Consider the following 222313-nt stretch of genomic DNA (forward strand, 5'->3'; position numbering starts at 1 on the left):
CCGCGCCTCAAACGCCGGCGAGGCTGAATTTTGCGCGGGTCAACGTCGGCGAGGCTGGGATTTGTGCGGGTCGACCCGGCCCGGGTAGTGGTGCGGGTTGGTGGTGGCCTCCGGGCTCACCTCCTCGGGGTCGGCGGACCGAAGGCCTACGGTCAACGCACGCCGGACTTACCGCCGATCCCCTGCGGGGGCGACCCTGCACCCCCCACCCACGAAGCCAGCCAAGGCGACCGGTACCCCGAGCCGGGGGAAAAGAAGGGTGCGGGACCCCGTACCGACACGGGCCGGGCAGGGTCGGGCCCCGGACGAGCGCCACGTACACGTACCGACGCGGGTCGGGCAGCGCGAGGCCGCACACGTCCGCGTGCGGGTCGGCGGTACCCCGGGTGGGGGAAAGCGGCGCCGAGGGGACCGTTTCGGGAGCAGGGTCCCCCACCTTGTGCGGTGGGCGTGATCCACTGTGGTCGTCTTATCCGACCGGGGGGCTCTCCGAGTGAAGGAGGCGCGCGGTGCGGACTCTGCGCGGACTGCGGGCCCTGGCGCTCTCCCTGTTGCCGGCCGCCGCCCTGCTCACCGGCCCCCCGGCCGCCGCCGCGGACGGGACCGGGACCCCGGGCCCGGCGGTGCGCCGGCTGCCCCTGGCGGACGGGGCCTTCGGGCTGACCGTCACGGACCACCGGGCCGCCGCCGACGAGCTGATCCGGACCCGGCTGACCCGGCGGGCGGGCCTCGCCGAGGTCGTCGGTACCGAGCTGGCGGCCGACTCCCGGGGCCGCCCCGACCCCTGGCTGGGGCTGCGCCGCATGCGGGCGTGCGCCGGACGGGAGAATCTGGCGCTGCCGCCGGTGGGGCGCCGGGCCGCGTGGTGCTGGGATGCGGCCCACGGGGACGACACCACCATGGAGTGGCTGCCGCAGGGCATGAGCACCACCGGGATGGCCGACGCCGGTGACGGCGCCATCCAGAATCGTTTCGCCATCGCCGTGGCCTGGCACTACGAGAACCCCGGCCGTTCCGCCGCCGGCTGCCGGACCCACAATCTGCTCCGGCTCACCCTCATCGACCACACCACCCGCCGCTACCGGCACGTCCTCCTCGTCGAACCCACCGCGAAGGGCGAGGCCGGCCAGGGGCCCGGCTTCCGGTTCGTCACCGGGCACGGCGGCGGGGTGGTCTGGTACGGGAACCACCTCTATGTCACCGACACCGTCAACGGGCTGCGGGTGTTCGACCTCGGCCGGATGGCGAAGGTCGACACGTACGGCTCCGGGGTGACGACGTACGGCGTCGGCGCGGACGGCCGGTCCAGCGCCTGCGGCTACCCCTATGTCGTGCCGCAGACGCACACGTACCGCCAGAGCGTCCCCGTCCCGGCGGGCGGCTGCGGGGCCCGGGGCGTCGGCGGCCGGCCCGCCGCCCGGGCGCTGTGCTTCTCGTGGCTGTCGCTGGACCGCACCGGCGCCCGGACGGCGGCGGGCGGCACAGGCGGCCCCGGGCCCTACCGGCTCGTCGTCGGCGAGTGGTACGGCGCGGCGCGCGGCGCCCGGGTGGTCCGCTACCGGCTCAACCCGATCGGTGCACCGGCCGCACCCGGCGGCCCCGGGCTGCTCGCCCTCTCCGGCGGGCGGACCGTGGTCGAGGACGCCTACAGCGCCGACCGGTACACCGGCCTCCAGGGCGGCATGACCTGGACCGATGCCGGAGGTGTCCTCAACTTCGCCTTCCACAAGGGCTGCGAGACCCTACCGAACATCTTCTCCCGCACCTGGCTGGGGGACACCCGCCCCACCCTCACCACCACCTGCCAGACCCGGGACCGCAGCCCGGACGGCATCCTTCCGCGCGGCAACTGGGCGGCGGGCACCGTCCAGGCCCTCAGCCACTGGCCCCGGCGCGGCGCGCTCCCCGTGGACGAGCTGTGGGGGCTGACGGAGAAGGTGTGCCCGCCGTGGTCCGGCACCCGGCCGGACGCGGTCCGTACGCCGCTGGATCCCCGGGACGCCTGCGCCGGTCACTTCCGCAGCGGGCCGCTGTCGCTGCGTACCGTTTTCGCCGTCGGCTTCTCGGACCCCCGGGTGCAGGGCCTGCACTGAAACCGGCCTGTCTGAAATTGGCCGGTCACAGGGGGCGGCCCCGCGCGTCGTACAGCCCGGTCAGCCGCCCCCGCCCGGTGGACAGGCCCGCGAGGACCGCCACCGTGGAACGGGTGACGAACATCTGGGTGCGGAACGCCAGCAGCGCCGTGTCCCCGGTCCTGGCCGTGCCCGGCGGCGCGGGCACGGCCAGCGGCCGGTGGTAGTCGATGTGCCCGGCCGCCGCCCCCGCCACCGGCAGCCGGACCCCGCTGCGGGGCAGCAGCGCGGAGGCCACCCGTGAGCGTGCGTAGAAACCGCCCCCGAAGAGCGCCGGACGCCCATCCGGGAGGGTGTGCGCCACCTCCGTGACGTACACGTACGCGGGGGTCTCCGGCTGCCCGGGATCGGTCGCGTGCAGCGGGGTGGTGCCCGTGAGCGCGTGCCCCGGCTCGCCGTGGGTGGCCCCGGCGGCGGCCAGCAGCGGCAGGGTCGCGGCGCAGGTGACGCCGGGGGCGCTCAGCAGCAGCCCCCGGTGGCCGCGCGCGGCGAGCAGGTCCACGGCGGCGCGGGCGTGCGCCAGGCCCGGGGTCGCGGCCGGCTGTCCCGTGGCCGGATCCGCGCGCAGACAGGGGAAGGCGGTGACGCCCGCGATCCGTACCCCGGGGAGCCGTTCCGCGTCCGCCGCGAACTCCGCGAGCCCGGTGAGCGGTACGCCGCCCTCCTGCCCCGGATGGCCGGTCCCCGGCGGGCTCTCCAGGCGTACGAGGACATCCTGCGTGTACCCGGCGCGGCGGGCGGCCCGGCCGACCGCACGCGCGTTGGCCAGGTCGTACACCGTGACCGCCGTCGGGCGCAGGGCGAGGAGTTCCGGCAGGGCACGAACAGGGACGGGCACGAGATGGCCGAGATTGCCCGGCCGGGATCCAACGGCGGCCGCGTGGACCGCGCGGGCGTCGGCGGCGTCGATCGCGGCGTACCGGGGGATGTGCCGGGCGATCGCCCGGATCGCCTCCGGGTTGCGGCCGAGCTGCTTGACGACGAACCACAGGCTGAGTCCGTGCCGGTGGGCCGCCGCCGCGAGCAGGGCCGCGTTGGCGTCGACGGCGTCCAGGTCCAGGACGTAGGTGTCCGGCGGGATCCGGCCACGGCGGTGCAGGACGGCGGCGGCCCGCAGCAGCGCCGGGTTGCGGGCGAGGACCGTGTCGAGGAACACCGGTGCCCCTCAGCGCCCGGGGTCGAGCGCGGCGACGGCCCGCCGGATCATGTCGACCACCAGATCCGCGCCGGCCCGCATCGGGTTCACCCGGACCGCCCAGTCGGCGAGGCCCGGCTCGTCCTCCAGGGAGGACCCGGAGAGCCGGTAGACCAGCGGGGCGATCTCGTACCGGGAGTTGGCCCCCACCGGGTGCGGCGCCGCGCCCAGCCGCGCGGCGGCGGCGGGCAGCTCCCGGGCGATCGGCCGCTCCAGCCGCAGCAGCAGACAGCGGTCCTGCGCGTTGGCGACGGCGACCTCCGCGACCCCCGGCGCCTCGCCCGCCGCCAGCCGGTCCGCGACCTCCTGCGTCACCTGTGACTGGATGGACCACATGACGGGTACGTGGGTGAGCGCCCGCAGCGCGTCCAGCGCCTGGTGGCCCTGGACCTGGCCGCCGCCGGAGTAGTTGTCGGACCGGATCCGCGCGACGAGGTCACGGGCGCCGACGACCACCCCCACCCCCTCCGGCCCGTGCAGCTTGAACAGCGAGAAGCAGGACGCGTCGGCACCCAGCTCGACCCCGCAGGCGGGGACCCGCAGCGCCGCGTAGTTGTCGTCGACGACTGTGCGGACCCCGGCGGCCCGGCAGGCGGCGACGACCGCGCCGGTGTCGTACGCGTCACCGAGCCGCTGCCGGGTGTGCTGGATGTACGCCCAGCGCACCGAGGGCAGGGCGGCGGCGAGCGCCCCCGGGTCGTTGAAGTCGGCCTCGACGGTCCGGACCGCCATGCCGACGAGGGTGGTCCGGGTGGTGGGGTAGAGCGGGGCGCGGTGCACCAGCAGCGGCGCGGTGCTCCAGGCCGCCGGGCGGATCCCGGCGGCCTGGAGCGCGGCCCGGATGGCCCCGGTGCCGGCGCCCTGGACGAGGGCCGCGTCCTCGGCCCCGAAGAAGTCGGCGAGCACCGCCTCCACCTTCGCGGTCGTCCGGGGGCGCCCGGGGCCCGGCACGACGCCGGCGTCCGCCGTGAACAGCTCCTGCCCCTCGAAGTGCGTGGCGGTGCACTCCAGCAGCCGGAACTGGCGGTCGACGGCGTCCTGGAGCGGGACGGTGGGGAGCGGATGGGTCCGGGGGAGGGACGGGGGAGCGGCGGTTTCGGTCATCGGCTGTCCTCCGGGCGGGGATGAGGGCGGGGGTGCGGGCGGGGGCGGGGCCGCCGGGGCCCCGGGTCGGCGCCCGTGAGCAGGCGCAGCGGGTTGCGGCGGGTCAGCAGGTCGATCAGGTCGGCCCCGGCCCCGGCGGCGCGCAGCCGGGGCAGGAAGGAGCGGAAGAGATGTCCGTAACCGGGTCCGCCCTCGGACCAGAGATAGCGGTGGCGGGAGATGTCGCAGCTGAGGAGCGCCCGTTCGGCGTGTCCCGCGTCCAGGAGGGCGAGCAGCAGCCGCAGCCGTACGGTGTCGCTCTGATAGTGCTCCTTGCCGACGGTGTCGAAGGCGATGTACGCGCCCTCGGCGGCCAGCTCCCGGTGGGTGGCGGGGGAGTCCAGCAGGTCCTGGTGGCCGATGCTGATCCGGTCGGGGGCCAGGCCCTCGCGGGTGAGCAGCGCGAGCTGGGCGGGCCCGCCCCGGCCGAGGTGGGCGTGGGTGGCGACGGGCAGCCCGGTGGCGAGGGCGGCGCGGGCGGCGGCGCGCAGCACCCGGGCCTCGGGTCCGGTGGGGGTGTCGCCGTGGCTGCCGACCTCGCCGATGATCCCCGGGACGACGCCGTCCACGCCGTCGGTGATCTCGGTGAGCAGGACGTCCGTCAGCCGCTCCACCGTGCTGCCGTTCACCTCGGGCGGGTGGAAGGGCTCGTAGTACCAGCCGGTGGCGGCGACCACGGCGACCCCGGACGCCCGGGAGATCCGTACCAGGGCGGCCGGGTCCCGGCCCATGCCCCGGCAGGTCAGTTCGGTCACCAGGCTCAGCCCGGTCTCCTCGCGCAGCGCCGCCAGCTCGGCCGCGACGGCCGGGGCGTGCCGCGCGGCCAGGACCGCCGCGCCCTCCCCCGTACGGTCCAGGTCCAGGGCCAGATGCTCGTGGGGCAGGACCGGGCCGGTCAGGTCGGTGACGGGGACGGGGCCCGTGACGGTGGTGACGCGGGCCGCTGGGGCGCTGCTGTCCATGGCGGTCTCCGGATCGGAAACGACGGGGAGTACGCGGGTACGGGTACGGGTACGGGTCAGGCGGCCGGCGGCGTGAACAGGCCGAGCCAGTGCAGCAGGTTGAGGAGTATCCCGCCGGCGATGACGGCGGCCGGCGCCGCGGCCATCCGGACCAGCGGCCGGCCCATGGCCTCGTTCAGGAGGTAGAGGCCGCCGACGATCAGGATCCCCAGCCCGCCGCCCATGGCGTTCGCGGCCATCAGGGAGCCGAAGAGGATCGCGAGCAGCAGCGTCTCGGTGATCGCGGCGCGCAGGTGCTCCGAGGAGTCCCGTACGGTCGGCAGCCGCCCCAGGAGCCGGCCGATCGCCGACAGGGCCAGCACCTCGGCGGTGAGGACGGCGGCCCCGGCGGCGGCCGCGAGCAGCGGGCCCGGCATCAGATAGCCCAGCGGGTAGACGAAGGTGAAGCCCGCGATCGCGTACGCGCCGGAGGCGAGCGCGGTGGTGGCGATCAGCGGCAGGAAGCCGAAGGCGCGGTAGAAGTCGACCTGGGCGGCCTCGGTGTGCTCGCCCTTGGCGATCAGGAAGCTGGTGGCCTCGCCGCCGCCGAAGGCATGGCTCTGGGCGAGGACGGCGACGCCCGCGCCGAGCAGGGCGAAGAGCGGGAGGAAGCGCCGCAGCCGGGCCGCGCTGGCGCCGAAGAGCGAGGCCACCGGGGAGGCGGCGGTTTCCCCGGCTGCTGTGTCGCGGCTCTGGCGCAGATCGCGGGCGAGGGCGAGGCCGATGAGCAGCAGCACACCCGCCGCCATGGCGAGCGCCCCGGCGAACATTTTCGGCCATAGCTCCATGGTGGCGACGACCAGCGCGAGTTCCAGCACCCCCGCCGCCGCGCCCCAGGCCCGGCCGAACTGCCGGACGATCGCGAGCACCGGGAAGAGGGTGAAGAGGAAGAGGATCGGCGTCGACATCTGCTGCATCGCGGTGAGGAAGTCGACGGGCAGATCGTGGGCCAGGGCGTTCGCCCCGGACAGGCCGAAGACGACCACCGCCCCCCAGCCGGCGCCGAGGAGCAGGGCGAGCGCGCGGGTCGGGGCGAGGAGGCCGAGGACGTCGGTGGGGAGGAAGAGCAGCCACGGGTTGAGCACGCCGGTGGAGAGGGCCATCGGGGCGCCGAGGCCGAAGACGAAGCCCGCCGAGAGGCCGAAGGCGACGGCGGCGGTCGCGTTGCGGGTGGTCCTGCCGTGGATGAAGTCGAGGAGGAAGGGGCGGACGCCGTCGTTGAAGACGGCGAAGGCGAGATGGGCGACGAGGGCGGTCAGGGCGCAGAGGCCGATCACCGTCCACTGCTGGTACGCGGAGAACTCCAGGCCGGCGGCGAGGGGGAGGGGGAGGCGCACGGGTCACTCCTGTCACTCCTGAGGACCGGGGGTACGGGGGTACGGGTACGCGTATACGGGTACGGGTACGGGTCGCCGCTGCGGCGACGGCTCGGGCCAGGGCTCCGGCCAGGGCGCGGGCGCGGGACCCCGGCGCGGGCTCCGGCGCCGGCTCAGGCGTGGGCGGCCGCGATGGCGCGGGCGATGGTCGGCGCCACGGCCCCGATCCGGTCCACGGAGAAGCCGAAGACCTTCGTCCCGCCGGCCACCAGCGCGCCGACCTCGTCCGCCGTGGGCACCGAGCGGCCGAACGTGTGGCAACTCTCCCGCCCCAGCAGCCCCACGAGCACCCCGAGGGAGGCCCCGGCGCCCGTGTGGCAGCTCCCCAGGTAGTAGGCGGCCCGGCCGGGGCCGAGCAGGGCGGCGGCCTCCAGATCGCTGGAGACGGTGATCTCGACGCCGTCGAGGGCGAGGGCGCGCAGGGTGTCGGCGGTCTCCACCTTGCCGATGCCGCCGGTGAGGATCCTCATGGGGCTCCGTCCTGGAGAGTCGGGTCGTGGTCGTCTTTCGAGGCTCAGGCAGTGGGGCGGTGGGCCAGCACGGCGAGGTGCAGCCCGAGGAAACGGATCTCGGCGTCGGGCAGCGCGGCACCCAGCGCCGCCTCCGCGCGGGCGGCCAGCGCGCGGGCCTGCTCCAGCGCCCGTGGCCGGCCGGTCAGTTCCGCCGCGATCTCCTCGTCGGCGGCGGAAGCGGTGATCGGTTCACCGTCCAGCAGCCGGGTGAGCGCCAGCATCAGATGGCTCGTCAGCACTCCGGCGGTGGTCTCGGTGACGGTCCGGCCCTCGTCCGCGAGGGCGGTCAGCTCGGCGGTGACAAAATCGGCCACTTCGGGCCGTACCCGTCCGCCCGCCCGGAACAGCCGGATGCGCTCCGCGAGTCGGTCATCCATGGGGAACCTCCCGGTCCGGACAGTAAACCGGATTCCCGCCGCCGGACGGGGTCGGCCGCCGTCCCGGTGTGGCGGAATCGCCCCGGTGCGCCGCCGGTGCACGCCCCGGGGGCCTGTCGGGCGCGTGCGGACCGGTCCCGGGACCGGCCGGAGGAGTGGGGACTGCATCCTTCGGCCCACCCGGGGTTCCCCCCTGGGCAGGAGGCGGAGCGCGGCCCCGCGCGGGATGGTGGGGACATGAAGGACGAGATCATTCTGACCATCGGCTGGGTCACCGCGATCCAGGGCGGCCTGGGCGCGGCGGGCCGGCACTTCGGCGACGGGCCCTGGGGGCTGCTGCACCGCTGGTGGGACGTGCCCACCACCGGCTATCTCGCGATCCTGCTGGTGGGCGCGGTCCTGGCGGTGGCCGGGGAGAGCGCCAAGAGGCGCGCGCGGGCCTGACGAGGGGCCTGGCGGGGGCCTGCTGGGCGCCCCGCCATCACCCTCCGGCACTGCCTGTCCCGCCCGTACTGCCCGTACCGCTTGTCCCGCCCGTACCGGCGCCGTCAGGCGATGTGCTCGTCCATCAGCTCGGCCTGAAAACGCTCCTTGAAGGAGGGCATCGCCTGGCGCAGCAGCGCCGCGCTCCCGGCGTGGGTGACGCCGTGGACGTCGGAGAGGTGGATGTCGAGCTGCTCGACCTTGGGGTAGTCGCCGAGTTCCTGCGCGAGCTGGACGAAGACCGGGTAGGCGGCCTCGACGAACTCCTCCTCCTGCTCCTTGCGCTCCCGGCGCAGCACCCGCTTGGACGGCCGGGCGACCGGCTCGGGCGCGGGCTCCGGGGCGACAGGGGCCTCGGGCACGGCGACGGGCTCGACGACCTCCGGCAGCTGCTCCTGGACACCTGCGGCCGCGGCTTCGGCCGCCTCGAAGGCGGGGTCGTACCCGCCCTCGTACGTCTTCTGCTGGGGCTCCGCGAACCAGGGGTTGCCGGGGGCCTGCCCCGGCCGGCCCGGGCCCGCGTGGGGGCCGCGCCGGTCGCCCTGCGGGTCGCCGGGCTCGTCGGGGAAGTCCGGGTGCTCCTCGTACGGGTGCTCCTCGTACGGGGGCTCCGGCCACTCCTCCTCCGGCCAGCGCTCCTCCGCCCAGCTCTCCTCCGGCCAGTGCTCCTCGGGCCACAGCTCCTCGTACGCGGGCTCCTGCCTCTGCCGCGGTGCCTGCTCCTGCTCCTGCTCCGGCCTCTGCCGCGGTGCCTGCTTCTGGAGCTGTACGGGCCCCCGCGCATCCGGTACGGCGGGCTCGGCCCGCTCCGGCGCGGGCGGCAGCTCCGGCTGCTGGCCGGGGCCCTGCGCCCCCTGCGGCAACTCGGCCGGAAGCTCCCGTACCGCCGGCTGGACCGCCGGGACGGGCGGGACGGGCGGGGCGGGCGGCTCCGGCGCGGGCGGCAGCAGCACCGGATCGACGCCCGCCGCCGCGAGACCCGCGGGCGCCGTCTGCGCGAGCGGCACCCCGAACTTGGCCAGCCGCAGCGGCATCATCGCCTCCACCGGCGCCTTGCGCCGCCAGCCGCGCCCGTACCGCCCCTGGAGCCGGGCCCGGTAGACCAGCCGCTCCTGCTCCAGCTTGATGACCTGTTCGTAGCTGCGCAGCTCCCACAGCTTCATCCGGCGCCAGAGCTTGAAGGTGGGTATGGGCGAGAGCAGCCAGCGGGTGATCCGCACCCCGTCCATGTGCTTGTCGGCGGTGATGTCCGCGATCCGGCCCACCGCGTGCCGGGCGGCCTCGACGGTGACGACGAACAGCACCGGGATCACCGCGTGCATGCCCACGCCCAGCGGGTCCGGCCAGGAGGCCGCGCCGTTGAACGCGATCGTCGCCACCGTCAGCAGCCAGGCCGTCTGACGGAGCATCGGGAAGGGTATGCGCATCCAGGTGAGCAGCAGATCGAGCGCGAGCAGCACACAGATGCCCGCGTCGATGCCGATCGGGAAGACGACGGCGAAGTCGCCGAAGCCCTTCTTCTCGGCCAGCTCCCGCACCGCCGCGTACGACCCGGCGAAGCCGATCCCGGCGATGATCACCGCGCCGGTCACGACCACGCCGATGAGTATCCGGTGGGTGCGTGTCAGCTGCATGGCGGCCATACGCGACCCCCTCCCCTGTCGTAACGCGTGCACCAGGGCTGAACGCGTGTTCCTTTGTCGCCAGGGGCAGGCTACTTGTTGGCGCCCGGGAGCGAAGCGACAGCCTCCTTGGCGGCGCCTACGGCGTCCTGGGTGAGGTCCGCGACGGTCGGGGGCTTGGCGCCCGCGTAACCGGTGCCGTTGTAGGTCAGGCTGACGACGACGTTCTCCACCCGGCTGACGACGGTGACGTAGGCGAAGTCCTCGCCGGTCTTGCGCAGCTGGTAGGTGATGGTGGACGCTTCGTCGCCGACGCCCTTGAGGGGGGCGGTCGCCAGCTTCTTCGCGCCTTCGGTGGCCTTGGCCTTGGCCAGTTCGCGCTGGTACGTCTCGCCGGCGCGCGCGGCTCCGCTCTCGCCGAGCGCGGTCTCGGAGTCGTAGCGCTGGTAGGAGAGGTCGAGCCAGCGGTACTGCGAGCCCTTCACCCCGTTGTCGTCCAGGCCGTTCCAGGAGCAGCCCGCGCGGCTCATGGTGTCGGAGGTGCGGCTGGGGGTGCCGTTCTTCTTCTTGGCCGAGGGGACCAGCTTCTTGACGGTCTTCTCCGGCATCGACTTGCAGGCGGCGGGGAGCTTCGCGAACTTCGCGGGCTCGACCTCGGGGGACTTGCTCGCCTCCGGGGTCTCCAGGGCGGTGCCCGAACCGTCGCCCTGGGTCGAATCGCCCGTCTTCGCCGGGGATTCGGACTTCTTCCCGGAGTCGGAGTCGGATGAGCAACCGGAGACGACGAGCATCACCGGGACGACTGCGCAGGCGAGTACGCGGGCGAGCCGCGGGGCTGTACGGTGCATGGTTCCTTCGGTTTCGTCGGTCGTGCGCGCTCCGGCCGGCCGGGGCGGTGGTCGATGGCGGGCACGGTGGCCCGCCGGGGGCCACGCCCGGGGCCCGGCCACCGACACCGTACGCGCCGGGGACGGCCGGGCGAAGGCGGTCCCGGAACCGGACGGCCCCGGACCGGTGGCGGCGGGGCCGGTCAGTCGCCGACCTCGCCGACCAGTACCTCGGCCAGGTTCCTGGCTCTGTCCTGGAGTTCCTTGCTGTCGGGGACGTCGGTGACCCGGGCCGCCTGCTCGCGGTAGACCACGGTCGCGACGACGTTCGATGTGCGGAACACCACGCTCACGGTACGGCTCGGGGCGGTCGACCCGCCGCCGCCCGTGCTCCGTACGTCGTTGAGGAAGGCGGCGTCCCCGAGGTCGTCGAGAACGCGCGGCTCCAGTGCGGCGCCGTCCTCCCCGTCCGAGCCGGTGCCGTCCGGGTCCGGGGTGCCGCCGGTGCCCTCGTCGCCCGTGGAGCCCGTGGCGCCCGTGGAAGCGGAGGACGAACCGGACGGCGAGCCGACGGTTGTCATCGAGGACTGCCCGGTGGACGGGGCGGTCCCGGTGGCGGCCCCGGTCGCGGAGCCCGGGAGCGCGGCGGACTGCTTGCGCGCGTACACCTCCTGGGCCCGGTCGTTGTCGCTGACCTCGGGGTCGTACGACACCACCCGCTCGAAGTCGAGCGTGAGGGTGTGGACGGCGCCGCCGGTGGACTCGGCCCGCCAGGAGCAGCCGACCCGGCGCTCGGTGTCGAAGGTGCCGGTGGCCTCGCCGCGCAGCCGCTGCCGCTGCTGGTCCTCGGGCAGCTCCGCGAGGCCGGGCAGCATCTTCCGCAGGGTGGAGTTGTCGACGGCGCCGCAGGGTTCGAGGAGGGTGCGGAACTTGCCCGGCTGGGCGACCGCCGTGCCGGTGCCCGGCTTGGCGTCGGCGGCGGACCCCTCGTCGGGCGAGCCGGCCGTGCAGCCGGTCGCCACCGCCCCGGCGACCACCGCGATCAGCGCGGCCGCCAGCGCGGGCGCCAGGGCCCGCTGGTTCCCTCGGGACCCCCGGCCTTCGCGGCGGGTCGCGTACCCCAGTCGCTGCACGGTTCCAGGCTCCCTTCGGGCGGAAAAAGCGTTTGCCGGGCGACGGCGCCCGATGGACACAATGTCTACCGCACGCACCGCTGTGCCTGCCGGTCCGCTGAGTCTTTCGCTGGCCTTGGCACCTGTTTTTACGATCTGCGGATTTTATGAGTTCGGTCAGGGTATCGGGGGAATCGGGGAAGTATGTCGTACGTAGAGGTGCCGGGGGCGCAGGTACCGATCCGGATGTGGACGGATCCGGCCTCGGTCGAGCAGCAGGCGATGCAGCAGCTGCACAACGTGTCCACGCTGCCGTGGGTCCGGGGCCTCGCCGTGATGCCGGACGTCCACTTCGGCAAGGGCGCCACCGTCGGCTCGGTGATCGCCATGGAGGGCGCGGTCTGCCCGGCGGCGGTCGGCGTCGACATCGGCTGCGGCATGTCCGCCGTGAAGACCTCGCTCACCGCGAACGACCTGCCCGGTGACCTCTCCCGGCTGCGCATCCGCATCGAGGAGGCGATCCCCGTCGGCCGGGGCATGCACCCGGAGGCCGTGGACCCCGCGCGGATCTTCGGCTTCTCCGCCGTCGCGGGCAGTGGCCGCTGGGACGACTTCTGGGCCCGCTTCGACACGGTCGCCGACGCGGTGAAGTTCCGCCGCGAGCGGGCCGCCCAGCAGATGGGCACCCTCGGCGGCGGCAACCACTTCGTGGAGCTGTGCCTGGACGAGACCGGCGCCGTCTGGCTGATGCTGCACTCCGGCTCCCGCAACATCGGCAACGCGCTGGCCGAGCACCACATGGGCATCGCCCAGGGCCTCCCGCACAACCAGGGCATCATCGACCGTGACCTCGCCGTCTTCGTCGCGGAGACCCCGCAGATGGAGGCGTACCGGAACGATCTCTACTGGGCCCAGGAGTACGCCCAGCACAACCGGGCGATCATGATGGGGCTCTTCCAGGAGGTCATCCGGCGGGACTTCCGCAGGGCGAAGGTCACCTTCGACCGGGTCATCTCGTGCCACCACAACTACGTCTCCGAGGAGCGGTACGAGGGGATGGACCTCCTGGTCACCCGGAAGGGCGCGATCCGGGCCGGCAGCGGCGACTACGGGATCATCCCGGGCTCCATGGGCACCGGCTCGTACATCGTGCGCGGCCTGGGCAACGAGAAGTCCTTCAACTCGGCCTCCCACGGCGCGGGCCGCCGGATGAGCCGGATGCAGGCGAAGAAGCGGTTCTCGATCCGCGATCTGGAGGAGCAGACCAGGGGCGTCGAGTGCCGCAAGGACTTCGGGGTCGTGGACGAGATCCCGGCCGCGTACAAGCCGATCGAGCAGGTCATCGATCAGCAGCGGGATCTGGTCCGGGTGGTCGCCAAGCTCAAGCAGGTCATCTGCGTGAAGGGCTGACGCGGCCCCGGGGACGGGGGAGATACGGGGGAGTACGGGGGAGGGCGCCCCGGACCGGTGTGGTGCCGGTCCGGGGCGCTCCCGCGTACCCGCTGGGGATCAGAGCTCCCGGTGCACCTTGGTGTTGGACGCCTGGGCGCGCGGGCGCAGCACCAGCAGGTCGACATTGACATGGGCGGGGCGGGTCACCGCCCAGGCGACGGTCTCCGCGACGTCCCGCGCGGTCAGCGGCTCGGCCACGCCCGCGTAGACCTTCGCCGCCTTCTCGGTGTCGCCCCGGAACCGGGTGGTGGCGAACTCCTCCGTCCGCACCATCCCGGGCGCGATCTCGATCACCCGGACCGGGGTGCCGACGATCTCCAGCCGCAGGGTCTTGGCGAGGACGTGGGCGCCGTGCTTGGCGGCGGCGTAACCGGCCCCGCCCTCGTAGGTGTCGAGGCCCGCCGTGGAGCTGATCACGACGACCGTCCCGGCGCCGCTCGCGGTGAGGGCGGGCAGCAGGGCCTGGGTGACATGCAGGGTGCCGATGACGTTGACCTCGTACATCCGCTGCCAGTCGGCGGGGTCGCCGGTGGCGACGGTCTCGGCGCCGAGCGCGCCCCCGGCGTTGTTGACGAGGACGTCGCAGCGGTCGAGGGAGGCGGCGAGGGCGTCGACCGCCGCACGGTCGGTGACATCGAGGACGTGGGCCCTGGCCCGGTGGCCCGCCGAGGTCAGCTCGTCGGCGAGGGCCCGGATCCGGTCCTCCCGGCGGGCGGTGAGCACCACCTCGTACCCGGCGGCGGCCAGCTCCCGCGCGGTGGCGGCCCCGATGCCGCTGCTGGCTCCGGTGACGACGGCGACGGGGGTACCGGCGGCGGTGGTCATGTCATCGCTCCTCAGGAATCCTGGCGGTGCCCGGGGCCGGTCCCGGCGGGCGCCCAGAGCCGTGCGGGGCCCGGATGACCAGGCCCGGCGGCCAGCATAGGCGGGCCGGGGGAAGCGCCGTCGGGGGCGGGGCCGGGGGCCGCGCGGGTGCGCTGCCGGGTACGGGGTCGGCGGCCCGGGGGAGCGCTGCCGGGTACGGGACTGCCGGGTACGTCGTACTGCCGGGTAAGGGCTTCAGCGGCCCCGGGGCGCGTACATGATCAGGGCCATGCCCAGCAGGCAGACCAGTGCGCCGATCACGTCCCAGCGGTCGGGGCGGTACCCGTCGGCGACCATGCCCCAGGCGATCGAGCCGGCGACGAAGACCCCGCCGTACGCGGCGAGGATCCGGCCGAACTCGCCGTCGGGCTGGAGGGTGGCGACGAAGCCGTATGCGCCGAGCGCGATGACGCCCGCGCCGATCCAGATCCACCCCCGGTGTTCGCGGAACCCCTGCCAGACGAGCCAGGCGCCACCGATCTCGAAGAGGGCGGCGACGAGGAAGAGGGCGGCGGAGCGGAGCACGAGCATGGCCCCCACCCTGCCATGGGCGCGGTGGGACGCGCCGGTTTGTTGGATTGTCAGGTTACGAAGCGGGCAAAAGGTATCTTCTGCACCATGGCTGTGATGCACAGGACCCTGCTCGCCACCTGCGCGGGTGTGGTGATGGTGGCCGGCACCGGGGCCGTGAACGCGGGCGCCGGCATGGTCGCGCCCAAGGCCGACCTCGCCCACCACGGGCGGGCCTCGCTCTCCCAGGGGCGCCTGGCCGTCTCCGTCGAGACCGAGAGCCGCGGCCCGGCGAAGCTGGAGAACGCCACCGTACGGCTCGACTTCTCGGTGCCCCTGGCGGGTGCCGGGGAACTGTCCCCCTCCTGCCTGTGGAGCGGCGACACGACCGTCCTGTGCGCCACCGGACCCCTGCGGGCGGGGGCCGCCGGCCGCAGGACCGTGATCGACCTGCGCGCCGACGGCACCCCCGACGAGCTGGTGATGACCGTACGGACACACTGGAACGGCGGCGCCGTGGACCCGGAACCCGGGAACAACGAGCACGAGGTGCTGGTCACGGCCACCGGGGCGGCCTACGTCTTCTGACCCCCTGTTCACTCGCGGTTCGCGGCCCAGGCGATATAGCCGTCCGGCCGGATCAGCAGCGAACGGCGCTGCTCCCCGGCCCAGTGCGCCCGCAGCGCGTCCGCCGGGGCGGGTGCGTCCGGCGGGGTGTGGCCGGGGGGCGCCACCAGCACGAAACGGCCCTGCCGCAGCAACTCGTACAGCCGCCCCTCCGTCAGCCGCAGATCCGGGGCGCGCTTCCCCGTCAGCGGATGGGAGCCCCGGGGACGCCGGTAGGAGATCCCGACCCCGGATACCTGGCCCACCGCCTGGCCCATCGCCGGAGGCAGCACGGTCAGCGCCCTGGCCGCGAGCCTCCGCACCGCCCGCCGGGCCCGGGAGTCGGCCATCACCACCCGGATCAGCAGACCACTGGAGCGGATCACCATCCGGCCCACCGGATACCGCTCCGCGTGATAACTGTCGAGCAGCCCCTCGGGGTCGGGCGCCCGGCCCCGCACCACGGCCGCCAGCTTCCAGGACAGGTTCGCCGCGTCCTGGAGCCCGGTGTTCATGCCCTGCCCACCGGCCGGCGAGTGCACATGGGCCGCGTCCCCCGCCAGCAGCACCCGCCCCCTGCGGTACGCGGGAACCTGCCGCTCGTCGCTCCGCAGCCGGGACAGCCACCGGGCCTCGCCCACCCCGGGATCGAAGCCGAGCGCCCGCCGGGTCACGTCCCGCACCTCCGCGAGATCCAGCGGATCGTCCGGCTCCGCCGTGCTGTGGGCGTCCCAGGCGATGATCCGGTGCCAGCCGTCCCCGAACGGGACGACCAGCGCGACCGCGTCATCGCCCTCGTTGCCCGAGATCGGGCTGTCCGGCGGATCCGTCAGCCGGACATCCGCGAGCACCATGGAACGGATCACCGCGTGCCCCGGGAAGGGCATCCCCAGCGCCTCCCGGACCGTACTGCGCACCCCGTCCGCGCCGACCGCGTAACGGGCACGCAGCTCGACGGGCGCACCATCGGCGCCCTCGGCCCGGGCGGTGACCCCGCCGGCGGACTGTTCGAGCCCCACCAGCCGCGTCCCGTACCGGAACTCCACCCCGGCGTCCCGGGCCCGGCGCTCCAGCAGCCGTTCCACCTCGTACTGCGGCGTGATCAGCACAAACGGGAAACGGGTCCGTGTACGCAGCGCGGACATCCGCAGGGTGAACTCCCGGAAGAACCGCAACCGGTCCACCGGGGTCCCCGTGGCGACCAGCTCATCGGCGAGCCCCCGCGCGTCCATCACCTCCAGACTGCGCGCGTGCACGGCGAACGCCCGCGTCAGATTGCTGACCCCGGCCGCCCGCCGCTCGACCAGCACGGTCCGCACCCCGGCGGCGGCGAGATCCCCGGCGAGCAGCAGCCCGGTGGGTCCGGCGCCGACGACGAGCACGTCGGTGGTGGTATCGGGCTCGCTGTCGCTCATGACTGCCTCCTGGCTTCAGCCTGGGCGGCCGACGGCGCCCTGGCAATCCCGTACGCCGATGATGGCCCGTGCGCACCCGTTCTCCACCGCGCGGTGATATCGCTCGTTCGGGTGGGTCGGGCGGCGGACGGCCGTTCGGGACGTGGGGTCGGGAGTAGTTGTACGACCATGGCACTCGGAGACCGTCATCAGAAGAAGGACGTGGAGGCCGCCCTCAGGCGCGCGGAGGCGGCAGGGCTGAAGGTGAAGCACGACAAGGCCAAGCACCGCTGGGGGCTTGTGATCTGCTGCCCATGCCAAGCGCAAGTGGGTGTTTCGTGCACCCCGAAGAGCCCCAGCGAAGAGGCGAGGAAGGTTGATGAGTTCGTCAAGAAGCACCGAAGCTGTGTCTGAGCCGGCTGCACGCACTCACCCCGCATGGCACTTCCATCTCGTCCTGGACGAGCCGCTGACCCCGGAGCAGTCGGACACCCTGGACGGGCTCGACCGCTTCCACGAGGGGGGGATCGGGCTCGTCCAGACGCCAGAGAGGCACTACTTTCTGTGCGTGGTCCGGGCTGCCACTCTCACCGAAGCGATTGCCGACACCCTGGCTCGCTTCGAGGACTTCCCGGGAGTCCTTGTGCGAAGCGTGGAGCTGGACGAGATCGCACTCGACTCCAATGGCATGGCGACGGCGGCGGTGCTCCCGGTGCCGTAGCTCCCATCCGCGTGACGGTGCGGGTGGTTTGTCGGGGACCAGTCCCCGAACCCCTGCGCCTCAATCTCCCCCAGACTTCGTCCGGGGGGACCCCCAAGGGGCTGGTTTTGTGCGGGTGGTCCCGGCCTCGGGGTGGTGGTGCGGGTTGGCGGGGCCTCCGGGCTCACCTCCTCGGGGTCGGCGAGTGCACTCACCAGGTTGAGTGCGGGCCTGCCTCCGCCGATCCCCTGCGGGGGCGACCCTGCACCCCCACCCACGCAGCAAGCGAAGCCGGACCGTACCCCCGCCGGGGAAAATGAAGGGTGCGGGCACCTGTTTCGACGCGGGCCGCCCGGACTCGCCGGGATTTCCCTTTCAGGAGCGCTCCACCTCGGCCATGAGCATGCGCAGGGTGAGGGAGTGCTTTTCCGGCGGCAGGGCGGCGAGGGCCGACTTTGCGTGGGCGACTCCGCCGGTCACGTCGCCGGAGCGGGCCAGCATGAGCCCTCGATGCATCTCCAGGTGAGTGGAGAATCGCGGCAGTTCGGTGGGCAGTTCATTTCTTGCCGCTTCCTGTGCGGTAACTGCTGTGCTCTCATCGCCCAGCCTTGCCGCGAGCAACGAGATGAACACGTTGAGCCGCCACCAGGGCACCGCGTAGTCGCTGGTCTGCTCCTGGGAACCGGACCTGTCGAATACATGGCGACCGCGTTCCAGGAGACTTCTCGCTGTGGCCGCATCGCCTCGGATCGCCGCTGAATGCGCTTTCCCGAAAATTGCGTTCAGGAGGCCGAGCGATGGCCGATCGCTGATGGCCATGGCCTGATCGGCCAGTGCATCGGCAATGCTCAGGGATGCCCCTTCGTAGCCTAGGGCAATAGCCGCTCGTCCTCGAACCCAAACCCGTGTTCCGTCGTCACCGGAACGGTCCGCCGCCTCTGCCGCCATGCGGTACCAGTGGACCGCCTGCGAACCATCGGAACCGGGAAATGTCTTGGCGTAGAGCGTCATCAGCCGGGCGGCCACCGACCAGAGGCGTGGCTCGTCCAACTGCTGCTGAACGATGACGAGTTCATGGGAAGCCCGTCGCTGAATGTCCTCGGCGCCAAGGCTCATGTACTCCGATCCGTACCTGAGCAGCTTGGCTTCCCACGCGTCGGCGGATGGTCCGCCTGAAAGGCGGGCGGCGAATCCGGTGTTGAGGAGATCGGAGGTGACGACCGGGGCTATGGCTACACCGGCAATATCCGTGAGAAGGGTGCGTCGCTTCACTTCATTCTCCAGAACAGCTAGGGGTACGTCCAGAACGGCGGACAGGCACCGGAGGTAGTACGCCTCCGGAGCGACTTTGGAACGCTCCCAGCGGCTCACGTACTCCCGATCAAGGTTCGTTCCAAAGGCGTCGTTGACAGCAGACGCCAGCCGTCCCTGGCTCCAGCCTCGGTCGGTACGCAGATCCCTGATCAGTGCCCCGATCGTCATAACCTCATCATGCCCCTCCATCTGGACCATCGGTTGACCGATGCAATGGGGTGACATCAAGGAAAAGCAGGGCAGCAGGCGGCCGAACACCTGCATCAGGCCGAGGGGGCGACATGAACAGCCTCCGTGCGCGAGCGGCCCTCGGCCCCGGTCGCCACTCCGTTCCCCCGCACAGGCGACCGGGGTCACCCCTTCTTCCCTCCCGGCGGGGGTACCGACCACCCCGCACCGGCTTCGTGGGCGGGGGTGCAGGGTCGCCCCCGCAGGGGATCGGCGGAGGCCGACCCGCACAGAACCTCGTGAGTACGCTCGCCGACCCCGAGGAGGTGAGCCCGGAGGCCCCGCCAACCCGCACCACCACCCGGTCCCGGGCCGACCCGCACAAAAATCAGCCTCGTGGGGGTCCCCCCGGACGGAGTCTGGGGGAGATTGAGGCGCAGGGGTTCGGGGACTGGTCCCCGACAACGGACCCGCACCCCACACCCGTCACACGGTCGTACGACCGAACTCCGCCACCGCCGCCGCCACAATCGCCTCCAGCCGCGCATGGTGCGCCCCCCGCCAGTACACCCTCTCGCACACGACGCACTGCGCGAACACGTCGTACGTCCGCTCGGTCCCCGCCTCCAGCAGCCCCTGGACCGCGTCCTTGTCGGCGTCCCGCAGCTCCCCGTTGCACGCGGTGCACCGGGTCCAGGGATCCAATGCCGGGGCGAAGCGCTCCAGGACATCGCGGAGCTGGGCGTCGGGCTTGTCGCTGTAGACGTACGCGCCCGCCCACAGTTCGCGGCGGCGCAGGAGTCCCCGGTCGCGGGAGAGCAGGACCCGCCGGTCGCGGGCGGAGTACGCGGCGAGGGCGGGGTCGCCGATGTCCTCGCTCTCGTACGCGGCGTCGACGCCGAGGAGGCGCAGGCGGCGGGCGAGGGTGCCGAGGTGGACGTCGAGGAGGAAGCGCAGGGGGGCGCCGGGGACGCGCTGGGGGCGTTCCACGGCGGACACCTCGACGCGTTCCCCGGCGTGCGGGATGTGGGAGACGGTCACCGGGCGGCCGTCGGCGAGGAGGCGGCCCGCCTCGGTGAGGGGGACGCCCAGGGATTCGACGGCGTGGCCGAGGGTGGAGACGCCATCGGTGACCAGGGTGGCCCCGGTGTCCGCCCGGTATGCGGAGGGGACGAAAAGGCGCAGCTCAGGGGCGACGCTGAGGTGGATCTCGGGTCTGTTCACGCGGTCAGCATCGCACCGGGCGGCGCCGAAATCACCCGGGTTCCCCGAGGGAGGCGGCCGGGCCGCCGGCCGGGTCCCCGGGGCCGGGGTGGAGGTCGAACCGCCAGTCGTTGGAGAGGTGGAAGGAGCCCTTCGGGAAGTCCACCTCGACCTGGCCGAGGAGGGTGAAGCCGGCCTTGCGGCAGACGGCGTTCGACGCGGCGTTGCCGACGCGGGGGAAGGCGTGGAGGTGGCGGTGGCGCCCCTGGGCGCGGGCCCGTTCGATCACGGCCCGGGCGGCGGCGCCGGCGATGCCCCGGCCCTGGAAGGCGGGGAGCACGCTCCACCCCGTCTCGTACGCTGGGGCCTCGTCGCCCCGGTCCCAGTAGCCGATCAGGCCGGCGGAGTCGCCCTCGGGGGTGACCACGCGGTACATCCGGCCGTCGGCTTCGGCGTCGGGGACGGCGCTCAGGCCGACGTAGCGCTGATGGCGCCGGAGGACCTTCTCCTCGGTCTCCGGGCCGCCGAGGTGGGCCATCATCCCGGGGGCGTTGGCCGCGTGCAGCAGGGCGAGATCGTCCGGGCCCCAGGGCACGAGACGGACGGCGGGCGGGGTGCTCGTGTTCTCCATGGCGGCACCCTAGGAGGCGGCTCTGACAACCGCCCGGGACCTGTGCGTATCCCGGGCCCGGGGGAAACTCCGGGCCCGGGACTCCCTGGGGTCAGGGCCAGACCAGGCAGTACGGCTGGTGGCCCGCGTCGTGCAGCCGGTGGCTGAAGTCCTGCCACTCGTGCAGCAGCTGGTAGACGTCGAAGGCGTTGCGCGGCCCGCCCCGGTCCGGCACGGTCGACCAGATGAAGGCGGCCGCGCCGACGGACTCCTCGCCGACGTCCCGCAGCGGGTCGACCACCGTCATCGGCAGCTTCACCACCGCGTAGTCGGGGTGGAGCACCACCAGCTCCAGCGGCGGCACCTTGTGCAGGGGCATGCCCTGGATGCCGGTGAGCACCATCGCGGCGATCGTCTCCGGCTTGATCTTGGTGAAGAGCCCGCCCATGCCCAGCTCGTCACCGCCCAGCTCCTCCGGGCGCATCGAGATCGGCACCCGGGCCGCCGTGGCCCCGTTGGGAGCGCCGAAGTACTTGTAGGTCACCCCCATGCGGGCGTTCCTGCCTCCCGTGGCACGGGCGTCCGCTTCGCCGCGCCGGTGCCTGCCCCGTCGGGCCGGCTCAGGACCCAGGTCGTCGGTCCCCTCGCCCAGTCCGCCACCGCGATACATATCTCCACCCGACCACTCGCAGCCCCCGCCGCGCAACCCGATCATCGTGTCAGTGACCTCCCCCGCCGGCGCCTGGTGAAACACCTGTCGGCGAGGAACACGGCGGCCTCTGACACCATGGATTCCGTGAGCCTTCCCTGTGTCGACCCAGTTTCGCAGATGCGAGGAGGCTGAAGCCGTTCCGTAATACGACGGGCCCGCTCTCTTCGCTCACCCGTGGCCGAGATCATCCGCCCCGGCCACCCGACACCCTCATCGCAGATCAGGACCAAAGTGGCGTATTCATACGAAGCCCCAGTCTCGCAAGCGCTCTTCGACCGTGCGTCCGTGGTGACGCCCGGCGGAGTCAACTCTCCCGTGCGGGCCTTCCGGGCCGTGGGCGGTACGCCCCGGTTCATGGTGTCCGGTACCGGTCCGTACCTCACTGACGCGGACGGACGTGAGTACGTCGACCTCGTCTGCTCGTGGGGGCCGATGATCCTCGGCCATGCGCACCCCGCCGTCCAGGAGGCCGTCCTGGCCGCCGTAGCCCGGGGTACCTCCTTCGGTACGCCCGGCGAGGGCGAGGTCGCGCTCGCCGAGGAGATCGTCGCCCGGGTCGCCCCGGTGGAGCAGGTGCGCCTGGTCTCCAGCGGCACCGAGGCGACCATGTCCGCGATCCGCCTCGCCCGGGGTTTCACCGGCCGGGCGAAGGTGATCAAGTTCGCGGGTTGCTACCACGGACATGTGGACGCGCTGCTCGCCGCCGCCGGTTCCGGTGTGGCGACCTTCGGGCTGCCCGACACCCCCGGGGTCACCGGCGCCCAGGCGGGCGAGACGGTCGTGCTCCCCTACAACGACCTGGACGCCGTGCGTGCCGCCTTCGCCGCGCACCCCGGTGAGATCGCCTGTGTGATCACCGAGGCCGCCCCCGGCAATATGGGTGTCGTCACCCCGCTGCCCGGCTTCAACCAGGGCCTGAAGGACCTGTGCGCGCGAAACGGCGCGCTCTTCATCTCCGACGAGGTGATGACCGGCTTCCGTACCAGCCGGTCCGGTTGGTACGGCGTGGAGGGCGTCGAGCCCGACCTGCTGACCTTCGGCAAGGTCATGGGCGGCGGCTTCCCGGCCGCCGCGTTCGGCGGGCGCGCGGACGTGATGGCGCACCTCGCCCCGGCGGGCCCCGTCTACCAGGCGGGCACCCTCTCCGGGAACCCGGTCGCCACCGCCGCGGGCCTCGCCCAGCTGCGGCTGCTCGACCAGGCCGCGTACGACACGGTCGACGCGGTCTCGCGGGAGATCCAGGGCCTGGTCACCGGCGCCCTGGCCAAGGAGGGCGTGGCCCACCGGATCCAGACGGCGAGCAACATGTTCTCCGTGTTCTTCACCCCCGACGAGGTGCGCGACTACGAGGACGCCAAGCAGCAGGAAGCGTTCCGCTTCAATGCGTTCTTCCACGCGATGCTCGCGGGCGGGGTCTATCTGCCGCCGTCGGCCTTCGAGTCCTGGTTCGTGTCGAGCGCCCACGACGCGCGGGCGATCGAGCGGATCGCCGCCGTGCTGCCCGCCGCCGCCCGTGCCGCCGCCGAGGCCGTGGCATGAGCACGGAGCAGACCCCGGGGCAGAACCGGGAGGAGACCGGGGCCGCCGTGGAGCGGGCCGGGGCCGAGGAGCGGACCGGGACCGTGGAGCGGGCCGCCGCGCCCGCCCCGGCCCGGCGCGACGAGCCGGCCGCCGCGCCCGTACGGACCGTCGTCCATCTGGTGCGCCACGGCGAGGTCGACAACCCCGAGGGCGTCCTCTACGGCCGACGCCCCGGCTACCACCTCTCCGAGCTGGGCCGCCGGATGGCCGACCGCGTCTCCGAGCACCTCGCCGGCCGGGACATCACGCATGTGGTGGCCTCCTCGCTGGAGCGCGCCCAGGAGACCGCCGCCCCCATCGCCGACACGCACGGCCTCTCCCTCGCGACCGACGACCGGCTGATCGAGGCGGGCAACGTCTTCGAGGGCAAGACCTTCGGCGTCGGCGACGGAGCCCTGCGCAGGCCCGGGAACTGGCGGCACCTGACCAACCCGTTCCGCCCGTCCTGGGGCGAGCCGTACCTCGACCAGGTGGCCCGGATGATGGCCGCGCTCGATACGGCCCGGTCCGCCGCCAGCGGCCACGAGGCCGTCTGCGTCAGCCACCAGCTGCCCATCTGGATCGTGCGCAGCTTCGTGGAGCGCCGCCGGCTCTGGCACGACCCGCGCCGCCGGCAGTGCACGCTCGCCTCGCTGACCACGTTCACCTTCGAGGACGACCGCATCGTGTCGGTCGGCTACGCGGAGCCCGCCCGCGATCTGGTGCCCCCGCATCTGCTCGCCGGGGCCAAGCCGGTGAAGGGCCAGTCCAAGGCGTTCGGCGCGTAGGTCCGGTCGCATCGCCCGCCGCCGTCGGCCATCACTTCGAGGGGTGGCCCGGCGCGCGGCGGGTGGACCGGGCCCGCCGGTTTTGGCACAGGGTCCCGCCGAATGCTTAGGGATGCCTGACAACGGCCTCTATGGGGCCTTACGGGCACTCAGGGGGGCGCCCAAGATCGCCGCAACCGCCATGCGAAACTTTTCACATGAGCCTTAGCCGTGCGCCTCGCGCCGCCCTGCTGACCGCTGTGATCGTGGCCGGCGGGCTCCTTCTGTCCGCCTGCGGAGGCACCTCCGGCGGCGGGGGGGACTCCAACTTCGTCACCGACACCGGAGGCATCTCCACCGTCGAGCGGGGCGAGCGCAGAGCGACGGGCAAGCTCGCGGGCGAGACCCTGGAGGGCGAGCGGCTGGACATCGCCGACCTCAAGGGCAAGGTCGTCGTACTGAACGTATGGGGCTCCTGGTGCGGCCCCTGCCGGGCCGAGGCCCCGCACTTCGTCAAGGTCGCCAAGGAGCTGAAGCCGAAGGGCGTCGAGTTCGTCGGCATCAACACCCGGGACCCCAACAAGAGCCCGGCGATCGCCTTCGAGAAGGACTACGGCGTCACCTATCCGAGCCTCTACGACCCGGCGGGCAAGCTGATCGTCGGCGGTTTCCCCCGGGGCACCCTGCCACCGCAGTCCATCCCCTCCACCCTCGTCCTGGACCGGGAGGGGAAGATCGCCGCCCGCTCGCTCCAGGCCCTGGACGAGGAGCGGCTGCGGAAGATGATCGACCCCGTCGTCGCGGAGAAGTGACGTGGCAGCCGCAACCTCCGTCGCCGCTCTGGCCACGTCGTACGCTCCCGCCGACGGCGCCCTGACCCTGGCCGCCCTCACCGGCACCAACGGGACCGTCCTCAACGGGACGCTCGCGATCGCCCTGCCGATCGCCCTCCTCGCCGGTCTGGTCTCCTTCTTCTCCCCCTGCATCCTGCCGCTCGTCCCCGGCTACCTCTCGTACGTCACCGGCGTCGGCGGCACCGACCTGGCGGAGGCCAAGCGCGGCCGGATGGTCGCCGGGGCCTCCCTCTTCGTCCTCGGCTTCACCGTCGTCTTCGTCTCGGGCGGGGCGCTCTTCGGCTACTTCGGCGCCACCCTCCAGGAGGAGCAGGAACTCCTCAGCAGGATCCTCGGCGTACTGATGGTCGCGCTCGGCGTCTTCTTCATGGGCGGCATGGCCTGGCTCAACCGGCGCGAGTTCCGCTTCCACCACCGGCCCGCCGCCGGGCTCGCCGGCGCCCCGCTGCTGGGCGCCCTCTTCGGCGTGGGCTGGACCCCCTGCATGGGCCCGACGCTGGCCGCCGTGCTCACCCTCTCCGCCAATCAGGAGAGCGCGGGCCGGGGCGCGGTGCTGACCATCGCCTACTGCCTGGGCCTCGGGCTCCCCTTCGTCTTCGCCGCCGTCGCCTACCGCAAGGCGCTCGGCACCTTCGGCTGGGTCAAGCGCCACTATGTCTGGGTCATGCGCGTCGGCGGCATCATGATGATCGTGACCGGGCTGCTGCTGCTCACCGGGGTGTGGGACCTGATGATGCAGCGCATGCAGACCTGGTCCGGCTCCTTCACGGTTGGAATCTGAAGAACCATGAGCAAGACAGAGACGACGGCGACCGGCCCGGAGCGGCCCGAAGCCGAGGCCGACGCCCGGGGGATGTCCACCGCTCCCCGGGAGGAGCCGGCCGAGAGCCGCGCGGAACTGGCCGCCGGGCCCTCGCTCGGCCTCGTCGGCTGGGTCCGCTGGTTCTGGCGCCAGCTCACCTCCATGCGGGTGGCGCTGCTGCTGCTCCTGCTGCTCTCGCTCGCCGCGATCCCCGGGTCCCTGATCCCGCAGAACGCGGTCGACGACCTCAAGGTGCAGGGCTGGAAGGAGGCGAACGAGCGCTGGGCGGGCCCCTTCGAGACGCTTCAGCTCTTCGACGTCTACAGCTCGGTGTGGTTCTCCGCGATCTACATCCTGCTCTTCGTCTCCCTCATCGGCTGCATCGTCCCGCGCACCTGGCAGTTCGTCGGCCAGCTCCGCAGCCGCCCGCCGGGGGCGCCGGGCCGGCTGACCCGGATGCCCGCGTACACGACCTGGCGCACCGACGCCGATCCGCAGGAGGTGCACGCGGCGGCCCTGGCGCTGCTGAAGCGGAAGCGTTTCCGCGCCCACACGACGGGCACCCCGGGCGGCTCCGGCGCCTCGGTCGCCGCCGAGAAGGGCTATCTCCGCGAGGCCGGGAACCTGGTCTTCCATGTCGCGCTGATCGTGATGCTGCTGGCCTTCGCCTCCGGCCAGCTCTTCCGGTCCGAGGGCGGCAAGCTGATCGTCGAGGGTGACGGCTTCTCCAACACGCTCACCCACTACGACGACTTCCGATCCGGCCCGATGCACGACGTGGACGACCTGACGCCGTTCAGCTTCATGCTGGACAGCTTCACCGGGACGTACGAGAAGAACGGCCCGCAGAAGGGCACCCCGCGCACCTTCGAGGCGGCGGTCACCTTCTCCGTCCCCGGCGGCCCGGACCAGAAGAAGAAGATCGAGGTCAACCGGCCGCTGAAGATCGGCAACACCAAGGTCTACCTGCTCGGCCACGGCTACGCGCCCCAGGTCACCGTCCGGGACCGGCAGAACAAGGTGGTCTACGAGGGCGCGGTGCCCCTGCTGCCGCTGGACTCCAACATCACCTCGCAGGGCGCGATCAAGGTGATGGACGGCTACCGCGACAAGAACGGCAAGAAGGCGCAGCTGGGCTTCAAGGCGTTCTTCGTGCCGACCTTCGCCGGGCACGGCGAGGGCACGATGTTCTCGACCTTCCCCGGTCTCGCATACCCGGTGCTGGCGCTCAACGCCTACATCGGCGACCTGGGTGTCGACGCGGGCCTGCCGCAGAACGTGTACCAGCTGGAGACCCGCAAGCTGAAGCAGTTCAAGGACAAGGACGGCAACAAGCTCGCGAAGCTGCTGCTGCCGGGTGAGACCATGACGCTGCCCGACGGCGCCGGTTCCATCACGTTCGAGAAGGAGGTCAAGGAGTGGGCCAGCTTCCAGATCTCCGAGTCGCCCGGCAACGGCTGGGCGCTGACCGGCGCCGTCGCGGCGATCACCGGCCTGGTGGGCTCGCTCTTCGTCCAGCGCCGCCGGGTGTGGGTGCGGGCCGTGCGCGGCGCCGACGGGGTGACGGTCGTGGAGATGGCGGGCCTCGGCCGCAGCGAGTCCCCGAGGCTGGCGGAGGAGCTGACCGAGCTGGCCGGCACGCTGCACGAGCGGGTGCCCACCGCGCCCGCGCCACCCGCCCCCGACGACTCCTCCGCCTCCTCCGACTCCTCCGCCTCCACCGACACTGACGATCCCGACACATCCGTGGTTTCTGCCGAAGGGGCTGAGAAGTGACTCTCGCCGCCGCTACCAACGAGAATCTCGCCCAGATCAGCAACAACCTGATCTATTCGGCGATGGCCGTCTACATCCTGGCGTTCCTCGCCCACATCGGGGAGTGGGTCTTCGGCAGCCGCAGCAAGGTGGGCCGCACCTCGGCCGCGCTGACCGGCGCCGTCAAGGCGGCCGCCGGGGCCCCGGTGGTCACCACGGCCAGGGCCGAGGGCGGTACGGCCGTCCTGGACAAGCCGAAGGTCGTCACCCGCGCGGCCACCGGCGCCCGGGACGTCCCCGACGGCCCCGGCGCGGCCGGCGGCACGGTCAAGGGCGACCTCTACGGCCGGATCGCCATCGCCCTGACCGTCCTGGCGTGGGCGATCCACGCCGGCGGTGTGGTGGCCCGCGCGCTCTCCGTGCAGCGTGCCCCCTGGGGCAACATGTACGAGTTCTCCATCACCTTCTCCATGGTGCTGGTCGGCGCGTACCTCGGCTTCCTGGCCGCCGGGAAGAACGTCCGCTGGCTGGGCCTGCCGCTCGCCGGGACGGTCCTGCTCGACCTCGGCATCGCGACCAAGTACCTCTACACCGCCAGCGACCAGCTGGTGCCCGCGCTGGACTCGTACTGGCTGTACATCCACGTCTCCACGGCCATCTTCTGCGGCGCCGTCTTCTACCTGGGCGCCGTCACCACCGTGCTCTACCTCTTCCGGGACAGCTACGAGAGCAAGATCGCGGGTGGCGGCAAGCCCGGCGCCTTCGCCACCTCGGTCCTGGAGCGGCTGCCCGCCGCCGCCTCGCTGGACAAGTTCGCCTACCGGGTGAACGCGGCGATCTTCCCGCTCTGGACGTTCACGATCATCGCCGGCGCCATCTGGGCGGGCGACGCGTGGGGCCGCTACTGGGGCTGGGACCCCAAGGAGGTCTGGTCCTTCATCACCTGGGTCGCCTACGCCTGCTACCTCCACGCCCGCGTCACCGCCGGGTGGAAGGGCCGCAAGGCCGCCGTGCTCGGCCTGATCGCCTTCGCGTGCTGGCTCTTCAACTACTACGGCGTCAACATCTTCGTGGACGGTCTGCACTCGTACGCGTAAGGGACGACCCGCGACGACGAGGGCCCCGCCGGTCTCCGCCGGCGGGGCCCTTCTCGCGCGTCTCACACGCCGTCGTCGTCCTTCTTCTTGTCCTTGTCCTTCTCCGGGTCGCCCTCCGGCTCCGGTTCCGGCTTCCGCTCGTCCTTCAGGGAACGCAGGAAGTCCGGGTTGTCGTCGGGGGCGACCCAGCCGCCGCGTCCGCCCGCGTACCCCACGGTCCGGCGGGGACGCCCCGCGATCAGCCAGGCGATCGGCCCGAGCAGCACCTGCCCGAAGAGCAGCACGATGAAGACCCACGCGATCTTCGGCAGATTCCTGACCTCCTTCTCGGGAGTGTTCAGGCAGTCGATGAAGGCGTAGATCCACAGCGCCAGGACCAGGAGGAAGGGCAGATACCTGAGCATGGTGGACGGTCCCCCAGTACGAGGCGGATGGGCGCGGAAACGTGCCCCGGTGACGCGGCCAGGGTAACCGGTACCGGATACTGGAGCGCATGGCTTACGACGATCTTCGTTCCCTGCTCAGGGCCCTGGAACGCGAGGGAGACCTCAAGCGGATCAAGGCGGAGGTGGATCCCCATCTGGAAGTCGGGGAGATCGTCGACCGGGTGAACAAGGCCGGCGGGCCCGCGCTGCTCTTCGAGAATGTGCGCGGCTCGTCGATGCCCCTGGCGATGAACGTCTTCGGCACCGACCGCCGGCTCCTCAAGGCGCTGGGGCTGACGTCCTACTCCGAGATCAGCGAGAAGATCGGCGGCCTGCTCAAGCCGGAGCTGCCGCACGGTTTCGTCGGGGTCCGCGAGGCGTTCGGCAAGCTGGGCTCGATGGTCCACGTCCCGCCGAAGAAGGTGAAGGACGCCCCCGTACACGAGGTCGTCCTGCACGGCGACGACGTCGACCTCGACGCGCTGCCCGCCCTCTTCACCTGGCCGAAGGACGGCGGCTCCTTCTTCAACCTGGGGCTCACCCACACCAAGGACCCCGAGAGCGGCGTCCGCAACCTCGGCCTCTACCGGCTCCAGCGGCACGACCGCCGCACCATCGGCATGCACTGGCAGATCCACAAGGACAGCCGCAACCACTACCAGGTGGCCGCCCGGCGCGGGGAGCGGCTGCCCGTCGCGATCGCGTTCGGCGCCCCGCCGGCCGTGACGTACGCCTCGACCGCGCCGCTCCCCGGCGACATCGACGAGTACCTGTTCGCGGGCTTCCTCCAGGGCAAGCGGATCGAGATGGTGGACTGCAAGACGGTCCCGCTCCAGGTCCCCGCGCAGGCGGAGGTCGTCCTGGAGGGCTGGCTGGAGCCGGGGCAGATGCTCCCGGAGGGCCCCTACGGCGACCACACCGGCTTCTACACGCCGCAGGAGCCGTTCCCCGCGCTCACCATCGACTGCGTGACCATGCGGCGCCGCCCGCTGCTCCAGTCGATCGTGGTCGGCCGGCCGCCGACCGAGGACGGTCCGCTGGGCCGCGCCACCGAGCGCTTCTTCCTCCCCCTGCTCAAGATCATCGTGCCGGACATCGTGGACTACCACCTGCCGGAGGCGGGCGGCTTCCACAACTGCGCGATCGTCTCGATCGACAAGAAGTACCCCAAGCACGCCCAGAAGGTGATGTCCGCGATCTGGGGCGCGCACATGATGTCCCTGACCAAGCTGATCATCGTGGTGGACGCGGACTGCGACGTCCACGATCTGCACGAGGTGGCCTGGCGGGCGCTCGGGAACACCGACTACGCCCGCGACCTGACCGTCACCGAGGGACCCGTAGACCATCTGGACCACGCCTCCTACCAGCAGTTCTGGGGCGGCAAGGCGGGCATCGACGCGACGGCGAAGTGGCCCGAGGAGGGGTACACGCGCGACGGCGGCTGGCCCGACATGGTCGAGTCCGACCCGGCGACGGCCGAGCTGGTCGAGCGCCGCTGGAAGGAGTACGGGCTGTGAGCGGTCATCCCGCGACGGCGGCCCGGCACGGGCGGGGGAGCGGGCGGGGGCGGGAGCGGTGAGCGCCGAGGCGATGGCCGTGCCCCGGCCGCCCGGCCGCACCCGGGCCTTCCTGCGGCTCGTGATGATCGAGCACTCCGTCTTCGCGCTGCCCTTCGCGTACATCGCCACGCTGACCGCGATGTACCAGGACGGCGGCAGCGTCGACTGGATCACCCTGCTGCTGGTCACCGTGGCCATGGTGGGCATGCGGACGTTCGCGATGGCCTGCAACCGGATCATCGACCGGGAGATCGACGCCCGCAACCCCCGCACGGCGGGCCGCGAGCTGGTCACCGGCGCGGTCAGCGTCCGCTCCGCCTGGACCGGCGCGCTCATCGCCCTCGCCGTCTTCCTGGGCGCGGCGGCGCTGCTCAACCCGCTCTGCCTGGCGCTGGCGCCCCTCGCGGTGGTCCCGATGGTGGTCTACCCGTACGGCAAGAGGTTCACCGACTACCCGCACGCCATCCTGGGCCTCGCCCAGGCCATAGGGCCCGTCGGCGCCTGGCTCGCGGTGACCGGGGAGTGGTCCTGGGAGGCCGTGATCCTCGGCTTCGCGGTGGGCATCTGGATCGGCGGCTTCGACCTGATCTTCGCCACCCAGGACGTCCAGGCGGACCGGGCCGAGGGCGTGCGCTCGGTCCCCGCCCGCTTCGGCGTCCCCGCCGCCCTCCACGGGGCCCGCGCCTGCCACGCCGTCACCACCGGCCTGCTGATCTGGTACGGGCTGGCCACCGGCGCCGGCGCGTTCTACTGGGTGGGCATCGTGATCGTCGCCGCCGCCTTCGGCTACGAGCACACGATCGTGCGCCCGCACGACCTCTCCCGTCTGAACAGGGCCTTCTTCACGGTCAACGGCTTCATCGGGATCGCCCTCTTCTGCTGCGCGCTCCTCGACCTGATCGTGCGCGGCCTGACGGTGTAGCCGTCCCGTCACGGACGGTCCCGGGCCGGGGCCGGCGGGCCTGCCGCCCGCCCCGGCGCCTGGGACACGACCCCTCCCGGCGTCCGGATAGGCTCCCTTGTGTGGAGCCAGCAGAAGTGAAACCCCGCCGCCCCTGGATCGTCGGAGTCTCCGGCGCGTCCGGGACGCCCTACGCGGCCGCCGTGCTGCGGGGGCTGATCGACGCGGGGGAGAGCGTCGACCTCGTGGTGTCGCGGGCGTCCCGGCTGACCCTGCTCGACGAGACGGGGATCTCCTTCCGGGACGCGCACTGGCAGGACGATCTGCGCGCATGGCTGGGCCGGGGCGCCGACGGCGAGCCCGGCACCTTCGAGGTGGATCTCGCGGACGTGCGGTACTGGTCCGCCGGGGACCTGGCCGCCGGGCCGTCCTCCGGCTCGTACCCGGCGCGGGGCATGCTGATCGTGCCCGCGTCGACCGCCGCCGTCGCCGGGGTCGCCCTCGGGCTCTCCAAGGATCTCCTCCAGCGCACGGCGAGCGTGACCCTCAAGGAGCGGCGGCCGCTGGTCGTCGCCGTCCGCGAGACCCCGCTGAACGGACAGACCCTCGCACACCTCGTCACCCTCGACGCGGCCGGCGCGGTGGTCCTGCCCGCGTCGCCGGCGTTCTACGCGGGAGCCACCCACATCCAGGACCTGGTGGACTTCGTCGCCGGGCGGGTGCTGGACGCGGTGGGGGTCGAGCACCGGCTCTACCGGCGCTGGAAGGGCGAGCTGGGGGGCTCGCGCACCGACTGATCCGCGAGCGCCCCGGGCACGGCGCCCCGGGGAGCCGGTCCCGGGGGACCTCGGCGGTCCCCCTGGCTCCACGCAGTAAGCGCAGGGCCCGTCCCCGCGCGCCTCAGGTTCAGCAACTGCCTTTGGTTCGGCAACTATGGAAGGCTCCAGGCACATGGACGCGGTGGACAGACAGCTCATCCAGGCCCTCCGGGAGAACGGCAGGGCCTCCTACGCCGAGCTGGGACGGCTCGTCGGCCTCTCCGGTCCCAGCGTCACCGACCGGATCAACCGCCTGGAGACGGCGGGCGTCATCACCGGCTACCGCGCCACCGTCGACGCCGCGTCGCTGGGGCTCGGGGTCACCGCGCTGATCGGGATCTCCCTGTCGGACGCGGCCGACCACGAGGACGTGGCCCGGCGGCTGCGCGATCTCGCCGAGATCGAGGACTGCTGGTTCATCGCGGGCGACGACTCGTACATGCTCAAGGTGCGGGCCAGCGACGTCGACGGACTGGAGAAGACGATCCGCCGGCTCAGCGGCACCCGGGGCGTCTCCCGGACCCGTACCACCATCGTCCTCTCCACCAAGTGGGAGAACCGCGTCGGCGACCTCCCGGGCGAAGCCTGACGCGCGAGCCGCGACGCCCCCCCGCGGTACCGAGCCGTCCCGAGTGGCCGGGTACCGTGGGGGAAGCCCGATTTTGGCTGCTGACACATGGGAGGCGGGCGCATGGACGCTGGGCTCAAGCGCGAGCTGGAGGCGAAGGTCGAGGCCGGAGAGCGGCTGAGCCGGGAGGACGGCATCGCTCTGTACGCGTCGGACGACCTGGCCTGGCTCGGCGGCCTCGCGCACAAGGTGCGGACCCGCAAGAACGGCGACGTCGTCCACTTCAACGTCAATCGCCACCTCAACATGACCAACGTGTGCACCGCGTCGTGCGCGTACTGCTCGTTCCAGCGCAAGCCGGGCGAGAAGGACGCGTACACCATGCGCATCGAGGAGGCCGTCCGCCTCGCCAAGGCGATGGAGAGCGACAACCTCACCGAGCTGCACATCGTCAACGGGCTCCACCCCAACCTCCCCTGGCGCTACTACCCGCGCTCCCTCAGCGAGCTGAAGAAGGCGCTGCCCGACGTCTCGCTGAAGGCGTTCACCGCCACCGAGATCCACCACTTCGAGACCATCTCGGGCCTGTCGGCCTCCGACATCCTGGACGAGCTGATCGAGGCCGGTCTCGAATCGCTCACCGGCGGCGGCGCGGAGATCTTTGACTGGGAGGTGCGGCAGCACATCGTGGACCACCGCACCCACTGGGAGGACTGGTCGCGCATCCACCGCCTCGCGCACAGCAAGGGCCTCAAGACCCCCAGCACCATGCTGTACGGGCACATCGAGGAGCCCCGCCACCGCGTCGACCACGTGCTGCGGCTGCGTGAGCTCCAGGACGAGACCGGCGGCTTCCAGGTCTTCATCCCGCTGCGCTACCAGCACGACTTCGTGGACATGAAGGACGGCAAGATCCGCAACCGGCTCCAGGCGCGGACCACGATGGCGACCGGGGCCGAGGCGCTGAAGACCTTCGCGGTCTCCCGGCTGCTCTTCGACAACGTGCCGCACGTCAAGGTCTTCTGGGTGATGCACGGGCTCCAGACCGCCCAGCTCGCCCTCCAGCACGGCGCGGACGACATGGACGGCTCGGTGGTCGAGTACAAGATCACCCACGATGCCGACAACTACGGCACGCCGAACAAGCTCACCCGCGACGACCTGCTGGAACTGATCCGGGACGCCGGCTTCCGCCCGGTGGAGCGCAACACCCGTTACGAGATCATCCGTGAGTACCCGGGGCCGGACGCCGAGCGCCGTGAGTCGCCGCAGCCCATGCGGGTCTGAAGGCCGCGGCCGCCGTCCGGTGGGGCGGCAGGGGGGCCGTGATGATCCGTTCCGGGCCGTGCTTGACTGGTCCGGCACGGTCGGCGGCCGAAGCGCCCCCTGCCGCACCGAAGCGCAGTACAGCGCAGTACAGCAGTACAGAGCAGTGAAATGCAGGGCAGAGCAGTGAAGAGCAGTGAAGAAAGCAGGCACCCCGCGATGAACGCCAAGTCCAGCGCCGCGCTCAAGTACACCGGCATGCGCCTCGGCCTGTTCGTGGCCTGCTTCGCCGTCGTGGCCGTCCTCGTCCACTTCGGCATCCTGCCCGCCGGACTCGGTGAGTCGAACTTCGTCTGGGTCGCCCTGCTGGCCGTGGTGATCTCCGCGCCGCTCAGCTTCGTCCTCCTGCGCAAGCAGCGGGACGCCATGTCGGAGCAGATCGTGTCGAAGATCGACCGCACGAAGCGGCGGCTGGACTCCAGCCGTACCCAGGAGGACTGACCAGGTCCCCCTCCCCGGTCGATCCGGTCGATCCGGCCGGTCCGGCGATCCGGCCGGTCCGCACCAGCCCCCGAGCCCCCGGCCGGGGGCTTTCGCATGCCCGGCGGTTTCTTCCCCACTCCCACGTGGCGAAGATCCCAAAGGGGGCCTTTGAGGTACTCAAAGTTCAAGTGTTAATGTACTGGACATGAAGTCAGCAGCGCGCACCCTCGATGCCCCGGGCACCCCGCTCGTGGCGCGCCTGCATGTCGACCTCTGCCGCTGTATGTCCGCGGTCTGTCGCCGTCCGCTCTGACCGGCCCGACAGCAGCGGCTCCGCCCACTCGCGCACGGGCGCCGCACCCCCCACTCGTCCCCGTCTCCCCATACGCCGCACTGGAGTGTGTCCGTGTCCGCGAACGCCGCGTCGACCACGACCGGAAGCCCATCGGGCTCCGGTTTCCGTATACCCAAGGTCCCCTTCTGGGCACAGATCATCCTCGGTCTGGTGCTCGGCGCACTGCTCGGCTGGCTCGCCCGCGGCCAGGACATCGGCTGGCTCAAGGAGACGCTGAGCCAGATCGGCGGCATCTTCGTCCGGCTGCTGAAGCTGGCCGTGGCCCCCCTGGTCTTCTTCGCGATCCTGGTGTCGATCACCAACCTCCGCAAGGTCAACAACGCCGCCCGGCTGGCCGGCCGCACCCTGCTCTGGTTCCTGATCACCTCGCTGATCGCGGTCGGCATCGGTCTCACCATCGGTCTGCTCACCAACCCCGGCGCGGGCACCGGCCTCACCCCGAAGGACGGCGAGCTTCCGGCGAAGGAGGGCTCCTGGATCGACTTCCTCACCGGGATCGTCCCCACCGATGTGATCACGCCGTTCACCGAGCTGAACGTGCTCCAGATCGTCTTCCTCGCCGCCGTCGCCGGTATCGCCGCGCTCGCTCTCGGTGAGAAGGCCAAGCCGATCCTCACCCTCAGCGAGGCCGTCCTCGAACTGCTCCAGAAGGCCCTGTGGTGGGTCATCCGGCTGGCACCGCTGGGCACCGTCGGCCTGATCGGCTACGCGGTCTCCAGCTACGGCTGGAACCTGATCAGCAAGTACGCCACCTTCACCGCCGATGTCTACATCGGCTGCGCCCTGGTGCTCTTCGGCGTCTACCCGCTGCTGCTCGCGACCGTCGCCAAGGTCAACCCCGTGCACTTCTTCCGGGGCGCCTGGCCCGCCATCCAGCTGGCGTTCGTCTCCCGCTCCTCCGTCGGCACCATGCCGGTCACCCAGCGGGTCACCGAGCGCCTGGGCGTGCCGAAGGAGTACGCCTCCTTCGCGGTGCCGTTCGGTGCCACGACCAAGATGGACGGCTGCGCCGCGATCTACCCGGCGCTGGCGGCGATCTTCATCGCCGAGATCTTCGATGTGCAGCTCGGCATCCAGGACTATCTGCTGATCGCCTTCGTCTCGGTCGTCGGCTCGGCGGCCACCGCCGGTCTGACCGGTGCGACGGTCATGCTGACCCTGACCCTCTCCACGCTGGGCCTTCCGCTGGAGGGCGTGGGTCTGCTGATGGCGATCGACCCGATCATCGACATGGCGCGGACGGCCACCAACGTGGCGGGTCAGGCGCTGGTCCCGGTGATCGTGGCCGCCCGGGAGAAGATCCTGGACCACGACGCGTACACGTCGGCGAAGTCCTCCCCGCTGGACGTGGAGCCGGAGGCCCCCGTGGCCGACCGGGTGCCCGCCACCGCCTGACCGAGCCATTCCGGCCCCTGGCCCCTTGCCCCCCCCGCAGTCGTGCGGAGGGGCAGGGGGCCTTCGCCGTGCCGGAGACAGGGAAGGCGCCGGAAAAGGCAGGAGCCCCGTTCCTCGAAAGGGCGGGGCTCCTTGGTACTGCTGGTAAGTCGTGCGCGATCGCCGACCCTGGCCGATTAGGCCGGGGTGACGTTCTCCGCCTGCGGGCCCTTCGGGCCCTGGGTGACGTCGAAGTTCACGACCTGGTTCTCCTCAAGGGAGCGGAAGCCGGTCGCGTTGATCGCGGAGTAGTGAACGAAGACATCCGGGCCGCCGCCGTCCTGGGCGATGAAGCCGAAGCCCTTTTCAGCGTTGAACCACTTGACGGTTCCGGTAGCCATAAGCCCTCCTTGGGCCAAAGGGTTGCCCTGCTCCAGAACCTGCAAACAAGTCTGAAAACTACAAAAGCCTGCGGGTCACATGCTCCGCAGGCTCTGTACTGCAAGGGAAACCAAACTGCAACTTGCGTCGAGCGTAGCACGCAGGGTGTTCGCAGCGGTAGAGGCAAAGATCACTTCACCCGGATGCATGAAACACGCGTCCGGGGTGACGGGGCCGGGTCGGGACCGGTCGTCCCGCGCCGCCCGGACCAGGGGCGGGGCGACACGCGGGGTCCGCGCACGGCCCCGGCGTCGGGGAGCGGGGCCGGCGGGTCTAGCCTCGCGTTGTGGACAGTCTCGGAGAAATCGCAGCAACCGGTCACCGCCCCAGCAGGCCCCGGGTCGGTCATATCCAGTTCCTCAACTGTCTCCCCCTCTACTGGGGACTCGCCCGTACCGGAACCCTTCTCGATCTGGAGCTGACGAAGGACACCCCGGAGAAGTTGAGCGAGCAGCTGGTCCGCGGTGATCTCGATATCGGACCGATCACTCTGGTGGAATTCCTGCGCAATGCCGATCAGCTCGTGGCCTTTCCCGATCTCGCGGTCGGCTGCGACGGTCCGGTGATGTCCTGCGTGATCGTCTCCCAGGTGCCCCTGGAGAAACTCGACGGCGCCCGGGTCGCGCTGGGCTCCACCTCCCGCACTTCCGTACGGCTGGCACAACTGCTGCTCGCCGAGCGCCACCGGGTGACGCCCGACTACTTCAGCTGTCCGCCCGACCTGCGCGTGATGATGCAGGAAGCGGAAGCCGCTGTGCTGATCGGTGACGCGGCCCTGCGGGCCGCGCTCCACGAGGCCCCGCAGCTCGGCCTGGAGGTCCACGACCTTGGCCGGATGTGGAAGGAGTGGACCGGACTGCCGTTCGTCTTCGCGGTGTGGGCGGCCCGCAGGGAGTACGTGGCACGGGAGGAGGCACTCGTGCACGAGGTGCACCGGGCCTTCCTGGCCTCCCGCGACCTCTCCCTGCGGGAGGTCGCCAAGGTCGCCGAGCAGGCGTCGCGCTGGGAGAGCTTCGACGCGGAGCTGCTGGAGCGGTACTTCCGTACGCTCGACTTCCGCTTCGGCCCGGAGCAGCTGGGGGGCGTACGGGAGTTCGCCCGCCGTATCGCCGCCGACACCGGCTTCCCGGCGGACGCGGCGGTGGAGCTGCTGCCCGCCCTCCGGTAGCCACCGCCCGAAGGGGCCCGAAGTCCCTGGCGTAGGCTGGTCGGGCCCACGGCGGACGCGGACGAGGACGACATGTCGAGCGCCCCCGTCAACAGCCCGCCAGCCCGCCAGCCCGCCAAGAACCGCCGAAAGGTGACATCCGGTGACCGAGAAGGCCGACCTTCAGTCCGTGCTGGACCGCGCCGCCGCAGGGGGCCGGATCACCCCGGAGGAGGCGCTCGACCTCTACCGGTCCGCCCCGCTCCACGCCTTGGGCAGTGCCGCCGACGCCGTACGCCGCCGCCGCTACGCGGGGACCGAGCACATCGCGACGTACATCATCGAGCGCAACATCAACTACACCAATGTGTGCGTCACGGCCTGCAAGTTCTGCGCCTTCTACGCCCCGCCCAAGGACACCCGCAAGGGCTGGACCCGCGATCTCGACGACATCCTGCGCCGCTGCGCGGAGACCGTGGAGCTGGGCGGCACCCAGATCATGTTCCAGGGCGGCCACCACCCGGACTACGGCGTGGAGTACTACGAGGAGCACTTCTCGGCGATCAAGAAGGCGTTCCCCCAGCTGGTGATCCACTCGCTGGGCGCCTCCGAGATCGACCACATGGCCCGCATCTCCGGCGTCTCGGCGAAGGAGGCGATCGAGCGCATCCACGCCGCCGGTCTCGACTCCTTCGCCGGCGCGGGCGCCGAGCTGCTGCCCGCCCGGCCGCGCACGGCGATCGCCCCGCTCAAGGAGTCCGGCGAGCGCTGGCTGGAGATCATGGAGATCGCCCACGGGCTGGGCGTGGAGTCCACCTCCACCATGCTCATGGGCACCGGTGAGACCAATGCCGAGCGGATCGAGCATCTGCGGATGATCCGGGACGTACAGGACCGGACGGGCGGCTTCCGGGCCTTCATCCCGTACACGTACCAGCCCGAGAACAACCACCTCAAGGGCCGCACCCAGGCGACGCTCTTCGAGTATCTGCGGATGATCGCCATCGCCCGGCTCTTCTTCGACAACGTCGCCCACATCCAGGGCTCCTGGCTGACCACCGGCAAGGAGGTCGGACAGCTCTCCCTGCACTACGGCGCCGACGACCTCGGCTCGATCATGCTGGAGGAGAACGTCGTCTCCTCCGCCGGCGCGAAGCACCGCTCCAACCGCCAGGAGATCATCGACCTGATCCGCGCGTCGGGCCGGGTGCCCGCGCAGCGGACCACGACGTACGAGCACATCGTCGTCCACGACGACCCGGCGGACGACCCCGTGGACGAGCGGGTGGTCTCCCACATCTCCTCGACCGCGATCGAGGGCGGCACCGCCCACCCCGAGCTGAAGCTCCTCGACGCCCGCTGACGGTCCCTAGGGCCTCTCGTTTGGATCAGGCTGGGCTCGCGGGCCCTGGCACCGCACCTCGCTGCGTTGTCGTCAATCACCAATGGCCCCCTGGGCCTGGCGGCCCGGGAGGTACCCCCACCGCAGTGGCTCAATCCTCCGCCTTGCGATGCACGGCACCAGACCCCGCTCCCTGATCCAGCCTGATCCAAACGAAAGACCCCAGGTGCTCACGCTCCACATCGCCGACGCCCTCCTCACCGGGGACGGACCGCTCCGCCCCGGCCCGCACGCCGTGCTGGTCGACGGGGGGACGGTCCGTGCCCTCGGACCGTACGGGGAGCTGGCCGCCGCCCACCCGGGGGCCCGCGAGCGCCGCTGGCCCGGGCTGCTGGCCCCGGGCCTGTGGCACACCAGCGCGGGCAGCCTCCTGGAGGCCGCCTACCACCCCGACCCGCGCGAGGCCGACGCGCTCGGCACCGAACCGCTGACCGGTGCCGCGCTGGCCGCGCTGGAACTCGGCGACACCGGCTGGGGCGGCAGCGCCCGGCGCGGCATCCAGCGGCTCCTGGCCCACGGCTGCACGGTCGTCAGCGGGCCCTTCACCCGGGCCCCGGTGCGCACGGCCCTCGCCCGCTCCGGGCTCCGGGTCCGCACCGTGCCCCCGGACGCGCCCGGGATCCTGTTCGCCGGGGCGCTCGGCGCCGGCTCCCCCGCCGACTTCGCCGTCTTCACCGGTCCCGCCGTCCCCCTGACCGCCGAGGACCTTGCCGAGGGCCCTGCCGTGGACCCCGCCCGGCTGGCCCGGGACGCCGAGTGCGCCGCCACCGTCCTCGCCGGCCGGCTGGTCCACCGCAGGCGGTAGGCCCCGGGAACCGGCCCGGGGCGCCCTGCTTGAATGGGCGGCGTGAACCGAGCCTCCCTGGACAAGCAGCCGCACGACGTCGCCGCGATGTTCGACGACGTCGCGAAGAACTACGACCTCACCAACGACGTGCTCTCGCTCGGCCAGGACCGCAGATGGCGCCGGGAGGTCACCCGGGCCGTCGACCCGCGCCCCGGACAGCGGGTGCTCGACATCGCGGCGGGCACGGGCACCTCGTCGCTCCCCTTCACCGAGGCCGGCGCCTACGTGGTGCCCTGCGACTTCTCCCTCGGCATGCTCAGCGTCGGCAAGGCACGCCACCCCTGGCTGCCGCTGACGGCGGGCGACGCCACCCGGCTCCCGTTCCGCGACGACGTCTTCGACGCGGTCACCATCTCCTTCGGGCTGCGCAACGTCCAGGACACCGAGGGCGCGCTGCGCGAGATGCTGCGGGTGACGAAGCCGGGCGGCCGGATCGTGGTCTGCGAGTTCTCCCACCCGACCTGGGCGCCGTTCCGGACGGTGTACGAGGAGTACCTGATGCGGGCGCTGCCGCCGGTGGCCCGCGCGGTCTCCTCCAACCCGGACGCGTACGTCTATCTCGCCGAGTCCATCCAGGCGTGGCCGGACCAGCCCGCGTTCGCGGGGCTGCTCCAGAAGGCCGGCTGGTCGAAGGTGGCCTGGCGCGACCTCTCCGGCGGGATCGTGGCCCTGCACCGCGCCACCAAGGTCTGAACCGGCCGCCCCCGGTGGCCTTGGTGGCCCGTCCGCCGGCTCCCGGCGGGCGGGCCGCACCCCGTTTACCGCTTTTACCTTTACCGGGCTGACCGCTCTTGCAGCGTCAGCCGGAAGCAGTTCGCCGTCCGGCCGTCCGGCAGCTCGTAGCTCTCCGCCTGCTCCATCCCCAGCCGCCGGGTCACCGCGACCGAGCGCTCGTTGCCGTCCACGACCATCGCGACGACCCGCTCAAGCCCCGCCGCGCGCAGCCGCTCCAGGGTGGCCTGTGCCGCCGCCGTGGCGTACCCCCGGCCCCAGGCGGAACGCGCCAGCCGCCAGCCGATCTCTATCTCGCCGGCCGGGCCGGTTCTCCCCTCCGGCCAGGGCTGGGCGCCGGTGAAGCCGATGACCTCCCCCGACTCGTCGAGGAGCGTCCAGAGGCAGAAACCCAGCTCGGCGTCGTGCCGCCGCTGGCGTGCCGTCAACTCCTCGTACGCCGACAACTCGGCGGACCCACCGCCGAAGAACTCCATGACCTCGGGGTCCGCGAAGATCCGGTGCCAGGCGTGGGCGTCCTCGTCGGTGGGCACGCGGAGCCGTACAGCGGGGAGGAGCCTGCTCATGGGAGGGAGCCCTTCGGTCGGTGATCGGTACGCCCCCATAGACTGCACATGTCGGGTGCCTTCAAGCACGTTTTATCGAGTCTTCGGGAGAATCACCGTGGCCGAGCCCCACTCCGAACACAGCGCCGATGTGATCGTCGTCGGCGCGGGCCCGGCCGGTTCGACCGCCGCGTACTACCTCGCCAAGGCCGGTCTGGATGTCCTCCTGCTGGAGAAGACGGCCTTCCCGCGCGAGAAGGTGTGCGGCGACGGACTGACCCCGCGCGCCACCAAGCAGCTGGTGGCGATGGGCATCGACATCTCCGAAGAGGCCGGCTGGCTGCGGAACAAGGGCCTGCGGATCATCGGCGGCGGGATGCGGCTCCAGCTGGACTGGCCGGAGCTGGCCTCGTACCCGGACTACGGACTGGTCCGCAAGCGCGACGACTTCGACGAGCAGCTCGCCCGGCAGGCCCAGAAGGCCGGCGCGCGGCTGTACGAGCGCTGCAATGTCGGCAGCCCCGTCATCGACGACCGCACCGGCCGGATCACCGGCGTCGAGGCGAAGCTCGGCGAGGAGAAGACGCCCGTCACCTTCCATGCCCCGCTGGTCGTCGCCGCCGACGGCAACTCCTCCCGGATCTCCCTGGCGATGGGGCTGCACCGGCGCGAGGACCGCCCCATGGGCGTGGCGGTACGGACCTACTTCACCTCGCCGCGCCACGACGACGACTACCTGGAGTCCTGGCTGGAGCTGTGGGACCGGCGCGGCCCCGGCCCGGACCGGCTGCTGCCCGGCTACGGCTGGATCTTCGGCATGGGCGACGGCACCTCCAATGTCGGCCTCGGCGTGCTCAACACCACCAGCGCCTTCAAGGAGCTGGACTGGCGCGAGGTGCTGAAGGCGTGGTGCGCCTCGATGCCCGAGGAGTGGGGCTACACCGAGGAGAACATGACCGGCCCGATCCGGGGCGCCGCGCTGCCGATGGCCTTCAACCGGCAGCCGCACTACACCCGGGGCCTGCTCCTCATCGGTGACGCGGGCGGGCTGGTCAACCCGTTCAACGGCGAGGGCATCGCGTACGCCATGGAGTCCGCGCAGATCGCCGCCGATGTGATCGTCCAGGCCCATGCCCGTGCCACCCCGGCCCACCGGGAACTGGCCCTCCAGCGCTACCCGAAGGTCCTCAAGGACACCTACGGCGGCTACTACACGCTGGGCCGTGCCTTCGTGAAGCTGATCGGCAACCCGAAGGTGATGAAGCTGGCGGCGGAACGCGGGCTCTCCCACCCGCTGCTGATGCGCTTCACCCTGAAGATGCTGGCGAATCTGACGGACCCGACGGGCGGCGACGCCATGGACCGCATCATCAACGGCCTCTCGCGGGTGGCCCCGAAGGCGTGATGCCGGGCCGGTGCTCCGGCCCTGCCGTCCAGTGCGCGGGCGGGGCCGGCCCGGCCGCCCCCGCCCATTGTCCTGAACCTCAGCCGAACCTCAACCGCGCCTGCGCCAAACCTCTGCCGAATCCGTACTGCACCTGTCCTGACGTGCGCTTTCGCTGTCCGGGACAGGGTGAGGGCTGTCCCGGACAGGGATGTTGTTGCCGCCGGCGGACACGACCCCGCAGGCTGGATCTCGTCCACCGCACCAGGCGGCGGACGGAACCACTCAACGGGGGATCAGTCATGGAGCGCATCACACAGCCGAACAGCGGTATCGACGTCAGCAGCCGCAACAGCGGTGACGACGACGGGTCCTGGGACCCGTCGGTCCTGTCCGCCCCGGCCGGGGCCTGATCGGGGGTGCCGCACGGCTTGCCGGGCATCCCCAGCGCCCGGGGGGTGGGGATCGTGCGGCACCTTCACCGGGGTCCGTCGGTCGGACCCCGGGGGGCGGACCGGCCCGGCGGTCTTCCGTGCTGCTGCCGCGGGGACTGCCGTGGCGGCAGAGGACGCGCACCGCGCCCGTCGCCCGGTGGGCGGACCGGCCCTCTGCCCGGGGCCGGTCCGCCCGCCACCGATGAGCGCGGCGCCCGGAGGTAAGGGGGACCTTGCCTCCGGGTGTCGCGCCACCCTCTATTCTGTAATACATGGACTCGTTGAAGGACCCTTACGAACTGCGGGTCGGCGTCCCCTCCGTCGAGGACTACCGCCGCCTGCGTACCACCGCGGGACTCTCCGACAAGGCGCCGGAGGCGGTTCGGATCGCCCTGCCGGGCACCTGGTTCGGCGTCGTCCTGCACCACGGGGGACGGCCCGTCGGCATGGGGCGGATCATCGGTGACGGCGGCACCGCGTTCCAGGTCGTGGACATCTGCGTCGAGCCCGCGCACCAGGGGAAGGGCCTGGGCCGGCGCATCATGGCCGCGCTCACCGGGGAACTGGAGCGCCGGGCGCCCGCCACCGCGTACGTCTCGCTCATCGCCGACGGCCCCGCGCGCTTCCTGTACGAGAAGTTCGGCTTCGCCGACACCGCCACGCACGGCTCGATCGGCATGTACCGGTCGATGGGTACGCGATAGAGCGCCGAGAGGCGCAGGGGAACGCCGCAGGGCCGGTCCGGACGGGGAGTCCGGACCGGCCCTGCGGTCTTCCGTGCTGCTGCGGCGGGTACTGCCGTGGCGTCAGAGGACGCGCACCGCGCCCGTCGCCGGGTAGCCGGAGAGGTCCTGGATGACGACGCCCTTGGCGGGGTTCGCCGCGTCGAGGTACTTGCCGTCGCCGATGTAGACACCGGTGTGGTACGCGCTGCCCGCCGCGCCCCAGTAGAGGATGTCGCCCACCTGGAGGTTGGACGTGCCGACCTGGGTGCCGGCCGTCGACTGGTCCTGGGAGACCCGGGGGAGGTCGATGTTGACCTGGCGGAACGCGGCCTGGACCAGGCTGGAGCAGTCCCACGAGTTGGGCCCGGTGGCACCCATCACATAGGCGTCGCCGACCTGCGCCTTGAGGAAGGCGATGACGGTGGCCACGGAGCCGGAGGCGGGCGTGGAGGTGCTCGGGGCCGGGGTGGACGCCGAGTTGCCGCCGGAGGGCGCCGTGGAGCCCGAAGAGCCCGTGGACGTCTGCGTGGTGAGCGTGGTGCGCTCGGCGGTACGGGAGGCCCGCTCCCGCTCGCGCTCCCGCTCGGCGGCCGCGGCGGCCTCGCGCTCGCGCTGCTCCTCGGCCTTCTTCTCGGCCTCGGCCAGGCGCACGGCCTCCGCCTTGGCCTTCACGGCGGTCTTCTCGGCGGTCTGCGCGGCCGCGTCCTCCTGCGCCCGCACCTCCTGCTCGAAGGCGACCTGCTGCTGGGCCTGGACGGACTCCTCGACGGCCAGCGAGAGACCGGCGGTGGGGGAGAGGACCGGCATCTCGACGGTCTCGGTCACCGGCTCGGCGCTGGCCGATCCGGATCCGGCCACGGCGATGGTGCTGAGCACGCCACCGGCCACTCCGGCACGGAGCGCCATGGCGGAAGCGCTCCGGCGGCGGGGCTTCCGGTGGCTGGGTATGTGAGCGGTGTGGGACATGAGGACAACCGCTATCAGCCATCCATGGTTCCCGACAAGAAACGTGTGTTGCGCCACAGTTGCGGGCGGAACTAATCAATCCGCTTTCCATGGGCCCTTATTGACGCCGCAACGGGCATATCGGACACAAGTGATCATGGCTGTGATCATGGACTTTCAGAAAAAAGTCCGAATTGCCATCGGCCTACCACCGGCACGGGTCGATGGCCAAGCCCTTGGCTCCGGGCCTCCGGGGCGCGTGGCGCAGGTCACAGAACGGCAACGAGGGTGCTCGCGGACCGTGTCCGGGTCGTAACGATAAGCGGCGGCACGGTCGGTGACGCCCCGACTCGTCCGGGTGACGCCGGTCGTACCCCTTCCGGGGGTGCCGGCGGGGCATCGGGACGGGTGTCGGGGCGGGTGCCGGGATGGGTGCCGGGATGGGTGCCGTCGCGGGTTCCGCGCAGGTCCCGGCGGCGGCCGCACCCGGCCCCGCCGCCACCGTCCGCGCCCGCTCCGGCAGGTGAGGCAAGGCTTACTATCACTCGCCCGCGTCCACCGCCAATTTGCGTCCGCAGGCATACGCTTGATAGTGCGAAACGCTCTCGACCAGCGGAAACGCTGGAAGATGTCACTTCTGGTGATCAACTGCGTGCTTCACGTATGAAGATCACCCCTCATCCGCCTTCATGATCGTTCGACGGGTGGTGGAGATCACAAGAACGGTTCCCGACCCCGTGTCGCAGATCACAGACCGGCGGGCATAGGATGCGGGGCAATCGGGCTTGTGAACTGCCTCACATGAACACGATCTTCGTGGCGGAGCGGTCGGAACCCGGTGCGGTCCACTCGGTCAAGGACGACTGGAAGGAGCGAGGAGGGTGAACGCCTACGCGCCCATCCTTGTGCTCGGCGCCCTCGGGGCAGGGTTTGCGATCTTCTCCGTGGTCATGGCCACGCTGATCGGCCCCAAGCGGTACAACCGGGCGAAGCTCGAAGCGTACGAGTGCGGCATCGAGCCCACTCCCACGCCGGCCGGCGGCGGCCGCTTCCCCATCAAGTACTACCTGACGGCGATGCTCTTCATCGTCTTCGACATCGAAATCGTCTTCCTCTATCCCTGGGCGGTCAGCTTCGACGCACTGGGCCTCTTCGGCCTGGTCGAAATGCTGCTCTTCGTGCTGACCGTCTTCGTCGCCTACGCATACGTATGGCGGCGCGGCGGCCTGGAATGGGACTGAGGAAAAGGGGCAAAGGGGCTGAGAGGCACCAATGGGACTCGAAGAGAAGCTGCCGAGCGGTTTTCTGCTGACCACCGTCGAACAGGCCGCGGGCTGGGTGCGCAAGGCGTCGGTCTTCCCCGCCACCTTCGGCCTGGCGTGCTGCGCCATCGAGATGATGACGACCGGCGCCGGGCGGTACGACCTCGCCCGCTTCGGCATGGAGGTCTTCCGGGGCTCCCCGCGCCAGGCCGATCTGATGATCGTCGCCGGCCGGGTCAGCCAGAAGATGGCCCCCGTACTGCGCCAGGTCTACGACCAGATGCCCAATCCCAAGTGGGTCATCTCCATGGGCGTGTGCGCGTCGTCCGGCGGGATGTTCAACAACTACGCGATCGTGCAGGGCGTCGACCACATCGTCCCCGTGGACATCTATCTGCCCGGCTGCCCGCCCCGCCCCGAGATGCTGATGGACGCGATCCTCAAGCTCCACCAGAAGATCCAGTCCTCCAAGCTCGGCGTCAACGCGGAGGAAGCGGCCCGGGAGGCCGAGGAAGCGGCGCTCAAGGCGCTGCCGGTGATCGAGATGAAGGGGCTGCTCCGGTGAGGCGGGCACACCCGGCCGCCGGACGGCCGACGAAGGACCGGGCCGCACCCCCCAGCAGCGGCGGGAACGCGGCCCCCGAGGAGGGGCGATGACGGACCAGCCGAACCCCGAGAAGGAACTCAGCGAGCAGAACCTTCCGGGCCAGCGCGGCGACCACGGCGAGGAGATCCGCGTCCAGCGCGGCATGTTCGGCGCCAACAACGGCGGCGACACCTCCGGCTACGGCGGACTCGTCCGATCCGTACGGCTGCCGGGCCCGGCCTCCCGCCCCTACGGCGGCTGGTTCGACGAGGTCGCCGACGAACTGGAGGGCGCCCTGGAGGAACAGGGACTCGTCCCCGAACACGCCATCGACAAGACCGTGGTGGACCGGGGCGAGCTGACCTTCCACATCGCGCGGGAGCACCTGCTCCGGACCGCCCGCACCCTGCGCGACGACCCGGCGCTCCGGTTCGAGCTGTGCACCGGCGTCAGCGGGGTCCACTACCCCGACGACAAGGGCCGCGAGCTGCACGCCGTCTACCATCTGCGCTCGCTCACCCACGGCCGGCTGATCCGGATCGAGGTCTCGGCCCCCGACAGCGATCCGCACATCCCCTCGCTGGTCTCCGTCTACCCGACCAACGACTGGCACGAGCGCGAGACCTACGACTTCTTCGGCCTGGTCTTCGACGGGCACCCCGCCCTCACCCGGATCATGATGCCGGACGACTGGCAGGGCTTCCCGCAGCGCAAGGACTATCCGCTCGGCGGCATCGCCGTCGAGTACAAGGGCGCCCAGATCCCGGCTCCGGACCAGCGGAGGTCGTACAGCTGATGGCCACTCCCCACGCAGATTCCCCCACCCGGGCCTCGCGGGCCGCGGCCCGGGAGACCACCGAGGGCACCGTCTACACGGTCACCGGCGGCGACTGGGAGGAGGTCGCCCGCAGCGCGGCCCGCGCCGACGACGAACGCATCGTCGTCAACATGGGCCCCCAGCACCCCTCCACCCACGGTGTCCTCCGGCTGATCCTGGAGATCGACGGCGAGACCGTCACCGAGGCCCGCTGCGGCATCGGCTACCTCCACACCGGCATCGAGAAGAACCTCGAATTCCGGACCTGGACCCAGGGCACCACCTTCGTGACGCGGATGGACTACCTCACGCCCTTCTTCAACGAGGCCGCCTACTGCCTCGCCGTGGAGAAGCTGCTCGGCATCGAGGACCAGATCCCCGACCGCGCCTCCGTGATCCGGGTCCTCCTCATGGAGCTGAACCGGCTCTCCTCCCATCTGGTGTGCATCGCCACCGGCGGGATGGAGCTGGGCGCCACCACCATCATGATCTACGGCTTCCGCGACCGCGAGCTGGTCCTCGACCTCTTCGAGCTGATCACCGGACTGCGGATGAACCACGCCTTCATCCGGCCCGGCGGCCTCGCCCAGGACCTGCCCGCCGGCACCGTCGACCGGCTGCGCGAGTTCGTGAAGACCATGAAGAAGAACCTGCCGGAGTACGACAAGCTCGCCACCGGCAACCCCATCTTCAAGGCCCGGATGCAGGGCATCGGCCATCTCGACCTCACCGGCTGCATGGCCCTGGGCGCCACCGGACCCATCCTGCGCGCCGCCGGACTCGCCCACGACCTGCGCAAGACCGACCCGTACTGCGGATACGAGACCTACGACTTCGAGGTCCCCACCGCCGACACCTGCGACTCCTACGGCCGCTTCCTCATCCGCCTGGAGGAGATGCGCCAGTCGCTGCGGATCGTCGAGCAGTGCATCGAACGGCTCGCCCCCGGCCCGGTCATGGTCGCCGACAAGAAGATCGCCTGGCCCGCGCAGCTCGCGCTCGGCCCCGACGGCCTCGGCAACTCCCTCGACCACATCAAGAAGATCATGGGCACCTCGATGGAGGCCCTGATCCACCACTTCAAGCTGGTCACCGAGGGCTTCCGGGTCCCCGCCGGACAGGTGTACGCGGCCGTCGAGTCGCCCAAGGGCGAACTGGGCGCCCATGTCGTCTCCGACGGCGGCACCCGCCCCTTCCGGGTCCACTTCCGCGACCCGTCCTTCACCAACCTCCAGACCATGGCGGCGATGTGCGAGGGCGGCCAGGTCGCCGACGTCATCGTCGCCGTCGCGTCCATCGACCCCGTGATGGGAGGCGTCGACCGATGACGGCCCAGTCTTCCAACCAGGAAGTCGCGCTCGGGATGCCCCAGCTCCCCGCCCCCGACTACCCGGCCGAGGTACGCGCCCGGCTGGAGACGGACGCCAAGGACGTCATCTCCCGCTACCCCGACTCCCGTTCGGCGCTGCTGCCGCTGCTCCACCTCGTCCAGTCCGAGGAGGGCTTCGTCTCCCGCACCGGGATCCGGTTCTGCGCCGAGGTGCTGGAGCTGACCACCGCCGAGGTCACCGCCGTCGCCACCTTCTACAGCATGTACCGCCGCCGGCCCTCCGGCGACTACCAGGTCGGCGTCTGCACCAACACCCTCTGCGCGGTCATGGGCGGCGACGCCATCTTCGCCGACCTGAAGGAACACCTCGGCGTCGGCGACAGCGGCACCACCGACGACGGACTGGTCACGCTGGAGCACATCGAGTGCAACGCGGCCTGCGACTTCGCCCCCGTTGTCATGGTGAACTGGGAGTTCTTCGACAACCAGACCCCCGAGTCCGCCCGCGGGCTCGTCGACGACCTGCGCGCGGGCCGCCCCGTCGCCCCCACCCGGGGAGCGCCGCTGTGCACCTTCAAGGAGACCGCGCGGATCCTCGCCGGCTTCCCCGACGAGCGCCCCGGAGCCGTCGCCGCCACCGGAGGAGCCGGGCCCGCCTCCCTCGCCGGGCTCCGCCTCGCGAAGGGCGAGGGCCCCGCCCGCGTCGTCGCCCCGCGCGGCGAGAGCACCGAGAGCGGCCAGAGCGCCGAGAACGCCGAGGACACCACCCCCGCGGCGCCCGGCTCCACCGGGGACGCCGAGGACGCCGAGGAGGGGAAGTGATGACCTTGTCCACCGAACACGACGACACCGCCCGTCGCGAGGGCGAGGCCGCCCCCGAGAAACTGCTCTCCCCCGTCCTCTCCGCCTTCTGGGACGAGGACGAGTCCTGGACGCTGGAGACCTACCGGCGCCACGACGGCTACCAGGGCCTGCGCAAGGCCCTCGCCATGGCCCCCGACGACCTCATCGCCTACGTCAAGGACTCCGGACTGCGCGGCCGCGGCGGCGCCGGCTTCCCCACCGGGATGAAGTGGCAGTTCATCCCGCAGGGCGACGGCAAACCCCACTACCTCGTCGTCAACGCCGACGAGTCGGAACCCGGCACCTGCAAGGACATCCCCCTCCTCTTCGCCAACCCGCACTCCCTGATCGAAGGCATGATCATCGCCTGTTGGGCGATCCGCTCGAACCACGCCTTCATCTATCTCCGCGGCGAGGTCGTCCCCGTCCTGCGGCGGCTCCACGAAGCCGTCCGCGAGGCCTACGAGGCGGGCTACCTCGGCCGGAACATCCTCGGCAGCGGACTCGACCTCGACATCACGGTGCACGCGGGCGCCGGCGCGTACATCTGCGGTGAGGAGACCGCACTGCTCGACTCGCTCGAAGGACGCCGCGGCCAGCCCCGGCTGCGCCCGCCCTTCCCCGCGGTCGCCGGCCTGTACGCGTGCCCCACTGTGGTGAACAACGTCGAGTCCATCGCGTCGGTTCCCGCGATCCTCAACCGGGGCAAGGACTGGTTCCGTTCGATGGGCAGCGAGAAGTCCGCGGGCTTCACGCTCTACTCCCTCAGCGGCCATGTCGCGGGCCCCGGACAGTACGAGGCCCCCCTCGGCATCACCCTGCGCCAGCTCCTCGACATGAGCGGCGGCATGCGCCCCGGCCACCGCCTCAAGTTCTGGACCCCCGGCGGCTCCTCGACCCCGCTGCTCACCGCCGAACACCTCGACGTCCCCCTCGACTACGAGGGCGTCGGCGCGGCCGGCTCCATGCTCGGGACCAAGGCCCTCCAGTGCTTCGACGAGACCACCTGCGTGGTCCGGGCCGTCACCCGCTGGACCGAGTTCTACGCCCACGAGTCCTGCGGCAAGTGCACCCCCTGCCGGGAGGGCACCTACTGGCTGGTCCAGCTGCTGCGCGACATCGAGGACGGCAAGGGCGTCCACTCCGACCTCGACAAGCTCGCCGACATCGCCGACAACATCAACGGCAAGTCGTTCTGCGCCCTCGGCGACGGCGCCGCCGCCCCCATCTTCTCCTCGCTCCAGCACTTCCGCGCGGAGTACGAGGAGCACATCGACGGCGCCGGCTGCCCCTTCGACCACGCCAGGTCCACCGCTTGGGCCGATCACCGTACGGAGGTGACCGCATGACCGTGACCACCAGCGCTCCTCCCGGGGGCGGCCAGGGCGGCGAGCCGCCACAGGATCTGGTCACGCTGACCATCGACGGCGCCGAGATCAGCGTGCCCAAGGGGACGCTCGTCATCCGCGCCGCCGAACTCCTCGGCATCGAGATCCCCCGCTTCTGCGACCACCCCCTCCTCGACCCCGCGGGCGCCTGCCGCCAGTGCATCGTCGAGGTCGAGGGCCAGCGCAAGCCGATGGCCTCGTGCACCATCACCTGCACCGACGGCATGGTCGTCCGCTCCCAGCTCACCTCGCCCACCGCCGAGAAGGCGCAGAAGGGCGTGATGGAGCTGCTGCTGATCAACCATCCGCTGGACTGTCCCGTCTGCGACAAGGGCGGCGAGTGCCCCCTCCAGAACCAGGCGATGTCCCACGGCGACACCGACTCCCGCTTCGAGGGCAGGAAGCGGACGTACGAGAAGCCGGTGCCGATCTCCACCCAGGTGCTGCTGGACCGCGAACGCTGTGTGCTCTGCGCCCGCTGCACCCGCTTCTCCAACCAGGTCGCCGGCGACCCGATGATCGAACTGATCGAGCGGGGCGCGCTCCAGCAGGTCGGCACCGGCGAGGGCGACCCCTTCGCGTCGTACTTCTCCGGCAACACCATCCAGATCTGCCCGGTGGGCGCGCTGACCTCGGCCGCGTACCGCTTCCGCTCCCGCCCCTTCGACCTGGTCTCCTCGCCGAGCGTCTGCGAGCACTGCGCCGGGGGCTGCGCCACCCGCACCGACCACCGCAGGGGCAAGGTCATGCGGCGGCTCGCCGCCGACGACCCCGAGGTCAACGAGGAGTGGATCTGCGACAAGGGGCGGTTCGGCTTCCGGTACGCGCAGGCGCGGGACCGGCTCACGACCCCGCTGGTGCGCGACGCCGATGGCGTGCTCCGGCCCGCGAGCTGGCCCGAGGCGCTCGACGCGGCGGCCGCCGGACTCGCCGCCGCGCGTGGCCGGGCCGGGGTGCTGACCGGTGGCCGGCTCACCGTGGAGGACGCCTACGCGTACGCCAAGTTCGCCCGCGTCGCCCTCGGCACCAACGACATCGACTTCCGGGCCCGGGTCCACTCCGGCGAGGAGGCCGACTTCCTGGCCTCGCGCGTCGCCGGCCGGGGCCGGGACCTGGACGGCACCGGCGTCACGTACACCCTGCTGGAGCAGGCACCCGCCGTGCTCCTGGCCGGCTTCGAGGCCGAGGAGGAGGCCCCCGGGGTCTTCCTGCGGCTGCGCAAGGCCCACCGCAAGCACGGCCAGCGCACCTACGCGCTCGCCTCCCACGCCACCCGCGGCCTCACCAAGGCCGGCGGCACCCTGCTGCCCGCCGCCCCCGGCACCGAGACCGAATGGCTCGACGCCCTCGCCGGACAGGTCGGACTGGACGCCGGCGGCGCCGAGGCCGCGGAGTCGCTGCGGGCCGAGGGCGCGCTCATCGTCGTCGGCGAACGCCTCGCCGGGGTCCCCGGCGGGCTCACCGCCGCCGTCCGGGCCGCCACCGCGACCGGTGCCCGCCTGGTGTGGATCCCGCGCCGGGCCGGTGAGCGGGGCGCCGTCGAGGCCGGTGCGCTGCCCTCGCTGCTGCCCGGCGGGCGCCCCGCGACCGACCCCCGGGCCCGCGAGGAGACCGCCGAGGTCTGGCGGGTGCGCGACCTGCCCTCGCGCTACGGCCGCGACACCGCCGGAATCCTGGACGCGGCGGCCACCGGGGCGCTGGGAGCGCTGCTGGTCGCCGGGGTCGAGGTCGCCGACCTGCCCGATCCGGCCCGCGCCCGCGAGGCCCTGTCCGCCGTCGGCTTCCTGGTCTCCCTGGAGCTGGCGCCGAGCGAGGTCACCGAACGGGCGGACGTGGTCCTGCCGGTGGCGGCCGTCGCCGAGAAGTCCGGCACCTTCCTTGACTGGGAGGGCCGCGCCCGGTCGTTCGAGGCGGCGCTCAAGCCGGAGCAGATGACCCGCACCCTCGCCCCCGGCGACGCCCGGGTCCTCCATATGCTCGCCGACGCCATGGACGTCCCCCTGGGGCTGCCCGATGTCGCCGCCGTGCGCCGGGAGCTGGACCGGCTCTCCGGCTGGCGCGGCGCCGGGGCCGGGGAGCCCATGGAGTCCGCCCGTCCGCTGCCCCGCGCCGGTGAGGGCGAGGCCGTGCTCGCCGGTCACCGGCTCCTTCTCGATCAGGGGCTGCTCCAGCGCGGCGACACCGCGCTCGCGGGCACCCGGCACGCGGCCGTCGCCCGGCTGTCGGCGGCCACGGCCGCCGAGTCCGGTGTCGAGGCCGGCGGTGAACTCGCCGTCACCGGCCCCGCCGGCACGGTCCTGCTGCCGCTGGAGATCACCGAGATGCCCGACCGGGTGGTGTGGCTGCCGCTGAACTCCACCGGCGGCGGCGTCCTCTCCGACACCGGGGCCCGCCCCGGCGAGCTGGTCCGTATCGCACCGGCCGCCCCCGCGTCCGCGACCGAGGCACCGGAGGTGCGCGCATGATCTCCCAGGTGCAGGTCCTCGCGGCCGAGGACCTCTCGATGTTCGGCCACGACCCCTGGTGGCTGGTGCTGATCAAGGCGGTGTTCTGCTTCGCCTTCCTGATGGTGACGGTGCTCTTCTCCATCGTCTGGGAGCGCAAGGTCGTCGCCTGGATGCAGTTGCGCATCGGCCCCAACCGGCACGGCCCCTGGGGCCTGCTCCAGTCCCTCGCCGACGGCGTCAAGCTGATGCTGAAGGAAGACGTCATCGTCAAGCGGGCGGACAAGGTCGTCTACATCCTGGCGCCGATCATCGCCGCGATCCCGGCCTTCATGGCGATCGCGGTCATCCCCTTCGGCCCGGCGGACAACCAGGTCTCCATCTTCGGCCACCGCACCGCGATGCAGCTGACCGATCTGCCGATCGCGATGCTCTACGTCCTCGCGGTCGCCTCGGTCGGCATCTACGGCATCGTGCTGGCGGGCTGGTCCTCCGGCTCCACCTACCCCCTGCTCGGCGGGCTCCGCTCGTGCGCGCAGATGATCTCGTACGAGATCGCCATGGGTGCGGCCTTCGCCTCCGTCTTCCTCTACTCGGGGTCGATGTCGACGTCGGCGATCGTGGAGGCGCAGGCGGACCGCTGGTACATCCTGCTGCTGCCGGTCTCGTTCATCATCTACGTCGTCACCATGGTCGGCGAGACCAACCGCGCCCCCTTCGACATGCCGGAGTCCGAGGGCGACCTCGTCGGCGGCTTCAACACCGAGTACAGCTCCATCAAGTTCGCGCTGTTCATGCTGGCGGAGTACGTCAACATGGTCACCGTCTCCGCCGTCTCGGTCACCCTCTTCCTCGGCGGCTGGCGCGCCCCGTACCCCATCTCCGCGTTCTGGGAGGGCGCCAACCAGGGCTGGTGGCCGCTGCTCTGGTTCGTCCTCAAGGTCCAGCTGCTGCTGTTCTTCTTCATCTGGCTGCGCGGCACGCTGCCCCGGGTCCGCTACGACCAGCTGATGAAGCTGGGGTGGAAGGTGCTCATCCCGGTGTCGGTGGTCTGGCTGATGCTGGTCGCGACCGTACGGGCGCTGCGGAACGAGAACTACGACTTCCAGCAGATCGTGCTCTACGTCGCCGGGGCGGTGCTGTCGCTGCTGGTCCTCTCCTACGTCGTGGACCTCTTCCGCGGCGACAAGGAGAAGAAGGAACGGGCCGTACGGGAGGCGGAGGAGGCCGCCGCGCCCTTCGACCCGATGGCGGGCGGCTACCCCGTACCGCCGCTGCCCGGCCAGAGTCTGCCGCCGGTGCCGCGCCGGCGTCCCCGCCGGGAGCGCGAGCTGATTGTCAGTGGCGGACCCGACACGGTGAGTGAGGGATCTCGCGAGGGAAAGGAGGGTGACGGTGTCTGAGGAACGGGAACGGGAATCCGAGCAGGGGTTCCAGAATCCGGTCGCCGGCTTCGGCGTGACCTTCAAGGCCATGTTCAAGAAGCGGCTGACCGAGCAGTATCCGGAGCAGCCGAAGGTCACAGCGCCGCGCTTCCACGGGCGGCACCAGCTCAACCGGCATCCGGACGGGCTGGAGAAGTGCGTCGGCTGCGAGCTGTGCGCCTGGGCCTGCCCGGCCGACGCGATCTATGTGGAGGGCGCGGACAACACGGAGGAGGAGCGCTACTCCCCGGGCGAGCGGTACGGCCGCGTCTACCAGATCAACTACGCCCGCTGCATTCTGTGCGGGCTGTGCATCGAGGCGTGTCCCACCCGGGCGCTGACGATGACGAACGAGTTCGAACTGGCCGACAGCTCCCGCGAGAACCTCATCTACACCAAGGAGCAGCTGCTCGCGGGGTTGACGGAGGAGATGGTCGACACCCCGCACGCCATTTTCCCCGGGATGGACGAGGGCGACTACTACCGGGGCCTGGTCACGGAGGCCGCCCCCGGCACGGTCCGCCAGATCGCCGTCTCCCAGGGGGAGAAGGGCGAGGAGGTGGACGCATGAGTGGCCCGATCCCGCTGGAGGCCCTGGCCGCGACGGCGACGTCGACCGGCGAGGCCGTGCAGTTCTGGGTGCTCGGGACCGTCGCCGTGGCGGGAGCGCTCTGCACGATCCTGATGAGGCGGGCCGTGCACAGCGCGCTCTGCCTCGCCGGGACCATGATCATTCTGGCGGTCTTCTACCTCGCCAACGGCGCCTACTTCCTGGGCGTGGTCCAGATCGTCGTCTACACCGGCGCGATCATGATGCTCTTCCTCTTCGTGGTGATGCTGGTCGGCGTCACCGCGGCCGACTCCCTCAAGGAGACGCTGAAGGGCCAGCGCTGGCTGGCGGCGCTCTGCGGGACCGGCTTCGGGGTCCTGCTGACCGCCGGCATCGGCAACGCCTCGCTCAAGGAGTTCAACGGCCTGGGCGCGGCCAACAGCGAGCACGGCGGCAATGTGGAGGGCCTCGCGGCCCTGATCTTCACCAAGTACGTCTTCGCCTTCGAGATCACCGGCGCGCTGCTGATCACGGCGGCGGTGGGCGCGATGGTGCTCACCCACCGGGAGCGCACCGAGCGGGCGCGGACCCAGCGCGAGCTGGCCGCCGAGCGGGTGCGCGCGGGCACACAGCTGCCGCCGCTGCCCGCGCCCGGTGTCTACGCCCGGCACAACGCGGTGGACATCGCCGGCCTGCTGCCCGACGGCACCCCGTCCGAGCTGACGGTGAGCCGGACGCTGCGGGAGCGCGGCCAGATCCGCGATGTCTCCCAGCGGGCGCTGGGCGATCTGAAGGCACTGGAGCAGCGTTCCGAGGAACGGCTCGGACGCCATGGACACGGACCGGACGACCGCACCGGTGACACCGATACCGGTACCACCGATGACGCGGCGGCAGCCGAGGACAGGGGCCGGGACGACGAGGAGGCCCATCGGTGAGTCCGGTCAACTACCTCTATCTGGCCGTGCTGTTGTTCACGATCGGCGCGGTCGGTGTACTGATCCGGCGGAACGCGATCGTGGTCTTCATGTGCGTCGAGCTGATGCTCAACGCCTGCAATCTCGCGCTCGTCGCCTTCTCCCGGATGCACGGCAACCTCGACGGCCAGATCATCGCCTTCTTCACGATGGTCGTCGCCGCCGCCGAGGTCGTGGTGGGCCTCGCGATCATCGTGTCCCTGTTCCGGTCCCGCCACTCGGCCTCGGTCGACGACGCCAGCCTGATGAAGCTGTGAGGGGCTGAACGTGGATAACCTGATTGCGCTGCTGGTCGCCGCGCCGCTGCTGGTCGCCGCGCCGCTGCTGGGAGCCGTGGTGCTGCTGTGCGGAGGCCGGCGGCTCGACCGCGCCGGCCACTGGCTCGGCACCGCGCTCGCGGCCGCGTCCTTCGCCGTCGGCGCGGTGCTCTTCGTGGACATGCTGGGCAGGGACGTGGACGACCGGGCCCTGCACCAGCATCTGTTCAGCTGGATCCCGGTGGAGGGCTTCCAGGCGGACATCGCCTTCCAGCTCGACCAGCTGTCGATGACCTTCGTCCTGCTGATCACCGGTGTGGGCACGCTGATCCACGTCTACTCCATCGGCTACATGGAGCACGACGAGCGCCGCCGCCGCTTCTTCGGCTATCTCAATCTCTTCCTGGCGGCGATGCTGCTGCTGGTCCTCGCCGACAACTACCTCCTGCTGTACTTCGGCTGGGAGGGCGTCGGTCTCGCCTCCTACCTGCTCATCGGCTTCTGGCAGCACAAGCCGAGCGCGGCGACGGCGGCGAAGAAGGCGTTCCTGGTCAACCGGGTCGGCGACATCGGCCTGTCGATCGCGATCATGCTGATGTTCACCACCTTCGGGACCTTCGCGTTCGGGCCGGTGCTCGGCTCCGTGGGGGAGACGGGGGAGGGCACGCTGACGGCGATCGGCCTGATGCTGCTCCTGGCGGCCTGCGGCAAGTCGGCGCAGGTGCCGCTCCAGTCCTGGCTGGGGGACGCGATGGAGGGCCCGACCCCGGTCTCGGCCCTGATCCACGCGGCCACCATGGTGACGGCGGGCGTGTATCTGATCGTCCGCTCCGGCGCCATCTTCAACGCGGCCCCGGACGCCCAGCTGGCGGTCGTGGTCGTCGGCGCGGTCACTCTGATCTTCGGTGCGGTCGTCGGTTGCGCCAAGGACGACATCAAGAAGGCCCTCGCCGGGTCCACGATGTCGCAGATCGGCTACATGATCCTGGCCGCGGGGCTCGGGCCCATCGGCTATGTCTTCGCGATCATGCACCTGGTGACGCACGGCTTCTTCAAGGCCGGGCTCTTCCTCGGCGCCGGTTCGGTCATGCACGGCATGAACGACGAGGTGGACATGCGCAAGTACGGCGGCCTGCGGAAGTACATGCCGGTCACCTTCGTCACCTTCGGCCTCGGCTATCTCGCCATCATCGGCTTCCCCGGGCTCTCCGGCTTCTTCTCCAAGGACAAGATCATCGAGGCGGCCTTCGCCAAGGGCGGCACCGAGGGCTGGATCCTCGGCTCGGTCGCCCTGCTGGGCGCCGCCATCACCGCGTTCTACATGACCCGCGTGATGGTGCTGACCTTCTTCGGCGAGAAGCGCTGGCAGCCCGACGCCGAGGGCCATGAGCCGCATCCGCACGAGTCGCCGAAGTCGATGACCATCCCGATGATCGTGCTGGCCTTCGGCTCGGTCTTCGCGGGCGGCTTCTTCTCCATCGGCGACCGCTTCCTGAACTGGCTGGAGCCGGTCACCGGCGCGGAGCACGGCCACCCGCCGATGAGCGCCGCGACCGTCACCGGGCTCACCGTCGTCGCCCTCGCCGTCGGTGTCACCATCGCCTGGGTGATGTACGGGCGGCGGCCGGTGCCGGTCACCGCGCCGCGCGGCTCGCTGCTCACCCGGGCGGCCCGCCGCGACCTGCTCCAGGACGACTTCAACCATGTGGTCCTGGTCCGGGGCGGTGAGCATCTGACCCGTTCGCTGGTCTACGTCGACCACACCCTGGTCGACGGGGTGGTCAACGGCACCGCGGCCTCCGTCGGCGGCCTCTCCGGCCGGCTGCGCAAACTCCAGAACGGCTACGTCCGCTCGTACGCCGTGTCCATGTTCGGCGGTACGGCGGTACTGATCGCCGCGACCCTGCTGATGAGGGGTGTGTAACCGCGATGTCCTTTCCCCTCCTCACCGCGACGGCCGCGGTCCCGGCGATCGGTGCGATCGTCACCGCCGCCGTGCCCGCCGCCCGGCGCACGGCCGCCAAGTGGGTGGCGCTGTTCTTCTCGCTCGTCACCCTGGCGCTGGCCGCGGTCGTCTTCGTCCGCTTCGACCCGGGCGGCGACCGCTACCAGCTCACCGAGAACCGCTCCTGGATCGCCGACTTCGGCGTCCGCTACGAACTGGGCGTCGACGGCATCGGGGTGGCGCTGATCGCGCTCACCGCGCTGCTGATCCCGTTCGTGATCCTCGCCGGGTGGAACGACGCCGAGCCGCAGGAGACCGGCAGCAGCCGCTGGCGGCCCACCCAGGGCTTCTTCGCCCTGATCCTGATGGTCGAGGCGATGGTGATCCTCTCCTTCGAGGCCACCGACGTCTTCCTCTTCTACATCCTCTTCGAAGCCATGCTCATCCCGATGTACTTCCTCATCGGCGGCTTCGGCGACCGGGCCCACGCGGGCACCGACCAGAACGCGGCCGCCCAGCGCTCGTACGCGGCGGTCAAGTTCCTGCTGTACAACCTGGTCGGCGGGCTGATCATGCTGGCGGCCGTGATCGGTCTCTACGCGGTCGCGGGCAGCTTCTCGCTCACCGAGATCGCCGCCGCCCGCGCCAGTGGCGAGCTGGAGATGGCCACCAACACCGAGCGGTGGCTCTTCCTCGGCTTCTTCTTCGCCTTCGCCATCAAGGCGCCGCTGTGGCCGCTGCACACCTGGCTGCCCAACGCGATGGGCGAGGCGACCGCGCCGGTCGCGGTCCTCATCACGGCCGTGGTCGACAAGGTCGGCACCTTCGCGATGCTCCGCTTCTGCCTCCAGCTCTTCCCCGGGGCCTCCGAGTGGGCCACCCCGGTGATCCTGGTGCTCGCGCTGATCAGCATCGTCTACGGGGCGCTCCTCGCGGTCGGCCAGCGGGACATCAAGCGGCTGATCGCGTACGCGTCGATCTCCCACTTCGGCTTCATCGTCCTCGGGATCTTCGCGATGACCTCCCAGGGCCAGTCGGGCGCCACGCTCTACATGGTCAACCACGGCATCTCGACCGCCGCGCTGATGCTGGTGGCCGGCTTCCTGATCACCCGGCGCGGCTCGCGGCTCATCGCGGACTACGGCGGGGTGCAGAAGGTCGCGCCGGTGCTCGCGGGCACCTTCCTCATCGGCGGCCTGGCCACGCTCTCGCTGCCCGGCCTCGCCCCGTTCGTCAGCGAGTTCCTGGTGCTGGTCGGCACCTTCTCCCGCTATCCGGCGGCCGGGATCATCGCCACCTCCGGCATCGTGCTGGCCGCGCTCTACACCCTCGTCCTCTATCAGCGGACCATGACCGGACCGGTGAAGGAGGAGGTGGCGGGGATGCCCGACCTCAAGGCGCGGGAGCTGGCGGTGATCACCCCGCTGATCGCGCTCCTCATCCTCCTCGGCGTCTTCCCCAAGCCGCTGACGGAGGTCGTCAACCCGGCGGTGGAACACACCCTGTCGGATGTCCAGAAGACTGACCCCCGGCCCGATGTGGAGGCGGCGAAGTGAGCCCTGAAGCTGTCCACACCCTGTGGACGACGGCGGCCGGGCCGGTCGATCGGATCCCCGCCCCGGAGATCGAGTACGCCCAGCTGGCGCCGATGCTCATCGTCGTCGGCGCGGCGATCGTCGGCCTGCTCGCCGAGGCGTTCCTGCCGCGCCGGCTGCGCTACCCCACCCAGGTGGGGCTGACGCTGACCGCGCTCGCCGCCGCCTTCGCCGCCGTCGTCGGCCTCGCCGAGGCCGGCTACGGCACCTCGAAGGTGAACATCGCCGCCATGGGCGCGATCGCCATCGACGGGCCGACGCTCTTCCTCCAGGGCACGATCCTGCTGGCGTCGGTGGTGGCCGTGCTCACCTTCGCCGAGCGCAGGCTCGACCCGCTGGACCACGGCCACGCGGTGGACTCCTTCACCGCCCAGGCCGCGGCCGTCCCCGGCAGCGACAACGAGCGGGCCGCGGTCCGCGCCGGTTTCACCACCACCGAGGTCTATCCGCTGGCGCTGTTCGCGATCGCCGGGCTGCTGGTCTTCCCCGCCGCCAACGATCTGCTGACGCTCTTCATCGCGCTGGAGGTCTTCTCGCTGCCGCTGTACCTGCTCTGCGCCCTCGCCCGCCGCCGGCGGCTGATGTCGCAGGAGGCCGCGGTGAAGTACTTCCTGCTCGGCGCGTTCTCCTCGGCGTTCCTCCTCTTCGGTGTCGCGCTGCTCTACGGGTACGCGGGCTCCGTGTCGTACGCCCGGATCGCGGACGTGGTCGACGGCAGCGTCCGCACCATCGATCCGGCGCTCGCCGACACCATGGGCAACGATGCTTTGCTGCTGACCGGTTCGGCGCTGATCCTCATGGGGCTGCTCTTCAAGGTCGGCGCGGTCCCGTTCCACATGTGGACCCCGGACGTCTACCAGGGCGCCCCGACACCGATCACCGGCTTCATGGCGGCGGCGACCAAGGTGGCGGCCTTCGGCGCGCTGCTGCGGCTGCTCTACGTCGTCCTGCCGGGGCTCAACTGGGACTGGCGGCCGGTGCTGTGGGGCGTCGCCATCGTCACCATGCTGGGTGGCGCGATCGTGGCCATCACGCAGACCGACATCAAGCGGCTGCTGGCGTACTCGTCCATCGCCCACGCCGGGTTCATCCTGGTCGGCGTCGTCGCGGTGACCGAGGAGGGGGTCTCATCCGTCCTCTTCTACCTGGGCGCGTACTCGTTCGTGACGATCGGCGCGTTCGCCGTGGTCACGCTGGTGCGGGACGCGGGCGGCGAGGCGACCCACCTCTCCCAGTGGGCGGGGCTCGGGCGCAGGTCTCCGCTGGTCGCGGCGGTCTTCGCGGTCTTTCTGCTGGCCTTCGCGGGGATTCCGCTGACGGCGGGCTTCTCCGGCAAGTTCGCCGTCTTCAAGGCGGCGGCCGAGGGCGGCGCGGGCGCGCTGGTGGTCGTGGGTGTGATCGCGTCGGCGATCGCCGCGTTCTTCTACATCCGGGTCATCGTGCTGATGTTCTTCAGCGAGCCCAAGGCCGACGGCCCCACGGTCGCCGTGCCCTCGCCGATGACCATGGCGGCGATCGGGACGGGTGTCGTCGTGACCCTGGTGCTCGGGGTCGCACCGCAGTACTTCCTCGATCTGGCGGGCCAGGCCGGGGTGTTTGCCCGCTGAGCCATCAACACCCTTCAGCGTCACCGATCGCGGGGCCCGGTCTTCCCGGGCCCCGCTGTCGTAGGGGCGTCGGCGCCGGAGCCGAACCCGCCGGGCTGGGGCCCTGCCCCGTACGCCCGGCCGCGCCGGCCTCCTGAGCCCCCGGGATTCAGTACTGCTGTCAGGCGGAGGGCACCACGCGGCCGGTGACCTCGCCCAGGCCGACCCGTACCCCACCGGGGCCCGGGGCCCACGCGGTCATCGTCACCTCGTCGCCGTCCTCCAGGAAGGCGCGCTCGCCCTCCGGCAGTGCCAGCGGGTCCCGCCCGTTCCAGGTCAGTTCGAGGAGCGAGCCGCGCTGGTGCCGCTCGGGGCCGCTGACCGTGCCGGAGCCGAACAGGTCGCCCGTGCGCAGCGAGGCCCCGTTGACCGTCATATGGGCGAGTTGCTGGGCCGCGGTCCAGTACATCGTCGCGAACGGCGGCTCGGCGATCACATGGCCGTTGACGGCGACGCTGATCCGCAGGTCGAAGCCGCCGGGCTCGTCCTCGCCGGCGTCGTCCAGGTAGGGCAGGAGGGCGACGTCGCGGGCGGGCGGCGCGCAGCGGGCGTCGTCCAGGGCCTCCAGCGGGGTGACCCAGGCGGAGACGGAGGTGGCGAAGGACTTGCCGAGGAAGGGCCCGAGCGGGACGTACTCCCAGGCCTGGAGGTCGCGTGCCGACCAGTCGTTGAGGAGCGAGAGCCCGAAGACGTGGTCGCGGAAGTCGGCGAGCGGCACCGGTGTGCCCCGCTCGGAGGGGACGCCGACGACGAAGCCGACCTCGGCCTCGATGTCGAGCTTGACGCTCGGGCCGAAGACGGGCACGGGGTCGGCGGGCGCCTTGCGCTGGCCGCGGGGGCGTACGACGTCCGTGCCGGAGACGACGACGGTGCCGGAGCGGCCGTGGTAACCGATGGGCAGGTGCTTCCAGTTGGGGGTCAGCGGCTCGCCGTCCGGGCGGAAGATCCGGCCCACGTTGGTGGCGTGGTGCTCGCTCGCGTAGAAGTCGACGTAGTCGCCGACCTGGTACGGCAGCCGCATGGTGACGGCGGGGAGCGGGATCAGCAGGGGCTCTATGACGGCGCGGTGGGCGGGGACGCTCACCCAGCCGGTGAGCGCCCGGCGCACATCGCGCCAGGCGGTCCGTCCGGCGGCGAGCAGCGGGTCGAGGCCCGGTCCGCCGAGCAGGGCGGTGTAGGGGGAGCCGAGGGCGGCGGCGGCCGCTCCCGCGTCGAGGACGTGGTTGCCGATCCGGACGCCGAGCCGCCGGCGCTCGGGCTCGTCCGCCGTGGTGAAGACGCCGTAGGGGAGGTTGTGCGGGCCGAAGGGGTCGTCCCCGGCCAGTTCGAGCGGGCTCTGCTCGGACATCGGTGCGTGCCTCGCTTTCCTTGGGGTGAGGACACCGTACGTCGCGGGGGTGCCGGCCCGGCAGAGGTGATCATCCGGCCAGTCGCGGAATCCGTTTCTCCCAGGTCCGGTGGAAGACGATCTCCGTTCCGTGGCGGCAGACGACTTCGTCCCTGAGGGTGAAGTCGTCGGCGTCGGCACAGACATGGGAGCGGGTCTCGACGCTGGTGTCCCAGCCGAGCGCGGGCCGGTGCAGCCGGGTGTGCCGGACGGCGGTGATCCCGGCCGAGTGGGGGTCGCGCTCCTGGACGGTACGGGTGTGCAGGGCCTCGTCGGTGACCTCCAGGCCGTCGGGCAGGACCTGGGTGCCGCCGGGTACGGGGACGGTCTCCAGCCGCCACCACCCCGCTTCCGGGTCCCGGGTCAGCAGCCGGGCCGGGCGGGAGGGTCCGTCCAGGGTGCCCGCCGTGCCGATGAGGGGCCCGGCGGCGGCTTCCGGTTCGGCCTCGGGCGGCCGCACCCGGCCGGGCCTGTCGGGTCCGTCGGGTCCGTCGGGGCTTTCCCGTACGGGGAGTTCGAGCAGGGAGCCCCCGGGGGCGAGGAGGAACCCGGCCGCGCCGGGCGGGGGCCAGAACCAGGGCCAGTAGGCGGAGGAGACGGCGAGCCGGATCCGGTGGCCGGGCCGGAAGGTGTGGCCGGTGGCGGTGAGGGCGAAGGAGACGTCCTCGGTGGTGCCGGGGGGCCAGGCGTGGGCGCGTTCGGTGCCGTGGCGGGCGGAGAGGTCGAGGACGCCCAGGGTGACGGGGGTGGAGGTGCCGTCGGGGGCGATGTCGCAGAGCCGGGCGACGGCCAGCCCGTGGGGTACGGCCAGGCGCAGCCGCAGGGTCACCCGGGGGCTGCCCAGGATCTCCAGCGGCTCCTCACCGGTCACGGGGAACTCGAAGCAGGCCGAGCGGGCGTCGTCGGCGCGCTGGTCGCCGGTGGTGGCACTTCCGTCGGGGAGGTACGGGCCGGCTTCCAGGCCGGTGCACTGGGGGGAGGCGACGACGAGGCCGGGGCCGTCGGGGCCGCCGTGCAGCTCGTACCCCACGGGGGTGACGGCCGGGGCGGGCCGGGCGGGCAGGCCGGTCCACCGCCCGGCGGGATCCGGCCCGGGGCTCTCGCTCCACAGGCGGAGCGCGGGTCCGGCCATGACGTCGTTGTCGATGCCCTTCAGATGGTGGTCCCACCAGCTGCGGGTCTCCTGGAGGAAGCCGATCGCGGGGCCGGGCCGCCCGTGGTCGGGGTACTGGTGGGACCACGGCCCGATCAGTCCGCGCACCCGGTCCGCGGGGAGCGTGGCCAGCAGCCGCAGCACGGTCTCGCGGTGGGGGTCGTACCAGCCGCCGGCGGCGAGGACGGCGGCCCGGGCGGCGGCCAGGGCCTGTGGACCGGCGCCCGCGGCGGCCCAGAAGTCGTCCCGGAGCTGGTGGGCGAGCCAGTGGTGGGCGGCGGGCTCGACGGCCGCCAGCCGCTCCAGCCAGCGTTCGCGCCAGTCGTCGCCGGTGTGGACGGGGTCGGGCGGGCGGCAGCCGGCGGAGAGCTGGTCGGCGGCGGTGAGGGCGGTGGCGTCGGCGGTCGCGGCGCCGCCGGGGTAGAGGTCTGCGTAGGGGTCGGCGCCGCAGCAGACCGCGACGACGGCGGCCAGGGGCTCGGGGTCGAGCCCGGCGGTGCCCAGGGCGCAGGCGCCGCCCCAGCCGATGCCGAACATGCCGATCCGGCCGGTGCTCCAGGGCCGGGTGGCCAGCCAGTCGACGACATCGACGGCGTCGGCGAGGACGGCGGGGGAGGTGGGGAGCCCGGCCGGGTCGGGGGTGCCGCCGCTGTTGCCGTGGCCGCGCGCGTCGACGCGTACGGAGGCGTAGCCGTGTCCCGCGTACCAGGGGTGGCGCTGGGCGTCGCGTGCGACGGTCGTGTCCGTCAGCCTTTCCGGCGAATACTCCAGCAGTACGGGGACAGGCTCATCGGTGAGCGGGCGCCAGACCCGGGCGAAGAGGGTGGTGGCTCCCCGGCTGCCGTGCACGGGGATCCGGACATCCTGATGGCTGGTTTCATAGGGGAACCGAAGGCGGTGGCGCATGGCGGGGCCTTGTCGCGCGGTGGGTGGCCGTTCGCCGGAGTCGCTGGTGGGCACTTTCCCCGGTTGAACGCTGACTTTGGCGAAATAGACCGTTTCTGGCAGATTCTTGTCTTATGTGCTGATCACGAACATACCGGGGGAGGCGGGCGGGCGCTCACGGTGATCGAAAGGCGACCGGATACGCTGACTTGAGTGAATCCACCGACACATCGACAATCCGTGTGATGATCAGCAGACAGGAGACCACCTCGTGACCGTCGTCGGGCCGTTCGGGCTGAGCGTGCGGGACCAGGCTCTTGAGGCCGATGTCCACAGCGGACTGTCGGCCGTGGAAGCGGGTCTGCTCGATGCGACCAAGAGCGAGGTGCCCTTCATCACGGAGGCGGCACAGCACCTCGTACGGGCCGGGGGGAAGCGGTTCCGGCCCCTGCTGACGATGCTGGCGGCCCAGTTCGGCGACCCGTACGCCCCGGGTGTGGTCCCGGCCGCCGTGGTCGTGGAGCTGACCCATCTGGCGACCCTCTACCACGACGACGTGATGGACGAGGCCGACGTGCGGCGCGGGGTGCCCAGCGCCAACGCCCGCTGGGGCAACTCCGTCGCGGTCCTGACCGGCGACTTCCTCTTCGCGCGCGCCTCCCACATCCTCGCCGACCTCGGCCCCGAGGCCGTCCGGATCCAGGCCGAGGCCTTCGAGCGGCTGGTCACCGGCCAGATCCTGGAGACGGCCGGACCCCGGGACGGGGGCGACCCGGTCGAGCACTACCTCGACGTCATCGCGGGCAAGACCGGCTCGCTGATCGCGGTCTCCGGCCGGATCGGCGCGCTGATGGCCGGCGCCGACGAGCGGTTCGTGGACATCCTCACCCAGTACGGGGAGCGGCTGGGGGTCGCCTTCCAGCTCGCGGACGACGTCCTCGACATCGCCAGCGACTCGCACGAGTCGGGCAAGACCCCCGGCACCGACCTGCGCGAGGGCATTCCGACGCTGCCGGTGCTCCATCTGCGGGAACGGGCCAAGGCGCTGGGGCTCCCGGAGGACCTGGAGCTGGTCGCGCTGCTGGACGGGGACCTCGCGGACGACGACCGCCTCGCGGAGGTGCTGCGCCGGCTGCGGGGGCATCCGTCGCTGGAGCGGGCCCGCCGGGACACCGTGCGGTACGCGGAGGAGGCGCGGTCGACGCTGGCGCCGCTGCCGGAGTGCTTCGCGAAGGCCGCGCTGGAGGAGCTGTGCGACGCGGTGGTGCACCGGGCGGGCTGAGGCACGTTCCCGCAGGTACGTTTTTGTCGGCGCCCCGGGGTCGGTGACCTCGGGGCGTTTTGCCGTTCTGAGGGCTGAAGTGCCTGGTCAGGGCGGTGGAGTAGACCCGTGACGCAGGTCACAGGTCTGGACTGAGTCCGGATGGGGACGCCCTTCGTACCCATGCCCGGAAGCCGACGCACAGGGCGTAGGCACCGGTACGGGGAGTTTCCTCATGAAGCGCACCAAGGCCATACTGATCGGCACCACCGCTGTCGCTGCCGCAGCCGGTGTGGGGCTCGCCGTACTTCCCGCCGTCGCCGCCGACGGCAAGGGCTCAGCCGCCGGGAGCGGCCACGCCGGACACGGCGCCGCCGAGGTCGTCACCGCCCGGGGCGCCGACGCGAAGGCGAAGGCGTGGTACTTCGCGGCCGGCCTCAACGGCGCCAACGAGGTCCCCGTGCCGGGCGGCCCCGCTGTCGGCGACCGCGACGGCCAGGCGCTCCAGTTCGTCCGCGTCCAGGGCGACCGGGTCTCGGTCGCGGTGAAGTTCCGGGGCACCGACAAGCCGACCGCGCTCCACATCCACCAGGGCAAGCGCGGCACCAACGGCGGCGTCAAGATCGACTTCACCCCGCTGCTCAGCAGGATCACGTACCTGGACGGCTGGAAGGGTGCGGTGACCGGCACGGTCAAGGTCAAGGACAAGGCCGTGCTGGAGGAGTTCGTCAAGAACCCGAACGGCTTCTACGCCAACCTGCACACCGCCCGGTTCCCCGGCGGCGCCGTCCGCGCCCAGTTCCACCGGGTGACCCAGGGCTTCCCGTTCGCCAAGGCCCTGGACAACTTCCAGGCGTCCGTCGTCAAGGGCCGGCAGGTCTACGAGTGCAAGAAGGCCCCGGCCGGCGGCTGGTCCTTCCAGCAGCGCGATGTGACGGCGACCCTCGGCGGGAAGATCGCCCACTCCTTCGTCGCCCCCAACTCGGGCACGCCGCAGTGGATCGCGCCCGACCGCAGCGCCGTGACCGGCACCCTCATCAGCAAGGTCGACAACGGCGCCAGGAACATCCCCGAGCTGGTCCTCAAGGCCACCCGGTCCGGCCGGGCGAGCGGTCTGCTCGCCAGGAACCACGAGATCCTGCGGCTCAACACCGTCGGCGGCGTCGCCCCCCGGGGCAGCTGCGCCAAGGGCGCCATCGCGAAGGTCGCCTACGGGGCCGACTACGTCTTCATCCTGAAGTAGGCCCCGGCGTACGGCAGTCCACCGCCCGGCGCGGGACCAGCGGCGACGGCGGCGGGCCGCTGCCCGCGGGGTAAGGATCCCCGGCTTCGGACAGGGCGCCTCCCCTACGGGAAGGGGGAGGCGCCTCGCCGTTCCGTCATCCCTGAGCAGTACGCCAAGTTGCTCCCGGGGGCGGACGCCCGCGCGGCGCGGATTTGGTGTCATGGATACATCGCCCCGGAGCGAGGCCGCCACCGAACGGCCCCTTCCGGGGAGAGGACGGTACGACCCGGCGGCTGGACCGTCCGGCACCGACGCTTCTGACCGACCACGGAGGTAGGGCCCACCATGGCAGCCAATGACAGCGCACAGAGCACCGAGCAGAACCAGGACGCGGGCGGCCGCCGCAAGCTGGCGGCACGCTACGCCGTCCCGGTCGCCGTGGCCGGTGTGGCGGCGGCGACCATCGGACTGGTGCCGGCGCTGGCTGCCTCCGGGGACCCCGACCTGCCCAAGGTCACCGCCCAGCAGCTGATCGAGAGGATCGCCGCCTCCGACACCGAGCGCCTCTCCGGCACGGTGAAGATCACCACGGACCTGGGCCTCCCGGGCCTCGACGCCCTGGAGTCCTTCGCCCCCGGCGCCACGAAGGGCGGCGGCAGCCCCTCGGCCTCCCCCGAGGAGAAGCTGACGGAGCTGGCGACCGGCACGCACACGCTGCGCGTCGCCGTCGACGGCCCCGACCGCCAGAAGGTCTCGCTCCTGGACGACACCTCCGAGTACAGCCTGATCCACAACGGTGGCGAGCTGTGGGCGTACAACAGCGAGAGCAACGAGGTCTACCACGAGAAGGGCCTCCCCTCCGGGAAGTCCGCGAAGGACGCGGGGAAGGGCGCGAAGGGCGGCGCCGACGCGCTGCCGACGACGCCCCGGGAGGCCGCCGAGGCCGTGCTGAAGGCGGCGGACGGCTCCAGCACCTCGATCACGGTCGACGGCACCGCGCAGATAGCGGGCCGGGACGCGTACCAGCTCGCGATCAAGCCCAAGCAGAGCGGTTCGACCATCCGCTCCATCAAGATCTCCGTGGACTCCGAGACCGGCACCCCGCTCAGGCTGACGCTCAACGCGAGCGACGGCGGCAAGCCCGTGGTCGACATCGGCTTCACCAAGGTGAACTTCGCCAAGCCAGCGCCCGCCCTCTTCGACTTCACCCCGCCGAAGGGCGCGAAGATCACCGAGGGTGACGAGAAGGACGGCGGGAAGGGCGAGGGGAAGGCCGGCCACGGCCTCTCCGACCGGGAGCTGAAGGAGCTGGAGAAGGAGCTCGGGGGCGACCTCGACAAGGGCCTCGCCGAGCTGGAGGACCTGGAGAACGGGGCCGGTGACTGGGCGGGCGGCCTGCCCGGCAGCGGCCTGGACATCCTCGGCAAGGACTGGACGTCGATCGCCACCTTCAAGGCCCCGGGCGGCGGCCTGCTCGCCTCGGCCGACGCGGAGGACCTGCCGAAGGAGGCGAGCGGCGTGCTCGACATGTTCGGCGACACGGCCACGGGCGACTTCGGCTCGGGCCGGGTCTTCAGCACCCGCGTGGTCAACGCCCTGGTGACGGACGACGGCACGGTGTACGTGGGCGCGGTGACGAAGGACGCCCTGGTGAAGGCGGCGAACGCGAAGAGCTGAGCGGGATGTGCGACAGCCCTGCCCCTTCCGGTCCGAGGGGGTGGGGCTGTCGTGCGTACTGGTGTCACGAGCCGAGGGCGTCGAGCAGATGCCGGAAACGGCTGTTGCTCGCGGCTGCGGCTGCTTCTCCCACGCTCGCGGTGAACTCGCTGCACGTCGCGGTCACGAACGCCTCAACCGCTGGGGGGTTGGCCTGTTGCCAACTGGGGATGCCGGACAGCCACGTCATCGCCTCCCCGGGGTCCTGGCCAAAGGTCATGAGCCACGTGGCGGTGTACGCGGCGTCGACCCATGCGGGTCCGAGGGCAGGCATGGCCCAATCGATGACATGGGCGTGTCCGCCCTCGTCGATGAGGACGTTGTGGGGGTTGGTGTCGGTGTGCAGGAGGTGCGTGCCGCGCAGCGCGTCCGCTTCTCCGGGCCGCAGATGTCCGGCGAACCGGTCCGGAAGCTGCGGGACGGGAACCCGGGGAGTCCGTAGGCGGTGCATCCGGCGCAGGGTGCGCGCGACGGCTTCGAGGTCGCGCGTTCCGGGCCCGTAATCGACGTGCCGCCCGTCGATGTGCGCGAACGCCAGACAGACCCATCCAGTCGTCTCGAAGCGGTAGCGGATGGTGGGGCCGATGCCGCCGACCGCCGCATTGATCCGCTCTTCGCAGCGCAGGCCCGCCACCCCGGCATCGTCGGACGTCCGCACACCTTTGAGGAACAGGCGTCCGGCGCGGTGGGTGTGCAGCACCAGCGCCACGGAGCAGTTGAACCCGCTCGTCACGCTGCCCGACGCGAGCACCGGTCCGGTACGCGCCTCAACTGCCTTGCGCAGATCATCCGGGAGGTCTTCCCATCCGACTCGCTCCGTCATCGGCTCTCCCACTCGACGCGGGGAGGGGCACCGGTTGTCCGGCACCCCTCCCCCTTGGCTGGATCAGCGCCGGGTGGCGCCACACTTGCGGCACCGGTCAGCGCCACTCCACTTGACCCAATCGTGGTCGCAGTCGCTCAGAATCCACGGCTTCATCGCCTTCATCGCTGGACCTTCCTGTTGGGTGTGATGCCTTACCGGCCCGTCGGGCTGCCGACCGTCCCCGCTGTGGGCAGGGGCAGCCGAACGGGGTGGTGCCCGCCCTCGCCGTGATCTTTGCCGTGGGGGACACGATGCGGATCAGGTGGCGGGGGCGGAGTCCTGGTGGTGCGGCTGCTACGCGACCGGCTCCCCGAGCAGCAGCAGCGGCAGCGATGTCCCGCCCGCCCGGATTTCGAGCGCGGCCCGGATACGGCGTTCCTGGTACGGGCGGACGTACTCGCCCAACTGCGCCGGCGGCACCCACCGCAGGTCTTCCAATTCGGCGCGGGCCGTGTCGGGGATCGCTGCGGCCTCGGTTTCGGCGGGGGTCAGTGTGCCGCCGTCGCAGACGACGTTGAACCCTTCGGCGGACCCGGTGTCCGGGTTGGCGGGGACCTGGTCGAGGACGAGGAAGCGGCTGACCCGCAGCCGCAGCCCGGTCTCCTCCGCCAGCTCCCGCGCGGCGGCGTCGGTGACGGCCTCGCCCGCACGGGCGCCGCCTCCGGGGAGCTGCCACCCGGGCTTGTACGTGGGCTTCACGAGCAGGATCCGGCCGGCCGGATCCTGGACGAGGACGACGGCGCCGATGCGGCGGCGGGGCTTGGTTTGTTCGGGTGGTCCGTGCCGGGCGGTGCGGGTTGTTCGTCTGTGCACCCGGGGCGGGGTACGGGTCCGTCCTCAAGCGCCGGACGGGCTGGTTTTGTGCGGGTTGTCGTCGGGGGCCAGCCCCCGAGGCCCCCGCGCCTCAATCGCCGGCGAGGCTGGAATTTGTGCGGGTCGACCCAGCCTCGGGTGGTGGTGCGGGTTGGCGGGGCCTTCGGGCTCACCTCCTCGGGGTCGGCGAGCGTACTCACCAGGTTCAGTGCGGGTCGGCCTCCGCCGATCCCCTGCGGGGGCGACCCTGCACCCCCACCCACGGACCACGCAAAGGGCAGCCGGTACCCCCGCCGGAGGAAATGAGGGGTGGCCCCGGTCGCCTGTGCGGGGGAATGAAGGGGCGACCGGGGCCGGGGGCCGCTTCCGCGCGGTGGTGCGCAGTGGCAAGGGACCACTGCCGCGCGGAAGCGGGGTCTGGGGGTTTCTTAGAGCTGGTCGCGCGCTGCGGATATCAGCAGCCCGACGATGGAGAGGTAGGCGGATATGAGGACCGCCGTCGCGGCGCCTTCCTTGAGCTTCTTCACAGGACACCTCCGGTACTGCTGCGCACGTTCGCCTTGGCCAGCGCGGGCCTGAGCCGATCCGCGACGGTCGCGGCCCGGATGTCGGTCCGGGGCGCGTCCCACTCACACCCACCGTGCGGCGGACGCAGGTAGTACCGCGTGCCGTACTCCGCCATCACCACCCCGATCGCCCCCGTCACCGTGTCGAGCGCCAGTACGCCGATCCGGAGATCGTCGGTCATGTCTCCCCCTCGGCTCAGTGCGGGTGCTCTGCGATCACGGCGGTGCAGTGGCGGACCTGTGCAGATGCGGCACCTGCGGGCCGGCCTGGGGACGCCGTTCCCACGAGGCGGGGCCGCGAGAACAGACCCGTGAGGGTGGTGTGGAGCACCCGCACGCTCGCGGGAGCCCAGCCCTGGGGAGGCGCGTCCCAGGGACGAAGGCCGTCACGGTGGTGGGGTACGGGGGTGTTCCCGCGACGAGAGGTGTCCCTGCTCCATCCCATGGCCTGCCTTTCGCGCCCTGTCGTTGTGTTCACGATCCAGAGAACCGGGCAACGGGCAGCGCGGGTACCGTGGAAGACGCAGCAGGCTGTAAATACAGTAAACATCGCTTCCACAATGGGAGTTGAACATCTGTGGCGACCCGGGAACCGAACACACGTCTGGCACTCCTGCATCGCGAGGCAGGGTGGACCAACAGCCAGTTCGTCATGGCGGTCAATCGCATCGGCACTGAGCGCGGAACTCCGACCAGATACCAGCACCCGTCCGTCAGCCAGTGGATCGGCGGACTCCTGCCCAAAAAGGAGACACGGCCTCTCATTCTTGAGGCGCTGACGCGGAGGCTGAAACGCCCCATCACGGCTGACAACGCCGGTTTCCCACCCACTGTCGACGCGGATTCACCCGGCATCACGGCAGGGATCATCGACCTCGGGAGCAAGGACATGCTCCCCTCCCGGCGCGGAATCACGAATGCGACCCTTTTCTCCGTCGCTCTCACCATCCCGAACTGGCAGGAAATTGTCGGGCGTATGGAAAAGACTCAGCAGGGGTCGACAGTCCGCATAGGACAATCTGACGTGGACTCGGTGATCGCCATGACTGAGCGGTTTTCTGAACTGGACGATCAATTCGGCGGACGGTACGCCAGGCCATCGGCAGCGGCCTTCCTGGTCAATATCGTCGCACCGTATCTGAGGGCGGACGCGCCGGACGCGGTGCGCAGATCCATGATGGCGGCGGCATCCGACCTCTGCTATCTCACCGGGTACATGGCGGTCGACGAGGGCCTGGAAGGGCTGGCGCAGCAGTACTACCTCAGGGCTCTGGAACTGGCGGGAGCCTCGGGGGATCACCTTACGTACTGCACAACCCTGCGGGGTATGAGTGTTCAAGCGGTCGGCCTGGGGCACGGGGGCACCGCGCTGAGGCTCGCTGATGCCGCTGCCGCAGCTTCCCCCCAAGCCGGTCCGCGAATGCGCGCCTTCCTTGCGGGGCAGCAAGCGCATGCAGCGGCCCAGTGCGGGGATTCGGTAACCGCATTGCAGTACCTCAAAGAGGCCGAAGTGGCCATGGACAAGGCGGAGTCCCGCGAAAAGACATTCGGGTCCTACGACCCCTCGGCGCTCTACTATCACATCGGTCATGTTCGGCATCAACTAGGTGATCTGCCGGGGGCGATCGAAGCGATGGGCGAGTCGGGCAGGCTCTGCTATGAAATGCGCCGGCGCTCTCGAATCAGACATCGCGCGACTCTCGCCCAGTTCCAGATTCAAAACGGGCACTTGGAGCAGGCGTGTGCAACGTGGGGTCTGGTGCTGGATGAGTATCCACTTGTGCAGAGCGGAAGGGTCGACCGGCAAGTCAAGCAGATGATTTCCGCGATCGGGCAACACGGCAGGAATCCCTACGCGAGATCTCTTTACGAGCGGGCGCGATCCTTGATTCCCGCGAGCCTGAATTCCTGAGGCAGGGGAGTTCCATGGAACCGGACAGCCCCGCCTCCCGGGTATGCCAGGGGCGGGGCTGTCCTTTGGTGTCATGCCGCCGGCGGGGCTGCCTCCAGCGGGGGCGGCGCGGGGACCACGGCGGGCGTCGCCATGCCATTCGCCGCGAGGTCGACGTGGTCCAGCACCACGCTTCGCACCAGTACACCGGGGAAGTCCTCGAAGCGGTCCAGAGCGTCCGCGATGGCGTCCGTGAGGGTTTCGGCCGGGATTACGCAGAGGAAGCCGCTGTAGCCCGGCCCCTCTTCCAGCCCGATGCCTCCCTCGTGGAAGCGGTCGAGATGGTCCAGGGTGTCTTTCTGCTCCTCGGTGAGCGGGGCGTCCAATACGAGGTTGAAGTACCAGCTACGCACAGTTCCGGTGCCTCCAGGCAAATCGGTCGATCATTTTCGCTTCTTCCCCCTGGCTCTGGGGGGTGCAGGACACCACCACGTTCTTGTTGCACGGGCAGCAGACGACCACACCCCAGCTGTGTCCCGTCCCTGTGCGCGTCACTTTGAGCCCGGCCGCCTCCGCTCGCTTCAGCGCTGCTTCGACGTCCTTCTTCTGGTGTCGGTCTCCGAGTGCCATGCCACCACGTCCTACGCGCCGGCGACGACCGAGGCTGCCGAGTCGGAGGCGAACCGCTCGAACGGGTTACGAGCCAGGCCGGTGGGCCTGATCGAGCCCACGGCGGGCACCGCCACCGTTGGTCAAGAACCGCCATCGGCTGTCAGCAGGCCCGCTCTCGCAGGCAGAGTCCGTAGCCTTGAACGAACAGCTACGAAAGGGCACTTCGTGACCACCAACTCCTCCTCTCTGCGGTGGCTCAAGTCGATTTACAGCAACGGGAACGGCAACTGCGTCGAGTGGGCCCCAGCGCACGTAGCCACTACCGGAACCGTTCCCGTCCGGGACAGCAAGTGGGCCGATGGCCCGGTCCTGATGGTTTCCGCCGACGCCTTCGCTGGACTGGTGACCATGGCCCGGTCCGCCGACCTGTAGCAGCAGAACGCATAACAGCCCCGCTCCCGCAGACCTGGGGAACGGGGCTGTCCGCTGCTGTCACACCGCCGGAGGTGCTGTTCCTAGCCGGGTACCGGACCACAGCCGGCGTCGACATCCCGTTGTGGTCGAGCGCGACCGCGTTCAGCTCAACGCTCTGAACCAGGACGCCGGGGAAGTCCTCGAAGAGCCCCGGAGCCTCCCCAATGGCCCCGGTCAGGGTCCCACCCTCGAAGAGACAACTGAGCTGTGTGTGCTCCGGGCTCTCCACACGGCCGATCCGCCCGTCGTTGAATCGGTCCAGGATCTACAGATCCCGCAGCCAGGAGGCGAGCGCTGTTCCGATGTCGTCTGGTGCGTCTTCCTGGACCATATGGCTGCCTGTGATCGTCAGATGTGTCTGGTTCGGCCATGACCGTGCGACGGCGCGGTGCGCCTCGAACATGACACCGGGGACCGACTCGATGAACAACTTGGGAATCGAAGAGGTGGCAAGCCATTCCGCATAGCGGGTGATGGTGTCGTGGACATCCTTGGGCTCGCCCGCGATGGGGACCTGACGCGGCCAGGTCAGGGTGGGCCTGCGGGATTCGCCCGGTTCGGTGTAGGGGCGCCGGTAGACGGCCATCTCCTCCTCGGAGAGCCCTCGCAGGACCTGATGGGGCAGAACGTCCTCGATGAAGAGGTTCCGGTCGAGGACCATTTCCTCCCCTGCGGTGGAGCGGATTGCCTGGAGGAACGCGGCTCCCTGGTCGGGCAGGTCGTCCCAGGAGGGAATCGTGGCCACGAAGGCTTCCATGTAGGCGATGCCCCGGACTGCGGCAGGGTTCCGGTAGGCCCAGTCGAAGCCCAGGGCCGACCCCCAGTCCTGCACCACCAGGGTCACCCGCTCGCGCACGCCCAGGGTCTGGAGGAGTTCATCCAGGTACCGGCGGTGTTCGGCGAAGCGGTAGGAGTTCGGGCCGCTGTCGGGAAGCTTGTCCGAATCGCCCATCCCGATCAGGTCCGGGGCGATACAGCGTCCCTGGTCCACCACGTACGGGATCACCTTGCGCCAGATGTAGGACGACGTCGGGTTCCCGTGCAGGAAGACGATCGGGTCGCCTTCTCCTTCATCGACGTATGCCATATCCAGGCCACCGACCTGGATCCGATGCCTCTGGTAGGGGTCCTCTGGCGAAGTCACTCCTGCTCCTTGTCCTCGGGTCCGACACGCCGTCGGCTGGTGGCGCTGGTGTAGTACACACGAAAACAGCCCCGCTCTCTTCATCAACAAGGGCGCGGAGCTGTTCCGTTGGTGTCATGCCACCGGCGGGACTGCCTCCAGCGGGGGTGGCACGGGGACCACGGCGGGGGTCGCCATGCCGTTGTCCTCAAGCGCCATTTCGTCCAACTCGACGCTGCGGACGAGCACTCCGGGGAACTCCTCGAAGCGGCTCAGCGCGTCCGCGATGGCGTCCGTGAGCGTCTCCGCCTCGATGGTGCACCAGAATTCGGCCGTATCCGGCCCCCTGACCAGGTTGGTCCGCCCATCGCAAAAACGGTCCAGGACGAACAGAGTGTCCAACTGCTCCGAGGTCAGTACATCCTGTAGATGCAGGGTGAAACGCCAGTCACGCACAGTTCTCGTGCCTCCGTGTGAATCGATCGATGTCCCGGGCCAGGTCGCCGGCGCTCCGGGGGGTGCAGTACACCGCGACATCCGCCTGACAGGGGCAGCAGAGGACGAAACCCCAGTTGTGGCCGTTCGTCTTGCGCGTCACCTTGAGTCCTGCCGCCTCCGCCCGCCTGAGCGCTGCTTCCACGTCTTTCTTCTGATGACGGTCTCCGAGTGCCATGCCACCACGTCCTACGCGCCGGCGACGGGCGAGGCCGCCGAATTGGCGGCGGACCGCTCGAACGGGTTACGAGCTGGACCGGCCGCTGTGACAAGGAACGGAACCCCGACCGGACTCCAGAGCACCCCCGTACGCTCGTCACAGCGGGGTGGACGGGTACGGGACGCGCACACGGGTACGGGGGACGACGCATGGCAGCCGCTATCGAGACGCACGGCCTCACCAAGCGCTACCGGAGCGGGCGGCTCGCCGTCGAGCGGCTGGATCTCGTCGTGCCCGAAGGGAGCGTCTTCGGCTATCTCGGGCCCAACGGATCCGGCAAGACGACCACCATCCGCATGCTCATGGGCCTGATCGAGCCCACGGCCGGCACCGCCACCGTCCTCGGCGAGCCCATGCCCCGCGCGGCCCGGACCGTCCTGCCGCAGGTGGGGGCGTTGATCGAGGGGCCGGCGCTGTACGGGTTCCTCAGTGGGCGGGACAATCTGCTCCGGTACGACGCCGCCGACCCCACCGCCGACCCCGCCACCCGCACCGCCCGGGTCGCCGCCGCGCTCGACCGGGTGGGGCTCGCGCCGGCGGCGGGACGGAAGGCCAAGGCGTACTCCCTCGGCATGAAGCAGCGGCTCGGGCTCGCCGCCGCGCTGCTCCAGCCGCGTCGGCTGCTCGTCCTGGACGAGCCGACGAACGGGCTCGACCCCCAGGGCATGCGGGAGATCCGCACCCTGGTCCGGGAACTCGCGGCGGACGGCACCACCGTCTTCCTCTCCTCCCATCTCCTCGACGAGATCGAGCAGGTCTGCACCCATGTCGCCGTGATGGCGCAGGGACGGCTGCTCACCCAGGGGCCCGTGGCCGAACTGGCCGCGCGGGCCCGGGGGCGGCTCACCGTGACCACCCCCGACACCGGGCAGGCGGCCCGCGTGCTCAAGGAGCTGGGGGTCGCGGGGGTGACCGTCCAGGACGACGCCACCGTGACCGGGGAGCCACCGGGGGAGGGGACGGAGCTGTCCGACCTCACCGCCGCGCTGGTCCGCGACGGGGTACGCCTACGGGGCTTCGGGATCGAACGGGCCTCACTGGAGGACGCGTTCGTCGCACTCACCGGGGAGGGTTTCGATGTCGCCTGAGGCGAGGACCGCACAGCAGGCCCCGGCACCCGGCGCGCTGTGGACGCTCGGGCTCTTCCGCTCCGAGCTGCTGATCACCCTGCGCCGCGTGCGCACCCTCGCGCTCCTCGGGGTGCTGGCCGCCGTCCCCGTACTCATCGGCGTCGCCATCCGGATCGAGACCGGCGACGGCGGCTCCGTCGGCGGCGGCGACGGAGCCGACGGCGGCGGGCCCGCCTTCGTCGCCCAGGTCACCAACAACGGTCTCTTCCTGGTGTTCGCCGCGCTCGCCGCCACCCTGCCCGTGTTCCTCCCCATGGCGGTCGGAGTCGTCGCCGGTGACGCCATCGCCGGTGAGGCGAGCGCCGGCACCCTGCGCTATCTGCTCGTGGCCCCGGCCGGCCGGAGTCGGCTGCTGCTCGCCAAGTACGTCAGCACGCTCGTGTTCTGCCTGGTGGCGACCCTGGTGGTGGCCCTCTCGGCGCTGGCGGCCGGCGCGCTGCTCTTCCCGCTCGGGGACGTCACCACCATCTCCGGCACCACGATCCCGTTCAGCGAGGGACTGCTGAGGGCCGGGCTGATCGTGGCCGTCGTCACGGCCTCGCTCGCCGGGCTCGCCGCGCTCGGGCTCTTCGTCTCGACGCTCACCGGCAGCGGGGTCACAGCGATGGCGACGACGGTGGGAGTCCTGATCACCGCGCAGATCCTGGGCACGGTGCCGCAGCTGGACGCGATCCACCCGTATCTCTTCCCGCACTACTGGATGTCGTTCGCCGATCTGCTGCGGGACCCCGTCCACCTGGACGACATCCAGCGGAACCTCGGGCTCCAGCTGCTCTGGACGGTCGTCTTCGGGTCGGCGGCCTGGGCCCGCTTCACCTCCCGGGACATCACCTCCTGAAGGCCTGGGAGCGGACGCGACTGCATGCGTGTGCAGTAGGTGCACACGCATGCAGTCTGTGGGGGGCGGCGGTGCGGTTGGTCGATCAGCGCCCGGTGCCGAGGCCGGAGCGGGCGGTCGCGCCGCCCACGGTCCAGATGGCGTGGGCGATGGCGTCGCTGTTGCGGTTGAGCGCGGTGTCGTTGATGTTCGCGGTGTTGTCGCACGCGCGGTGGTAGCAGCGGTCGAACGCCACACCGGCGCTCCCGCCCCACTTCGCCGCCTGTGCCGCCGACTTGAGCCGTCCCGCGCCGGCGAAGAGGCCGCCGACCGTGATCCCGACGTTCTTGAACGAGGCGTGGTCGGAGCGGCCGTCACCCTCGGTCTCGATCTCGGTGGGGACGCCGAGAGTGGCGAAGTAGGTCTTGAAGACGTTCTCCAGGGCGACGTTGTCGTCGTAGACGAAATAGCCCGGGTTGGGCGACCCGATCATGTCGAAGTTGAGGTACGCGGAGACCTTGGCCCGCTCGGCCGACGGCAGGCTGTTCACGTAGTACCGGGAGCCGACGAGACCCAGTTCCTCCGCGCCCCACCACGCGAACCGCAGATGCTTGGTGGTCTGGAGCTGGGCACGGGAGACGGCGAGCGCGGTCTCCAGGACGGCGGCGGAGCCCGAGGCGTTGTCGCTGATCCCGGCGCCCGCGCTGACGGAGTCGAGGTGCGCCCCGGCCATCAGGACCTGGCCCGGGTCGCCGCCGGGCCAGTCCGCGATGAGGTTGTACCCGGTGGCCCCGCCGGTGGTGAACTGCTGCACCGTGGTGACGAATCCGGCGGCGTCCAGCTTGCCCTTCACATAGTTGACCGAGGCCAGATAGCCGGGCCGGCCGTGGGCCCGGCTGCCGCCGTTGGCGGTGGCGATCGACTGGAACTGCGTCAGATGCGCCTTCACATTGGCGAGGGGGATGTCGGGCGCGGCGAGCGCGGAGACGGGGATGCCGGCCGGGACACTGCCTGGGGCGCCTGGTGCGGCCGTGGCCGCCGGCGTCGCGGAGGCGAGCAGCCCGGCCAGGGCTATGACGGCCGCTGCGGCGGCACGCCGGGGCGTGGTGAGCTTCATGGGGTGGCTCCGTGTTCCGTGTGGGGACAGGACGGAAGGGCGCGACGCCTCGGATCGGCGGATTCCAGGCGCTGGAGCGGCGGTGCGGGTGTGCGGCATGGCACCAGGTGCCATGAGGGGCCGGCGGATCGGTGCGGCGGGTGCACTGAGTGCGTGGTGCGTCCCCAGAGTTCAGCGAGACTTCGGCCGACCGTCAAGGGCGGAAACCGGTCAGTTACGTTCGTATAGAGGACAGTTATGACCCCTTGCGGGTACGGGGTACCGGCGCGGGGCGGCGCCCGCACCGACGCCGGGGCCCTCCGTGGCGCCGCGTCTTCCGTCCCGTCGCAGCCCGTTCCCCCGGGGCCCGGCGGCCCGTACCGGTCACTCCACGCAGAACTCGTTCCCCTCGGGGTCGGCCATGGTGGTCCAGCTCCCCATCGGCTGGTCCTGCCGGTACAGGACGGTCGCCCCGAGCGCCGTCAGCCGGGCGACCTCCTCCTCTCGGCGCTCCGGCCCGACATGGACATCGAGGTGGAGCCGGTTCTTCGTGGTCTTGCTCTCCGGCACGCGCTGGAAGAGCAGCCGGCGGCCCAGCCCGACGCCTTTCTCGTCCACCGGGTCGTCCGGATGGCGGACGGCGGCGAAATCGCGCCAGACCTCCCGGTCGTACGCCTCGGTGGTCGACCCCTCGGGGAGGTGCCCCTGCTCCCTGAGCCGCTGGATGAGCGAGCTGTGGTCCTCGATCCCGTAACCGAGGGCACGGCCCCAGAAGTCGGCCTGCGCGATGGGGTCCTGGGCGTCGATCGTGAGCTTCCAGTGCAGCGTCATGAAACCAGTTATAGTGGTTACATGATGGCAGCGGCAAGAGGATTCGTCCTGCGTACGCGAGACGGACACAGCTTTCGTTTCGACGCCGGGGCGCTCTGTCTTGAGCTGCTGCTCACCGGCGGGCCGGGCCCGCTGGCCCCCTTCGACACCCTGCACACCCCCGCCGATCTGGTGCGCTGGGCCGGTGACAGCCGCCTTCCGGCAGGGCTCGACCCGGTGGTGACGGAGGCCGAGCTGACGGCCGCGCGGGCGCTCCGCGACGCTGTCTACGGGATCACCATGGCCCGGATCGCCGGCCGGAAAGCGTCAGTCGCCGATCTCTCCGTGGTCAACGAAGCCGCCGCACTGCCCCCGCCCGTGCCCTGCCTCACCCCGGCGGGGGAGCGCGGCTGGGTGCCCGGGGCCGGCGGGTCCCAGCTGCTCTCGGCGGTCGCGCGGGACGCGGTGGAGCTGTTCAGCGGGCCGTACGCGGAACGGGTGCGGGAGTGCGGCGCGGGGGACTGCCGGCTGCTGTTCGTGGACACCTCGCGGCCCGGCCGCCGCCGCTGGTGCTCGATGGAGCGGTGCGGCAACCGTCACAAGGTGCGCGCGCACCGGGCCCGGCCGACGGCCGCCGACCCCAACCCGAACCCCGGCAGCGCGGAGGGCTGAACGGTCAGCAGTCCTGCTCCGCCGTACGCGTGTCGTAGTCGGCCCGCGCCGCCGCGATCTCGTGCTGGTGCTCCTCGGTCCAGGTGACGAGCGAGCGGATCGTCGTGTGCAGCGTGCAGCCGAGCGGGGTCAGCGCGTACTCCACCCGGGGCGGCACCACCGGGTGTACCGTCCGCGTCACCAGCCCGTCCCGCTCCAGCTGACGCAGGGTCACGGTCAGCATCCGCTGGCTGATGCCGTCGATCTCCCGGCGCAGCTCCGTGAAGCGCAGTACCCGGCTGTCGAGCAGCGCGATCACCAGCAGTGACCACTTGTCCGCCACCCGGTCGAGGATCTGACGGACCTCGCAGCCCTCCCGGGTGTCCCACTGGAACGGGTCCGGGTCGCCGCTGTCGGTGAAGTCGGTCACCGCCGCGTGCCTCGGTGACTTCGAAGTGCCTACTTCCATGACCGGTCATGCTGCCGCAGGATCGAGACGGTTACAAGAGGGAACCGGCCCCACGGGAAGTAACCGGGCACGGCCGCGCACACCCCCTCTCTCTGCTCTCCCCGACTCTCCCTCCCTCTTTCTCGCGGAGCCCTGCCATGCCCTCGAAACCCCTCCCGCCCCCCGCGTCCCCAGCCCTCCCCGGGCGGCCCTGGGCCCTGCTGCTCGTCCTCTGCGGCGCGATCTTCCTGGAGGGCATCGATGTCGCCATGCTCGCCATAGCCGTCCCCGAGATCCGGGCCGACCTCGGCCTGTCGACCGCCACGGCCGCCTGGGTGATCAGCGCGTACGTCATCGGGTACGCGGGCTTCACCCTCCTCGGCGGGCGCGCCGCCGACCTGCTGGGCCGCCGCCGGATGTTCCTCGGCTGGCTCGTCGTCTTCCTGGTCTTCTCCGCCCTCGGCGGGGTGGCCACCGAAGGCTGGATGCTGATCGTCTCCCGCTTCGTGACCGGCGTGGCCTCCGCGTTCATGACCCCCGCGTCGCTGTCGGTGATCACCACCTCGTACCCGGAGGGCCCCCGGCGGAACAAGGCGCTGCTGATCTTCGCCGGCACCTCCGCCGGCGGCTTCTCCCTCGGCCTCGTCATCGGCGGACTGCTCACCCAGTTCGGCTGGCGCTGGGTCTTCTTCGCGCCGGTGCTGCTCGCCGCCGCCATCCTGCTGGCCGCCGTCCGGCTGATCCCCCGGGACCGGCCGGCCGTCCGGCAGGGCGGCTTCGACCTGGCGGGCGCGGCCTCGGGGGCGGGCGCGATGGTGGTCCTGACCTACGGGATCGTCCGCCTGGAGCACGGACTCGACGGCTGGGTCCTCACCCTCGCCGCGATCGGCGCCGGCCTGCTGCTGCTCTCCGTCTTCGTCGTGGTCGAACGCCGGTCCCCCGCCCCGCTGGTGCGCCTCGGGATCCTTCGCCGGGGTCAGCTGGTCCGGGCGGACCTGGGCGCGATGATGCTCTTCGGCGGCTTCTTCGGCTTCCAGTTCATGCTCACCCTCTACCTCCAGGAACTCCGGGGCTGGTCCTCCCTGGAGACCTCGTTCGCGCTGCTGCTGATGGGCGTGGACGTACTGCTCGCGCCGACCGTCACCCCCCTGCTGGTGAACCGGTACGGCCACGGCCGGGTGATCTTCTCCGGCTTTGTGCTGGCCGCCGTCGCGTACGTCCTCTTCCTGCCGGTCGGCAGCGACTGGACCTACCCGATGATGGTGCCGACCCTGCTGCTCCTGGGGCTCTCCTTCGGCCTGGCGTACGGGCCGCTGACCATCGCCGCGACGGACGGGGTCGACCCCTCGGAACAGGGGCTGGCCGGTGGGCTGATCACCACCGCGAACCAGTTCGGCGCGGCGGTCGGGGTCGCCCTCGTCACGGCGGTGCACGGTCTTTCGGGCACCGGGCTCGACGCCTTCCGGGCCTCGCTCGTGGTCCCGGTGGCGATGGCGGTGACGGGTCTGGCGCTCTCGGCGCCGGGGCTGCGTACGGGCGCTCGTGTGACCGGCCCCGGACCTGTCCCTGTTCCCAGGGCCTAGGTGTGTGCGACCAAGCTCACGCCGGCCGGTGGCCCGGCGGACCGTACGGTGGGGCAATGGACAATTCCCCCACCGGTGGCCAGGTCGGACCGCCGTCCGACTGCCCGCTGGTGGGGGTGGTCGCGACCTATCTGCCCCGGCTCTCGGAGTTCGCCTTCGAGCCGGGGCTCGTCGCCGAGGTCGACCAGCACGCGGCCGCCGTCCGGGACGCCCTGCTGCCCGGCCCCCGGCGGTCCGCCGCCGGCCCCGTGCGGGCCGGGGCCGCGGTGAGCACCCCCGTACGCCGGGAGGATCTGAGCGACTACGTCCTCGGCTTCACCGACTGGCTCACCGAGACCGGCTGGACCGAGCCGGTGGGACACGACTTCGCCACGCTGCGGCTGACGGCGGTCTGCTGGCTGGTACGGGAGTACGACCTGCTCTCGCCGTGAGCCGTGAGCCGTGAGGCGCGGATCGCGAACGGGGAGGCTCACATCGGGTCGATGTTCTCCCGGCCCCCCGGCTCCTGGCCGGGTCCGCGCCGGCCCGTCGTGCGGGTGTCCGGCGCCGGCCGGCCCGTCTGGGCGTCGGCCCGGCCCCGCTGGTACGCGCTGATGTTGTCCCGCGCCGTCGCCGACTCCTGCTCGGCCCGGGCGAGCCAGCGGTCCCACCGCGCGCGCATCGGGTTGATCAGACCGCCGCCCACGCCCACGATGAGGATGCCGGCGACGGTGGCGAGCACGGCCGTGAGCACCGGGCCGGTGACGGAGGTCGCGATCCCCGCCTGCCCCAGGGCCGCGATGATGCCGAGCCCGACGATGAACGCCCAGGCCACGGTGGCCAGGACCCGGCCGTACGACTGCCCGCCCAGCGCTCCCGTGATGATGTCGCGGACCGCGCGGGCGATGGCCATGGCCACCACGACGATCACCAGCGCGACGATGGCCCTGGGGATCCAGGCCACCACGGCGTTGATCATGTCGCTGATGGGGTTGGGGCCGAAGGCCCCGAAGGCCAGTTGCAGCACGATCAGCAGCAGACCGTAGTAGATGATCTTGGTGAGGATGCCGGTCGCGTCGTACTTCGAACCGCGCAGCGCGTTGGCCGTCCCGCTGCGTTCGGCCAGGCGCTCGAAGCCCACCCGCCGCAGCACCTTGTCCACCACCCTGGCTATCAGCTTCGCGATGAACCAGCCGATGAGGAGGATGGCGAGGAAGGCGATGAACTTCGGGATGAACCGGGCCACGGCGGACCACGCCTCGGTGAAGCCCTGACTGAAGTCCACCGAGAGGGCGAGGGGGGACTGGGACATGACGCACTCACTCCGTCCGCTGAGCGGGTCCCGCTCTCCGGGGCCTGGACTTCGGTCGTAACACCGGGGCACGGGGTGGGGCCCGCGCCCGGGGCCGGGGATAGGCCGGTGGAGTGGAAATTGATGAGCCGGAGGGCGGGAGTGTCAGGGGGTGGGAGCGTCAGGAGGTGGCGCGGTCGCCGTCCCGGGCCGCCTCGACGGCCGCAGCGCCGGTGACGGCCTCCACGGCCTCCACGACCACCCCGTCCGCGCTCTGAATCGGAACCGGTACCGGGACCGGAAGCTGAGCAACGGGCTCCGGGAGCGGTCCTGCGGCAGCGGCCAGACGTACCGCCTCCGCCTTGTTCTTTCGGGCCGTGTGGAGCGCGTCCCAGGTCAGAGCGATCAGCGCCAGCCAGACCAGACCGAAGCCCGCCCAGCGCTCCGGCGGCATGGCCTCCTTGAAGTACAGGATCCCCAGCAGGAACTGGAACGTCGGCGCCAGATACTGGAGCAGCCCCAGTGTGGACAGCGGCACCCGTATCGCCGCCGCGCCGAAGAAGACCAGCGGTACGGCGGTCACCAGCCCCGTGACGGCGAGCAGCACCGCGTGCCCGGCGCCCTCGGTGCCGAAGGTGGTGTCGCCCCGGGAGCCGAGCCAGAGCAGGAAGCCCAGCGCGGGCAGGAACAGGACGGCGGTCTCCGCCGCCAGCGACTCCAGGCCCCCGAGGTTGACCTTCTTCTTCACCAGTCCGTAGGTCGCGAAGGAGCAGGCCAGGATCAGCGAGATCCACGGCGGCCGGCCGGCGGCGATCGCGAGCACCAGCACGGCGGCCAGGCCGGTGCCCACCGCCGCCCACTGCACGGGCCGCAGCCGCTCCTTCAGCAGGAGCACCCCCATGGCTATCGTCACCAGGGGGTTGATGAAGTAGCCGAGGGACGCCTCGACGACCCGGCCGGTGTTGACGGACCAGATGTAGACGCCCCAGTTGACGCTGATCACGGTGGCGGCGGCCGTGATCAGGCCCAGCTTGCGGGGGTCGGCCAGCAACTCCCGTACCCAGCGGCCGCGCCGCACCACGAGCAGCGCGAGCGCCACCACGGCGAGCGACCAGACCATCCGCTGGGCGAGGATCTCCAGCGCGCCCGCCGGCTTGAGCAGGGGCCAGAAGAGGGGGACGAGCCCCCACATGCCGTAGGCGCCGATTCCGTAGAGCAGTCCCGCGCGGTGTTCGCCGTCCGGCTTCACTGGACTCACTGGATCTCCCGTCCCCTGCGCTCGCACCCCCCTTGACGGTACGCGCGCGGGAGGCGGGCTGTCATACCCGTATCGCATGACGGTACTGGCACCTCGGTCCGCCGGAGAACGGGCCGCCCGACCGTCGGGAACCAGCCGCTCGTACCAGGCGTCACTGCTGGCGCTCAGCCAGTGGCCGGGACGCGCACCGGAGGGGAGGCCGGGTCCGGTTGCGGGACGGGCCCTGTGATCGTCACGACTCTGGGGGAACGTGTGGTGGGGCGACCATGAGGTACGGGAGAGCGACGCGCGCCGTCGGCGGCGCACTGGCGGGAGCGCTGCTCTGGACGGGCTGCGCGGGACCCGCGGGGGACGGTGCCGGGAAGCCGGGCGGTGAGGCACTGCGGCCGGCCGCCGCGAGCACGGGCACGGGCACGGAGGCGGGTACGGGCACGGAGGCGGGTACGGGCGCGAGTCCGACGCCGTCGGGGCTGGGCTTCGACCCCGACCCGGAGCGGCTGCCCCGGACGGCGGCGCAGGCCCGCGAACTGGCGGAGGCGGTGGTCGCCGGGCCCGATCTGTGGGGTCCCGGCTATGTCCGGCGGAGCCCGCATCTGAGCCCGCCGGGGTCCTGGCCGGTGCTGGACGAGCGGTGCGTGTGGCAGGGCGGCACGCTCCCGGACACGGTGCTTGCGAGCGTCACGGCCTACAGCGAGCTGCCGGCGGCGGCCGGCAGGGGCCCGCTCCGGGTCGCCGCGACCGTCACCGTGCACCGCGATGTCCGGGCGGCCGACTGGGAGATGGCCGGGACGCTGGAGGAGGCGCTGCGGTGCCCCGACCAGAAGCTGCGGGACGGCGAGCGGGTCAGCGGGCTGTCGTCGATCGGCACGGCGTTCGGCAGCGGGACGAATCTGACGGCGGAGGACTCGCTCGGTGAGATCGGGAAGTACACGACCGGCGAGTTCCCGGGGACGCACACGTACGGCTGGTTCCAGTCACGGATGGGGCAGGTGACGATGGCCGCCGTCACGAAGGGGGCCGAGGGGCACCGGGATCCGGACGTCCACAAGGCGCGGGCGCAGGCCCTGACGGGGATGCTCAGCCGTGTCGAGAAGCGTCTGGAGGCACGGTGACCAGCTCGGAGGAAGGCCTGCCGGAGGAAGGCCTGCCGGAGGGTGGCCGGCCGGAGGGTGGCCGGCCGGGGGGCAATCGGCCCGGGGACGGCCCCGCGCGGGACGGCCGTTCGCAGGAGGCAGGGGCGCAGGGCTCGGACTCGCAGGACGCGGGGCCGGGGGATCCTCGCGAACCAGGTCCACCGCCTGCCGCGCCCGAGCACTTCGCGCCGGGTCCGGCTGTGCCCGGGGGCTCCCCGTCCCGTGCCGTCGTGGGTGATCCCCGTACGCCCGGGGCTGCTCCGGCCGGTCCTGGCCGGCCGGAGGACGGCAGGGGGGCCACCGGCTCGCCGGGCCGGTCCCCGATGCCGGAGCCGGAGCTGGAGCTGGAGACGCCTCGGGCTGCCCCCGGGACGGCTGCCTCCGCGCGTGCCGAGGACACCGGCGACGCCCGTGACCGCAGGCGCGGTGCCGAGCCGCCTGGTTCTGGTCCGGCAGGCGCGGACATGGCTGTCCAGGGCCCCGGCACCGGCAGCATCCGTGACCAGCGGCCCGCCACCCATCCGCACGGGGTGGTATCGGCCGCTGCGGCTGATGCCGGTGAGCCTGCTTCGGCGTCGGGTGGCTCTCCCACCGGCATCGGCCGCACCGGCGCCGCCGCCGTGGCCGATGCCCCACGGCCCGGAGCCGTGCCATCCGATGCCAGGGACCCCGGCGGTCCGCCGCCCGCCGACCCCCGTCAGTACGCCCCACCCGCCGCAGCCGGCGGCCCCGGCCCCCGGACCCGTACGCCCGCCCCGCCCCCCGACGCACCCGCCGGGCCCGGCACGCAGGGGCAGCCCGCCGGCTTCGGCCCGCCGCCCGCTCCCCTTCCGGCCCCTGCCCCCCTTCCCGTCCCCGCTCCCGCCCCCGAGCCCGCCGACGCGCTGGACCGGCTGCTCCCCGGGGACCCCTCCGCCATCGCCGGATACCGGCTCCTCGGCCGGCTCGGCGCCGGTGGCATGGGCGTCGTCTATCTCGGCCGTACCGACGCCGGTGAACTCGCCGCCGTCAAGGTCACCCGCTCCGACCAGCGCGACGACCCCGACTTCCGGGCCCGCTTCCGCCGCGAGGTCGAAGCGGCCCGCCGGGTCGTCAGCCCCTGGGCCGTACCGGTCACCGGCGCCGATCCGGACGCGCCCGAGCCCTGGCTCGCCACCGCCTTCGTCCCGGGCCCCTCCCTCGCGGAGGCCGTCGCCGCCCACGGCCCGCTGCCCGTCCGCAGCGCCCGCGTCCTCGGTGTCGGCCTCGCCCGCGCGCTCGCCGCCGTGCACCGGGCCGGCCTGGTCCACCGGGACGTCAAACCCGCCAATGTGCTGCTCGCCGTCGACGGGCCCCGGCTGATCGACTTCGGGATCGCCCGCACCGCCGACGAGACCGCGCTGACCGCCACCGACATCGTCGTCGGCACCCCCGGCTTCCTCGCCCCCGAACAGGCCGAGGCCCGGGGCTCCGAGATCGGCCCGCCCAGTGATGTCTTCGCGCTGGCCTGCCTGCTCGCGTACGCGGTCACCGGCCGGCTCCCCTTCGGCCGGGGCGCCGTCGACGCCCTCCTCTACCGCACCGTCCACGACGACCCCGACCTCAGCGGCATCGAGGACGGCCTCGCGGCCCTCCTCGCCGACTGCCTCGCCAAGGACCCGGCGCACCGGCCCACCGCCGACGAGGTCGCCGAACGGCTCGCCGAGGACGCCCCCGGCGGCGCCGCCGACTGGCTGCCCCCGGCCGTCGTCCGCACCATCGCCGAACGCTCCGCCCGCATGCTGGCCCTCCCCGACATCGAGGTCACCCGGGCGCCCGCCGCGCCGGAACCCGGCCGGACCGCCGTGCCGGGCCGGCGCCGGTTCGTGCTCGCCGCCGGGGGCGCGGTCATCGCCGCCGGCGGTGGTCTCGGCCTCTGGGCCGGGCTGCGCGACAGGGACGGCAGGGACGGCAGCGGCCAGGCGCCCCCGAAGAAGCACACCTGGACCATCGGGGTGCAGGCCGACCGGACCGGCCGTCAGGCGGCCATCGGCGAGGAGCAGGTGCGCGGGGCCGGCCTCGCGGTGGCCGCGTACAACGCCCGCCGCGACCGGCCCTTCCCGCTCGGACTCAGGGTCGAGGACGACGCCGGGGACCACGCGAAGGCGCGGGCCGCCGCCCGCCGGCTGGCCGGCGACCGCTCCGTCGCCGCCGTCCTCGGCTCCACCGGCGACTACACCACCGAGGCGGTGCTGTCCACGTACGAGGAGGCGCTGCTGCCGCTGATGTCGGTCTCCGCCGGACTCAACACGCTGACCGCGAAGCCGGGCGAATCCTTCATCCGCGTGATCCCCGACCATGTGATCACGGGCATTCAGCTGGCCTACCACCTCCAGGGCCTCTACCGGGAGAAGGGGGTCGCCACGGCCCGCCCCGGGCTGCTGCTGGACCGCACCGACGACCAGTACGCCTGGCAGCAGGTGGCGATCGTGAACCACGCGCTGCGGACCCGGTTCGGCCACCGCACCCTGCCCCGGGTGGTGCCCGCGTCCGTCGGGCCCGACAGGTCCGTCATCGACAGCATGCTGGAGGAGGGAATCGACTCCTATGTCCACGCCGGTCCCGCGCATTCGGCGGCCCAGGCCGCCCGGTTGCTCCAAGCCCGGGGGTTCGACGGTCCCCGGCTCTCGGGGCCCCACGCGCTGAACAGGAACTTCATCCGGCTCGCGGGCGACGCCGCCGAGGGCTGGGTGATCGCCGCACCCGTCGGCGACCCCACCCGGCGCACCGGAGCGGCCGCCAGGTCGTTCGTCGCCGCGTACCGCGCCGTCCACAAGAGGGCCCCCGGCCACTACGCGGCGGAGTCCTTCGACGCCGTCACGATGATGATCGAGGAGTTGGTGAACGAGGTACGTGACGACCCCGAGCCGGTACGGCGGAACCTCTGCGCCGCGCTACGGGCCCGGAACCACCGGGGGATCATGGGCGACTACCGGTTCGACGCCGAGCAGGGCCACCGGAAGAACTTCGGCACCGTGCTCCACCGGGTGAAGGACGGACGCTTCGAGTACGTCGCCGAGGCACCGACCCGGAGCCCCGGCGGGACACGGGGGGCCTGAGCGATGCGACGACCGGCACGGCCCGGGGCCGGCAGGAACGAACCCGTACGACCCGGGGCCCGGCAGGAACCGGCACGGCCCGGGGCCGGCAGGAACGAACCCGCACGGCCCGGGGCCCGGCAGGAACGAACCCGCACCCGCACGGCCGCTGGGACGACCCGGGGTCCGGCAGGGAACTCCCGGGCCCCGGCACGGAACCTCCGGGAGCCCCGCATGGCACCGCTGAAGCGCCCCGGAGGCCCCGCATGGAGCCGCTGAAGCCGGGTGACCCCTCCACCGTCGCCGGGTTCCGGCTCCTCGGCCGGCTCGGCGCGGGCGGCATGGGCGTCGTCCATCTCGCCCGCTCCCCCGGGGGCGCCCTGGTCGCGCTCAAGCTGATCCGCGCGGAGCACGCCGCGGACCCCGGCTTCCGGGCCCGGTTCCGCCGCGAGACCGAGGCCGCCCGGTCGATCACCGGCCCCTGGGTCGTCCGGGTGACCGCCGCCGACCCCGAGGCCCGCGAACCCTGGCTGGCCACCGAGTACGTTCCCGGCCCCTCCCTGGTCGCGGCGGTGGCGGCACACGGCCCCCTGCCCGAGCACACCGTACGGACCCTCGGGGCCCGGCTCGCCGACGCCCTCGCCGCCGTCCACCGGGCCGGACTCGTCCACCGGGACGTCAAACCCGCCAATGTGCTGCTCGCGCTCGACGGGCCCGGCTGATCGACTTCGGGATCGCCCGCTCCGCCGGTGCCACCGCCCTCACCGCGACCGACGCCATGATCGGCTCCCCGGGCTATCTCTCGCCCGAACAGGCCCGAACAGGCACCGGCGGCGGGATCGGACCGGCGAGCGACGTCTTCTCGCTGGGCTGTGTCCTGGCGTACGCGGCGACCGGCCGACGGCCCTTCGGTACGGGCACGGTGGCCGCGATCGTCTTCCGCACCGTCCACGAGGAACCCGACCTCGACGGGATCCCGCCCGGACTGCTGGCCCTGATCCGCTCCTGCCTCGCCAAGGACCCGGCGGCCCGGCCCACGGCGGCCGGCCTGGGCGCCGCGCTCACCGACCCACGGACCGGAGCCCCGCCCGCACCCGCCGACGGCTGGCTGCCGACCGGACTCCCCGCACTGATCGCGGAACGCTCGGCCCGCGCCCTCGACCTGCCCGTACCGGAACCGACGCTCGCGGTCGCCCCGGAGCCGCCCGCCGGGCCCCGGCCGCCCCGGCGCCGGCTGCTCGTCCTCGGGTCGGCCGCCGCCGTGACCGGGGCCGGCGGGCTCGCCGCCTGGATCAGCCGGGGCGCGGCGGACGGGAACGACGGGGGTGACGGATCCAGGACCGGGCGGGGGCCGCTGCCCCGGCATGTCATCGGCGTACAGACCGATCTGAGCGGACCGCACGCCGCCGGCGGACGGGCCCAGCAACGCGGGGCAACGCTCGCGGCCGAGGTCTTCAACGCCCGCCGGGACCGCCCCTTCGACCTGGAACTGAAGGTCGTGGACGACGCCGGGGACCGGGCGAAGGCACTCGCCGCCGCTGCCGCCTTCGCCGCCGACCGGCGGGTGCTCGCCGTGGCCGGACTCACCACCCGGGCGATCGCCGACGCCGTACGGCCGCGCTATCTGGAACACTCGCTGCCGCTGCTCGCCGTCTCCATCTCGGCCGCCGGCCGGCTCCCTCCCCCCGAACGCCGTGGCTACTTCGAGCTGCGGATCCAGGACATGCTGCTGATCCCCGCCATTACCCAGTACCTGCACACCGCCGGGGTGAAGCGGCTGAGCGTCGTCGAGGATCTGGCCGGCGGCGAGGACACCTGGGAGATCGTCCGCCAGATGCGGGTGAACCCCGGGGTGTCCGCCGTGGTCACGGTGCACACGGTCGCGGCGGACAGCGACGACTTCGGCCCCGCCGCCGCCCGGATCACGGCCGGCCGGGCCGACGGGATGCTCTACGCGGGGAACTCGCCCGCCCGCGCGGCCCGGCTCGCCCGCGCGCTCGCGGACCGGGGGTACGAGGGGCTGTGCGCGGCCCTCGGCCCCGTACTGGAACCGGAGTTCCTGGCCCGGGCGGGTCGCGCGGCCGAGGGCTGGATCTTCGGCACCGCCCACGCCGACCCGGCCCGGCTGACCTCCGTCGCCGCGAAGGCCTTCACCGCCGCGTACCGGGCCCGGTGGGGGGCGGCCGAGCCCGATCCGTACGCGGCGGAGATGTACGACGCGGTGAACTTCGCCGCCCAGGGGATCCGCGAGCTGGCGACCGCGACCCCCGGACGGCCCTCACTGCTCGTCCGGCTGCGCGAGGTGCGGCACGACGGCGTCGTCAGGACGCTGGGTTTCCGGAAGGAGACCGGCCTGCTGGACGAGCGGCTGGGCGGCGTCCACACCCGCCGGGTGGAGAACGGCCGGGCCCGCTTCCTGGGCCCGTACCGCGACGTCGAACCGCCGTCGCCCCGCTGAACCGGCAACCGGAACGCCCCGGCCACCGGTTCAGCTCCCGGAGCTGACGCCCACTCGGTGAGCCGGCGACTGGTCAGCCGACGACCGTCCAGGTGTCGTTGCCCGCGAGCAGCGCCCCCAGGTCACCCTTCCCCGACTGCTCGATCGCACCGTCGACCTGCTCGGCCATTTGGGTGTCGTATACGGGGCGTTGGATGTCGCGGAAGATGCCGATGGGGGTGTGGTGGAGGGTGTCGGGGTCGGCGAGGCGGGAGAGGGCGAAGGCGGGGGTGGGGGAGGGGTGGTGGGCGTTGTGGGTGATGAGGTGGTGTTGGTTGTCGGGGGTGAGGGTGGTGGCGGTGAGGTCGCCGGTTGCGGGGTCGCGGATGACGCCCTGGGTGTGGTCGGGGCCGAAGGTGACGGGTTGGCCGTGTTCGAGGCGGATGACGGCGTGTTGGGCTTGTTCTTTGTCCTTGAGGGCTTCGAAGGCGCCGTCGTTGAAGATGTTGCAGTTCTGGTAGATCTCGACGAGGGCGGTGCCGGGGTGGGCGGCGGCGGCTCGGAGGACGTCGGTGAGGTGTTTGCGGTCGGAGTCGATGGTGCGGGCGACGAAGGTGGCTTCGGCTCCGATGGCGAGGGAGACGGGGTTGAAGGGGGCGTCGAGGGAGCCCATGGGGGTGGATTTGGTGATCTTCCCCGTCTCGGAGGTCGGGCTGTACTGGCCTTTGGTGAGGCCGTAGATGCGGTTGTTGAAGAGGAGGATTTTGAGGTTGACGTTGCGGCGCAGCGCGTGGATGAGGTGGTTGCCGCCGATGGAGAGGGCGTCGCCGTCGCCGGTGACGACCCAGACGGACAGGTCGCGGCGTGAGGTGGACAGGCCGGTGGCGATGGCGGGGGCGCGGCCGTGGATGGAGTGCATCCCGTAGGTGTTCATGTAGTAGGGGAAGCGGGAGGAGCAGCCGATGCCGGAGACGAAGACGATGTTCTCTTTGGCGAGGCCGAGTTCGGGCATGAAGCCCTGGACGGCGGCGAGGATGGCGTAGTCGCCGCAGCCGGGGCACCAGCGGACTTCCTGGTCGGACTTGAAGTCCTTCATGGTCTGCTGCGCCGCTGCTTTGGGGATGAGGGTGAGGGGTTCAGCAGTCATCGGTGTGCTCCTTGAGGGCGGCGGCGAGCTGGGCTGCTTTGAAGGGCATGCCGTTGACCTGGGTGTGGGAGTGGGCGGGGGTGAGGTATCTGGCGCGGATGAGGGTGGCGAGCTGGCCGAGGTTCATTTCGGGGATGACGACCCGCTCGTAGCGTTCCAGGACGGTGGCGAGGTTGGGGGGGAAGGGGTTGAGGTGGCGCAGGTGGGCCTGGGCGATCGATGTACCGTCGCGGCGCAGGCGGCGGACGGCGGCGGTGATGGGGCCGTAGGTGGAGCCCCAGCCCAGGACGAGGACCTTCGCGGTGCCGTCGGGGTCGTCCACGGTGAGGTCGGGGACGGTGAGCTGGTCGATCTTGGCCTGGCGGGTGCGGACCATGTGTTCGTGGTTGGCGGGGTCGTAGGAGATGTTGCCGGTGCCGTCCTGTTTCTCGATCCCGCCGATGCGGTGTTCGAGGCCGGGTGTGCCGGGGACGGCCCAGGGGCGGGCGAGGGTGTGGGGGTCGCGTTTGTAGGGCCAGAACACCTCCACACCGTCGGGCATTGTGTGGTTGGGTCCGGTGGCGAACTCGGTCCGAAGGTCGGGCAGCTCCTGCGTTTCGGGGATCCGCCACGGCTCCGACCCGTTCGCCAGATACCCGTCCGACAACAGGAACACCGGGGTGCGGTAGGTGAGGGCGATGCGGGCGGCTTCCAGGGCGGCGTCGAAGCAGTCGCCGGGGGTCTGGGGGGCGATCACCGGCACCGGGGCCTCGCCGTTGCGCCCGTACATCGCCTGGAGGAGGTCGGCCTGCTCCGTCTTCGTCGGCAGACCCGTCGACGGGCCACCGCGCTGGATGTCCACGATGATCAGCGGCAGCTCCAGGGACACCGCCAGCCCGATCGTCTCCGACTTGAGCGCCACGCCGGGCCCTGACGTCGTCGTGACCGCGAGGGCGCCGCCGAACGCGGCGCCGAGGGCGGCGCCGATGCCGGCGATCTCGTCCTCGGCCTGGAAGGTCCGCACGCCGAAGTTCTTGTGCTTGGACAGCTCGTGCAGGATGTCGGAGGCCGGCGTGATCGGATACGAGCCCAGATACAGCGGCAGGCCGGCGCGCACCGAGGCGGCGACCAGGCCGAGGGAGAGGGCGAGGTTCCCGGACATGTTGCGGTAGGTGCCGGTGGGGAACGCGGCCGCGGCGGGGGCGACTTCGTAGGAGACGGCGAAGTCCTCGGTCGTCTCGCCGAAGTTCCAGCCCGCGCGGAACGCGGTGATGTTCGCCTCGGCGATCTGCGGCCGTTTGGCGAACTTGCGGCGCAGAAAGCTCTCGGTGCCCTCGGTGGGCCGGTGGTACATCCACGACAGCAGTCCGAGCGCGAACATGTTCTTGGAGCGTTCGGCCTCCTTGCGGGAGAGGCCGAAGTCCTTCAGGGCTTCGATGGTCAGCGTGGTCAACGGTACGGGGTGGACGCGGTAGCCCTCCAGGGTCCCGTCCTCCAGCGGTGAGGCCGTCCAGCCGACCTTCGCCATCGCCCGTTTCGCGAACTCGTCGGTGTTCACGATGATCTCCCCGCCGCGGGGCACGTCGGCGAGGTTGGCCTTCAGGGCGGCCGGGTTCATCGCGACCAGCACATCGGGGGCGTCACCGGGGGTGAGGATGTCATGATCGGCGAAATGCAGCTGGAACGACGACACCCCCGGCAGGGTCCCGGCAGGCGCCCGGATCTCCGCCGGGAAGTTCGGCAGCGTCGACAGATCGTTCCCGAACGACGCCGTCTCCGAAGTGAACCGGTCACCCGTGAGCTGCATACCATCACCCGAGTCCCCCGCGAACCGGATGATCACCCGATCCAACCGGCGAACCTCCTTGGCTCCGGCTTCATCGGGGGCGTCGGGCTTGCGCTGGCCACCGACGAGTGCCTCATCGGCATGCTCGGCGGGGCTACTGACCTGGCTGGTCACTGAACTGGACCTCCCTTGAGGCGGCTGCTCGGGCCGACCGTCCCACTGGTCGCCCAGAGAGCCACCCTACGTGGGTAAGGGTGCCCTTCCCTGGGTTGCTCATATGGTGGACCAGCCCGTGAGACGCCTCGATGACCTGGTTTGTCGTCATTTAACCCTCTCCCCGGGGGGTTCCAGGAAGAGGCTTCCCGCTCGTCCTTTGGTACTAGGACCGGCCGGCGGTCCGGGTTGATGGCGGAGTGCCGGTCCCGCTAGGAATTGATATAGGTCAGCACGGCCAGTACGCGTCGGTGATCCCCGTCACTCGGGGAGAGCCCGAGTTTGAGGAAGATGTTGCTGACGTGCTTCTCCACCGCTCCGTCGCTCACCACGAGCCGGCGGGCGATCGCGGAGTTCGTCCGGCCTTCGGCCATCAGACCGAGGACTTCCCGCTCGCGGGGGGTGAGATGGGCCAGTACGTCCTGCTTGCGGCTGCGGCCCAGCAGCTGGGCGACCACCTCGGGGTCCAGCGCGGTGCCACCGCGGGCCACCCGCACCACGGCGTCGACGAACTCGCGCACCTCGGCCACCCGGTCCTTGAGGAGATAGCCCACGCCCCGGCTGCTGCCTGCCAGCAGCTCGGTGGCGTACTGCTCCTCCACGTACTGGGAGAGCACCAGCACACCCAGCTCCGGATGGTCCTTGCGCAGCCGTACCGCCGCCCGGACGCCTTCGTCCGTATGGGTGGGCGGCATCCGGACGTCGGCGACCACCACATCCGGCAGCGCGCCCTGGGACGCCAGCTCGCCGACGATCCTGACCAGCGCGTCTCCGTCGCCCACGCCGGCCACGACCTCGTGTCCGCGATCGTTCAGGAGCCTGGTCAGCCCCTCCCGGAGCAGCACCGAATCCTCGGCGATCACGATCCGTACTCTGTCCTCCACCGCATCCACCACTGCCTGACGCCCCCATGTCCTTGCTGTCCCGCTGTCGGTACCGAAGACCCAGTATCCGGGGCCGGACCGGGTACGGGGAGCCGCACCGGGGGAACTGCGTCAGGTCAGCGGGCCGGCGACACCGGCGAAACGGCCTCGCGGGGGCCGTCGCGGGGCCCGTTGCGGAGGCCGTTGCGGGGGTCGGCGTGGGGCCGGACCGAGGGGGCCGTGGGTCAGTTGCGCCAGGGCAGCTCGGCGATGACCGTGGTCGGGCCGCCGGGGGGCGAGTCGATGGCGAGGACCCCGTCGACGGCGTCGAGGCGTTCGGTGAGCCCGGCGAGCCCGGTGCCGCCGTCCGGCGTCGCACCGCCCTGCCCGTCGTCGTCCACCTGGAGGAGGAGCCGGTCGCCCGCCCGCCAGACCTCCACGGTCGCGCGGGTGGCACGCGAGTGCTTGCTGATGTTCTGGAGCAGTTCGGAAACGGTGAAGTAGGCGATGCCCTCGATGGCCGCGGCCGGCCGGGACTCCAGGTCGACCCGGACGGTGACCGGGACCGTGCAGCGGGCGGCGACTGAGGAGAGCGCGGCGCTCAGTCCCCGGTCGGTGAGGACGGCGGGGTGGATGCCGCGGGCGAGGTCGCGGAGTTCCTGGAGGGCGAGCTTCACTTCGCCGTGGGCCTCGTTGACCATGGTGGCCGCCGCGTCCGGGTCCTCCAGCAGCTTCTCCTTGGCGAGTCCGAGGCCCATGGCGAGGGCGACGAGACGGGCCTGTGCCCCGTCGTGGAGGTCGCGTTCGATGCGGCGGAGGTCGGCGGCGGCGGTGTCCACGACCACGCCCCGGTCCGACTCCAGCTCGACCACCCGGGTCGCCAGCGACGAAGGACCGAGCAGCCCGCCGACCATCAGCCGGTCCACCTGGGCGAAGCCCCGGATCAGCCAGGAGGCCGCCAGCAGGACCAGCAGCCCCACGAGCGTCGCGCCCGCGATCTCGAACGGGGTGTCGAGGTAGAAGGCGTCGCCCTCGCTGTTCCCGTACAGCTGGATGCCGGGCTGGTCGGTGTAGGTCGGCAGGACCCACTGCCACAGCGGGTACAGCGCCAGGAGCCAGCCCGTCGTCCAGAACACCAGGCTCGCGGTGAAGGCCATCACGGCCCAGGGGAAGTGGATCAGCGTGTAGAGCAGCTGCCGCCAGGACGACCCGCTCTTGAGCACGGCGCCGACCCAGGGCATCAGCCCGCCGCCGCGGGGGCGCAGCGGCTCGGGGTCGTCGATCTCCATCCCGAGCAGCGCCCGGGCCCGCGCGCGCTCCAGCGCGCCGAAGCCCCGGCAGAGGGTGAGGCCGGCGGCCAGGATCGGCACCCCCAGGAAGGTGACCAGCAGGCCGGCGCTGAGCGTGACCGTCAGCAGACCGAAGACGAAGAGGAACACGCTGATCGGCAGGCTGAGCATCAGATGGCCGAACTCGCGCCAGGTCCGTGCCTCGAACGGGGCCCGCAGGGGCGCGGGCACCCGGCGGGCGGGGTACCCGGACCTGTCGGGCCTCTCCAGCTGGTGGTCCATGGCCATGGGGATCGTCCGTTCTTCGGTACGGGCTGTCATGGGGTCAAGGGTGCGCCGGACGGGGAGGGGCACACCATGTGGAGCGTCGGCGTCTTGGGACGGGGGTTTTCCCTACCCCGGGCCGACGGGCCGACGGGTCGTAAGCGTGCGGGCGTGCGGGCGTCCGGGCAGGCTGTCGTGGCTTCGTGGCTTCGTGGCCGGTCTCAGCCCCGGGGCCGGTCGCGCCAAGGCACCTCGACCGTGACCGTGGTCGGGCCGCCCACGGGGGACTCCACCACCAGGAGCCCGTCGACGGCGCCGAGGCGCTCGGCGAGCCCGGCGAGCCCGGTCCCCCGGTCGAGGCTCGCCCCGCCCACCCCGTCGTCGTCCACCTGGAGGAGGAGCCGGTCCCCCGCCCGCCAGACCTCCACGTTCGCGCTGCCGGCGCGGGCGTGCTTGCTGATGTTCTGGAGCAGTTCGGAAACGGTGAAGTAGGCGATGCCCTCGATCGCTGCCGCCGGCCGCTCGGCGAGGTCCACCGCCACCCGTACGGGAGCGGTGCAGCGGGCGGCGACGGAGGAGAGCGCCGCGTTGAGCCCCCGGTCGGTGAGGACGGCGGGGTGGATGCCCCGGGCGAGGTCGCGGAGTTCCTGGAGGGCGAGCTTCACCTCGCCATGGGCCTCGTCGACCATGGCGGCCGCCGCGTCCGGGTCCTCCAGCAGCTTTTCCTTCGCGAGTCCGAGGCCCATGGCGAGGGCGACGAGACGGGCCTGTGCCCCGTCGTGGAGGTCGCGTTCGATGCGGCGGAGGTCGGCGGCGGCGGTGTCCACGACCACCCCCCGGTCCGACTCCAGTTCGGCGACCCGCCGCTCCAGCTCGTCCGAGGGGGAGAGCAGCCCCCGCACCATCGCCCGGTCCGCGTTGGCCAGCCCGCGCACGATGAACGGCAGGACCGGCCAGAGCACGAAGAGACCCACCGTCACCACGGTGAAGGTGAGGAGCCCCCAGGGCAGCCGGATCAGGCAGAACAGCATCGTCCGCCAGCCGACCGGGTCCTTGAGCGCCTCCCACAGCCGGGCCGTGACGCCGATGTCGCGCCGGCCCCCGTGCGGCGGGCTCGGCTCGTCGATCCGTACCCCGAGGAGCTTCCGCGCCCGGGCCCGCTCGCCCTTCCCGAGCAGCCGGGCCCCGGCGAGAGCGAGCACCAGCAGGGGCAGCCCGACCACGGTGACCGACAGCGTCGCGCCCACCATGATTGTGAACGTCGCGTAAACAAATCCGACGATCGCCAGGGGCAGGTCGGCCACCAGATGGGCGATTTCCTTCCAGGTGTGACCGTCGTACGCGAGCCGGGGCGGCGGCGGGCGGTCGTCGCCGGCCTTTCCGAGCCCGCCCGAGCCGCCAGAGCCGGCCGATCCGGGCAGTGCGGCCGACCCGGCCGACCCGGGCAGCCCGGCGAGCCCGGCCTCGTCGGCCGGGGCGCGGTCGGGCGCCCGGTCGGCGGTGCGGTCGGGGGCGCGGTGCGGGGAGGGGACGCGCCGACGGTCGTCTCCGGCGGCCCGGAAGGCGGCGTCGGAGGGGGTGCTGCTCACGGTCATGCAGGCCAGCCTGCCTGGTATCGGGTCTTTCGCGCCATGGGGTGGCTCGGTGGGGTCGGCAGGGGGATATCCCCACCTCCCGACCCGGCGGCTGTGCCGACACTCCTGCTTACCGTCTCTTTAGCAGGGCCTAGACTCGCGTCCGTACGGAACACAGATCGTCGAACAGATCGCCCGGGAGGCCAGGCAGGGAGCCTGGTGGGCCGGGGGATCTGCACAGGTCAGGGAGCGAGGGGCGGACGTGCCGGAACCGACCGTGGCCGTGCTCGCGGCCGACCACACCGAGTACTACAACAGCTACTCGGCGGTCGGGCTGCTCGCGGTGATCGGCGTGCTCTTCGTCGCGGTGGCGTTCGGCGCGGGCCGGCTGCTGCGGCCCGTGGTGCCCACGCCCGAGAAACTGCTCACCTACGAGTGCGGAGTGGACCCCGTCGGCGAGGGCTGGGCGCACACCCAGGTCCGCTACTACGTCTATGCCTTCCTCTATGTGATCTTCGCGGTGGACTCGATCTTCCTCTTCCCCTGGGCCACGGTCTTCGCCGCTCCGGGCTACGGCGCGACCACCCTGGTGGAGATGTTCATCTTCCTCGGCTTCCTGGCCGTGGGACTGCTCTACGCATGGAAGAAGGGCGTCCTGGCATGGACGTGACCCCCTCGCCGGACTCCTCCTCGCCGGGCGCCCCGGTGCCGGCGGCCGCTCCCGCCGCGCCGGCGGGCTCCGGCCCGGTGCCGCTGCCGGAGCCCCAGCGGCTCGGGGTGCTCTCCCGGCTCGCCCCCGAGCCGATGAAGGTGGTCCTGAACTGGGGCCGCCGCTACAGCCTCTGGGTCTTCAACTTCGGCCTCGCCTGCTGCGCCATCGAGTTCATCGCCGCCTCGATGGCACGCCACGACTTCATCCGGCTCGGGGTGATCCCCTTCGCGCCGGGGCCGCGCCAGGCCGATCTCATGATCGTCTCCGGGACCGTCACCGACAAGATGGCCCCGGCCGTCAAGCGGCTCTACGAGCAGATGCCCGAGCCCAAGTACGTCATCTCCTTCGGCGCCTGCTCCAACTGCGGCGGGCCCTACTGGGACTCGTACGCGGTCACCAAGGGCGTCGACCAGATCATCCCCGTCGACGTCTACGTGCCGGGGTGCCCGCCCCGCCCCGAGGCGCTGCTCCAGGGCATTCTGAAGCTCCAGGAGAAGATCGCCCGGGAATCGCTCGGCGAGCGGTACGGCGCCACCGGCCGGGCCTCCGCCGGACAGCTCCGCAGCGGCCTGGTCACCCCGCCCCCGGCTCCGGCGCCTGTGTCTGTGCCGTCCCCGGAGCCTGTGCCGTCCCCGGACCCGCCTGCCGCGCCCGGTGCGGAGAAGGAGGCCGGGCAGTGAGCGTGTACGACAGCCTCCCGGACGGCGTCACCGACGTCTTCGGCCCGGACGCCACCGCCGAGTACGCCTACGACCTCCTCACCGTCGATGTGCCGGCCGGCTCCTGGATCACGGCCCTGGAAACCGCCCGTGACGCCCTCGGCTGCTCCTACTTCGACTGGCTGAGCGCGGTGGACGAGCCGGGTACGGGCTTTCGGGTCTGCGCCCACGTCGTCTCCCCGGCGGTGGGCCGGGTGCGCCGGCTGCTGCTCCGTACGACGGTTCCGCACGAGGCCCCCGCGCTCCCGACCGCCATCGGCGTCTACGCGGGCGCCGGCTGGCACGAGCGGGAGACCCACGAGATGTTCGGCGTCGACTTCACCGGCCACCCGCACCTCGTGCCGCTGCTGCTGCCGGAGAGCTTCGAGGGACATCCGCTGCGCAAGGACTTCGTCCTCGCCGCCCGGGTCGCCAAGGCGTGGCCCGGCGCGAAGGAGCCGGGCGAGTCCGAGCACGGCGGGCCCAAGCGGCGTCAGATGCTGCCGCCGGGCGTGCCCGACCCCAACGAGTGGGGCCCGCTCAAGGGCCAGCTGCCCCCGGCCCCGGCCCGCCCGGCCCGCGCCCCCCGCGCCGCGGCCGCCGCCGGGGACCGTCCCGTGCGCCGCGCCCGGAGCGTGAGCGAGGGTTCCGCGAGCCAGGCCGCCCCGGAGACGCCGGCCGCCGGGGAGCGTCCCGTACGCCGGGTCCGCAGCGCGAGCGACGGCTCGGCGAGCCGGCCGGCCCCGCCGCGCCGCACCCGCAGCGCCGCCGAGGGCTCCGCGAGCCAGGCCGCGCCGCCCCAGGACACCCCGGCACACGCACCGGAACCGGGCTCGGGCGCGGGCCCGGGTTCGCCCGGCCTGAGCCGGGCCGACGGCACCACTGAGGCCACCGGAACCACTGAGGCCACCGGAACCACTGAGGCCACCGGGACGACCGAGACCAACGGGACGGCCGAGGCCCCCAAGGACACAGGGGCGACCGGGAGCGCGGGGCCCCAGGGACCCGCCGCCGAGCCCCGGCCCGGTGCGTCGGACGCCCCGTGGCACCACGCCCGCCCGGCGTTCGACACCCCCGTGCCGGGGACGGCGCAGGAGCGGAACGGCCCGTCCGCCCCCGAGCCCGCCGGCCCCGCCGAGCCCACCGATGCCGGACCTTCCCACACACGGGACGGAAGCGGCACGAAGCCGGACCCCGAAGGCCGCCCCGAACCATCGGACCGGGACAAACCGGAGAACCAGGACGGCCCCGAAGCCGAGGCCGAAGCGGTCAAGGCGGCCGAAGCGGTCACAGCGGCCGAACCCGCGGACCAGGGCGTGACCGCCGGGCCCGATGACACCGACGAGCACCCCAGACCCCACGACCCCGCCGGAGGCGACCCCGCGTGAACGACGCTCTCGACGTCGCCCTACGGCTGCTCGTCGTCTTCGCCGTCTTCCTCGTCCTCCCGCTCGTCATCGGGCAGACCGAGCACAAGGTGATGGCCCATATGCAGGGCCGCCTCGGCCCCATGTACGCGGGCGGCTTCCACGGCTGGGCGCAGCTGGTCGCCGACGGTGTGAAGTTCGCGCAGAAGGAGGACGTGGTCCCGGCCAACGCCGACCGCCGTGTCTTCCAGCTCGCGCCCGCCGTCGCCCTGCTCCCCTACCTCCTCGTGCTGGTCGCCATCCCGATCGGCCCCGGTGAGGGCATGGTCGGCCAGGTCATCGACGCGGGCATCTTCTTCGTCATGGCCGTCATGGGCGCGGGCGTCCTCGGCTCGCTGATGGCGGGCTGGGCATCGGCCAACAAGTTCTCCCTCCTCGGCGGCCTGCGCACCGCGGCGCAGCTGCTCGCGTACGAGCTGCCGATGCTGCTCGCCGCCGCGTCGGTCGCCATGGCGGCGGGCACGGTCTCGCTCCCCGGCATCCTGGACGCCTTCGAGTGGTGGTGGATCCCCTGGCAGATCACGGGGGCCCTGGTCTTCTTCGTGGCGGGCCTGGCCGAACTCCAGCGTCCGCCCTTCGACATGCCGGTCGCAGACTCCGAGATCATCTTCGGTGCCTACACCGAGTACACGGGTCTGCGGTTCGCGCTCTTCCTGCTCGCCGAGTACGCGGGCATCGTCGTCCTCTGCGGTCTGACCACCGTCCTCTTCCTGGGCGGCTGGCACGGCCCCTGGGGCGCCGACGGCCTCGGCTGGGTGTGGACCCTGCTCAAGACGGCCGTGCTCGCCTTCGTCGTCATCTGGCTGCGGGTGAGCTATCCACGGATGCGCGAGGACCAGTTGCAGAAACTCGCCTGGACCACCCTGGTCCCGCTCGCTCTCGCCCAGATCGCCCTGACCGGCGTCGTGAAGGTGGTGACTTCCTGATCATGTCTCCCATCCCCGGCTCCGGACTGGCCAAGGGTCTGGCCGTCACCCTCCGCACGATGACGCGGAAGACCGTCACCGCGCAGTACCCGGACGTCCAGCCCGACCTTCCGCCCCGCACCCGCGGCGTGATCGGCCTGTTCGAGGAGAACTGCACGGTCTGCATGCTCTGCGCCCGTGAGTGCCCCGACTGGTGCATCTACATCGACTCCCACAAGGAGACGGTCCCCGCCGCCGCCCCCGGCGGCCGCGAGCGCAGCCGTAACGTTCTCGACCGTTTCGCCATCGACTTCTCCCTCTGCATGTACTGCGGTATCTGCATCGAGGTCTGCCCCTTCGACGCGCTCTTCTGGTCGCCGGAGTTCGAGTACGCGGAGACGGACATCCGCGAACTCACCCACGAGCGGGACAAGCTCCGCGAGTGGATGTGGACGGTGCCCGCGCCGCCCGCGCTCGACCCCGCCGCCGAGGAGCCGAAGGAGATCGCCGCCGCGCGGAAGGCCGCCGACAAACTGGCCGCCCAGGCCGCCACCGAGGCCGAAGCCGCCGCTGACGCCGCTGCCCAGGCCACCGCCGAGCAGCCCGCCGCCGGGCAGCCCGCCGCCGGGCAGTCGGCCCAGGACACCCGGCCCGCCCAGGACACCCCGGCGGGCCAGGACGCGCCCACGGACCGGCCCGGCCCGGACGTGCCCACCGCCGAGGAGGGCCCCGCATGACCGGCGCAGCAGCCATGGCCGGTGCGACCGGCGTGACCGGCGCGACCAGCACCGCCGGGACGGCCGTGACGACGCTGGCCGCCGAAGCCCCGGGCTTCCTCTCGCCCACCGGTGTCGAGATCACCTTCCTCCTCGTCGGCCTCGTCACCTTCGGCGCGGCCCTGATGACGGTCACCACCCGCCAGCTGGTGCACGCCGCCCTCTGGCTGGTGGTCGCCCTCGGCGGCCTCGCCGTCGAGTACCTCCTCCTCACGGCCGAGTTCATCGCCTGGGTCCAGGTCCTGATCTACGTCGGCTCCGTGGTGGTCCTCCTCCTCTTCGGACTGATGCTCACCAGGGCACCCATCGGCCCCTCCCCGGACGCCGACTCCGGCAACCGCTGGATCGCCGCAGGCGTCGCCGGAGCCGCCGCCACCGCCCTGGTCTGGGTGGTCGTGGACGCCTTCCGGACCACCTGGATCGACCTCGAAGGCCCGGTCCAGGGCTCCACCGAGGTCACCGGCGCCATGCTCTTCCAGCACTGGGTGCTGCCCTTCGAGGCGCTGTCCGTGCTGCTGCTGGCCGCGCTCGTCGGAGCGATCGTCCTCTCCCGCAAGCGCGCCGAGGACCGCCTCCCCGCACCCACCCGGAGCACCGCCGCACCCACCCGGGGCACCGGCACCCCCGCTCGGGGCACCGCCGCCACCGAGGACCCGGCCGCCCCCGCCCGGGACGGCGGCTCCGGCCCGGCCGCCGACTCCGAGGGAGAGCGCTGATGCACCTCGCCTACCCCGCCGTGCTCAGCGTCCTCCTCTTCTGCACCGGCATCTACGGCGTCCTCGCCCGCCGCAACGCGATCCTCGTCCTGATGTCCGTCGAGCTGATGCTCAACGCGGTCAACCTCAACCTCGTCGCCTTCGACGTCTGGCTCCGCGACGCCCTCCACTCCGGCCAGGCGCTCACCCTCTTCACCATCGCCATCGCCGCCGCCGAGATCGGCATCGGCCTCTCGATCGTCCTGATGGTCTACCGCAACCGCGGCACCTCCGACATCGACCGGCTCCGGGACACCGCCGAACCCCCCGGTGGCCCCGACGGCACCCCCGACGACCCCGGCGCGGCCGCCCCGGCGCAGCGGACGCAGAAGGCTGAGGCCACCGCGTGACCACCACGACCCTCGCCGTCCTCGTCCCCCTCCTTCCCTTCCTGGGCGCACTCGCCGGCCTCGCCGCCGGCCGCACGGCCCCCGGTTTCGTCCGGCCGCTCGCCATCGTGCCCACGCTGGCCTCGGCCGTCCTCGCGGTCGTCGTCGCCGTGCGCCAGGGCGGCGGGGAGACCGTCGACGCGGCCACCCGCCTCACCCCCACCGGCTCGGTCCCCATCGACCTCGCCCTGCACATCGACGGCTTCGCCGCCCTGGTCGCCGTCCTCGTCGCCGTGGTCGCGACCTGTGTGCAGATCTACTCCACGGCCTATCTCCGCGACGACCCCCGCTACCCCTCCTACGCCGCTCTCGTCTCCCTCTTCACCGCCGCGATGCTCCTCGTCGTCTACTCCGGCGATCTGATGGTGCTGCTGGTCGGCTGGGAGATCATGGGCATCTGCTCCTACTTCCTCGTCGGCCACTACTGGGAGACCCCCGAGGCGCGCGCCGCGTCCCTGAAGGCGTTCCTGGTCACCAAGTTGGGCGACGTCCCCTTCCTGATCGGTCTCTTCGCTCTCGCCACCGACGCCGGGACCTTCCGGATCAGCGGCGTCCTGGACGCCGTCGCCGAGGGGCGGATCGAGCACCCCACCCTGGTGGCGCTGCTCCTGCTCGCCGGTGTGGCGGGCAAGTCGGCCCAGTTCCCGCTGCACACCTGGCTCCCCGACGCGATGGCCGGCCCCACCCCCGTCTCCGCGCTCATCCACGCCGCGACCATGGTCGCGGCCGGTATCTACTTCGTGGCCCGGCTGCTGCCCGTCTTCGCCGCCTCCCCGGCCGCGCTGACGGTCCTTGCCGTCATGGCCGCCGTGACCATGGTCGGCTCGGGTCTCGCCGCCCTCGCCCAGGACGACATCAAACGCGTCCTCGCCTACTCGACCATCGGCCAGCTCGGCTACATGGCGGGCGCGCTCGCCGTCGCCGACCGGGGCGCGGCCGTCTTCCACCTCCTCACCCACGGGGCCTTCAAGGCCCTGCTGTTCCTCGCCGCCGGTGTGGTCATCCACGCCGCCGGCACCAATTCACTGGCCGCCATGGCCCGGATGAGCGGCCTGGCCCGGCGCATCCCCGACGCCTACTGGACGATGACCGTCGCCCTCCTCGCCCTCGCCGCGATCCCTCCCTTCGCCGGCTTCTTTTCCAAGGAGGCCGTCCTGGTCGCCGCCGAGCACACCGCGCTCGGCGACTCCACCGCGGCCCCCACGGCCGCCGGCTGGACCGTCCTCGTCGCCGGCCTGCTCGCCGCCCTCCTCACCGCTGCCTACGCCACCCGGCTCTGGCTGCTCGCCTTCCGGGGCCACGGACCCGAGGCCCCCGACCACGGCCGCGAACCCCTCGCGATGACCGGTGTGCTCTGGCTGCTCGCCGTCCCCTCCCTCGGACTCGGCCTCACCTTCGGCTACCTCGACGACTGGTTCGACAGCCACCCCCTCGAACCCACCCTGGTCACCGCCGTCCTCGGCACCGGGGCCGGCCTGATCGGCGGGGTCCTCACCTACGGCGCCTGGCGCGGCCTGCGCGCCCGGGACGGCGACCGCTTCCCCCTGGGCGCGACCGTCGCCCACCCGGACGCCCCGCCGTCCGTCGTGGAGGCGGAGGCCGTCGAGTCCCACACCCCGGTGTACGGCTCGATCGCCTCGGCCCCCGACCCCACCGACCCCGGGCGGCTCCTCCTCGGCCCCCTGCACCGCCACGCCGCGTCCGGCTTCCACCTGGACGCCGTCTACCACGCGGCCTTCGTCCGCCCCGTGCTCGCCGGCGCCGAACTGGTCCGCTTCCTCGACCGCGAGGTCGTCGACACCTATGTACGCGGCGCCGGCGCCGGCACCCAGTGGCTCGGCCGGCTGGTGCGCCGCGCCCAGACCGGCAATGTGCAGACCTATCTGAGCGTGCTGCTCGCGGGCTCCGTCGTCCTGGCGGTCGCCGTCGTCGTCCTGTCCAATGTCAACGCCGGATCGTGAGCCGTGATCGATATCAGCGAGTCCGTGATGCAGTTCCTTCTCGCGTTCATCGTCGCCGGCCCGCTCATCGGGGCCGTGGCCGCGCTGCTGCCCGCCCCGCCGGGGCTGCGCGGGAAGAACCCCGACCAGGCGGTCCTGCGCCACGGCGTGACCGTCACCGGCGCGGTGCTCGCCGCGGTCATCGCCCTGGTCATCGGGTTCGACCATGACCAGCCGTCGAAGATGCAGGCCACGACGGACATCAGCTGGATCCCGGCGCTCGACGTCCGGATCCACCTCGGTGTCGACGGCATTTCCCTCCCCCTCCTGGTCCTGACGGCGCTGCTGACCTTCCTCTGCGCGCTCTACAGCTACTACCGGATGCCAAAGGGCCCGTCCCCCAAGGCGTTCGTCGCCCTGCTGCTGGTGCTGGAGTCGGGGACGCTGGCCACCTTCGCCGTCCTCGACCTGCTGCTCTTCTTCCTCGCCTTCGAGATGGTGCTCATCCCGATGTACTTCCTCATCGGGCGCTGGGGCGGCGCGGAACGCGGGCCGGCCGCCATGAAGTTCATCCTCTACACCCTGCTCGGCTCCGTCGTCATGCTGCTCGGTCTCCTTCTCATCGGGCTGAAGAGCGGCACTTTCGACATGGTGGCACTCGCCACTGACAACGGCCGGGGCCTCACCGCGTCCACGCAGGTCATCGCCGTTCTGGCGATCGGCATCGGCCTCGCCGTGAAGACCCCGATGTGGCCGCTGCACAGCTGGCTGCCCGACGCCCACACCGCCGCCCCGACCGTCGGCTCCGTCCTCCTCGCGGGCGTCATGCTCAAGATGGGTACGTACGGATTCGTCCGGATCGTCCTGCCCATCGCCCCCGACGGCATGCGGACCTTCGCCCCCTACCTGGCCGCCTTCGCCGTCGTCGGCATCATCTACGGCTCCCTCGCCTGCCTCGCCCTCGCCCGGGAGGGCGCCAGTGGCGACCTCAAGCGGCTGATCGCCTACTCCTCCGTCGGCCACATGGGCTTCGTCCTGCTCGGCATCGCGACCATGACCCCCACCGGCGTCAACGGCGCGCTCTTCGCCAACATCGCCCACGGACTGATCACCGCCCTCCTCTTCTTCCTGGTCGGAGCGGTCAAGGAGCGCTACGGCACCGCCGACCTGGACACCCTCGCCGGAGCCACCGGCGCCGCCCTCTACGGCCGGGCGCCCCGCCTCGGCGGGCTGCTCGCCTTCGCCGCCGTCGCCTCGCTCGGACTGCCCGGCCTCGCCGGGTTCTGGGGCGAGATGCTGGCCCTGTTCGGCGCCTTCGACCCGGCGGACGGCCTGAGCCGCCCCGCCTTCCTCACCTTCATGGTCATCGGCGGCTTCGGCACCCTGCTCACCGCCGCGTATCTGCTGATCGTGGTCCGCCGCGTCTGCATGGGCGCCCACCGGGCCCCCGCCCCGGCGGCCCCCGCGACCGGCACCTCCGGGCCCGCGACCGGCGCCCCCGCGCCCGCCGCACGAACCGGAACCGGAAGCTCTCCCGCCACGGCGGCCGCCACCGAAGCGACCGGGGCCGGCGAGGCCGCCGAACCCCCGGATGTCCGCGCGTACGAGCTGGCCGCCTGGTCCCCCCTCGTCGCCCTCACCGTCCTCGCCGGACTCTGGCCCGCGGTCCTCCTCGGCCTCACCGACCCGGCCGTGCAGCAGCTGCTCGCAGGAGGCAAGTCGTGATCATCACCGACGGCGGTGCCCCCCTGGTCACCGCGGACGGGACCGTGAGCGTCGTCCAGTCCGTCGACTGGCTCGCGATCGCGCCCCCCACCATCACGGCGGTCGTCGCGCTCGCCCTCCTCGTCGCCGACCTCTTCGTCCCCGAGCGCCACAAGCGCTGGCTGGGCGCCGGAGCCGTCGTCGGACTCGTCGCCGCGATCGCCTCCCTCGTCCCGCTGCGGGACGGCGAGAGCCGTACCTTCTGCCTCACCGGTGACACCGACACCTGTAGCTACACCGCCGACCACTTCGCGCTCGCCGTCCAGCTCCTCGTCCTCGGCGGCGCGCTGATCACCGCACTGCTGTCGCTCCACCGCGTCCACCGCGAGTACCCGGTGGGGGAGTACTGGTTCCTGCTGCTCGCCTCCGCCGCCGGCGCGGCCCTGCTGCCGGCCTCCCGCGACCTCGCCACCCTGGTCGTCGCCCTGGAGGTCGCCTCGCTGCCCGCGTTCGCCCTCGTCGGCCTGCGCCGGGGCGACCGGCTCTCCAGCGAGGCGGCGCTGAAGTTCTTCCTCTCCTCCGTCACCGCGACCGCCGTCACCCTGCTCGGCGTGAGCTTCGTGTACGCCGCCACCGGCAGCATGCACCTCACCCGCATCGCCGCCGAGCTGGGCAGCGTCCCCGGCCAGCTGGACACCCTCGCCAAGACGGGCGTGGCGCTGACCCTCGTCGGCTTCGCCTTCAAGACGGCCGCCGTCCCCTTCCACTTCTGGGTCCCCGACACCTATGTCGGCGCCCCGCTGCCCATCGCGGCCTTCCTCTCCGTCGTCGGCAAGGCGGTCGGCTTCTCCGGGCTGATCCTGGTGACCGTCGTCGCGTTCCCGGGGTACGCGGACGTGTGGGGCCCCGCCGTCGCCGTGCTCGCCGCGATCACCATGACCGCCGGCAACGCGGCCGCCCTGCGCCAGGACCCCGACCGTCCGCGCAGCGCCGTACGCCTCCTCGCCTGGTCCTCCGTCGGCCAGGCGGGGTACCTCCTGGTACCCATCGCCGCCGCCGCGTACTCCAGCGACGACCAGGTCGGCGCCACCGTCGCGTACGCCCTCATGTACGCGGTCGTGAACCTCGGGGCCTTCGCGGTGGTGGCCCTGGTCGCCCGGACGAAGCCGCTGAACCGGATCTCCGACTACCGGGGGCTCGTCTCCTCCAGCCCGCTCGCCGCGCTCGCCCTCGCCTTCTTCCTGCTCTGCCTCGCCGGGCTGCCCCCGGGGATCATCGGGCTCTTCGCCAAGGTCACGGTCTTCTCCACCGCGGTCGACGCGGAGCTGGGCTGGCTGGCGGTCGTCATGGCGGTCAACGTGGTCGTCGCCCTCTTCTACTACCTGAAGTGGACGGCGGTGCTCTTCCGCGCCCCGGCGCCGGACACCGGGGACGCCGCACCCCTGCCGAAGACGGCCGACGGCACCGCTCCGGCGGCGGACACGACCGTCGCGGCCCCCGCCCTGACCCTGGCCATCGCCCTGACCGCAGTCGCCTCGGTGGCGCTCTCCGGCTACCCGGAACTCGTCCTCCGCTTCGCTGCGACCAGCCTTTTCTGAGGTTCCCCTGCCCTCCCGGCGGCAGCCCTCCGCCCCCGGGAGGCCCCTGGGAGGCCCTCGGGAGGCCCCGGGTGGCCGCCGGCGCGTGGCCCGGATCACCCGAACGGCCGCCCCCGTCCCCGCGGCCGCCGGGGAACTGAGGCCCTTCGCCTGGCGTTGACCAGTACAGAAGGGTCCACTGGAGAGTGGAGCACCACAGCGAAGGGTTCCTCTGCCGCACCATCTGGAGGGCGTACCGTGCACCGCCGGCACAATGGGCTGAAGACCGCCGTACTCCTCGGCGGACTCTCCGCCCTCATCCTCGTCATCGGCAGCTTCTTCGGCCGTACGGGGTTGATCATCGCGTTCGTCATCGCCCTCGGCACCAACGCGTACGCGTACTGGAACAGCGACAAGCTGGCGCTGCGCGCGATGCGCGCCCGCCCGGTGAGCGAGTTCGAGGCCCCGGGGCTCTACCGCATCGTCCGGGAGCTCTCCACCTCCGTCCGCCAGCCCATGCCCCGGCTCTACATCTCGCCCACCCAGGCGCCCAACGCGTTCGCCACCGGCCGCAACCCGAGGAACGCGGCGGTGTGCTGCACCGAGGGCATCCTGCGGATCCTGGACGAGCGGGAGCTGCGCGGAGTCCTCGGCCATGAGCTGAGCCACGTCTACAACCGGGACATCCTGATCGCCTCGGTCGCCGGAGCCCTCGCCTCCGTGGTGATGTTCCTGGTGAATTTCGCCTGGCTGATTCCCATCGGCCGGTCCGACGACGACGGCCCCGGCATCCTCGGGATGCTCCTGATCCTCATCCTCGGCCCGGTGGCCGCCTCGATCATCCAGCTCGCCGTGAGCCGCTCGCGGGAGTACGAGGCGGACGCCTCGGGCGCCAGGATCACCGGCGACCCGCTCGCCCTCGCCAGCGCCCTGCGCAAGCTGGACGCCGGCACGAAGCAGCTGCCGCTCCCACCGGAGCCCCGCCTGGAGACGGCCAGCCACATGATGATCGCCAACCCCTTCCGGCCGGGGAAGGGCTTGTCCAAGATGTTCTCCACCCACCCGCCGATGGCGGAACGCATCGCCCGGCTCGAACAGATGGCAGGTCCTCGCACATGAAGACCGTTCTGAACGTCATATGGCTCGTCCTGTGCGGCTTCTGGATGTTCCTGGGGTACATGCTCGCGGGCGTGCTGCTCTGCATCACGATCATCGGCATACCCTTCGGCCTCGCCGCCTTCCGGATTGGCGTCTACGCCCTGTGGCCCTTCGGCTACACCGTGGTCGACCGCCGGGACGCCGGCGCCCCCTCCTGCGTGGGCAACGTGCTCTGGCTCGTCCTCGCCGGCTGGTGGCTGGCGCTGGGGCACGTCGTCACCGGCATCGTCCTCTGCCTGACGATCATCGGCATCCCGCTGGGCATCGCCAACTTCAAGCTGATACCCGTCTCGCTGCTGCCCCTGGGCAAGGAGATCGTGCCCACGGACAACGCCTCCAGCCCCTTCGCCTCCCGCTGACCCCGCGTGCCGCCGGGCGCGCTCAGCCCGGCAGCCCGGTCTCCCGCAGCGTGATGTTCAGCCGCCCGCCCCGCATCCCCGTCCCCGGGACGGCCGTCCCCGGATACACCTTCGGCACCCCGTGGTACGCCAGCCGGGCCGCCCCGCCGAAGACGAAGAGATCCCCGGAGGCCAGCTCCACATCGGTGTACGGGCGCCCCCGCGTCCGGGTGTTGCCGAACCGGAAGACACAGCGGTCGCCGACGCTCAGCGAGACCACAGGAGCGCTGGAGCGCTCCTCCCGGTCCTGGTGCAGGCCCATCCGCGCGGCGCCGTCATAGAAGTTGATCAGAGCCGTGTCCGGGGCGTACGCGCTGTCCCCGGCCTCCCCGTACACCGCCGCCAACGCCTCACGGCCCCACGCCGCCAGCCACGGGGGGAACGGCGCCACCCGGGCCCCGTTCACGTCGTCCGCCGTACGCGAGTAGCGGTACGGCTGCCAGTGCCACCCCAGGCACACCGTCCGCACCGACATCACCCCGCCACCCGGCAGCACCGTATGCCGTAGAGGCACCGGCCCCCGCGCCCACTCCCGGCACGCGTCGACCAGCCTCCGCTGCCGCTCGACCGAGAGCCACCCGGGCAGATGCACGGCACCGGGAGCGACCTCGACCGGCACCCCGGGCACGGGCCCTTGCTGCGGCAGCGGGAAGAGCCCGTCCGCCGCGATGTCCTCCCGGGACTCCCGGGACTCCTGACGCTCCTGGGGGCCGGTCATGACCCCAGCGCACCCTCCAGCGCCAGCAGCCGCTCCTTGCGCTCCAGACCACCCGCGTAGCCCCGCAGCGCCCCGTCCGCCCCGATGACCCGGTGACACGGGCGCACCACCAGCAGCGGATTCCGGCCGATGGCCGTCCCCACGGCTCGCACCCCCGCCGCCGATGTGCCGACCCGCCGGGCGATCTCCCCGTACGACACGGTCGTCCCGTACGGAATCTCCTCCAGCACCCGCCACACCCGCCGCTGGAACGCCGTCCCGCCCCCGTCGGCGTACGCGATCCCGAAACGGGACCGCTGCCCCGCGAAGTACTCCGCCAGCTGCCCGGAGATCTCCGCGAAGGCACCGGGGGCCTGCCGCGCACCGTCCCCGACGACGGCCCCGCCCTTCTGCCCCGGCAACGACAGCGACGCCAGGGCCACCCCACCGGGCGCGTCCGGAGCCTCCTCGCCCACCAGCAGCAACGCGCCCAACGGGCTGTCGACGGTCGTGTACACCGCCCCGGCGGTGATCCCGGCGGTGATCCCGGTGGTGATCCCGGCGGTCATGGCTCGTCCCTCTCTCGCGCTCCGGGGCGCCGTACGCCCCACGCTTCGAGTCTGCGCCGCGCCGGCCGCCGGCGCTGGCGGGTTTCGGACATCACTCCCGCCCTCGCTCCCGGACGGCCCACGGCCCCGGCGGCACCGGTCCCTGGGCCGTCCGCCCCGCTCAGCGGTAGTTGACGAACTGGAGCGCGAAGTCGAAGTCCTGCGACTTCAGCAGCGCCTGCACGGCCTGGAGATCGTCCCGGCTCTTGGAGGTGACCCGCAGCTCCTCGCCCTGCACCTGCGCCTTGACACCCTTCGGACCCTCGTCCCGGATGATCTTCGCGACCTTCTTCGCGTTCTCCTGCGAGATGCCCTCGGCGATCGTCGCGAAGATCTTGTACTCCTTGCCGGACAGCTGCGGCTCACCCGCGTCCAGCGCCTTCAGCGAGATCCCGCGCTTGACCAGCTTGGTCTGGAACACATCGAGGATGGCCAGAACCCGGTCCTCGGTGTTCGCCTGCATCAGGATCTTCTCGCCGGACCAGGAGATCGACGCTCCGACGTTCTTGAAGTCGTACCGCTGGGTGATCTCCTTCGCGGCCTGGTTGAGGGCGTTGTCGACCTCCTGCCGCTCGACCTTCGAGACGATGTCGAAACTGGAGTCGGCCATGTCCTGTGGCTCCTTGTATCGGGTGCGTGGAGAACGGCCGGAGTCCCCGAACCGCTCAGGCCGCAAGCCTAGCCACCCGCGCCACCTCCAACGGCTGATCAATCCGGTGGCGGAGCATCCCCGGTCATCAGGTATCGTTTACGTCGTCGCCAGGGAGCGCCACCGACAGGTGGAGCGCCACCCCGGTGGCACCATCCCATGGCGGTGTGCCCGAGTGGCCAATGGGAGCGGACTGTAAATCCGTCGGCTTAGCCTACCCAGGTTCGAATCCTGGCGCCGCCACGCGATAAGAACGGCCCCGGTCAGCGTTTCAGCTGACCGGGGCCGTTCTGCATCCCCCGGTGGTGTCAGCTCTGGCCCCTGCCGCAGACCGCAGACCTGGCACCGGTCCCCGTGTAAACGCTTCACTCCGGCCGCGAGCCCGGCGTCGCCGTCGATCCGCGAGACCTCCGTCCTGCGCCGCGAGGCGGGTCCCGTCGTCCCGGCCCGCTCCTCCCCGGTCTCCTCCCCGGCCCCTTGCGCGAAGGCGTCCGGGGCGCCGGAAGCGCTGTCGTAACCGGTCAGTCCCAGCCGTTCCATCAGCGCGGCGTGGTCGACATCGGCGAGGTACACCTCCCGCAGGGCCGCGACCGCGCCCGCGCGGACAGCCGGGTCGTCCAGCAGCCGAGCAGCCTGCTCGGTCATGCCTCCCTCGGGGTCGAGCCTGTCGAACGTCGACGCGAGGGATCGGGGCTCCTGCTCCGGCGGGATCCCGTACACGTCCCACAGCCGGCTCGTCCGCAGATGCCAGAACGGGTACTCGGGCGTCACCGAGGAATCGGGATGCCCGAACGGATGCCCGAACTCGGCCAGCAACTCCGCCGCCTCCTCACGGAACTGATGCCACGGGGCCAGTCGGGGCTGACCTCCGGCGATTTTGGAGATACCCCACAACAGCGTCAGCGGCTTGTGCCGACTGTGCCAAGACCGAGGAGCACGTTCGAGAGCGTCGGCCGCCGAGAGGTCCCGATTGCCGCGGGCCTCGGTCCAGGACCAGTCGACCCGGTGGTCCTCGGCGCTCAGATCCAGGACGGCCAACTCGTAGGGTCCCTGTCCCGGGACGAGCGCAGCACCATCCCGACACGCAGTTGCCTGCCCACCGGGCCTCCCCCGAAGAACTCGTCCGCGCGTCGATCCTGCCAGGTCGCCCAGGCGACCCTCGCTCAGTCCGCCAGGCGGAACGACAGCTCGGTCTCCCACTTGTTCGGGTCGGGTTCCACCCGGGGGTCCGTGAGGTAGGACTCCAGCCGGCAGCCCCAGTGCTCCACCCCGTCCGGCGTCTCCGTCAGGTCCCAGGCGAGGCCCTGCCGGGCGGCCCAGGTGCGGAGTTCGTCCGCCACGTCGAAGAGTTGGTCCGGGTGGCCGGTGAAGCGCAGGGTCGCGTAGCGGCCCCCGGGGAGGGTGCCCGTGCGGATGTCTCCCTCCGGGGGCGGGAGGGTCGTCACCGGGACGCCCGCCTCCACGTCCGATTCGCCCGTCAGGTCGACCGTGTGGAAGCGGAAGAAGGGCGCCCCGGCGAGGGCGGAGCCCTGGGTCGTCACCCAGGTGACCAGTTCGCCGAAGCGGTGGGCGATCGTGTCGAAGGCGTCCATCCGGACGGAGTCGCGGATGGACGCGTAGGGGCGTTCGCCGTGTTCTTCGATCACGGGTTCGATGGTGTGCATGGGTGTCCTCATATCAAGGGGGACCGGTGGGGCGGGCCGGGCTCATCGGTGCCCCGCCGGGACCCGGGTGGTCAGTTGCCCGCGATGTCCCTGACGGCCACCGCGACCGGGACCGAGCCGCTGATCAGTTCCAGCGTCAGACCGGCGGTCGCCGGGGTCTCCAGCAGCTCCGACAGGACCGCCGCCACGTCGTCCCGGGGCACCGGTCCCCGGCCCGTGGACGCCTCCAGACGGACCAGGCCGGTGCCGGCGTCGTCCGTCAGCATTCCCGGGCGCAGGATCGTCCATTCCAGGGCGGCACGGGCCCGTACGGCGTCGTCGGCGGCTCCCTTGGCGCGCTGGTAGGCGTCGAAGACCTCGTCGCCCTCCCGGTCCGCGTCCGCGCCCATCGACGACACCACCACGAAGCGGCGCACCCCCGCCAGCTCCGCCGCGTCGGCGAAGAGCACGGCGGCGGCCCGGTCCACCGTCTCCTTGCGGGCGGCGCCGCTGCCCGGGCCCGCGCCCGCGGCGAAGACGGCCGCGTCCGCGCCGCGCAGGGCGGCGGCGACGTGGTCCACCGAGGCGGACTCCAGGTCCAGCACGACCGGTTCGGCGCCGGCCTCCCGCAGATCCGCCGCGTGGTCCGGGTTGCGGATGATTCCCACCGGCTCGTGCCCGCCCGCCGAGAGCAGCCGCTCCAGACGAAGGGCGATCCGGCCATGTCCTCCAGCGATGACAATGCGCATGCCTTCGACCGTACGTCCGATGGCGCCGGCCCGCCCCGGCTTTGGCCGCGACACGGGCCGCTCCGGCTCCGGACAGGTCAGGGCCGGCCCTGCCGGGGCAGCTCCAGGGCCACCGCCACCGCCGAGTCGCAGTACTCCCGTACCGCGCTGGTCCGGGCCACCACCCGCCCCCGGTGGACGACGATCCGGCTGTACGCGAGCGAGAGCACGCCCGGGAGCCGCTCCCCGCGCACGGCCAGCAGCTCCGCCGGGAACCCGGCCTCCACCCGGACCTCCGGCAGCCCCATGGCCTCCCGGGCGGCCGGCCCGACCGCGTCGTACGCCTCCTGGGCCCGCAGCCCCGCCTGGGAGGCCAGCAGATAGGCCGCCTCCAGCGGGTCGCCCCGGCCCACCGGGTTGGACACGTCCCGCAGCGCCCCGCCGCCCGCGGCGACCCGTACCCCCGCCGAGCGCAGCAGCCGTACGGGCGCGCTGCCCCGGTGCTCCAGGGCGCCGCAGCCGCCCTGGGGCAGGCAGATCACGGTCACTCCCGCCGCCGCCAGCTGGTCGGCGGCCCGGGACGCCTTGTCGCGGGGGAGCCGGGCCAGCCCGGCGCAGGGCCCGATCGCCACCCGCGCCCGCAGCCCGCCCGCCATCGCCGCCAGCCGGGCCAGCCGCGCCGGGTCGTCACCGTGCGTGTGCAGATCCACCAGGCAGCCGTGCTCCGCCGCCACCTCCAGGACGGTCTGCACATAGCCGGTGGGATCCGGATCCGTGTCGGGACAGCCGCCGACCACCGCCGCGCCCATCCGCACCGCGTCCCGCAGCATCGCCAGACCCTCCGCGCCCGCGACGCCGGTGAGCAGCCGGGGCACGGCGACGGCCGTCAGATCGGCGAGCCCCCGCAGCGAGCGGCGCGCCTGGAGCACCGCCGCCAGCGGTCCGAGGCCCTGGACGGGTCCGATGCGTACGTGGGAACGCAGCGCGGTGGCCCCGTGCCCGAGTTGGAGCAGCGCCGCCTCGGTGGCCCGCCGCTGGACGTCGTCGCCGGCGTACGAGACGGGGCCCGCGGTCTCCGCCGTGAGCGCCGTGTCGCCGTGCGCGTGGGGCTCCGCGGGCGCGGGCAGCAGCAGATAGCCGCTGAGGTCCACCCGGGCGGAGTGGGCGGCGAGGCTGCCCGCGGTGCCGACGGCCTCGATGCGCCCGCCGCTGAGCCGTACGTCGACGGTGCGGCCGTCGGTGAGCCGGGCGCCGCACAGCAGCAGCGCGGTGGTGTCGGCGGTCGCGCCGTCGGACGACTGCGGCTGACTGTCGGGCATCGCGCTCCTGCGGGGGCGGTCGGGACCGGGGCCGCGCGGGGGAGAGGAAGATCACGCAGCCTGGGCCGAGCCTAGGGGCGGTCCGCGCGCGCCTCAGGGAAGAGCGAAATAGTCGTACCGGTGAGCCGGGGCGTGCGCTCCGGCACGCCCGGCAGGCGCGCGGGCCCGGCAGTACGGCAAGAAGCACGACAAGAAGCACGACAAGAGGCACGGCAAGAGGCACGGCAAGAGCACGACAGGGAATCGGCGCGTTCGGAGCCCGGCACGCCCGGGCCGGAGCCGGAGTCCCACCTGCCCCGACGGCCCCGCGGCACCCCTCCGTGCCGGGCTCCGGACGACCCCGCGGGGCCGCTGAGGGTCATGCCGGACAGGGGCGCAGGAAACGGATTTGGGCGATCGGCGAGGGACCGTGTAATGTCTTCATCGCTCGCCCCAATAGCTCAGTCGGTAGAGCGTCTCCATGGTAAGGAGAAGGTCTACGGTTCGATTCCGTATTGGGGCTCTGGTAGCGGTGATCCTCCGTCTTCGGGCGGAGGGGATCCGATATCAAAGCGGTGTAGCTCAGTCGGTAGAGCAAGCGGCTCATAATCGCTGTGTCACCGGTTCAAGTCCGGTCACCGCTACACACAGTAGCCGATTGTGGGGTCGGTCCTCCGATCGGCTACTCTCTTATGCGTTCATAGCTTTAACCCGTCCCAAGTCCGTCCAAGGAGCACTCACGTGGCTGCCACCGACGTCCGCCCGAAGATCACGCTGGCCTGCGTGGAGTGCAAGGAGCGGAACTACATCACCAAGAAGAACCGGCGTAACAACCCGGACCGTCTTGAGATGAAGAAGCACTGCCCGCGCTGCAACGCGCACACTGCGCACCGCGAAACGCGCTGATCACAGGCTCGTATGCGAGGCCGTCCCCGATCTTCGGGGACGGCCTCGCGTCGTTTCACCCCAGTTTCAGTCAGCCCAGTCAGTCCAGCAGGAGGGGAGTCCTCTCATGGCGCTCGACCAGTCCTTCGTGGGGCGGAGCTATCCGCCCACCGAGCCCTACGAGGTCGGCCGGGAAAAGATCCGGGAGTTCGCCGAAGCGGTGGGGGACGACCACCCCGCGTACACCGACACGGACGCCGCCAAGGCGCTCGGTCACCCCGATGTGATCGCTCCCCCGACTTTCGCCTTCGCGATCACTTTCCGCGCGGCCGGAGTGGTCATTCAGGATCCCCTGCTGGGGCTGGATTACGACCGGGTGGTCCACCGCGAGCAGAAGTTCGCGTACACCCGCCCGGTGCGCGCCGGAGACCGGCTGAGCGTCGTTTCCACCATCGAGAGCATCAAGAGCCTCGCGGGCAACGATGTGGTGGAGATCCGTGGCGAGGTCCACGACGAGACCGGTGACCACGTGGTCACCGCCTGGACCAAGCTGGTGGCGCGCGCCGCCGAGGAGGCGTGATGACGGCGAGGATCTCCTACGCGGACGTCGAGGTCGGCACCGAGCTGCCCGCCCGGACCTTCCCTGTGATACGCGACACCCTGGTCCGGTACGCCGGGGCCTCGGGCGACTTCAACCCCATCCACTGGAACGAGAAGTTCGCCGTCGGGGTCGGGCTGCCGGACGTGATCGCCCACGGCATGTTCACCATGGCCGAGGCCGTCCGCGTGGTGACCGACTGGACCGGTGACCCGGGTTCGGTGGTCGAGTACGGCGTGCGCTTCACCAAGCCCGTGGTGGTCCCCAACGACGGCACGGGCGCGCTCATCGAGGTCAGCGCCAAGGTCGGGGCCCTCCTGGAGGAGAACCGGGTCCGGGTCGACCTGACCGCGACCAGCGGCGGCGAGAAGGTGCTCGGGATGGCCCGCGCGGTCGTCCGCCTCGCCTGAGCCCTCCGGAGCGGGGTGTCCGGTCCCGGCGGCGCGCCCGGGACCGGCCCCCGGTCCCGCCGGGAGCGGACCGTACCCTTGAGCCCGTGCAGGAACTCCACGACGCCCCCCTCGCCCCCCTGACCACCTTCCGGCTCGGCGGCCCGGCCACCCGGCTGATCACCGCGACCACCGACGACGAGGTGATCGCCGCCGTCCGCGCGGCCGACACCGCGGGGACCCCGCTGCTGGTCATCGGCGGCGGCAGCAATCTGGTCATCGGGGACAAGGGCTTCGACGGCACCGCGCTGCGGATCGCCACCCGGGGCCTGCGGCTCGACGGCACCGAGCTGGAGCTGGCCGCCGGCGAGGTGTGGACCGACGCCGTCGCCCGTGCCGTCGCCGCCGGGCTCGCCGGGATCGAGTGCCTGGCCGGCATCCCCGGCTCGGCCGGCGCGACCCCCATCCAGAACGTGGGCGCGTACGGCCAGGAGGTCTCCAGCACCATCACCGAGGTCGTCGCCTACGACCGCCGCGAGGACACCACCGTCGTCCTCACCAACGCCGAGTGCGGCTTCTCCTACCGGCACAGCCGCTTCAAGGAGCACCCCGGCCGCTATGTCGTGCTGCGGGTCCGCTTCCGGCTGGAGGACGCGGGCGGCCGCTCAGCGCCCGTCCGGTACGCGGAGGCCGCGCGGGCCGTCGGCGTCGGGCCCGGCGAGCGGGCCGGCCTCGCCGGGGTACGGGCCGCCGTGCTGGCGCTGCGCGCGGGCAAGGGCATGGTCCTGGACCCGGCGGACCACGACACCTGGTCCGCGGGCTCCTTCTTCACCAACCCGATCCTGACCGACGAGGAGTACGCGGCCTTCACCGGCCGGGTGCGCGCCCGGTTCGGGGCGGACATCGCCGCGCCCGCGTACCCGGCGGGGGAGGGGTTCACCAAGACCTCGGCCGCCTGGCTGATCGACCGGGCGGGCTTCGCCAAGGGGTACGGCACCGGGCCGGCCCGGATCTCCACCAAGCACACGCTCGCGCTCACCAACCGGGGCGGGGCCACCACCGAGGATCTGCTCGCCCTGGCCCGGGAGGTCGTCGAAGGCGTCCGGGACGCCTTCGGGATCACTCTGGTCAACGAGCCGGTGACGGTCGGCGTCGAACTCTGAGGCCCTGAGGCCCTGAGTCCCGGTTCAGGACGGGACGGGCACCGCCGGGGCCTCGTCCGCCAGCCAGTCGTCGATCCCCGCCAGCAGCCGCGCCCGCGTGTCCCCGGGCGCCGCCGAGCCGCGTACCGACTGCCGGGCCAGCTCCGCCAGCTCCGCGTCCGTGAACGCGTGGTGCCGCCGGGCGAACTCGTACTGCGCGGCCAGCCGGGAGCCGAAGAGCAGCGGGTCGTCGGCGCCCAGCGCCATCGGCACCCCCGCCTCGTACAGCGTCCGCAGCGGCACGTCGCCGGGCTTCTCGTACACCCCGAGCGCCACATTGGACGACGGGCAGACCTCGCAGGTGATCTGCCGCTCGGCGAGCCGGCGCAGCAGCCGGGGGTCCTCGGCCGCCCGCACCCCGTGGCCGATGCGGGACGCGTGCAGGTCGTCCAGGCAGTCCCGGACCGAGAAGGGGCCGGTCAGCTCGCCGCCGTGCGGGGCCGCCAGCAGCCCGCCGCCGCGCGCGATCGCGAAGGCACGGTCGAAGTCCCGCGCCAGGCCCCTGCGTTCGTCGTTGGAGAGGCCGAAGCCGACGACGCCCCGGTCCGCGTACCGGACGGCCAGCCGGGCGAGGGTGCGCGCCTCCAGCGGGTGCTTCATCCGGTTGGCCGCCACCAGGACCCGCATCCCCAGCCCCGTGTCGCGGGAGGCGCTCTCCACCGCGTCCAGGATGATCTCCAGCGCCGGGATGAGCCCGCCGAGCAGCGGGGCGTACGAGGTCGGGTCGACCTGTATCTCCAGCCAGCCGGAGCCGTCCTTGAGGTCCTCCTCGGCGGCCTCCCGCACCAGCCGGCGGATGTCGTCGGGGGAGCGCAGGCAGGAGCGGGCGATGTCGTACAGCCGCTGGAAGCGGAACCAGCCGCGTTCGTCGGTGGCGCGCAGCTTGGGCGGCCGGCCGCTGGTCAGGGCGTCGGGCAGATGGACGCCGTACTTGTCGGCCAGTTCGAGCAGGGTGGCGGGCCGCATCGATCCGGTGAAGTGCAGATGCAGATGCGCCTTGGGCAGCCGGGTTACGTCACGTACGTGCTCCATCCCAGGATCTTGCCGTATGTCCGGCCCGGGGCGTAACCGGATTCCCCGATCGGGCCCTTGCCCGTACACGCGTCCGGATGAGCGTCCGGATGTGTGTACGGATGCGTGTACGGATGTGCGCCGGCCCCGGGAGCCGCCCTGACGGGGGCTTCCGGGGCCGTACGAGCGCCGGGGTGAAACGATCAGGCGTTGGCCTCGGCGAGCAGCTTCTGGAGCCGGGACACGCCCTCCACCAGGTCCTCGTCGCCCAGCGCGTAGGACAGCCGCAGATAGCCCGGCGTGCCGAACGCCTCACCCGGGACCACGGCCACCTCGACCTCGTCCAGGATCAGCGCGGCCAGCTCCACCGAGGTCGCCGGGCGCTGCCCGCGGATCTCCTTGCCCAGGAGCGCCTTGACCGAGGGGTAGACGTAGAACGCGCCCTCGGGCTCCGGGCAGACGACCCCGTCGATCTCGTTGAGCATCCGCACGATGGTCCGGCGGCGGCGGTCGAACGCCTCCCGCATCTCGGCCACCGCGTCCAGGCTGCCGGTGACCGCGGCGAGCGCCGCGACCTGGGCCACGTTCGAGACGTTCGAGGTGGCGTGGGACTGGAGGTTGGTCGCGGCCTTCACCACGTCCTGGGGGCCGACGATCCACCCCACCCGCCAGCCGGTCATCGCGTACGTCTTCGCCACACCGTTGACCACGATCAGCTTGTCGCGCAGCTCGGGCACGACCGCGCCGATCGCGGTGAAGGAGGTGTCGCCGTAGACCAGGTGCTCGTAGATCTCGTCGGTGAGGACCCACAGGCCGTGCTCGACGGCCCAGCGGCCGATCGCCTCGGTGTCCTCACGGCTGTAGACCGCGCCGGTCGGGTTGGACGGGGAGACGAAGAGCACCACCTTCGTGCGCTCGGTGCGCGCCGCCTCCAGCTGCTCGACGGAGACCCGGTAACCGGTCGTCTCGTCGGCCACGACCTCGACCGGGACGCCGCCCGCGAGCCGGATCGACTCGGGGTAGGTGGTCCAGTACGGGGCCGGGACGATGACCTCGTCGCCCGGGTCCAGGATCGCCGCGAACGCCTCGTAGATCGCCTGCTTTCCGCCATTGGTGACCAGGACCTGCGAGGCGTCGACCGCGTAACCGGAGTCCCGCAGGGTCTTCTCGGCGATGGCCTTCTTCAGCTCGGGCAGGCCGCCCGCCGGGGTGTAGCGGTGGTACTTCGGGGTGCGGCAGGCCTCGACGGCGGCCTCGACGATGTAGTCCGGCGTGGGGAAGTCGGGCTCGCCCGCGCCGAAGCCGATCACCGGGCGCCCGGCGGCCTTGAGGGCCTTCGCCTTGGCGTCGACGGCGAGGGTGGCGGACTCGGAGATCGCACCGACGCGGGCGGAGACCCGGCGCTCGGAGGGAGAGGTAGCAGCGCTCATACCGTCCATGGTCCCAGACGCGGGGCGGGCCCGGCACAGGAGTTCCGGCCCCCGGACAGCGGGCCCGACGGCCGCCCCCGCGGGGCCGGTTCCCCCTCGTCCGCCGACCCCTGCGACCCCTCTTCCAGCAGGCCGGACGGGGGGTGGCCGAAGCCGCCCCGGAGGATTCTGTTCGACGCGGGGCCCGTGAACACGTACACTCACTCGTCGTTGGCCCACAACACGACCACTTCTCCGGATGAGGTAGGTTGTGGGACACCACAAAGGGTCGTAGCTCAATTGGTAGAGCACTGGTCTCCAAAACCAGCGGTTGGGGGTTCAAGTCCCTCCGGCCCTGCTACACACTCCTTCGCCAGGCTGTGTGCGCATGTACGTAGATTCATTGAACCGCCGTGCGGCGTCACCGGGCGCGGCACGGCCACGACCCGGGATCAGGTGAACCAGCGTGACGGACGCCGTAGGCTCCATCGACACACCTGACGCCGAGGACGCAGCTCCTCAGAAGTCCCGCAAGGGCGGCAAGCGAGGCAAGAAGGGCCCTCTGGGCCGCCTCGCCCTCTTCTACCGGCAGATCGTCGCCGAGCTGCGCAAGGTCGTCTGGCCGACGCGCAACCAGCTGACGACGTACACCACAGTGGTGATTATCTTCGTCGTCATCATGATCGGTCTGGTGACCGTGATTGACTATGGATTCCAGGAAGCCGTCAAGTACGTCTTTGGCTGATCCCGCGAAGGGTGCCGGCCACGGGCCCATCGGCACGACGGCAACCTTCCGTTTGTTCCACCCATCTGTAGCCAGGAAGAAGCAGCCACCGTGTCTGACCCGAACCTGAACGAGGCCGCCCGGCCCGGCGACGAGAGCTTCGAGTCGGCCGAGTCTGCCCAGTCGACGGATGACGCGCTCGACATCGTTGAGGCAGCGGACTCCATCGACCCGGACCAGGCGGACGCTGCTGACGTCGAGGCCGGTGAGCCCGCCGAAGAGGCCGCCCTCCACATCGAGGACGCCGACGAGGACATCGCGGCCACCGAGGACGACGCGGACGACGCGGACCTGTCCGACGGCGACGACGACGAAGAAGCCGACGAGGCGGCGGCCGAGGCCGAGCCCGTCGAGGCGGTCGACCCCATCGCCGCGCTCCGTGAGGAGCTGCGCACCCTGCCCGGCGAGTGGTACGTGATCCACACCTACGCCGGGTACGAGAAGCGGGTCAAGGCCAACCTGGAGCAGCGCGCCGTCTCGCTCAACGTCGAGGAGTTCATCTACCAGGCCGAGGTCCCCGAGGAAGAGATCGTCCAGATCAAGAACGGCGAGCGCAAGAACGTCCGCCAGAACAAGCTTCCCGGTTACGTCCTGGTCCGGATGGACCTCACCAACGAGTCGTGGGGCGTCGTCCGCAACACGCCCGGCGTCACCGGCTTCGTCGGCAACGCGTACGACCCGTACCCGCTGACCCTGGACGAGATCGTCAAGATGCTCGCGCCGGAGGCCGAGGAGAAGGCCGCCCGCGAGGCCGCCGAGGCCAAGGGCGAGCCCGCCCCGGCCCGCAAGGTCGAGGTGCAGGTCCTGGACTTCGAGGTCGGCGACTCGGTCACCGTCACCGACGGCCCCTTCGCCACTCTCCAGGCCACGATCAACGAGATCAACGCCGACTCGAAGAAGGTCAAGGGCCTGGTCGAGATCTTCGGCCGCGAGACCCCGGTCGAGCTGAGCTTCGACCAGATCCAGAAGAACTGACGGTCGTCCGGCCCGCCGGACCCCAAGCTTCCGACCAGGTCAGGGTCGCTCGTCAGAGCGGTCCTGACCTGGTCGGTTTTTAACCGCACTGCTATACCCGTTATCGTGGTGCGGTATGCCTCCATCCGGATGACGGATGGAGTGCCGAACACTCTCACTAGACCCGGAGAGAGCACATGCCTCCCAAGAAGAAGAAGGTCACGGGGCTTATCAAGCTCCAGATCAATGCCGGCGCGGCCAACCCGGCTCCGCCGGTCGGCCCCGCGCTGGGTCAGCACGGCGTCAACATCATGGAGTTCTGCAAGGCCTACAACGCCGCGACCGAGTCGCAGCGTGGCATGGTCGTGCCGGTGGAGATCACGGTCTACGACGACCGCTCCTTCACCTTCGTCACCAAGACTCCGCCGGCCGCCAAGCTGATCCTCAAGGCCGCGGGTGTGGCCAAGGGCTCCGGCGAGCCGCACAAGACCAAGGTCGCGAAGATCACGCGCGAGCAGGTCCGTGAGATCGCCGGCGTCAAGATGCCCGACCTCAACGCCAACGACCTCGACGCCGCCGAGAAGATCATCCTCGGTACCGCCCGTTCCATGGGCGTGACGGTCGAGGGCTGATTCCCGACTCCACGCGCGGTGGCCGGCCGTGGCCGTCCGCTGGTGCGTGAGCCGAGAACACCCGAGGCGAGAGGCGAGGCACAAAGCCCCGCACGACCTCAGTGGTAGGACCAAGCGCTGGTCCGCACCACATCTCCCCACCTGAACCACAGGAGCTGAAGTGAAGCGCAGCAAGAATCTCCGCGCTGCGGACACCAAGATCGACCGGGAGCGCCTGTACGCCCCGCTCGAGGCCGTCCGTCTCGCCAAGGACACCGCGTCCGCCAAGTTCGACGGCACCGTCGAGGTCGCCCTGCGTCTGGGTGTCGACCCGCGCAAGGCCGACCAGATGGTCCGCGGCACCGTGAACCTTCCGCACGGCACCGGTAAGACCGCCCGGGTCCTGGTCTTCGCGACCGGTGACCGTGCTGCGGCCGCGGAAGCCGCTGGCGCCGACATCGTCGGCTCCGACGAACTGATCGACGAGGTCGCGAAGGGCCGTCTGGACTTCGACGCCGTCGTCGCCACCCCGGACCTCATGGGCAAGGTCGGCCGCCTCGGCCGCGTCCTCGGCCCGCGTGGTCTGATGCCGAACCCGAAGACCGGCACGGTCACCCCGGACGTGGCGAAGGCTGTCACGGACATCAAGGGCGGCAAGATCGAGTTCCGCGTCGACAAGCACTCGAACCTGCACTTCATCATCGGCAAGGTCTCCTTCGACGAGACCAAGCTGGTGGAGAACTACGCGGCCGCGCTGGAGGAGATCCTGCGTCTGAAGCCGTCCGCCGCGAAGGGCCGCTACATCAAGAAGGCGACCCTGGCGACGACGATGGGCGCCGGCATCCCGCTGGACAGCAACCGCACCCGCAACCTCCTCGTCGAGGAGGACCCGGCCGCCGTCTGATCCAGACGCGCGCCGGTGCCCCTGGAGGGGTGCTGCACCACCTTCGGGCCGGCCCCCCTGTTCTTCACGGACAGGGGGGCCGGCCTTTTCGCGCGTACGGGGACTGGAGCGCGTACGGGCGCCACGGGCCCGGATACGGGCCTCCTGGCGCGCGGGGCCGGTGCCGGGCGCTTTCCACGGCGTACGCACCGCTCCAGAGCCCCCGAGCCCGCCCGCGGGCGGGCTCCGACCGGCCACGACGGGCTGCCACGACAGGCGGGCCGCTCCCGGCGGGGGCTGTGCCGCAGCCCGGGAACGGGCCGATTTGCACCGGCGCGACCCGTTCCCGTACGCTACGCAGGAAGCCAAAGACCGCTGGTCGTTGCCGCGTGCTCATCGGAGAGCGCGGCGACCGAAGGAATCCGCTAGCTGCGGACGGCCCGCGCAGGTGAACGTGGAAAGTTCCCGGACTCGTTCCGGTCGAGCTACGCCCCGAGCGCCTGCGCCGGGGCGTTTTGTTTTGCTCAGTCGCTCCTTCGGGTCCGCGCGGTCCTCATCACCCGGAAGGAGGCCGACGCTCATGGCTAGGCCCGACAAGGCTGCCGCGGTAGCCGAGCTGACGGACATGTTCCGCAGCTCGAACGCCGCCGTGCTGACCGAGTACCGGGGTCTCACCGTTGCTCAGCTCAAGGAGCTGCGCCGTTCGCTCGGTGAGAACGCCCAGTACGCCGTGGTGAAGAACACGCTGACCAAGATTGCGGCCAATGAGGCCGGGATCGAGACGCTGGACGACCTGTTCGACGGTCCGACGGCAGTCGCCTTCGTCACCGGTGACCCGGTGGAGTCGGCGAAGGGTCTTCGTGACTTCGCCAAGGCCAACCCCAACCTGATCATCAAGGGCGGTGTCCTTGATGGCAAGGCGCTGTCCGCCGATGAGTTCAAGAAGCTCGCGGACCTTGAGTCCCGCGAGGTTCTGCTCGCCAAGCTGGCGGGCGCCATGAAGGGCAAGCAGTCGCAGGCTGCCGCGCTCTTCCAGGCGCTTCCGTCGAAGTTCGTCCGCACTGCGGAAGCTCTTCGCGCCAAGCGGGACGAGCAGGGCGGTGCCGAGTAATTCGGCTCGCGCATTGATCGGCGCCCGGGGCGGGCGCTGATCTCAGCGGGCCGAACGCCCGCCGTCATATACAACCGGCACCAGCCGATTTAGTGGAAGGATCGCCCATCATGGCGAAGCTCAGCCAGGATGACCTGCTCGCTCAGTTCGACGAGATGACCCTCATCGAGCTCTCCGAGTTCGTGAAGGCCTTCGAGGAGCGCTTCGACGTCACCGCCGCCGCGCCGGTCGCCGTCGCCGCCGCCGCCGGTGGCGCCGCTGCCGCCGAGGCCGTCGAGGAGCAGGACGAGTTCGACGTCGTCCTCACCGCCGCCGGTGACAAGAAGATCCAGGTCATCAAGGTCGTGCGCGAGCTGACCTCCCTGGGTCTGAAGGAGGCCAAGGACCTCGTCGACGGCACCCCGAAGCCGGTCCTCGAGAAGGTCGCCAAGGAGGCCGCCGAGAAGGCTGCCGAGTCCCTCAAGGCCGCCGGCGCGTCCGTCGAGGTCAAGTGACCCCTTGAGTCCTCAGTGACTCTCCGGGCCCGGTGGGCCCGCCGGCGGCCCCCAGGGGCCCCGGTGGACCTCCCCACCGGTCCCACCCGAAAGGCGATCACCCATCAGGGTGATCGCCTTTCGGCGTTGAGCGACGGCTGCGTTGCACTTCCCCGGTCGGGGAGTATGGTGATCATCGCCGTACGGATCCGGACCAGGGAGATCCCAGGTCGGTGGCGCTCCCGGCAGCCGGTGCGGACAGGGGGGCCTTGACGAACCGCACGCAGCGCGCAATTCTCAGGACGCGTCGTCACAACGATCCGCATCCGAGGCATGGATCGGTGAGCGAGCGGGCAGTATCGAGGTGCGCCTCATGGCGCGAGGGCAAGCGCGGAGATGAGAACAACGAGGGTCTTCGGAACCCGCACTGGACATCAGTGAGCCATGTGGCTACACTGACCCTTTGCGCTGCCTGTTAGCTGCCCCCTGCCCGTCACCAGGGGCATCCCCTCGCATGAGCACAGTGGATTGATCCATCCCTGACCTGGGACTTCTCTCTCTGCGCCGGGCTTGGGACCGGTACGCGCGTAGTGAGTCCGAGCCCTCGGAAGGACCCCCTCTTGGCCGCCTCGCGCAACGCCTCGACCGCGAATATGAACAACGGCGCCAGCACTGCCCCGCTGCGCATCTCCTTTGCAAAGATCAAGGAGCCTCTTGAGGTTCCGAACCTCCTCGCGCTCCAGACCGAGAGCTTCGACTGGCTGCTCGGCAATGCCGCGTGGAAGGCTCGGGTCGAGGCGGCTCTGGAGAGTGGACAGGACGTCCCCACGAAGTCCGGTCTGGAAGAGATCTTCGAGGAGATCTCGCCGATCGAGGACTTCAGCGGGTCGATGTCGCTGACCTTCCGCGACCACCGCTTCGAGCCTCCGAAGAACTCCATCGACGAGTGCAAGGACCGCGACTTCACCTTCGCCGCGCCGCTCTTCGTCACGGCCGAGTTCACGAACAACGAGACCGGGGAGATCAAGTCCCAGACGGTCTTCATGGGCGACTTCCCGCTCATGACCAACAAGGGCACCTTCGTCATCAACGGCACCGAGCGTGTCGTGGTGTCCCAGCTGGTGCGCTCCCCGGGTGTCTACTTCGACTCCTCCATCGACAAGACGTCCGACAAGGACATCTACACCGCCAAGATCATCCCGTCCCGGGGTGCCTGGCTGGAGATGGAGATCGACAAGCGCGACATGGTCGGTGTCCGCATCGACCGCAAGCGCAAGCAGTCCGTCACGGTGCTGCTCAAGGCTCTCGGCTGGACCACCGAGCAGATCCTTGAGGAGTTCGGCGAGTACGAGTCGATGCGCGCCACCCTGGAGAAGGACCACACCCAGGGCCAGGACGACGCGCTGCTCGACATCTACCGCAAGCTCCGTCCGGGCGAGCCGCCGACGCGTGAGGCCGCCCAGACGCTGCTGGAGAACCTCTACTTCAACCCGAAGCGCTACGACCTGGCCAAGGTCGGCCGCTACAAGGTCAACAAGAAGCTCGGCGCCGACGAGCCGCTGAACGCCGGCGTGCTCACCACCGACGATGTCATCGCGACCATCAAGTACCTGGTCAAGCTGCACGCCGGGGAGACCGAGACGGTCGGTGAGTCCGGCACCCAGATCGTTGTCGAGACCGACGACATCGACCACTTCGGCAACCGTCGTCTGCGCAATGTCGGCGAGCTGATCCAGAACCAGGTCCGTACGGGTCTCGCCCGTATGGAGCGGGTCGTGCGCGAGCGCATGACCACCCAGGACGTCGAGGCGATCACGCCGCAGACCCTGATCAACATCCGGCCGGTCGTCGCCTCCATCAAGGAGTTCTTCGGCACCAGCCAGCTGTCGCAGTTCATGGACCAGAACAACCCGCTGTCGGGGCTCACCCACAAGCGCCGTCTGTCGGCGCTCGGCCCGGGTGGTCTCTCGCGTGAGCGGGCCGGCTTTGAAGTCCGTGACGTGCACCCCTCGCACTACGGCCGCATGTGCCCGATCGAGACGCCCGAAGGCCCGAACATCGGTCTGATCGGCTCGCTCGCCTCCTACGGCCGGGTCAACGCCTTCGGCTTTGTCGAGACCCCGTACCGCAAGGTCGTCGACGGCCAGGTCACCGACGATGTCGACTACCTGACCGCCGACGAGGAGGACCGCTTCGTCATCGCCCAGGCGAACGCGATCGTCTCCGACGAGATGCGCTTCACCGAGCCGCGCGTCCTGGTCCGCCGCCGTGGCGGCGAGGTCGACTACGTGCCGCCGGCCGAGGTCGACTACATGGACGTCTCGCCGCGCCAGATGGTGTCGGTCGCGACCGCCATGATCCCCTTCCTGGAGCACGACGACGCCAACCGTGCCCTCATGGGCGCGAACATGATGCGTCAGGCCGTTCCGCTGATCACGGCCGAGGCGCCGCTCGTCGGCACCGGCATGGAGTACCGCTGCGCGGTCGACGCCGGCGACGTGATCAAGGCCGAGAAGGACGGTGTGGTCCAGGAGGTCTCCGCGGACTACATCACCGTCGCCAACGACGACGGCACCTTCACGACCTACCGGGTGGCCAAGTTCTCCCGCTCCAACCAGGGCACCTCGGTCAACCAGAAGGTCGTGGTCTCCGAGGGCGACCGCGTCGTGGAGAGCCAGGTCCTCGCCGACGGCCCCGCCACCGAGAACGGTGAGATGGCGCTCGGCAAGAACCTGCTCGTGGCGTTCATGCCGTGGGAGGGCCACAACTACGAGGACGCGATCATCCTGTCGCAGCGCCTCGTGCAGGACGACGTCCTCTCCTCGATCCACATCGAGGAGCACGAGGTCGACGCCCGTGACACCAAGCTGGGCCCCGAGGAGATCACCCGGGACATCCCGAACGTCTCCGAGGAGGTCCTCGCCGACCTCGACGAGCGCGGCATCATCCGCATCGGTGCCGAGGTCGTCGCCGGCGACATCCTGGTCGGCAAGGTCACCCCGAAGGGCGAGACCGAGCTGACCCCGGAGGAGCGCCTGCTCCGCGCGATCTTCGGTGAGAAGGCCCGTGAGGTCCGTGACACCTCGCTGAAGGTGCCGCACGGCGAGATCGGCAAGGTCATCGGCGTCCGCGTCTTCGACCGCGAGGAGGGCGACGAGCTGCCCCCGGGCGTGAACCAGCTGGTCCGCGTCTACGTCGCCCAGAAGCGCAAGATCACCGACGGTGACAAGCTCGCCGGCCGCCACGGCAACAAGGGCGTCATCTCCAAGATCCTGCCGATCGAGGACATGCCGTTCCTGGAGGACGGCACCCCGGTCGACATCATCCTCAACCCGCTGGGTGTCCCGTCCCGAATGAACCCGGGACAGGTCCTGGAGATCCACCTCGGCTGGCTCGCCAGCCAGGGCTGGAAGGTCGAGGGCAACGAGGAGTGGATGGAGCGGCTGAAGGCCATCGGCGCCGACGACGTCGCGCCCGGCACCAACGTCGCCACCCCGGTCTTCGACGGCGCCCGCGAGGACGAGATCGCCGGTCTCTTCGAGTCCACGATCCCCAACCGCGACGGTGACCGGATGGTCCTCCCGTCCGGCAAGGCCCGGATGTTCGACGGCCGCTCCGGCGAGCCGTTCCCGGACCCGATCTCGATCGGGTACATGTACATCCTCAAGCTCCACCACCTGGTCGACGACAAGCTCCACGCCCGGTCGACCGGTCCCTACTCGATGATCACCCAGCAGCCGCTGGGTGGTAAGGCCCAGTTCGGTGGCCAGCGCTTCGGAGAGATGGAGGTGTGGGCGCTGGAGGCATACGGCGCCGCCTACGCCCTCCAGGAGCTGCTGACCATCAAGTCCGACGACGTCACCGGCCGCGTGAAGGTCTACGAGGCCATCGTCAAGGGCGAGAACATCCCCGAGCCCGGCATCCCCGAGTCCTTCAAGGTGCTCATCAAGGAGATGCAGTCCCTGTGCCTCAACGTGGAGGTGCTGTCCTCGGACGGCATGTCCATCGAGATGCGCGACACCGACGAGGACGTCTTCCGCGCTGCGGAGGAGCTCGGCATCGACCTGTCCCGGCGCGAGCCGAGCAGCGTCGAAGAGGTCTGACGGGTCCGGCCGGGATCACCGCACGGTGATCCCGGCCGCTGCCCCGGACCCCGTACAGACCACCTTGAGACACAACCCTGAGAGGGATTGACGCATAGTGCTCGACGTCAACTTCTTCGACGAGCTTCGGATCGGCCTCGCCACCGCTGACGACATTCGCCAGTGGTCGCACGGCGAGGTCAAGAAGCCCGAGACGATCAACTACCGCACGCTCAAGCCCGAGAAGGACGGACTCTTCTGCGAGAAGATCTTCGGTCCGACCCGGGACTGGGAGTGCTACTGCGGCAAGTACAAGCGTGTCCGCTTCAAGGGCATCATCTGCGAGCGCTGTGGCGTCGAGGTCACCCGCGCCAAGGTGCGCCGTGAGCGGATGGGCCACATCGAGCTGGCCGCCCCGGTCACCCACATCTGGTACTTCAAGGGCGTCCCGTCCCGGCTGGGCTACCTGCTGGACCTCGCGCCGAAGGACCTGGAGAAGGTCATCTACTTCGCCGCGTACATGATTACGTACGTGGACGATGAGCGCCGCACCCGCGATCTGCCCTCGCTGGAGGCCCACGTCTCCGTCGAGCGCCAGCAGATCGAGAACCGTCGCGACTCCGACGTCGAGGCCCGTGCCAAGAAGCTGGAGACGGACCTCGCCGAGCTGGAGGCCGAGGGCGCCAAGGCGGACGTGCGCCGCAAGGTGCGCGAGGGCGCCGACCGCGAGATGAAGCAGCTGCGCGACCGCGCCCAGCGCGAGATCGACCGCCTCGACGAGGTGTGGAGCCGCTTCAAGAACCTCAAGGTCCAGGACCTGGAGGGCGACGAGCTGCTCTACCGCGAGCTGCGCGACCGCTTCGGCACCTACTTCGACGGCTCGATGGGCGCCGCCGCGCTCCAGAAGCGCCTGGAGTCCTTCGACCTGGACGAGGAGGCCGAGCGCCTCCGCGAGATCATCCGTACCGGCAAGGGCCAGAAGAAGACCCGTGCGCTCAAGCGCCTCAAGGTCGTCTCCGCGTTCCTCCAGACCAGCAACAGCCCCAAGGGCATGGTGCTGGACTGCGTGCCGGTCATCCCGCCGGACCTGCGTCCGATGGTGCAGCTGGACGGTGGCCGCTTCGCGACCTCCGACCTGAACGACCTGTACCGCCGCGTGATCAACCGGAACAACCGCCTCAAGCGTCTCCTCGACCTCGGTGCCCCCGAGATCATCGTGAACAACGAGAAGCGGATGCTCCAGGAGGCCGTCGACGCGCTGTTCGACAACGGCCGCCGCGGCCGTCCGGTCACCGGTCCGGGCAACCGCCCGCTGAAGTCCCTGAGCGACATGCTCAAGGGCAAGCAGGGCCGTTTCCGTCAGAACCTCCTCGGCAAGCGTGTGGACTACTCCGCGCGTTCCGTGATCGTCGTCGGTCCGCAGCTCAAGCTGCACCAGTGCGGTCTGCCGAAGGCGATGGCGCTGGAGCTCTTCAAGCCGTTCGTGATGAAGCGCCTGGTCGACCTGAACCACGCGCAGAACATCAAGTCGGCCAAGCGCATGGTCGAGCGCGGCCGCACCGTCGTGTACGACGTCCTCGAAGAGGTCATCGCCGAGCACCCGGTGCTGCTGAACCGTGCGCCCACCCTGCACCGCCTCGGCATCCAGGCCTTCGAGCCGCAGCTGGTCGAGGGCAAGGCCATCCAGATCCACCCGCTCGTCTGCACCGCGTTCAACGCGGACTTCGACGGTGACCAGATGGCCGTCCACCTGCCGCTCTCCGCGGAGGCGCAGGCCGAGGCCCGCATCCTGATGCTGTCCTCGAACAACATCCTCAAGCCGGCCGACGGCCGTCCGGTCACCATGCCGACCCAGGACATGGTGCTGGGCCTCTTCTTCCTCACCACGGACGAGGAGGAGCGCGAGGTGCGCGGCGAGGGCCGGTCCTTCGGCTCCACCGCCGAGGCGATCATGGCGTTCGACGCCCGTGAGCTGTCCCTCCAGGCCAAGGTCGACATCCGCTTCCCGGTGGGCACCATCCCGCCGCGCGGCTGGACCCCGCCGGTCCGCGAGGAGGGCGAGCCGGAGTGGCAGCAGGGCGACAGCTTCCGTCTGCGCACCACCCTGGGCCGCGCGCTCTTCAACGAGCTGCTGCCCGAGGACTACCCCTTCGTCGACTACTCGGTCGGCAAGAAGCAGCTCTCCGAGATCGTCAACGACCTCGCCGAGCGCTACCCCAAGGTCATCGTGGCGGCGACGCTCGACAACCTGAAGGCGGCGGGCTTCCACTGGGCCACTCGTTCCGGCGTCACCGTCGCCGTCACGGACATCGTCGTCCCTGACGCGAAGAAGGAGATCGTCGCCTCGTACGAGGCCAAGGACGAGAAGATCCAGAAGCAGTACGAGCGCGGCCTGATCACCAAGCAGGAGCGCACGCACGAGCTGATCGAGAACTGGACCCGCGCGACCAACGAGGTCGCCGAGGCGATGAACGCGAACTTCCCGAAGACCAACCCCATCTTCATGATGGTGGACTCGGGTGCTCGTGGAAACATGATGCAGATGCGTCAGATCGCCGGTATGCGTGGTCTGGTGTCGAACGCCAAGAACGAGACGATCCCGCGTCCGATCAAGGCGTCCTTCCGCGAGGGTCTGTCCGTGCTGGAGTACTTCATCTCCACGCACGGTGCCCGTAAGGGTCTGGCGGACACCGCCCTGCGTACCGCCGACTCGGGTTACCTGACCCGTCGTCTGGTGGACGTCTCGCAGGACGTCATCATCCGCGAGGAGGACTGCGGCACCGAGCGCGGCCTCAAGCTCCGGATCGCCGAGCGCGCCGCCGACGGCACGCTCCGCAAGACGGACGACGTGGAGACGTCGGTGTACGCGCGGATGCTGGCCGAGGACGTCGTCATCGACGGCAAGGTCATCGCGCCGGCCAATGTCGACCTCGGCGATGTGCTGATCGACGCCCTCGTGGGCGCCGGTGTCGAGGAGGTCAAGACCCGCTCGGTCCTGACCTGTGAGTCGGCCGTCGGTACCTGTGCGTTCTGCTACGGCCGCTCGCTGGCCACCGGCAAGCTGGTCGACATCGGTGAGGCGGTCGGCATCATCGCCGCCCAGTCCATCGGTGAGCCCGGTACCCAGCTGACGATGCGTACCTTCCACACCGGTGGTGTGGCCGGTGACGACATCACCCAGGGTCTGCCCCGAGTCGTCGAGCTCTTCGAGGCCCGTACGCCCAAGGGTGTCTCCCCGATCTCGGAGGCGGCCGGCCGCATCCGCATCGAGGAGACCGAGAAGACCAAGAAGATCGTCGTCACCCCGGACGACGGCAGCGACGAGACGGCCTTCCCGATCTCGAAGCGTGCCCGTCTCCTGGTGGGCGAGGGCGATCACGTCGAGGTGGGCCAGAAGCTCACCGTGGGTGCCACCAACCCGCACGACGTGCTGCGCATCCTCGGCCAGCGGGCCGTCCAGGTCCACCTGGTCGGAGAGGTCCAGCGGGTCTACAACTCGCAGGGCGTGTCGATCCACGACAAGCACATCGAGATCATCATCCGGCAGATGCTCCGCCGGGTGACGATCATCGAGTCCGGCGACGCGGAGCTGCTGCCGGGCGAGCTGGTCGAGCGGTCGAAGTTCGAGACCGAGAACCGTCGTGTGGTCACCGAGGGCGGTCACCCCGCCTCCGGCCGTCCGCAGCTGATGGGTATCACCAAGGCGTCGCTGGCCACCGAGTCGTGGCTGTCGGCGGCGTCCTTCCAGGAGACGACCCGGGTGCTCACCGACGCGGCGATCAACGCCAAGTCGGACTCCCTGATCGGCCTCAAGGAGAACGTCATCATCGGTAAGCTCATCCCGGCCGGTACGGGTCTGTCCCGTTACCGCAACATCCGGGTGGAGCCCACCGAGGAGGCCAAGGCCGCGATGTACTCGGCCGTCGGCTACGACGACATCGACTACTCGCCGTTCGGCTCCGGCTCCGGCCAGGCCGTTCCGCTGGAGGACTACGACTACGGTCCGTACAACCAGTAAGCGGTAGCGAAACGACGAGAGGGCGGTCACCCCGTGCACACGGGGTGACCGCCCTCTCGCGTTTCTCGCGTTTCTCGTGCCGGCCCCGGGGCCCGGCGGTGTGCTCAGAGCCCCGCCGGGTCCCAGACGCCGAGGATCACACCGACCCCGGCGGTGAGCGCGGCGAGGGCGGCCACGGGCCAGCGGGTGCGCTCCAGGGAGTACAGCCGTGACTCCATGTCGGCGAGTTGTTTGTCGGTCTGGTCGCTGCGCTGCACCAGCAGGGCGAGGGCGCCGTCGACCCGGGCGAAGCGTGCCTCCAGGGTGCCGTGCAGCCGTTCCAGTTCGACGGCGACGGTGACGGGCACGCGCGGATCAGGTCCGGGCATGGGCGTTTCCGGGGGTGGTGCGGTCGGTTCGCTGGGCGGCGTCGGTCACTCTCCGCCTCCTTCCGTGGGGGTACGGGGCTCGACGGGCGGCGGGTCCGGGGGGCCGGGTGCGGGGGCGGGCGGGGCGGCGTTCGGCTCGGGGGCGGGCGGGAGCAGCAGCGTGCCGCCGGGCGAGGTGATCACTTCGTTGGACATGGACTCATCTCCTGGGGACAGGGGGGATCAGGACTGGCGGCCCTCGGCGTACAGCACACCCAGGGACGCCTCGCCGGTCCCCGCGATCACCCGGCCCTCGATCAGGAGGTTGCTCCAGCTGTAGGAGGGCTGGCCGTGCGGGGCGGCCACCTCCCGGGTGAACGCCTCACCGGTCGCCACCAGGCTGTCGCCCAGCTCCACGGCCGTACCGTCCGCGGTGAGGTAGCGGACCCTGGCCTCGACCGTCGTATTCGCGGCTGCCTGGAGCCACAGGCCGACCGCGATGCGGGGATTCTGCAGATACATGCCGCCCTGGAGTACGCGGGTCCAGGAACCCGAGGTGATCCTGGTCGGCGCCGGGTAGAGGGGGATGGGGACGTAGGGGCGGGCCAGGCCGCCCGCGCGGGTGTCGTCGGCGAGGGCGACCCGGTTGAAGCGGTCCCAGATGTTCAGGGCCTGGGTGGGCTTCCCGGAGACGGTGAGGGCGAGGGAGCCGTCCGCGCGACGGATCCGCACCCCCTGCTCCGGGGGGTTCTCCTCGGGGGCCCCGATGGCGCCGATGTGGAGCAGGGCGTCCTTGTCAGGGTTTCTGACCACCAGGCTGCCGCCGCCGGTGATGGTCACGTCACCCGCCGTGATCTCGTTGAGCGCGGGCCGGGCGGCGACGGCCGTGGACAGCCGTCGCACCTGGCGCTGGAGGTCCCTGATCAGGTCGATCAGGTCCTCGGGGAGGGCGGGCATCAGATGGCCTCCAGGAAGAGTTCGGCGGTCTCCGGACGGCCCCGCTGGGGCGGGGCGACCTTGATCCCGATGATCCGGAAGCGGGTGTCCAGGCCGTCCGGATGCCATTCGTCGGTGATCCGCAGCCGGACGGCCCGGCCCAGGAGCAGCGGGGGCACCAGATCGCGGTCGTTCAGCCGCACCGTCACCTCGGGGATGACCACGGACCCTCTGGCCTCGGCGAGCTGCGCGGCGGCGAGGGCGTTCAGCGCCGGCACGCTGGTGACGGAGGAGTGGTCCGAGGAGAGGTCGACGCGTGGATGGCCGCCGTCGATCAGGTCCTGGGCGACGTGCTCCCGTGAGAGCGCGGGCCGGCTCTCCTGGCTCTGGTCGGTGTTGGCGGCGGCTCCCCGGGCACGGGCAGTGGTGCCGCCCCGGGTGCCGTCCCGGGGGAAGGCGTACCGCAGCACGGGCCCCGGGCGGTCCAGGACGAGGTCGGGTGATCCGCTGACCAGCCGGGGGTGGCCGAGCCGCAGCAGTTTTACCCGTCTCCCCGTGAGCACGTCGCGGTGTACGGAGATGTGGTGCTCGAAGCCGTTCTCCGCGTCGGCGAGCTGTTTGAGCGCCTCGTCCAGGGGGGTCTCGTCGCCGTCCCGCCAGGCCATGTCCCGCAGCACCCCGGACGTCTCGGTGCCCACGCCGACGCCGATGTCCCCGCCCTGGGCGGACTGGATGTGCTGCCACAGCCGCCGGGCGATCTCCAGCTGGTCCTGCCGCTGGAAGCCGAGGTCGGCCCGGATACGGCGGCGGGCGGCGTAGGAGTCAAAGGTGGCTGCCTGGACGGCGAGCGAGAGACCGCCCTTCTCGTCGGCGGAGAGGGTGGTGGTCCAGACGATGCCGCCCCACCACAGGTCACCGTCCCGTTCCAGATAGACGGCGGTGCGGCCCTCCTCGATCTGCCGGACCCGGTCGGCGAGTTCGGCGTTGGGGACGGCCAGGGTCCCGGAGAGGGAGCCGGGGCGGCCGATGTAGTCGTCGATCGTCACGTCCCGCAGGGGCAGGACGTCGATGGGGCGGTCGGTGCGCAGATCGCAGAAGAGGGCGCGGTAGGGGCCGGTCGCGGTCATCAGGCGAAGGCCGACCAGGAGACGGGCATGTTCGACCAGCTCCACAGGTCTCCCTTGTTGAAGCCGTGGAGGCGGAAGCCGGTCGTGGTGATGGTGTGGGCGCGGGTCCACCAGTTGTTGGCCGCGGTGTGACTGGAGTCGAGGTTGGTGTAGACCCTCGGCACGGAGGCGAAGGGGGTCGCGAAGGTGACCGCCACCGTGAACGTGGTGCTGTTGGTGAAGGTGACCAGCGCGGTCCCGCTCTCGCCGTAGTGCGCCTTGTGGGAGCGGACCACCAGGTCACCGCTGGTCCTGAGGGTGTTGGCGGCGCTGCGGTGCAGAAAGGTGTCCAGACTTGTGCCGCCTCCCCAGTTGATGGTCCCGTCGCCGCCGATCATGATCCGGGAGTACGTCTCACCCGGTACGCGGGAGGAGAAGGCGTTCTCGCCCGGCTGCCGGTAAGTGCGGAAGATGGCGTTGGTCGCCGCGATCGGCCCGGTCTCGCGGTAGAAGCGGACGTCACCGAGCTGGAGCTGTCCGCTGTTCCCGAGCCGCAGGATCGGCTCCCAGGCGGTGCCGTTCCACCGCTCCAGGACACCGTTCGCGTCCCGGTACTGGCCGTTGTAGCCGCCGTCGAAGGCGACACCCGAGCCGGGTGGCACGATGCCGCCGACCGCGGCGGTGTAGCGGCGGCGGTCGGCGACCCCCGTGCTCCAGTCCAGCCCGACACCGACCTTCGCCACGGTGACGTCGTACAGCCGCTCGCTGTTGGCCGGGATCACCGGTGGCGTCGGGATACCGGAGGGCGTGCCCTCGACGACCAGGACCTCCCCGGTGGGAGTGCCGGTCGAGCCGTCGTGGGCGGGGTCCTTCACCCTGACGACCACGGAGTCGATCCGGGCGTTGGTCGCGTGCCCCGCGCCGAAGGTCAGCAGCGCCGGGGCGTCGACCGTGACGGCGTAGCCACCCTGCGCCGCGGCGCTGGTGCCCTGGATCCACAGCCGGCCCGCCGACAGTGTCGCCTGCAGGGCCGAGCCGGGGACGGGGGCGAGGTCCAGGCCGCCCGGCAGGCAGCCGCCGACCGTGGTCAGGGGACCCGACGGGGCCATGGCGGTGGAGGCGGCGAGACGGTGGTCCTCGGGGGTCATGCCACTGGTGAGTCGTCCGACACGTACAGTCATGATCTTCTCTCCTCGGGCTGTCAGAGGTGGGCCGAGCGCCAGCTGAGCTCGGCCGATGTGGTGGGGTCGCCCTCCAGGGCGCGGAAGTCGAGCCGGTTCTCGCCGGGCGGCAGGACGAAGGACTGCTCCGGGCCGCTGACCGCGGTCGCCGTGTGCAACCGGGAGGCCCGCCGCCCGACCATGACCGTGCCCTCGCGGGTGTCGACGGTCAGCCGTTCGCCGGCGGCGAGGACGATGTCGTACTCCAGCGTCCGTCCGGTCGTGTGGTTGAGCAGCCGGGGCCGCTGCACGGGGCCGGTGAACTCGATCAGGGGGCAGGTCTCCGCCGAGCCGGTGTTGAGGGCGGATCCCGAACCGCCCGAACCGGGGGTGCCGTAGTCCACCGGGTAGGTGAACGGGTAGGCCGTACCGCTGCCCCGGAGGGGGAGCCCCAGGGTGAGCAGTTGCTCCTGCGGCTCGTAGCGGCGGGGGTCCGTGGCGGTCCACTGGACGGAGACCTTGGTGGCGGAGCCGGTGGCGAACCGCCGGTCGGTGGGGACGGTGCGCTGATTGACCCGGGCGCGGATGGCCGTGGTGCGCCCGTGCAGCCGTACGGCCAGCCACTGCTCGCCGTCCCCGAAGCCGGTGCCGAGGAACCGGACGAGGGTGTCGAGGAGTTCTCCGGCGGCGCCCGGCGCGGCGCCGGGCTCGGGCAGGAGCCAGATCCCGGCGGAGACGGACCGGGACCTGGCCCAGCGGGCGCCGGGCCAGGCGCCGTGGGCGGTGGGCCGGTCCGCGTCGGAGGTGTCGAGGGCGGGGAGGTCGGCCCAGCCGGTGAGGCCCTCGCGGTCGATCTGGTACGGGGTGCCGGGGCCGATCAGCAGTCCGGCCCACTGGATCTGGCCGTCCTGGGTGATCAGTGAGCCGGGTGGGGAGACGGGGTCGGTCATGGGGCGTCGCCTTTCTGCGGCGGTGGAACGGGGGCCTGATGGGGGGCCGATGGGGCCTCACGCGGCGCGGGCGGGTGGCCCGATGCGGCCTTACGCGGCGCGGGCGAGGAACAACAGCTCCTCGGCGACGCCGTACGCGCCCCGCCCGGCGGGCTCCCGGTAGGTCTCCAGCCGGACCCGGCGCGGCTCGCGCACGCCCGACCGCTCCCGGGGCTCGGCGGCGCGCAGGGCCGCGACCGCGCCGAGGGGGAGCACCGCGCCGGGGCGGGAGCCGCTCGCAGGGAGCGCCACCCCGCCCTCGGCGAGCATCGGGATCTTCGGGATGTCCACCCCGAACTTCTTGCCGAGGATGGAGAAGCTGAGGCCGTTGAGTTTGTCGATGACCCAGTTGGCGAAGGAGATCAGGCCCTCCAGCGGGAGCTTGAACGCCCCGGCGACCAGCTGGAAGCCGGTGGTGATGAAGCCGCCGATGCCGCCGAGGGTGTCGCCGGTGGCGTTCTTCACCCGGGTGAAGCCGGCCGGGATGTCCTTGGTGATCCAGTCGACCAGCGGTTTGACGGCGTTCCTGAGGCCGTTCCAGGTGGTGCGGATCAGCCCGGTGACGGCGTTGGTCGCCCTGCCGACACCGTCGCGCACGGCGGGGAAGCCCTTCCCGATGACCGCGCCCACCGAACCCAGCTCGCCGGTCACGACGGCCCGGACGACACCGAACGCGGTCGAGATCACGGTGGCGTAGAACCCGACCACGGGTGCGAGGAACCGGCCGATCGCCTGGAAGCCCTTGAGGACCTGGTCGAAGACCTGCTTGATGATCCGCTGTCCGGTCCGGGAGTTGACGGCGAGCTCGATGAGATAGGCGACGATCGGCACCAGCAGACCGGCCACGAAGCCGATCGGATTGGCCCGCATGGTGACGTTCATGGCCATCACCGCGCCGGCCGCGACCATCAGGCCGCCGCCGAGCGCGGTCATCAGCGGGCCGATGGTGACGCCCGCGGCGCCGAGCAGCTCGGTGACGGAGACCAGCCCGGCGGCGCCGCCCGCGAGTGCCGCCGCCGCTCCGCTCGACGACCGGGTCGAGCGGCCGTTCGCCTCCAGCCCGGCGGCTGCCCGGCCCGCGCTGGTGCCGACGGCGGTGACGGGTCGCACGGAGCCGGTGGCCCCCGTCCGCAGCCCGCTGACGGCGCCGCGGGCGGAGTCGGCGGCGCTCCGGATCCGGTCCACCGATCCGGCGGCCGTCCGCAGGGTGGCCACCGAGGAGCGGGCCGCCCCGGTCATCTGCTTCACCTGGGCCCGAAGCTGGTTCAGCGGCTGCACCATGCCCGCGAGCAGGTTTCCCACGGGGTCGGCGGCGCCGGCCGGGCCGCCCCGGCCCAGGGCGAGGGCGCTCATCCGCGGGCCTTCGCCAGGAACATCAGGGCCTTCGCGGTGTCCCGTGCGTCGCTGGAGGGCGCCGCGTGGTAGTGCTCGATGTGGAACCCGGCCCCGGCGGGGGCCAGCGCGGTACCGGTGCGGGCGCGGGCGGCGGTGTGCCGCAGCAGCCGGTCCAGCTTGGAGAGCGGCAGCACGGCCTCGGCCTCGCCGGCCTCCGCGAGGATCGCGGGGACACCGCCGGTCCTGGGCGTCACGACGCCGCCCTCGGCGAGCCGGGGGATCCGGGGGAGGCTGATCCCGAAGGACTTCCCTCCGACGCCGGGGACCCAGCCGGGTATGGACACCCTGATGCCGTTGAGCTTCCCGATCGCGGAGTTGATCAGGTCGATGACGCTGTTGAGGGGCGTCCTGACGGCGTTCTTGACCGCGTCGAACGCCTTGGACGCGATGCCCTTGAGCCCGCCCCAGATCGAGGAGAGCTTGTCCTTGACGAGGGTGAAGGCCTTGGGAATGTCATTGCGGACCCAGTTGACGACCGGGGTGATGACTCCCTTGATTCCCTTCCAGACCGAGGAGATCACCGACTTCACCGCGTTCATCACCGTGGTGATGACCTTCTTCCAGGCGTTGAAGTAGGTGGAGATCACCTTGCCGACGGCCTGGACGACCACCGAGATCGCCTTCTTGATGCCGTCCCAGACCTTTTTGATCAGATCGCCGGCGCTCTTCATGATCGGGCCGACGGCCTTCATGACGGAGCTGATGACGGCCTTGACGGCGTCGAAGGCGGTCTTGAGGACCTTCTGCATGGTCTTCGACTGGGCCGCCATGCTGACGACCTTCTCGATCAGCGGGGCGAACAGCTCCAGGAGCCGGGCGATGATATTGCCCTTCATGGAGGTGTTGAGGCCGTTCATCCCCTTGGCCGCGTTGTCGGCGCCGCCCTTGAACTTCCCGATCTGGGTGCCGCCGGTCTGGCCGGCCTTTCCGGCACGGGCGACGGACTTCTCGGCGCTGTCGGCGTTCTGCTGGAGGGTTTTCAGCTCCCGCGCGGAGGACTGCGCGGCGGAACGGAGCTTGTCGAGCCCGCTCTGGCCGCTGGTGGCCGCACGGCCGACGCTCTGTGCGGCGGTGGCGGCGGTGTCGGCTTGCGTCTTGAGCTGCCGGAGGGAGCCGGTGGCCTTTCCGGCGGCGGAAGTGAGCGACATGGGGCCCCCTAGGCGAGCGCTGAGATGAGCTGGTTCACGGTGCCGCGGAGCACTCGGACCTCATTGGCCACGGTTCTGAGGTCGGGCCCGCCGACTCCGCTCGCGGGGACGCGGAGACTCGGCGCCGGACTCGTGCCCAGTTGCGTGCGCATGTTCGTCTGGGCGGCCCGCGCGTTTCCACCGCTCCGTGCGATCTTGTTGACCTCGGCGGCCCAGCTCTTGTCCTTGAGGATTCTGTACTGATCTCCGTAGTGTTCAAGGAGATGGCGCCGCGCGACGTAGTGCTCCAGGTGCTGATACCGATTGGAATAGTGGACGAGATATCTCCGATTTGTCCGATAATTCTCCACCAATCTGTTGCGCCGCTCCTGACGATGCGCCTCCCGCTTCTGGGTTTCATTCTGCATCTTCTTGTCGAGCCAGTCGAAGAAGGTTTTCCTCCATCCCGTGAAATCCCATTTCCGAGTGGCGCCCAGAATGGTGATTCCCCGCTCGTCGACCTTGAACAGGGATATTCCGATGGTGAGCACCGTCAACGCGGTGGCTGTGGCCGCCAGCGCGGTTCCAGTTGCCGACAGGCCCGTTCCAGTTGCTGTCGCTCCCGTGAGTGCGAGTGAAGCCAGAGTTCTCGCCTCGGATATTTTCGTCAGCGTGACGGAGTGCTGCGCATCCGTGTAGGACTTGGTGACGTAGGTCTCGGTCTTGTCGACGTACGACTTACTGAGCTTCCCTACGGTCTCCGATACCCGGTTCGGGTCGTTCTTGAGTTTCTCTTCGATTGCCTTGATGTCATCGATGATCTTCCTGGGGGTGACGGTGAACGTGCGGTCGAAGGTTTCGAGCGCTTTCAGTCTTTCGTGGATCCGGGTCAGGTCAGGGGGTTTGTTCGCGTCGTCGGGTGTCCGATTCATGATCACCTCGCCGTGGGTGTCTGCGTCCGAGGGCTCGCGAGGGGCCCATGGGGTACGGGCGTTCAGCCCCGGCCGAAGAAGCGGGCCAGATCAGCGCTCGCAGGTGGGGGGTCCGGTTCGGCCCGGGACTCTTCGGGCGCGGAGTCACCCGGGCGGGGAACCGGTGTCGGGGGGTCCGGGGGGTCGTCCGAGTGGACGCTGGTGAAGAGCCAGTTCGCGGCGGCCAGGTGGTCCACCACCGCCGCCAGCAGGTGGTCGGTCACCGACCACTCCGCCGTCTCCCCGTGCAGCGCGCGGTTCACCGCGCTGTCCCGGGGCAGATGCTCGATCAGCACCGACAGCCGGCGGGAGGAGAGCCGGCCGCGCTGCCAGTCGAGGAAATCCACGCCGTAGTGGCGCAGCAGATCCGCTTCGAGAGCCTCGGCGTGTTCGTCGGCGAACTCGACGAGGCTCAGTCTTCCCCCAGGCCGAGCCCGGTCTCCTTGCCGTAGGCGTCCAGGATCGCGGCGATGTCCTGCATGGTGATGTCGTGCTTCTCGAAGCGGGCGAACTGCTTCGCGCCCATGAGGAGCGACAGCAGTCCGTCCACGTCGTTGTCGTCCAGCTCGCGCAGCGCCTTCGCGGTCGCGCGGGTCAGCTCGGTGGGCAGTTCGAAGGTGTCCTGGTCCAGATCGAAGGACCAGTTCGTGCCGATGGCCTCCAGGCGCTGGGCGCGGGCGGCGTTCACGTCGAAGCGAGCCATGGGTGTGCCTCCTGGTGCAGGGAGAGGGGAAGGGAAGTGCCCTACCGGGGCCGGTCCTGGTGCGGGACCGGCCCCGGTACGGCGGGTGTCACACGGCCGAGTACGCCGGGTCCTTCATCAGGAAGGTCGCCAGCGGCGCGGTCGCGCCCTGGGACAGCGCGGTGAAGGTGACCCCGAGCGAGGCCGCCGACTTGCGGGCCAGCTTCACGTCGTCGGCGGAGGTCACCTGGCCGCGCGGGATCACGAAGCGGTAGGTGATGTCCTTGCCGTCGGTGAACTCCAGGCCGAGCGCCCGCTCGTCGAAGGTCGGGCCGTCCGGGATGTCCAGGCTGTAGATCCCGGCGGTGCCCGCGCCGACGGGCTTGACGTCCGACTTGGACCCGCCGATGAAGAAGGGCAGCGTGTCCTCGTTGAACTGGAGCATCGCGAACTTCAGCGTCAGATCGCGGTCCGAGTAGACGAACCGCGCCGGGCTGATGGCCTGCCAGGTCTCCACCGGGTCGAGCTTGTCCTTCTTGGCGAAGGTCACGCCGTCGGTGGTGGTGTAGCCGAGGTCCGTCCAGGCGGCGCCCCAGTCGGCCGCCGGGTTGGCGGAGAAGGCGGTCGGCGCGGCGGCGCCCACCGCGGCGACGAGGACCCGGCCGGTGCCGGCGACGCGGATCTCGGAAGCGTTGTTGCCTGCCATGGGAACTCCTTGGGTGGTGGTGGCTGCCGTGGGTACGGCAAGGGCCCCGCCGGATCGGCGGGGCCCGGTCGGTGGGGGCGGCGTGCGGGGCTCAGACGGTCCGCACGGAGAGCCGCAGCACGCAGAGGTAGCGGTTGGCCGCCGGGTAGACGTAGTCCGGCTGCCAGCGCGGCCCGTCGGCCTCGCTGACGTCGGTGATGTGCGAGACGCCGAAGGCGGTGCCCCGGGAGCGGAGCAGGACGGAGCGGGCCGCGTTGGTCAGGACATGGGCGGCGGTCTTGTCGGGGCCGTAGACCTCCAGCTCGATCAGGGGCTGGTCGAGATGGAGGTCGTCGACCCAGGCCCCGCCCCGGCGGGAGACGAGCACGACCCGCTGGGTGCCGTTGAAGCCGGGCGGCGGGCTCTCGTCCACGGCCGCGCCCGCCAGCTCCGGCCGGTTGCGGAGGAGGTCCACGACGATGGCCTCCACATCGGGGAAGGTGCTCGGGGGTGCGTTCATGGCGGGGCATCACTCCTGATTCGTACGGATGGCACGGATGGCACGGATGCGTGTGAACACGTGCGGATGCGCGGGGAAGGCGCGTACGGGGCCGGCGGCCGGTCCCGGCAACGCCGGCGGCGGAGCTGCGCCCCGGAGGGAGGGGGCACAGCTCCGCCGCTGCCTCCAGTGTGATTGATTTCGTGCGAGCGCGCAACTAGTGCGGGCGAGTTCGCTCTTTTCCTGCTCCGGGACGGCGGCCGGACAACGCCGATCGGCGGCGGCCCCGGACCCGGGACCACCGCCGATCGATCGCCCCTTGCGGCGGGACGGGCCGTACGGTCAGCTCCGCGCGGCCGGCCGCCGGGCGGCGCGCTCCGCCGCGAAGACGTCCTCCAGCCGGTAGAGCAACGACCGGCCCAGCCGCCCGGCGGGGGAGAGGTGGCCCAGCTGGACCCACTTGCGGATGGTGGCCGGTACGACCCCCGCCTCGGTGGCGGCGAGCGCGCCGGTGATCAGGGGGCCGCCGGCCGTACGCGGCCGCCCGCCCGGGGCACGGGTCCCCTCGCCCGGCCCGTTCACCGGGCCGCCCCGCCCGCGCCGGTGTCCAGCGCCGCGCGGATCACGGAACCGTCGATCCCGTGCTCCGCCAGCGCCGCCCACTGCGACTCCTGCCAGATGTGGCGGTGCGCCGGGTCCGTACCGCACGCGCAGTCGCCGTCCCCGCAGCGGCAGGCCGGGTTGACGCAGAGCACGGCCCGCCGGTCCGGGAAGGCGCGCAGGGAGACCGAGTCGCACCGGGGGCAGCGGCCCGGCAGCCTGAGCACCGCCTCGCTGTCGCCCAGGGCATGGGCGCAGCGCCGGGCCATCCGGCGGGCCTCGTCCCGTACGTGCTCCGCGAGGTCGGGGTGGGCGGCGACGGCGTCGAGCAGGGAGGCGATCCGGATCAGCCGCTGGGGGACCCGGGCCCGCCGGGGGCGGCCGAGGCCGAGCCGTTCGTGGACCGCCTCGTCCAGCTCGATCACCCCGTCGGTGATATCGCGGAGTGCGTCCGAGATATGCAGCTGAACGGGTAGGGAGGGAGAGACGGAGGCGGCCCGGCGCCCGGTGGTGGAGGGCCGGCTGCCGGGGGCGAGCGAGGTCAGAAGTTCCGGAAAGCGGCTGATCAGCGTGTTGATCCAGTGGGCTGTGTCAGGGGCGGGCCGGGTCAAGGGGACCTCCGGGGATCGGGCGTGGGTGTGGTGGGTACGGCATCCGGCGGAGTCGGAGCGGGTGCCGGGATGAGAGCGGCTCACTGCTTTGAGGTGTGCGGACCTGCCGGAATCGGCGTAGGGATACTCCGCCGCGCGACAGGCGCCCCTCCCGCGTTCCCCGGAGCCGGGTCAGGGCACAGCGTGCGGGTGCGCAACGGGGGCGGGGTGGGGGTTCGCAGGTGTGCGCTGGTGCCGAGGGCTGTGGGCCAGGGAATCAAGGTCTCTCCCGTCACACGGGTCACGTCGATTTGTTGCGCACTCGCACCATCACATAGTGCGCGCGCACGCGCAACAGAATGCGGAGGGCGGTCTTCGCGTAATCGCCACAGTGCGCGCGCAGCAGCACGAAATGTCGTGCGCGCAAGCGCGATAGTCTGAGATCCGCTTCGGAGGGAGGCGACCATCAGTGAGCGCCCATGATCTGGACCAGTTCGCCGCCTGGGTGGAGGAACTGATCCGCCGCCGTGGCTACGACATCGACAGCCCCCGGGGCGGCGGGAAGTCCCGGCTCGCCGACGAGGCGGGTGTCCACCGGGCCGCCATCACCCGATTGCTCCAGCGGCAGAGCATGCCCGACCTGGAGACCACCCGGCGGCTCGCGCACGTCCTGGACGTGCCGGTGCGCGACATGCTGATCCGCTCGGGGCGGCTCAGCGAGGAGGACCTTCCGCTGCCGGTGACCGCCGGGAAGGCCGCGTCCGCCCCCCCGCTCCGCCGGATGACGCTGGAGGAGGCCGCCGCCGGTCTTGGCGTGCCGGACGAGCAGGTGGAGATGTTCATCAAGGTCGCCGGGCAGTTCCTGCCGCCCGCCCCGGCCCGCCGCGCCCCCCTCGCCCAGGACTGACCACAGGGCTGACCCCGGGACTGGCCACAGAACTGGACCCGCACGCCTCGCCCGACCCCTCGGTCACGGGGAGCGCCGGGCCCGGCGCAGGGTGCCCCCCTTGCCCGTACCCGGCCGGGCCGCCTGCGAACCGCACCCCGCCCATCGTCACGCTCCGTGCCGGACCGGATGGCCACCTCCGTGCGCAGGCCCCGGTCAGTAAGCTGTCACCGCGTGTCCCCCCACGCTCACGCAGCTCCCGCCGCTCCGGGAAGCACGGCGTCCGCCGAGCTGTGTCCTCAGACGAGTCGCATGGGCGGGAGCATCGATGGGACGCGAACGAGAGACGGGGATGGCGGAGGGGGAAGGGGCCGGGCGGGGCGCGATGTCCGCGCCGTCGCCGTCGCCACCATCAGGAGCGCTCCCCGCGTCCGACGCCCCGGGTGACGCCACGCACGGCGTACCGCCCGGCGCGTCGTCGGACGGCATACCCCCGGACGCGCCGCCGGACGACCTGCCCGGGCTGCTCGCCCTCCTCGGCCGGCTGCTGGAGGGGCACGCCCCGGCGGAGGTCGCCGTGCTGCTCCGGGAGGAGCTGGACCGGCGGGAGACCGCCGCCTACGCCAGCGGCTGGCGGGATGCCGCCGCCGAGTACGGCGCGGCGCTGGACGAGGCCCTGGCCGCGACCCGGAGCCGACCGCTCAGGCTGGTGGGGCAGGCCCCGGGGCGGGCCGCCGTACTCCCCTTCCGCCAGGAGTTCCCGCCGGGCGCCGAGCGGCGCCCCGGGCACCCCGACCGCGGCGACAGCCGGACGGCGGCGGCCGCCACGGACGACGGCAAAGGCGCCAGGAGTGACAAGGGCGACAAGGGCGACAAGGGCGACAGGGGTGGCAGCGGCGGGACGGCTGCTCCGGACGGCGGGCCCCGGGCCGGCGACTCCCGCCCGGCGCTCGTCCCCAAGCGGCGCGGATCCCGGGTCCCGACCATCCCCCGGCTCGCCGGACCCCGGCGCCCCCGCTCCGAGGACCCGCCCGACCCGCCCGGCCCGCCCGACCCGCCCGATCCGCCCGGCCCCACGGGCCCTGCCGACCCCACGGGCCCCGCCGGCCCGGACGGTGACGCCGGGTGATCCCGGACACATCCGCCGGTGATCCAGGGCCGCCGCCCACCGGCGGCCCCGCGCACCGCCCGCCCGGCCCCGGCGCTCGACCTGCGGGCCCGCCCCGCCGGGCGTAAGCTGCGCCCGCACCCGTGATCCTCCCGCTGAAAGAGTCGTTTCCCAAGGTCGGCCGTGCCCTGGGGGGTGCGTGCATTTGTTTTGACCGCAGCCCATGCGGTAGGTACGCTCTGACCTTGTGCCTGGGGTGTGCCTGGGCTCCTGCGCGTGTCCTCAACCGCGTGAGGGGTCCGATCTCGGCCGCCGCTATCTGCACCCTCTTCGCCCGCAAGGCGGGAGTCCCGCAGCTACGACACACCCGACCGCGTGGGTCGGAGGCGTTCCAGGTTAGTTGTACTGATCGGCACACAGAAACCGGAGAAGTAGTGCCTACGATCCAGCAGCTGGTCCGTAAGGGCCGGCAGGACAAGGTCGAGAAGAACAAGACGCCCGCGCTCGAGGGTTCGCCCCAGCGCCGCGGCGTCTGCACGCGTGTGTTCACGACCACCCCGAAGAAGCCGAACTCGGCCCTGCGCAAGGTCGCGCGTGTGCGTCTGACCTCTGGCATCGAGGTCACGGCCTACATCCCGGGTGAGGGACACAACCTGCAGGAGCACTCCATCGTGCTCGTGCGTGGTGGCCGTGTGAAGGACCTGCCGGGTGTTCGCTACAAGATCATCCGCGGTTCCCTGGACACCCAGGGCGTCAAGAACCGTAAGCAGGCCCGCAGCCGCTACGGCGCCAAGAAGGAGAAGTAAGAATGCCTCGTAAGGGCCCCGCCCCGAAGCGCCCGGTCATCATCGACCCGGTCTACGGTTCTCCTCTGGTGACGTCGCTCATCAACAAGATCCTGCTGAACGGCAAGCGTTCCACCGCCGAGCGGATCGTCTACGGCGCCATGGAAGGTCTTCGCGAGAAGACCAACGCCGACCCGGTCATCACCCTGAAGCGCGCGCTTGAGAACGTCAAGCCGTCCCTTGAGGTCAAGTCCCGCCGTGTCGGTGGCGCCACCTACCAGGTGCCGATCGAGGTCAAGCCTGGTCGTGCCGCCACCCTCTCGCTGCGCTGGATCGTGGGCTACTCCCGCGCCCGCCGTGAGAAGACCATGACCGAGCGCCTCATGAACGAGCTGCTCGACGCCTCGAACGGCCTCGGCGCTTCGGTCAAGAAGCGTGAGGACACGCACAAGATGGCCGAGTCCAACAAGGCCTTCGCGCACTACCGCTGGTAGTCGCTACCCCATCGAGACCGAGAGAAGACTGAGCCATATGGCCACCACTTCGCTTGACCTGGCCAAGGTCCGCAACATTGGGATCATGGCCCACATCGACGCGGGCAAGACGACGACCACCGAGCGCATCCTGTTCTACACCGGTGTGAGCTACAAGATCGGTGAGGTCCACGACGGCGCTGCCACGATGGACTGGATGGAGCAGGAGCAGGAGCGCGGCATCACGATCACGTCCGCCGCGACGACCTGTCACTGGCCGCTCGAGGACGTCGATCACACCATCAACATCATCGACACCCCGGGCCACGTCGACTTCACCGTCGAGGTGGAGCGTTCGCTCCGCGTGCTCGACGGTGCCGTGACCGTGTTCGACGGTGTCGCCGGCGTTGAGCCGCAGTCCGAGACCGTCTGGCGTCAGGCGGACCGCTACGGCGTTCCGCGTATCTGCTTCGTCAACAAGCTCGACCGCACCGGTGCCGAGTTCCACCGCTGTGTCGACATGATCAGCGACCGCCTGGGCGCGACGCCGATCGTCATGCAGCTGCCGATCGGTGCCGAGGCCAACTTCCAGGGTGTCGTCGACCTCGTCACCATGAAGGCCTTCGTCTGGTCCGCCGAGGCGACCAAGGGCGAGATGTACGACGTCGTCGACATCCCGGCCACGCACACCGAGGCCGCCGACGAGTGGCGCGGCAAGCTGCTGGAGACCGTCGCCGAGAACGACGACGCGATGATGGAGCTGTTCCTGGAGGGCCAGGAGCCCACCGTCGAGCAGCTGTACGCGGCGGTCCGCCGTATCACCATCGCCTCCGGCAAGTCCGAGGGCACCACGGTCACCCCGGTGTTCTGTGGTACCGCGTTCAAGAACAAGGGCGTCCAGCCCCTGCTCGACGCGGTCGTGCGCTACCTGCCCTCCCCCCTGGACGTCGAGGCCATCGAGGGCCACGACGTCAAGGACGCGGAGCTGGTCGTCAAGCGCAAGCCGTCCGACGACGAGCCGCTCGCGGCGCTGGCGTTCAAGATCATGAGCGACCCGCACCTCGGCAAGCTCACCTTCGTGCGCATCTACTCCGGCCGTCTGGAGTCCGGCACCGCGGTGCTGAACTCCGTGAAGGGCCGCAAGGAGCGCATCGGCAAGATCTACCGTATGCACGCGAACAAGCGTGAGGAGATCGCGTCGGTGGGCGCCGGTGACATCGTCGCCGTCATGGGCCTGAAGCAGACCACCACCGGTGAGACGCTCGCGGACGAGAAGAACCCGGTGATCCTGGAGTCCATGGACTTCCCGGCGCCGGTCATCGAGGTCGCGATCGAGCCCAAGTCCAAGGGCGACCAGGAGAAGCTGGGTGTCGCCATCCAGCGTCTCGCGGAGGAGGACCCCTCCTTCCAGGTCCACACCAACGAGGAGACCGGCCAGACCGTCATCGGCGGCATGGGCGAGCTTCACCTCGAGGTGCTGGTCGACCGGATGAAGCGCGAGTTCAAGGTCGAGGCCAACGTCGGCAAGCCTCAGGTCGCGTACCGCGAGACGATCCGCAAGGCCGTCGAGCGCGTGGACTACACCCACAAGAAGCAGACCGGTGGTACCGGTCAGTTCGCGAAGGTGCAGATCGCGATCGAGCCCATCGAGGGTGGCGACGCGTCCTACGAGTTCGTGAACAAGGTCACCGGTGGCCGCGTGCCCAAGGAGTACATCCCCTCCGTGGACGCGGGCGCGCAGGAGGCCATGCAGTTCGGCATCCTGGCGGGCTACGAGATGACGGGCGTGCGCGTCACGCTCCTCGACGGCGCCTTCCACGAGGTCGACTCCTCCGAGCTCGCCTTCAAGATCGCCGGTTCGCAGGCGTTCAAGGAGGCCGCGCGCAAGGCCAGCCCCGTGCTGCTCGAGCCGATGATGGCCGTCGAGGTCACCACGCCCGAGGACTACATGGGCGAGGTCGTCGGCGACATCAACTCCCGCCGTGGCCAGATCCAGGCCATGGAGGAGCGTGCCGGCGCCCGCGTCGTCAAGGGCCTGGTGCCGCTGTCGGAGATGTTCGGCTACGTCGGCGACCTCCGCAGCAAGACCTCGGGTCGCGCAAGCTACTCGATGCAGTTCGACTCCTACGCCGAGGTTCCGCGGAACGTCGCCGAGGAGATCATCGCGAAGGCCAAGGGCGAGTAACTCACCCGAGTACACGCTTTAGGCTTGTCACCGGAGCCCGACAGGGACATTCCGGCCGTTCGGTAAGAGAGCGGTGGGAATGTCCCGGGGCCCCGGCATCCCAGCAAAGATCACCTGGCGCCGATGAGTAAGGCGTACAGAACCACTCCCCAGGAGGACCCCAGTGGCGAAGGCGAAGTTCGAGCGGACTAAGCCGCACGTCAACATCGGCACCATCGGTCACATCGACCACGGTAAGACGACCCTCACGGCCGCCATTACCAAGGTGCTGCACGACGCGTACCCGGAGCTGAACGAGGCTTCGGCGTTTGACCAGATCGACAAGGCTCCTGAGGAGCGCCAGCGCGGTATCACGATCTCGATCGCGCACGTCGAGTACCAGACGGAGTCGCGTCACTACGCGCACGTCGACTGCCCGGGTCACGCGGACTACATCAAGAACATGATCACGGGTGCCGCGCAGATGGACGGCGCCATCCTCGTGGTCGCCGCCACCGACGGCCCGATGCCGCAGACCAAGGAGCACGTGCTCCTGGCCCGCCAGGTCGGCGTTCCGTACATCGTCGTCGCCCTGAACAAGGCCGACATGGTGGACGACGAGGAGATCCTGGAGCTCGTCGAGCTCGAGGTCCGTGAGCTCCTCACCGAGTACGAGTTCCCGGGCGACGACCTGCCGGTCGTCCGCGTCTCCGCGCTGAAGGCGCTGGAGGGCGACAAGGAGTGGGGCGAGAAGCTCCTCGGCCTCATGAAGGCCGTGGACGAGGCCATCCCGCAGCCCGAGCGTGACGTCGACAAGCCGTTCCTGATGCCGATCGAGGACGTCTTCACGATCACCGGTCGTGGCACCGTCGTCACCGGCCGTATCGAGCGTGGTGTCCTCAAGGTCAACGAGACCGTCGACATCGTCGGCATCAAGACCGAGAAGACCACCACCACGGTCACCGGCATCGAGATGTTCCGCAAGCTGCTCGACGAGGGCCAGGCCGGTGAGAACGTCGGTCTGCTCCTCCGTGGCATCAAGCGCGAGGACGTCGAGCGCGGCCAGGTCATCATCAAGCCGGGCTCGGTCACCCCGCACACCGAGTTCGAGGCCCAGGCCTACATCCTGTCGAAGGACGAGGGTGGCCGTCACACCCCGTTCTTCAACAACTACCGCCCGCAGTTCTACTTCCGTACCACGGACGTGACCGGCGTCGTGACCCTCCCCGAGGGCACCGAGATGGTCATGCCGGGCGACAACACCTCCATGACCGTCGAGCTGATCCAGCCCGTCGCCATGGAGGAGGGCCTGAAGTTCGCCATCCGTGAGGGTGGCCGGACCGTGGGCGCCGGCCAGGTCGTCAAGATCAACAAGTAATCGCTTGAGGATCTGACCTGGTAGCTCCCAGCGAGCTTCCTGCAAGAGGCCCCGCACCTTTGGGTGCGGGGCCTCTTCGCGTTCCCGGGCGCCTGACGGGGGTGTACGGGTACGGGAAGGGGTACGGGTACGCGTCGGGGGCGGCGGACCGTGTCCGCCGCCCCGGTTGCCCGTGCTGCCCGCCGCTCGCTCAGACCTTCGCCGGCGCCGGCCCCCTGCTGCCCCGGGGCCCCGGCCGCCAGATCCAGGGCCGGGCGTCCGGACCCATCCCGACCGCCGTGGGGCCGTGGGGCCCGTCCACGAGGGCCGGGGAGTCCAGCGCCACCGCCCCCTCGGTCCGTACGGTGAGCCGCCCGCCGGACGCGAGCCGCAGCGCCCCGCGCGGATCGCGGCCGAGGACCGCGACACCGCTGCGGGTACGTACTGCCTGGAGCGGCCCGTACCCCGCGAGCCCGGCCACCGGGGCTCCGGCCGGGGCCCCGCCGACGCCGACCGAGGCCGGCTCCGCGCTCGCGGGCTCGCGGTAGTGGATCCGTACGCCGCCCCCGGGCAGGGCGAGCGCGGCGACCGGCCCGCCGGGCCGTGCGTCCGGCCCGGCCGGCTGGAAGAAGACCGGCGCGCCGGGCGTGCTCTGGGCCCAGTGGTGCACGGCGTCGCGGCCCGCGCCGAAGACCTGCACCCGGCCCCCGGCGTCCACGACGGCCGAGAGCCCGTCCTGGATCTCCGCGCCGCCGAGGTGCCGCCAGGCCCCCCAGTGGCCGTCCGTGCCCCGGACCCGGGTGCTGAGCTGCTTGTCGGCGTTGCGGACGAAGAGATGGACCCGGCCGTCGGGCGCGGTCACCGCCACCGGGACGCCGATCCGCCGGCCCCGGTCGTCGGTCCGCTCCGGGTTCCCGAGGCCCGTCCAGGCGCGGAAGCCGCCGCCCGCCCGCTCCTGCTCCAGCAGCACGATCTCCCGGCGGTTGGCCGCGCCCCGGCCGCCGAGCGCGGCGAACCGCAGCCCGAACAGGAGCCGCCGCCCGTCCGGCAGCACCGCCGAGCCCAGCGCGGGCGCCAGCGGACCGCCGCCGAGATCGTCCGGCGCACCCCACTGGCCGCTGCCGGGCGCCGTCTCGCGCCAGCGGACCGCGCGCAGCCCCAGCACTCCGTAGGCGGTGAGCCGCTGCCCGGGCTCCACGGCGACCACCGGCCGGGGGCCGGGGTGGCGGTGGTGGGTGGAGCGCACCCAGCCCTTGCGGTTCCGGAGCGGCCGGGTCCCGCCCACGCCGTAGTCGCCGCAGCCCGCGTCGTTGCCGCACTGCCAGCCGGGGTCGCCGCCGTAGGGGACGAGGTGCGCGGCCTTCTCCCGCAGGACCGCCGGCGGCAGGTTCTTGGGCCAGTGCCGGTTGTAGTAGCCACGGAAGGCGTTCGTGACGAAGCCGGGCACCTGCCCGCCGTCCTCGGTCGCCCGCGCCACCCAGCGGACCATCGCGGCCCAGCTGAAGCAGGCCACGGCGGTGTGGTCGCCGTGGTCGGAGTAGCCGCGCTGTTCGCTGTCCGCGCGCCGGGTCCGCTCGTCGCTGTGCTGGATGTCCGGATCCGGGTCCAGGGTCTGGACGACGGTCGGCCGGTACTGCTCCATCAGCCCGGCCAGGACGTCTATCAGCACGTCGTACGCGTATGGGACGGCCGTGCGCAGCGGCGAACCCTGGGCGATCACGGTCCGCACCTCGACCGCCCGGTCGTTCCAGAGGCTGGGCAGCGCCATCCACCGGCGCTGGGTGTGCATGGGCAGATTGAGGAAGATCAGCTCGACCCGGCGGTCGCCGTGGGTGAGGGTGTTGATCTCCGCGAGCCGGTCCCGCCGCAGGGCGGTGACGCCCCTGGTCCACTCGGTGAACTTGTCCAGGCCCAGGAGGGTGGCGTACGCCTGCCGCAGGCCCTGGTGGCGGGCGGCGGAGTAGGCGCGGGTGTCGGCGGGCGCATCGGGCAGGCCGGGGGCGCGGTTCACGCCGGTGTGCTCGCCGGCGGAGACATAGACGCAGACCAGGGGCACACCGGCGTCGAGCATCCGCTGGGTGTCCGGGTTCATGAAGTACAGATCGTCGTCCGGGTGGGCGAGTATCTGCATCAGCTGGGCCCGCCCGGAACTGGCGATCGGCATCCCGGGCGCGGGGTCGGCGGCGGGTATCGGCCGCTGCGGACCGGGCACGGAGCACCCGCTGACGGCGCCGGCCCCGAGCACCCCGAGCGCGGCCACGACGGACCGCCGCCGGGGAGCGCGCTCCCGCCCGCCGTCCCCTCGGGCCGTCCGCGTCAGGGCAGGGAAAACCGCTCTCTTCACTTGGCCGTGCGCTCCGTCCGCTTCCCCCGCAGCGGGCGGTGGAGGGCGCTGGCTGCGTTCTGTACTGGTATGACTGCGAACGGGATGGTCAGCACCGTTCGCGGTGAACAAGACGAAATATCGTCACACAGGGTTGCTCTGATCGAAAACTTGCGCCCATGAAGGCGGCGATATCACCACCTGTGGTGAGGGCCGATGATCGCGCTGAGTGGCTGCTCGGGCCGGTCCAAAAATCTTCATCTCCCGTGCGGCGCGCGGGAGATGACGTTCCGTGGGGTGGCGCTACGGACGGTAGGGTCGGGGAGGTACGGGGGTACCGGGGGACGACAGGGGGAGGGGCGCCCGCGATGGCGTGGGACGAGTGGGAGCGCTTGAAGACCGAGGCCGTCGAGCGGCAGGCCGGGGGAGTGCGGCTGAACGGGACGGCTCCCGATCCCACGCCGGGCGGCGGATCCGTCACCGGCGGGCTGAAGTCCAGCCGGGACGTGTGGCTCGCCGCCGGTGCCGACGTCGGGGCGCTGCGCGGGGACGTCGGGACCGCGCTCGGCAGGCTGGAGTCCGGGCAGTCGGGGCTCGGCCCCGGCGAGGGCTGCCTCAGCGCGGCGGCGCAACGGGAGCTGTACGCCTCGTGGCAGCGGTACGCGGAGGACGTGCGCGCCCGCTGCGGCCGGCTCGGCGGGATCCTCGACCAGGTCGGGCAGGACCTGCTGAGGACGGACGCGCTCGTCGAGGCGGCGTTCGCCCGGGTGTCGGCCGCCCACGCGGACACGGACGCGGTCGGCGGCCGCCCGCAGGGAGGCTGAGCATGGACCTCGCGACCCTGAAGGCGCTCAAGCCCACCGAGTACGAGAACGCCGCCGACGGCTACCGGGCCCTCGCGGACACGGCCCGGGCCTCCCAGGACCGGGTCGAGAACGTCGTCGCCTTCCGGATGCGGGACGCACTGGAGGGGGCGGCGGCGGACGCGGCGCAGGGCGCGTTACGCGAGCTGGCGGCGAATTTCCGGTACACCCAGAGCCAGTGCGGAGCGATCAGTACCGCGCTGAACGGCTTCGCCCACGAGATGGCGGTGGCCCGGCGGAGCCTGGAGGCCGCGCTGGCGGACGCGGGGTCCCGGGGCTTCACGGTGGGACCCGACGGGACCGTGGCCTATCCGGCGGGCGCCGACAAGGTCGACGGCAAGGTGCCCGACGGCGGCTCGGCCGGCGGCTACGACACCCCGCAGGCCCAGGGCCTGGCCCGCCAGGCGGCCGATCTGAACCCGAACCCGCACGCGGCGGCCGCCCAGGCCATCGCGGACCGGATCGCCGGGGCCCTCGCCCAGGCCACGGCCGCCGATGAGAAGTGGGCGCCGCACTTACGCTTCCTGAAGGCGGACGACGACCTCACCGTCTCCGCCCGGGACTGGGCGGACACCGCCACCGACACCACCGGGGTCCGGGACGCCGCCGGTGCCTACCTCGACACGATCGAGGACCCGCCGAAGGGCGGCTCGCCCGCCGAGAACGCCCAGTGGTGGAAGAGCCTCACCGAGGAGCAGCGGGGCGACCTCCTGGCCGTGCGGCCGGCGAGCGTCGGCGCGCTGGACGGGCTGCCGGCGACGGTCCGTGACGAGGCGAACCGCACGGTGCTCGCCCAGAAGCAGGGCCAGTACCAGGCCGCCCTGGACCTCATTCCGAAGCCGCCGTCGAACCAGTACACCTGGCTCACGACCAACAGGATGCCGCTCAGGGTTCCCACGGCCGAGTACGCCGAGTGGGAACGGCGGTACGGGGACGAGTACGAGCGGCTGGCGGGCCCGCTCAACGGCATGATCGGCGTCCAGGACCGGCTGAACTCCTCGGGTGTGGAAGGGCTGCCGGAGGCGTATCTGCTGGCCTTCAGCGACGAGGGCACCGGACGGATGATCCTCGCCAACGGGAATCCCGACACCGCCGACCACACGGCGGTGTACGTGCCGGGGACGACGACCAACCTCAGCGGCATCGAGGGCGACATCAGTCGCATGACGAACCTCTGGCAGGAGGCCAACGGAGCCCGGGCCGGTTCGGTCTCCACGATCACCTGGCTCGGCTACGACCCACCGCAGAGCATCCCGAAGGACTCGCCCTTCAGCCACTACGCCAATGACGGGGCACCCGCGTTCAACCGGTTCCTGGACGGTCTGGAGACCTCCCGGACGGTTGACACCCCGAGCCATACGACGGTCATCGGGCACTCCTACGGCTCGACCCTCATCGGCTCGGCGGCCCGGCAGGGCGATCTCAACGCGGACGACGTGATCTTCGCGGGCAGCCCGGGTGTACAGGTGGGCTCGGCCCGGGAGATGGACGTACCCGAAGGGCATGTCTGGAACCAGGAGGCCCCCGGGGACCTCGTCCCGGACGTCGGTGGCATCAGCCACGGCGGCAGCCAGTCCGGCGTCGGCGGGGGCGTCTTCCTCACCCCGAGCCACGAGCCCTTCGGCGCACAGCAGATGACCACGGGCACTGAGGGACACAGCGACTACTGGAAGCCCGGCAGCACCAGCCTGTGGAACCAGGCGCAGGTGGTCGCGGGACGACACGGAAGTGTGAAGCTTGAAGACTAAACAATGGCTGGTGGCGCTGCCGCTCGCGCTCGCGCTCGCTTCGATCACGGGATGTGGTATGGACGACTTCGGAAAGTCAGGCGTGCCCTCGGCCGGGAGGTCGAGTATCGACGACGCGACCACGGCGACGAAGCAGGTGTCCAGTGAGATCCTGGACCTTGTCGGGGTCAAGGGTGACGCTACGGAGCCGGGCCCCAGGGTCAGCGAGTGCGGGGGCGACCGGGACCGTGAGACGTACTACCAGATGCGCCATCCGTGGAGCCTCGTACCGGCTCCTGGGCAGCGCCTCGACGGGGTCATGGAGCGGCTGAGGGACGAGTTGCCCAAGCACGGCTGGAAGATCGTCCAGTTCGAGCGGGACAACAGCCGGAACCAGAATTTCAGGCTCACCGCCGACCACGACGACCGCAAGTTCAGCGTCAGAGTCGTTCACCTGGCGAAGAACGAGCCGCCCCAGCTCTCGATCACCATCGTCTCCGGCTGCTACCAGGTCCTCGACGGCCAGCGCGTCGACCGCTACTGACCCGCCTCCGACCAGGCCCTTTCGGGGCGATCTTCGACCGTCTCGACTGCGACCCGTCGTGCCGTCCGCGTGAACCCTCGTGACCTGGGGTACTCTCTACGGCTCGATTGGCCAGGCAGCCGCCCCGTGTGGCAGACTGTGCGGGTTGCTCGGTTGAGTGCCGATGCTGCGCGCCTCCCGCCGGGAGGACCGGAAGCGAGTCCCACAGTACTCGTCGTCCCATCTGCCGTCAGGCAGCGCTGGGGCGGACGTACGGGAATCTTTCGGGAAGCGTCAGCGGGGTGCAGACCAGGCACCCGGTGGGAGTTTTTCCCCCGATACGCGGGCTCGGGCCCGCGCCCCCTTGGTTGGGATGTCCCCTGGGACATCTGCGTAGAGGGAGCGCGACACGCCCGACCGCGTGGGTCGGAGAAAAGCGCAGGACCCGCCGGGTCGCCAGAGCGTCCACGAGAGACAGGACTACTAGTAGCCATGGCGGGACAGAAGATCCGCATCCGGCTCAAGGCCTACGACCACGAAGTCATCGACTCCTCGGCGAAGAAGATCGTCGAGACGGTGACGCGTACTGGTGCGTCGGTCGCGGGCCCGGTGCCGCTGCCCACTGAGAAGAACGTGTACTGCGTCATCAAGTCGCCGCACAAGTACAAGGACTCGCGCGAGCACTTCGAGATGCGCACGCACAAGCGCCTGATCGACATCCTCGACCCGACGCCCAAGACCGTTGACTCGCTGATGCGCCTGGACCTTCCGGCCGGCGTTGACATCGAGATCAAGCTCTGAGAGGCGCGGAAGAGATGGCAAAGCAGATCAAGGGCGTCCTGGGCGAGAAGCTCGGCATGACCCAGGTCTGGGACGAGAACAACCGTGTCGTCCCGGTGACCGTTGTCAAGGCCGGGCCCTGCATCGTTACCCAGGTCCGTACGAATGACGTCGACGGCTACGAGTCGGTCCAGATCGCCTTCGGCGAGATCGACCCGCGCAAGGTGAACAAGCCCCTCAAGGGTCACTTCGCCAAGGCCGACGTGACCCCCCGCCGCCACCTGGTGGAGATCCGTACCTCCGACGCCGCCGAGTACACGCTCGGCCAGGAGGTCACCGCCGCTGTGTTCGAGTCCGGCGTCAAGGTTGACGTCACGGGCAAGAGCAAGGGCAAGGGCTTCGCCGGTGTCATGAAGCGTCACAACTTCAAGGGCCTCGGCGCCGGTCACGGCACCCAGCGCAAGCACCGCTCCCCCGGCTCCATCGGTGGCTGTGCCACCCCGGGCCGTGTGTTCAAGGGCCTCCGCATGGCGGGCCGTATGGGCAACGAGCGGGTCACCACCCAGAACCTGACCGTTCACGCCGTTGACGCGGAGAAGGGCCTGCTGCTCATCAAGGGCGCGGTTCCCGGTCCCAACGGCGGCCTGGTCCTGGTCCGCACTGCGGCCAAGGGGGCCTGAGGACTATGAGCACCATTGACATTCTGTCGCCCGCGGGCGACAAGACCGGGACCCTCGAGCTCCCGGCCGAGATCTTCGACGCCAAGGTCAGCGTTCCGCTGATCCACCAGGTCGTCGTCGCGCAGCTGGCCGCCGCCCGTCAGGGCACGCACAAGGTCAAGACGCGTGGCGAGGTCCGTGGTGGTGGCAAGAAGCCCTACCGCCAGAAGGGCACCGGCCGCGCCCGTCAGGGTTCGACCCGCGCCCCGCAGTTCGCCGGCGGTGGCGTCGTGCACGGCCCCGTGCCGCGCGACTACTCGCAGCGGACCCCGAAGAAGATGAAGGCCGCCGCCCTGCGCGGTGCCCTCACCGACCGGGCCCGCAACGCGCGCATCCACGTCGTCACCGACGTGGTCGAGGGTGGCGTCTCCACCAAGGCCGCGCGGACGCTGCTCGGCAAGGTCTCGGAGCGCAAGAACCTGCTCCTGATCGCCGAGCGCTCCGACGAGGCCGCGTGGCTGTCCGCCCGCAACCTGCCCCAGGTGCACATCCTGGAGCCGGGCCAGCTGAACACGTACGACGTGATCCGCTCCGATGACGTGGTCTTCACCCAGGCCGCCTTCGAGACCTTCGTGTCTGGCCCCGAGGCCAACGAGACCGAAGGGAGCGACGCCTGATGGCTGAGACGACCGTAACCAGCAAGACCTTCGCGGACCCGCACGACCTCCTCGTCAAGCCGGTGGTTTCCGAGAAGAGCTACGCGCTGCTGGACGAGAACAAGTACACGTTCATCGTCGACCCGCGTGCCAACAAGACCCAGATCAAGCAGGCCATTGAGAAGGTCTTCTCGGTCAAGGTCACCGGGGTCAACACGATCAACCGCCAGGGCAAGCGCAAGCGCACCCGCACCGGTTTCGGCAAGCGCGCCAACACCAAGCGCGCCATCGTGACCCTCGCCGAGGGCGACCGTATCGACATCTTCGGCCAGGCCTCCTAACGGAGCGCCCTGGTCCGAATATCGGACGAGGACTGAGAAATGGGTATCCGCAAGTACAAGCCGACGACTCCGGGCCGTCGTGGCTCCAGCGTCGCCGACTTCGTCGAGATCACGCGGTCCACGCCGGAGAAGTCGCTGGTCCGCCCCCTGCACAGCAAGGGCGGCCGTAACAACACCGGTCGTGTGACCGTCCGTCACCAGGGCGGTGGCCACAAGCGCGCCTACCGTGTGATCGACTTCCGTCGTCACGACAAGGACGGCGTGCCGGCGAAGGTCGCTCACATCGAGTACGACCCGAACCGCACCGCGCGCATCGCGCTGCTGCACTACGCGGACGGCGAGAAGCGCTACATCATCGCGCCGCGTGGCCTGTCGCAGGGCGACCGTGTCGAGAACGGTCCGGCCGCCGACATCAAGCCCGGCAACAACCTGGCGCTGCGCAACATCCCGGTCGGTACGACCATCCACGCCATCGAGCTGCGGCCCGGCGGCGGCGCGAAGTTCGCCCGCTCCGCGGGTGCCTCCGTGCAGCTGCTGGCGAAGGAGGGCACGATGGCCCACCTTCGTATGCCGTCCGGTGAGATCCGTCTGGTCGACGTCCGCTGCCGCGCCACCATCGGCGAGGTCGGCAACGCCGAGCAGTCGAACATCAACTGGGGCAAGGCTGGCCGCCTGCGCTGGAAGGGCGTCCGCCCGACCGTCCGCGGTGTCGCGATGAACCCGGTTGACCACCCGCACGGTGGTGGTGAGGGCAAGACCTCCGGTGGTCGCCACCCGGTCAGCCCGTGGGGTCAGAAGGAGGGTCGTACTCGCTCTCCCAAGAAGGCGAGCAGCAAGTACATCGTCCGCCGCCGCAAGACGAACAAGAAGCGCTAGGAGCGGGTTTAGATGCCGCGCAGTCTCAAGAAGGGGCCCTTCGTCGACGACCACCTGATCAAGAAGGTGGACGTACAGAACGAAGCAGGCACCAAGAACGTCATCAAGACCTGGTCCCGTCGCTCGATGATCATCCCGGCCATGCTGGGCCACACGATCGCGGTGCACAACGGCAAGACCCACGTCCCGGTGTTCGTCACCGAGTCGATGGTCGGCCACAAGCTCGGCGAGTTCTCGCCGACTCGCACCTTCCGAGGCCACGTCAAGGACGACCGGAAGTCGAAGCGCCGCTAACGCGGGGTGGAACGACTATGACGAACGTGTCAGACACTGAAGGGACAACCATGGAAGCCAGGGCCCAGGCGCGGTACATCCGCGTCACGCCCATGAAGGCCCGCCGCGTGGTGGACCTCATCCGTGGCATGGACGCCACGGAGGCTCAGGCGGTCCTGCGTTTCGCCCCGCAGGCCGCGAGCGTGCCGGTTGGCAAGGTGCTGGACAGCGCCATCGCCAACGCCGCGCACAACTACGACCACACGGACGCCTCTTCGCTGGTCATCAGCGAGGCGTACGTGGACGAGGGCCCGACCCTGAAGCGGTTCCGTCCGCGTGCTCAGGGCCGTGCCTACCGGATCCGTAAGCGGACCAGCCACATCACCGTGGTCGTCAGCAGCAAGGAAGGAACCCGGTAATGGGCCAGAAGGTTAACCCGCATGGGTTCCGGCTCGGCATCACCACGGACTTCAAGTCCCGCTGGTACGCCGACAAGCTGTACAAGGACTACGTCAAGGAAGACGTCGCCATCCGTCGGATGCTGACGTCCGGCATGGAGCGCGCCGGCATCTCCAAGGTGGAGATCGAGCGCACCCGTGACCGTGTCCGCGTGGACATCCACACCGCTCGCCCGGGCATTGTCATCGGTCGCCGTGGCGCCGAGGCCGACAAGATCCGCGGCCAGCTGGAGAAGCTGACCGGCAAGCAGGTCCAGCTGAACATCCTCGAGGTCAAGAACCCCGAGGTGGACGCTCAGCTGGTGGCCCAGGCCGTCGCCGAGCAGCTGTCCTCCCGCGTCTCCTTCCGCCGTGCCATGCGCAAGAGCATGCAGTCGGCGATGAAGGCGGGCGCCAAGGGCATCAAGATCCAGTGCGGTGGCCGTCTCGGCGGCGCCGAGATGTCCCGCTCGGAGTTCTACCGCGAGGGCCGTGTGCCGCTGCACACGCTCCGTGCGAACGTCGAGTACGGCTTCTTCGAGGCCAAGACGACCTTCGGCCGCATCGGTGTGAAGGTCTGGATCTACAAGGGCGACGTCAAGAACATCGCCGAGGTCCGCGCCGAGAACGCCGCCGCCCGCGCCGGCAACCGTCCGGCCCGTGGCGGTAACGACCGCCCGGCCGGCCGCGGTGGCCGTGGTGGCGAGCGTGGCGGTCGCGGCCGCAAGCCGCAGCAGAGCGCCGCTGCCGAGGCCCCCAAGGCCGAGGCCGCTGCCGCTGCTCCGGCTGAGAGCACCGGAACGGAGGCCTGACCGACATGCTGATCCCCCGTAGGGTCAAGCACCGCAAGCAGCACCACCCCAAGCGCAGCGGTATGTCCAAGGGTGGTACGCAGGTTGCGTTCGGCGAGTACGGCATTCAGGCCCTCACTCCGGCGTACGTGACCAACCGCCAGATCGAGGCGGCGCGTATCGCGATGACCCGCCACATCAAGCGTGGCGGCAAGGTCTGGATCAACATCTACCCGGACCGTCCGCTGACGAAGAAGCCCGCCGAGACCCGCATGGGTTCCGGTAAGGGTTCCCCCGAGTGGTGGATCGCGAACGTCAAGCCCGGTCGGGTGATGTTCGAGCTGTCCTACCCGAACGAGAAGATTGCTCGTGAGGCGCTCACCCGCGCTGCTCACAAGCTTCCGATGAAGTGCCGCATCGTTCGGCGCGAGGCAGGTGAGGCGTGATGTCGGCCGGAACCAAGGCGTCCGAGCTGCGCGAGCTGGGCAGCGAGGAGCTTGTTGACAAGCTCCGCGAGGCCAAGGAAGAGCTGTTCAACCTCCGCTTCCAGGCGGCGACGGGTCAGCTCGAGAACCACGGCCGGCTGAAGGCCGTCCGTAAGGACATCGCGCGGATCTACACCCTGATGCGTGAGCGCGAGCTGGGCATCGAGACGGTGGAGAGCGCCTGATGAGCGAGAACAACGTGACTGAAGAGACCAAGGTCGAGCGCGGTTTCCGCAAGACCCGTGAGGGTCTGGTCGTCAGCGACAAGATGGACAAGACCGTCGTCGTCGCTGTCGAGGACCGTGTGAAGCACGCCCTGTACGGCAAGGTCATCCGCCGCACGAGCAAGCTGAAGGCTCACGACGAGCAGAACGCCGCCGGTATCGGCGACCGCGTCCTCCTGATGGAGACCCGGCCGCTGTCCGCGACGAAGCGCTGGCGCATCGTCGAGATCCTCGAGAAGGCCAAGTAATCGCTTGAAGGGGTAACCCTTCGAGTTCAGTTCCGCCAGGCTCCGGGGGGCCGCTCAGCGGCCCCCCGGGGAACCGGCAGACAAACAGGAGATAGACGTGATCCAGCAGGAGTCGCGACTGCGTGTCGCCGACAACACTGGTGCCAAGGAGATCCTTTGCATCCGTGTTCTCGGTGGTTCCGGTCGCCGCTACGCGGGCATCGGTGACGTCATCGTCGCCACCGTCAAGGACGCGATCCCCGGTGGCAACGTGAAGAAGGGTGACGTCGTCAAGGCGGTCATCGTTCGCACCGTCAAGGAGCGCCGCCGCCAGGACGGCTCGTACATCCGCTTCGACGAGAACGCCGCTGTCATTCTGAAGAACGACGGCGACCCTCGCGGCACCCGTATCTTCGGCCCCGTGGGCCGTGAGCTGCGCGAGAAGAAGTTCATGAAGATCATCTCGCTCGCGCCGGAGGTGCTGTAAGCATGAAGATCAAGAAGGGCGACCTGGTACAGGTCATCACCGGTAAGGACAAGGGCAAGCAGGGCAAGGTCATCGCGGCCTTCCCCCGCGAGGACCGGGTCCTGGTCGAGGGTGTCAACCGGGTCAAGAAGCACACCAAGGCCGGTCCGACCGCTCGCGGTTCGCAGTCCGGCGGGATCATCACGACCGAGGCCCCCGTCCACGTGAGCAACGTTCAGCTCGTCGTGGAGAAGGACGGCAAGAAGGTCGTGACCCGCGTCGGCTACCGCTTCGACGACGAGGGCAACAAGATCCGCGTTGCCAAGCGGACGGGTGAGGACATCTGATGGCTACCACCACCACTCCGCGTCTCAAGACGAAGTACCGCGAGGAAATCAAGGGCAAGCTGCTTGAGGAGTTCTCGTACGAGAACGTCATGCAGGTTCCCGGCCTCGTCAAGATCGTGGTCAACATGGGTGTGGGCGACGCCGCCCGCGACTCCAAGCTGATCGACGGTGCCATCAAGGACCTCACCACGATCACCGGCCAGAAGCCGGCCGTCACCAAGGCCCGTAAGTCCATCGCGCAGTTCAAGCTGCGTGAGGGCCAGCCGATCGGTGCCCACGTCACGCTCCGTGGCGACCGCATGTGGGAGTTCCTGGACCGCACCCTGTCGCTCGCGCTTCCGCGCATCCGCGACTTCCGTGGTCTGTCCCCCAAGCAGTTCGACGGCCGTGGCAACTACACCTTCGGTCTCACCGAGCAGGTCATGTTCCACGAGATCGACCAGGACAAGATCGACCGCGTCCGGGGTATGGACATCACCGTGGTCACCACGGCGACCAACGACGCTGAGGGCCGCGCGCTCCTTCGTCACCTCGGCTTCCCGTTCAAGGAGGCGTGAGCCGTGGCGAAGAAGGCTCTCATTGCCAAGGCCGCCCGCAAGCCCAAGTTCGGCGTGCGTGCGTACACGCGCTGCCAGCGCTGCGGTCGTCCCCACTCCGTGTACCGCAAGTTCGGCCTGTGCCGCGTGTGCCTCCGTGAGATGGCTCACCGTGGCGAGCTGCCGGGCGTGACCAAGAGCTCCTGGTAGAACCCCCTTTTAGGGTTCACCGGACGCTCTCGGTAAGCAGAAGGTCGGCGGTTGCCCGACCCTCCATGGCTTAGGCTAGGAGGGTTGGGCGTCCGCCGCCCATACGACTTACTACGCCGTAGGTCCCCGCGCCGCACCCGTCCCGCCCCTGTGTGGGGAGAGGGATGGCGCATACAGGAAACCCCGGCGAGAGAGGCCGAAGGCCAATTCATGACCATGACTGATCCCATCGCAGACATGCTGACGCGTCTGCGGAATGCGAACTCGGCGTACCACGACTCCGTGACCATGCCGCACAGCAAGATCAAGTCGCACATCGCGGAAATCCTCCAGCAGGAGGGCTTCATCACGGGCTGGAAGGTCGAGGACGCCGAGGTCGGCAAGAACCTCGTTCTCGAGCTCAAGTTCGGCCCGAACCGTGAGCGCTCCATCGCGGGCATCAAGCGGATCTCGAAGCCGGGTCTCCGCGTGTACGCGAAGTCCACCAACCTGCCGAAGGTGCTCGGCGGCCTGGGCGTGGCCATCATCTCCACGTCCCACGGGCTGCTCACCGGCCAGCAGGCGCAGAAGAAGGGCGTGGGTGGGGAAGTCCTCGCCTACGTCTGGTAGTCGGGAACGGAGGAAAAGCCAATGTCGCGTATCGGCAAGCTCCCCATTCAGGTTCCCGCCGGTGTGGACGTCACCATCGATGGCCGCACGGTCGGCGTGAAGGGCCCCAAGGGTTCCCTCACGCACACCGTGGCCGCGCCGATCGAGATCGCTAAGGGTGAGGACGGCGTTCTGAACGTCACCCGCCCCAACGACGAGCGTCAGAACAAGGCCCTGCACGGCCTGTCCCGCACGCTGGTGGCGAACATGATCACCGGTGTGACCCAGGGATACACCAAGGCGCTCGAGATCAGCGGTGTCGGTTACCGCGTGGCCGCGAAGGGCTCCAACCTGGAGTTCCAGCTCGGTTACAGCCACCCGATCCTGGTGGAGGCCCCCGAGGGGATCTCCTTCAAGGTCGAGTCGCCGACCAAGTTCTCGGTCGAGGGCATCGACAAGCAGAAGGTCGGCGAGGTCGCCGCGAACATCCGCAAGCTGCGCAAGCCCGACCCGTACAAGGCCAAGGGCGTCAAGTACGCGGGCGAGGTCATCCGCCGCAAGGTCGGAAAGGCGGGTAAGTAAGCCATGGCATACGGTGTGAAGATCGCCAAGGGTGACGCGTACAAGCGCGCCGCCATCAAGCGTCGCCACATTCGCATCCGCAAGCGTGTCTCTGGCACGGCGGAGCGTCCGCGCCTGGTCGTGACGCGGTCCAACCGTCACATCGTGGCGCAGGTCATCGACGACATCGCGGGCCACACGCTCGCGTCGGCGTCGACCCTGGACAGCTCGATCCGCGGTGGCGAGGGCGACAAGAGCGCCCAGGCCAAGCAGGTCGGCTCCCTGGTCGCCGAGCGCGCCAAGGCCGCCGGCGTCGAGGCCGTCGTGTTCGACCGTGGTGGTAACCAGTACGCCGGGCGCATCGCCGCTCTGGCGGACGCCGCCCGCGAGGCCGGGCTCAAGTTCTGAGCCGCCCGTCGCGGCAGCGACTTAGTCGCTGCCGCGAAGCTAGCGGAAAAAGAGAGAGGTAATTCCAATGGCTGGACCCCAGCGCCGCGGAAGCGGTGCCGGTGGCGGCGAGCGGCGGGACCGGAAGGGCCGTGACGGCGGCGCAGCTGCCGCCGAGAAGACCGCTTACGTTGAGCGCGTCGTCGCGATCAACCGCGTCGCCAAGGTTGTGAAGGGTGGTCGTCGCTTCAGCTTCACCGCGCTGGTCGTGGTGGGCGACGGTGACGGCACCGTGGGTGTCGGTTACGGCAAGGCCAAGGAGGTGCCGGCCGCCATCGCCAAGGGTGTTGAGGAGGCCAAGAAGCACTTCTTCAAGGTCCCCCGTATCCAGGGCACCATCCCGCACCCCATCCAGGGTGAGAAGGCCGCGGGCGTCGTCCTGCTGAAGCCTGCTTCCCCCGGTACCGGTGTTATCGCCGGTGGTCCGGTGCGCGCCGTCCTGGAGTGCGCCGGTATCCACGACATCCTGTCGAAGTCGCTCGGCTCCGACAACGCGATCAACATCGTGCACGCGACCGTGGCGGCCCTCAAGGGCCTCCAGCGTCCCGAGGAGATCGCGGCCCGCCGCGGTCTGCCCCTTGAGGACGTGGCCCCCGCGGCCCTGCTCCGTGCTCGTGCGGGGGCGGGTGTCTGATGGCCCGCCTCAAGATCACGCAGACGAAGTCGTACATCGGTAGCAAGCAGAACCACCGAGACACCCTCCGTTCGCTGGGCCTCAAGCGGCTCAACGACGTGGTTGTCAAGGAGGACCGCCCCGAGTTCCGCGGAATGGTTCACACCGTCCGCCACCTCGTGACGGTCGAGGAGGTCGACTGACATGGCGGACAACAACCCGCTGATGCTCCACAACCTCCGTCCTGCCCCGGGCGCCAAGACCGCCAAGACCCGTGTGGGTCGTGGTGAGGCGTCCAAGGGTAAGACCGCAGGTCGTGGTACCAAGGGCACGAAGGCCCGTTACCAGGTTCCGGAGCGCTTCGAGGGTGGGCAGATGCCCCTCCACATGCGTCTCCCGAAGCTCAAGGGCTTCAAGAACCCGTTCCGCACCGAGTACCAGGTCGTGAACCTGGACAAGCTGGCCGCGCTCTACCCGCAGGGTGGCGAGGTCACGGTGGCCGATCTGGTCGCCAAGGGTGCGGTTCGCAAGAACCAGCTCGTCAAGGTCCTGGGCCAGGGCGAGGTCTCCGTGGCGCTGCAGGTGACGGTCGACGCCGTCTCCGGCTCCGCCAAGGAGAAGATCACCGCCGCGGGCGGTTCGGTCACCGAGCTCGTCTGAGACCGGCTCGTGGCTGAAGGCTGAAACATCCGACCGGGGATGCCCTCTCAAATGGGGCATCCCCGGTCGGTCGTTCCAAGGGGGGCACTGTCGCCGGTAAGGTGGCGTGCACTGTTGCTGTAATGATGCGGGGGCTCCTGCTCTCGTGCCGTATCGTCCGCTTTCACCGGGGCCGTACGGGATTGCCTGAAACGTATTCGTCGATCCTCAAGACCGTCACCTCTGACGCAGTTGCGCGGGGGTCGCAGGAGGCACCGTGCTCACCGCGTTCGCCCGGGCGTTCAAGACGCCCGACCTGCGCAAGAAGCTGCTCTTCACACTCGGCATCATCGTGCTCTACCGGCTCGGGTCACATGTGCCGGTACCGGGCATCGATTATCAGAACGTCCAGTTCTGTGTCGCCCAGGCCCAGGAGAACAACAACAGCCTGTTCGGCCTGGTGAATATGTTCAGCGGCGGCGCGCTGCTTCAGATCACCATCTTCGCGCTGGGCATCATGCCCTACATCACGGCGAGCATCATCCTCCAGCTGCTGACCGTGGTCATTCCACGGCTGGAAGCGCTGAAGAAGGAGGGTCAGTCCGGCACTGCGAAGATCACGCAGTACACCCGGTACCTGACCGTCGCGCTCGCCATCCTCCAGGGCACCGGACTGGTCGCGACCGCTCGCAGCGGCGCGCTCTTCAGCGGCTGTCAGGTCGCCAACGAGATCGTTCCCGACCAGTCCATCTTCACGACCGTCGTCATGGTCGTCACCATGACCGCGGGTACGGCCGCCACCATGTGGCTCGGTGAGCTGATCACCGACCGCGGCATCGGCAACGGCATGTCCATCCTGATGTTCATCTCCATCGCGGCCGGCTTCCCCGGCTCGCTGTGGGCCATCAAGGAGAGCGGCACGCTGGCCAAGGGCTGGATCGAGTTCGGCACGGTCATCGTGATCGGCTTCGTGATGGTGGGTCTGGTCGTCTTCGTGGAACAGGCCCAGCGCCGGATTCCTGTGCAGTACGCCAAGCGCATGATCGGCCGCCGTTCCTACGGCGGTACGTCCACCTACATTCCCCTCAAGGTGAACCAGGCCGGTGTGATCCCGGTCATCTTCGCCTCGTCGCTGCTGTACATCCCGGCCCTGGTCGCGCAGTTCTCCAGCGAGACCTCAGGGTGGAAGACCTGGGTCGAGTCATACTTCGTCACAGGTGACCACCCCTACTACATCACCGCGTACTTCCTTCTGATCGTTTTCTTCGCCTTCTTCTACGTGGCCATCTCGTTCAACCCCGAAGAAGTCGCGGACAACATGAAGAAGTATGGTGGCTTCATCCCGGGTATCCGGGCTGGTCGACCTACTGCCGAGTATCTGAGCTACGTGCTCAACAGGATCACTTGGCCGGGCTCGCTGTACCTGGGCCTGATCGCTCTTGTCCCGACGATGGCGTTGGCGAGCTTCGGTGGCGCGAACCAGAACTTCCCGTTCGGCGGGACGAGCATCCTCATCATCGTGGGTGTGGGTCTGGAGACCGTGAAGCAGATCGAGAGCCAGCTCCAGCAGCGCAATTACGAAGGGTTCCTCCGCTAATGCGAATCGTCCTCGTCGGACCCCCCGGTGCGGGCAAGGGAACGCAGGCCGCGTACCTTGCCGAGAACCTGTCGATCCCGCACATCTCCACGGGCGATCTCTTCCGGGCCAACATCAGCCAGGGCACCGCCCTCGGCCTGGAGGCCAAGTCCTACATGGACGCGGGAGACCTGGTGCCCGATGAGGTCACCATCGGCATGGCCAAGGACCGGATGGAACGGCCGGACGCCGCGGGTGGCTTCCTGCTCGACGGCTTCCCGCGCAATGTCTCGCAGGCCGAGGCGCTGGACGCGATGCTGAAGTCCGAGGGCATGACGCTGGACGCGGTGCTCGACCTGGAGGTCCCCGAGGACGAGGTCGTCAAGCGGATCGCGGGCCGCCGCATCTGCCGGAACGACTCCAGCCATGTCTTCCACGTCACGTACTCGCCGCCGGCCATCGAAGGCGTCTGCGACGTCTGCGGCGGCGACCTGTACCAGCGGGACGACGACTCCGAGGAGACGGTCCGCAAGCGCCTGGAGGTCTACCACACCCAGACCGAGCCGATCATCGACTACTACCGGGGCCAGGGCCTCGTGGTGACGATCTCGGCGCTGGGCAAGGTCACCGACGTGACCGGGCGGGCGATGGAAGCGCTCAAGAAGGACGGCGAGGACCCCGCCTAGGCGGTGGCCCGCTGAGAGCAGCGTGCAGAAGGGACGGCCGCGGTGTCCGACGGACACCGCGGCCGTACTGTTGAGCAAGGGCCCGGGGGACCGGGAGAACGAAGGACCGCGACCGTCACGGCGGGGGCGCCGGCACGGCGTCGCCCGGCGGGCGGCGGACGACTGAGGTGGAAGGCAAGGCCATGGTGCAGATCAAGACCCCGGAGCAGATCGCGAAGATGCGCGAGGCGGGGTTGGTCGTCGCTGCCATCCACGCGGCGACCCGTGAGGCCGCGGTGCCCGGCGCCACCACCCGTGACCTGGACGAGGTCGCCCGCAAGGTGATCGCCGAGCACGGCGCCAAGTCGAACTTCCTCGGCTACGGCGGCTTCCCCGCCACCATCTGCACCTCGGTGAACGAGGTCGTCGTCCACGGCATCCCGGACACGAAGACGGTCCTCAAGGACGGCGACATCATCTCCATCGACGCCGGCGCCGTCATCGACGGCTGGCACGGGGACGCCGCCTACACCGCCTTCGTGGGCACCGGGCACGCCCCGGAGCTGGTGGAGCTGTCCCGGGTGACCGAGGAGTCCATGTGGGCCGGCATCGCCGCGATGCGGGCCGGCAACCGCCTGGTCGACATCTCCCGGGCGATCGAGACCTACATCCGCCGGCAGCCCAAGATCGGCGGCGGCAAGTACGGGATCGTCGAGGAGTACGGCGGCCACGGCATCGGCACCGAGATGCACATGGAGCCGCACCTGCTGAACTACGTCACCCGCAAGCGCGGCAAGGGCCCCCGGCTGGTGCCCGGCCTCTGCCTCGCCATCGAGCCCATGGTCTCGCTGGGGACGCCGCACACCGAGGTGCTCGCCGACGAGTGGACCGTGATCACCACGGACGGCACCTGGTCCTCGCACTGGGAGCACTCGGTGGCGCTGACGGAGGAGGGCCCGCTGGTCCTCACCGCCCCGGACTGCGGCCGGGCCAAGCTGGCCGAGCTGGGTGTCACGGCGGCGCCCGACCCGCTGGCCTGAGCCCCGGGGGCCCGTACGCCTGCCGTCCGGACCCGCGGACAACCGAATGAGTCGAACAGTCGAACAGTCGAACGATCGAAGCCCGCCCCCGGCCCTGCGGCCGTCCGGCGGGCTTCGGCCACTGCCCGGAATTCACTGCGTAAGGATCACGCGGGATGGGCAAGCTCCCTGGATTCGTCTTTTCGGGGGGCCTGGCGTAGACTGATGCGTCGGCTCTCGTGTACCCGTGTGCCCGCACCGGGTGGCGATTGTCGATCAAGGTAGCCGATTCGAAGGGCGAAGCGTGGCCAAGAAGCAAGGTGCCATCGAAATCGAGGGCACCGTGATCGAGTCCCTCCCGAACGCGATGTTCAAGGTGGAGCTTCAGAACGGTCACAAGGTCCTCGCGCACATCTCCGGCAAGATGCGGATGCACTACATCCGAATCCTCCCGGACGACCGGGTCGTGGTGGAGCTGTCTCCGTACGACCTGACGCGTGGCCGGATCGTCTACCGCTACAAGTAGATCTTGTCGAGTCCCCTGTCGGGGTCTCGGCACTGACCCGGAGAACCTCACCCCATGAAGGTCAAGCCGAGCGTCAAGAAGATCTGCGACAAGTGCAAGGTGATCCGCCGTCACGGCCGGGTCATGGTCATCTGCGACAACCTGCGCCACAAGCAGCGCCAGGGCTGACGCACGCCAACCTGCACTTCCCGCAGTTCTTCGCGCGACGCGAGCACAACGTACATACGCAGGGCCCGTCCGGTCGCAGCAGCGGCTGACGACACCTCCGGCGGGGGCCGGGGACCCGGTCCGTACCACCTCTCCGACATTCCGGAGCGGTCGGCGGTCGGGAATGGCTTTGCGGAAGACCCCCGAAATACACAGGAGCCATTGCATGGCACGCGTTTCCGGTGTTGACATCCCGCGCGAAAAGCGTGTGGAGATCGCACTCACCTACGTCTTCGGCATCGGCCGCACCCTGGCGAAGGAAACCCTCGCCACCACCGGTGTGAACCCGAACACCCGCGTTCGTGACCTGTCCGAAGAGGAACTGGTCAAGATCCGCGAGTACGTGGACAACAACATCAAGACCGAGGGTGACCTCCGTCGCGAGATCCAGGCCGACATCCGCCGCAAGGTCGAGATCGGCTGCTACCAGGGTCTGCGCCACCGCCGCGGCCTGCCGGTCCACGGTCAGCGCACCAGCACGAACGCTCGTACCCGCAAGGGCCCGCGTCGCGCCATCGCCGGTAAGAAGAAGCCGGGCAAGAAGTAGTCCTCAGCGGACCACTGCGGACTTCCGGGGGGCGACCCCCGGAGCCCGCACCAGCCAGCGGTCTTCGCTGCAGGACCGACCACCTCCCGTAGGAGTAAGAGATGCCCCCCAAGGGTCGTCAGGGCGCTGCCAAGAAGGTGCGCCGCAAGGAAAAGAAGAACGTCGCTCACGGCCACGCGCACATCAAGAGCACGTTCAACAACACCATCGTGTCGATCACGGACCCGTCCGGCAACGTGATCTCCTGGGCCTCCGCCGGCCACGTCGGCTTCAAGGGCTCGCGCAAGTCCACCCCCTTCGCCGCGCAGATGGCCGCCGAGTCGGCCGCCCGCCGGGCGCAGGAGCACGGCATGCGCAAGGTCGACGTCTTCGTCAAGGGTCCCGGCTCCGGCCGTGAGACCGCGATCCGCTCCCTCCAGGCCACCGGCCTTGAGGTCGGCTCGATCCAGGACGTCACCCCCACGCCGCACAACGGCTGCCGTCCGCCGAAGCGCCGCCGCGTCTGACGCCGCGTCGTCCCCGGACGAGCGCTTCGCCTTGAGTGTCCGGGCGGTACGACCCCCTTCGGGGACGTGCCGCCCGTACCCTTGCACCATGTTTGTCGGGCGTCATATAGCGGGCGCCCCCGACTGAAGGACCGATACACATGCTGATCGCTCAGCGTCCCTCGCTGACCGAAGAGGTCGTCGACGAGTACCGCTCCCGGTTCGTGATCGAGCCGCTGGAGCCGGGCTTCGGCTACACCCTCGGCAACTCCCTCCGCCGGACCCTCCTGTCCTCGATCCCGGGTGCGGCGGTCACGTCCATCCGCGTCGACGGCGTGCTGCACGAGTTCACCACCGTGCCGGGCGTCAAGGAGGACGTCACCGACCTGATCCTCAACATCAAGCAGCTGGTCGTCTCCTCGGAGCACGACGAGCCGGTCGTGATGTACCTGCGCAAGCAGGGCCCGGGTCTGGTCACCGCCGCCGACATCGCGCCCCCGGCCGGTGTCGAGGTGCACAACCCCGACCTGGTCCTCGCCACCCTCAACGGCAAGGGCAAGCTGGAGATGGAGCTGACCGTCGAGCGCGGTCGCGGCTATGTCTCCGCCGTGCAGAACAAGCAGGTCGGCCAGGAGATCGGCCGTATCCCGGTCGACTCCATCTACTCGCCGGTCCTCAAGGTCACCTACAAGGTCGAGGCGACCCGGGTCGAGCAGCGCACCGACTTTGACAAGCTGATCGTCGACGTCGAGACCAAGCAGGCCATGCGCCCGCGTGACGCCATGGCGTCCGCCGGCAAGACCCTGGTGGAGCTGTTCGGTCTCGCCCGCGAGCTGAACATCGACGCCGAGGGCATCGACATGGGTCCGTCCCCGACGGACGCCGCGCTCGCCGCCGATCTGGCGCTGCCGATCGAGGAGCTGGAGCTGACCGTCCGCTCCTACAACTGCCTCAAGCGCGAGGGCATCCACTCCGTGGGCGAGCTGGTCGCCCGCTCCGAGGCCGACCTGCTCGACATCCGCAACTTCGGTGCGAAGTCGATCGACGAGGTCAAGGCGAAGCTGGCCGGCATGGGCCTGGCCCTCAAGGACAGCCCGCCCGGATTCGACCCGACCGCCGCCGCCGACGCCTTCGGCGCCGACGACGACGCGGACGCCGGTTTCGTGGAGACCGAGCAGTACTGAGCCCCCGGGCTCACCAGGACTTCCCCGGGGCAGCCGCCACGGGGGAACTGACACCGGTACCTGACACGGCCGGTGCAGCACACAAGGAGAAACACCATGCCGAAGCCCGCCAAGGGTGCCCGTCTGGGCGGCAGCGCCGCGCACGAGCGTCACCTTCTCGCGAACCTCGCGAAGGCGCTGTTCGAGCACGGCCGCATCACCACGACCGAGGCCAAGGCCCGTCGCCTGCGTCCGGTCGCCGAGCGCCTGATCACCAAGGCGAAGAAGGGCGACATCCACAACCGTCGCCTGGTGCTGCAGACGATCACCGACAAGGGCATCGTCCACAGCCTCTTCACCGAGATCGCCCCGCGCTACGCGGAGCGTCCGGGTGGTTACACCCGGATCACCAAGATCGGCAACCGTCGTGGTGACAACGCCCCGATGGCCGTGATCGAGCTGGTCGAGGGCGAGATCGCCAAGAAGGCCACCGTCGCCGAGGCCGAGGCCGCCACCGTGCGCGCGGTCAAGGAGGACGCCCTCAAGAAGGACGAGGCGCCCGCCGCCGAGGCCACTGAGGACGCCAAGCCGGCCGAGGCCGCCGAGGAGTCCAAGGACGCCTGATCGCCTCACGGTGATCGTCCTTGAAACGGGTCCGTTCCCTGAGGGGAGCGGGCCCGTTCCGCGTGTCCGGGCCCCGGAGCCCGTCTGAGAGGATCTGTTGCGTGAGTGATGAGGTGGAGCCCGGTTTCGTCCGGGTACGGCTGGACCTTTCGTACGACGGGAAGGACTTCTCCGGGTGGGCCCGGCAGGCGGGCGGCCGGCGCACCGTCCAGGGCGACATCGAGGACGCGCTGCGGACCGTGACCCGCTCGGCCGTGTCGTACGAGCTGACCGTCGCCGGACGGACCGACGCCGGGGTGCACGCGCGCGGCCAGGTGGCCCATGTGGACCTGCCCGTGGCGGTGTGGACCGAGCACCGCGAGAAGCTGCTCAAGCGGCTCGCGGGGCGGCTCTCGCGCGATGTGCGGATCTGGCGGGCCGAGGAGGCCCCGGCGGGCTTCAACGCGCGTTTCTCGGCGATCTGGCGGCGCTACGCGTACCGCGTGACCGACCACCCCGGCGGGGTCGACCCGCTGCTGCGCGGGCATGTGCTCTGGCACGACTGGCCGCTCGACGTGGCCGCCATGAACGCGGCATCGGCGCCGCTGCTCGGGGAGCACGACTTCGCCGCGTACTGCAAGAAGCGCGAGGGCGCGACCACCATCCGCACCCTCCAGGAGCTGTCCTGGGAGCGGGACGCGGCCGGGATCGTCACCGCCACCGTGCGCGCCGACGCCTTCTGCCACAACATGGTGCGCTCGCTCGTCGGCGCGCTGCTCTTCGTCGGGGACGGGCACCGGCCGGTGGAGTGGCCGGGGAAGGTGCTGGCCGCGGGGGTACGGGATTCCGCCGTGCATGTCGTACGCCCCCACGGGCTGACCCTGGAGGAGGTCGGCTACCCCGCCGACGAGCTGCTGGCCGCCCGGAACCGGGAGGCCCGCAACAAGCGGTCGCTGCCCGGGTCAGCCGCCGGCTGCTGCTGACCGCTTGGCCTCGCCCCGGGCGACGATCTGACGGAAGGTGAATTCCGCCACGTCGTCGCCGGCCTTGAAGGCGGCCGTGTCGCCCTTCTCCACCGACTTGCCGTTGGTGAGGCCGGTGGTGGTGAAGTAGGCGTAGCGGCCGTAGGAGTTGGCGGTGAAGCGGCAGACCGGGCCGCCCTTGCAGAAGTCGGGGCCGCCCTTGGCCTTCAGCGGGGCGATGTTGCCCTTGGACTCCTCGACGGCCTTCTTGGCCTCGTGCTCCTTGCCGAAGACGGCGACGCCGATGGTGACCGCGACCTTGTCCCCGGCGGTGTACGTGGCACGGAAGACCTGGTCGCAGCCGTTGCGCTCCAGGATGTCGCCGAGGCCGCCCTGGGTGACGGAGGAGCAGGCGTCGGCCCGTGCGACGGTCGACTTGGTGTAGATCCTCGTCCCCTGGGTCAGCTCGCGGCCGGGGAAGAGCGTGTCCACGGAGAGCGGCGCGGTGTCCAGCTTCTCGTCGGAGACGACCTGCTTGGCGGACGGCGGCGGCTTCGCCTCGCCCGACGCCTTGCCACCGGGGGAGGCCGCGGCGCTCGCGGACGGCTCCGACGCGGTGTTCTTGGCGTCCTTGTCCTTGCTGTCGTCGCCGGCAGTGAGCACCACGGCCGTGACGACGGCGGCGATGGCGACCGCGGCGACGGCCCCGCCGATCGTGATCAGGCGCTTGCGGCGGCTCCGGGCGGCGGAGGCGTCGGCGAGCGCGGCCCAGTCAGGGGTGGAGTTCGCGGCCGGCGGGCGCTGGGCCTGCTGGAACTGCTGCTGGGGTGGTGGCTGCTGCTGGTAAGAGGGCTGCGCGTACGGCTGCTGCGGGGGCTGTCCCTGCTGGTACGGGTTGGGCGTGCCGCCCTGCTGCCCGCCCTGCTGTCCGCCCTGCTGTCCGCCGCCCTGCGGGGGGCCGTACGGATTGGGCTGCTGGTACGGACCGGGGGTGCCCTGCTGCCCGCCCTGGTAGGGCCCCTGGCCCCCCTGCCCGCCGGCGCCGTAGGGATTCTGCTGGCCCGACCCGTACGGGTTTCCGTCCTGTCCGCCGGACCCCCACTGAGGTCCCCCCTGACCGTTGCTCATGCCGCGCATCCTAAACCGGTTGGGTGACGAAGGGGTCGGAGGCGAGAATCAGCATCATGGGACATCTCGAAGCGGGGCATCTGGAGTACTACCTTCCCGATGGGCGGGTGCTCCTCGGCGACGTGTCGTTCCGGGTGGGCGAAGGGGCCGTGGTCGCCCTGGTCGGTGCGAACGGCGCGGGCAAGACCACGCTGCTGCGCCTGCTGTCCGGGGAGCTGAAGCCGCACAGCGGCACGGTCTCCGGCAGTGGCGGTCTCGGGGTGATGCCGCAGTTCATCGGCTCCGTCCGGGACGAGCGGACGGTACGGGACCTGCTGGTCTCGCTGGCCCAGCCCCGGGTGCGCCAGGCCGCGCGCGCCGTGGACGAGGCCGAGCACCTGATCATGACCGTGGACGATGAGGCCGCGCAGATGCGGTACGCGCAGGCGCTGAGCGACTGGGCGGAGGCGCGCGGCTACGAGGCCGAGACGCTGTGGGACATGTGCACCACGGCCGCGCTCGGGATGCCGTACGACCGGGCGCAATGGCGTGAGCTGCGGACGCTGAGCGGCGGTGAGCAGAAGCGGCTGGCGCTGGAGGCGCTGCTGCGCGGCCCCGACGAGGTGCTGCTGCTGGACGAGCCGGACAACTATCTGGACGTCCCCGGCAAGCGGTGGCTGGAGGAGCGGCTGAAGGAGACCCGTAAGACGGTCCTCTTCGTCTCCCACGACCGGGAGCTGCTCTCCCGGGCCGCGCAGAAGATCGTGAGTGTGGAGCCCAGCCCGGCGGGGTCGGACGTCTGGGTGCACGGCGGCGGTTTCGGCACGTACCACGAGGCCCGCCAGGAGCGGTTCGCCCGGTTCGAGGAGCTGAAGCGGCGCTGGGAGGAGAAGCGGGCCCAGCTCAAGCGGCTGGTGCTGGACATGCAGCAGTACGCCTCCCGCAGCGACGACATGGCCTCGCGCTACCAGGCGGCCAAGACCCGGCTGCGGAAGTTCGACGAGGCCGGGCCGCCGCCGGAGCCGCCGCGCAAGCAGGAGATCCGGATGCGGTTGCGCGGCGGGCGTACCGGCGTACGGTCGCTGACCTGCGAGCGGCTGGAGCTGACCGGGCTGATGAAGCCGTTCGACCTGGAGATCTTCTACGGCGAGCGGGTGGCCGTCCTCGGGTCGAACGGCTCCGGGAAGTCGCACTTCCTGCGGCTGCTCGCGGGGGACGCCTCGGTGGCCCACACTGGCTCCTGGAAGCTGGGGGCGCGGGTCGTTCCCGGTCATTTCGCGCAGACGCACGCCCACCCCGAGCTGCTGGGGCGCACCCTGGTGGACATCCTGTGGACGGAGCACGCGAAGGACCGGGGCGGGGCGATGTCCGTGCTGCGCCGGTACGAGCTGGAGGGGCAGGGCGACCAGAACTTCGACCGGCTCTCGGGCGGGCAGCAGGCGCGGTTCCAGATCCTGCTGCTTGAGCTGGCGGGCACCACGGCGCTGCTGCTGGACGAGCCGACGGACAACCTGGACCTGGAGTCGGCGGAGGCCCTTCAGGAAGGCCTGGAGGCGTACGAGGGGACGGTGCTGGCGGTGACGCACGACCGCTGGTTCGCCCGGTCCTTCGACCGCTATCTGGTCTTCGGCGCGGACGGGGTGGTGCGGGAGACCCCGGGCCCGGTCTGGGACGAGCGCCGGGTGCAGCGGGCGCGGTAGCTGCGCGTACGCAGATGGTCGCGGTGGGTCGGCGGGGCCGGCCGGCCCCGGCGGGCGGAGCTTCTGTGTGATCATGAACTCGCTCGTCTGCCGCATGAGTCTCTGCCGCGTGAGTGGGAGAGTGGGAAACGGCGGTCATTTCGTGCGCCCTGGGCCCGCCGCTTGGCGGAATCTGGGGTTCCGGAGTGTTGCCGGGGTGGCGGAGAGTGATGCGCGGCCCGGACCTGCCAGATCGTTTTGACCCACCCGGCGGTACGCGGGTAGTCTTCTGCTTCGTTATGCGTATTGGCTTGCTCTATCTCACGTGAGGGGCCCTTACGCCGGTCCACCGGACCGATGACCAGCGGTAGGTACCCGGGTTGCGTCCCCGTGGTGCCACCAGAGCTGTCGTGCATCGTTCGGGTGGCCTTGTCAGGACCCGCTCCCCGAGCCCTTGGGCCCAGGGAGTCCCACTCACTGAAGAAGCGAAGGCTACGACCGTGCGTACGTACAGCCCCAAGCCCGGCGATGTGACGCGTCAGTGGCACGTCATTGACGCGCAGGACGTCGTCCTGGGCCGTCTGGCGACCACTGCCGCCACCCTGCTGCGCGGCAAGCACAAGCCGATCTACGCCCCCCACGTCGACGCTGGTGACTTTGTCATCATCATCAACGCGGACAAGGTGCACCTGTCCGGCAACAAGCGGACCCAGAAGATGGCCTACCGCCACTCCGGCTACCCGGGTGGTCTGCGCTCCGTCCGCTACGACGAGCTGATGGACAAGAACCCCGAGAAGGCCGTCGAGAAGGCCATCAAGGGCATGCTCCCCAAGAACACCCTGGGCCGTCAGATGCTCTCGAAGCTGAAGGTCTACTCGGGCGAGAACCACCCCCACGCTGCCCAGCAGCCGGTTCCGTTCGAGATCACCCAGGTCGCGCAGTAGTTCCGGCCACCCCCTAAGACGAAGAGAATCTGAGGAGCATCGTGGCCGAGACCACCGCTGAAACCCCCGTCGAGGTCGAGGAGACCTACGCCGAGGTCACCACCTTCGAGTCCGAGGTCCCGCTGGAGGGTGAGTACACCTCCGAGTCCCTCGCCTCGCGCTTCGGCGACCCGCAGCCGGCCGCCGGCCTGGGCCGTCGCAAGAACGCCATCGCCCGCGTCCGGATCGTCCCGGGCACCGGCAAGTGGAAGATCAACGGTCGCACCCTTGAGGACTACTTCCCCAACAAGGTGCACCAGCAGGAAGTCAACGAGCCCTTCAAGGTGCTCGAACTCGACAACCGCTACGACGTGGTCGCCCGCATCTCCGGCGGCGGCGTCTCCGGCCAGGCCGGCGCCCTGCGCCTGGGCGTGGCCCGTGCGCTGAACGAGGCGGACGTGGACAACAACCGCCCGGCGCTGAAGAAGGCCGGCTTCCTGAGCCGCGACGACCGCGCGGTCGAGCGCAAGAAGGCCGGTCTGAAGAAGGCCCGCAAGGCCCCGCAGTACAGCAAGCGCTAATCGCTCGCTCGGTCTGCATTTGTACGTACGCCCCGGCGGCACTCCGTGCTGCCGGGGCGTACGTCTTTCCCCGACCGGGCGAAACGCAACGGCCGGAGCGCGCCTTCCCCGCCCACCTCGGGCATAGAACGGACAGGAAGCGTTCATAGGCTTGCCTTTTTGGAGCATCACGGAGTTTTCGGAGGACAGCTGTGGGACGACTCTTCGGCACGGACGGGGTGCGCGGTGTCGCCAACGAGGATCTGACGGCGGAGCTGGCGCTCGGCCTCTCGGTCGCCGCCGCGCATGTGCTCGCCGAGGCGGGATCGGCTCCGGGACACCGGCCGACCGCCGTGGTCGGCCGTGACCCCCGGGCGTCGGGAGAGTTCCTGGAGGCCGCCGTCGTGGCGGGCCTCGCGAGCGCGGGCGTCGACGTCCTGCGGGTCGGCGTGCTGCCCACGCCCGCCGTGGCGTACCTCACCGGCGCGCTCGGCGCCGACCTCGGCGTGATGCTCTCCGCCAGCCACAACGCCATGCCCGACAACGGCATCAAGTTCCTCGCGCGCGGTGGGCACAAGCTCGCCGACGAGCTGGAGGACCGGATCGAGACGGTGTACGAGCAGCACCGCTCGGGCGAGCCGTGGGACCGGCCCACCGGGGCGGGGGTCGGCCGTGTCCGCGACTACGACGAGGGCTTCGACAAGTACATCGCGCACCTCGTCGCCGTACTCCCCAACCGGCTCGACGGGCTGAAGATCGTCCTGGACGAGGCGCACGGCGCCGCGTCCCGGGTCTCGCCCGAGGCGTTCGCGCGGGCCGGGGCCGAGGTCGTCACCATCGGCGCCGACCCGGACGGGCTCAACATCAACGACGGCTGCGGCTCGACCCACCTCGGCCTGCTGAAGGCCGCGGTCGTGGCGGAGGGCGCCCACTTCGGCATCGCCCACGACGGCGACGCCGACCGCTGCCTCGCGGTCGACGCCACCGGCGCCGAGATCGACGGCGACCAGATCATGGCCGTCCTGGCGCTGGCCCTCCACGAGGCCGGCCGGCTGCGCGGCGACACCGTCGTCGGCACCGTGATGTCCAACCTCGGCTTCAAGCTGGCGATGGAGCGCGCGGGTCTCCAGGTCGTGCAGACGGCGGTCGGCGACCGCTATGTCCTGGAGGCGATGAAGGAGCACGGCTACGCCCTCGGCGGCGAGCAGTCCGGCCATGTCATCGTCCTGGACCACGCCACCACCGGCGACGGCACGCTCACCGGGCTGCTCCTGGCCGCCCGGGTGGCCGCCACCGGGCGGTCGCTGGCCGAGCTGGCCGCCGTGATGGAGCGGCTGCCGCAGGTCCTGATCAACGTGCCGGACGTGGACAAGTCCCGGGTGAACACCTCCGGGGAGCTGGCCGCCGCGGTCCTGGAGGCCGAGCGCGAGCTGGGCTCCTCCGGCCGGGTGCTGCTGCGGTCCTCCGGCACCGAGCCGCTGGTCCGGGTGATGGTCGAGGCCGCCGACATCGAGCAGGCGCGCGCGGTCGCGGGGCGGCTCGCGGACGTGGTGAAGTCGGCCCTGGGCTGATCACCACCGTACGGACGACGACAGGCCCCCGCCGGAAGCTTGAGTTCCGGCGGGGGCCTGTCCCCTGTGCTCAGCGGGCGGGGGCGCGGGTTCAGCGGGCGGTGCGGCGGGCCCTGCGGCCGGCCAGGAACCGTACCCACAGCACCTTCTGCACCACCAGCGTCAGCGTCCCCGCCAGCACGATGCCCCCGAGGTTCAGCAGCAGCTGCTCGGTCGAGCCCCACGCCTGCCGGTACTCCTGGAAGCTGAAGGCCACGGCTGCGTTCGCCGCCGCCGGCACGGTCGTCACCGAGATCGCCACCCCCACCAGCGCGCCCGACTTCGCCGAGGTCAGCGAGAGCGTCCCCGCGATCCCCGCGAGCACCGCCACCACGAACGAGAACGCGTCCGGCTGATAGATGAAGCCGGTGTTCGGCCGGGCCGCGTCCAGCACCCCCGTATCGAACAGGCCCAGCGCCACCATCACCTCGCTGAAGCCCACCGTGACCAGCATCGCCAGCGCGAACCCCGCGACCAGTGCCAGCGCCGAGCGCCACACCAGCCGGGACGAGCGCTGCACCAGCCCGGTCGAGATCCCCGCCAGCGGCCCGAACTCGGGCCCCACCGCCATCGCCCCCACGATCAGGATCGCGTTGTCCAGGACCACCCCGCAGGCCGCGATCATCGTCGCCAGCGCCATGAAGGCGATATAGGTGACCGACAGGGTCGACTCCTCGTGGGTCGCCCCCGCCAGCTGCTCCCACAGGACCGCGTCCGCGGCCTCCCCGGGGGCCTCCTCCTCGGCCCGGTCCGCCCGCCGGGACAGCGACAGGTCGATGTTCTCGACCGCGATCGAGCCGCAGTCGTCGATCCCCAGCTCCCGCAGCCGCGCGAGCAGCCCGTCACCGGCCTCCCGTGCCACGTCGCACAGGACCAGATCGCCGCCCTCGGGGTCCCGGGCGGCCCCGGGGACCACGGCCACATGGGTCGCGCCCACGGTCCCCTCCACCAGGCCGACGACCTCGGCCGTACGGTCGGACGGGATGATCAGCCGCAGATGCAGCACGTGTGGTTCTCCTCGACAGCGGTGAAACGGTCCCCCGGGCCTTGACCAGGGGTCAGAGCTTGCGCAGGGAGAGCTTTCTGACCTTGTGATCGGCACCCTTGCGCAGCACCAGGGTGGCACGGCCCCGGGTCGGCGCCACGTTCTCCACCAGGTTCGGCCTGTTGATGGTCCGCCACATCGTCCGCGCGTACTCCAGCGCCTCGTCCTCCGAGACCTGGGTGTACTTGCGGAAGTACGAGGACGGGTCCTGGAACGCGGTCTCGCGCAGCGCCCGGAAGCGGCTCAGGTACCACCGTTCGATGTCCTCGGTCCGGGCGTCCACGTAGACGGAGAAGTCGAAGTAGTCCGCCAGACCCATCCTGGTCCGGCCGTCCTTGCCCGGCTGGGCGGGCTGGAGCACGTTCAGCCCCTCCACGATCAGGATGTCCGGGCGGCGGACGGTGAGCCGCTCCCCGGGCACGATGTCGTAGATCAGATGGGAGTACACCGGCGCCGTGACCTCGTCCTTGCCGGACTTGATGTCCGCGACGAAACGGGTCAGCGCCCGCCGGTCGTACGACTCCGGGAAGCCCTTGCGGGACATCAGCCCACGGGCCCGCAGCTCCTTCATCGGATAGAGGAAGCCGTCCGTGGTCACCAGCTCCACCCGCGGATGCTCCGGCCAGCGCGCCAGCAGCGCCTGGAGCAGCCGGGCCACCGTGGACTTGCCGACGGCGACGGAACCCGCGACCCCGATGACGAACGGGGTGCCGCGCTGCTCGCCCTGGCCGCTCCCGGCGTCCCCGAGGAACGTGTTGAGGGCGCCGCGCAGCTCGGCGCTGGCCCGGACGTACAGGTTGAGCAGCCGGGACAGCGGCAGATAGACGTCACGGACCTCGTCCAGGTCGATGACGTCACCGAGGCCGCGGAGGCGTTCCACCTCGTCGGCGGTGAGGGGCAGCGGGGTACGGTCGCGCAGGGCGCTCCACTCGGCCCGGGTGAGGTCGACGTACGGCGTCGGCGTCTGGGTCGGCGTCTGTGTCACCCGGACATTGTCGTGGGTCCGCGACGTTCGCGGGTGGTGTGCTCGATCACGCGGCTGCCGCGGCTTTAGGCTGCGGCCATGTGCGCAATCGTGGGGTATGTCGGCGGCCGCTCGGCGCTCGAAGTGGTGGTCGCGGGCCTGGAGCGGCTGACCGGGCGGGTCTACGACTCGGCCGGGGTCGCGATCCTCTCCGACGGCGGGCTCGCCACCGCGAAGAAGGCGGGCCCGCTGGAACGCCTTGCGGAGGAGCTGCGGAGGCGGCCGCTGCCCAGCGGCCCCACCGGCGTCGGCCACATCCGGCGGGCCACCCTCGGCGGCGCGGACGACACCAACGCCCACCCCCAGCTCGACAACGCGGGGCGGGTCGCCGTCGTCCACGACGGGATGATCGACAACCATGCCGCGCTCCGGGCCGAGCTGGCCGGCCGGGGCCACGCGTTCGCCTCCGACACCGACACGGAGGTCGTGGCCCATCTGCTGGCCGAGTCCTACTCCTCCTGCGGGGACCTCACGGAGGCGATGCGACAGGTCCACGGGCGGCTGGAGGGCGCGTACGCGGTGGTGGCGGTGGCCGCCGACGAACCGGACACCCTGGTCGCCGCCTGCCGGGACGCGCTGCTGGTGGTGGGGGTCGGGGAGGGCGAGTACTTCGTCGCCTCGGACGCCGCCGCCTTCGCCGACCAGACCCGCTCGGTGATCGAGCCGGGGCGGGACCGCGTGGTGGAGGTCCGCCGGGACGCGGTGCTCGTCCTCGACCCCGACGGGGTGCCGGTGGCGGTCCGCCCGTACGAGCTGGGACTGCCGGCGGCCGGGCCGGGCTGACGGGTGCGTGATGAGTGTGACGAGTACGACGAGTGCGACGAGTGCGAGGGCGGAGAGAGCGATGATCATTGGGGTGGGGATCGACGTGGCGGAGATCGACCGGTTCGCCGCGTCCCTGCGGCGGACACCGGGCCTCGCGGGCCGGCTCTTCCTGGAACGCGAACTGCTGCTCCCCAGCGGCGAACGTCGCGGCGACGCCTCACTGGCGGCCCGCTTCGCGGCGAAGGAGGCCGTGGCGAAGGCCCTGGGCGCCCCGGCGGGGCTGCACTGGACGGACGCGGAGGTGTACGTGGAGGAGAGCGGCCGGCCGCAGCTGAGGGTGACCGGGACGGTGGCCGCGTGTGCGGAGGCGCTGGGGGTGCGGTCGTGGCACATCTCGCTGAGCCATGACGCGGGGGTGGCGTCGGCGGTGGTGATCGCGGAGGGGTGACAGCCGGCGATCCCGCCCGGGTCGGGGGTGTCCGGCGCGGGGGCGGGCTCTTCCCGCCCGTGCGGTCGGCGGGGCGCGATGTTCGGGGGTAAGAGCATCGCTCTGCGAGCGAGCGATGCTCTTACAAAGCAGACGTCACCGGGCTGGCCGCTCCTCGGTGTCTGCGATGACGGACCGGGCGGCCTCGTGGACGTGGTCGCCCAGGATCAGGGTGGGGCTCGCCAGGCCGAGAAGCGTCAGGACCGTGAGCGCCAGGGCGAGACCGTCGCGGTCCTTCCGCCGTCGGGTGTCCGGCGCGGGCCCGGCGGCGGCCACTACACGACCGGGTTGCCGTGGACGAGGAGGGGTTGTGCCTCGCTGCGGTGGTGGGCGAGGAGGGCGGCGCGGATGCGGCGTTCCTGGTAGGGCTGGGTGTGTTCGCCGAGCTGTCCGAGGGGTACCCAGCGCAGGTCGGCGAGTTCGGTGCGGGCGGTGTCGGGGATGGTGGCGGTGTCGGCTTCGGGGCCCGTGACGGTGCCGCCGTCGCAGATGAAGTTGAAGCCTTCGGCCGAGTCGGTGTCGGGGTTGGCGGGGACGTGGTCGACGGCGAGGAAGTGGCTGATCCGCAGCCGCAGTCCGGTTTCCTCGGCGAGTTCCCGGGCGGCGGCCTCCGCGATGGCCTCCCCGGCGTGGGCGCCCCCGCCGGGGAGCTGCCACGCGCCGTCCTTGTAGCGGGGTTGTACGAGGAGGATGCGGCCGGTGGTGTCCTGGATGAGGACGACGGCGCCGATGCGGCGGCGGGGCGGGCAGGTGGGGTCGATGTCGGCGTGGGCCATCGCGTTCTCCTGGGTGTGGTGGTGGGGGTGGGGTTGCGGCCGACACCTGTACGAGCGGCCGCGACCCCGGTCCGGATGGGCCCGCCCCCGGCCGGGCCGGGGATGTCCGGGCACGGGGGCGGGCTCTTCCCGCCCGTGCGGTGGGCGGGGGAAGGGGGTGCGGCCGACAGGGCAGCCGGCCGCACCCGGCCTCGGCCCGGAGGCGTGGTCGGGCCGAGGAACCGTCCGCACGGGCGCACCTCAGGCGCCCGGCGGACGGAGATCGGGTCAGTCCTGTGAGCCGGGTATCGGCACGGCTCGAAGAGCGGCGGTGATCAGCTCCGCCACCTCGGCGGGCAGACAGCCCACCTCCACCTGCGCGGTACCGAACCGGGACACCTTCGGGCCGACGCCCCGCCAGGCGTCCTCGCCGACTCCGGCAGCGGCCATGGCCCCGCGAAGTTCTTCGGCGGCAGCCGTGGCACGGGCCTGGCAGGTACGCCAGGTCTCCATGTCCATCAGAAGATCGCCGGGTCCGGATCGGTGGGGGCGACTATCGGCGGCTCGGTATCGGCCTCGCGGAAGTCCTGATGACCGGTATCGAGGGCGTGGCCGAGGGCCCAGAGAGCGAAGACATCGAGTGGTGACGCGAGGAGCGAGGCCGCCGGGCAGCGGGTGCACTGGATCAATCGGACCGTGGGTCCAGATCCGGTCGTGCGCACCGGACCGGGCAGCTCTTCCGGCTGTTCGGCTGTTTCCGAGCGGGCAGGGGTGGGTGTAGCCATGAGGTCCTCCGAAGGGTCAGGACGACGTGATCGACCCTAGGGAGGTTGATCGCGCACCCGCATCACGGGTGCGCGGAGTTGCAAACTCGACGATCCAGTTGCGCGAGATTGCGCGCGTAGTGTTACAGGTGCTCTGGATTGCTCAGACGTGCTCGGGCACGGGCGATCAGTCTGTTTGCGCCGTGTCCGAAGACCGCGTGCTTCTGAAGTGTCTCCCACGTCCCCCGGTAGAGCGCGATGTCGTCGGCCGAGTCCAGTGACAGCTCCGCGTTCCACGTGTCGGCGACCACGAGACAGCCGTCCATGATCCAGAAGCCGTGCTTCGGCGCTACAGGCATCCGCACGCCGAGCGGGATGATCCCCAGATTCACCGTGTCCAGCCCCGCGAGCACGGTGAGCCGGTCGAGTTGCGCCACGGTATCGGCCAGGTCGGGGCAGCGGACGACGTACAGGGCTGCCTCCCACATCAGCGCGTGAACCTGATAGCTGCGCTCGTAGAGGGCTTCCTGACGGCGCATCCGAGCCCGTACCCCGTCCTCCACATCGGCCGGCGACCCGTGCTGGTCCGACACATCGCTCAGGACGGCACGGGCGTACTCAGGTGTCTGGAAGATGCCGGGGACGATGCCGCATTCAAACAGATGGACAACGCGGGCCCCGCGTTCCTGTACCGCGTGTGTGTCCTGAACCGCCCGATGCCCAGCAGCCAGCACCCTCTTCCACGAGCGGTAGTGCGTCTCCATCGCGCTGAGCTGCCGTACGAGATCGGCTGCCGCCAGTGGCACTCCAGTCGCCTGCGCCCACGCCTGGAGATCGTCGGTTGTGGCTGTCTGGCGGCCGTTCTCAAGGCGGCTGACCTTCGACCGCTGCCAGCCGAGCGACTCCGCCAGCTCCTTGCCCGCCAGCCCTGCCTCGGTGCGCAGCTCACGCAGCCGTGCACCAAGGCTTTCCCGGGCGTTCTGGAAGTCGCTCACAGCTGCCGGGCGAAGTCCGCGCGCTTGAGCGCGTGGTGCCATGCGGTATCCCGAATCTGGCAGAACCTGATGATGACGGCGGGGTCCTCCACCAGCTCGGCGCCGAGATACTCGTCATCGTCATCGAAGTGCAGCACCAAGGCGCGACGGGAATCGAAGAGCCAGAAGTAGAAGTCCTCGCCCGGCAGTTGGAGCCTCTCAGCGTCCATGCGCCACAGGTTCCGGATGTCTTCTCCGGCACGGCAGTTGGAATCGGCCGTGGCGAAGAGATATCGCTGCTCGGGGGTGGGTGGGTTGTCCACCAAGCGCACGCGCTCGAAGCGCTTCCCCTGGTCGACCTGCTTCCGTACGTTGGTGTGCCACGGTCGGCCGGTATCGTCTGGCACCTGGCCGGATTCCAGCCACGCAGCGTACTTCTCCGTGGCTTGGTCGGAGGCGTACCCACGACGTGTCTCCAGGCGCCACGCGGTGTGCTTGAAGGTCTCGAAGTAGTCGCCGAAGGTGTCGTCATCGATGTAGACGGGCGGTCCGCTGCGCTCATCGGCCGGAGCGAATCGGATCAGGAGCTCTCGCGGGACGGCCACGAAGGATTCGCCCTTGAGGACATCGACAGCCCCAGTCGGATTGGTGACAGTGCGTCCCTGGACGACCACTTCTCCTGTGTCCAAGTTGTCATAGAGAGTGGGGCACTTGCCTTCACCGCTGGTCGTGCCGATCACGCGGAGCCTGGGGGCCATGGGGGTTCCCTTCTCGGTCGCGGACAGTGAGGGAACGGTAGCGCTGAGATGGGATGCAGGGACAGCTCCGCTGGTGACCGCCCCGCCGGGCCCGGACATGGCTCGGTCCCTCCCGGCCGATGTATCGGGAGGGACCGAGGTCCTTGGGGGCGTTACGCCCGGATTCTGCGGCGCAGCAGGAACGCCGCCGCGCCCAGGGCGGTGAGGGCCGCCGCCCCGATGGTGAAGGGAAGCATCGACATTCCGGTTGCGGCGAGGCTTCCGTCGCCCCCGACCGTGCTGCCGGTGTCCCCTGTATCCCCGGTGCCGCCGCCGGCCGAGCCGCCGCCCACGGTGCCGCCGGAGCCGCCCGTACCGCCGCTGTCACCGCCGGAGCTTCCCGTATCGCCCGGGTCCGGGTCCGGGTCCGGATCGCCGGGATCCGGGTCACCAGGGCCGGGATCGGGGTCCGGGTCGCCCGGGCCGCCGGGCTCGCGCGGTGGCGTGACCGTCAGGCCGGCGGACGCGGAGCGGGTGGAGCCCACCGGGTTGGAGAGGACCGCCCGGTAGCGGTTGCCGTCGTGTTCCACGGTGGCCGGGAAGCTCAGGTCGGCTCCGGACGCGCCCACCACGGGCCGCCAGGTGTCGCCGTTGTCGGTGCTGAACTCCCAGCCGACCGCCGGCGCCGGGGTGCCCGTGCCCGCCGTGGTGAACGTCGCGCGTTTGCCCGGCTCGACGGAGAGCTTCTTCGGTGCGGTGGTGACCGTCGGTGAGATCCGGCGTTCCGTCTGGACGACGGTGCCGGGGCCCTTGGAGAGGGTGAACAGGGTGTGACCGGGCTCGTCGACGACCAGGGCGGCCGGGGTGTTGCCGGTCTCCAGTGTCTGGACGACCTTCTTCCGGCGGAGGTCCACGACGGCGACCGTGCCGGCCGTGGTCTGTCCCGCGTAGAGGGTGCCGGTCGTGGAGTCGACCGCCAGGGCCTTGGGGTTGCCCCCGACCGCCAGCGTGTCGGTGACCTTCTTCTCCTTGAGGTCGACGGCGAAGACCGTGCCCGCCGCGATGTTGGCGACATAGCCGGTGCCGGTACCGGGGTCGACGGTCACGCCCATGCTGCCGATCGCGGTCCGCCCCAGTTCCAGGGTGCCGGCGAGTTTCCCGGTGGTGCCGTCGATCTCGTTGAGGACGTTGCTGAAGACCCGTCCGCCGGTCGCCGGGTCGGGGACGCTCGCGATGTGCGTGGCGTACGCCCGTCCCCGCTTGGTGTCCACGGCGAGTCCGCCCGCCGGGGCCGGCAGCGCGACGGGTTCCCCGACCGGTTTCCAGGTGGTGGTGGAGTACACCGTCACCTTCCGGTCCTGGGTGCCCAGGTAGAGCAGGTCGGCCCCGGGGTCGGCGGACAGGAGGGAGATGTTCGCCGCCCTCAGGGGCGTCCGGTTGTCGGTCACCGTGCCGGTGGTGGTGGAGTACGTGGCGATCCGGTTGCCGAGGCCGAGGTGCAGGGTCTTCGAGTCCGCGTCCAGCGCCAGCGTCGTGGCGACGCCGGGCAGTTCGACGGGGGTGCCGACCGGTGTGCCGCTCGTGGTGTCGTACGTCGTCAGCAGCGAGCGGGTGCCGTCGGACGAGCTGACGTACAGCCGTTTGGCCGCCGGGTCCACCTCGATGGCGAGGGGGGCGCCCGAGTCCGGCTCGATCTGCCGGATCTCGTCGTGCCGGACGGTGCCCGGCGGGGCCTCGGGGGTCGGCGCCCCGCCGGTGCGGAAGGTGATCGGGACGATCACGTCCTGTTCGCGGTCGCCGGAGTGGGTGTGGTCCGCCCGGGTGACGACGGCGCACGCCTGCTGGGTGCAGTCGGCGCTGCTGTCCTTGGCCTTCAGGGTCAGGTCGAAGGTGAATCCGCCCTTGCCGTCCTTCACGGTGAAGGGTTTGACGAGGTCCTTGGCGTAGCTCGGCGGGTTGTTGGAGATCCAGTACGAGGATCCCGAGGTGCCGGACATGTCGGTGCCGCCGAGGCAGGGGCTGGGCGCCTGGCCTCGTTCGGGGACGGCGCAGACCGCCAGGTAGATGCCCTTGGTGGGGTCGTAGCCCGAGCCGGTGACGGTGACCTTCTGGCCGGCCGGGTCGATGTTCGCGGTCGCGGAGACCGTCAGCTTCTGCCCCGTGGGCCCGGTGGCTCCACCGGGGTCGTCCGCGCGCGCCGTGCCCGCGGCGGTGAGCCCCGCCGCGAGCAGCAGCGTGGCCACCACGACCCGTTGCGCGCCGCGGGGTCCTGTGGTGTGTCGTGTCATGGGTCAGGAGAAGGTGACCGGGACGTAGACGTCGTACTTGCGGTCGTTCGAGTCGAAGTGGTCGGCGCGGGTGACGATGGCGCAGGTGACGCCCCCCTGGCCACAGGTGACCGAGCTGGAGATCTGGGCCTTGACGTGGATGTTCACCGAGAAGTTGCCGCGGCCGTTCGCCCCGGGGGTGTAGGGGGAGGAGTTGTTCGGGGAGAGCCAGTGCCAGTCGTTGTTGATCCAGTGCGAGGCGCCGGTGGTGCCGGTCTCGTCCTGGCCGCCCAGACACGGGGTGGGCTTGCTGTTCCAGGTGGCGGGGTTGTTGACGTTGACGCCCGCGGGTATCGCGCACAGCCCGACGTAGATGCCCTGGGACTGGTTGTAGCCGGTGCCGCTCACGGTGACGTTGGCGCCGGCGGCCGCGGCGGTGTTGGGCGCGGTCACCGAGAGGTTGTAGGTCGTACCGCCGTCGGTGACGGTGCGGTTGACCGTCGCGGCGGAGGCGGTCGAGGCGAGGCCCAGGGTGAGGGCGCCGGCGCCGATGACGGCGACGGCTGCGCGAGTGACGGTCCGGGCGGCAGAGCGCATGGAAAGTACACCTTTCTCGGTGCGGGCGCTGTGCGGCGGCCCGCTTAGGTAAGGCAAACCTAAGTTGACCGTGAGGGTTCGTCAAGGCTCCCTGGGTGCGGGGCGTTCGGGCGGATGCGGTCGAAAAAGGGCCGCTTCGACGGGTCCGGGGCGCCGACGGGTGATCGCGCGCCCGCCGCGACGGGTGTTCGCGCGCCCGACCGCCCCGTACGGCAGACTCGGGCCCATGCGTACCGCTCACCGCGTCGAGAAGGTCAGAACCGCCGAGGCAGAGCTGATGGCCCGGCTCCCCGACGGCGCGCTGATGCAGCGGGCCGCCGCCGGACTCGCCGCCGCCTGCGCCGATCTGCTCCCCCGGGTGTACGGGTCCAGAGTCGTCCTGCTCGTCGGCAGCGGCGCCAACGGCGGGGACGCGCTCTGGGCCGGCGCCCGCCTCGCCCGCCGGGGCGCCGGCGTCCACGCGGTGCTGCTCGCACCGGACCGCGTCCACACCGCCGGGCTCGCGGCCCTGACCGGCGCCGGCGGCCGCGTCGCCGACGACCCGTTCGACGTCCTCGCCACCGCCGACCTCGTCCTCGACGGCATCACCGGCATCGGAGGCACCGGCGGGCTGCGCCCCGACGCGGTGCCCGTCGCCCGCGCCGCCCGGGGCAGCGACGCGGTCGTCGTCGCCGTCGACCTGCCCAGCGGGGTCGAGGCGGACAGCGGCGAGGTGCGCGGCGAGGCCCTGCGGGCCGACCTCACCGTCACCTTCGGCACCCACAAACCGGCGCTGCTGATCGACCCCGCCCGCACCTGCGCCGGGACCGTCCGCCTCGTCGACATCGGGATCGGCCCGTATCTGCCCTCCGTGCCCGAGGTGGAGGCCCTGCACCACGCGGACGTGGCCCGGCTGCTGCCCCGACCCACCGCGGGGAGCGACAAGTACCGGCGCGGAGTCGTCGGGATCGCCGCCGGCTCGGCCCGCTACCCCGGGGCCGCCGTCCTCGCCGTCGCGGGCGCGCTGCGCGGCGGCGCCGGCGCCGTGCGGTACGTGGGGCCCGCCGCCGACGCCGTCATCGCCCGCTTCCCGGAGACCCTGGTGCACGCGGGACCGCCCGCGAAGGCCGGCCGCGTCCAGGCGTGGGTCGTCGGCCCGGGGCTCGGGGAGGACGCCGACGCCGTACGGGACGTCCTCGCCTCCGACGTCCCCGTCCTGGTCGACGCCGACGGGCTGCGGCTCCTCGACCCGGACGCGGTACGGGCCCGGAGCGCGCCGACACTGCTGACTCCGCACGCCGGGGAGGCGGCCGCCCTGCTCGGCCGCGCCCGCACCGAGGTGGAGGCCGCGCGGCTGGCGTCCGTGCGCGCGCTGGCCGACCGCTTCGGCGCGACGGTCCTGCTCAAGGGCTCGACCACCCTGGTCGCCGACCCGGGTACGGGGGTGCCGGTCCGGGCCGACGCGATGGGGACGCCCTGGCTGGCCACCGCCGGCAGCGGCGACGTCCTCTCCGGGCTCGCCGGCTCGCTCCTCGCCTCCGGCCCGGCCGCCCGCGACGCCGCATCGGCCGCCGCCCATCTGCACGGGCTCGCCGGTCGGCTGGCGGCGGCCCGGGGCGTACCGATCACCGCCCAGGAGATCGCCGACGCGCTCCCGGCGGCCTGGCGCGGTGTCCGCGACCCCGGCTGACCCCGGCTGACGCGGGCGATGACCCCGGCTGACCCCGGCCCGGCGCGGGCGGTGACCCCGGCCGATGCGGGCGACGGGCACACCGGGGGTACCGGCCGCCCCGGGCGCCTCTGAGAGACTGGGCGCGATGAACCGGACGACACCGCACCCCCGAGCCCGTGCCGAGATCGACCTCGCCGCACTCCGCGCCAACGTGCGCTCGCTGCGCGCGAGGGCCCCCCGGGCCGGGCTGATGGCCGTGGTCAAGGCCGACGGCTACGGGCACGGCGCGCTGCCCTGCGCGCTCGCGGCGATCGAGGCGGGCGCGGAGTGGATCGGCACCGCCACCCCCGACGAGGCCCTGGCGCTGCGCGCGGCCGGTGTCCCCGGCCGGATCATGTGCTGGCTCTGGACCCCCGGCGGCCCCTGGCGCGAGGGCGTCGAGGCCGGCCTGGACATGGCCGTGAGCGGCCTGTGGGCGCTGGACGAGGTGGTCGCCGCCGCCCGCGCCACCGGCACGACCGCCCGGATCCAGCTCAAGGCCGACACCGGCCTCGGCCGCAACGGCTGCCAGCCCGCCGACTGGGCCGAACTCGTCTCCGCCGCACGCTCGGCCGAGGCCGAGGGCGCCGTCCGGATCACCGGACTCTGGTCCCACTTCGCCTGCGCCGACGAGCCGGGCCACCCCTCGATCACCCGTCAGCTCACCGCGTTCCGCGAGATGGTGGCCTACGCGGAGAAGGAGGGCGCCGACCCGGAGGTCCGGCACATCGCCAACTCCCCGGCGACCCTGACCCTCCCGGAGACCCACTTCGACCTCGTACGCCCCGGTATCGCCATGTACGGGGTGTCACCGAGCCCCGAGATCGGGACCCATCAGGAGCTGGGGCTGCGGCCGGTGATGACGCTCGCCGCCTCCGTCGCCCTCGTCAAGCGGGTCCCGGCCGGGCACGGCGTGAGCTACGGCCACCACTACACCACCCCCGGCGAGACCACCCTCGCGCTGATCCCGGCCGGGTACGCGGACGGCGTGCCGCGTCACGCCTCCGGCAGGGGCCCGGTCCTCGTCGGCGGCCGGGTGCTCCGGGCGGCGGGCCGGATCGCGATGGACCAGTTCGTGGTCGACCTCGAAGGGCAGGAGATCCCCGAGGGGAGCGAGGCCCTGCTCTTCGGCCCGGGGGACCGGGGCGAGCCGAGCGCGGAGGACTGGGCGCAGGCGGCGGGCACGATCGCGTACGAGATCGTCACCCGGATCGGCGCCAGGGTGCCGCGCGTCCTGCTGCACGAGAGGGCCGCGGTCACCGGTGCGGACACGAGCGTCGGCCGGGCCTCGAACGGAACCGCGCCCACCGCCGTACAGGACACCGTCGTACAGGACACCGGGAACGGCCGGGACGCCGTACAGGGCACCGGGAACGGCTGACCGCCCCGGCGGACCCGGCCCCGGGCCCGCCGCGACGAGGGAGAACGGACACCAGCGTGAGCGAGACCCGTACGGGGGAACCCGTCATGGCCGCCGTGGCCGCGGTGGAAGCCGCCACGGCCGCCGCCACCACCACGCACGGCGCCTGGCGCCGCGCGGGCATCGCCGGGGCGGCCCTCGGCGTGGTCGCCGCCGGGGCCGCCGCGGCCGTCGCCGTCGACCGGCTGACCCTCAGCCGCTCCACCCGCCGCAAGGCCCGGCTCGCGCTCGACACCGCCGGCCCCTACGGCACTCTGCGCGGCACCCCCGGCACCGCGTACGCCGACGACGGCACCCCCCTCCACTACGAGGTCGACGAGCCCGACCCGAAGCCCGCGGCCCCGCGCCGCCGCAGGCTCTTCGGCCGCCGCCCCCCGGCCCCCGTCACCGTGGTCTTCAGCCACGGCTACTGCCTCAACCAGGACTCCTGGCACTTCCAGCGCGCCGCCCTGCGCGGACTCGTCCGTACCGTCCACTGGGACCAGCGCAGCCATGGACGCTCCGGCCGGGGCGTCACCCAGACCGGACCCGACCGGGTCCCCGTCTCGATCGACCGCCTCGGCCGCGATCTGAAGGCCGTCATCGACGCCGCCGCCCCCGAGGGGCCCCTCGTGCTGGTGGGGCACTCCATGGGCGGGATGACCGTGATGGCCCTCGTCGCCCACTACCCGGAGCTGGTACGGGAACGGGTCGCCGGGGTCGCCCTCGTCGGCACCTCCAGCGGCCGGCTCGGCGAGGTCGACTACGGGCTGCCGCTCGCCGGCGTCAACGCCGTGCGCCGGGTGCTCCCCGGAGTGCTGCGCGCCCTGGGCGCCCGCGCCGACCTGGTGGAACGCGGCCGCCGGGTCACCGCCGACCTCTTCGCCGACCTGATCAAGCGCTACTCGTTCTCGTCCCGCGACGTGGACCCGGCCGTGGTCCGGTTCGCCGAGCGGATGATCGAGTCCACGCCGATCGACGTCGTCGCCGAGTTCTACCCGGCCTTCGAGGAACACGACAAGACGGCCGCGCTCCCCGGCCTCGCCGGGCTGCCGGTGCTGGTGCTCGCCGGCGAGAAGGACCTCGTCACCCCCAGCGGCCACAGCGAGGAGATCGCCGCCCTGCTGCCCGGCGCCGAACTCGTCATCGTGCCCGACGCGGGCCACCTCGTGATGCTGGAGCGCCCCGAGGCGGTCACCGACCGGCTCGCCGAGCTGCTCGCCCGGGCCGGGGCCCCGCCGGCAGCCGCTAACGTTGGGCCGTATGGAAGCACCGCACAGCCCGGCGGCTGAGAGCGCCACGAGCGCCGACCACACGAGCGCCGCCCACCTCGCCGTCGACTCCGCCGAAGACATGCGGGACCTGGGACGACGGCTCGCAGGCCTGCTGCGCCCCGGTGACCTGGTGATGCTCACCGGGGAGCTGGGCGCGGGCAAGACCACGCTCACCCGGGGGCTCGGGGAGGGGCTCGGCGTGCGCGGCGCGGTCACCTCGCCGACCTTCGTCATCGCCCGCGTGCACCCGTCGCTGACCGGCGGGCCCGCCCTGGTCCATGTGGACGCGTACCGCCTGGGCGGCGGGCTCGACGAGATGGAGGACCTGGATCTCGATGTCTCGCTGCCGGAGTCGGTGGTGGTCGTGGAGTGGGGCGACGGCAAGGTCGAGGACCTGTCGGACGACCGGCTGCACGTGGTGATCCACCGGGTCATCGGGGACGCCGGCGAACCCGGGGCGGCTGGGGACGGCGAGTTCGGCGAGTCCGGCGAGGACGCAGCCGCGGACCGCCGCCGGGTGACGCTGACCGGGTACGGGAGCCGCTGGGCCGGGGTCGCCCTCCCGGCGGGCTGAGGCACGTCTTCCGGAACACGCGGGGCGCCCGGCTCTGGATATTCCGACAAGTCGTCGGGAAAATGTTGCGTGGGCCGCGCCGTGCGTGGTCACATGGTACGGAGGCGTGGTTAGGTCTACCTAACCAAGCTGCCCCCGCGACCCAGGAGGCGACCCCATGCCGGCATCCGAGCGCGACGTCCAGCACTTCCGGCCCAGCCGTCGGCAGGCCGAGGGGGAGCGGCCGGTGCGGGCCGTTCCGCCGCTCCCGGCCGTTCCGTCACCCGTTCCGTCACCCGTTCCGTCGGCCTTCTCGATGCGCGATCTGCTGGCGTCCTGCGCGGCGGCCAGCGCCCTGTCCACGCCGCCCCGCGAGACGGCGGCCCGGGAGCCCGGGGCCCCCGAGGCGGCCTGAGGATCCGCTGCCGGCCGCCGCCGTCGTCGCCCACGCCGCGCAGGGATCCTCCGTACGGGCGATTTCGCGCGGGTGTGCCGGCGGCAGGGCACCCGGGAGCGTCACCCGGGAGCGTCAGCGGACCACGACGACCTTCGTGTCGATCGTCGCGAACCGCCACATCGAGTCCCCGTCGGCCCGCATCATCCGGATCCCTCCGGTCTTCTTCGACAGGTCGGGCTTGGTCAGCGCCCCGTTGACCGCCGCACTGAAGCCGATCACCACGTCGCCGACGTTCGCGAACCGCACCACGTGCTCGATCGCCACCCCGTCCGACCCGGTGACCTGCCCGGACCGCGAGGTGACCGTGTACGTACCCGGCGGCGGATGCACCGTCGACGGCATCACCTCGAAGGTGCGGAGCACCTTGCGGCCCCCGGCGAGCAGCCAGATCCGCCGCTCGGAGCGGTCGTAGACCACCCGGGTCCCGCTGCCCGACGCGTGGGGCGGGTCCAGCGGGCCCCGGGGCTTCTCCCGCAGCCGTTCCGGGGGTGCCGCGCCCGCCGCCGCGCCCGCGGGGCCGCTGGGGGCGCTCGCCGCGGCCTGGTAGCCGAGGAAGCCGATGGTGGCCAGGGCGGTCGCCGTGAGCCCGGCCACCAGTCCCGCGCTGCTCGGTGCCACGACGTCCACCTTTCATGGTTCAGCGGTTTCGCGGTTCTGCGGTTTCGTGGTTCTGCGGTTTCGCGGTCTTTTGAATGTTTATGTCGTCGGCATGGCTGGGGCCGACGGTAGCAGCAGGGGCCCGCCGAGGCGGGGCGCAATGCCCCGGGCGTGGGAGCCGTACGCTGTTTGCGTGCTCCTGCTTGCCGTAGATACCGCCACGCCCGCCGTCACCGCCGCTCTGCACGACGGCTCGTCCGTCGTCGCCGGGTCCAGCCGCGTGGACGCGCGCCGTCACGGGGAACTGCTCCTGCCCACCGTCGACAGCGTCCTCGCCGAGGCGGGGGTGAAACTGGACGCCGTCACCGCCGTGGTCACGGGCGTCGGCCCCGGCCCCTACACCGGCCTGCGGGTGGGCCTGGTCACCGCCGCCACCTTCGGCTCCGCGCTCGGCGTACCGGTGTACGGGCTGTGCACGCTCGACGGCCTCGCCTGGGCGAGCGGCCTGGACGAGCCCTTCGTGGTGGCGACCGACGCCCGCCGCAAGGAGGTCTACTGGGCGCGCTACACCTCCGCGCGCACCCGGGTGGACGGCCCCTCCGTCGACCGCCCCGCCGACATCGCCGAGCGGGTCGCGGGCCTGCCCGCCGTCGGCGCCGGTGCCCTGCTCTACCCGGACACCTTCCCCGACGCCCGCGCGCCCGAGCACGTGTCGGCCGCCGCCCTGGCCTCGCTCGCCGCCGAGATGCTGGCGGAGGACCCCTCGGGGGCGGGCTTCCTGCCGCCGCAGCCGCTCTATCTGCGCCGGCCGGACGCCCAGGTGCCGAAGAACTACAAGGTGGTCACCCCCCGGTGAGCACCGCCCCCGGTCCTGTCCCCGGACCCGCCCCCCTTCCCGGACCCGGTGCAGCCCCCGACGCCGGTCCCGAGGCCGAACTGCGCGAGATGCGCTGGTGGGACCTCGGGCCCGTACTCGAACTCGAACACGCCCTCTTCCCCGAGGACGCCTGGTCGCCCGGGATGTTCTGGTCCGAGCTGGCCCACGCCCGCGGGCCGCGCGCCACCCGCCGCTATGTCGTCGCGGAGTCCGGCGGCAGGATCGTCGGCTACGCCGGTCTCGCGGCGGCCGGGGACCTCGGGGACGTCCAGACCATCGCCGTAGCCCGCGAGCAGTGGGGCACCGGGCTGGGCTCCCGGCTCCTGTCCGACCTGCTGCGGCACGCCACCGCCTTCGAGTGCGACGAGGTCTTCCTCGAAGTCCGCGTGGACAACACCCGCGCCCAGAAGCTGTACGAGCGCTTCGGCTTCGCCCCCGTCGGCTTCCGCCGCGGCTACTACCAGCCGGGTGGCGTCGACGCGCTCGTCATGCGGCTCCACCTGCACGGAAACACCGAGGGAACGCTCTGACGATGGCTGACGAACCGCTTGTACTCGGCATCGAGACCTCCTGCGACGAGACCGGGGTGGGCGTGGTGCGCGGGACGACCCTGCTCGCCGACGCCGTCGCCTCCAGCGTCGACACCCACGCCCGCTTCGGCGGCGTGGTCCCCGAGATCGCCTCCCGGGCGCATCTGGAGGCGATGGTCCCGACGATCGAACGCGCGCTGAAGGAGGCGGGGGTCTCCGCGCGCGACCTCGACGGCATCGCCGTCACCGCGGGCCCCGGACTCGCGGGCGCGCTGCTCGTGGGCGTCTCGGCGGCCAAGGCGTACGCGTACGCCCTGGGCAAGCCGCTGTACGGGGTGAACCACCTGGCCTCGCACATCTGCGTGGACCAGCTGGAGCACGGCAAGCTGCCCGAGCCGACGATGGCCCTGCTGGTCTCCGGCGGGCACTCCTCGCTGCTGCTCGCCCCCGACATCACCAGCGATGTCCGGCCGCTGGGCGCGACCATCGACGACGCGGCGGGCGAGGCGTTCGACAAGATCGCCCGCGTGCTCCACCTGGGCTTCCCCGGCGGCCCGGTGATCGACCGGCTGGCCAAGGAGGGCGACCCGGCCGCGATCGCGTTCCCGCGCGGGCTCACCGGCTCCCGGGACCCGGCGTACGACTTCTCCTTCTCCGGGCTGAAGACGGCGGTCGCCCGCTGGATCGAGGCGAAGCGGGCGGCGGGCGAGGAGGTGCCGGTGCGGGACGTGGCGGCCTCCTTCCAGGAGGCGGTCGTGGACGTGCTGACCCGTAAGGCGGTCCGCGCCTGCGTGGACGAGGGCGTCGACCATCTGATGATCGGCGGCGGGGTCGCGGCCAACTCCCGGCTGCGGGCGCTCGCCCAGGAGCGGTGCGAGCGGGCGGGCATCCGGCTGCGGGTGCCCCGGCCGAAGCTCTGCACCGACAACGGGGCGATGGTGGCGGCCCTGGGCGCGGAGATGGTCGCGCGCAACCGGCCGCCGTCCGACTGGGAGCTGTCGGCGGACTCGTCGCTGCCCGTGACGGACCCGCATGTGCCGGGCGCCGACCACGACCCGGACCACGAGCACGGCCACACCCACAGTCACACCCACAGTCACGATCATGTGCACGAGATCAGCAAGGAGAACCTCTACTGATGACCGATGACAGGGTGCTCGCCCTGATGTGGGAGGCCCGGGCCGTCCCCGGCCGGGGCGCGGAGCTGCTGGAGTGGGCCCGCGCGCAGGACGTGGGCGGGGAGCCGCTGCGGCGCGAGACCTTCCGGGCCTCCGGCGACCGGGTGCTCGTCATCACCTGGTGGCGGACGACGGGCGAGGACGGCGGGCCGCCGCAGCTGCCGGAGCCCCCGGCCGAGCTGGTCTCCCGGCCGGTGCACCGCTGGAGCTTCGAGTCCCTGGGCACCGGCTGACCCCCGGCCGCTGATTCACGGAGCGTCACCGAGGGGGGCGGGCCCGGCTCAGCAGCCCGTCCACGATCGCGGTCAGCTGCTCCTCCACGTCGTACCGCTGCAACTCCTCCCACCGGGGGGCCAGCTCCGTCAGCCGGGGCAGCTCGGCCGCGTCCTGCCCGGTGAGCAGCGCGGTGAAGGAGGGCCGGCGGTCCGGCTCCGCCGCCCGCTGGTCCCGGGCGGCGGTGAAGACCAGATCGCCGTAGACGAAGTGCCACAGGGTCCGGTACGCGTGCACCGCCTGTGCCTCGCCCAGCCCCCGGGCCAGCGCGCATTCGATGATCTCCTCGGCCATCCACAGCGCCTTCTTGTCGGTGACGTCGCCGCGCACCAGCACCTTCAGCACCCAGGGCATCCGCCGGATCAGGCCGTGCATATGGACCGCGACGGCGATCATCCGGTCGCGGGGGTCCTCGGGCAGCTGCGGGCGCGGCAGCGCGGTCGATGTGCCCGCCAGCGTCAGCAGCAGCAGTTCGTCCTTGTCCCGGACGTACGTGTAGAGCGCCATCGGGGTGCTGCCGACCTCCCGGGCCACCCGGCGCATCGAGAGGGCGTCCACCCCCTCCTCGTCGATGATCCGGCGGGCGGTGGCGACGATCGCCTGCGGGTCCAGCCGCCGCGGCCGGCCACGCCGCCGCCCGGCAGTTCCGTCCGGCGCCCCCCGACGGTCCGGTACCTCACGGTTGTCCGGGTCTATGGGCCCCGGGGTGCGTTTCTTCTTCTCTCCATCGGCCACCTGCGCATTTTCCCCCGGCTCTTTTCCATATGTATTTCTATACGCGTACAGTAATCTGCTTTCCGGGGCCGGGTGAGACGGAAATCGGGAGGGACAACGATGGACGGCCGGACACGGGACACCCGCTGGCTGCTGTCGGCGGTGCTCGTCGTGCAGTTCCTGGTGGCGCTCGACATGTCCGTGGTCAATGTGGCGCTGCCCGACATGCGCGACGACCTCGGCTTCACCCCCGGCGGCCTCCAATGGGTCGTGGGCGCGTACGCACTCGGCTTCGGCGGGCTGCTGATGCTCGGCGGCCGGCTCGCCGATCTCGTCGGCGGGCGGCGGCTGCTCCCGGCGGGTCTGGTGCTCTTCGGGGTGGCGAGCCTGATCGGCGGGGTGGTGTCGACCCCGGGCGCGCTGATCGCGGCGCGTGCCCTCCAGGGCGTCGGGGCGGCGGCGATCTCCCCGGTCGCCCTCGCGCTGATCACCCTGAGCTTCCCGGAGGGGCCGGCCCGGTCGCGGGCGCTGGGCCTGTGGGGCATGGCGGGCGCGGCCGGCGGGGCGGTCGGGGTGCTCGCCGGCGGGCTGCTGACGGACGCGGCCGGCTGGCGCGCGGTGATGCTCGTCAATGTGCCGATCGTGCTGTTCGCGCTCTTCGCGGCCGGCCGGGCCCGGCTGCCGGGCCCCCGGGACACGGTGGTGCCGGGGCTGGACATCGCGGGGGCGCTGCTCGTCACCGCCGGGATGTCGCTGCTGGTCCTCGGGGTGGTGCGGACCGAGAGCCATCCGTGGGGGTCGGCACAGGCCCTGCTGCCGCTGGGCGCGGCGGCGCTGCTGCTGACCGCGTTCGTCCTGGTGGAGCGGCGTACGCCGAGACCGCTGCTGCGGCTCGGGCTCCTCGCCGTCCGGCCGGTCCTGGGTGCGAACCTCTTCACCCTGCTGATCTGCTCCGGGCAGTTCGCTTCGTTCTACTTCTGCTCGCTCTACATGCAGCAGGTCCTCGGCTACGGCGCGGGGGCGACGGGCGCGGCCTTCCTGCCGTTCAGCGCGGGTGTGGTGGCCGGTTCGCTGATCGCGACCAGGGTGGTGGCGCGGACCGGCACCCGCGCGCTGCTGACGCTCGGCGGGCTGACCGGGGCGGCCGGGCTCGCCTGGTACGCCCTCGCCGCGACCCCCGACGGCACCTTCCTCACGGCCATCCTCGGCCCTTCGCTGGTGGCCAGCGTGGGCATAGGGATGAGCTTCGTCCCGCTCGGCACGGCGGCGGTCACCGGTGTGGCGCCCGGCGAGGCGGGCATGGCCTCCGGGCTGCTCAGCAGCTCCCGCCAGATCGGCGGGTCGCTGGGGCTCGCGGCCCTGGTGACGGCCGCCGCCTCCGTCACCGGGGACCGTACGGATCCGGCCGCGCTCGCGGAGGGCCACCGGCTGGCCTACGGGGTGGGCGCGGGGCTGCTGGCGCTGGGCGCCGCGCTGGCCTTCGCCCTGCTGCCGGGCCGTACCGACACCGACCGTGTGGCGGGCGCGGAGGAGAGCCGGAAGAATTCCGGGGGAGACGTCGATCCGGAGGTCTCCCGTTCGACGCAGAGGTGAGAGCAGAGGTGAGAGACGGGGAGAGGCCCCGGCTCACCCCATCAGGGCCCCGGGCCCGCCGAGGAGTCACCATGTCGCGTTTTCTGTCGCTCGTCCGCGTCGACGAGCGGAACGTCCCCGCCGAGGGCATCAGCGACGGTCTGATGGAACGGATGGGCGCGCTCATCGAGGAGATGACCAGGGCCGGGGTCCTGCTGGAGACCAACGGGCTGACGCCGACCTCGGACGGCACCCGGATCACCTGGTCCGGCGGCCGGCTGACCAGAACCGACGGACCGTTCACGGAGACCAGGGAGGTCGTCGGCGGATACGCCATCATCCGGGCCGCCGACAAGGCCGAGGCGATCGGGTGGACCCAGCGGTTCCTCCAGGTCCACGAGGAGTACTGGACCGTCACCTGCGAGATCCGCGAGATCGTCGAGGGCTGACGGCACCGCCGTTCGCCCCCTGTCGAACCCGTGACACCCGCGAACGCCCCCTGCTCGGAGCCCGCGCCCGGCCTCCGGCTTACATCCTCTTCCCGATCAGCATGCTGGGCGCACCCGCCACCCTGGTCAGGAACACCGTCGCCGCGTTCGGCCCCTTCGGCTTCACCCGCCGCCGCAGTTCCTCGGGTTCGATCGCCGAGCCGCGCTTCTTCACCGTCAGGGTGCCGATCTCCCGTTCCCGGACGAGGGCCTTGAGGTTCTTCAGATGGAAGGGCAGCACGTCGGTGATCTCGTACCCGGTGGCGTACGGCAGCGCCGGGTGCGCCTCGTCGGCGGTGATGTAGGCGATGGTCTCGTCGATGAGTCCGCCGCCGACCGACTCGGCCACCTCCGCGACGAGATGGGCGCGGATCACGGCGCCGTCCGGTTCGTACAGATAGCGCCCGACGGGCCGCACCGGCGGGTTCGGCAGGCCCCGGCCGGTGAGGGTGGTCCCGGCGGGCAGCAGGGTCGCGCGCACCGTGCCGGCGCCGGTGCCGGGGCCCGACCAGAGGACGGCTTCCTTCACATCGCCCTCGTACGAGATCCACTCCGCCCCGAAGTCGTCGGGGACCAGTTCGTGCGGCACCCCGGGGGCGATCTTCAGTGCGGCGTACGGGCGGGCGCGGGCCGCTTCGAGTGCCCAGGACAGGGGCGGGGAGTACGCCTCGGGGTCGAAGATGCGGCCCCGGCCGCCGCGCCGGGCGGGGTCCACGAAGACCGCGTCGTACGCCGAGGTGTCGATGTCGGTGACGTCCGCCTCGCGGACCTCGATCAGTCCGGCCAGGCCCAGGGCTCGGGCGTTGGCGCGGGCGGTCGCCGCGGTGAGCGGGTCGCGGTCGACGGCGAGGACCGAGATCCCGGCGCGGGCCAGCGCGATGGCGTCCCCGCCGATGCCGCTGCACAGATCGGCCACCGTGCGGACACCGAGCGCGGCGAAGCGCCGGGCGCGGTGCTCGGCGACGGCGCCACGGGTGGCCTGTTCCACGCCGTGGGGCGTGAAGTACATGCGGTACGCGTCCTCCGCGCCGAATTTCGCCACTGCGCGCTGCCGCAGCCGGGCCTGGCCGATGGCCGCCGACACGAGGGCGGCGGGGTGGTCGCGGCGCAGCCGGGTGGCGACGGCCAGTTCCCGCGCGGGGTCGAGGTCGCGCAGCTCGTCCAGCAGGCTCTGGCCCTCGTCGGTGAGGAGCGGGGAGAGGTCGTTCACCTGGACATTGTGGGCCAGCCGGGGGACGGTCCGCCTCCGGCGGCGGTGTCGGGCGGGTGGGGCGCGGCTCGGCTGACAGGATCCAGCGCCATGAAGCTCAACGGACAAAACGAAAAAAATACCGCAAAGGCCAGACGGGTGAAGCGCCGCAGGACCCGGGTCGCCGCCGCGTCCGCCGCGCTGCTCGCCGCCGTCGCGGCCGGCGCGTGCACGGCCGAGCCCCCCGCCGGACCCCCCGGCGCACGCGGACCGGGGGCGGAGCAGAGCCGAACCGGAGCGCCCGGATCGCCGGCCGACCGCGCCGAACAGGCCCGGCGGTCCCAGACCCTGCGGGCCGCCGCCGCCGCGAAGTGGGGCCTGGAGCGGGTCCCGCTGGCCGCGCCCCCGCCCCCCGCCGTCAAACCGGCGCTGACCACCCGCGAGGGATTCGAGGTCGCGGGCCACGATCGGCTGCCGCCGGTCTTCACCACGGTCCCGGTGACCGAGCGGGTCGTCTTCCTGACCATCGACGACGGCCGCGAGAAGGACCCCGACCTGCTGCGGATGATGACGGAGCTGGGGATCCCGTACAGCTCGTTCCTCAGCGACTACCTGATCAGCGACGACTACGCGTACTTCGGGGAGATGCGCGACCGGGGCGTCGCCCTGCACAACCACACCCTGAACCACCGCTACATGCCCGCGCTCGACTACGCGGAGCAGAAGCGGGAGATCTGCGGCCAGCAGGACCGGCTGGCGCGGCGGTACGGGACGCGGCCGCCGCTCTTCCGTCCCCCGTACGGCAACTACAACCAGGACACGCTGCGCGCGGCCAGGGCGTGCGGGGTCAAGGCCGTGCCGCTGTGGGCCGCCGAGGCGTTCCCGGACCGCATGGAGTGGCGGGAGTGGGACCGGGACCTGCATCCGGGCGACATCATCCTGACCCACTTCCGGGGGGCGGACGAGTGGGACGGCACGATGGTGGACATGATCCGGCAGGTGATGCGGACGGTCACGGAGAAGGGGTACGCGGTCGCCCGGCTCGAAGACTACGTCTGAGCCCTCCCGGCCCCGCCCGGGACGGCCCGGCCGGGGGCGCCGCCGCCCGCGTCCGGCCGACGCCAGGGGGCCGTATCTGGCACTCCGCTTGACCGAGTGCTAAGCGCGGTCATAGTCTCGGGTCTGGCACTCCCCATTGGAGAGTGCCAACACAGCGACGGGCAGGTCCGGCACCCGCGACGACGGATCCACCTGGTCGCCACCTCAGACAGTAAACCCCGTGAGATCTCCGAAGGGGGAGGTCGGATCGTGACGACCACCAGCTCCAAGGTTGCCATCAAGCCGCTTGAGGACCGCATTGTGGTCCAGCCGCTCGACGCCGAGCAGACCACGGCCTCCGGCCTGGTCATCCCGGACACCGCGAAGGAGAAGCCCCAGGAGGGCGTCGTCCTCGCGGTCGGCCCGGGCCGTTTCGAGAACGGCGAGCGCCTGCCGCTCGACGTCCAGACCGGCGACGTCGTGCTCTACAGCAAGTACGGCGGCACCGAGGTGAAGTACAACGGCGAGGAGTACCTCGTCCTCTCGGCCCGCGACGTGCTCGCGGTCATCGAGAAGTAATTCACCCCATTTTTTGAACGCGCCCCTGGCCCCCGCTTTCTCACACATCCGGGCGCTGGGGGCGCTGTTCGTATCGCGGTTCGCATCACGAAGAGGACTGAGACGCTTCCATGGCGAAGATCCTGAAGTTCGACGAGGACGCCCGTCGCGCCCTTGAGCGCGGCGTCAACAAGCTGGCCGACACGGTCAAGGTGACGATCGGCCCCAAGGGCCGCAACGTCGTCATCGACAAGAAGTTCGGCGCCCCCACCATCACCAACGACGGTGTCACCATCGCTCGCGAGGTCGAGCTGGACGACCCGTACGAGAACCTGGGCGCCCAGCTGGTGAAGGAGGTGGCGACCAAGACCAACGACATCGCGGGTGACGGCACCACCACCGCCACCGTCCTGGCCCAGGCGCTGGTCCGCGAGGGCCTGCGCAACGTCGCCGCCGGCGCCTCCCCCTCTTCGCTGAAGAAGGGCATCGACGCCGCGGTCAAGGCCGTGTCCGATGAGCTTCTCGCGACCGCCCGTCCGATCGAGGACAAGTCCGACATCGCCGCCGTCGCCGCGCTGTCCGCCCAGGACCAGCAGGTCGGCGAGCTGGTCGGCGAGGCCATGGACAAGGTCGGCAAGGACGGTGTCATCACCGTCGAGGAGTCCAACACCTTCGGCCTGGAGCTGGACTTCACCGAGGGCATGGCCTTCGACAAGGGCTACCTCTCCCCGTACATGGTCACCGACCAGGAGCGGATGGAAGCCGTCCTGGACGACCCGTACATCCTGATCAACCAGGGCAAGATCTCGTCCATCCAGGACCTGCTGCCGCTGCTGGAGAAGGTCATCCAGGCGGGTGGCTCCCGGCCGCTGCTGATCATCGCCGAGGACGTCGAGGGCGAGGCGCTCTCCACCCTGGTCGTGAACAAGATCCGCGGCACGTTCAACGCCGTGGCCGTCAAGGCCCCCGGCTTCGGCGACCGCCGCAAGGCGATGCTCCAGGACATGGCCACCCTCACCGGTGCCACCGTCATCGCCGAGGAGGTCGGCCTCAAGCTCGACCAGGCCGGCCTGGACGTGCTGGGCAGCGCCCGCCGCGTGACGATCACCAAGGACGACACCACCATCGTCGACGGCGGGGGCAACTCCGGCGACGTCGCGGGCCGTGTCGCCCAGATCAAGGCCGAGATCGAGTCCACCGACTCGGACTGGGACCGCGAGAAGCTCCAGGAGCGCCTGGCGAAGCTCGCCGGCGGCGTCTGCGTCATCCGTGTCGGCGCCGCCACCGAGGTGGAGCTGAAGGAGAAGAAGCACCGTCTGGAGGACGCCATCTCCGCGACCCGCGCCGCGGTCGAGGAGGGCATCGTCTCCGGTGGTGGCTCCGCGCTCGTCCACGCCGTCAAGGTGCTGGAGGGCAACCTCGGCAAGGAGGGCGACGAGGCCACCGGTGTCGCCGTCGTCCGCCGCGCCGCCGTCGAGCCGCTGCGCTGGATCGCGGAGAACGCCGGCCTGGAGGGCTACGTCATCGTCTCCAAGGTCGCCGAGCTGGAGAAGGGCCAGGGCTACAACGCCGCCAGCGGCGAGTACGGCGACCTGGTGAAGGCCGGCGTCATCGACCCGGTCAAGGTCACCCGCTCCGCCCTGGAGAACGCGGCCTCCATCGCGTCCCTCCTGCTCACGACCGAGACCCTGGTCGTCGAGAAGAAGGAAGAGGAGCCGGCCGACGCGGGTCACGGCCACGGCCACTCCCACTGAGGCACGGCGCCGGCAGGCGCCCACGGAGCCCAGCGCTCCGCCCGGCCCGGTGTCCCCGTCGCGGGGGCACCGGGCCGGGCCCGTTTCCGATGGCTCCCGCGAACGTCAGGCGCTGCGGCCCAGCGCGTCGGGCCGTACCCCCTCGGCGAAGGGCAGCCCCCGGGCGAACCGCTCCAACTCGTCCAGCGCCGCGTCGGCCAGCCGGTGCAGCTCGCCCCCGAGCGAGCCCGCGACATGCGGCGTCAGCAGCACATTGGGCAGGGTGTACAGGGGCGAGCCCGGGACGGGGGGCTCCGGGTCGGTCACGTCGAGCACCGCGTACAGCCGCCCCGACACCAGCTCCGGCAGCAGCGCCGACTCGTCCACCAGCGACCCCCGCGCGGTGTTGACCAGCGTCGCCCCGTCCCGCATCAGCGCCAGCCGGCGGCCGTCGATCAGACGGCGGGTCTCCGGCAGCTCCGGCGCGTGCACGGACACGACATCGCTCGTCCGGCACAGCTCGTCCAGACCTGTCCGCACCGCCCCGAGCGCCGCCGCCTCCGCTTCCGTGGCATACGGGTCGTACAGCAGCACCCGCAGCTCGAAGGGGCGCAGCAGGGCGATCACCCGGCGGCCCACCCGGGACGCGCCGACGATGCCGACCGTACGGCGGTAATTGCCCCTCTCGTCGGGGGCCCCGAGCCAGTCGGCGGGCGCGCGGGCCGCCGCGTACCAGCGGGCCGACTCCAGGACCCGCTTGTTGGCGAGGAGGACGGCGGCGAGGGTGTACTCGGCCACCGGTACGGCGTTCGCGGACGCCGCCGAGGAGACCGTGAGGCCGCGCTCCCAGCAGGCGGCGGTGACATGGTGGCGCACCGAGCCGGCCGCGTGGACGACCGCGCGCAGCCGGGGTGCGGCGGCGAGCGCACAGGCGTCCAGGACCGGCGCTCCCCAGCAGGTCAGCAGGGCGTCGGCGGTGGCGAGCGCGGAGCGGACGGCGGGGGAGGGGTGGGTGAGGTCATGGGCGACGAGCCGCGGGTCGCACCGGGCCAGGGAGGTCAGCCGGGCCAGCTGCTCCGCCGTGAACAGCCGCTCGGCGACCCCGGGGCCCATGGCGAGCAGGACCTCGGGCCGCTCGCCTTCTCGTCGCTGTTCCACTTCGTGCTGTTCCACTCCGTACGGCTGCCCGGGTGACGGCGGCCGTACGCATGCGGGTGCCCGGGGAACGTGCGGATGCCCGGCGGAAGCGGACCGTTGCCGGGGGAGCGGACCGTGCCGTACCGCTCGGTGGCGGGCGCTACCGCGGTCCGTACGTCCGGCCGGTGGCGTTACTGCGGTCCGTACTTCCGGCCGGCCTTGGAGCTGACCCCGCCCAGCAGCCCGCGCGGCGCCAGCTTCACCAGGCCGGTGAGGGCCTTGTACCGGGGGTCGGGCACGGAGACCGTCTTCCCCCGGGCCAGATCGGTGAGCGCGGCGCCCACCAGCTTGTCCGCGTCCAGCCACATCCAGCCGGGGATGTTGTCGGTGCCCATCCCGGCCCGCTGGTGGAACTCGGTCCGCACGAAACCGGGGCAGAGCGCCATCAGCCGTACGCCGGTGCCGGCCAGGTCCCGGGCGACGCCCTGGGTGAACTGCACGACCCACGCCTTGGAGGCGCCGTAGGTGCCCCGGGGGACGAACGCGGCCACCGACGCCACATTGATCACGGCGCCCCGGCGGCGCTCCCGCATCGGGCCCGCGGCGGCGGCCGTGAGCCGCAGCACCGCCTCGCAGTGCACCTTCAGCATGGTCAGCTCGTCGGCCATGGAGACTTCGAGGAAGCGCCCCTTGTTGCCGAAGCCGGCATTGTTGACCAGCAGGTCCACCGGGTTGCGGGGGTCCGCCAGACGCTTCTCCGCCTGGGCGATGCCGTCCTCGGTCGCGAGGTCGGCTGTGAGCACCTCGGCCTCGACGCCGTGCCGGTCGTGCAGGTCGGTGGCGAGCTGCTGGAGCCGTCCGGTGTCGCGCGCCACCAGCACCAGATTGTGTCCGTCGGCGGCGAGCCGCCGTGCGAAGGCGGCGCCGATGCCCGCGGTCGCGCCCGTGATCAATGCGGTCGTCATAGGGGCACGGTAGTGCCCGTTGGCCGTGGACGGTCAGGCACGCTGGTACTTCGCCACATATTCACGAGCCATCCGCAGCAGATCGGCACCGAGCGCGTCCTGCGCCACGAGCAGCTCCGGCAGCAGGGTCCGCTCGGTGGTCTGCGCCCGGAAGGCCATGCTCGCGGTGACGCCGTGGTCCGGCCGGTGCACGATCTCCACCGCGTCACCGGCCCGGACCGCGCCCGGCTCGATCACCCGCAGATACGCGCCGCTGCGCGCGTGCCGGGTGAAGCGGCGCACCCAGCCCGGCTCGCCCAGGTGCCCCTGGAACGTGCGGCACGGGACCCGGCCGTCCGTCACCTCCAGGACGACGCCGGTGCCGGGGGCGCCGATCCGCCAGCGCTCGCCGATCAGGGCATCGCTGACCTCGATCCCGACGGTGGTCAGATTCTCCCCGAAGCTCCCGTCGGGCAGCTTCCGTCCCAGCTCCCGCTCCCACTGGTCGAGATCCTCGCGGGCGAACGCGTACACCGCCTGGTCGGAGCCGCCGTGGTGGCGCTTGTCGCCGATCATGTCCCCGGCGAGGCCGCTGCCGCCGACACCCTTCGGACCCGGGTCCGCCACCTCGACGGGCCCGTCGACGGGGCGCTTGTCGATGCCGGTCGGACGGTCGCTGTACGGCACCGGCCTGGTCGGGCCGACATTGACGCTCAGAACGCTCATGGGAACTCTCCTGGGGCCTTTCATGCGATCCAGGCTAGAACCTCCACTCTCAAATGATCCAGTGAATATTTCTCACTCTCCCCAAGTTTCGCTTATATTCGAGGGGTGATCGAAGCCCGTCATCTCCGAGTCCTGCGCGCGGTGGCCGCCACCGGTTCCTTCTCCGCGGCCGCCCGCAGCCTGGGCTGCACCCAGCCCGCCGTGAGCCAGCAGATGAAGGCCCTGGAGACCTCGGCGGGCACCCCGCTGCTGATCCGTACGGGCCGGGAGATGCGGCTGACGCAGGCCGGGGAGGTGCTGGTGCGCCACGCCTCCGGCATCCTCGCCGGGCTGACGGCGGCCGAGGAGGAGATCGCGGCCATCGCGGGCCTGCGGGCCGGCCGGGTGCGGCTGGTCTCCTTCCCCAGCGGCAGCTCCACGCTGGTGCCCACCGCGCTGGCGGCGCTGCGGGCCGCCCACCCGGGCACCCGGGTCTCCCTGGTGGACGCGGAGCCGCCGCGTTCGGTGGAGATGCTGCGCGAGGGGGACTGCGATGTGGCGCTGGCCTTCCGCTACGGGGGCACGGAGCGCGAGAGCGAGTGGGACGACCTGGTCGTCCGGCCGCTCTTCTCGGACCGGCTGGTCGGGCTGGTCCCCGAGGGGCACCGGCTCGCCGGGGCGGATGCCGTGACCATCGGCGACCTCGCGGACGAGCCGTGGATCGCGGGCTGCCCGCGCTGCCGCCGGCAGCTGGTCGAGGTCTGCGAGAGCGCCGGTTTCACCCCCCGTATCGACTTCGCCACGGACGACTATCCGGCGGTGATCGGCCTGGTGGGGGCGGGGCTCGGGGTCGCCGTCCTGCCGGAGCTGGCGCTGGAGTCGGTCCGTCCGAAGGGGGCACGCACGGTCGCCGTCGAGCCGGCGGTGTCCCGGGAGATCGTCGCGCTGACCCTGCCGGACCTCTCCCAGGTGCCGGCGGTCGCCGCCACGCTGGACCAGCTCGCGCGGGCGGCGGCGCGCTGATCCGCCGCGTAACCGCCCTGCCGCGTGCCCGCGCTGTGGCGGTGGTGGGACGGTCGCGGGGTCGGCCTGTCGGGGCGGTGGGACGGTCGGGGCGGTGGGACGGTCGTGGTGGTGAGGCGGTCGCGCGGTGAGGCGGTCGCGGCGGTGGGCCGGGGCCGTCGGGTGCGGGGCCGTTTGCAGGAACGTTTCTGCGCTCTCCCGCGCGGCCGTCGGGTCAGCTCTGGCCCCGTGCCCCCGCCGGGCCCGGCGCGGCCGTGTTCGTCGCCGGTACGAGCCGGTGCCTGGCCCGGCCCATCAGCTCCTCGCGCTCGTCCTCGGTCAGCCCGCCCCAGACGCCGTACGGCTCCCGTACCGCCAGGGCGTGCGCCGCGCACTCCGCGCGGACCGGGCACCTCATGCACACCTCTTTCGCCGAGTTCTCACGCGCGCTGCGCGCCGCGCCCCGCTCGCCCTCCGGGTGGAAGAAGAGCGAACTGTCCACCCCACGGCAGGCCGCGAGGAGCTGCCAGTCCCACAGATCGGCGTTGGGTCCGGGAAGGCGGGAGAAATCTGCCATAGCGCTTGCCCCTTGAAACCGTGCTGAGTGGATCGGTATGGCCGGGCGCGGGCGGGGTACGGGCCGTACCCGGCACCCGCACACTGCCCCACGACCGTACATCTAATGTGTAAGTAGATGTAAATATGATTCATTGCGAATCTAGCCATAGACACCACCCAAAGTGAAGAAAAGCCTCTAAATGGGGCATGCGTGGTGTGCGGAGAGCCGTTCCCCCCTGGTGACGGGCCCCCTCGCGCGGAGTGCCGAAGAGTCCGTGCCGACCCGTAACTCTTTCGAGTGACCATCGTTGGCAGTGCGGAGGCGGTTGCCGCGACGAGCGCTCGGTCACATGTCCGATACATGTCCGAGTGGGTCCCGGTGGCCGCACAGGTGAAAACACATACTCAGCCTGGAGGCACAAGGTGACGCGCATCAGCTGCGGAGGGCGGCCATGACATCCGTCCTCGTCTGTGACGACTCCCCGCTCGCCCGAGAGGCGCTCCGCCGCGCGGTCGCGACCGTGCCCGGCGTCGAGCGTGTGACGACCGCGGCCAACGGCGAGGAAGTCCTCCGCCGCTGGGGCGCGGACCGCTCGGATCTGATCCTGATGGACGTGCGCATGCCCGGACTGGGCGGCGTCGAGACCGTGCGGCGGCTGCTCTCGGCCGACCCAGGGGCCCGGATCATCATGCTCACCGTCGCGGAGGACCTCGACGGGGTGGCCCTCGCCGTCGCCGCCGGGGCCCGGGGCTATCTGCACAAGGACGCCTCCCGCGCCGAGCTGCGCGCGACCGTCACCCAGGCCCTCGCCGACCCGACCTGGCGGCTCGCCCCCCGGCGGCTGCGCTCGGCCGAGATGGGCGCCGCGCCCACGCTCACCGCGCGGGAGATCCAGGTGCTGGAGGGCATGAGCCACGGCCGGTCCAACGCCGAGATCGGGCGTGAGCTCTTTCTCTCCGAGGACACGGTCAAGACGCACGCCCGCAGGCTCTTCAAGAAGCTGGGCGCGTCGGACCGGGCGCACGCCGTCGCGCTGGGTTTCCGCTGGGGTCTGGTGCGTTAGACGGGCCCGGCCGTACGGGCCCGACAGGCCCGCGGCGAGCCCCGGACGGCCGGTCCGGGGGGCGCGTACCGAGCGCCCCCCGACCCCGCCCGCCCGTACGGTGGGCGGGGATCGGCGAGGAGTCCGGCGACCGCGGGCGTCCGTTTCCGCCGGGATGCCGCATCCTTGAGATGTGGAGTTCCTCGGGGACGAGTCCGGCGAGCGGAAGGGGAGGGCGCAGGCGATGAGTTCCGGCGTACCTGCTCATAACGCTTCGGTGCACAACATGGGACACGGTGCCACGGATCAGCGGCCACCAAGGCACCATGGACCGATGCGTGACGACAACACCACGGTGATCGGTGGCCTCGTTCACCGTGCCGTCGAGGGAGACGAGCAAGCCACGCACGATCTCCTCGCGCATGTCCATCCGCTCGCGCTGCGCTTCTGCCGCACCCGGCTGAACCGGCTGCCGGGCGACGCGCGTCACTTTGTGGAGGATCTGGCGCAGGAGGTCTGCGTCGCGGTCCTCATGGCCCTGCCCCGTTATCGGGACACCGGCCGGCCCTTCGAGGCGTTCGTCTTCGCGATCGCCTCGCACAAGGTCGCCGATCTCCAGCGGGCGGCCATGCGCCACCCCGGATCGACGGCCGTGCCCTCCGACGAGATGCCCGAGCGGGCGGACGACTCCCTCGGGCCCGAGGAGCGCGCCCTGCTCAGCGATGACGCGGAGTGGACCAGGAAGCTGCTGGCCAACCTCCCCGAGAACCAGCGCGAGCTGCTGGTGCTGCGGGTGGCGGTCGGGCTGACGGCGGAGGAGACGGGGCAGATGCTGGGCATGTCCCCGGGTGCGGTCCGGGTCGCCCAGCACCGGGCCCTGAGCAGGCTGCGGGCCCTCGCCGAGCAGTAGCACCCCGTCATCGGCCACGGTCGTCCGCGGTGGTGCGCTCCTGGTGCGCTCCTGGTGCGCGCGGCCGCCCGGCAGGTATGTGTATCAACCCACAAACCTGCCGGGCGATCTTGTTCGTGGAATGAGTCGGCGTCCCGGGCCGTTAGCATGGACATCCGCACCGATCAAGGCCATTTGGGGAAGGTGTCATGACCAACGTCGACGGAGTGCCCGAGAAATTCGCGACACTCGGGCTGACCTACGACGATGTGCTGCTGCTGCCGGGTGCCTCGGACATGGCGCCCGACCAGATCGACACCTCCTCGTACATCTCGAAGAACGTCCGGGTGAACATCCCGCTGCTCTCCGCGGCGATGGACAAGGTCACCGAGGCCCGGATGGCCATCGCCATGGCCCGCCAGGGCGGCGCGGGCGTGCTGCACCGCAATCTCTCCATCGCCGACCAGGCCAACCAGGTCGACCTGGTCAAGCGCTCCGAGTCGGGCATGGTCAGCGACCCGATCACGGTGCACCCCGACGCCACCCTCGCCGAGGCCGACCAGCTCTGCGCGAAGTTCCGCATCAGCGGTGTCCCGGTCACCGACCGCTCCGGCCGGCTGCTGGGCATCGTCACCAACCGTGACATGGCCTTCGAGTCGGACCGCGGCCGTCAGGTGCGCGAGGTCATGACCCCGATGCCGCTGGTCACCGGCAAGGTCGGGATCTCCGGTGTGGACGCCATGGAGCTGCTGCGCCGCCACAAGATCGAGAAGCTGCCGCTGGTCGACGACGCGGGCGTCCTCAAGGGCCTGATCACGGTCAAGGACTTCGTCAAGGCCGAGCAGTACCCGAACGCCGCCAAGGACAAGGAAGGCCGGCTGCTCGTCGGCGCGGCCGTCGGTGTCGCCGGCGACGCCTTCGAGCGCGCCCAGGCCCTGATCGAGGCCGGTGTCGACTTCATCGTCGTGGACACCGCCCACGGCCACTCCCGGCTGGTCGGCGACATGGTCGCCAAGATCAAGTCGAACGCCGCCGGCGTCGACGTCATCGGCGGCAACATCGCCACCCGCGACGGCGCCCAGGCCCTGATCGACGCCGGTGTCGACGGCATCAAGGTGGGCGTGGGCCCCGGCTCCATCTGTACCACCCGCGTGGTCGCCGGTATCGGCGTACCGCAGGTCACCGCGATCTACGAGGCGTCCCTCGCCGCCAAGGCGGCCGGTGTCCCGGTCATCGGCGACGGTGGTCTCCAGTACTCCGGCGACATCGCGAAGGCCCTGGTCGCCGGCGCGGACACGGTGATGCTGGGCTCGCTCCTCGCGGGCTGCGAGGAGTCGCCGGGCGAGCTGATGTTCATCAACGGCAAGCAGTTCAAGTCGTACCGGGGCATGGGCTCCCTGGGCGCCATGCAGTCCCGTGGCGAGCAGCGCTCCTTCTCCAAGGACCGCTACTTCCAGGAGGGCGTCGCCTCCGACGAGAAGCTGGTGCCCGAGGGCATCGAGGGCCAGGTCCCCTACCGGGGTCCGCTCTCGGCCGTCGTCCACCAGCTGGTGGGCGGTCTTCGCCAGTCGATGTTCTACGTCGGCGGACGCACGGTTCCGCAGCTTCAGGCCAACGGCCGTTTCGTCCGGATCACGTCGGCGGGGCTCAAGGAGAGCCACCCGCACGACATCCAGATGACCGTCGAGGCGCCCAACTACAGCAGGAAGTAGCAGCTCACCGGTGATGCGGGGGCGGTTCCGGGGTTCCGGAGCCGCCCCCGTTCCCCGTGTCGGGGATACTGGTAGGCGCCACACGCAGAGGGAAAGGCAACACTAAGGTGACTGAGATCGAGATCGGGCGCGGCAAGCGCGGTCGCAGGGCGTACGCGTTCGATGACATCGCCGTCGTTCCGAGCCGGCGCACACGGGACCCGAAGGAGGTCTCGATCACCTGGCAGATCGACGCCTACCGCTTTGACCTTCCCTTCCTGGCCGCCCCCATGGACTCCGTGGTCTCGCCGCAGACCGCGATCCGCATCGGTGAGCTGGGCGGTCTCGGGGTGCTCAACCTCGAAGGTCTGTGGACGCGGTACGAGGACCCGCAGCCGCTCCTGGACGAGATCGCGGAGCTGCCCGAGGAGACCGCGACCCGGCGCCTCCAGGAGATCTACGCGGCCCCGATCAAGGAAGAGCTGATCGGGCAGCGGATCAAGGAGGTGCGGGACTCGGGCGTGGTGACGGCCGCGGCCCTCTCCCCGCAGCGCACCGCGCAGTTCTCCAAGGCCGTCGTGGACGCCGGGGTGGACCTCTTCGTCATCCGCGGCACCACGGTCTCCGCGGAGCACGTCTCGGGCGCTTCGGAGCCGCTGAACCTGAAGCAGTTCATCTACGAGCTGGACGTCCCCGTCATTGTCGGCGGCTGCGCCACCTACACGGCCGCGCTGCACCTGATGCGGACCGGCGCTGCGGGCGTGCTGGTGGGCTTCGGCGGCGGCGCCGCCCACACCACCCGCAATGTGCTCGGCATCCAGGTCCCGATGGCGACGGCCGTCGCGGACGTGGCCGCCGCCCGCCGCGACTACATGGACGAGTCCGGTGGCCGCTATGTGCACGTCATCGCCGACGGCGGTGTGGGCTGGTCCGGGGACCTGCCCAAGGCGATCGCCTGCGGCGCCGACGCGGTCATGATCGGCTCCCCGCTGGCCCGTGCCACCGACGCCCCCGGCCGCGGCCGGCACTGGGGCATGGAGGCCGCGCACGAGGACGTGCCGCGCGGCAAGCTGGTCGACCTGGGCATCGTGGGCACCACCGAGGAGGTGCTCACCGGCCCGTCGCACTCCCCGGACGGCTCGATGAACTTCTTCGGGGCGCTGCGCCGGGCGATGGCGACCACGGGCTACAGCGAGCTGAAGGAGTTCCAGCGGGTCGAGGTCACCGTCGCGGACTCGCAGCACCGCCGCTGATCCCACCCGGAGAGCTTCGAGGGCCCGGCCGCCGTTGTCACGGTGGCCGGGCCCTTTCGCGTACCGCCGTGTGCAGGGGCCTTCGAGGGGCCGGCGAGTCAGAGGCGGTGGGCCGCGCCGACCGGGACCGCGCCCCGGGTGTCCAGCATCAGCTGGGCCTTCACCGCGAGTCCTTGCAGGTCATAGGTGTGGTGGGGCTGGAGGAGCACCGTGAGGTCGGCTTCGGCGGCGGCTTCGTACAGGGCGTCGGCGCGGGGGACGGGCTGGTCGCGGACCCGCCAGTGCGGTACGTAGGGGTCGTGGTAGCTGACGGCCGCGCCCAGTTCCATCAGCCGGCGGGCGATCGGGGTGGCGGGGGAGCCGGCGAGGTCGGCGAGGTCGGGCTTGTAGGTGACGCCCAGCAGCAGCACCCGGGCGCCGCGCGCGGACTTCCCGTGCTCGTTGAGGAGGGTGGAGCAGCGCTGGATGACGTACTGCGGCATCCGGTCGTTGATCTCCTGGGCGAGGCCGACCATCCGCAGCGGGTGGCCGGGGGTGCGTCCGCTGTACGGGAGGGTCCCCGGGTCGAGGGGGACGGCGTGGCCGCCGACGCCGGGCCCCGGGCGGAACGCGTGGAAGCCGTACGGCTTGGTCTCGGCGCAGCGGATCACGTCCCACAGGTCGACGCCGAGGTCGTGGCAGAGCACCGCCATCTCATTGACGAGGGCGATGTTCACATGGCGGAAGTTTGTCTCCAGTACCTTCACCGTCTCGGCCTCGCGCAGGCCCCGGGCGCGGACGACCTTGTCGGTGAGGCGCCCGTAGAACGCGGCGGCGGCCTCGGTGCAGGCCGGGGTGAGGCCGCCGATGACCTTGGGGGTGTGGGCGTAGTCGTGGGTGCGGCGGCCGGGGTCGGCGCGGCCGGGGGAGTAGGCGAGATGGAAGTCGCGTCCTGCCAGCAGTCCGGAGCCCTCCTCCAGGAGGGGGCGGAGGACCGATTCGGTCGTCCCTGGCTGGATGGCGGACTCGACGACCACGGTGGTGTGCGGGCGCATCCGGGCGGCGAGCACGCGGGCGGCGGCGGTGAGCGCGGTGAGGTCCAGCGTGCCGTCGGGGCCGAGCGGGGTGGGGGTGCAGAGGGCGGCGGTACGAACGCGTCCGATCGCGGCCGGGTCGGTCACCGTGCGGAATCCCGCGGACACCATCCGGCGGATGTCGGCGGGGGTGCGGCCGGCGGCCGGCTCGGCGAGCTGCCGGGGGTCGGGGTCGTAGCCGACGGTGGCGATTCCGGCGGCCACGGCGGCCTGGGCGAGGGGCAGACCGTGGTGTCCGAGTCCGATGACGACGAGATCTGCGGGCATGGATGGATGCCGTCCTTCCCTGAGCCGCCCATAACCGGAGGTGAGCGCTGGCGCAACCCCTGTGGGCGGAACGGGCGGCGCGCAATGTCACACTAGGCGTAAATATGACCGATATGCCGCATTGCTGGGCTGTGGCGGTCCGAGTGTTGTCCACAGGCGGTGGCTGAACTCGTTGACTGCGGACAGAATCGATGTCGTGAGCCCGATCACGAGTTCGCTCTCGTGAAGTCCGTACGGGCGACCGGACCGGGCCGTGCCTGTCACGGCGCCGGGCAGGGGTACACACGGGGGCGACGGGAGGCAAGTGCGGTGAAGACGGCGACACTGGGACCCGAGGAGCGCGAGCTGGCGCTCACCACCATGGCCGAGCGCGAGCTGGACGTACTGGTCGTCGGCGCCGGAGTCGTCGGCGCCGGGACCGCGCTGGACGCGGTGACCCGCGGGCTCTCCACCGGCCTGGTGGAGGCCAGGGACTGGGCGTCCGGCACCTCCAGCCGGTCCAGCAAGCTCATCCACGGCGGGCTGCGCTATCTGGAGATGCTCGACTTCGCGCTGGTCCGCGAGGCCCTGAAGGAGCGCGGACTGCTGCTGGAGCGGCTCGCCCCGCATCTGGTCAAGCCGGTGCCCTTCCTCTATCCGCTCCAGCACAAGGGCTGGGAGCGGCTCTACGCGGGATCCGGCGTCGCGCTCTACGACGCCATGTCGGTCTCCTCCGGCCATGGCCGGGGCCTGCCCGTGCACCGCCATCTCTCCCGGCGGCACGCCTTGCGGGTCGCCCCCTGCCTGAAGAAGGACGCCCTGGTCGGCGCCCTCCAGTACTACGACGCCCAGATGGACGACGCCCGCTATGTGGCCGCCCTGGTGCGGACCGCCGCGAGCTACGGCGCCCAGGTCGCCAGCCGGGCCCGCGTGATCGGCTTCCTGCGCGAGGGCGAGCGGGTCGTCGGCGCCCGCGTCCAGGACGTCGAGACCGGCGGGGAGTACGAGATCCGCGCCCGCCAGATCGTCAACGCCACCGGTGTGTGGACCGACGACACCCAGGCCCTCATCGGCGAGCGCGGACAGTTCCACGTACGGGCCTCCAAAGGCATCCACCTGGTGGTGCCCAAGGACCGGATCCACTCCACCACCGGGCTGATCCTGCGCACCGAGAAGTCCGTGCTCTTCGTCATCCCCTGGGGCCGGCACTGGATCGTCGGCACCACCGACACCGACTGGGACCTGGACAAGGCCCACCCGGCGGCCTCCAGCGCCGACATCGACTATCTCCTGGAGCACGTCAACTCGGTCCTGGCCGTCCCGCTCACCCGGGACGACGTCCAGGGGGTCTACGCGGGGCTGCGCCCGCTGCTCGCCGGGGAGTCGGACGCCACCAGCAAGCTCTCCCGCGAGCACACCGTGGCCCACCCGGTGCCGGGGCTCGTGGTGGTCGCGGGCGGCAAGTACACCACGTACCGGGTGATGGCCAAGGACGCCGTGGACGAGGCCGTGCACGGTCTGGACCAGCGGGTCGCCCCCTGTGTCACGGAGGAGGTGCCGCTGGCCGGCGCCGAGGGCTACCACGCCCTGTGGAACGCGCGGGGCAGGATCGCCGCCCGCACCGGGATCCACGTGGTGCGCGTGGAGCATCTGCTCAACCGCTACGGCTCGCTGATCGACCAGCTCACCGCGCTGATCGAGGCCGATCCCTCGCTGGGCGAGCCGCTCACCGGGGCGGAGGACTATCTGCGGGCCGAGATCGTCTACGCCGCGTCCCACGAGGGCGCCCGCCATCTCGACGACGTGCTCACCCGGCGGACCCGGATCTCGATCGAGACGTTCGACCGGGGGACGCGGAGCGCCCGCGAGTGCGCCGAGCTGATGGCCCCGGTCCTCGGCTGGGGGCCGGAACAGATCGAGAAGGAGGTCGCCCACTACGAGAAGCGGGTGGAGGCGGAGCGCGAGTCCCAGCGGCAGCCCGACGATCTGACGGCGGACGCGGCCCGGTTGGGGGCGCCGGACATCGTCCCGCTCTGAGGCGGGGCGGGGCGGCTCCGGCGGGAAGGCGGCGGGATGCGTGCGGGGCTGTCCGGGCGGGCCGGTGCGGGCGGGCCCGGCGGGGCCGGGCGGAGTCCCACGAGGTGGTCGTCGTGGGTTCGGTGCGGGGCGGTCCCCGGCGGGTTGGAGCGGATTGTCCTGGAGGGGTCGGGTGGCGCTGCTCGGACGGAGCCGTATCAGGTGGTGGCCCCGGGCTACGCGGGGTGGTCCCGGGCGGGGCGGGCAGGGCCGGGCGGGGCGGGTCCGTTCGGGGTTCGGTACGAGGTGGTCCTGATGGCTTCGGTACGAGGTGAATCCGGTGGGTTCGGTACGAGGTGGTCCTCGTGGGGTGGCGCGCTTCCGCACCGGCGGGTTGGTGCCGGGGCGTAGCGGCGGAGCAGGGTGGGGTGATGCGGTGGGATGCCCGGGAGTTGCGGGACGCGGGGGCGCGGGGCCGGTCCGGCCGGTCGGCGGTGCGGGCTGGTCCAGTCGGTCTGCGAGGGTCTGTGCGGGTCTGCTCCGGCCTGCTCGGCTCTGTTGGGGAGAAGTCGGTGCGGGGCCGCTCCGGCGGGGCGCCCATCAGGCCGCCGGGCAGGGCGGATGCCCCGGCCGCACAGGGCCGTGCGGCGGGCTCCCGGGCCCAACCGGGCGGGCGCGCGCCCGTGGTCGCCGGACCCGCCAGCAGTGCCACTCGCGGAGTGAGGGACAATGATGGCTCTGCCAAGGCGTGTTACCGCATCGCGCGGGAGCGGCGGGCGCGGGCGAAGACCAGGGATCGCAGAGGGGACGCATGTCGGAGGCGGAGCAGTCGCGGGAGCCCCAGCAGGACAAGTCCACCTCCCCGGGGACCGAGCGGACCGGCGGGGCGGCGGGCGGGTCGCAGGGGGTCACGGGCACCGGCGCGCGGACCGGGCGCGCGGACGACGACGGGCACCGGGACCGGACCGGGACCGGCGGCGCTGACACCGGCACAGACGCGGTCGAGCGGGCGGAGGTTGAGCCGGAAGGCACGGCCGACGCGGCCGACCAGACCCGTCCGGCCGACTCGGACGCCACCTCGGCCGCCGCGCGGTCCACGGGCCGGGCCGAGTCCGGCGCCACGGCGGCCGTGCCCCGGCAGTCCGGGGCCGTGGAGCCCGCACGGGCCACGGGCGGCGGCCGGGAGAGCGGCGGCGCCGCGGGCGCGGCGAAGACGGCCCGCTCCGGGCGGCCCGCCGCCGGAGCGGACACCGGCCGGCGCAGGACCGGGGCCCGGAGCGACAGCGGGAGCGATGTCGAAGGGCGCCTCCTCGCCGGGCGTTACCGCCTGGGCGGGGTGCTCGGCCGGGGCGGCATGGGCACCGTCTGGCGCGCCGAGGACGAGACCCTGGGCCGTACCGTCGCCGTCAAGGAACTGCGCTTCCCCAACAGCGTCGACGAGGAGGAGAAGCGCCGCCTCATCACCCGCACCCTCCGCGAGGCCAAGGCCATCGCCCGGATCCGCGACAACAGCGCGGTGACCGTCTTCGACGTCGTCGACGAGGACAACCGGCCCTGGATCGTCATGGAGCTGATCGAGGGCAAGTCCCTCGCCGAAGTCATCCGGGAG

General features: G+C 71.2%; 221 protein-coding genes, 4 tRNA genes and 4 pseudogenes (1 of these 229 cut by a window edge). 146 read left to right on the plus strand and 83 right to left on the minus strand.

Annotated features, from left to right (window positions below; translation table 11 throughout):
- Positions 1–509 precede the first annotated feature (509 nt).
- Positions 510–2093: a hypothetical protein gene (locus SYYSPA8_RS24260; protein ID WP_323449428.1), complete on the plus strand. Its 1584-nt coding sequence runs from the start codon at positions 510–512 to the stop codon at positions 2091–2093.
- A gap of 25 nt (positions 2094–2118) precedes the next feature.
- On the opposite strand, the gene SYYSPA8_RS24265 is transcribed toward SYYSPA8_RS24260, so the two are convergent.
- The 6 genes from SYYSPA8_RS24265 to SYYSPA8_RS24290 form a co-directional block, all read right to left on the minus strand.
- On the minus strand, positions 2119–3288 hold the full coding sequence (locus SYYSPA8_RS24265; RefSeq protein WP_323449429.1) for an alanine racemase: 1170 nt from the start codon (positions 3286–3288) through the stop codon (positions 2119–2121).
- A 9-nt stretch (positions 3289–3297) separates the two neighbouring features.
- Positions 3298–4431: an aminotransferase class V-fold PLP-dependent enzyme gene (locus tag SYYSPA8_RS24270; RefSeq protein WP_323449430.1), complete on the minus strand. Its 1134-nt coding sequence runs from the start codon at positions 4429–4431 to the stop codon at positions 3298–3300.
- The gene (locus SYYSPA8_RS24275) at positions 4428–5432 is read right to left on the minus strand and encodes a phosphotriesterase family protein (RefSeq protein WP_323449431.1); all 1005 of its coding nucleotides are present in this window, start codon (positions 5430–5432) and stop codon (positions 4428–4430) included. The genes SYYSPA8_RS24270 and SYYSPA8_RS24275 overlap by 4 nt, the downstream gene beginning before the upstream one ends.
- Before the next feature lie 56 nt (positions 5433–5488).
- A complete protein-coding gene (locus SYYSPA8_RS24280) occupies positions 5489–6808 on the minus strand; it encodes a YhfT family protein (RefSeq protein WP_323449432.1) in 1320 nt (439 codons plus the stop codon).
- Between the two features lie 152 nt (positions 6809–6960).
- Positions 6961–7317 carry a DUF2620 family protein gene (locus tag SYYSPA8_RS24285; RefSeq protein WP_323449433.1) on the minus strand — a complete coding sequence of 119 codons (357 nt, stop codon included), beginning with the start codon at positions 7315–7317 and terminating at the stop codon, positions 6961–6963.
- A 44-nt stretch (positions 7318–7361) separates the two neighbouring features.
- Positions 7362–7736: a transcriptional antiterminator gene (locus SYYSPA8_RS24290; protein WP_323449434.1), complete on the minus strand. Its 375-nt coding sequence runs from the start codon at positions 7734–7736 to the stop codon at positions 7362–7364.
- A 237-nt stretch (positions 7737–7973) separates the two neighbouring features.
- On the opposite strand from SYYSPA8_RS24290, the gene SYYSPA8_RS24295 reads away from it, so the two are divergent.
- Complete coding sequence (locus SYYSPA8_RS24295) at positions 7974–8180, plus strand: hypothetical protein (RefSeq protein ID WP_323449435.1); 207 nt, start codon at positions 7974–7976, stop codon at positions 8178–8180.
- A 104-nt stretch (positions 8181–8284) separates the two neighbouring features.
- On the opposite strand, the gene SYYSPA8_RS24300 is transcribed toward SYYSPA8_RS24295, so the two are convergent.
- From SYYSPA8_RS24300 to SYYSPA8_RS24310, 3 genes are all read right to left on the minus strand, one after another.
- The gene (locus tag SYYSPA8_RS24300; RefSeq protein WP_323449436.1) at positions 8285–9862 is read right to left on the minus strand and encodes a DUF2637 domain-containing protein; all 1578 of its coding nucleotides are present in this window, start codon (positions 9860–9862) and stop codon (positions 8285–8287) included.
- Between the two features lie 71 nt (positions 9863–9933).
- A complete protein-coding gene (locus tag SYYSPA8_RS24305) occupies positions 9934–10689 on the minus strand; it encodes a DUF3558 domain-containing protein (RefSeq protein WP_323449437.1) in 756 nt (251 codons plus the stop codon).
- 182 nt (positions 10690–10871) lie between these two features.
- Positions 10872–11801: a hypothetical protein gene (locus tag SYYSPA8_RS24310; RefSeq protein ID WP_323449438.1), complete on the minus strand. Its 930-nt coding sequence runs from the start codon at positions 11799–11801 to the stop codon at positions 10872–10874.
- Positions 11802–11984: 183 nt separating this feature from the next.
- Here SYYSPA8_RS24310 and SYYSPA8_RS24315 point away from each other — a divergent pair, with 183 nt between their 5' ends.
- The gene (locus SYYSPA8_RS24315) at positions 11985–13190 is read left to right on the plus strand and encodes an RtcB family protein (protein ID WP_323449439.1); all 1206 of its coding nucleotides are present in this window, start codon (positions 11985–11987) and stop codon (positions 13188–13190) included.
- A 99-nt stretch (positions 13191–13289) separates the two neighbouring features.
- On the opposite strand, the gene SYYSPA8_RS24320 is transcribed toward SYYSPA8_RS24315, so the two are convergent.
- Both SYYSPA8_RS24320 and SYYSPA8_RS24325 read right to left on the minus strand, forming a co-directional pair.
- The gene (locus SYYSPA8_RS24320) at positions 13290–14057 is read right to left on the minus strand and encodes an SDR family oxidoreductase (RefSeq protein ID WP_323449440.1); all 768 of its coding nucleotides are present in this window, start codon (positions 14055–14057) and stop codon (positions 13290–13292) included.
- Between the two features lie 234 nt (positions 14058–14291).
- Positions 14292–14627: a YnfA family protein gene (locus SYYSPA8_RS24325; protein WP_323449441.1), complete on the minus strand. Its 336-nt coding sequence runs from the start codon at positions 14625–14627 to the stop codon at positions 14292–14294.
- A gap of 87 nt (positions 14628–14714) precedes the next feature.
- On the opposite strand from SYYSPA8_RS24325, the gene SYYSPA8_RS24330 reads away from it, so the two are divergent.
- Entirely contained in the window at positions 14715–15194 is a 480-nt protein-coding gene (locus SYYSPA8_RS24330; RefSeq protein ID WP_323449442.1) for a hypothetical protein, read from the plus strand.
- 8 nt (positions 15195–15202) lie between these two features.
- On the opposite strand, the gene SYYSPA8_RS24335 is transcribed toward SYYSPA8_RS24330, so the two are convergent.
- Positions 15203–16627, minus strand: coding sequence for an FAD-dependent monooxygenase (locus tag SYYSPA8_RS24335; protein WP_323449443.1), 1425 nt, complete (start codon positions 16625–16627; stop codon positions 15203–15205).
- A 358-nt stretch (positions 16628–16985) separates the two neighbouring features.
- Between SYYSPA8_RS24335 and SYYSPA8_RS24340 the strand changes: the two genes are divergently transcribed.
- Positions 16986–17327, plus strand: coding sequence for a hypothetical protein (locus tag SYYSPA8_RS24340; protein WP_323449444.1), 342 nt, complete (start codon positions 16986–16988; stop codon positions 17325–17327).
- Between the two features lie 354 nt (positions 17328–17681).
- On the opposite strand, the gene SYYSPA8_RS24345 is transcribed toward SYYSPA8_RS24340, so the two are convergent.
- The 4 genes from SYYSPA8_RS24345 to SYYSPA8_RS24360 form a co-directional block, all read right to left on the minus strand.
- The gene (locus SYYSPA8_RS24345; RefSeq protein WP_323449706.1) at positions 17682–18788 is read right to left on the minus strand and encodes a helix-turn-helix domain-containing protein; all 1107 of its coding nucleotides are present in this window, start codon (positions 18786–18788) and stop codon (positions 17682–17684) included.
- 486 nt (positions 18789–19274) lie between these two features.
- Positions 19275–20012 carry a Mut7-C RNAse domain-containing protein gene (locus tag SYYSPA8_RS24350; protein WP_323449445.1) on the minus strand — a complete coding sequence of 246 codons (738 nt, stop codon included), beginning with the start codon at positions 20010–20012 and terminating at the stop codon, positions 19275–19277.
- A 31-nt stretch (positions 20013–20043) separates the two neighbouring features.
- Positions 20044–20622 (minus strand): GNAT family N-acetyltransferase, encoded by a 579-nt coding sequence (locus SYYSPA8_RS24355; protein ID WP_323449446.1) that lies wholly within the window; start codon positions 20620–20622, stop codon positions 20044–20046.
- A gap of 91 nt (positions 20623–20713) precedes the next feature.
- A complete protein-coding gene (locus SYYSPA8_RS24360) occupies positions 20714–21271 on the minus strand; it encodes a hypothetical protein (protein WP_323449447.1) in 558 nt (185 codons plus the stop codon).
- A 273-nt stretch (positions 21272–21544) separates the two neighbouring features.
- On the opposite strand from SYYSPA8_RS24360, the gene hemL reads away from it, so the two are divergent.
- The 6 genes from hemL (at position 21545) to ccsB (ending at position 28148) form a co-directional block, all read left to right on the plus strand.
- Positions 21545–22852: a glutamate-1-semialdehyde 2,1-aminomutase gene (gene hemL / locus SYYSPA8_RS24365; protein ID WP_323449448.1), complete on the plus strand. Its 1308-nt coding sequence runs from the start codon at positions 21545–21547 to the stop codon at positions 22850–22852.
- Entirely contained in the window at positions 22849–23661 is an 813-nt protein-coding gene (locus tag SYYSPA8_RS24370; protein ID WP_323449449.1) for a histidine phosphatase family protein, read from the plus strand. The genes hemL and SYYSPA8_RS24370 overlap by 4 nt, the downstream gene beginning before the upstream one ends.
- Before the next feature lie 197 nt (positions 23662–23858).
- Positions 23859–24452: a TlpA family protein disulfide reductase gene (locus SYYSPA8_RS24375; protein WP_323449450.1), complete on the plus strand. Its 594-nt coding sequence runs from the start codon at positions 23859–23861 to the stop codon at positions 24450–24452.
- Positions 24453–24513: 61 nt separating this feature from the next.
- Positions 24514–25275 carry a cytochrome c biogenesis CcdA family protein gene (locus tag SYYSPA8_RS24380; protein WP_323449707.1) on the plus strand — a complete coding sequence of 254 codons (762 nt, stop codon included), beginning with the start codon at positions 24514–24516 and terminating at the stop codon, positions 25273–25275.
- Between the two features lie 6 nt (positions 25276–25281).
- Positions 25282–27072 carry a cytochrome c biogenesis protein ResB gene (resB, locus tag SYYSPA8_RS24385; RefSeq protein WP_323449451.1) on the plus strand — a complete coding sequence of 597 codons (1791 nt, stop codon included), beginning with the start codon at positions 25282–25284 and terminating at the stop codon, positions 27070–27072.
- Positions 27069–28148 carry a c-type cytochrome biogenesis protein CcsB gene (gene ccsB / locus SYYSPA8_RS24390; protein ID WP_323449452.1) on the plus strand — a complete coding sequence of 360 codons (1080 nt, stop codon included), beginning with the start codon at positions 27069–27071 and terminating at the stop codon, positions 28146–28148. The genes resB and ccsB overlap by 4 nt, the downstream gene beginning before the upstream one ends.
- A gap of 62 nt (positions 28149–28210) precedes the next feature.
- Here ccsB and SYYSPA8_RS24395 read toward each other — a convergent pair whose 3' ends face one another.
- Positions 28211–28552 carry a PLD nuclease N-terminal domain-containing protein gene (locus SYYSPA8_RS24395; RefSeq protein WP_323449453.1) on the minus strand — a complete coding sequence of 114 codons (342 nt, stop codon included), beginning with the start codon at positions 28550–28552 and terminating at the stop codon, positions 28211–28213.
- Between the two features lie 89 nt (positions 28553–28641).
- On the opposite strand from SYYSPA8_RS24395, the gene SYYSPA8_RS24400 reads away from it, so the two are divergent.
- The 7 genes from SYYSPA8_RS24400 to SYYSPA8_RS24430 all read left to right on the plus strand — a co-directional run bounded on the left by SYYSPA8_RS24400 (position 28642) and on the right by SYYSPA8_RS24430 (position 35921).
- On the plus strand, positions 28642–30093 hold the full coding sequence (locus SYYSPA8_RS24400) for a menaquinone biosynthesis decarboxylase (RefSeq protein ID WP_323449454.1): 1452 nt from the start codon (positions 28642–28644) through the stop codon (positions 30091–30093).
- Between the two features lie 73 nt (positions 30094–30166).
- On the plus strand, positions 30167–31057 hold the full coding sequence (gene mqnP, locus SYYSPA8_RS24405; RefSeq protein WP_323449708.1) for a menaquinone biosynthesis prenyltransferase MqnP: 891 nt from the start codon (positions 30167–30169) through the stop codon (positions 31055–31057).
- Positions 31058–31173: 116 nt separating this feature from the next.
- Complete coding sequence (locus tag SYYSPA8_RS24410; RefSeq protein WP_407706080.1) at positions 31174–31833, plus strand: UbiX family flavin prenyltransferase; 660 nt, start codon at positions 31174–31176, stop codon at positions 31831–31833.
- 154 nt (positions 31834–31987) lie between these two features.
- Positions 31988–32443 carry an Lrp/AsnC family transcriptional regulator gene (locus SYYSPA8_RS24415; RefSeq protein ID WP_323449456.1) on the plus strand — a complete coding sequence of 152 codons (456 nt, stop codon included), beginning with the start codon at positions 31988–31990 and terminating at the stop codon, positions 32441–32443.
- A gap of 102 nt (positions 32444–32545) precedes the next feature.
- Positions 32546–33709, plus strand: a complete 1164-nt coding sequence (gene mqnE, locus SYYSPA8_RS24420; protein WP_323449457.1) for an aminofutalosine synthase MqnE — start codon at positions 32546–32548, stop codon at positions 33707–33709.
- Positions 33710–33907: 198 nt separating this feature from the next.
- Positions 33908–34189: a DUF4229 domain-containing protein gene (locus SYYSPA8_RS24425; RefSeq protein ID WP_323449458.1), complete on the plus strand. Its 282-nt coding sequence runs from the start codon at positions 33908–33910 to the stop codon at positions 34187–34189.
- A 388-nt stretch (positions 34190–34577) separates the two neighbouring features.
- Positions 34578–35921 carry a dicarboxylate/amino acid:cation symporter gene (locus tag SYYSPA8_RS24430; protein ID WP_323449459.1) on the plus strand — a complete coding sequence of 448 codons (1344 nt, stop codon included), beginning with the start codon at positions 34578–34580 and terminating at the stop codon, positions 35919–35921.
- 176 nt (positions 35922–36097) lie between these two features.
- Here SYYSPA8_RS24430 and SYYSPA8_RS24435 read toward each other — a convergent pair whose 3' ends face one another.
- Entirely contained in the window at positions 36098–36301 is a 204-nt protein-coding gene (locus SYYSPA8_RS24435; RefSeq protein WP_017948713.1) for a cold-shock protein, read from the minus strand.
- A 326-nt stretch (positions 36302–36627) separates the two neighbouring features.
- Here SYYSPA8_RS24435 and SYYSPA8_RS24440 point away from each other — a divergent pair, with 326 nt between their 5' ends.
- From SYYSPA8_RS24440 to SYYSPA8_RS24455, 4 genes are all read left to right on the plus strand, one after another.
- Positions 36628–37509, plus strand: coding sequence for a menaquinone biosynthetic enzyme MqnA/MqnD family protein (locus SYYSPA8_RS24440; protein ID WP_323449460.1), 882 nt, complete (start codon positions 36628–36630; stop codon positions 37507–37509).
- Positions 37510–37651: 142 nt separating this feature from the next.
- Complete coding sequence (mqnC, locus tag SYYSPA8_RS24445) at positions 37652–38851, plus strand: cyclic dehypoxanthinyl futalosine synthase (RefSeq protein WP_323449461.1); 1200 nt, start codon at positions 37652–37654, stop codon at positions 38849–38851.
- Between the two features lie 205 nt (positions 38852–39056).
- Complete coding sequence (locus tag SYYSPA8_RS24450) at positions 39057–39695, plus strand: imidazolonepropionase-like domain-containing protein (RefSeq protein WP_323449462.1); 639 nt, start codon at positions 39057–39059, stop codon at positions 39693–39695.
- A gap of 42 nt (positions 39696–39737) precedes the next feature.
- Complete coding sequence (locus SYYSPA8_RS24455) at positions 39738–40430, plus strand: demethylmenaquinone methyltransferase (RefSeq protein WP_323449463.1); 693 nt, start codon at positions 39738–39740, stop codon at positions 40428–40430.
- Between the two features lie 80 nt (positions 40431–40510).
- Here the strand turns inward: SYYSPA8_RS24455 and SYYSPA8_RS24460 are convergent, their stop codons facing one another.
- A complete protein-coding gene (locus SYYSPA8_RS24460) occupies positions 40511–41035 on the minus strand; it encodes a GNAT family N-acetyltransferase (protein WP_323449464.1) in 525 nt (174 codons plus the stop codon).
- A gap of 97 nt (positions 41036–41132) precedes the next feature.
- Here SYYSPA8_RS24460 and SYYSPA8_RS24465 point away from each other — a divergent pair, with 97 nt between their 5' ends.
- Both SYYSPA8_RS24465 and SYYSPA8_RS24470 read left to right on the plus strand, forming a co-directional pair.
- Entirely contained in the window at positions 41133–42419 is a 1287-nt protein-coding gene (locus SYYSPA8_RS24465; RefSeq protein WP_323449465.1) for a geranylgeranyl reductase family protein, read from the plus strand.
- 685 nt (positions 42420–43104) lie between these two features.
- Positions 43105–43536: a GNAT family N-acetyltransferase gene (locus SYYSPA8_RS24470; RefSeq protein WP_323449466.1), complete on the plus strand. Its 432-nt coding sequence runs from the start codon at positions 43105–43107 to the stop codon at positions 43534–43536.
- 102 nt (positions 43537–43638) lie between these two features.
- Here SYYSPA8_RS24470 and SYYSPA8_RS24475 read toward each other — a convergent pair whose 3' ends face one another.
- Positions 43639–44523, minus strand: coding sequence for a C40 family peptidase (locus SYYSPA8_RS24475; protein WP_323449467.1), 885 nt, complete (start codon positions 44521–44523; stop codon positions 43639–43641).
- 860 nt (positions 44524–45383) lie between these two features.
- On the opposite strand from SYYSPA8_RS24475, the gene SYYSPA8_RS24480 reads away from it, so the two are divergent.
- The 14 genes from SYYSPA8_RS24480 to nuoN all read left to right on the plus strand — a co-directional run bounded on the left by SYYSPA8_RS24480 (position 45384) and on the right by nuoN (position 61527).
- Complete coding sequence (locus tag SYYSPA8_RS24480; RefSeq protein WP_003956195.1) at positions 45384–45743, plus strand: NADH-quinone oxidoreductase subunit A; 360 nt, start codon at positions 45384–45386, stop codon at positions 45741–45743.
- 31 nt (positions 45744–45774) lie between these two features.
- Positions 45775–46329 carry a NuoB/complex I 20 kDa subunit family protein gene (locus SYYSPA8_RS24485; RefSeq protein ID WP_323449468.1) on the plus strand — a complete coding sequence of 185 codons (555 nt, stop codon included), beginning with the start codon at positions 45775–45777 and terminating at the stop codon, positions 46327–46329.
- An 88-nt stretch (positions 46330–46417) separates the two neighbouring features.
- Complete coding sequence (locus SYYSPA8_RS24490) at positions 46418–47146, plus strand: NADH-quinone oxidoreductase subunit C (protein ID WP_323449469.1); 729 nt, start codon at positions 46418–46420, stop codon at positions 47144–47146.
- Complete coding sequence (locus SYYSPA8_RS24495) at positions 47146–48495, plus strand: NADH-quinone oxidoreductase subunit D (protein WP_323449470.1); 1350 nt, start codon at positions 47146–47148, stop codon at positions 48493–48495. Before SYYSPA8_RS24490 ends, SYYSPA8_RS24495 begins: the two co-directional genes overlap by 1 nt.
- Positions 48492–49319, plus strand: a complete 828-nt coding sequence (gene nuoE, locus SYYSPA8_RS24500; RefSeq protein WP_323449471.1) for an NADH-quinone oxidoreductase subunit NuoE — start codon at positions 48492–48494, stop codon at positions 49317–49319. Before SYYSPA8_RS24495 ends, nuoE begins: the two co-directional genes overlap by 4 nt.
- Positions 49319–50689 carry an NADH-quinone oxidoreductase subunit NuoF gene (nuoF, locus tag SYYSPA8_RS24505; protein ID WP_323449472.1) on the plus strand — a complete coding sequence of 457 codons (1371 nt, stop codon included), beginning with the start codon at positions 49319–49321 and terminating at the stop codon, positions 50687–50689. Before nuoE ends, nuoF begins: the two co-directional genes overlap by 1 nt.
- Entirely contained in the window at positions 50686–53193 is a 2508-nt protein-coding gene (locus SYYSPA8_RS24510) for an NADH-quinone oxidoreductase subunit G (RefSeq protein ID WP_323449473.1), read from the plus strand. Before nuoF ends, SYYSPA8_RS24510 begins: the two co-directional genes overlap by 4 nt.
- Positions 53190–54575 (plus strand): NADH-quinone oxidoreductase subunit NuoH, encoded by a 1386-nt coding sequence (gene nuoH, locus SYYSPA8_RS24515; protein ID WP_323449474.1) that lies wholly within the window; start codon positions 53190–53192, stop codon positions 54573–54575. The genes SYYSPA8_RS24510 and nuoH overlap by 4 nt, the downstream gene beginning before the upstream one ends.
- On the plus strand, positions 54562–55167 hold the full coding sequence (nuoI, locus tag SYYSPA8_RS24520) for an NADH-quinone oxidoreductase subunit NuoI (RefSeq protein ID WP_407706073.1): 606 nt from the start codon (positions 54562–54564) through the stop codon (positions 55165–55167). Before nuoH ends, nuoI begins: the two co-directional genes overlap by 14 nt.
- Positions 55164–56084: an NADH-quinone oxidoreductase subunit J gene (locus tag SYYSPA8_RS24525; protein ID WP_323449476.1), complete on the plus strand. Its 921-nt coding sequence runs from the start codon at positions 55164–55166 to the stop codon at positions 56082–56084. The genes nuoI and SYYSPA8_RS24525 overlap by 4 nt, the downstream gene beginning before the upstream one ends.
- On the plus strand, positions 56081–56380 hold the full coding sequence (nuoK, locus tag SYYSPA8_RS24530; RefSeq protein WP_323449477.1) for an NADH-quinone oxidoreductase subunit NuoK: 300 nt from the start codon (positions 56081–56083) through the stop codon (positions 56378–56380). The genes SYYSPA8_RS24525 and nuoK (SYYSPA8_RS24530) overlap by 4 nt, the downstream gene beginning before the upstream one ends.
- 10 nt (positions 56381–56390) lie before the next feature.
- Positions 56391–58304, plus strand: coding sequence for an NADH-quinone oxidoreductase subunit L (gene nuoL / locus SYYSPA8_RS24535; protein ID WP_323449478.1), 1914 nt, complete (start codon positions 56391–56393; stop codon positions 58302–58304).
- Positions 58305–58309: 5 nt separating this feature from the next.
- The gene (locus tag SYYSPA8_RS24540) at positions 58310–59881 is read left to right on the plus strand and encodes an NADH-quinone oxidoreductase subunit M (RefSeq protein WP_323449479.1); all 1572 of its coding nucleotides are present in this window, start codon (positions 58310–58312) and stop codon (positions 59879–59881) included.
- The gene (gene nuoN / locus SYYSPA8_RS24545) at positions 59878–61527 is read left to right on the plus strand and encodes an NADH-quinone oxidoreductase subunit NuoN (protein WP_323449480.1); all 1650 of its coding nucleotides are present in this window, start codon (positions 59878–59880) and stop codon (positions 61525–61527) included. The genes SYYSPA8_RS24540 and nuoN overlap by 4 nt, the downstream gene beginning before the upstream one ends.
- Before the next feature lie 160 nt (positions 61528–61687).
- On the opposite strand, the gene fahA is transcribed toward nuoN, so the two are convergent.
- Complete coding sequence (gene fahA / locus SYYSPA8_RS24550) at positions 61688–62914, minus strand: fumarylacetoacetase (RefSeq protein ID WP_323449481.1); 1227 nt, start codon at positions 62912–62914, stop codon at positions 61688–61690.
- A 70-nt stretch (positions 62915–62984) separates the two neighbouring features.
- A complete protein-coding gene (locus SYYSPA8_RS24555; protein WP_323449482.1) occupies positions 62985–65012 on the minus strand; it encodes a CocE/NonD family hydrolase in 2028 nt (675 codons plus the stop codon).
- Positions 65013–65262: 250 nt separating this feature from the next.
- Between SYYSPA8_RS24555 and SYYSPA8_RS24560 the strand changes: the two genes are divergently transcribed.
- The 3 genes from SYYSPA8_RS24560 to SYYSPA8_RS24570 all read left to right on the plus strand — a co-directional run bounded on the left by SYYSPA8_RS24560 (position 65263) and on the right by SYYSPA8_RS24570 (position 69154).
- A complete protein-coding gene (locus SYYSPA8_RS24560) occupies positions 65263–66273 on the plus strand; it encodes a polyprenyl synthetase family protein (protein ID WP_323449483.1) in 1011 nt (336 codons plus the stop codon).
- A gap of 214 nt (positions 66274–66487) precedes the next feature.
- Positions 66488–67495 carry a CHRD domain-containing protein gene (locus tag SYYSPA8_RS24565; protein ID WP_323449484.1) on the plus strand — a complete coding sequence of 336 codons (1008 nt, stop codon included), beginning with the start codon at positions 66488–66490 and terminating at the stop codon, positions 67493–67495.
- Positions 67496–67822: 327 nt separating this feature from the next.
- On the plus strand, positions 67823–69154 hold the full coding sequence (locus SYYSPA8_RS24570) for a LolA family protein (RefSeq protein ID WP_323449485.1): 1332 nt from the start codon (positions 67823–67825) through the stop codon (positions 69152–69154).
- A gap of 64 nt (positions 69155–69218) precedes the next feature.
- Here SYYSPA8_RS24570 and SYYSPA8_RS24575 read toward each other — a convergent pair whose 3' ends face one another.
- The 3 genes from SYYSPA8_RS24575 to SYYSPA8_RS24585 form a co-directional block, all read right to left on the minus strand.
- Positions 69219–70016: a phosphotransferase gene (locus tag SYYSPA8_RS24575; RefSeq protein WP_323449486.1), complete on the minus strand. Its 798-nt coding sequence runs from the start codon at positions 70014–70016 to the stop codon at positions 69219–69221.
- A 336-nt stretch (positions 70017–70352) separates the two neighbouring features.
- Entirely contained in the window at positions 70353–70871 is a 519-nt protein-coding gene (locus SYYSPA8_RS24580; protein WP_323449487.1) for an NUDIX hydrolase, read from the minus strand.
- A gap of 523 nt (positions 70872–71394) precedes the next feature.
- Complete coding sequence (locus SYYSPA8_RS24585) at positions 71395–71619, minus strand: hypothetical protein (RefSeq protein ID WP_323449488.1); 225 nt, start codon at positions 71617–71619, stop codon at positions 71395–71397.
- Positions 71620–72014: 395 nt separating this feature from the next.
- Between SYYSPA8_RS24585 and SYYSPA8_RS24590 the strand changes: the two genes are divergently transcribed.
- On the plus strand, positions 72015–73349 hold the full coding sequence (locus SYYSPA8_RS24590; RefSeq protein ID WP_323449489.1) for a tetratricopeptide repeat protein: 1335 nt from the start codon (positions 72015–72017) through the stop codon (positions 73347–73349).
- Positions 73350–73420: 71 nt separating this feature from the next.
- Here SYYSPA8_RS24590 and SYYSPA8_RS24595 read toward each other — a convergent pair whose 3' ends face one another.
- On the minus strand, positions 73421–73741 hold the full coding sequence (locus tag SYYSPA8_RS24595) for a hypothetical protein (RefSeq protein WP_323449490.1): 321 nt from the start codon (positions 73739–73741) through the stop codon (positions 73421–73423).
- 424 nt (positions 73742–74165) lie between these two features.
- On the opposite strand from SYYSPA8_RS24595, the gene SYYSPA8_RS24605 reads away from it, so the two are divergent.
- A complete protein-coding gene (locus SYYSPA8_RS24605) occupies positions 74166–74372 on the plus strand; it encodes a DUF397 domain-containing protein (RefSeq protein WP_323449492.1) in 207 nt (68 codons plus the stop codon).
- A gap of 88 nt (positions 74373–74460) precedes the next feature.
- Here SYYSPA8_RS24605 and SYYSPA8_RS24610 read toward each other — a convergent pair.
- From SYYSPA8_RS24610 to SYYSPA8_RS24625, 4 genes and pseudogenes are all read right to left on the minus strand, one after another.
- Positions 74461–74676, minus strand: a pseudogene (locus SYYSPA8_RS24610) (hypothetical protein); the annotation flags it as partial.
- A gap of 3 nt (positions 74677–74679) precedes the next feature.
- Positions 74680–75642, minus strand: coding sequence for a haloalkane dehalogenase (locus tag SYYSPA8_RS24615; RefSeq protein ID WP_323449709.1), 963 nt, complete (start codon positions 75640–75642; stop codon positions 74680–74682).
- Positions 75643–75672: 30 nt separating this feature from the next.
- Entirely contained in the window at positions 75673–75993 is a 321-nt protein-coding gene (locus SYYSPA8_RS24620) for a hypothetical protein (RefSeq protein WP_323449493.1), read from the minus strand.
- Positions 75986–76210, minus strand: coding sequence for a hypothetical protein (locus tag SYYSPA8_RS24625; RefSeq protein ID WP_323449494.1), 225 nt, complete (start codon positions 76208–76210; stop codon positions 75986–75988). Before SYYSPA8_RS24625 ends, SYYSPA8_RS24620 begins: the two co-directional genes overlap by 8 nt.
- Positions 76211–76401: 191 nt before the next feature.
- Here SYYSPA8_RS24625 and SYYSPA8_RS24630 point away from each other — a divergent pair, with 191 nt between their 5' ends.
- Positions 76402–77340: an ABC transporter ATP-binding protein gene (locus SYYSPA8_RS24630; protein WP_323449495.1), complete on the plus strand. Its 939-nt coding sequence runs from the start codon at positions 76402–76404 to the stop codon at positions 77338–77340.
- Positions 77330–78220 carry an ABC transporter permease gene (locus SYYSPA8_RS24635; protein ID WP_323449496.1) on the plus strand — a complete coding sequence of 297 codons (891 nt, stop codon included), beginning with the start codon at positions 77330–77332 and terminating at the stop codon, positions 78218–78220. Before SYYSPA8_RS24630 ends, SYYSPA8_RS24635 begins: the two co-directional genes overlap by 11 nt.
- 115 nt (positions 78221–78335) lie before the next feature.
- On the opposite strand, the pseudogene SYYSPA8_RS24640 reads toward SYYSPA8_RS24635, so the two are convergent.
- Together SYYSPA8_RS24640 and SYYSPA8_RS24645 are read right to left on the minus strand one after the other, a co-directional pair.
- Positions 78336–79316 (minus strand): annotated as a pseudogene (locus tag SYYSPA8_RS24640) (M28 family metallopeptidase); the annotation flags it as partial.
- A 363-nt stretch (positions 79317–79679) separates the two neighbouring features.
- Entirely contained in the window at positions 79680–80126 is a 447-nt protein-coding gene (locus SYYSPA8_RS24645) for a VOC family protein (RefSeq protein WP_323449497.1), read from the minus strand.
- Between the two features lie 21 nt (positions 80127–80147).
- Between SYYSPA8_RS24645 and SYYSPA8_RS24650 the strand changes: the two genes are divergently transcribed.
- Entirely contained in the window at positions 80148–80777 is a 630-nt protein-coding gene (locus SYYSPA8_RS24650) for a CGNR zinc finger domain-containing protein (RefSeq protein ID WP_323449498.1), read from the plus strand.
- 4 nt (positions 80778–80781) lie between these two features.
- Here the strand turns inward: SYYSPA8_RS24650 and SYYSPA8_RS24655 are convergent, their stop codons facing one another.
- Entirely contained in the window at positions 80782–81225 is a 444-nt protein-coding gene (locus SYYSPA8_RS24655) for a winged helix-turn-helix transcriptional regulator (protein WP_323449499.1), read from the minus strand.
- Positions 81226–81362: 137 nt separating this feature from the next.
- Here SYYSPA8_RS24655 and SYYSPA8_RS24660 point away from each other — a divergent pair, with 137 nt between their 5' ends.
- Entirely contained in the window at positions 81363–82787 is a 1425-nt protein-coding gene (locus tag SYYSPA8_RS24660; protein WP_323449500.1) for an MFS transporter, read from the plus strand.
- A gap of 56 nt (positions 82788–82843) precedes the next feature.
- On the plus strand, positions 82844–83218 hold the full coding sequence (locus tag SYYSPA8_RS24665; RefSeq protein WP_323449501.1) for a DUF6401 family natural product biosynthesis protein: 375 nt from the start codon (positions 82844–82846) through the stop codon (positions 83216–83218).
- A 38-nt stretch (positions 83219–83256) separates the two neighbouring features.
- On the opposite strand, the gene SYYSPA8_RS24670 is transcribed toward SYYSPA8_RS24665, so the two are convergent.
- Together SYYSPA8_RS24670 and rarD are read right to left on the minus strand one after the other, a co-directional pair.
- Positions 83257–84078 (minus strand): mechanosensitive ion channel family protein, encoded by an 822-nt coding sequence (locus SYYSPA8_RS24670; protein ID WP_323449502.1) that lies wholly within the window; start codon positions 84076–84078, stop codon positions 83257–83259.
- 160 nt (positions 84079–84238) lie between these two features.
- Positions 84239–85249, minus strand: a complete 1011-nt coding sequence (gene rarD, locus SYYSPA8_RS24675; protein WP_323449710.1) for an EamA family transporter RarD — start codon at positions 85247–85249, stop codon at positions 84239–84241.
- 332 nt (positions 85250–85581) lie between these two features.
- On the opposite strand from rarD, the gene SYYSPA8_RS24680 reads away from it, so the two are divergent.
- The 3 genes and pseudogenes from SYYSPA8_RS24680 to SYYSPA8_RS24695 all read left to right on the plus strand — a co-directional run bounded on the left by SYYSPA8_RS24680 (position 85582) and on the right by SYYSPA8_RS24695 (position 91962).
- Complete coding sequence (locus tag SYYSPA8_RS24680; protein ID WP_323449503.1) at positions 85582–86427, plus strand: hypothetical protein; 846 nt, start codon at positions 85582–85584, stop codon at positions 86425–86427.
- Positions 86428–87332: 905 nt separating this feature from the next.
- On the plus strand, positions 87333–89525 hold the full coding sequence (locus SYYSPA8_RS24685) for a bifunctional serine/threonine-protein kinase/ABC transporter substrate-binding protein (protein ID WP_323449711.1): 2193 nt from the start codon (positions 87333–87335) through the stop codon (positions 89523–89525).
- A 245-nt stretch (positions 89526–89770) separates the two neighbouring features.
- Positions 89771–91962 (plus strand): annotated as a pseudogene (locus SYYSPA8_RS24695) (bifunctional serine/threonine-protein kinase/ABC transporter substrate-binding protein).
- Positions 91963–92035: 73 nt separating this feature from the next.
- On the opposite strand, the gene SYYSPA8_RS24700 reads toward SYYSPA8_RS24695, so the two are convergent.
- From SYYSPA8_RS24700 to SYYSPA8_RS24720, 5 genes are all read right to left on the minus strand, one after another.
- A complete protein-coding gene (locus SYYSPA8_RS24700; RefSeq protein ID WP_323449505.1) occupies positions 92036–93088 on the minus strand; it encodes a 2-oxoacid:ferredoxin oxidoreductase subunit beta in 1053 nt (350 codons plus the stop codon).
- A complete protein-coding gene (locus tag SYYSPA8_RS24705; RefSeq protein ID WP_323449506.1) occupies positions 93078–95027 on the minus strand; it encodes a 2-oxoacid:acceptor oxidoreductase subunit alpha in 1950 nt (649 codons plus the stop codon). The genes SYYSPA8_RS24700 and SYYSPA8_RS24705 overlap by 11 nt, the downstream gene beginning before the upstream one ends.
- 251 nt (positions 95028–95278) lie before the next feature.
- Entirely contained in the window at positions 95279–95950 is a 672-nt protein-coding gene (locus SYYSPA8_RS24710; RefSeq protein WP_323449507.1) for a response regulator transcription factor, read from the minus strand.
- A gap of 224 nt (positions 95951–96174) precedes the next feature.
- Positions 96175–97539: a sensor histidine kinase gene (locus SYYSPA8_RS24715; RefSeq protein ID WP_407706074.1), complete on the minus strand. Its 1365-nt coding sequence runs from the start codon at positions 97537–97539 to the stop codon at positions 96175–96177.
- Between the two features lie 164 nt (positions 97540–97703).
- Positions 97704–99077 carry a sensor histidine kinase gene (locus tag SYYSPA8_RS24720; RefSeq protein WP_323449508.1) on the minus strand — a complete coding sequence of 458 codons (1374 nt, stop codon included), beginning with the start codon at positions 99075–99077 and terminating at the stop codon, positions 97704–97706.
- 241 nt (positions 99078–99318) lie between these two features.
- Between SYYSPA8_RS24720 and SYYSPA8_RS24725 the strand changes: the two genes are divergently transcribed.
- From SYYSPA8_RS24725 to SYYSPA8_RS24780, 12 genes are all read left to right on the plus strand, one after another.
- Positions 99319–99726 (plus strand): NADH-quinone oxidoreductase subunit A, encoded by a 408-nt coding sequence (locus SYYSPA8_RS24725; RefSeq protein ID WP_323449509.1) that lies wholly within the window; start codon positions 99319–99321, stop codon positions 99724–99726.
- A complete protein-coding gene (locus SYYSPA8_RS24730) occupies positions 99717–100448 on the plus strand; it encodes an NADH-quinone oxidoreductase subunit B (RefSeq protein WP_323449510.1) in 732 nt (243 codons plus the stop codon). The genes SYYSPA8_RS24725 and SYYSPA8_RS24730 overlap by 10 nt, the downstream gene beginning before the upstream one ends.
- Positions 100445–101854, plus strand: a complete 1410-nt coding sequence (locus SYYSPA8_RS24735; RefSeq protein WP_323449511.1) for an NADH-quinone oxidoreductase subunit C — start codon at positions 100445–100447, stop codon at positions 101852–101854. Before SYYSPA8_RS24730 ends, SYYSPA8_RS24735 begins: the two co-directional genes overlap by 4 nt.
- Positions 101851–102819: a complex I subunit 1/NuoH family protein gene (locus SYYSPA8_RS24740; RefSeq protein WP_323449512.1), complete on the plus strand. Its 969-nt coding sequence runs from the start codon at positions 101851–101853 to the stop codon at positions 102817–102819. The genes SYYSPA8_RS24735 and SYYSPA8_RS24740 overlap by 4 nt, the downstream gene beginning before the upstream one ends.
- 2 nt (positions 102820–102821) lie before the next feature.
- Positions 102822–103535, plus strand: coding sequence for a NuoI/complex I 23 kDa subunit family protein (locus SYYSPA8_RS24745; protein WP_323449513.1), 714 nt, complete (start codon positions 102822–102824; stop codon positions 103533–103535).
- 14 nt (positions 103536–103549) lie between these two features.
- Positions 103550–104290 (plus strand): NADH-quinone oxidoreductase subunit J family protein, encoded by a 741-nt coding sequence (locus SYYSPA8_RS24750; protein ID WP_323449714.1) that lies wholly within the window; start codon positions 103550–103552, stop codon positions 104288–104290.
- A complete protein-coding gene (gene nuoK / locus SYYSPA8_RS24755; protein WP_323449514.1) occupies positions 104290–104679 on the plus strand; it encodes an NADH-quinone oxidoreductase subunit NuoK in 390 nt (129 codons plus the stop codon). The genes SYYSPA8_RS24750 and nuoK (SYYSPA8_RS24755) overlap by 1 nt, the downstream gene beginning before the upstream one ends.
- On the plus strand, positions 104676–106679 hold the full coding sequence (locus tag SYYSPA8_RS24760; protein ID WP_323449515.1) for an NADH-quinone oxidoreductase subunit 5 family protein: 2004 nt from the start codon (positions 104676–104678) through the stop codon (positions 106677–106679). Before nuoK (SYYSPA8_RS24755) ends, SYYSPA8_RS24760 begins: the two co-directional genes overlap by 4 nt.
- Before the next feature lie 27 nt (positions 106680–106706).
- Entirely contained in the window at positions 106707–108383 is a 1677-nt protein-coding gene (locus tag SYYSPA8_RS24765) for a complex I subunit 4 family protein (RefSeq protein ID WP_323449715.1), read from the plus strand.
- A gap of 2 nt (positions 108384–108385) precedes the next feature.
- Positions 108386–109960, plus strand: a complete 1575-nt coding sequence (locus SYYSPA8_RS24770; RefSeq protein WP_407706081.1) for an NADH-quinone oxidoreductase subunit N — start codon at positions 108386–108388, stop codon at positions 109958–109960.
- Positions 109961–110197: 237 nt separating this feature from the next.
- Positions 110198–111058 (plus strand): zinc metalloprotease HtpX, encoded by an 861-nt coding sequence (htpX, locus tag SYYSPA8_RS24775; RefSeq protein WP_323449517.1) that lies wholly within the window; start codon positions 110198–110200, stop codon positions 111056–111058.
- Complete coding sequence (locus SYYSPA8_RS24780) at positions 111055–111456, plus strand: YccF domain-containing protein (RefSeq protein WP_323449518.1); 402 nt, start codon at positions 111055–111057, stop codon at positions 111454–111456. Before htpX ends, SYYSPA8_RS24780 begins: the two co-directional genes overlap by 4 nt.
- A gap of 22 nt (positions 111457–111478) precedes the next feature.
- Here the strand turns inward: SYYSPA8_RS24780 and SYYSPA8_RS24785 are convergent, their stop codons facing one another.
- From SYYSPA8_RS24785 to SYYSPA8_RS24795, 3 genes are all read right to left on the minus strand, one after another.
- A complete protein-coding gene (locus tag SYYSPA8_RS24785) occupies positions 111479–112213 on the minus strand; it encodes an alpha-ketoglutarate-dependent dioxygenase AlkB family protein (protein WP_323449519.1) in 735 nt (244 codons plus the stop codon).
- Entirely contained in the window at positions 112210–112761 is a 552-nt protein-coding gene (locus SYYSPA8_RS24790) for a methylated-DNA--[protein]-cysteine S-methyltransferase (protein ID WP_323449520.1), read from the minus strand. Before SYYSPA8_RS24790 ends, SYYSPA8_RS24785 begins: the two co-directional genes overlap by 4 nt.
- 160 nt (positions 112762–112921) lie before the next feature.
- Positions 112922–113410 (minus strand): YajQ family cyclic di-GMP-binding protein, encoded by a 489-nt coding sequence (locus SYYSPA8_RS24795; protein ID WP_323449521.1) that lies wholly within the window; start codon positions 113408–113410, stop codon positions 112922–112924.
- A gap of 200 nt (positions 113411–113610) precedes the next feature.
- Between SYYSPA8_RS24795 and SYYSPA8_RS24800 the strand changes: the two genes are divergently transcribed.
- Positions 113611–113692, plus strand: a tRNA-Tyr gene (locus tag SYYSPA8_RS24800).
- A 920-nt stretch (positions 113693–114612) separates the two neighbouring features.
- On the opposite strand, the gene SYYSPA8_RS24805 is transcribed toward SYYSPA8_RS24800, so the two are convergent.
- From SYYSPA8_RS24805 to SYYSPA8_RS24815, 3 genes are all read right to left on the minus strand, one after another.
- Complete coding sequence (locus SYYSPA8_RS24805; RefSeq protein ID WP_323449522.1) at positions 114613–115113, minus strand: GyrI-like domain-containing protein; 501 nt, start codon at positions 115111–115113, stop codon at positions 114613–114615.
- Between the two features lie 71 nt (positions 115114–115184).
- Positions 115185–115841, minus strand: coding sequence for an NAD(P)H-binding protein (locus SYYSPA8_RS24810; protein WP_323449523.1), 657 nt, complete (start codon positions 115839–115841; stop codon positions 115185–115187).
- Between the two features lie 77 nt (positions 115842–115918).
- Positions 115919–117139, minus strand: coding sequence for an amidohydrolase family protein (locus SYYSPA8_RS24815; RefSeq protein WP_323449524.1), 1221 nt, complete (start codon positions 117137–117139; stop codon positions 115919–115921).
- A gap of 429 nt (positions 117140–117568) precedes the next feature.
- Between SYYSPA8_RS24815 and SYYSPA8_RS24820 the strand changes: the two genes are divergently transcribed.
- The 6 genes from SYYSPA8_RS24820 (at position 117569) to SYYSPA8_RS24845 (ending at position 120153) form a co-directional block, all read left to right on the plus strand.
- Positions 117569–117641 (plus strand) — tRNA-Thr (locus SYYSPA8_RS24820).
- Between the two features lie 48 nt (positions 117642–117689).
- A tRNA-Met gene (locus SYYSPA8_RS24825) sits at positions 117690–117762 on the plus strand.
- 97 nt (positions 117763–117859) lie between these two features.
- Positions 117860–118024 (plus strand): 50S ribosomal protein L33, encoded by a 165-nt coding sequence (rpmG, locus tag SYYSPA8_RS24830; RefSeq protein WP_003948671.1) that lies wholly within the window; start codon positions 117860–117862, stop codon positions 118022–118024.
- Between the two features lie 106 nt (positions 118025–118130).
- Positions 118131–118583 carry a MaoC family dehydratase N-terminal domain-containing protein gene (locus SYYSPA8_RS24835; RefSeq protein WP_323449525.1) on the plus strand — a complete coding sequence of 151 codons (453 nt, stop codon included), beginning with the start codon at positions 118131–118133 and terminating at the stop codon, positions 118581–118583.
- A complete protein-coding gene (locus SYYSPA8_RS24840) occupies positions 118583–119011 on the plus strand; it encodes a MaoC family dehydratase (protein ID WP_323449526.1) in 429 nt (142 codons plus the stop codon). The genes SYYSPA8_RS24835 and SYYSPA8_RS24840 overlap by 1 nt, the downstream gene beginning before the upstream one ends.
- Positions 119012–119097: 86 nt before the next feature.
- Positions 119098–120153, plus strand: coding sequence for a UDP-N-acetylmuramate dehydrogenase (locus SYYSPA8_RS24845; RefSeq protein ID WP_323449527.1), 1056 nt, complete (start codon positions 119098–119100; stop codon positions 120151–120153).
- A gap of 24 nt (positions 120154–120177) precedes the next feature.
- On the opposite strand, the gene SYYSPA8_RS24850 is transcribed toward SYYSPA8_RS24845, so the two are convergent.
- Both SYYSPA8_RS24850 and SYYSPA8_RS24855 read right to left on the minus strand, forming a co-directional pair.
- Complete coding sequence (locus tag SYYSPA8_RS24850; protein WP_323449528.1) at positions 120178–121224, minus strand: adenosine deaminase; 1047 nt, start codon at positions 121222–121224, stop codon at positions 120178–120180.
- A 182-nt stretch (positions 121225–121406) separates the two neighbouring features.
- Positions 121407–122633, minus strand: coding sequence for a pyridoxal phosphate-dependent aminotransferase (locus SYYSPA8_RS24855; protein ID WP_323449529.1), 1227 nt, complete (start codon positions 122631–122633; stop codon positions 121407–121409).
- A 264-nt stretch (positions 122634–122897) separates the two neighbouring features.
- On the opposite strand from SYYSPA8_RS24855, the gene SYYSPA8_RS24860 reads away from it, so the two are divergent.
- The 9 genes from SYYSPA8_RS24860 (at position 122898) to SYYSPA8_RS24900 (ending at position 135528) form a co-directional block, all read left to right on the plus strand.
- Positions 122898–122970 (plus strand) — tRNA-Trp (locus SYYSPA8_RS24860).
- A 108-nt stretch (positions 122971–123078) separates the two neighbouring features.
- Positions 123079–123357 (plus strand): preprotein translocase subunit SecE, encoded by a 279-nt coding sequence (gene secE / locus SYYSPA8_RS24865; protein WP_323449530.1) that lies wholly within the window; start codon positions 123079–123081, stop codon positions 123355–123357.
- 90 nt (positions 123358–123447) lie between these two features.
- The gene (nusG, locus tag SYYSPA8_RS24870) at positions 123448–124371 is read left to right on the plus strand and encodes a transcription termination/antitermination protein NusG (protein WP_323449531.1); all 924 of its coding nucleotides are present in this window, start codon (positions 123448–123450) and stop codon (positions 124369–124371) included.
- A 176-nt stretch (positions 124372–124547) separates the two neighbouring features.
- On the plus strand, positions 124548–124982 hold the full coding sequence (rplK, locus tag SYYSPA8_RS24875; RefSeq protein WP_323449532.1) for a 50S ribosomal protein L11: 435 nt from the start codon (positions 124548–124550) through the stop codon (positions 124980–124982).
- 160 nt (positions 124983–125142) lie between these two features.
- Positions 125143–125865, plus strand: a complete 723-nt coding sequence (gene rplA / locus SYYSPA8_RS24880) for a 50S ribosomal protein L1 (RefSeq protein WP_323449533.1) — start codon at positions 125143–125145, stop codon at positions 125863–125865.
- A gap of 559 nt (positions 125866–126424) precedes the next feature.
- The gene (gene rplJ, locus SYYSPA8_RS24885; RefSeq protein WP_323449534.1) at positions 126425–126955 is read left to right on the plus strand and encodes a 50S ribosomal protein L10; all 531 of its coding nucleotides are present in this window, start codon (positions 126425–126427) and stop codon (positions 126953–126955) included.
- A gap of 110 nt (positions 126956–127065) precedes the next feature.
- On the plus strand, positions 127066–127449 hold the full coding sequence (gene rplL, locus SYYSPA8_RS24890) for a 50S ribosomal protein L7/L12 (protein WP_323449535.1): 384 nt from the start codon (positions 127066–127068) through the stop codon (positions 127447–127449).
- A 599-nt stretch (positions 127450–128048) separates the two neighbouring features.
- A complete protein-coding gene (gene rpoB, locus SYYSPA8_RS24895) occupies positions 128049–131531 on the plus strand; it encodes a DNA-directed RNA polymerase subunit beta (RefSeq protein WP_323449536.1) in 3483 nt (1160 codons plus the stop codon).
- Positions 131532–131628: 97 nt separating this feature from the next.
- On the plus strand, positions 131629–135528 hold the full coding sequence (locus SYYSPA8_RS24900) for a DNA-directed RNA polymerase subunit beta' (RefSeq protein ID WP_323449537.1): 3900 nt from the start codon (positions 131629–131631) through the stop codon (positions 135526–135528).
- Positions 135529–135632: 104 nt separating this feature from the next.
- Here the strand turns inward: SYYSPA8_RS24900 and SYYSPA8_RS24905 are convergent, their stop codons facing one another.
- From SYYSPA8_RS24905 to SYYSPA8_RS24975, 15 genes are all read right to left on the minus strand, one after another.
- Positions 135633–135896: a hypothetical protein gene (locus SYYSPA8_RS24905; protein WP_323449538.1), complete on the minus strand. Its 264-nt coding sequence runs from the start codon at positions 135894–135896 to the stop codon at positions 135633–135635.
- Between the two features lie 45 nt (positions 135897–135941).
- On the minus strand, positions 135942–136091 hold the full coding sequence (locus tag SYYSPA8_RS24910; RefSeq protein WP_323449539.1) for a hypothetical protein: 150 nt from the start codon (positions 136089–136091) through the stop codon (positions 135942–135944).
- A 27-nt stretch (positions 136092–136118) separates the two neighbouring features.
- The gene (locus tag SYYSPA8_RS24915; protein WP_323449540.1) at positions 136119–136832 is read right to left on the minus strand and encodes a hypothetical protein; all 714 of its coding nucleotides are present in this window, start codon (positions 136830–136832) and stop codon (positions 136119–136121) included.
- Complete coding sequence (locus SYYSPA8_RS24920; protein WP_323449541.1) at positions 136832–137983, minus strand: hypothetical protein; 1152 nt, start codon at positions 137981–137983, stop codon at positions 136832–136834. The genes SYYSPA8_RS24915 and SYYSPA8_RS24920 overlap by 1 nt, the downstream gene beginning before the upstream one ends.
- On the minus strand, positions 137938–139098 hold the full coding sequence (locus tag SYYSPA8_RS24925; RefSeq protein ID WP_323449542.1) for an H-type lectin domain-containing protein: 1161 nt from the start codon (positions 139096–139098) through the stop codon (positions 137938–137940). Before SYYSPA8_RS24925 ends, SYYSPA8_RS24920 begins: the two co-directional genes overlap by 46 nt.
- Positions 139099–139118: 20 nt before the next feature.
- Complete coding sequence (locus SYYSPA8_RS24930) at positions 139119–140027, minus strand: phage distal tail protein (protein ID WP_323449543.1); 909 nt, start codon at positions 140025–140027, stop codon at positions 139119–139121.
- A 90-nt stretch (positions 140028–140117) separates the two neighbouring features.
- On the minus strand, positions 140118–141419 hold the full coding sequence (locus SYYSPA8_RS24935; protein WP_323449544.1) for a tape-measure protein: 1302 nt from the start codon (positions 141417–141419) through the stop codon (positions 140118–140120).
- Positions 141416–142609, minus strand: coding sequence for a phage tail protein (locus tag SYYSPA8_RS24940; protein ID WP_323449545.1), 1194 nt, complete (start codon positions 142607–142609; stop codon positions 141416–141418). Before SYYSPA8_RS24940 ends, SYYSPA8_RS24935 begins: the two co-directional genes overlap by 4 nt.
- Positions 142610–142617: 8 nt before the next feature.
- Positions 142618–143520 (minus strand): hypothetical protein, encoded by a 903-nt coding sequence (locus SYYSPA8_RS24945; RefSeq protein WP_323449546.1) that lies wholly within the window; start codon positions 143518–143520, stop codon positions 142618–142620.
- A gap of 62 nt (positions 143521–143582) precedes the next feature.
- Positions 143583–143906, minus strand: coding sequence for a hypothetical protein (locus tag SYYSPA8_RS24950; protein ID WP_323449547.1), 324 nt, complete (start codon positions 143904–143906; stop codon positions 143583–143585).
- 65 nt (positions 143907–143971) lie between these two features.
- Positions 143972–144262, minus strand: coding sequence for a hypothetical protein (locus SYYSPA8_RS24955; protein ID WP_323449548.1), 291 nt, complete (start codon positions 144260–144262; stop codon positions 143972–143974).
- An 88-nt stretch (positions 144263–144350) separates the two neighbouring features.
- Positions 144351–144947, minus strand: coding sequence for a phage tail tube protein (locus SYYSPA8_RS24960; RefSeq protein WP_323449549.1), 597 nt, complete (start codon positions 144945–144947; stop codon positions 144351–144353).
- A 91-nt stretch (positions 144948–145038) separates the two neighbouring features.
- On the minus strand, positions 145039–145446 hold the full coding sequence (locus SYYSPA8_RS24965) for a hypothetical protein (RefSeq protein ID WP_323449550.1): 408 nt from the start codon (positions 145444–145446) through the stop codon (positions 145039–145041).
- A gap of 321 nt (positions 145447–145767) precedes the next feature.
- Positions 145768–146007, minus strand: coding sequence for a hypothetical protein (locus SYYSPA8_RS24970; RefSeq protein ID WP_323449727.1), 240 nt, complete (start codon positions 146005–146007; stop codon positions 145768–145770).
- Complete coding sequence (locus tag SYYSPA8_RS24975) at positions 146004–146636, minus strand: hypothetical protein (RefSeq protein ID WP_323449551.1); 633 nt, start codon at positions 146634–146636, stop codon at positions 146004–146006. The genes SYYSPA8_RS24970 and SYYSPA8_RS24975 overlap by 4 nt, the downstream gene beginning before the upstream one ends.
- 448 nt (positions 146637–147084) lie before the next feature.
- On the opposite strand from SYYSPA8_RS24975, the gene SYYSPA8_RS24980 reads away from it, so the two are divergent.
- The 6 genes from SYYSPA8_RS24980 (at position 147085) to tuf (ending at position 153409) form a co-directional block, all read left to right on the plus strand.
- Positions 147085–147522, plus strand: a complete 438-nt coding sequence (locus SYYSPA8_RS24980) for a helix-turn-helix transcriptional regulator (protein WP_323449552.1) — start codon at positions 147085–147087, stop codon at positions 147520–147522.
- 307 nt (positions 147523–147829) lie between these two features.
- Positions 147830–148630, plus strand: coding sequence for a hypothetical protein (locus tag SYYSPA8_RS24985; protein ID WP_323449553.1), 801 nt, complete (start codon positions 147830–147832; stop codon positions 148628–148630).
- A gap of 413 nt (positions 148631–149043) precedes the next feature.
- Complete coding sequence (gene rpsL, locus SYYSPA8_RS24990) at positions 149044–149415, plus strand: 30S ribosomal protein S12 (protein WP_003948652.1); 372 nt, start codon at positions 149044–149046, stop codon at positions 149413–149415.
- Between the two features lie 2 nt (positions 149416–149417).
- A complete protein-coding gene (rpsG, locus tag SYYSPA8_RS24995) occupies positions 149418–149888 on the plus strand; it encodes a 30S ribosomal protein S7 (protein WP_323449554.1) in 471 nt (156 codons plus the stop codon).
- 37 nt (positions 149889–149925) lie between these two features.
- Positions 149926–152052, plus strand: coding sequence for an elongation factor G (gene fusA / locus SYYSPA8_RS25000; RefSeq protein WP_323449555.1), 2127 nt, complete (start codon positions 149926–149928; stop codon positions 152050–152052).
- Between the two features lie 163 nt (positions 152053–152215).
- The gene (tuf, locus tag SYYSPA8_RS25005) at positions 152216–153409 is read left to right on the plus strand and encodes an elongation factor Tu (protein WP_323449556.1); all 1194 of its coding nucleotides are present in this window, start codon (positions 152216–152218) and stop codon (positions 153407–153409) included.
- Between the two features lie 190 nt (positions 153410–153599).
- Here the strand turns inward: tuf and SYYSPA8_RS25010 are convergent, their stop codons facing one another.
- Complete coding sequence (locus tag SYYSPA8_RS25010; protein WP_407706082.1) at positions 153600–155708, minus strand: PIG-L family deacetylase; 2109 nt, start codon at positions 155706–155708, stop codon at positions 153600–153602.
- Between the two features lie 371 nt (positions 155709–156079).
- On the opposite strand from SYYSPA8_RS25010, the gene SYYSPA8_RS25015 reads away from it, so the two are divergent.
- From SYYSPA8_RS25015 to truA, 34 genes are all read left to right on the plus strand, one after another.
- Positions 156080–156535: a hypothetical protein gene (locus SYYSPA8_RS25015; protein WP_323449558.1), complete on the plus strand. Its 456-nt coding sequence runs from the start codon at positions 156080–156082 to the stop codon at positions 156533–156535.
- Positions 156536–156537: 2 nt separating this feature from the next.
- A complete protein-coding gene (locus SYYSPA8_RS25020) occupies positions 156538–158322 on the plus strand; it encodes an alpha/beta hydrolase (protein WP_323449559.1) in 1785 nt (594 codons plus the stop codon).
- Positions 158312–158845: a hypothetical protein gene (locus SYYSPA8_RS25025; RefSeq protein WP_323449560.1), complete on the plus strand. Its 534-nt coding sequence runs from the start codon at positions 158312–158314 to the stop codon at positions 158843–158845. Before SYYSPA8_RS25020 ends, SYYSPA8_RS25025 begins: the two co-directional genes overlap by 11 nt.
- Positions 158846–159316: 471 nt before the next feature.
- Complete coding sequence (gene rpsJ / locus SYYSPA8_RS25030) at positions 159317–159625, plus strand: 30S ribosomal protein S10 (RefSeq protein ID WP_003948644.1); 309 nt, start codon at positions 159317–159319, stop codon at positions 159623–159625.
- A 14-nt stretch (positions 159626–159639) separates the two neighbouring features.
- The gene (rplC, locus tag SYYSPA8_RS25035; protein ID WP_323449561.1) at positions 159640–160284 is read left to right on the plus strand and encodes a 50S ribosomal protein L3; all 645 of its coding nucleotides are present in this window, start codon (positions 159640–159642) and stop codon (positions 160282–160284) included.
- Between the two features lie 5 nt (positions 160285–160289).
- A complete protein-coding gene (rplD, locus tag SYYSPA8_RS25040; RefSeq protein WP_323449562.1) occupies positions 160290–160940 on the plus strand; it encodes a 50S ribosomal protein L4 in 651 nt (216 codons plus the stop codon).
- The gene (gene rplW, locus SYYSPA8_RS25045) at positions 160940–161260 is read left to right on the plus strand and encodes a 50S ribosomal protein L23 (protein WP_323449563.1); all 321 of its coding nucleotides are present in this window, start codon (positions 160940–160942) and stop codon (positions 161258–161260) included. The genes rplD and rplW overlap by 1 nt, the downstream gene beginning before the upstream one ends.
- 39 nt (positions 161261–161299) lie before the next feature.
- Positions 161300–162136, plus strand: coding sequence for a 50S ribosomal protein L2 (rplB, locus tag SYYSPA8_RS25050; protein ID WP_323449564.1), 837 nt, complete (start codon positions 161300–161302; stop codon positions 162134–162136).
- Positions 162137–162148: 12 nt separating this feature from the next.
- Positions 162149–162430: a 30S ribosomal protein S19 gene (gene rpsS / locus SYYSPA8_RS25055; protein ID WP_142214205.1), complete on the plus strand. Its 282-nt coding sequence runs from the start codon at positions 162149–162151 to the stop codon at positions 162428–162430.
- A 50-nt stretch (positions 162431–162480) separates the two neighbouring features.
- Complete coding sequence (rplV, locus tag SYYSPA8_RS25060; protein ID WP_004571827.1) at positions 162481–162828, plus strand: 50S ribosomal protein L22; 348 nt, start codon at positions 162481–162483, stop codon at positions 162826–162828.
- Positions 162828–163658 (plus strand): 30S ribosomal protein S3, encoded by an 831-nt coding sequence (gene rpsC, locus SYYSPA8_RS25065; RefSeq protein ID WP_323449565.1) that lies wholly within the window; start codon positions 162828–162830, stop codon positions 163656–163658. Before rplV ends, rpsC begins: the two co-directional genes overlap by 1 nt.
- Positions 163659–163663: 5 nt before the next feature.
- Positions 163664–164083, plus strand: coding sequence for a 50S ribosomal protein L16 (rplP, locus tag SYYSPA8_RS25070; protein ID WP_072485538.1), 420 nt, complete (start codon positions 163664–163666; stop codon positions 164081–164083).
- Positions 164083–164307 carry a 50S ribosomal protein L29 gene (gene rpmC / locus SYYSPA8_RS25075; protein WP_323449566.1) on the plus strand — a complete coding sequence of 75 codons (225 nt, stop codon included), beginning with the start codon at positions 164083–164085 and terminating at the stop codon, positions 164305–164307. Before rplP ends, rpmC begins: the two co-directional genes overlap by 1 nt.
- Positions 164307–164594, plus strand: a complete 288-nt coding sequence (rpsQ, locus tag SYYSPA8_RS25080; RefSeq protein ID WP_323449567.1) for a 30S ribosomal protein S17 — start codon at positions 164307–164309, stop codon at positions 164592–164594. The genes rpmC and rpsQ overlap by 1 nt, the downstream gene beginning before the upstream one ends.
- Positions 164595–164691: 97 nt before the next feature.
- Positions 164692–165060, plus strand: coding sequence for a 50S ribosomal protein L14 (rplN, locus tag SYYSPA8_RS25085; protein WP_003956455.1), 369 nt, complete (start codon positions 164692–164694; stop codon positions 165058–165060).
- Between the two features lie 2 nt (positions 165061–165062).
- Positions 165063–165386: a 50S ribosomal protein L24 gene (gene rplX / locus SYYSPA8_RS25090; RefSeq protein WP_323449568.1), complete on the plus strand. Its 324-nt coding sequence runs from the start codon at positions 165063–165065 to the stop codon at positions 165384–165386.
- Complete coding sequence (gene rplE, locus SYYSPA8_RS25095; protein ID WP_323449569.1) at positions 165386–165943, plus strand: 50S ribosomal protein L5; 558 nt, start codon at positions 165386–165388, stop codon at positions 165941–165943. Before rplX ends, rplE begins: the two co-directional genes overlap by 1 nt.
- Before the next feature lie 3 nt (positions 165944–165946).
- Entirely contained in the window at positions 165947–166132 is a 186-nt protein-coding gene (locus SYYSPA8_RS25100) for a type Z 30S ribosomal protein S14 (RefSeq protein ID WP_003956452.1), read from the plus strand.
- Between the two features lie 210 nt (positions 166133–166342).
- Positions 166343–166741, plus strand: coding sequence for a 30S ribosomal protein S8 (gene rpsH / locus SYYSPA8_RS25105; protein ID WP_006347222.1), 399 nt, complete (start codon positions 166343–166345; stop codon positions 166739–166741).
- Positions 166742–166762: 21 nt separating this feature from the next.
- The gene (gene rplF, locus SYYSPA8_RS25110) at positions 166763–167302 is read left to right on the plus strand and encodes a 50S ribosomal protein L6 (RefSeq protein ID WP_323449570.1); all 540 of its coding nucleotides are present in this window, start codon (positions 166763–166765) and stop codon (positions 167300–167302) included.
- A 3-nt stretch (positions 167303–167305) separates the two neighbouring features.
- Positions 167306–167689 carry a 50S ribosomal protein L18 gene (gene rplR, locus SYYSPA8_RS25115; RefSeq protein WP_323449571.1) on the plus strand — a complete coding sequence of 128 codons (384 nt, stop codon included), beginning with the start codon at positions 167306–167308 and terminating at the stop codon, positions 167687–167689.
- A gap of 67 nt (positions 167690–167756) precedes the next feature.
- Positions 167757–168362: a 30S ribosomal protein S5 gene (gene rpsE / locus SYYSPA8_RS25120; RefSeq protein WP_323449572.1), complete on the plus strand. Its 606-nt coding sequence runs from the start codon at positions 167757–167759 to the stop codon at positions 168360–168362.
- The gene (rpmD, locus tag SYYSPA8_RS25125; protein ID WP_005313525.1) at positions 168362–168544 is read left to right on the plus strand and encodes a 50S ribosomal protein L30; all 183 of its coding nucleotides are present in this window, start codon (positions 168362–168364) and stop codon (positions 168542–168544) included. Before rpsE ends, rpmD begins: the two co-directional genes overlap by 1 nt.
- A gap of 1 nt (position 168545) precedes the next feature.
- On the plus strand, positions 168546–169001 hold the full coding sequence (gene rplO, locus SYYSPA8_RS25130) for a 50S ribosomal protein L15 (RefSeq protein ID WP_323449573.1): 456 nt from the start codon (positions 168546–168548) through the stop codon (positions 168999–169001).
- Positions 169002–169257: 256 nt separating this feature from the next.
- Complete coding sequence (secY, locus tag SYYSPA8_RS25135; RefSeq protein WP_323449574.1) at positions 169258–170577, plus strand: preprotein translocase subunit SecY; 1320 nt, start codon at positions 169258–169260, stop codon at positions 170575–170577.
- Positions 170577–171242 carry an adenylate kinase gene (locus tag SYYSPA8_RS25140; RefSeq protein WP_323449575.1) on the plus strand — a complete coding sequence of 222 codons (666 nt, stop codon included), beginning with the start codon at positions 170577–170579 and terminating at the stop codon, positions 171240–171242. Before secY ends, SYYSPA8_RS25140 begins: the two co-directional genes overlap by 1 nt.
- A gap of 182 nt (positions 171243–171424) precedes the next feature.
- A complete protein-coding gene (map, locus tag SYYSPA8_RS25145; protein ID WP_323449576.1) occupies positions 171425–172261 on the plus strand; it encodes a type I methionyl aminopeptidase in 837 nt (278 codons plus the stop codon).
- Between the two features lie 283 nt (positions 172262–172544).
- Positions 172545–172766: a translation initiation factor IF-1 gene (gene infA, locus SYYSPA8_RS25150; protein ID WP_003956442.1), complete on the plus strand. Its 222-nt coding sequence runs from the start codon at positions 172545–172547 to the stop codon at positions 172764–172766.
- 54 nt (positions 172767–172820) lie between these two features.
- The gene (gene rpmJ / locus SYYSPA8_RS25155) at positions 172821–172934 is read left to right on the plus strand and encodes a 50S ribosomal protein L36 (protein WP_003956441.1); all 114 of its coding nucleotides are present in this window, start codon (positions 172821–172823) and stop codon (positions 172932–172934) included.
- 205 nt (positions 172935–173139) lie between these two features.
- A complete protein-coding gene (gene rpsM, locus SYYSPA8_RS25160; protein WP_323449577.1) occupies positions 173140–173520 on the plus strand; it encodes a 30S ribosomal protein S13 in 381 nt (126 codons plus the stop codon).
- 101 nt (positions 173521–173621) lie between these two features.
- A complete protein-coding gene (gene rpsK / locus SYYSPA8_RS25165) occupies positions 173622–174026 on the plus strand; it encodes a 30S ribosomal protein S11 (protein WP_003956432.1) in 405 nt (134 codons plus the stop codon).
- Between the two features lie 140 nt (positions 174027–174166).
- The gene (locus tag SYYSPA8_RS25170) at positions 174167–175189 is read left to right on the plus strand and encodes a DNA-directed RNA polymerase subunit alpha (RefSeq protein WP_146481858.1); all 1023 of its coding nucleotides are present in this window, start codon (positions 174167–174169) and stop codon (positions 175187–175189) included.
- Between the two features lie 96 nt (positions 175190–175285).
- On the plus strand, positions 175286–175792 hold the full coding sequence (gene rplQ, locus SYYSPA8_RS25175) for a 50S ribosomal protein L17 (protein ID WP_323449578.1): 507 nt from the start codon (positions 175286–175288) through the stop codon (positions 175790–175792).
- 101 nt (positions 175793–175893) lie between these two features.
- Positions 175894–176754, plus strand: coding sequence for a tRNA pseudouridine(38-40) synthase TruA (gene truA, locus SYYSPA8_RS25180; RefSeq protein ID WP_323449579.1), 861 nt, complete (start codon positions 175894–175896; stop codon positions 176752–176754).
- On the opposite strand, the gene SYYSPA8_RS25185 is transcribed toward truA, so the two are convergent.
- Positions 176734–177861 carry a Fis family transcriptional regulator gene (locus SYYSPA8_RS25185; RefSeq protein ID WP_323449580.1) on the minus strand — a complete coding sequence of 376 codons (1128 nt, stop codon included), beginning with the start codon at positions 177859–177861 and terminating at the stop codon, positions 176734–176736. The two genes, truA and SYYSPA8_RS25185, sit on opposite strands and share 21 nt — an antisense overlap.
- A 56-nt stretch (positions 177862–177917) precedes the next feature.
- Here SYYSPA8_RS25185 and SYYSPA8_RS25190 point away from each other — a divergent pair, with 56 nt between their 5' ends.
- From SYYSPA8_RS25190 to glmM, 4 genes are all read left to right on the plus strand, one after another.
- Positions 177918–179540: an ABC-F family ATP-binding cassette domain-containing protein gene (locus SYYSPA8_RS25190; RefSeq protein ID WP_323449581.1), complete on the plus strand. Its 1623-nt coding sequence runs from the start codon at positions 177918–177920 to the stop codon at positions 179538–179540.
- Positions 179541–180019: 479 nt separating this feature from the next.
- On the plus strand, positions 180020–180463 hold the full coding sequence (rplM, locus tag SYYSPA8_RS25195; protein ID WP_323449582.1) for a 50S ribosomal protein L13: 444 nt from the start codon (positions 180020–180022) through the stop codon (positions 180461–180463).
- Positions 180464–180504: 41 nt separating this feature from the next.
- Entirely contained in the window at positions 180505–181023 is a 519-nt protein-coding gene (rpsI, locus tag SYYSPA8_RS25200) for a 30S ribosomal protein S9 (RefSeq protein ID WP_323449583.1), read from the plus strand.
- A gap of 191 nt (positions 181024–181214) precedes the next feature.
- Positions 181215–182573: a phosphoglucosamine mutase gene (glmM, locus tag SYYSPA8_RS25205; RefSeq protein WP_323449584.1), complete on the plus strand. Its 1359-nt coding sequence runs from the start codon at positions 181215–181217 to the stop codon at positions 182571–182573.
- 91 nt (positions 182574–182664) lie between these two features.
- On the opposite strand, the gene SYYSPA8_RS25210 is transcribed toward glmM, so the two are convergent.
- Together SYYSPA8_RS25210 and coaA are read right to left on the minus strand one after the other, a co-directional pair.
- Positions 182665–183618, minus strand: a complete 954-nt coding sequence (locus SYYSPA8_RS25210) for a DUF389 domain-containing protein (protein ID WP_323449585.1) — start codon at positions 183616–183618, stop codon at positions 182665–182667.
- Positions 183619–183670: 52 nt separating this feature from the next.
- Positions 183671–184642, minus strand: a complete 972-nt coding sequence (gene coaA, locus SYYSPA8_RS25215; protein WP_323449586.1) for a type I pantothenate kinase — start codon at positions 184640–184642, stop codon at positions 183671–183673.
- 78 nt (positions 184643–184720) lie between these two features.
- Between coaA and SYYSPA8_RS25220 the strand changes: the two are divergent.
- Positions 184721–185452: pseudogene (locus tag SYYSPA8_RS25220) on the plus strand (glucosamine--fructose-6-phosphate aminotransferase); the annotation flags it as partial.
- Positions 185453–185525: 73 nt separating this feature from the next.
- On the plus strand, positions 185526–185894 hold the full coding sequence (locus SYYSPA8_RS25225) for a holo-ACP synthase (RefSeq protein ID WP_323449587.1): 369 nt from the start codon (positions 185526–185528) through the stop codon (positions 185892–185894).
- A 135-nt stretch (positions 185895–186029) separates the two neighbouring features.
- Here SYYSPA8_RS25225 and SYYSPA8_RS25230 read toward each other — a convergent pair whose 3' ends face one another.
- The 8 genes from SYYSPA8_RS25230 to SYYSPA8_RS25265 form a co-directional block, all read right to left on the minus strand.
- The gene (locus SYYSPA8_RS25230) at positions 186030–186209 is read right to left on the minus strand and encodes a hypothetical protein (RefSeq protein ID WP_323449588.1); all 180 of its coding nucleotides are present in this window, start codon (positions 186207–186209) and stop codon (positions 186030–186032) included.
- Positions 186209–186709 carry an NUDIX domain-containing protein gene (locus SYYSPA8_RS25235; protein WP_323449589.1) on the minus strand — a complete coding sequence of 167 codons (501 nt, stop codon included), beginning with the start codon at positions 186707–186709 and terminating at the stop codon, positions 186209–186211. The genes SYYSPA8_RS25230 and SYYSPA8_RS25235 overlap by 1 nt, the downstream gene beginning before the upstream one ends.
- Positions 186710–186976: 267 nt before the next feature.
- The gene (locus SYYSPA8_RS25240; protein WP_323449590.1) at positions 186977–187201 is read right to left on the minus strand and encodes a hypothetical protein; all 225 of its coding nucleotides are present in this window, start codon (positions 187199–187201) and stop codon (positions 186977–186979) included.
- Between the two features lie 5 nt (positions 187202–187206).
- Positions 187207–187473, minus strand: coding sequence for a DUF7848 domain-containing protein (locus SYYSPA8_RS25245; RefSeq protein ID WP_323449591.1), 267 nt, complete (start codon positions 187471–187473; stop codon positions 187207–187209).
- Between the two features lie 122 nt (positions 187474–187595).
- Positions 187596–188489: a helix-turn-helix domain-containing protein gene (locus SYYSPA8_RS25250; RefSeq protein ID WP_323449592.1), complete on the minus strand. Its 894-nt coding sequence runs from the start codon at positions 188487–188489 to the stop codon at positions 187596–187598.
- A complete protein-coding gene (locus tag SYYSPA8_RS25255; RefSeq protein WP_323449593.1) occupies positions 188444–189184 on the minus strand; it encodes a DUF6879 family protein in 741 nt (246 codons plus the stop codon). Before SYYSPA8_RS25255 ends, SYYSPA8_RS25250 begins: the two co-directional genes overlap by 46 nt.
- A 152-nt stretch (positions 189185–189336) precedes the next feature.
- The gene (locus SYYSPA8_RS25260; RefSeq protein ID WP_323449594.1) at positions 189337–191451 is read right to left on the minus strand and encodes a YncE family protein; all 2115 of its coding nucleotides are present in this window, start codon (positions 191449–191451) and stop codon (positions 189337–189339) included.
- A gap of 3 nt (positions 191452–191454) precedes the next feature.
- Positions 191455–192027 carry a hypothetical protein gene (locus tag SYYSPA8_RS25265; RefSeq protein WP_323449595.1) on the minus strand — a complete coding sequence of 191 codons (573 nt, stop codon included), beginning with the start codon at positions 192025–192027 and terminating at the stop codon, positions 191455–191457.
- Positions 192028–192253: 226 nt separating this feature from the next.
- Here SYYSPA8_RS25265 and SYYSPA8_RS25270 point away from each other — a divergent pair, with 226 nt between their 5' ends.
- The 5 genes from SYYSPA8_RS25270 (at position 192254) to SYYSPA8_RS25290 (ending at position 197358) form a co-directional block, all read left to right on the plus strand.
- Positions 192254–193696, plus strand: coding sequence for an NAD(P)H-hydrate dehydratase (locus SYYSPA8_RS25270; protein WP_323449596.1), 1443 nt, complete (start codon positions 192254–192256; stop codon positions 193694–193696).
- A gap of 127 nt (positions 193697–193823) precedes the next feature.
- Complete coding sequence (gene alr / locus SYYSPA8_RS25275) at positions 193824–195098, plus strand: alanine racemase (RefSeq protein ID WP_323449597.1); 1275 nt, start codon at positions 193824–193826, stop codon at positions 195096–195098.
- 86 nt (positions 195099–195184) lie between these two features.
- Positions 195185–196408 carry an alpha/beta fold hydrolase gene (locus SYYSPA8_RS25280; RefSeq protein ID WP_323449716.1) on the plus strand — a complete coding sequence of 408 codons (1224 nt, stop codon included), beginning with the start codon at positions 195185–195187 and terminating at the stop codon, positions 196406–196408.
- A complete protein-coding gene (tsaE, locus tag SYYSPA8_RS25285) occupies positions 196380–196964 on the plus strand; it encodes a tRNA (adenosine(37)-N6)-threonylcarbamoyltransferase complex ATPase subunit type 1 TsaE (protein ID WP_323449598.1) in 585 nt (194 codons plus the stop codon). Before SYYSPA8_RS25280 ends, tsaE begins: the two co-directional genes overlap by 29 nt.
- 157 nt (positions 196965–197121) lie before the next feature.
- On the plus strand, positions 197122–197358 hold the full coding sequence (locus SYYSPA8_RS25290) for a hypothetical protein (protein WP_323449728.1): 237 nt from the start codon (positions 197122–197124) through the stop codon (positions 197356–197358).
- A 114-nt stretch (positions 197359–197472) separates the two neighbouring features.
- Here SYYSPA8_RS25290 and SYYSPA8_RS25295 read toward each other — a convergent pair whose 3' ends face one another.
- Positions 197473–198018 (minus strand): L,D-transpeptidase, encoded by a 546-nt coding sequence (locus SYYSPA8_RS25295; RefSeq protein WP_323449599.1) that lies wholly within the window; start codon positions 198016–198018, stop codon positions 197473–197475.
- Positions 198019–198190: 172 nt separating this feature from the next.
- On the opposite strand from SYYSPA8_RS25295, the gene tsaB reads away from it, so the two are divergent.
- From tsaB to SYYSPA8_RS25315, 4 genes are all read left to right on the plus strand, one after another.
- Positions 198191–198853: a tRNA (adenosine(37)-N6)-threonylcarbamoyltransferase complex dimerization subunit type 1 TsaB gene (gene tsaB, locus SYYSPA8_RS25300; protein WP_323449600.1), complete on the plus strand. Its 663-nt coding sequence runs from the start codon at positions 198191–198193 to the stop codon at positions 198851–198853.
- A gap of 89 nt (positions 198854–198942) precedes the next feature.
- Positions 198943–199404 carry a ribosomal protein S18-alanine N-acetyltransferase gene (gene rimI / locus SYYSPA8_RS25305; protein ID WP_323449717.1) on the plus strand — a complete coding sequence of 154 codons (462 nt, stop codon included), beginning with the start codon at positions 198943–198945 and terminating at the stop codon, positions 199402–199404.
- Between the two features lie 2 nt (positions 199405–199406).
- Positions 199407–200543, plus strand: coding sequence for a tRNA (adenosine(37)-N6)-threonylcarbamoyltransferase complex transferase subunit TsaD (gene tsaD / locus SYYSPA8_RS25310; RefSeq protein WP_323449601.1), 1137 nt, complete (start codon positions 199407–199409; stop codon positions 200541–200543).
- Positions 200543–200815, plus strand: a complete 273-nt coding sequence (locus SYYSPA8_RS25315; protein ID WP_323449602.1) for a hypothetical protein — start codon at positions 200543–200545, stop codon at positions 200813–200815. The genes tsaD and SYYSPA8_RS25315 overlap by 1 nt, the downstream gene beginning before the upstream one ends.
- A 25-nt stretch (positions 200816–200840) precedes the next feature.
- Here SYYSPA8_RS25315 and SYYSPA8_RS25320 read toward each other — a convergent pair whose 3' ends face one another.
- Positions 200841–201590 carry a TetR/AcrR family transcriptional regulator gene (locus SYYSPA8_RS25320; RefSeq protein ID WP_407706075.1) on the minus strand — a complete coding sequence of 250 codons (750 nt, stop codon included), beginning with the start codon at positions 201588–201590 and terminating at the stop codon, positions 200841–200843.
- Between the two features lie 99 nt (positions 201591–201689).
- On the opposite strand from SYYSPA8_RS25320, the gene SYYSPA8_RS25325 reads away from it, so the two are divergent.
- Positions 201690–203162 (plus strand): MFS transporter, encoded by a 1473-nt coding sequence (locus tag SYYSPA8_RS25325; RefSeq protein ID WP_323449603.1) that lies wholly within the window; start codon positions 201690–201692, stop codon positions 203160–203162.
- A 71-nt stretch (positions 203163–203233) separates the two neighbouring features.
- Positions 203234–203590, plus strand: coding sequence for a YciI family protein (locus SYYSPA8_RS25330; RefSeq protein WP_323449604.1), 357 nt, complete (start codon positions 203234–203236; stop codon positions 203588–203590).
- 79 nt (positions 203591–203669) lie between these two features.
- Here SYYSPA8_RS25330 and SYYSPA8_RS25335 read toward each other — a convergent pair whose 3' ends face one another.
- A complete protein-coding gene (locus SYYSPA8_RS25335) occupies positions 203670–204839 on the minus strand; it encodes a THUMP-like domain-containing protein (protein WP_323449605.1) in 1170 nt (389 codons plus the stop codon).
- Between the two features lie 90 nt (positions 204840–204929).
- On the opposite strand from SYYSPA8_RS25335, the gene SYYSPA8_RS25340 reads away from it, so the two are divergent.
- The 3 genes from SYYSPA8_RS25340 (at position 204930) to groL (ending at position 208168) form a co-directional block, all read left to right on the plus strand.
- A complete protein-coding gene (locus SYYSPA8_RS25340; RefSeq protein WP_407706076.1) occupies positions 204930–205877 on the plus strand; it encodes a polysaccharide deacetylase family protein in 948 nt (315 codons plus the stop codon).
- 249 nt (positions 205878–206126) lie between these two features.
- Positions 206127–206435, plus strand: coding sequence for a co-chaperone GroES (gene groES / locus SYYSPA8_RS25345; RefSeq protein ID WP_323449607.1), 309 nt, complete (start codon positions 206127–206129; stop codon positions 206433–206435).
- A gap of 110 nt (positions 206436–206545) precedes the next feature.
- Entirely contained in the window at positions 206546–208168 is a 1623-nt protein-coding gene (gene groL, locus SYYSPA8_RS25350) for a chaperonin GroEL (RefSeq protein WP_323449608.1), read from the plus strand.
- Between the two features lie 105 nt (positions 208169–208273).
- On the opposite strand, the gene SYYSPA8_RS25355 is transcribed toward groL, so the two are convergent.
- The 3 genes from SYYSPA8_RS25355 to SYYSPA8_RS25365 form a co-directional block, all read right to left on the minus strand.
- Positions 208274–209260, minus strand: a complete 987-nt coding sequence (locus SYYSPA8_RS25355) for a hydroxyacid dehydrogenase (RefSeq protein WP_323449719.1) — start codon at positions 209258–209260, stop codon at positions 208274–208276.
- A 215-nt stretch (positions 209261–209475) separates the two neighbouring features.
- On the minus strand, positions 209476–210249 hold the full coding sequence (locus SYYSPA8_RS25360) for an SDR family NAD(P)-dependent oxidoreductase (protein ID WP_323449609.1): 774 nt from the start codon (positions 210247–210249) through the stop codon (positions 209476–209478).
- Between the two features lie 33 nt (positions 210250–210282).
- Positions 210283–210954, minus strand: a complete 672-nt coding sequence (locus SYYSPA8_RS25365) for an MOSC domain-containing protein (RefSeq protein WP_323449610.1) — start codon at positions 210952–210954, stop codon at positions 210283–210285.
- Positions 210955–211059: 105 nt separating this feature from the next.
- Here SYYSPA8_RS25365 and SYYSPA8_RS25370 point away from each other — a divergent pair, with 105 nt between their 5' ends.
- A complete protein-coding gene (locus tag SYYSPA8_RS25370) occupies positions 211060–211956 on the plus strand; it encodes a LysR family transcriptional regulator (RefSeq protein ID WP_323449611.1) in 897 nt (298 codons plus the stop codon).
- 214 nt (positions 211957–212170) lie between these two features.
- On the opposite strand, the gene SYYSPA8_RS25375 is transcribed toward SYYSPA8_RS25370, so the two are convergent.
- Positions 212171–212512 (minus strand): WhiB family transcriptional regulator, encoded by a 342-nt coding sequence (locus tag SYYSPA8_RS25375; RefSeq protein ID WP_323449612.1) that lies wholly within the window; start codon positions 212510–212512, stop codon positions 212171–212173.
- Positions 212513–212945: 433 nt separating this feature from the next.
- On the opposite strand from SYYSPA8_RS25375, the gene SYYSPA8_RS25380 reads away from it, so the two are divergent.
- The 4 genes from SYYSPA8_RS25380 (at position 212946) to SYYSPA8_RS25395 (ending at position 217369) form a co-directional block, all read left to right on the plus strand.
- Complete coding sequence (locus SYYSPA8_RS25380) at positions 212946–213557, plus strand: response regulator transcription factor (RefSeq protein WP_003948568.1); 612 nt, start codon at positions 212946–212948, stop codon at positions 213555–213557.
- Between the two features lie 313 nt (positions 213558–213870).
- Entirely contained in the window at positions 213871–214446 is a 576-nt protein-coding gene (locus tag SYYSPA8_RS25385; protein WP_323449613.1) for a sigma-70 family RNA polymerase sigma factor, read from the plus strand.
- Between the two features lie 188 nt (positions 214447–214634).
- Positions 214635–216137 carry an IMP dehydrogenase gene (gene guaB / locus SYYSPA8_RS25390; protein ID WP_323449614.1) on the plus strand — a complete coding sequence of 501 codons (1503 nt, stop codon included), beginning with the start codon at positions 214635–214637 and terminating at the stop codon, positions 216135–216137.
- Positions 216138–216244: 107 nt separating this feature from the next.
- Positions 216245–217369, plus strand: a complete 1125-nt coding sequence (locus tag SYYSPA8_RS25395; RefSeq protein WP_323449615.1) for a GuaB3 family IMP dehydrogenase-related protein — start codon at positions 216245–216247, stop codon at positions 217367–217369.
- Between the two features lie 98 nt (positions 217370–217467).
- On the opposite strand, the gene SYYSPA8_RS25400 is transcribed toward SYYSPA8_RS25395, so the two are convergent.
- On the minus strand, positions 217468–218709 hold the full coding sequence (locus SYYSPA8_RS25400; RefSeq protein ID WP_323449616.1) for a nucleotide sugar dehydrogenase: 1242 nt from the start codon (positions 218707–218709) through the stop codon (positions 217468–217470).
- Positions 218710–219018: 309 nt separating this feature from the next.
- Here SYYSPA8_RS25400 and SYYSPA8_RS25405 point away from each other — a divergent pair, with 309 nt between their 5' ends.
- A complete protein-coding gene (locus tag SYYSPA8_RS25405) occupies positions 219019–220725 on the plus strand; it encodes a glycerol-3-phosphate dehydrogenase/oxidase (protein ID WP_323449617.1) in 1707 nt (568 codons plus the stop codon).
- 790 nt (positions 220726–221515) lie between these two features.
- On the plus strand, positions 221516–222313 hold the 5' portion of the coding sequence (locus SYYSPA8_RS25410; RefSeq protein ID WP_323449618.1) for a serine/threonine protein kinase. It continues 1548 nt past the right edge of the window; 798 of the gene's 2346 nt are visible here — the first part of the coding sequence; its start codon is at positions 221516–221518; its stop codon lies beyond the right edge, outside the window.

It is taken from the genome of Streptomyces yaizuensis (assembly GCF_034961445.1).
Taxonomy (GTDB): Bacteria; Actinomycetota; Actinomycetes; order Streptomycetales; family Streptomycetaceae; genus Streptomyces; species Streptomyces yaizuensis.

What these genes read in the sequence shown, in the direction of transcription:
- mqnP (WP_323449708.1), top strand. Translation starts at nt 30,167, where the DNA reads ATGGCCGTGCCCCGGCCGCCCGGCCGCACCCGGGCCTTCCTGCGGCTC.
- SYYSPA8_RS25245 (WP_323449591.1), bottom strand. Translation starts at nt 187,473, where the DNA reads ATGGCTACACCCACCCCTGCCCGCTCGGAAACAGCCGAACAGCCGGAA.
- nuoF (WP_323449472.1), top strand. Translation starts at nt 49,319, where the DNA reads ATGACCTTGTCCACCGAACACGACGACACCGCCCGTCGCGAGGGCGAG.
- rpmC (WP_323449566.1), top strand. Translation starts at nt 164,083, where the DNA reads ATGTCGGCCGGAACCAAGGCGTCCGAGCTGCGCGAGCTGGGCAGCGAG.
- fahA (WP_323449481.1), bottom strand. Translation starts at nt 62,914, where the DNA reads ATGTCCGAGCAGAGCCCGCTCGAACTGGCCGGGGACGACCCCTTCGGC.
- SYYSPA8_RS24355 (WP_323449446.1), bottom strand. Translation starts at nt 20,622, where the DNA reads ATGGAGAACACGAGCACCCCGCCCGCCGTCCGTCTCGTGCCCTGGGGC.
- SYYSPA8_RS24275 (WP_323449431.1), bottom strand. Translation starts at nt 5,432, where the DNA reads ATGGACAGCAGCGCCCCAGCGGCCCGCGTCACCACCGTCACGGGCCCC.
- SYYSPA8_RS24965 (WP_323449550.1), bottom strand. Translation starts at nt 145,446, where the DNA reads ATGAACGCACCCCCGAGCACCTTCCCCGATGTGGAGGCCATCGTCGTG.
- SYYSPA8_RS24400 (WP_323449454.1), top strand. Translation starts at nt 28,642, where the DNA reads ATGGCTTACGACGATCTTCGTTCCCTGCTCAGGGCCCTGGAACGCGAG.
- SYYSPA8_RS24485 (WP_323449468.1), top strand. Translation starts at nt 45,775, where the DNA reads ATGGGACTCGAAGAGAAGCTGCCGAGCGGTTTTCTGCTGACCACCGTC.
- rplQ (WP_323449578.1), top strand. Translation starts at nt 175,286, where the DNA reads ATGCCGAAGCCCGCCAAGGGTGCCCGTCTGGGCGGCAGCGCCGCGCAC.
- rplJ (WP_323449534.1), top strand. Translation starts at nt 126,425, where the DNA reads ATGGCTAGGCCCGACAAGGCTGCCGCGGTAGCCGAGCTGACGGACATG.
- SYYSPA8_RS24490 (WP_323449469.1), top strand. Translation starts at nt 46,418, where the DNA reads ATGACGGACCAGCCGAACCCCGAGAAGGAACTCAGCGAGCAGAACCTT.
- SYYSPA8_RS24370 (WP_323449449.1), top strand. Translation starts at nt 22,849, where the DNA reads ATGAGCACGGAGCAGACCCCGGGGCAGAACCGGGAGGAGACCGGGGCC.
- guaB (WP_323449614.1), top strand. Translation starts at nt 214,635, where the DNA reads ATGACCAACGTCGACGGAGTGCCCGAGAAATTCGCGACACTCGGGCTG.
- rplL (WP_323449535.1), top strand. Translation starts at nt 127,066, where the DNA reads ATGGCGAAGCTCAGCCAGGATGACCTGCTCGCTCAGTTCGACGAGATG.
- SYYSPA8_RS25250 (WP_323449592.1), bottom strand. Translation starts at nt 188,489, where the DNA reads ATGGCACCACGCGCTCAAGCGCGCGGACTTCGCCCGGCAGCTGTGAGC.
- SYYSPA8_RS24330 (WP_323449442.1), top strand. Translation starts at nt 14,715, where the DNA reads ATGGCTGTGATGCACAGGACCCTGCTCGCCACCTGCGCGGGTGTGGTG.
- SYYSPA8_RS24665 (WP_323449501.1), top strand. Translation starts at nt 82,844, where the DNA reads ATGGACAATTCCCCCACCGGTGGCCAGGTCGGACCGCCGTCCGACTGC.
- rpsK (WP_003956432.1), top strand. Translation starts at nt 173,622, where the DNA reads ATGCCCCCCAAGGGTCGTCAGGGCGCTGCCAAGAAGGTGCGCCGCAAG.
- SYYSPA8_RS25375 (WP_323449612.1), bottom strand. Translation starts at nt 212,512, where the DNA reads ATGGCAGATTTCTCCCGCCTTCCCGGACCCAACGCCGATCTGTGGGAC.
- SYYSPA8_RS24650 (WP_323449498.1), top strand. Translation starts at nt 80,148, where the DNA reads ATGATGGCAGCGGCAAGAGGATTCGTCCTGCGTACGCGAGACGGACAC.
- SYYSPA8_RS25190 (WP_323449581.1), top strand. Translation starts at nt 177,918, where the DNA reads ATGGGACATCTCGAAGCGGGGCATCTGGAGTACTACCTTCCCGATGGG.
- SYYSPA8_RS25020 (WP_323449559.1), top strand. Translation starts at nt 156,538, where the DNA reads ATGGACCTCGCGACCCTGAAGGCGCTCAAGCCCACCGAGTACGAGAAC.
- SYYSPA8_RS24540 (WP_323449479.1), top strand. Translation starts at nt 58,310, where the DNA reads ATGTCCTTTCCCCTCCTCACCGCGACGGCCGCGGTCCCGGCGATCGGT.
- SYYSPA8_RS24635 (WP_323449496.1), top strand. Translation starts at nt 77,330, where the DNA reads ATGTCGCCTGAGGCGAGGACCGCACAGCAGGCCCCGGCACCCGGCGCG.
- SYYSPA8_RS24945 (WP_323449546.1), bottom strand. Translation starts at nt 143,520, where the DNA reads ATGAATCGGACACCCGACGACGCGAACAAACCCCCTGACCTGACCCGG.
- SYYSPA8_RS24325 (WP_323449441.1), bottom strand. Translation starts at nt 14,627, where the DNA reads ATGCTCGTGCTCCGCTCCGCCGCCCTCTTCCTCGTCGCCGCCCTCTTC.
- SYYSPA8_RS24780 (WP_323449518.1), top strand. Translation starts at nt 111,055, where the DNA reads ATGAAGACCGTTCTGAACGTCATATGGCTCGTCCTGTGCGGCTTCTGG.
- SYYSPA8_RS24795 (WP_323449521.1), bottom strand. Translation starts at nt 113,410, where the DNA reads ATGGCCGACTCCAGTTTCGACATCGTCTCGAAGGTCGAGCGGCAGGAG.
- SYYSPA8_RS24810 (WP_323449523.1), bottom strand. Translation starts at nt 115,841, where the DNA reads ATGCGCATTGTCATCGCTGGAGGACATGGCCGGATCGCCCTTCGTCTG.
- SYYSPA8_RS24835 (WP_323449525.1), top strand. Translation starts at nt 118,131, where the DNA reads ATGGCGCTCGACCAGTCCTTCGTGGGGCGGAGCTATCCGCCCACCGAG.
- rpsM (WP_323449577.1), top strand. Translation starts at nt 173,140, where the DNA reads ATGGCACGCGTTTCCGGTGTTGACATCCCGCGCGAAAAGCGTGTGGAG.
- SYYSPA8_RS24960 (WP_323449549.1), bottom strand. Translation starts at nt 144,947, where the DNA reads ATGGCAGGCAACAACGCTTCCGAGATCCGCGTCGCCGGCACCGGCCGG.
- SYYSPA8_RS25170 (WP_146481858.1), top strand. Translation starts at nt 174,167, where the DNA reads ATGCTGATCGCTCAGCGTCCCTCGCTGACCGAAGAGGTCGTCGACGAG.
- SYYSPA8_RS25315 (WP_323449602.1), top strand. Translation starts at nt 200,543, where the DNA reads ATGACCGATGACAGGGTGCTCGCCCTGATGTGGGAGGCCCGGGCCGTC.
- rplD (WP_323449562.1), top strand. Translation starts at nt 160,290, where the DNA reads ATGAGCACCATTGACATTCTGTCGCCCGCGGGCGACAAGACCGGGACC.
- rpmJ (WP_003956441.1), top strand. Translation starts at nt 172,821, where the DNA reads ATGAAGGTCAAGCCGAGCGTCAAGAAGATCTGCGACAAGTGCAAGGTG.
- rplK (WP_323449532.1), top strand. Translation starts at nt 124,548, where the DNA reads ATGCCTCCCAAGAAGAAGAAGGTCACGGGGCTTATCAAGCTCCAGATC.
- rpsJ (WP_003948644.1), top strand. Translation starts at nt 159,317, where the DNA reads ATGGCGGGACAGAAGATCCGCATCCGGCTCAAGGCCTACGACCACGAA.
- SYYSPA8_RS24790 (WP_323449520.1), bottom strand. Translation starts at nt 112,761, where the DNA reads ATGACCGCCGGGATCACCACCGGGATCACCGCCGGGATCACCGCCGGG.
- SYYSPA8_RS24305 (WP_323449437.1), bottom strand. Translation starts at nt 10,689, where the DNA reads ATGCACCGTACAGCCCCGCGGCTCGCCCGCGTACTCGCCTGCGCAGTC.
- SYYSPA8_RS24930 (WP_323449543.1), bottom strand. Translation starts at nt 140,027, where the DNA reads ATGACCGACCCCGTCTCCCCACCCGGCTCACTGATCACCCAGGACGGC.
- rplR (WP_323449571.1), top strand. Translation starts at nt 167,306, where the DNA reads ATGGCATACGGTGTGAAGATCGCCAAGGGTGACGCGTACAAGCGCGCC.
- SYYSPA8_RS24585 (WP_323449488.1), bottom strand. Translation starts at nt 71,619, where the DNA reads ATGACCGACGATCTCCGGATCGGCGTACTGGCGCTCGACACGGTGACG.
- SYYSPA8_RS24655 (WP_323449499.1), bottom strand. Translation starts at nt 81,225, where the DNA reads ATGGAAGTAGGCACTTCGAAGTCACCGAGGCACGCGGCGGTGACCGAC.
- SYYSPA8_RS24765 (WP_323449715.1), top strand. Translation starts at nt 106,707, where the DNA reads ATGCAGTTCCTTCTCGCGTTCATCGTCGCCGGCCCGCTCATCGGGGCC.
- SYYSPA8_RS24435 (WP_017948713.1), bottom strand. Translation starts at nt 36,301, where the DNA reads ATGGCTACCGGAACCGTCAAGTGGTTCAACGCTGAAAAGGGCTTCGGC.
- SYYSPA8_RS24630 (WP_323449495.1), top strand. Translation starts at nt 76,402, where the DNA reads ATGGCAGCCGCTATCGAGACGCACGGCCTCACCAAGCGCTACCGGAGC.
- rpsE (WP_323449572.1), top strand. Translation starts at nt 167,757, where the DNA reads ATGGCTGGACCCCAGCGCCGCGGAAGCGGTGCCGGTGGCGGCGAGCGG.
- rplV (WP_004571827.1), top strand. Translation starts at nt 162,481, where the DNA reads ATGGAAGCCAGGGCCCAGGCGCGGTACATCCGCGTCACGCCCATGAAG.
- nuoE (WP_323449471.1), top strand. Translation starts at nt 48,492, where the DNA reads ATGACGGCCCAGTCTTCCAACCAGGAAGTCGCGCTCGGGATGCCCCAG.
- rplP (WP_072485538.1), top strand. Translation starts at nt 163,664, where the DNA reads ATGCTGATCCCCCGTAGGGTCAAGCACCGCAAGCAGCACCACCCCAAG.
- SYYSPA8_RS25140 (WP_323449575.1), top strand. Translation starts at nt 170,577, where the DNA reads ATGCGAATCGTCCTCGTCGGACCCCCCGGTGCGGGCAAGGGAACGCAG.
- SYYSPA8_RS25225 (WP_323449587.1), top strand. Translation starts at nt 185,526, where the DNA reads ATGATCATTGGGGTGGGGATCGACGTGGCGGAGATCGACCGGTTCGCC.
- SYYSPA8_RS25385 (WP_323449613.1), top strand. Translation starts at nt 213,871, where the DNA reads ATGCGTGACGACAACACCACGGTGATCGGTGGCCTCGTTCACCGTGCC.
- SYYSPA8_RS25265 (WP_323449595.1), bottom strand. Translation starts at nt 192,027, where the DNA reads ATGCGCTCTGCCGCCCGGACCGTCACTCGCGCAGCCGTCGCCGTCATC.
- SYYSPA8_RS24700 (WP_323449505.1), bottom strand. Translation starts at nt 93,088, where the DNA reads ATGACTGCTGAACCCCTCACCCTCATCCCCAAAGCAGCGGCGCAGCAG.
- rpsG (WP_323449554.1), top strand. Translation starts at nt 149,418, where the DNA reads ATGCCTCGTAAGGGCCCCGCCCCGAAGCGCCCGGTCATCATCGACCCG.
- SYYSPA8_RS24335 (WP_323449443.1), bottom strand. Translation starts at nt 16,627, where the DNA reads ATGAGCGACAGCGAGCCCGATACCACCACCGACGTGCTCGTCGTCGGC.
- SYYSPA8_RS24850 (WP_323449528.1), bottom strand. Translation starts at nt 121,224, where the DNA reads ATGGAGCACGTACGTGACGTAACCCGGCTGCCCAAGGCGCATCTGCAT.
- SYYSPA8_RS24425 (WP_323449458.1), top strand. Translation starts at nt 33,908, where the DNA reads ATGAACGCCAAGTCCAGCGCCGCGCTCAAGTACACCGGCATGCGCCTC.
- SYYSPA8_RS24905 (WP_323449538.1), bottom strand. Translation starts at nt 135,896, where the DNA reads ATGCCCGGACCTGATCCGCGCGTGCCCGTCACCGTCGCCGTCGAACTG.
- SYYSPA8_RS24815 (WP_323449524.1), bottom strand. Translation starts at nt 117,139, where the DNA reads ATGCCCGACAGTCAGCCGCAGTCGTCCGACGGCGCGACCGCCGACACC.
- SYYSPA8_RS24785 (WP_323449519.1), bottom strand. Translation starts at nt 112,213, where the DNA reads ATGACCGGCCCCCAGGAGCGTCAGGAGTCCCGGGAGTCCCGGGAGGAC.
- SYYSPA8_RS24415 (WP_323449456.1), top strand. Translation starts at nt 31,988, where the DNA reads ATGGACGCGGTGGACAGACAGCTCATCCAGGCCCTCCGGGAGAACGGC.
- SYYSPA8_RS24910 (WP_323449539.1), bottom strand. Translation starts at nt 136,091, where the DNA reads ATGTCCAACGAAGTGATCACCTCGCCCGGCGGCACGCTGCTGCTCCCG.
- SYYSPA8_RS25380 (WP_003948568.1), top strand. Translation starts at nt 212,946, where the DNA reads ATGACATCCGTCCTCGTCTGTGACGACTCCCCGCTCGCCCGAGAGGCG.
- SYYSPA8_RS24315 (WP_323449439.1), top strand. Translation starts at nt 11,985, where the DNA reads ATGTCGTACGTAGAGGTGCCGGGGGCGCAGGTACCGATCCGGATGTGG.
- SYYSPA8_RS25280 (WP_323449716.1), top strand. Translation starts at nt 195,185, where the DNA reads ATGGCCGCCGTGGCCGCGGTGGAAGCCGCCACGGCCGCCGCCACCACC.
- SYYSPA8_RS24320 (WP_323449440.1), bottom strand. Translation starts at nt 14,057, where the DNA reads ATGACCACCGCCGCCGGTACCCCCGTCGCCGTCGTCACCGGAGCCAGC.
- SYYSPA8_RS24805 (WP_323449522.1), bottom strand. Translation starts at nt 115,113, where the DNA reads ATGCACACCATCGAACCCGTGATCGAAGAACACGGCGAACGCCCCTAC.
- SYYSPA8_RS24495 (WP_323449470.1), top strand. Translation starts at nt 47,146, where the DNA reads ATGGCCACTCCCCACGCAGATTCCCCCACCCGGGCCTCGCGGGCCGCG.
- SYYSPA8_RS25260 (WP_323449594.1), bottom strand. Translation starts at nt 191,451, where the DNA reads ATGACACGACACACCACAGGACCCCGCGGCGCGCAACGGGTCGTGGTG.
- SYYSPA8_RS25185 (WP_323449580.1), bottom strand. Translation starts at nt 177,861, where the DNA reads ATGAGCAACGGTCAGGGGGGACCTCAGTGGGGGTCCGGCGGACAGGAC.
- rplF (WP_323449570.1), top strand. Translation starts at nt 166,763, where the DNA reads ATGTCGCGTATCGGCAAGCTCCCCATTCAGGTTCCCGCCGGTGTGGAC.
- SYYSPA8_RS24565 (WP_323449484.1), top strand. Translation starts at nt 66,488, where the DNA reads ATGAAGCGCACCAAGGCCATACTGATCGGCACCACCGCTGTCGCTGCC.
- alr (WP_323449597.1), top strand. Translation starts at nt 193,824, where the DNA reads ATGAACCGGACGACACCGCACCCCCGAGCCCGTGCCGAGATCGACCTC.
- SYYSPA8_RS25400 (WP_323449616.1), bottom strand. Translation starts at nt 218,709, where the DNA reads ATGCCCGCAGATCTCGTCGTCATCGGACTCGGACACCACGGTCTGCCC.
- fusA (WP_323449555.1), top strand. Translation starts at nt 149,926, where the DNA reads ATGGCCACCACTTCGCTTGACCTGGCCAAGGTCCGCAACATTGGGATC.
- nuoK (WP_323449514.1), top strand. Translation starts at nt 104,290, where the DNA reads ATGCACCTCGCCTACCCCGCCGTGCTCAGCGTCCTCCTCTTCTGCACC.
- SYYSPA8_RS25015 (WP_323449558.1), top strand. Translation starts at nt 156,080, where the DNA reads ATGGCGTGGGACGAGTGGGAGCGCTTGAAGACCGAGGCCGTCGAGCGG.
- SYYSPA8_RS24715 (WP_407706074.1), bottom strand. Translation starts at nt 97,539, where the DNA reads ATGACAGCCCGTACCGAAGAACGGACGATCCCCATGGCCATGGACCAC.
- SYYSPA8_RS24615 (WP_323449709.1), bottom strand. Translation starts at nt 75,642, where the DNA reads ATGAAGAGAGCGGGGCTGTTTTCGTGTGTACTACACCAGCGCCACCAG.
- SYYSPA8_RS24345 (WP_323449706.1), bottom strand. Translation starts at nt 18,788, where the DNA reads ATGACGATCGGGGCACTGATCAGGGATCTGCGTACCGACCGAGGCTGG.
- rpsS (WP_142214205.1), top strand. Translation starts at nt 162,149, where the DNA reads ATGCCGCGCAGTCTCAAGAAGGGGCCCTTCGTCGACGACCACCTGATC.
- tsaE (WP_323449598.1), top strand. Translation starts at nt 196,380, where the DNA reads ATGGAAGCACCGCACAGCCCGGCGGCTGAGAGCGCCACGAGCGCCGAC.
- rpsH (WP_006347222.1), top strand. Translation starts at nt 166,343, where the DNA reads ATGACCATGACTGATCCCATCGCAGACATGCTGACGCGTCTGCGGAAT.
- SYYSPA8_RS24660 (WP_323449500.1), top strand. Translation starts at nt 81,363, where the DNA reads ATGCCCTCGAAACCCCTCCCGCCCCCCGCGTCCCCAGCCCTCCCCGGG.
- SYYSPA8_RS25340 (WP_407706076.1), top strand. Translation starts at nt 204,930, where the DNA reads ATGAAGCTCAACGGACAAAACGAAAAAAATACCGCAAAGGCCAGACGG.
- SYYSPA8_RS24510 (WP_323449473.1), top strand. Translation starts at nt 50,686, where the DNA reads ATGACCGTGACCACCAGCGCTCCTCCCGGGGGCGGCCAGGGCGGCGAG.
- rpmD (WP_005313525.1), top strand. Translation starts at nt 168,362, where the DNA reads ATGGCCCGCCTCAAGATCACGCAGACGAAGTCGTACATCGGTAGCAAG.
- SYYSPA8_RS24730 (WP_323449510.1), top strand. Translation starts at nt 99,717, where the DNA reads ATGGACGTGACCCCCTCGCCGGACTCCTCCTCGCCGGGCGCCCCGGTG.
- SYYSPA8_RS24575 (WP_323449486.1), bottom strand. Translation starts at nt 70,016, where the DNA reads ATGACGGAGCGAGTCGGATGGGAAGACCTCCCGGATGATCTGCGCAAG.
- rplE (WP_323449569.1), top strand. Translation starts at nt 165,386, where the DNA reads ATGGCTACCACCACCACTCCGCGTCTCAAGACGAAGTACCGCGAGGAA.
- SYYSPA8_RS24340 (WP_323449444.1), top strand. Translation starts at nt 16,986, where the DNA reads ATGAGTTCGTCAAGAAGCACCGAAGCTGTGTCTGAGCCGGCTGCACGC.
- SYYSPA8_RS25325 (WP_323449603.1), top strand. Translation starts at nt 201,690, where the DNA reads ATGGACGGCCGGACACGGGACACCCGCTGGCTGCTGTCGGCGGTGCTC.
- SYYSPA8_RS24840 (WP_323449526.1), top strand. Translation starts at nt 118,583, where the DNA reads ATGACGGCGAGGATCTCCTACGCGGACGTCGAGGTCGGCACCGAGCTG.
- SYYSPA8_RS24940 (WP_323449545.1), bottom strand. Translation starts at nt 142,609, where the DNA reads ATGTCGCTCACTTCCGCCGCCGGAAAGGCCACCGGCTCCCTCCGGCAG.
- nuoH (WP_323449474.1), top strand. Translation starts at nt 53,190, where the DNA reads ATGATCTCCCAGGTGCAGGTCCTCGCGGCCGAGGACCTCTCGATGTTC.
- SYYSPA8_RS25240 (WP_323449590.1), bottom strand. Translation starts at nt 187,201, where the DNA reads ATGGAGACCTGGCGTACCTGCCAGGCCCGTGCCACGGCTGCCGCCGAA.
- SYYSPA8_RS25270 (WP_323449596.1), top strand. Translation starts at nt 192,254, where the DNA reads ATGCGTACCGCTCACCGCGTCGAGAAGGTCAGAACCGCCGAGGCAGAG.
- SYYSPA8_RS24460 (WP_323449464.1), bottom strand. Translation starts at nt 41,035, where the DNA reads ATGAGCAGGCTCCTCCCCGCTGTACGGCTCCGCGTGCCCACCGACGAG.
- SYYSPA8_RS24295 (WP_323449435.1), top strand. Translation starts at nt 7,974, where the DNA reads ATGAAGGACGAGATCATTCTGACCATCGGCTGGGTCACCGCGATCCAG.
- SYYSPA8_RS24925 (WP_323449542.1), bottom strand. Translation starts at nt 139,098, where the DNA reads ATGACTGTACGTGTCGGACGACTCACCAGTGGCATGACCCCCGAGGAC.
- SYYSPA8_RS24395 (WP_323449453.1), bottom strand. Translation starts at nt 28,552, where the DNA reads ATGCTCAGGTATCTGCCCTTCCTCCTGGTCCTGGCGCTGTGGATCTAC.
- SYYSPA8_RS24290 (WP_323449434.1), bottom strand. Translation starts at nt 7,736, where the DNA reads ATGGATGACCGACTCGCGGAGCGCATCCGGCTGTTCCGGGCGGGCGGA.
- SYYSPA8_RS24720 (WP_323449508.1), bottom strand. Translation starts at nt 99,077, where the DNA reads ATGACCGTGAGCAGCACCCCCTCCGACGCCGCCTTCCGGGCCGCCGGA.
- resB (WP_323449451.1), top strand. Translation starts at nt 25,282, where the DNA reads ATGAGCAAGACAGAGACGACGGCGACCGGCCCGGAGCGGCCCGAAGCC.
- rplX (WP_323449568.1), top strand. Translation starts at nt 165,063, where the DNA reads ATGAAGATCAAGAAGGGCGACCTGGTACAGGTCATCACCGGTAAGGAC.
- rpsQ (WP_323449567.1), top strand. Translation starts at nt 164,307, where the DNA reads ATGAGCGAGAACAACGTGACTGAAGAGACCAAGGTCGAGCGCGGTTTC.
- SYYSPA8_RS24915 (WP_323449540.1), bottom strand. Translation starts at nt 136,832, where the DNA reads ATGCCCGCCCTCCCCGAGGACCTGATCGACCTGATCAGGGACCTCCAG.
- SYYSPA8_RS25355 (WP_323449719.1), bottom strand. Translation starts at nt 209,260, where the DNA reads ATGGGCCCCGGGGTCGCCGAGCGGCTGTTCACGGCGGAGCAGCTGGCC.
- SYYSPA8_RS24475 (WP_323449467.1), bottom strand. Translation starts at nt 44,523, where the DNA reads ATGTCCCACACCGCTCACATACCCAGCCACCGGAAGCCCCGCCGCCGG.
- rimI (WP_323449717.1), top strand. Translation starts at nt 198,943, where the DNA reads ATGCGCTGGTGGGACCTCGGGCCCGTACTCGAACTCGAACACGCCCTC.
- SYYSPA8_RS24555 (WP_323449482.1), bottom strand. Translation starts at nt 65,012, where the DNA reads ATGCGCCACCGCCTTCGGTTCCCCTATGAAACCAGCCATCAGGATGTC.
- mqnE (WP_323449457.1), top strand. Translation starts at nt 32,546, where the DNA reads ATGGACGCTGGGCTCAAGCGCGAGCTGGAGGCGAAGGTCGAGGCCGGA.
- SYYSPA8_RS24470 (WP_323449466.1), top strand. Translation starts at nt 43,105, where the DNA reads ATGGACTCGTTGAAGGACCCTTACGAACTGCGGGTCGGCGTCCCCTCC.
- SYYSPA8_RS24570 (WP_323449485.1), top strand. Translation starts at nt 67,823, where the DNA reads ATGGCAGCCAATGACAGCGCACAGAGCACCGAGCAGAACCAGGACGCG.
- rplB (WP_323449564.1), top strand. Translation starts at nt 161,300, where the DNA reads ATGGGTATCCGCAAGTACAAGCCGACGACTCCGGGCCGTCGTGGCTCC.
- SYYSPA8_RS25235 (WP_323449589.1), bottom strand. Translation starts at nt 186,709, where the DNA reads ATGGCCCACGCCGACATCGACCCCACCTGCCCGCCCCGCCGCCGCATC.
- rplC (WP_323449561.1), top strand. Translation starts at nt 159,640, where the DNA reads ATGGCAAAGCAGATCAAGGGCGTCCTGGGCGAGAAGCTCGGCATGACC.
- SYYSPA8_RS24855 (WP_323449529.1), bottom strand. Translation starts at nt 122,633, where the DNA reads ATGAGCGCTGCTACCTCTCCCTCCGAGCGCCGGGTCTCCGCCCGCGTC.
- SYYSPA8_RS24750 (WP_323449714.1), top strand. Translation starts at nt 103,550, where the DNA reads ATGGCCGGTGCGACCGGCGTGACCGGCGCGACCAGCACCGCCGGGACG.
- SYYSPA8_RS24625 (WP_323449494.1), bottom strand. Translation starts at nt 76,210, where the DNA reads ATGGCACTCGGAGACCGTCATCAGAAGAAAGACGTGGAAGCAGCGCTC.
- rarD (WP_323449710.1), bottom strand. Translation starts at nt 85,249, where the DNA reads ATGTGGGGGCTCGTCCCCCTCTTCTGGCCCCTGCTCAAGCCGGCGGGC.
- SYYSPA8_RS24525 (WP_323449476.1), top strand. Translation starts at nt 55,164, where the DNA reads ATGAGTGGCCCGATCCCGCTGGAGGCCCTGGCCGCGACGGCGACGTCG.
- tsaD (WP_323449601.1), top strand. Translation starts at nt 199,407, where the DNA reads ATGGCTGACGAACCGCTTGTACTCGGCATCGAGACCTCCTGCGACGAG.
- SYYSPA8_RS25255 (WP_323449593.1), bottom strand. Translation starts at nt 189,184, where the DNA reads ATGGCCCCCAGGCTCCGCGTGATCGGCACGACCAGCGGTGAAGGCAAG.
- SYYSPA8_RS25290 (WP_323449728.1), top strand. Translation starts at nt 197,122, where the DNA reads ATGCCGGCATCCGAGCGCGACGTCCAGCACTTCCGGCCCAGCCGTCGG.
- SYYSPA8_RS24375 (WP_323449450.1), top strand. Translation starts at nt 23,859, where the DNA reads ATGAGCCTTAGCCGTGCGCCTCGCGCCGCCCTGCTGACCGCTGTGATC.
- SYYSPA8_RS24935 (WP_323449544.1), bottom strand. Translation starts at nt 141,419, where the DNA reads ATGAGCGCCCTCGCCCTGGGCCGGGGCGGCCCGGCCGGCGCCGCCGAC.
- SYYSPA8_RS24645 (WP_323449497.1), bottom strand. Translation starts at nt 80,126, where the DNA reads ATGACGCTGCACTGGAAGCTCACGATCGACGCCCAGGACCCCATCGCG.
- SYYSPA8_RS24955 (WP_323449548.1), bottom strand. Translation starts at nt 144,262, where the DNA reads ATGGCTCGCTTCGACGTGAACGCCGCCCGCGCCCAGCGCCTGGAGGCC.
- SYYSPA8_RS24285 (WP_323449433.1), bottom strand. Translation starts at nt 7,317, where the DNA reads ATGAGGATCCTCACCGGCGGCATCGGCAAGGTGGAGACCGCCGACACC.
- rplW (WP_323449563.1), top strand. Translation starts at nt 160,940, where the DNA reads ATGGCTGAGACGACCGTAACCAGCAAGACCTTCGCGGACCCGCACGAC.
- SYYSPA8_RS24300 (WP_323449436.1), bottom strand. Translation starts at nt 9,862, where the DNA reads ATGGCCGCCATGCAGCTGACACGCACCCACCGGATACTCATCGGCGTG.
- SYYSPA8_RS25360 (WP_323449609.1), bottom strand. Translation starts at nt 210,249, where the DNA reads ATGACGACCGCATTGATCACGGGCGCGACCGCGGGCATCGGCGCCGCC.
- SYYSPA8_RS24270 (WP_323449430.1), bottom strand. Translation starts at nt 4,431, where the DNA reads ATGACCGAAACCGCCGCTCCCCCGTCCCTCCCCCGGACCCATCCGCTC.
- rpsC (WP_323449565.1), top strand. Translation starts at nt 162,828, where the DNA reads ATGGGCCAGAAGGTTAACCCGCATGGGTTCCGGCTCGGCATCACCACG.
- map (WP_323449576.1), top strand. Translation starts at nt 171,425, where the DNA reads ATGGTGCAGATCAAGACCCCGGAGCAGATCGCGAAGATGCGCGAGGCG.
- SYYSPA8_RS25330 (WP_323449604.1), top strand. Translation starts at nt 203,234, where the DNA reads ATGTCGCGTTTTCTGTCGCTCGTCCGCGTCGACGAGCGGAACGTCCCC.
- SYYSPA8_RS24985 (WP_323449553.1), top strand. Translation starts at nt 147,830, where the DNA reads ATGGGACGCGAACGAGAGACGGGGATGGCGGAGGGGGAAGGGGCCGGG.
- SYYSPA8_RS25365 (WP_323449610.1), bottom strand. Translation starts at nt 210,954, where the DNA reads ATGAGCGTTCTGAGCGTCAATGTCGGCCCGACCAGGCCGGTGCCGTAC.
- SYYSPA8_RS24680 (WP_323449503.1), top strand. Translation starts at nt 85,582, where the DNA reads ATGAGGTACGGGAGAGCGACGCGCGCCGTCGGCGGCGCACTGGCGGGA.
- SYYSPA8_RS24745 (WP_323449513.1), top strand. Translation starts at nt 102,822, where the DNA reads ATGTCTCCCATCCCCGGCTCCGGACTGGCCAAGGGTCTGGCCGTCACC.
- groL (WP_323449608.1), top strand. Translation starts at nt 206,546, where the DNA reads ATGGCGAAGATCCTGAAGTTCGACGAGGACGCCCGTCGCGCCCTTGAG.
- SYYSPA8_RS24670 (WP_323449502.1), bottom strand. Translation starts at nt 84,078, where the DNA reads ATGTCCCAGTCCCCCCTCGCCCTCTCGGTGGACTTCAGTCAGGGCTTC.
- SYYSPA8_RS24360 (WP_323449447.1), bottom strand. Translation starts at nt 21,271, where the DNA reads ATGTATCGCGGTGGCGGACTGGGCGAGGGGACCGACGACCTGGGTCCT.
- rplO (WP_323449573.1), top strand. Translation starts at nt 168,546, where the DNA reads ATGGCGGACAACAACCCGCTGATGCTCCACAACCTCCGTCCTGCCCCG.